This window comes from Pseudomonas sp. R1-6 (genome assembly GCF_051132115.1).
Classification (GTDB): domain Bacteria; phylum Pseudomonadota; class Gammaproteobacteria; order Pseudomonadales; family Pseudomonadaceae; genus Aquipseudomonas.
This window is the reverse complement of sequence record NZ_CP071662.1, coordinates 1,657,544-1,888,229: the sequence shown is the minus strand read 5'-3', so window position 1 is coordinate 1,888,229 and position 230,686 is coordinate 1,657,544. Positions and strand designations below refer to the sequence as shown.

Below are 230,686 nucleotides of genomic sequence, written 5' to 3'. Positions count from 1 at the left end.
TGGCAACCACCGCGCCACGATTGGGCCTCAGCAACACCACGCCTTCATGGGCCAGGCGCGACAGCGCGCGGCGAATGATCGTGCGGCTGACCCCGAAAATCTCCCCCAGCGCCTCTTCGCTCAATTTCGTACCGGGCGCCAGGCGCTGTTCGAGGATGGCCTCGAAAATGTGCGCATAGACAATATCGTCCTGGGTTCCGCTGCGGCCGGCCTTGCCAGCTCGCGGTTGTTTCTTGAGGGGCTGCAACTGTTCGTTCATGGGCACTCGAGTCGGGAGAACTGCGGCGATTTAACCGTGACTGTAATACGGCACAGCGGGTCGCTGGCAAGTATCGCGTAAAAAACACGGCGATTGTACACAACCTCTGATGGCAACACGACTGTACGGCTGTTTGCGGACACGGCTGTATCGCGACCGGTCGGTGCGTTGAGTTTAGGCTTTAAACCCGAACCTGTGGCGCCACCCGCCCAGTCAATCTACAACAAGGACCGCCGCCCACCATGACCGAAGTCACGACCGCGCCACTTCGTCCATTGGCCGATACATCGCCCTCGGCCATCGTTGCCGGTTTCATCGCCATGATGACCGGTTACACCAGTTCCCTGGTGCTGATGTTCCAGGCCGGACAAGCGGCGGGCCTGACCACCGGGCAGATTTCCTCGTGGATCTGGGCCATCTCCATCGGCATGGCGGTGTGCTCCATCGGTTTGTCGCTGCGCTACCGCACGCCCATCACCATCGCCTGGTCGACACCCGGCGCGGCGCTGCTGATTACCAGCCTCGGCGGCGTGAGTTATGGCGAGGCCATCGGCGCGTACATCACCTGCGCGGTACTGGTCACGATCTGCGGCCTGACCGGCAGCTTCGAGCGCCTGGTCAAGCGTATTCCTGCCTCCCTGGCGGCGGCGTTGCTGGCGGGCATTTTATTCAAGATCGGCAGCGAGATTTTTGTCGCGGCCCAGCACCGCACCGGTCTGGTGCTGGGGATGTTTTTCACCTACCTGATCGTCAAGCGCCTGTCGCCACGTTATGCGGTGCTGGCGGCACTGCTGGTCGGCACGGCGCTGTCGGGCGTGCTGGGGCTCCTGGATTTCAGCGGTTTTGCCTTGGAAGTCGCGACGCCGGTCTGGACCACGCCGCACTTTTCCCTGGCCGCCACCATCAGCATCGGCATCCCGCTGTTCGTGGTGGCGATGACCTCGCAAAACATGCCCGGCATCGCGGTGCTGCGCGCCGATGGCTACAACGTACCGGCCTCGCCCTTGATCACCAGCACCGGCATCGCCTCGCTGCTGTTGGCGCCGTTTGGCTCCCATGGCATCAACCTCGCTGCGATCAGCGCAGCGATCTGCACCGGGCCGCACGCCCACGAAGATCGCAACAAGCGCTACACGGCGGCCGTGTGGTGTGGAGTCTTCTACGGAATTGCCGGGGTTTTCGGCGCGACACTGGCGGCGTTGTTCGCGGCGCTGCCCAAGGAACTGGTGCTGTCCATCGCGGCGCTGGCCCTGTTCGGGTCGATCATCAATGGCCTGAGCATCGCCATGAGCGAAGCGAAGGAACGGGAAGCGGCGCTGATCACCTTCATGGTCACGGCGTCGGGGCTGACGCTGTTTTCCATCGGCTCGGCGTTCTGGGGGATTGTGGCGGGGGTGTTGACGTTGCTTATCCTTAATTGGCGCAACGCTTAAAAGCATCGCGAGCAGGCTCGCTCCCCCAGGGGACTTGTGTCGCTCACATAACCTTGTGGGGGCGAGCCTGCTCGCGAAAGCGGCCTGAAGGACGACAATTACTTAACAAACAGGCACAAAAAAACCGGCACCTGTGAAGGTCGCCGGTTTTTTAACATCAAGCCTTCGAATTGATCGGCTTTTCCGGATACCACACGTCCAGCAACGGGCTGACTTCAACGCTGGTCAGCTCAGGACGGGCCTTGAGCCAGGCTTCGACGGCAGCGCGCTGCTCTTCGGTAACCGAGCCACGCTTCTGCAGGCAAACCAGGCCGTAGTCGTCACCGCCGACATAACCCAGGCCGTTGGCTTCCATGGCTTCTTTCAGGAAAGCGTCGAGGAAAGCGTCAATAGCCTCATCGGCCAGATCTTCTTTGAAATCCAGGTTCAGTTCGAAACCCAGCTCTTGAAATTCATCCACGCACAGCTTTTTGCGCAGACGCTGGGAACGGTTAGTCGCCATTGAAACAATCCTCATAAGTAATAACGGCCGGCACTTTACCAGTTTGGTGCGTCGATTGCCCGACTCATCGGGCATCTGTGCCTACCGTCGGTAAAAAAATACCGCTTCGGCGGGCTTGGGCACGGCACAAGCCGTTGCGCCTTGGGGCATAATGCCGAACTTTCATGACCGTTGAGGACGTTCATTTTCATGTCCTCGTCTTTTCTCCCCTCGCCTGCAGGGTTTTACTTCACATGATCAAATCTTTGCGTCCACTGCTTCTGGCCAGCCTTCTTCTTCCCCTGGCCCTTCCGGTCTCCACCAGCGCCGCCACCATCAACACCGCCCTGTCGCCCAATGTGCAAAAGGCCCTCAAGAACAGCAAGCTGCAAGACAACGCCCTCTCCCTGGTGATGGTGCCGCTCAACGGCCCCGGCACCCCGACGCTTTACAACGCCGACGTCTCGGTGAACCCGGCGTCCACCATGAAGCTGGTGACGACCTACGCGGCCCTGGAAATGCTCGGGCCGAACCACCAGTGGAAAACCGAGTTCTACACCGACGGGACCCTCAGCGGCGGGATCCTCAACGGTAACCTGTACCTCAAGGGCGGCGGCGACCCCAAGCTGAACATGGAGAAGCTCTGGCTGTTGATGCGCGATTTGCGGGCCAACGGCGTGCAACAAGTCACCGGCGACCTGGTGCTCGACCGCAGCTTTTTCATCCAGCCGCAATTGCCCGAGTTCAACGACGACGGCAACGATGTGAACAAGCCCTTCCTGGTCAAGCCCGACTCGCTGCTGGTCAACCTGAAGGCCCTGCGCTTCGTGGCCCGCAATGACGGGGGCCGGGTGCTGGTGTCGGTGGAGCCTCCCATTGCCAACATCCGCATCGAAAACGTGGTCAAGGCCGCCAACTCCAAGCAATGCACCGGCGGCGTGCGCTACAACCCGGTGGCCCAGGCGGACGGCAGCATGACGGTGACGGTCAGCGGCCAGCTCGGCGAGGGTTGTAGTTCCCAGACCTACCTGTCGCTGCTCGATCATGCCACCTACACCGCTGGCGCCGTACGGGCGATCTGGAAAGAACTGGGCGGCAGCATCCAGGGCAACGACCGCCTGGCCGCGACCCCGAAGAGCGCCAAACTGTTGGCCCGGGCATTCTCCCCGGACCTGGCGGAGATCATCCGCGACATCAACAAATACAGTAACAACACCATGGCCCAACAACTGTTCCTGAGCCTGGGCGCGGAGTTTCGCAACGAGGCCGACGGTGACGACGCCAAGGCGGCGCAACGAGTGGTACGCCAATGGCTGGCCAAGAAAGGCATCACGGCGCCGCACCTGGTGATGGAAAACGGCTCGGGCCTGTCCCGCGCGGAACGGGTCAGCGCCCGGGAAATGGCGGCGATGCTGCAAGCGGCATGGCGCAGCCCGTACGCGGCGGAATTCGTCAGCTCGATGCCCATCGCCGGCACCGACGGCACCATGCGCAAACGCTTGAAGACCACTGCCATGGCGGGCGAAGCCCATATCAAGACCGGCACGCTGAACACCGTCCGCGCCATTGCCGGCTACAGCCGTGACATCAATGGCAATACCTGGGCGGTGGTGGCCATCCTCAACGATCCGAAGCCATGGGGCGCTTCCTCCGTGCTGGACCAGGTGCTGCTGGACCTGTATCGCCAGCCGAAACTGCCCCAGGCAGCGTCGCTGCTCTGAGCCAGGCCCCAACACCAACCCAATGTGGAGCGAGCCTGCTCGCGATTCGGTCGACCAGCACACATCGATGCTGGTTGAGACACCGCTATCGCGAGCAAGCTCACTCCCCAGCGGTTAGCGTGAAGCCATTATGCCAACTGCACCTCGACCCGATCCCGTCCTGCCTGCTTGGCCGCGTAAACCCCAGCGTCAGCCCGCAGCAGCAACGCATCGGCGCCTTCGCCGGCGCGCCAACTGGCCACGCCAAAACTGGCGGTGATGATGCCCACGTCGTCAATCGGCGCGCTGCGAAGACCATCCCACAACCCCAACGCCAGCGTGTAGGCGCTTTCGCTGTCGGTATCCGGGCATAGCACCACGAACTCCTCCCCGCCCAGCCGGCAAAACACATCGGTGCGGCGCAGTCGCTGGGTGATCCGCTGGCAGACCGCCTGCAACACCCGGTCCCCCACCGCATGGCCGTGCTGGTCGTTGATACGCTTGAAATGATCGATATCGAGCATGACCACCGTCAGCTCCCCGGAGCCACGTTCGACCCGGGTCATTTCCGTCGTCAGGCGCTCCTGGAAATAGCGTCGGTTGCGAATCCCGGTCAAGGCGTCGGTGACCGACAGCGCCCGCAGCTCTTCCTCGACGCGCTTGAGGTCCGAGATGTCGGAAATGTAGCCGTGCCATAACACGCCGCCGCCGGGCAACTGTTCGGGAGTCGCCTCGCCACGCACCCAACGCAGCCCGCGATGCGGCAGTTGCACCCGGTACTCCTCCCGCCAGGGGCTCAAGGTATCGGCCGAGGTGCGAATCGACGCGCGTACCCGTGCGCTGTCGGATGGATGGATACGCGAGAAAATCGCATCAGCGTGCCGCACCAGCACATCGGGCTCCAACTCATAAATGTCGCGGATGCCATCGCTGGCGTAGATCACACTGAACCCGCCGTTGAAATCCATCTTGAATTGATAGATGCCGCCAGGCACATGGGCGCTGAGTTTCTTCAACAGCAGATCCCTCGCCGCCAGCGCTTCGTGGACGCGCTTGCGCTCGGTGACGTCGATGCAGATCGCCAGGTGCCCGACCCATAATCCCTGCTCATCGAGCACCGGCGTGGCCAACATGTTGACCGTCAGGTGACTGCCGTCGCGGCGCACCAGGGTCCACTCACGAGCCTGTTGTCCACTTTGTTCGCCGCCCTCGAGCAGCATCGCGTGGCATGTCGGGATCGGTTTTCCAAAGCGGGCCGCCAGTTGTGCGGCCCGGTGTTGCAACTCGCGGGGAACGTGGAGGCTCTCCAGGGTCATGCTTTGCAGGACGTCACAGCTGCGGTAGCCGAGCATCTGTTCGGCGCCGGCATTGAACGTAGTGATGACACCGCGCAGGTCGGTGGCGATGATCGCAACCTGGGTCGCGGCATCGAGCACGCCCCGCAGTTGGCCGTGGGTGCCACGCAGTTCCGACTCCCGGGCCCGCAATTCCCGGGTGCGCTGCTCCACCAGTGCCAGGGCCCGCTGCCGTTGGCTGACCAGCGTATAAAACAACGCGCTCAGTAACAGGCTGAGCAATGCGCCCAGCACTGTCAGGCTTGTCACGCTGGAATGGTTGCTCGACAGGAACAGGCGGCTGGGACGCAATTCGACCCGGAAGTCCCGGTCCGCGAGGCGCAGTAACCGGGTCGCTGCCAAATCGCTTTTGCCCGGCTGGTCCGACGTCTCGTACAGCACCTCCCCATGATCGCCATCGGACAGGTCGATCACACGCATCGACAGGTTGTCGCGGCCCGGCGCAGGCAGGTCATCGGCGACCAGCTGGCGCATGCTGACGGCGACCACCACGTATCCGAACGGCTCACCGGCCAGATGCCGACTCACGGGGGCTGCGAGCACGACCCCGCGGGAAAAGGCCGGGTCGACCCCTATCAGGTTAACCGGTTGGGAAACCGCCAGCGCGTTACGCTGGCGGGCCCGCTCCAGCGTCACACGGCGTAACGGCTGCGAAAGAAGATCCAGGCCCAGCGGCGAGCCATAGGACGGTTGGCTCTGGACGTACAGCACCGGTACGTATTCGTCCCGTTCGATGGCCGGGTGCAACATACCGGCTTCATCCTGTTCGCGAATGGTATAGGTGCCAGACACCTCGGCCCGCGCCTGTTGTTCAAACGGCTGCCGATCGTCCCGAAAGACCCGTGGCGCCCAGGCAAAGGCCCGGGTGCGCCGCAGCAGGGCTTCGGTGTAGCCATGGAACTCGCTGTTGGAAACCCCGGAGGAGTTGGCGAAGAAACGTCTCAGGCTGTCGAGGCGTTGCTCCTGGTCCTGGAAACGTTCCTGGAGGCGGCTATAGCGCTCTTCGGCTTGCAGTTCGAAGCGCTGACGCAATTGCTGGTTGAACAGGTTCAGCGTGCCCCAGGCCAGCAAACCGGTCAGCAGCAAGCCCGCCATCAGGACCAGGGACGCCACTAGCCATGCCGAAACATCTTCACTGATAAAGCCCAGGATTCTGGGACGCACCTGATGTAATGCCATACACATAACTCAGAAAGGGACCAGGCATATGTACAGCCCCGGCCACAGCCTAGTTATAGCTATCTGCCATCACTTTAGCCAGCCCCAATGATGCCCGGGAGCCTTGAATTTCAAGGCTCCCCTGGATCCAATGCCTCGAGATCAGCGCGCCATGATTTTCCAGGCGCGGTGGATTTTGCCGTTGCGGGCGAAGTCCGGGTCGATGGTCTTGGCGGTGATTTCCTCCACCGCGTAACGCTCGGCCAGGTTTTCTTCGAGCTGGAACTTGCGGAAGTTGTTGGAAAAATACAGCACGCCGCCCGGCGCCAGGCGCGCCATGGCCAGGTCGAGCAGTTGCACGTGGTCGCGCTGCACGTCGAACACGCCTTCCATGCGCTTGGAGTTGGAGAAGGTCGGCGGGTCGATGAAGATCAAGTCGTACTCGTCGCGACTGGCTTCAAGCCAGGCCATGACGTCGCCCTGCTCCAGGCGGTTCTTGTCGGAAAAACCGTTGAGCGACAGGTTGCGCCGCGCCCAGTCCAGGTAGGTTTTCGACAAGTCGACGCTGGTGGTGCTGCGCGCACCGCCCTTGGCGGCGTGGACGCTGGCGGTCGCGGTATAGCAGAACAGGTTGAGGAAACGCTTGCCGGCTGCCTCCTTCTGGATCCGCAGGCGCATCGGCCGGTGGTCGAGGAACAACCCCGTGTCCAGGTAATCCGTGAGGTTGACCAGCAGCTTCACGCCGCCTTCGCTGACCTCGGTGAATTTGCCTTGGGCACTCTGGCGCTCGTACTGTTTGGTGCCGCTCTGGCGCTCGCGGCGCTTGATGACCACGCGGCTCTTGTCGACATTCAAGGCCTGGGGAATCGCCGCCAGCGCATCGAACAACCGGGCCGAGGCCTTTTCCGGATCGATGGATTTGGGCGCGACGTATTCCTGGACGTGTACCCAATCGTGGTACAGGTCGATGGCCATCGAGTATTCGGGCATGTCGGCATCGTAGACGCGATAGCACTCCATGCCCTCACGCTTGGCCCACTTGCTCAGCAACTTCAGGTTTTTCTGCAGCCGGTTGGCAAACATCTGCCCGCCTTCGCTCAGGCGCGCCTGCTCGATCACCGGGGCGGGTGCCGGGGCTGGCTTGATGGGGTTGCCGTTCTTGTTGTACTGGCGCTCCTGGGGGACATCCGGGGCCTGGTCGTAGGCGGATTGTTCACGCTCGGCCTGGCGTTGTTCCGGGGTGCGACGCTCGCCCGTGACGAACTGATCCGGCAGCACCTTGATCAACAGCAGCTTGCAGGGCAAGGCGCCGTTCCAGAACGAATACTGCTTGTGGCTGCGAATGCCCATGCGCTTGCCCAGGTCCGGCGCGCCGGTGAACACCGCCGCTTCCCAGTTGAGGCAGGCCTGGCGCAGGCGTTCGCCGAGGTTCTGGTAGAGATACAGCAGGCTGGCTTCGTCGCCCAGACGCTCGCCATACGGTGGGTTGCAGATCACCAGGCCCTTCTGGTTCTGGTCCGGGCGTGGTTCGAAAGTGGCGACTTCGCCCTGGTAGATCTTGATCCACTCGCTCAGGCCCGCGCGTTCGACGTTGTTGCGGCCCGGCTGGATCAGCCGTGGGTCGGCCTCGTAGCCACGAATCCACAACGGCGGCTTGGCCAGTCCGGCGGCGGCGCGCTCGGTGGCCTCCTCATGGAGCTTGCGCCACAGCGCCGGCACATGGCCGAGCCAGGCGGTAAAGCCCCATTGCTGACGACGCAGGTTGGGCGCCATGTCGGCGGCGATCATGCCGGCTTCCACCAGGAACGTGCCGACGCCGCACATCGGGTCGGCCAGCGCCCCGCCTTCAGCGGCAATGCGCGGCCAGCCGGCGCGGATCAGGATCGCGGCGGCGAGGTTTTCCTTCAATGGTGCGGCGCCTTGCTGCAAGCGATAGCCGCGCTGGTGCAGGCTGTGGCCCGAGAGATCCAGGGAAAGGATCGCTTCGCCACGGTCCAGGCGCAGGTGGATGCGCAGGTCCGGGTTGAGCTTATCGATGGAAGGACGGTCGCCCGAAGGGGTGCGCAATTTGTCGACGATAGCGTCCTTGACTTTCAAGGCGCCGAAATGGGTGTTGTCGATGCCCGAGCCGTGACCGCTGAATTCCACCGCCAGGGTGCCATCGGGCAGCATGTGGTCTTGCCAATCGACATCCAGTACGCCGTGGTAAAGGTCTTCAGCGTCCTTCATCGGGAAGCGCTTGAGCACCAGCAACACGCGGTTCGCCAGGCGCGACCATAGGCAGAGCCGATAGGCTGTCTCCATGTCAGCGCTGCCGCGAACGGCCGAGGTGTGCTCGCGCGCCTCTTCAAGGCCAAGCCCGACGGCTTCCTCAAGAAGCAGGCCTTCGAGGCCCTTGGGACAGGTGAGGAAGAGTTCGAAACGGTCGGACATGGGATTTCCAGAGCCTTTGGCTAAGTGGGCCGGGCAACGCATTGCCGGGCCGGGTTCAATCAGGTGCTTTTCTCAAGAGCACCCGCGTGGCACGAGCGTGTGCCGTTCCGTACTCGCCGCTCAGGTTCAAAGAGCTTAGATGCGTGTACAGATAAAAAAATTCTGTGCAACAAATTGTGAAAAGTCACCCCTTTCGTCGAATAGTACCCGAGTGCAACAGGGGGCCATTCTCATCCGACCATGGTGACCGCCTTTCGGCGCAGGGCTGATCATACAGGGGTCTTGCTCGAAAGCGGGTGTTGAACATCATGTTACTTATCGCACTAGCATCTTTAATGTTACGTGCTTATGACAAAACGATCATTCCATCCGTGTGACGCTTTGGTTAGAACTCACCACAGGTTGACGTCGCAACGGCGTCAACACCTCGGCTCGTCACGCCGGCAACGAGCCGCCAACGGCAGAATGATTCTGCCCCGGCCTCAATAGAGGTCGACGCTAAGCAACAGTCAACAAGTGAGGGCAACACCCTATGAGAAGACTTAAGCGTGATCCGTTGGAAAGAGCATTTTTACGCGGTTACCAATATGGCGTTGGTGGTAAATCCCGTGAGCTTTGCCCCTTTACTCTACCGTCGGTACGTCAAGCCTGGATCAATGGCTGGCGGGAAGGACGCGGCGACAACTGGGACGGTATGACCGGCACTGCGGGTATCCATAGACTCAACGAACTTCACGCCGTCGGCTGACACAGGGCTTATTACTCAAGAACTCGACAACTTGACATCCAAACCGATTTAACCACGCACGTCCCATCCGGACGGCGGGCCACGGCCCAAGGGGCTCCTTCTGGAGCCCTTTTTAATGCCCGGGATTCGCGGATTTGAGCTGAAAACACTGGTGTGGCGAGGGGAGTTATCCCCTCGCCACAAATGGACCTCACCAACCGGAATCACCCCAACGCCGCAATCGCATCCACCGACTCTCGAATCAGCGCCGGCCCCTTGTAGATGAAACCCGAATAAACCTGCACCAGGCTTGCCCCAGCGGTGATTTTCTCGGCGGCATGCCGGCCTTCGGTGATCCCGCCCGCCGCAATGATCGGCAAGCGTCCCGCCAGTTCACCCGCCAGGATTTTCACGGTATGGGTGCTCTTGTCACGCACCGGCGCACCAGACAAACCGCCCGCCTCGTCACCGTGTTCCAGCCCTTCGACGCCTTCGCGTCCCAGGGTGGTATTGGTGGCAATCACCGCGTCCATGCCGGTCTCGATCAGGGCCTGGGCCACTTGGACGGTTTCCTCGTCGCTCATGTCCGGGGCGATCTTGATGGCCAACGGAACATGCCGGCCATGGATAACCGCCAGCTCTGCGCGGCGCCGGGCCAGATCGGCGAGCAATTGCTTGAGGGAGTCACCAAATTGCAGGCTACGCAGCCCTGGGGTGTTCGGGGAGCTGACGTTTACGGTGACATAGCTGGCATGGGCGTAGACCTTGTCCAGGCAGATCAGATAGTCGTCGACGGCGCGCTCCACCGGGGTGTTGAAATTCTTGCCGATGTTGATGCCCAGCACGCCCTTGTACTTGGCCGCCGCGACACGGGCCAGCAGATGATCGACGCCCAGGTTGTTGAAGCCCATGCGATTGATGATCGCCTCGGCCTGAGGCAGACGGAACAATCGTGGCTTCGGGTTGCCCGGCTGTGGCCGCGGCGTCACGGTGCCGATCTCGACGAAGCCGAAACCCAGTTGCGCAAAGCCGTCGATGGCGGCGCCATTCTTGTCCAGGCCCGCCGCCAACCCGACCGGGTTGGGAAATTCCAGGCCCATGACCGTCACCGGCAGTTTCGCCGCAGCCTTGCATAGCAGACCGTTGAGGCCCAAGCGCCCGCCCGCGCCGATCAGGTCCAGGGACAGGTCGTGGGAGGTTTCCGGGGAGAGTTTGAACAGCAGTTCACGGGCCAGGGTGTACATGGGCGGCTTTGACTCGGGCGACGAAATGAGGCCGCGATTATAGCCGCGCAACGGCGTCGCAAGCGAGGCGCTCGCACAAAACCGCAGCGCTGGCATATGCCTTGCACCTTTTTGGTCATCAGCGCCCCATGCCAACGACGGAATGAGTGCCGCACTGTTTCAAAGAACAACGGCGTCGGCGTCCGGCCTTCCTTGGCCCGGACACGGCGCTTTTTGATGTGGAAGGTGATATCGATGAATGAAGTTCCAGCCACGCCCCTGGCCTGGGTCAATGGCAGCGATGCCCCGGAAAAAAGCGCGATCAATCTTGGCTTCATGGCCCTGAGCGACTGCGCCCCGGTGGTGGTGGCCGCCACCCAAGGCTTCGCCCAACCCTACGGCCTGACCTTGAACCTCAAGCGCCAGGCGTCCTGGGCCAACCTGCGGGACAAACTGGTCAGTGGCGAAATCGACGCAGCCCACAGCCTGTACGGCCTGATCTATGCCGTGCACCTGGGCATCGGCGGCGTCGCGTCCACCGACATGGCCGTGCTGATGGGGCTGAACCAGAACGGCCAGAGCATCAACCTGTCCCACGGCCTCCAGGCCCAAGGCGTGACCAGTCCTGAGGCACTGGAACAGCACGTGCACCAAACTCGCCCGAAACTGACGTTCGCCCAGACGTTCCCCACCGGCACCCACGCCATGTGGCTCTACTACTGGCTCGCGGCCCAGGGCATTCATCCTTTATCGGACGTCGACAGCGTCGTGGTGCCGCCGCCGCAAATGGTCGCGCACTTGCAAGCTGGTCGTATCGACGGTTTTTGCGTGGGCGAACCCTGGTGCGCCAGCGCGGTGAAGCAGAACCTTGGTTTTACCCTGGCGACCACCCAGACGATCTGGCCCGATCACCCGGAGAAAGTCCTCGGTTGCACCCGCGCTTTCGTCGAGCAATACCCCAATACCGCCCGGGCATTGGTCATGGCGATCCTTGAAGCCAGCCGTTTCATCGAGCAAAGCGTCGAGAACCGTCGCAGTACCGCGCAATTGCTCAGCGCGCCCGAATACCTCGATGCGCCGCTGGATTGCATCGAGCCGCGCCTGCTGGGCATCTACGCCGACGGCCTGGGCAACAGCTGGCAAGATCCCCATGCCATGCGCTTCCACGGAGGCGGCGAGGTGAACCTGCCATACTTGTCCGACGGCATGTGGTTCATGACACAGTTCCGCCGCTGGGGCCTGCTGCGCGAAGACCCGGACTACCTGGCCGTCGCGCGCCAGGTCCAGCAACTCGAGCTGTACCGTGAAGCCGCTGCGACACTGGGCATGACGCCCCCAGGCCAGGACATGCGCAGCAGCCAACTGATCGACGGCACCACCTGGGACGGCACGGACCCGGCCGGGTACGCCCGCAGCTTCAAACTGCACGCCTTGAGCGATGCGGCTCCCCTTCTCGCCAGCCGCTGACAGGAGCCACGATTATGCTGCGTATCCTGCTGATCAACGACACCGCGAAAAAAGTCGGCCGCCTTAGAGCGGCCTTGATTGAGGCCGGCTTCGAAGTGATCGACGAATCCGGCCTGACCATCGACCTGCCCGCGCGCGTCGAAACGGTGCGTCCGGACGTGATCCTGATCGATACCGAGTCACCCGGACGCGATGTGATGGAGCAAGTAGTGCTGGTCAGTCGCGACCAGCCGCGACCGATCGTCATGTTTACCGACGAGCACGATCCGGATGTGATGCGCCAGGCCATCAAGTCGGGTGTGAGTGCCTACATCGTCGAAGGCATCCACGCCGCGCGCCTGCAACCGATCCTTGATGTCGCCATGGCGCGCTTCGAAAGCGACCAGGCCCTGCGCGCCCAACTGCTGGCCCGCGACCAGCAACTGGCTGAACGCAAGCGCATCGAACTGGCCAAGGGCATGCTGATGAAAATGAAAGAGTGCAACGAGGAACAGGCCTACACGCTGATGCGCCGCCAGGCCATGAGCCGCCAGCAGAAGCTGATCCAGGTGGCGGAGCAGATCATTGCGATGAATGAATTGCTTGGCTGAAAGCCTTGTAGTGCCTGGCCTGCCCCATTCGCGAGCAGGCTCGCTCCCACAGAATCGGTGAACGCCTCAAATCCCCATGTGGGAGCGAGCCTGCTCGCGATAGCCATCCCCCTCCCTCGGGTTGGCACAGATCTCGCTTAAGCAACCCCACAGGTAACCAACGGCGGTTGCCCCACCTACGACAAAGACGTCGCACACCCTCTTGCCACTCAGGCAATCCGGGTTGCGGCGTTTTTTTGTTTTGGTCCTGCGGGACCGGTGGTGCGACCACAGGCGGCGCACTGCTCAAAGCACTGACTCATTTCTCGAGACTTTTAAAGCTGAGGTGCGCGATGAATTCAAGCTTCTGGAAATCCGGCCACACCCCGACATTGTTCGCGGCCTTCCTCTATTTCGACCTGAGCTTCATGGTCTGGTACCTGCTTGGCCCGTTGGCGGTGCAGATCTCTGCCGACCTGCACCTGACCACGCAACAGCGCGGCCTGATGGTCGCCACCCCGATCCTCGCCGGTGCCGTACTGCGCCTGTTCATGGGCCTGCTGGCCGACCGGATTTCGCCGAAGACCGCCGGCATGGTCGGTCAGGTGATCGTCATTGGTGCGCTGTTCTGCGCCTGGAAACTGGGCATCCACAGCTACGAGCAAGCGCTGCTGCTAGGCCTGTTCCTCGGTGTGGCCGGCGCTTCGTTCGCCGTGGCCCTGCCGCTGGCGTCCCAGTGGTATCCGCCGCAGCACCAGGGCAAGGCCATGGGCATCGCCGGGGCCGGCAACTCGGGCACCGTGCTCGCCGCATTGATCGCACCGGTCATGGCCGTGGCCTTCGGCTGGACCAACGTGTTCGGCTTCGCGCTGATCCCGCTGGTGCTGACCCTGGTCCTCTTCGCCTGGCTGGCCAAGAACGCCCCCGAGCGCCCCAAGGCCAAATCCATGGCCGACTACCTCAAGGCCCTGGGCGACCGGGACAGCTGGTGGTTCATGTTTTTCTATAGCGTGACCTTCGGCGGCTTCATCGGCCTGGCCAGCGCCCTGCCCGGCTACTTCAACGACCAATATGGCCTGAGTCCGGTCACGGCCGGCTACTACACCGCCGCCTGCGTCTTTGGTGGCAGCCTCATGCGCCCATTGGGCGGCGCCCTGGCGGACCGCTTCGGCGGCATCCGCACCTTGCTCGGCATGTACACCGTCGCGGCCGTCTGCATCGCCGCGGTGGGGTTCAACCTGCCAAGTTCCTACGCGGCATTGGCTTTGTTCGTCTGCACCATGCTTGGCCTGGGTGCGGGCAACGGCGCGGTGTTCCAATTGGTGCCACAACGTTTCCGTCGGGAAATCGGCGTGATGACCGGGCTGATCGGCATGGCCGGCGGCATCGGCGGCTTCGCTCTCGCGGCGGGCATGGGCGCGATCAAGCAGAGCACCGGCAGCTACCAGTTGGCGTTGTGGTTGTTCGCCAGCCTTGGTGTCCTGGCCTGGTTCGGCCTGCACGGCGTCAAGCGTCGCTGGAGAACTACTTGGGGTTCGGCCGCCGTCACCGCTGCTCGGGTCTGACCGCCCATCATGAGCCTGCAATTGAGTTTTGCCGAAGCCAGTGCCATCGGCCCACGGGAGGAGAACCAGGACGCCCTGCGCCTGGTGACCCCTGCCCCGGCCTTGGCCGCCAGCAAGGGTTACCTGTTCGCCATCGCCGACGGTGTGAGCCAATGCGCCGATGGCGGGTTGGCGGCGCGCTCTACTTTGCAGGCACTGGCGCTGGACTACTACGCCACGCCGCAAACCTGGGGCGTGGCCCAGGCACTGGACCGGCTGCTGTCGGCGCAGAACCGCTGGCTGCAGGCCAACGGTGGCGGGCAGCCGCTGCTCACCACCGTCAGTGCCCTGGTGCTGCGGGGCCGGCGCTTCACCCTCGCCCATGTCGGCGATTGCCGGGTCTACCGCTGGCACGCCGACCACCTGCAACGGGTCAGCGAAGACCATGTCTGGGAACAACAGGGCATGCAGCATGTGCTCAAGCGCGCCCTGGGGTTGGATCAGCACCTGATCCTCGATTTCCTGGACGGTGAGCTACGCGAAGACGAAACCTTCGTGCTGCTCAGCGACGGTGTCTGGGCGGTACTCGGGGACACGGCCATCGCCGGCATCCTGCGCGACCAGCCGGACCTCAATCTCGCCGCGCATACGCTGGTCAACGCCGCGCATCTGGCCGGTAGCCAGGACAACGCCAGCGCGCTGCTGGTGCGGGTCGATGCGGTGGGCGAAGCGAGCATCGGCGACGCGTTGATCCAATTGCAGCAGTGGCCCCTGCCACCTGCGCTGAAGGCGGGCCAAGTGTTCGAGGGCTGGCAGATCGAAGGCGCGCTCGGCCAGAGCCAGCAGTCGTTGCTCTACCGGGTACGCGATGGCCAGGGCCAACCCTGGCTGCTGAAAACCTTGCCCGGGCAGTTACGGGACGACACCCGGGCCGGCCAGGCGCTGCTATCGGAAGAATGGTTTCTCAAGCGGGTCGCGGGCAGGCAATTTCCGGAGGTGCATGGCGTGCCTCAGCGCCAGCATCTGTACTACGTGATGCGCGAATACCCGGGCGCGACCCTGGCCGAGCTGTTCAACCAGGGCGGTCCGCTGTCGCTGGCCCAATGGCAAGATCTGGCGCAGCGGTTGGTGCGAGCGGTGGGTCTGCTGCATCGAAGGCAGATCTACCACCGCGACATCAAGCCGGAAAACCTGCACCTGGGAGACGATGGCGAATTGCGCCTGCTGGATTTTGGCCTCGCGTACTGCCCCGGCCTGTCCGAGGACCAGGCCAACGTGCTGCCCGGAACGCCCAGCTACATTGCCCCGGAAGCCTTCGGCGGCAACGCCCCTACGGCGCAACAGGATTTGTATGCGGTCGGCGTGACCTTGTATTTCCTGCTGACGGGGCACTATCCCTACGGCGAAATCGAAGCCTTCCAGCGCCCGCGCTTTGGCGTGCCGATCAACGCCAGCCGCTATCGACCGGACCTTGCCGAATGGCTTGGACAAAGCCTTGAACGGGCCGTGGCGGCAGACCCCGCGCAGCGCTTTGAAACAGCCGAGGAATGGCTGTTGGTTCTGGAACAGGGCGAGCGGCGCAGCATGAGCGTAAGGCCCAGGCCTTTGCTCGAGAGGGAGCCGCTGAAGGTCTGGCGGACGTTGGCGCTGGTGTCGTTGGTGGTGAATGTGGTGCTGCTGTTCCTGGTGTTTAACAGCTGAAATCCGGTCGCCCCCCATCGCGAGCAAGCTCGCTCCCACACTGGATCCTAAGTGGAAACAAAACCTGTGGGAGCGAGCTTGCTCGCGATGGCGGCCTGTCTACCACTACAAACTATCGGCCCCACGCTCCATTAGCGAGCAACACGCTTTGATTCGGTGCAATAAATTCCCCTCGGTTTCACCCGACCCGCCGATCACCCAACAAATCCGCGTTCCCGAAGCACTTGGCACAACCACTGCATAACCTCTCTCACCATACATAAAGCAACGCTTCCAACGATGAAGGCGGTGCTTCCCGAGAGAACGGGACCAGGACAAAGGCGTCCTCGCTAGCTGTGCTAGCGGGACGCCTTTTTTTGTTTTCGAAAAATTGTCGAGCCAGCCTGACCGCCGTGATGAAACAGGCCTGAGCTTGCGGAGAACCCTGATGAAAAAACTCAAACTGGTAATGATCGGCAACGGCATGGCCGGGGTTCGAACCCTCGAGGAACTGCTCAAGTTGAGCAATGAGCTCTACGACATTACGGTGTTCGGCGCCGAGCCCCACGCCAACTACAACCGCATCCTGCTCTCACCCGTGCTCGCCGGGGAACAGACGTTCGAAGAAATCGTGCTCAACGACCTGAACTGGTATCAGGAAAACAACATCAAGCTGCTGCTCAACCGCAAGGTAGTAGAGATCGACCGGGTCAAGCGCCGGGTCATCGCCGAAGACGGCAGCGAAGCCGAATACGACCGCTTGCTCATCGCCACCGGTTCCACGCCGTTCATCCTGCCGATCCCCGGCAACACCCTCAATGGCGTGATCGGCTACCGCGACATCGCCGACACCCAGGCGATGATCGACACCGCCAGGACCCATAAACACGCTGTGGTGATCGGTGGCGGCCTGCTGGGCCTGGAAGCCGCCAACGGCCTGAAGCTGCGCGGCATGGACGTGACCGTCGTGCACATCGGCGAATGGCTGCTGGAACGGCAATTGGACAAGACCAGCGGCCAACTGCTGCAAACCGCCCTGGAAAGCCGTGGCCTGAAATTCCGTCTCAGCGAACAGACCCAGGCCCTGCATGACGCCGGCAATGGCCGTGTCGGCTCGGTACAGTTCAAGAGCGGCGACGTCATTCCCGCCGACCTGGTGGTGATGGCCGCTGGCATCCGTCCCAACACCGAGCTGGCGGAAAAATCCGGCATCCCGTGCAACCGCGGGATCCTGGTCAACGACACGATGCAGACCTACGACCCACGCGTTTACGCCATCGGCGAATGCGCCAGCCACCGCGGCACCGCCTACGGCCTGGTCGCGCCGTTGTTCGAACAGGCAAAAGTCTGCGCCAACCACCTCGCGCAACTGGGTTTCGCCACTTACAAGGGATCAGTCACGTCAACCAAGCTGAAAGTCACCGGCATCGACCTGTTCTCCGCCGGCGACTTCATGGGCGGCGAAGGCACCGAGACCATCACCCTTTCCGACCCGATCGGCGGCGTCTACAAAAAGCTGGTGATCAAGGATGACGTGCTGGTCGGTGCCTGTCTGTACGGCGATACGGCGGATGGCGGCTGGTATTTCCGCCAGATCCGTGAGAATCACGCCATCAGCGAGATCCGCGACCACCTCATGTTCGGCGAAAACGCACTTGGCGATGTAGGCCATCAGGGCCAGGACAAAGCCATGAGCATGGCCGACACTGCCGAAGTCTGCGGCTGCAACGGCGTGTGCAAGGGCACCATCGTCAAGGCGATCCAGGAACACGGGCTGTTCAGCGTCGATGACGTGAAGAAACACACCAAGGCCGCCAGTTCCTGCGGCTCCTGCGCCGGCCTGGTGGAGCAGATCCTGATCAACACCGTGGGCGGCGCGGCGGACGTCAAGCCCAAAAGCGAGAAAGCCATCTGCGGCTGCAGCGACCTCAACCACGGCCAGATTCGCCAGGCGATCCGCGACCAGCATCTGCTGACCATCGCCGGAACCATGAGCTACCTGAACTGGCGCACCCCGAACGGCTGCGCCACCTGCCGACCTGCGCTGAACTATTACCTGATTTCCACCTGGCCCGGCGAAGCCCAGGACGACCCGCAGTCGCGCCTGATCAACGAACGCGCCCACGCCAATATCCAGAAAGACGGTACCTACTCCGTAGTGCCGCGGATGTGGGGCGGCGTGACCAACCCGTCCGAGCTGCGGCGCATTGCCGATGTCGCCGACAAGTACAACGTGCCCATGGTCAAGGTCACTGGCGGTCAGCGCATCGACTTGCTGGGCATCAAGAAGCAAGACCTGCCCGGCGTGTGGAAAGACCTCGACATGCCGTCCGGCCATGCCTATGGCAAATCCATCCGCACGGTGAAGACCTGCGTGGGCAGTGAGTTCTGCCGCTTCGGCACGCAGAACTCCACCCAGCTTGGCATCGAGCTGGAACATGACTTGTTCAATATGTGGTCGCCGCACAAAGTGAAGCTGGCTGTCTCCGGTTGCCCTCGCAACTGCTCGGAAGCAGGCATCAAGGACGTAGGCATTATCGGCGTCGATTCCGGCTGGGAGATGTACATCGGCGGCAACGGCGGGATCAAGACCGAGGTCGCCGAGTTTTTCGTCAAGCTCAAGACCGCCGAAGAAGTACGCGAATACAACGGTGCTTTTCTTCAGCTGTACCGCGAGGAAGCCTTCTACCTCGAACGCACCGTGCACTACATGCAGCGGGTCGGCATGGAGCACATCAAGAAAGCGGTATTGGAAGACCCGGAGCGGCGCAAGGCCCTCAACGAACGTCTGAAGTTTTCCCTGTCCCTGGAACAGGACCCTTGGAAACAGCGGCTGGAACAGCCTCAACTGAAAAAAGAGTTCGAGGCCATCCCCGTGAAAAACCTGGAGGTGCCGGCATGAACTGGCTGGATATCTGCGCGTTGGACGAAATCAACGCCCTGGGCTCACGCATCATCCAGGGGCCGAAGGGCGATATCGCGATTTTTCGTACCAGCGACGATGAAGTTTTCGCACTCGACGACCGCTGCCCGCACAAGGGCGGCCCATTGTCCCAAGGCCTTATCTACGGCAAGCGCGTGGCCTGCCCGCTGCACAACTGGCAGATCGACCTGGAAACCGGCCTGGCCCAAGCCCCGGACGTGGGTTGCGCCCACCACCATACGGCCCGGGTAGAGAACGGCCGGGTCATGCTGGCCCTGCGGGAAGCAAGCTCATGAGCCGCCAGACCACAGCCTCGACCTGCTGTTATTGCGGGGTCGGTTGCGGCGTGTTGATCGAGCATGACGGCGAGCGGATCCTCGGCGTCAGTGGCGATCCTGCCCATCCGGCCAACTTCGGCAAACTGTGCAGCAAGGGCTCGACGCTGCACCTGACCGGCGACCTCGCCGCCCGCGCGCTCTACCCCGAGCTGCGCCTGGGCAAAGGCCTGGCCCGGGCCCGCACCGACTGGGACAGCGCGCTCGATCACGCTGCCAGTATTTTCGCCGAGACCATCGCCGAGCACGGCCCCGACAGCGTGGCCTTCTACATCTCCGGTCAATTGCTCACCGAGGATTACTACGCCTTCAACAAACTCGCCCGGGCTCTGGTGGGCACCAACAATATCGACAGCAACTCGCGGCTGTGCATGTCCTCCGCCGTGGTGGGCTACAAGCGAAGCCTCGGCGCCGACGCCCCACCTTGCAGCTACGAGGACCTGGAACTGAGCGACTGCGTGATGATCGTCGGCAGTAACATGGCCTACGCCCACCCGATCCTGTTTCGTCGCCTCGAAGAAGCCAAATCCCGCCGGCCAGAGATGAAAATCATCGTCATCGACCCCCGGCGCACCGACACCTGCGACCTGGCGGACCTGCACCTGGCGATCCTGCCGGGCACCGACGTCGCATTGTTCCATGGGATTTTGCACCTGCTGTTGTGGGAAGACTGGATTGATCGCAGTTTCATCAAGGCACACACCGAAGGCCTCGCGGACCTGAAGAATCTGGTACGCGACTACACACCCGCCATGGTCGCCCAGCTGTGCGGTATCAGTGTCGAGCAACTGCACCAATGCGCCGAATGGGTCGGCACCTCGCCCAGTTTCCTGTCGTTGTGGTGCATGGGCCTGAACCAGTCCACCGCCGGCAGCGCCAAAAACAGCGCACTGATCAACCTGCACCTGGCCACCGGACAGATCGGCCGTCCGGGCGCGGGCCCGTTTTCCTTGACCGGCCAGCCGAACGCCATGGGCGGCCGCGAAACGGGCAGTCTGTCCAACCTGCTGCCCGGTCATCGCGAAGTAGCCAACCCGGAACATCGCGCTGAAGTAGCCGATTACTGGGGCGTCGATCAGTTACCCGCAACCCCCGGCCTCAGCGCCATCGAATTGTTCGAGCAGGTGCGCAACGGCAAGATCAAGGCGCTGTGGATCGCCTGCACCAACCCGGCCCAATCGATGCCTGACCAGGCCGCCATACGCGAAGCCCTGCAAGCCTGCCCATTCGTGGTATTGCAGGAGGCTTTCCGCACCACCGAGACCGCCACCTTCGCCGACCTGCTGCTGCCAGCGGCCAGTTGGGGTGAGAAAGAAGGCTCGGTCACCAACTCCGAGCGGCGCATTTCACACGTTCGCCGGGCAATAAACGCCCCGGGTGAAGCACGTCCGGACTGGGCCATCACCGTGGATTTCGCACAGCGTCTGGAAAAACGCCTGCGTCCGGCCCCCTCCAGCCTGTTTGGCTTCGAAACCCCGGCCCAACTGTTCGATGAGTACAAGCAACTGACCCGTGGTCGCGACCTGGACCTGTCCGGTATAAGCCACGCGCTGATCGATCAGCTTGGCCCCCAGCAATGGCCTTTCCGCGAAGGCGCTACGGTCGGCACCGCCCGTTTATACGTAGACGGCGTGTTTCCTACGGAAAGCGGCCGGGCTCGGTTTGTAGCCGACCCCTATCGCGCCGCCAAGGAATTGCGTGACGCGCGCTATCCGTTGACCCTGAACACCGGCCGCTTGCGTGACCAGTGGCACGGCATGAGCCGCACCGGCACCGCCGCGCAATTGTTTGGCCATGTCAACGAAGCGGTGCTCAGCCTGCATCCCGACGAGCTGCTTCGCCATCGCCTGCAAGCGGGCGACCTGGTCAGCCTCAAAAGCCGTCGCGGCAGCCTGATCGTGGCGGTGGAGAGCGACGAAAGCGTGCGCCCCGGACAGGCATTCCTGCCCATGCACTGGGGCGACCGGTTTCTCAAGGGCGGGGTCAACGTCCTGACTCAACCGGCGTTCGACCCTTTGTCGAAGCAGCCGGAGCTCAAGCACAGCGGCGTGCGCCTGGAACCGGTGAACCTGCCATGGCAGCTTTTCGCCTTGATCGAAGGCGATGTTCAACAGCATCTGGAGACTTTGCGTCCTCTGTGTGAGGCGTTTGCCTATGTCAGCCTTAGCCTTACCGGACGTGAACGTCCCGCATTGCTGATTCGCGCCGCCAGCGCTGCTGCGCCCGCACCGCAACTGCTCCAGGCGATCGACGAGCAACTCGGCCTTATCGACGGGCCCGTCTTGGCCTATGACGATCCGCGCCGCTCCATTGGCAAGCGGGTGCGGATCGAAAACGGCCGCATCACGGCCATTCGGCTGGCCGGAGAAACCCTGGCTCGCCATTGGCTGCAGAACCTGTGGCTCGAAGGTCGCGCCGACGAGCAACTGCGGCGCTGGCTGCTGGCCCCCTTGAGCGCGCCACCGGGCAACACCGGTGCCGCCATGGGCGGCGGGAAAACCCTGTGCAATTGCATGAATGTCAGCCAGCGCGCGGTTTGCGCGGGTATCGAGCGCGGCCTGGATTTGCAGGGCCTGAAAAAAGAACTGGGTTGCGGCACACAGTGCGGTTCCTGCGTACCGGAAATCAAACGCCTGCTGGTTGCCAACGCGCAACCGCTGGCGGCTATCTCGTGAGGAAAACACTATGAACGCAAAAGTCTGGCTGGTAGGTGCGGGTCCTGGCGACCCTGAATTGCTGACCCTCAAAGCCGTGCGCGCCATGGGCGAAGCCGACGTCGTGTTGATCGATGACCTGGTCAACGAGGCAGTGCTGGAACATTGTCCGGGCGCGCGCATCATCGCCGTGGGCAAGCGCGGCGGTTGCCGCTCCACGCCACAAGCGTTCATTCATCGACTGATGCTGCGTTATGCCCGCCAAGGCAAATGCGTGGTACGCCTCAAGGGCGGCGACCCGTGCGTTTTCGGCCGGGGCGGCGAAGAAGCGCAGTGGCTGCGCGAACACGGGGTCGAGGTGGAACTGGTCAATGGCATCACGGCGGGTCTTGCCGGAGCCACCCAATGCGATATTCCACTGACCTTACGCGGCGTTGCTCGTGGCGTGACGCTGGTCACCGCCCATACCCAGGACGGCAGCAGCCTGAACTGGCAAGCCCTGGCCCAGGGCGGGACGACCCTTGTGGTGTATATGGGGGTGGCGAAACTGAGCGAGATCCGTGAGCAATTGCTGGCGGGCGGTATGGCGGCGAATACACCGGTCGCCATGATTGAAAACGCCTCCCTGCCCCACCAGCGCGACTGCCGCAGCGACCTGGCATCGATGGAAACCGACGCCAGCGCGTTTCAACTCAAGAGTCCGGCGATCCTGGTGATTGGTGCGGTGGCGGCTGCCGCTGAGCTTGCCACCTCCCCGCCTGCCTGGGCCCAGGTTTGCGCCCTCTAACAGACAAACCAAAACCTGTGGGAGCGAGCTTGCTCGCGATGGCGGTGGTTAAGTCGCACATACATGGACTGACACACTGCCATCGCGAGCAGGCTCGCTCCCACAGGTTCTGCACAAGCCGTCCCATTAAATCCCAGACAAAGAAAAACCCGGCCTAAGCCGGGTTTTTCTAGTGCTATGGGCTAATTACTTAGCTTGAGCTTCAACCTGCGCTTCTACGCGACGGTTGACTGCACGACCAGCGTCAGTGGCGTTGTCGGCAACTGGGCGGGATTCGCCGTAGCCAACAGACTGAACGCGGGACGATTCAACACCGTACTGGTTGGTCAGAACTTGCTTAACGGCGTTTGCACGACGCTCAGACAGTTTCTGGTTGTAAGCGTCAGGACCGACGGAGTCAGTGTGACCTTCAACAGTGGTGCTGGTGGATGGGTACTGCTTCATGAAATCAGCCAGGTTCTTGATGTCGCCATAGCTGTTTTCTTTAACGACCGACTTGTCGAAGTCGAACTTGACGTCCAGCTCAACACGTACGACTTCAGCAACAGCTGGGCAGCCATCAGCGTCAACGGTTACGTTGGCTGGGGTGTCAGGGCACTTGTCGACGTTGTCGCACACGCCATCGTTGTCGCTGTCGGAGCAGACTTCAGCAGGTGCTGGAACTGGAGCAGCAGCTGGCTTGGAGCCGCCACCGAAGTTCACACCGATACCGACGCTAGGAGCCCACTCGGTGTCGCCCTGGTCGATGTTGTACTGAGCTTCAACGCCAGCACGGGCGTAGAAGTTGTCGGTGAAATACAGCTTGGCGCCGCCACCAACGTTGGCGAAGGTAGAACGGTTACGACCGTTGCTGCCATTCTGGTCGATGCTCTGGTCGGAGAAACCGGCCGAAACGTAAGGACGCAGCATGTCGCCTGGGTTGTTGAAGTGGTACAGAGCGTCCAGAGCGGTGTTCGCGCCCTTGACGTTGGTGCCATCGTCGGTACGTGCGTTGTGCACTTCGTCGTAGGCCAGACGCAGTTCAACGTCGTCGGTCAGGAAGTAACCAACCGAACCGCCGAACAGGTTGCCGTTGTTCTTGAAATCACGAGCGCTGTCGAACATTTCTTTCTTGGCGAAGCCTTCGATTTCAACTGCGCCTTGGCCTTGTGCCAGAGCGCCGAACGAAGTGGCAGCAATCAAAGAACCAATGGCAAAGCCCAAGGTGTTTTTCAGTTTCATCCGTTAAATCCCCATCTGGTGATTGTGAAGCAGTCCCGCAAACCGGGGGACAACTCGGCGGCAAGTCTATCAGAACTTGCCTACACGTAAGAGATATTTGCGCTGAACTAAGTTTCAGCTATGCCCGCAAATTTCTCACGCAGCTTATCGAGCGCGCGCTTATAACGCATTTTTGTCGCGCTCAGACCCATGTGCATTATGTCTGCGATCTCCTGGAATTCCAGTTCTGCGACAAATCGTAGCACCAGAATTTCCCTGTCGATCGGGTTCACATAAACCAGCCAGCGATCGAGTCCACCCTTTTCCTCGGGCTTGGGCGCCTTTTCCTCGGACGCTTCCTCGAGAGGGTCAAGGCTCAACGCGTCCATCAACCGACGCTTTCGCCGCTCCTTGCGATACTGTGTGATGCATTCGTTGTAGGTGATGCTATATAGCCACGTCTTGAACTTCGATTTCCCCTCGAAGTTCTTCAAGCCGTACAGCACCTTCAACATCACCTCCTGACAGACATCATCAGCATCACGATCGTTCCCAAGATATCTTGCACAAACGTTAAATAATGTCCGCTGGTAACGGCGCATCAACTCTTCGTATGCGCGTGTGACGTGAAACAGCTCCGAATGCGCGCGCGCGACCAACTCCTCATCGGAGAGATCACGGGGGTCGTAGCGCGTGGATAGCGATTGGGGTTTGTTCAAAACAAGTCGGGCCGACAGTCTAGGTCAATGTGCGCCGCAGCCTGCGGTACCAGGCATTTTGCGGCGGCATACATTAGCAGGATTTGCCGGGTTAGCGGCTACTCACATGCTGTTCCAGCAGAATCCGATTGGACAGCGACACCAGCTCGCCTTCCTCGGTCAGCAATGTGGTCTTCACCGTGCCGATCTCTTCGATCTGGCCTTCGACCTCTCCAACACGCACTTGTTGCCCAACCTCGTAGAGCTCACGCACATAGATTCCCGCAAGAATCTGACCGGCGATTTCCCGGCTTCCCAACCCCATGGCCAGCGCAACCGCCAGACCAACGGTAATCAAGACAATCACGATCACATGGTTGAGCAGGTCAGTCTTGACCTCCAACTGGCTGATCGCGACCGAAATACTGATGATGATCACCAGGCCCTGGGCAATCCGTCCAAGTCCCGAAGCATAATCGAGCCCGACACCTTCGGCGGCGCCGCGCACCAGGCCGTTGGCCAATTGCGCCAGCAACACGCCCACCAGCAACACCAAGGCAGCGCCGAACACCTTCGGCAAATACAGCGCCAGCATGTCCAGGGTCGCTGAAACGCGCTCCAGGCCCAGGGACTCAGCCGCGGAAACCAGGAATATAAGCAGCACGAACCAATAGACGATCTTGCCCACCAAGGTCGAGATCGGAACCTGGATGCCGCCACGGGACAAGAGCTTGGTCAGGCCGGTGCCGCCCATCAGGCGATCGAGGCCCAATTTGGCGAGCAGCTTGGACAGCAACGTGTCCAGCAGCTTGGCCACGACAAAACCCAACAACAGCACCACCAAGGCGCCGAATAGATTGGGAATAAAGTTAGCTATCTTGGTCCACAACGCAGTCATTGCCGTGACGAGGCTCTGGGTCCAGAGATCAAGTTCCATATTCAGTCAGCCTTATCAGCGGTGCGAGTAACAGGTTTGCGACGGGAAACCGGGGAGACGTGGGCCGACCCGTTGTTCAGGGCGATCATCAGCGCTGGCACCCAACGGCCCAGCAGGCTGAACAGATCGCCGGCGCCCACCTGGCGGTTGGCGGTTTTGAGTACACGGCCCAGGCATGCATCGTCGTCCCGGCTGGACGGCGAGGCCTTGAGCATGTCGCGCAGAGACTGTTCAAACGGATCGTGCATACGCACCTCTCGTGATGTCTGTGGAAGACGCGATCAGATTTCGTCGGGTCACATGAAACCCCATCACACCCAACGCAAACGGCGAAACAGCCACCATTGCCCCAGCGCCACGCAGACCATCAGCAGGCAAGCGACGAGGAAACCATAGGGGCTCTCGGAAAACGGAATGCCGCCGACATTGATGCCCAGCAGCCCCGTGAGGAAACTCATCGGCAGGAAGATCCCAGTGATGATGCCGAAGCGGTACATGGTGCGGTTCATGCGCACTGAAAGGCGCCGGTCCTCGGCCTCCAGTACCAGCCCCACGCGCTCGCGAGTCAGTTCCAGCTCTTCGAGATAGCGGGTCAGGCTGTTGTTCAATTCATTCCAGTAGTCACCGTCGTCCTCGACGAACCAGGGCAACTTGATTCGCGACATCTGGCCGAAAATATCCCGTTGCGGCGCCAGGAATCGCTTCAGCCCGGCAGCCCGGCGACGGATGTGCAAAATGGCATCGTGCTCAGGCGTATACCGTTCGTCGGTATCGAGCTTTTCTTCCTCGGTGTCGACGATTTCCGACAGGCACGTCACCAGGTCCTGCACCTTATTGGTCAGGTACTGCGCCATATAAAGGATGAGTTCCGAAGCTGTCCGGGGCCCCTTGCCCTCGGACAGCTCGGCCAGCAGCTCATCGGTGGCGCGCAAAGGGCGCAGCCGCAGGGAAATCACTCGCTGCGCCGCCGCAAAGATGCGCACCGACACCATGTCTTCCGGCTCGGCCCCCGGATTGAGGTTGATCCCACGCAAAAACAGCAGCAGTTCGGCGTTGGGCAGCGGCAGCAGTCGTGGACGGGTGTTCTCTTCAAGCAGCAGGTCGCAGTTGAATTCACTCAAACCACTGGATTTGCGCAGCCACGTATGGGTTTGCGGATGACTGCGGTCCCAATGCAGCCACAGGCTTTCATGGGCCTGCAGCTGCAGATCGTCAAGTTCGGTCCGGGCTATCGAACGCGCGCCACCTTTACCATCCAGCACCAGGGCATGCACCAGCCCCCATTGCGCGTTTTCTTCCTCGAACATCCTCATCCCTTATGGCTGCAACGCTTTATTCAGGCATCTTCAACGGGCTCGGCGAGACAATCACGCCGTTATTGTCCGCATAGACATACTCGCCCGGACGGAACGTCACGCCAGCAAAGGTGACCGCCACATTGAGATCGCCGATGCCACGCTTGTCGGTCTTCATCGGATGGCTGGCCAGGGCCTGGACGCCGAGGTCGGTCTGGGCAATGACGTCGACGTCGCGGATGCAACCGTAGATCACCAACCCTTCCCAACCATTTTTCGCGGCCTTTTCCGCCAGCATGTCTCCCAGCAGCGCCCGACGCAGGGAACCGCCGCCGTCGACCACCAGCACCTTGCCGTCCCCCTTGAGCTCGACCTGTTCCTTGACCAGGGAATTGTCTTCGAAACACTTGATGGTCACTATCTCGCCACCAAAGGAATCGCGGCCGCCGAAATTGCTGAACATCGGTTCCACCACTTGCACGAGGTCTGGATAGGCATCGCACAGGTCAGGCGTGAGGTAATGGTTCATCGAACAACTCCTGTATGGGCTGGAACGTCGGGCTGAAGTGAACCGCTGTTTGTGACCGGAACAGCGGAACGCGTCATATCTTAGCCGCAAGCAGTCCAGAGCGAAATGCCCTCCTCAGAGCCTTCGCGTCAAACCGCCTCCGCCAGGTGGGGTTGATCCGCCGGCAACGGTCCGCGCTGATCCTCCAGCCACCGAGCCACCAATGGCCAGACCTCGGCCTGGGCGGCTTTACTGACGAGCATTTCGACGTGGCCGAAATCATCGCCGAAGCCTTGTTCGCGCCCAAGGCAGACAAATTGCTTGTGCTCGGAACCGAACTGCTCGAACAGTTTGCGGCATGCCCAGGTAGGATCCTGCTGATCGCCGGCGGCGCTCACCGCCAGCACCGGCACCTGCACGTCGGCCAGGCCCGCCCACCAGTTTTTCTCGGCATCGCCGAAACGCCCGAACAGGCCATACCAGCGCAGGCTCTCCAGGGCCAGGCCGATGGGCTCATCTTCTGGGCCGCGCTTGAGCCTTGAACCGGACAAATGGGCGAAACGCTTGAGGATGAAGCGCCCGCTCCATTCAACCGGGGGAATTTTCAGTGGCCAATAGGTACGGCTGACCTGTGTACCAAAAAATGCCGCCGATGCAACGGCAGGCGCGCCCAGGTAATGGCCGCCCAAGGCCGCTGCCAGGGTGATGCCGCCCAGCGAGTGACCGATCCAATGGGGCACCTGCCCGCTCTGCTCGCGCACGAAGGCGCCGATGGCCGGCAAGTCATACCGGGCGTAGTCGGCCACGCGGTTGTTGCGGTAGCCCTGGTTTCGTTGGGATAAGCCATGCCCGCGCATTTCGGGAATCCAGACATCGAACCCCAACCGCGCCAGGTGCGCCCCCAGCCCCAGCCCCTTGGGCGAATACCAGAAGCGACGGTTGGAAAAACTGCCGTGCAGCAGGATCACCGGGACACCCCGGGTTTCGCCGACATCGGCCATGCCCAGCCGGGTGACGGCCAGCTCGACGCTGTAGTCGGGGCTGTTACCGGGTTTCAAACGATAGACATCTTCGCTCAGATCGCCACGCCGCTCGGCGCTGATCAGGGCGACAGGAAATAGGTTGCTGCTGCTTTGCATGATCTTCTTGCACAAAAAAGGGCGGCTTCCAAATGGAGCCCGCCCTACTTCAAATCAAAAGGGGCCGGAAGACTGGCCGCCGGATACCACAAGGAATTACCCCGGCTTACATTACCGATCAGGCCCCTTCACTCGATCAGACCGCAGCCTGCCCCTCAGCCAGGAAGAACCAGGTTTCCAGTACCGAGTCCGGGTTCAACGAAACGCTTTCGATACCCTGCTCCATCAGCCACTTGGCCAGGTCCGGGTGGTCCGAAGGGCCCTGGCCGCAGATGCCGATGTACTTGCCAGCCTTGTTGCAGGCGGCGATAGCATTGGCGAGCAGCTTCTTGACCGCCGGGTTACGTTCGTCGAACAGGTGGGCGATGATCCCCGAATCGCGGTCCAGACCCAAGGTCAGTTGGGTCAGGTCGTTGGAGCCGATGGAGAAGCCGTCGAAGAACTCGAGGAATTCTTCGGCCAGGATCGCGTTGGACGGCAGTTCGCACATCATGATGACGCGCAGGCCATTCTGGCCACGGGCCAGGCCGTTTTCCGCCAACAGGTCGACCACTTGGCTCGCCTCGCCGAGGGTGCGCACGAACGGCACCATGATCTCGACGTTGGTCAGGCCCATCTCGTTACGCACGCGCTTGAGGGCACGGCATTCGAGTTCGAAGCAATCGCGGAACGATTCGCTGATGTAGCGCGACGCACCACGGAAGCCCAGCATCGGGTTCTCTTCTTCGGGCTCGTAGAGTTTGCCGCCGATCAGGTTGGCGTATTCGTTGGACTTGAAGTCCGACAGCCGCACGATGACTTTCTTCGGCCAGAACGCCGCCGCCAAGGTGCTGATGCCTTCCACGAGCTTCTCGACGTAAAAACCGACCGGGTCGTCGTAGCCGGCAATGCGCTTGTCGACGCTGTCCTTGATGTCCTGTGGCAGGCCGTCATAGTTCAGCAGTGCCTTGGGGTGCACGCCGATCATGCGGTTGATGATGAACTCCAGGCGGGCCAGGCCCACGCCGGCGTTCGGCAGCTGCGCGAAGTCGAAGGCACGATCCGGGTTGCCGACGTTCATCATGATCTTGAACGGCAGCTCCGGCATGGCGTCCACGGAGTTCTTCTTGATGTCGAAGCCCAACTCGCCTTCGAAGATGTAGCCGGTGTCGCCTTCGGCGCAGGAAACGGTCACGCCCTGGCCATCCTTGAGCAGTTCGGTGGCGTTGCCGCAACCGACCACGGCCGGAATGCCCAGCTCACGGGCGATGATCGCCGCGTGGCAAGTGCGTCCACCGCGGTTGGTGACAATGGCGCTGGCGCGCTTCATCACCGGTTCCCAGTCCGGGTCGGTCATGTCGGAGACCAGCACGTCGCCGGCCTGGACCTTGTCCATCTCCGAGACGTCCTTGATGATCCGCACCTTGCCGGCGCCGATGCGCTGGCCGATTGCGCGGCCTTCCACCAGCACGGTGCCGGTTTCCTTGAGCAGGTAGCGCTCCATGACGTTGGCCTGGGTGCGGCTCTTCACGGTTTCCGGGCGGGCCTGCACGATGTACAGCTTGCCGTCGTCGCCGTCCTTGGCCCACTCGATGTCCATCGGGCACTTATAGTGCTTCTCGATGATCATTGCCTGCTTGGCCAGCTCGCTGACTTCGGCGTCGGTCAGGCAGAAGCGCGCGCGATCAGCCTTGTCGACATCGACGGTCTTGACCGAACGACCGGCCTTGGCTTCGTCGCCGTAGACCATCTTGATGGCCTTGCTGCCCAGGTTGCGGCGCAGGATGGCCGGACGACCGGCTTCCAGGGTGCCCTTGTGGACATAGAATTCATCGGGGTTCACCGCGCCTTGCACGACGGTTTCACCCAGGCCATAGGCGCCGGTGATGAACACGACGTCACGAAAGCCCGACTCGGTGTCGAGGGTGAACATCACGCCGGCGGTGCCGGTTTCGGAGCGGACCATGCGCTGCACACCGGCGGACAGGGCGACCAGTTTGTGGTCGAAGCCCTGATGCACGCGGTAGGAAATGGCACGGTCGTTGAACAGGGAGGCGAAGACTTCCTTGGCGGCTCGGATGACGTTTTCCACGCCACGGATATTCAGGAAAGTCTCCTGCTGGCCGGCGAACGAGGCGTCCGGCAAGTCTTCGGCGGTGGCCGAGGAGCGTACGGCGACAGCGATGTCGGGGTTGCCTTCGGAGAGCTTGGCAAAAGCCGTGCGGATTTCGCTGTTCAGCTTCTCGGGAAACTCGGCTTCCATGATCCATTGGCGGATCTGGGCACCGGTCTTGGCCAGGGCATTGACGTCATCGACGTCCAGGGCGTCGAGCGCATCGTGGATCTGCTGGTTCAGGCCGCTCAGTTCCAGGAAGTCACGATAAGCCTGGGCGGTCGTGGCGAAGCCACCCGGCACCGATACTCCGGCGCCCGCGAGGTTACTGATCATCTCGCCCAGGGATGCGTTCTTGCCCCCCACATGCTCTACATCATGGACGCCGAGCTTATCGAGGGAAACTACGTACTCTACCAAGGTGATCTCTCCACTGACTGTGTTGGAAAAGCTCAAGGTACCGGCGGCTCCAGGGGAGCGCTCACCGGCGATATGGCCTGGACCTGGAAAATAAGTGAGAATGCGGGCCACGGGCGGCCGGCAAATCGCGCCTATCATATCCAAGAATCGTGACTAGCTCACTAGCTTAAGGCCCAAGGCGCAAATGAAACGATCTGCTTTCTTTATCTCCGACGGCACCGGCATCACGGCCGAAACGCTGGGCCAGAGCCTGTTGGCGCAGTTCGAAAACATTACCTTCACCAAGCTGACACGCCCCTACATAGACAGCGTCGACAAGGCGCGGGCCATGGTACAGCAAATCAATAAAGCCGCCGAAAACGACGGTTTTCGCCCGATTATCTTCGACACCATCGTCAATCAGGACATCCGTGAGATTCTCGCAACGTCCAATGGTTTCATGATCGACATTTTTTCCACGTTCCTGGCGCCCCTGGAACAGGAACTGAGCGAACATTCTTCCTATTCGGTCGGCAAGTCCCATTCCATTGGTCACAACTCCAACTACATGGAGCGGATCGAGGCGGTCAACTTTGCGCTGGACAACGATGACGGCGCCCGCACGCATTATTACGACAAGGCCGACCTGATCCTAGTGGGTGTGTCGCGGTGTGGTAAGACGCCGACGTGTCTGTACATGGCGATGCAATTCGGCATCCGCGCGGCCAACTATCCGTTGACCGAAGACGACATGGAGCGCCTGCAACTGCCCAATGCGTTGCGCGCCCACCAGCACAAACTGTTCGGCCTGACCATCGACCCGGACCGCCTCACCGCGATCCGCAACGAACGCAAGCCCAACAGCCGCTATTCGAGCTACGCCCAGTGTGAGTTCGAAGTGCGCGAAGTGGAAAACCTGTTCCGGCGGGAGAACATTCCCCATATCAACTCCACGCATTTTTCCGTGGAAGAGATATCGGCGAAGATCCTGGTGGAGAAAGGCGTGGAGCGGCGGTTCAAATAAAACCCGCAACACCACAAAGGCCTGCGGGAGCGAGCCTGCTCGCGATAGCATCACCTTGGTCTGACTGAAAGACCCAGTTGCCTGCATCGCGAGCAGGCTCGCTTCCACATGTGTCCGCGGTCTACTGCGCTAAGGCCGCCTGCTCTTCCATCTTCTTGCGCAAACTCAACGGGCGCATGTCGGTCCAGACCTCTTCGATATACGCCAGGCATTCCTTCTTGAAGCCGCTTTTGCCGACCGTACGCCAGCCTTCCGGGATGGCTTTGTAGTCCGGCCAGATCGAATATTGTTCTTCGTGGTTGACCACGACCTGGAAGAGGATGTCCTCGCGATCGAATACTGAAGTCATGGTGTTTCTCCGTCATTGCTCAAGGTTCGCCGCGCCACGGGCGCAGCCAAGGTATGAAAGGAACGTACCGGGCCGAGGGAAAATTAGGCATCGGCCACGGCGGCTTCCAGGGCGCGCCGGAAAATGTCGGCGACCCGATCGATTTCCGTCGCCGTGATAATCAATGGCGGCAGGAACCGCACCACGCCGCCCTGTCGGCCGCCCAATTCCAGGATCAGCCCACGCTTGAGGCACTCGCGCTGCAAGCGTGGCGCCAGACGCGCATGCACCGGTGGGTGACCTTGGGTGTCCGGCACGCCCGCAGGGTCGACCAACTCGACGCCGAGCATCAGGCCGCGACCGCGAATATCGCCCATCTGCGGGAAATCCCGTTGCAGGATTAGCAAATGCTCGCTCAAGCGCTCGCCCATGGCGGTGGCGTGGGCCGGCAGGTCGTGTTCCACCAGATAACGCATCACAGCGCAACCGGCTGCCATGGCCATCTGGTTGCCCCGGAACGTGCCGGCATGGGCGCCCGGCGCCCAGGTGTCGAGCCAGTCGCGATACACCACGACCGCCAGCGGCAGGCTGCCGCCGATGGCCTTGGACAGCACGACCACGTCCGGGACGATTCCGGCATGTTCGAAGGCGAACATCTTGCCGGTCCGGCCGAAGCCACTCTGGATTTCATCGACAATCAACGCCACCCCGGCCTGCTCGGTGATCCGCCGCAAGCCACGCAGCCAGTCGAGGTCGGCCGGTACGACGCCGCCCTCGCCCTGCACCACTTCGACGATGACGGCCGCTGGCAATTGCACGCCGGCCTCCGGATCGTTCAGCAGGTTTTGCAGATAATGCAGGTTGGCCTTGACGCCTTCCGCGCCACCCAAACCGAACGGGCAGCGGTAATCGTAGGGATACGGCATGAACTGCACGCCGTTGCTGAGCAAGGCGCCCAAGGGCTTCTTCGGCCCCAGGCTGCCCATCAGGCTCAACGCACCCTGGCTCATTCCGTGATAGCCGCCCTGGAACGACAGCACCGTGCTACGCCCCGTCGCGGTACGTACCAGCTTGAGCGCCGCTTCTACGGCGTCGGTGCCGGTGGGGCCGCAGAACTGGATCTTCGCCTCGGCGACCAGGGCTGCCGGCAACAGGCCGAACAGATCCTGGACAAAGCGGTCCTTCACCGGCGTGGTCAGGTCCAGGGTATGCAGGGGCAGTTCATCGGCAAGCACTTGCCGGATCGCCTCGATCACCACCGGGTGGTTGTGCCCGAGCGCCAGCGTGCCGGCGCCAGCCAGGCAGTCGATGAAAGTACGGCCCTCGACGTCTTCGACGTACAGCCCCTTGGCGCGCTTGAGCGCCAGGGGTATGCGTCGGGGATAACTGCGTGCATTGGATTCCTGGCGGTTCTGGCGCGCCAGCAACGGTGATTCGTCGAATTGGTAAAGCGTCTCGACCGGCGTGGAGCCGCCTCGTACTGTCGACGCTTCGATAGGACTTGTGACTGACATGTTCTCGACCCCGCAATGAGTGACCAAACGGCGCACCGGGCAGGTGCGCATTCGCAGCGCACATGCAGGTTTCCTGTTGTGGGAACGCATCAGCGAGGCACGGATTTACTGCCTCGGGCTATCTACTGAGTCAAAGAGGCTTGCACCGGCACGGTCAGCTCGACCCGCAGCCCGTCCGGGCGGCTATCGAACTGCAAGCCGCAGCCGCATCGCTGAACGATGGCTTCGACGATCGCCAGCCCCAACCCGCAACCTTCGCTCTGCCCATTGCGCCAGAAGCGCTGCGTCAGGTGCTGGACATCGTCGGCGGCAATGCCGGGCCCATGGTCGCGTACCTGGAAACGCACACGCTGGCCCACCATTTCCAGGTTCAGCTCGACGTCAGTATCGTCCGGGGTATGGCGCAAGGCGTTGTCCAACAGATTGCGCAGCGCGGCTATGGACAAGACCGCCGGCATCTGGACCGGCGCATCGGACAATTGCGGCGAGACATGCAGCCTGATTCGCTGGGGAGCGCCATTGGCCGCGTCCTGGATAGCCAGCCGCGCGACTTGCGCGGCATTGCATTGCACACCGTCGTCGAACGACAGGCTGCCCTCGACCCGGGCCAGCAACAACAATTGTTCCAGGGTACGGTGCAACCGATCGGCGCCCTCCTCCGCCCGCGCCAGGGACTGGTCGCGAGCGGCGCCGTCGGTCATGCGCGCCACCTGCAGGTGCGTCTTGATGGCGGTCAAGGGGCTGCGCAATTCATGGGCCGCGTCACCGGTCAGGCGGCGCTCACGTTCGATGGCCTTGCCGATGCGCAGCAGCAGCTGGTTCTGGGTTTCCAGCAAGGGTTGCAACTCGCTGGGCAACGGCTGGATCTGCAACGGCTCCAGGGAGTCCGCGTTACGCCGCGTCAACGCATCGCGCATGCGATTGAGCGGCGCCAAGCCCTGGCCGACGCCTAGCCACAACAGGCACAGGCAACCGATCAACGCCACGCCGACCGGCACCGACGCCGCCAGCAGCACCGACATGTTCAAGGCTTCGCGTTCAATCTGGCGGTCGGCGGTGGTGATACGCAAGTCGCCACGGGCCAGGGTGAAGCTGCGCCACGGCGCGCCATCGATCATCTGGTCATGAAAGCCCATCTTCTCGGCTTCCAGCGGTTGTCCCGGGGTGTCGTGGCTGCGTGCCAGGATTTCGCCCCGCAACGAGGTAACCTGACAAGCCATGCCCCCCGGGACGCTCAGTTGTTCGGCGCTGAAATGCGTACCCTCACCCTTGCTGGGCACCGGCGGCAATTGCTCCAGCAGCCCGGCGACCATCTGTGCCGAGGCGACCAGGCGCTGATCCAGAGAAAACATCATCTGATTGCGCAGGTCGCTGAGCATCCACGCCGCCGCCAAGGCCCAGATCAGGGCAAATGCCGCGCCCAGGGTCAGGCTCAAGCGCAATCGCAGGCTCATCACTTGGAAGATTCCCCGCCGTCGGCCGGCCCCAGGCGATAGCCCAGCCCGCGCACCGTCTCGACAACGCCATTGCCCAGTTTGCGTCGCAGGTGGTGGATATGGACGTTGAGCGCATTGCTTTCCAGCTCGTCATTGAAGCCGTAGACGCTGTCCTTGAGTTGCTCGGTGGAGAGCACCCGGCCACGGCTGTGCAACAACGCCTGCAATAGCGCCTGCTCGCGCCGGGAGAGGTCAACCGGCTGGCCGTCCAGGGTGGTTTCCCGGCTGCTGGGGTCATACGTCAGGCGACCGTGCTCGATCAGGTTGACGCTGCGCCCGGCAACGCGCCGCAACAACGTATGCAGGCGCGCCGCCAGCTCGCGCAGGTCGAAGGGCTTGAGCAGATAGTCATCGGCGCCGGCCTGCAAGCCGTCGACACGGTCGGTCACCGAGTCCCTCGCGGTCAGGATCAGCACCGGGATTTCCAGGCCCTGCTGGCGCAATTGCTTGAGCAGCTTGAGGCCATCTTCATCGGGCAAGCCGAGGTCCAGCACCATGACGTCGAACGTCGCCACGCCGACCATCGCCCGCGCCGCCGATGCTGTGGCGACGTGCTCGACCGTCAGGCCTTGAGCCGTGAGCCCGGCCACGATGCCGCTGGCAATCAGCGCATCATCTTCGCATACCAATACGTGCATGAACGCTCCATGGGCAAAAGCCGCGATTGAACCAAGTGAACATTAAGGCGCAATTATGGCAGCCCGCAAAGCCGTGGGTGCGAGGCATACCAGTAACCGTTGGAAACATTCGAACCCATCGCCATACATATATACCGCACCCGAATGGACCGTCGCTTTTACTTTGGTACCCGCTGGACACATATTTTCCTTATTGAAGCAGGTATCCCAACATGTATACGCATACGAACGCGCTGCTCAGTTACGCCGACTTTGTCACCGCGATCCAAAACCTGGTCGACCATGTAAAAAAGCAACGAACAATGGCGACAAACGAGGGCCTGGAGTTATACAACCTGGGAGAATTCAACAGGGCGAAACTCCATCTATTGATAGCTGCCACGGATGGCAACAAAGAAGCGCAATATGCCTTGGCGGAGGTGCTGAGGCGTGACGCCGGAAACATGACCGAAGAGGCGCGAAACTGGTACCAAAAGGCTGCTGGTCAAGATCATTTCTACGCCCTGCTGCGACTGGCGGACGAAACGTCGTTGGCCAAGGCCAAGGCATTGGCTGAAGCCAACGCAGACCCGGCTGAGCGCCTGCTACAGCTTTACGAATTGACGGGGGACATCGAGTCGTTGAGAAAATCCGAGCGAGCCGGTTCCTCCGAGGCCAAATGTATCCTGGCTTACTTGTATGGAAGGGATGAAAAACTTGTCCCCTCCGGCCTCACCCCAACGGCTGAACAGACGAGACTCCTGCTGGAGGCCGCGATTGCGGGCTTGCCCAAAGCCATGGCGTGGTACCCCAGACTGTTAACAGTACGCGATAAGACAACCAGACGTGCCTGGCTGGAAAAGAGGCTTCAGCTCAATGATGTCAATGCCTTGCTGGACTACGCCTTTGCGATCTCGACGGAATACGACATGGACGAGGATGAACAGGAATACGGCTACGAAAAAGACCTTGTCAAAGCCTACGCTCTGCTCTGGCTGGTCAGTGATACAACGCGCCAATTCAAGCGCCACGCTGATACTGTCAAAAATCTCGCCCACCTCGAAGCGCAATTGACCGCGCAAGAAATCACCGACGCCAAGCAACAGGCCCAAGCGTGGAAACTGAGCCATCCCCCGATGTCCGAATACCGGTTAACCTATCAGGAATTCTGATTGGCCCGACGGGTGCCGGCACGTTTGTAGGCTGGCGTTAACTTAAGGTTAATCGCCAGCCGCCACTGTGCGCCTCACTCTCCTGGTTCTAAGGCTCTACCCCATGCGTCGATTGTTTTTGCTGTGGCTGTTTCTGATCTCGGGCCTGGCCCAGGCCGCCAATCCCTTCGAAACCAAGCCCGACTTCCTGCCGGTGGAAAAGGCATTCGTCTTTACTTCCGAACGCCTGGACTCAGGTGAAACCCAGTTGTTCTGGCAGATCGCCGACGGGTATTACCTGTATCAGCAGCGGCTCAAGTTCGATGGCCTGGCCGAAGCGCAGAAACCGAAGCTGCCCGAGGGCGAAGCCCACAGCGACGAGTTCTTCGGCGACCAGCAAGTCTACCGCCAGGCATTGGAGCTGAAGATTCCCGCCGGGGCTACCGGCAAGGTCAAGGTCGGTTTCCAGGGCTGCGCCGATGCGGGCCTGTGCTATCCGCCCCAGACCCAAATCGTAGACCTGGGCGGCGCCGCACCGGTGGCAAGCACTGGCGAGGCGCAAGACCAGGCGCTGGCCAGCGGCTTGCAGCAGCGCGCGCTGGGCTGGAGCCTGCTGGTGTTCTTCGGCCTTGGGCTGTTGCTGGCGTTTACCCCTTGTTCGCTCCCGATGCTGCCAATCCTGGCGGGATTGGTGGTGGGTAGCGGCGCCGGCCCCCGGCGCGGCCTGGCGTTGGCCGGCAGCTACGTGATCAGCATGGCGATGGTGTACGCCGCCATGGGCGTGCTCGCCGCGCTGTTGGGAGCCAATCTGCAGGCATTGCTGCAACAACCGTGGTTGCTGGGCACCTTCGCGGCCATCTTCGTTGTATTGGCGCTGCCGATGTTTGGCTTTTTCGAACTGCAACTCCCAGCCGCCCTGCGTGATCGCTTGGAAAACGCCGGCCGCCAGCGCCGCGGTGGCAGCCTGGTGGGTGCCGGCGTTCTGGGAGCCCTGTCCGGTCTGTTGGTAGGGCCGTGCATGACTGCGCCGCTGGCCGGCGCGCTGTTGTACATCGCCCAGAGCGGCAACGCGCTGCATGGCGGCCTGATCCTGTTCACCATGGGTGTCGGCATGGGCCTGCCGCTGTTGTTGCTGGTGACCGTCGGCAATCGTTTCCTGCCCAAGCCAGGCGCCTGGATGAACCTGCTCAAGGGCGTATTCGGCTTCCTGTTCCTGGGTACCGCGTTGCTGATGATCCGCCCGGTCATCGACGGCTCGCTGTGGATCGGCCTTTGGGGCGCTCTGCTGCTGATTGCCGCTTACTGCGCCTGGCGCCAGACCCAGGGGTTCGGTCGCGCGCCCTATCTGTGGGGCAGCGTATCGCTGCTGTTCGGGTTGTGGGGAAGCCTGCTGGTGGTCGGGGCGGCGGGAGGCAGCGACGATCTGTTCAAGCCGCTGGAGGTCTACAGCGGTGCCCGGGGCAATGCGACTGCCCAGGCACACGACGCCTTCATCACCGTCAGCGAGCCCGCCGCCCTGCAACGGGAATTGGACAGCGCCAAGGCCCAGGGCCAATGGGTCCTGCTGGACTACTACGCGGATTGGTGCGTGTCGTGCAAAATCGTCGAGAAACAGGTGTTTGGCCGCGCCGAAGTCATGGCCGCGCTTAGCGACGTGCGCCTGCTGCGCCTGGACGTCACTGCCGACAACGCCGCCAGCCGAGCGCTGCTCCAGCGCTACCAGGTGCCGGGCCCGCCCAGCCTGCTGTGGATCGGGCCCGACGCAGAAGAACGCCGTGGCCAGCGCATCACGGGCGAGATCGATGCCAAAGGCTTCCTGGAGCGTTGGAACCTGACCCGGGATGCAGGCTGATGCTGACCTTTACCCTGGGCACCTTTGCCATCGCTATCCATCACCTCCTGTTGATCAGCGCGCTGGCATTGGCGACGTTCGTCGGCTGGCGAGTGGCCAAGCGCGGGGGCGAGAACCCCGAGTCGGTGCTGTTCGTGCTGTTTTTGCTCGGTCTGCTCGCCGCGCGAACGGGTTTTGTCGTGGCGTACTGGAACCATTATCGGGACGACCTCTGGCAGATCGTCGATCTGCGCGATGGCGGTTTCCTTGCATGGCCGGGGATATTGGTGCTGTTGGCCGCGGCGCTGCTGTGGGCGCGGCGCCGACCGACCCTGCGCCGGCCATTGGGCTTTGGTGTGGGCAGCGGCCTGCTGTTCTGGCTGGTGGCGACAATGTCATTGACCATCTATGACCAAGGCACGCGGTTGCCGGAGATCGAGCTGCGCAACGCCGACGGCCAAACGGTGAAACTTACCGACTATCAGGGCGGGCCTCTGGTGGTCAATCTGTGGGCCACCTGGTGCCCGCCCTGCCGTCGCGAAATGCCGGTGCTGGAAGCCGCTCAACTGGAACGCCCGGACCTGACGTTCCTGTTCGTCAATCAGGCCGAAAGCATGCATAGCGTCAGCACTTACCTCGCCACCCAGGGCCTGAGCCTGCACAACGTGCTGTTCGACGGCAGTGGCCGTCTCGCCCAGGCCGTCGGGTCAATGGCCTTGCCGACGACCCTGTTCTACGGCGCCGATGGCCGCCTGCTCGGCAGTCATCTGGGTGAACTGTCGGAAGCCAGCCTGGCCCGCGCCCTGGAAAATTTCGAAACGCCGGGTCCAACCTCGGCGATCCCACCTTCTACAAGGAAACTGCCATGCTCCGCCTCCACCACCTGCTGACCCTGGCTTTCGCCGGCGCGTTGCTGCAGGCACCGCTGCTTCACGCCGAAGAATTGCCAGCGGCCATCAAGAAGATCGAAGCCAAGGGCGCGAAAATCGTCGGCACCTTCCAAGCACCGGACGGCCTGCGCGGCTACGCGGCGCAATATCAGAACCGTGGGATGGCGCTGTACCTGACGCCGGACGGCAAACACGTCCTGCTGGGCAACCTGTACGACGCCGACGGCAAGGACTTGAGCGCCGAACCGCTGCAAAAACTGGTCTATGCCCCGATGGCCAAGGAAATCTGGGCGAAAATGGAGGCCAGCAACTGGATCGCCGACGGCAGCAAGGACGCACCGCGCACCGTGTACCTGTTCAGTGACCCCAATTGCCCGTATTGCAACATGTTCTGGGAACAGGCCCGGCCGTGGGTCAAGGCCGGCAAGGTGCAGTTGCGTCACATCATGGTGGGCATCATCCGCGAAGACAGCCCCGGCAAATCGGCCGCCCTGCTCGCGGCCAAGGCGCCGGAAAAGGCGCTGGCCGACCATGAGAAAGCCGGCAAGGGCAGCTCGCTCAAGCCGCTCAAGGAAATACCACCGGCCATCCAGGCGAAACTGGACGCCAATCAGCAATTGATGGACGAGTTGGAGCTGTCCTCCACTCCAGCCATTTTCTATCTCGATGACCAGGGCGAACTGCAACAGCAGCAAGGCGCGCCGTCGTCGGACAAACTGGTGAAGATTCTCGGGCCTAAGTGATCCGGAACACTGAACTGTGGCGAGGGGATTTATCACCGCTGGGTCGCGAAGCGGCCCCAATCCTGTCGACTTGGTTTGTCAGCTTCACCGAGGTTTCTGGTTTTGGGCTGCTGCGCAGCCCAGCGGGGATAAATCCCCTCGCCACAAAGTCAGTGCATCCGTTTCAGAAATCCCAACAACGCTTCAGTCACACATTCCGGATTCTCCAGGTTGGATATATGCCCCGCCTGCGCAATCAGCATGTGTTCGCAGCCGATCAGCTCGGCCATTTCCAGGGCCTCGGACGGTGGCCGCGGCTTGTCCTGGTCGCCACACATCACCAGCGTGCGCCTGGCATCCAGTTCAGGCAGGCGCGACAGGATGTCGTCCCGACCAAAAATGATCCGCCCCAACGGCACGATACTGTCCCTCAGGCGATCCGTTGGCAGCGCGGCCAAGGTGGCACGAAACTGCCGGTAGAGCGCCGACTGCGGATCGATGCCCGGCCGGAAGAAAATCGGCACGATGATATCCAGCAGCGGCTCGGGCACGCTGCCACTGGCCTCGATCTTGTCGAACAGTGAAAAATAATACTGGCGGGTCGGTTCCGGCTCTACCCCGACGTAGGTGTCCATCAACACCAGCGAACTCACTCGCTTAGGCGCTGCCAGCGCCAACCGCGCCCCCCACATTCCGCCCACCGACAGGCCGACCAGGTTGAAGCAGTCGATATCCAGGTGATCCATCAACGCCAGTGTCTGGCGGGACAGGTCGTCCAGTGAGGCCATGCCCTCGGGAAGTCGCCCGGATTGCCCGTGGCCCCATAGCTCCGGGACGATGACCCGATAGTGTTTCGACAGGGCATCGACCTGTGGCGCCCACATGCTCTGGTCCCACAAATAGCTGCTACCCAGCACCACTACCGGGCCTTGGCCCTGGTCCAGGTAATGGAGCGGTTGTCCGTCAATCGTTGCAAAGGGCATCGGTGACCTCCTTGTTTGGCAATGGAATGGCCTAGGGGAGACTGCCGTGACCCGCACTGAGCGTCAACCGCTGGCCTAAACCGCTTCGTAACGACCTGTAAGGTCTGACAGTAGATAAACGCAGCCACTGACGATAGCTCGACGGTTCGATCGCAAAACCGCGACAAAAGTCTCGCCCCCCATCGCGAGCAGGCTCGCTCACACATTTTGATCTCTGGACTCCGATCCATTGTGGGAGCGAGCCTGTCGCGATGAGGCCGCGACAGGCATCACAGCACTACAACCCCTCCAACTCCGCCATCAGATCATTCAACCGGTCCACTTTCTCCTCGGTCATTTCGCTGGCTTGCAACCCCGCAATGTATTCAGCCAATTGCTCCACGGTGCTGCACTCGAACATCGCCCTGAGCGGCACGTTGCGTTGCAAGGCCTTCTGCACGCGGGAGGCAATTTGTGTCGCCAGCAAGGAGTGCCCGCCCAGCTCAAGGAAATTGTCCCGCGCCCCCACCCGCTCGACCTTCAGCACTTCGGCCCAGATATCCGCCAGGGTCTGCTCCAGCGCATTGGCGGGCGCCTGGTAGTCGTGGCCGTGCAACTGGCCGATTTCCAACGCCGGTAGCCCCTTGCGATCGAGCTTGCCGTTGGCATTGAGGGGCAAGCGGTCGAGCCACAGCCAGTGCAGCGGCACCATGTATTCGGGCAGCTCGCTGCGCAGGCGCTGTTTGATCCGATCCAGGCGTTCGCTCGGGCTGAGCGTCGAGTCGGCAGCAACCAGATAACCCACCAGATGCTTGCCATTGACGCCCTCCTGCACCCCGACCGCCGCGTCGCGGACTTCGGGCTGCTCATGCAGCCGTGCTTCGATTTCCCCCAGTTCGATGCGGTAACCGCGGATCTTCACTTGATGATCGATGCGCCCGACGTATTCCAGCACGCCATCGCTGCGGCGGCGCGCCAGGTCGCCAGTGCGGTACAGCCGCTCGCCCGGCGCGCCGAACGGGTTGGGCACGAAGACCGGCGCCGTACGCAACGGATCGCCGACATAACCACGCCCCACTCCGGTGCCGGCGACGCACAACTCGCCCACCGCGCCCAACGGCACCAGTTCCAGCGCGCCGTCGAGCACGTACAAACGGTTGTTGTCGGTCGGCGTGCCGATGGGCAGGTAGGTGCCACGGGTCGAGGCCATGTCGACCCGGAAGAACGCCACGTCATCGGAACATTCCGCCGGTCCGTAGGCATTCACCAGGGCGATGTCGGGGTAACGCATCAGCCATTGATGGGCCAGCTCCGGTGGCATCGCTTCGCCGGTGGGCAGCATCCAGCGCAAGCCATCCAGACCGGTGTGCTCCTGGGCGAGCATGCCCTGGATCAACGAAGGCACGCTTTCCAGCACGGTAATGCCCTGACGACCCACATGGTCCAACAGTCCTTGGGGATCGTGGGCGATGGCATTGGGCACAAGGTCCACCCGGGCGCCGAACAACGGCGCGGCCAGGAACTGCCACACCGAAATATCGAAGCTCTGGGACGCGGTCTGGGCGATCACGTCCGTTTCATCCAGCGCCAGGTACGGCGCTTTGCTGAGCTGGTTGTTGAGCATGCCGCGCTGCTGCACCATCACGCCTTTGGGCAAGCCGGTGGAGCCAGAGGTGTAGATCACATAGGCGAGGTTGTCCGGCCCGCTGTAAACGCCAGGATTGTCCACCGCCGTATCACTGGCCTGGACGTCTTCCCAGACCAGCAGCTTCGGCCTCCCGGCACAGGCGAACTCTTCCAGCAAGGCCAACGCCTGTTCGCGACAAGCTCTCGTGCAGACCAGCAACGGCGTGCGGCTCAGCTCGATGATGCGGCTCAGGCGCTGGCTCGGCAGGCCTGGGTCCAGCGGCAGATAACCGCCGCCGGCCTTGAAGCTGCCGATGATCATGCCCAGCAAGTCCAGGCCGCGCTCGGCCAGCAGCGCCACCGGCTGGTCGAGACCGACGCCCGCCTCGATCAGCCCATGACCGAGGCGGTTGCTGCGTTCGTTCAACGCGGCGTAAGTCCAGCTGTCGTCCTGGCAACTGGCGGCAATGCGTTGCGGATGAGCCGCCACCCGGGCCTCGAACAGCTCCACGTAACTCTGCTCCAGCGGATAGGCACGTTCACTCTGGTTGCAGCCCTCGATGAGGAAAGTCTTTTCTTCAGACCCGATCAGCGCCAGCTCGGCCATGTCACCGTGGAAACCTTCGATCAGCGCCAGCAGCAATCGCTTGAACTCACCCAGCAGCCCCTGGACCGTCGACTCATTGAAGTAACGCTGGTCGTAGGACAGGTGCAGTCCGAGATCGTCGCCCGGGTAACACACCGCCGTCAGCGGGAAGTTGGTGTGGGTGCGCCCTGAATCCGAGGTGGCGTTGAGGCTCTGGGCGCGGTCCAGCACCGAGACTTCCACCGGCGCGTTCTCGAACACGAACAGGCTGTCGAACAACGGCTGGCCCTTGGGCAGTTCGCTGACCTCCTGGATGCTCACCAGCGGCAGGTATTCGTACTCGCGCAGTTGCATGTTGCTGTCCAGCAAACCGTTGAGCCATTGGCGCACGCTGCAACGCTGGTCATCCGACGGAATCTGCACTCGCAAGGCGACGCTGTTGATGAACAGCCCCACCGTGCGCTGCATGTGCGGCAGCTCCACCGGACGGCCGGCCACGGTGACGCCGAACAGCACGTCGCGATCGCCGCTGACCCTACGCAGCACCAAGGCCCACGCGGCCTGGGCGAAGGTGTTGACGGTCAGCTGATGGGCCTGGGCCAGCTCGCGCAAACGCGCACCGTCTCGAACGTCGAGCCGGGTGTAGCAATCGCCGACGACCATGCCGCCGCTGTCACCGGCGTGCTCGCGCAGGAACGGTCGATCCGCGGGGATCGGCGTGGTCCGCTCGAAGCCTTTCAGGTTCTTCTGCCACCACTGCCGGGCTTCGGCCAGGCCCTGGTGTTGCAGCCAACCGATGTAATCGCGATAGCGCGGCGGCACGGCCAGGTGGGGCTCTCGCTGTTCGCCAAGGGCCGTGTAGATTTCGAAGAAATCGTCCATCAGCAGCGAACGGCACCACGCATCGATGAGGATGTGGTGGTTGCTCATCATGAACCAGTAACGCGCCGCGCCAACCCGGATCAAGCGCAAGTGGAACGGCGCCTCGTTCAACAGATCGAAACCGGCCTCCCGTTCGCTCTTGAGCAGCGCCTGGAGTTTGGGCTCCTGGGCGTCGTCGGGTACTTGCGTCCAGTCGAGGTATTGCACCGGCGTGCGGCCGGGTTTGTGGATGACCTGCAGCATGTCTTCACCGACATTCCAGCAGAACGAGGCGCGCAAGGCTTCGTGACGGGCGATCACCGCCTGCCAGGCTTGGGCGAAACGCTGAGGGTCGAGTTCACTGTTGATGCGGTAGCGGTCCTGCATGTAGTACAGGCCCGTGCCCGGTTCCAGCAAGGTGTGCAGCAGCATGCCTTCCTGCATCGGCGTCAGTGGGTAGACGTCTTCGATCTCCGCGGCCGGCACCGGCAGGTTGTCCAGTTGCGCCTGGGTCAGTTTCGCCAGCGGGAAGTCCGACGGCGTCAGGCCGCCCGCCTCGTCCGTCAGGCAGTGTTCGATCAAGTGCTGCAGTTCGTCGAGGTAAGCGTTGGCCAGCACGGCGATGCTCTGGCGGTCATGGCGCTCGGCACTGAAGGTCCAGCGCAGCGCCAGTTCGCCGCCGCTGACCTGGCAGTCGAGGCTCAGCTCGTTGGGCAGCGGAGCGTCGGGGTCGTGAATCGCGCCAAGCGGCTCGTCCAGCGGTCGGAACAGCGCGTCCTGGCCGAGGGCATGGTCGAGCTGGCCGAGGTAGTTGAAAGTGACCATCGCTTGCGGCAGGCCAGCCATCGCCTCGCGGGTGCCGCTGTCTGTCAGGTAACGCAGCACGCCATAGCCGAGGCCCTTATGGGGCACGGCGCGCAGTTGCTCCTTGATGGCTTTGATCGAGGTGCCGATATCATCGGCCGATGGGCTCAGGCGCAGCGGATAGACACTGGTAAACCATCCCACGGTGCGGGTCAGGTCGATGTCATCGAACAGCGCCTCGCGACCATGACCTTCGAGCTGGACCAAGGCCGATTCGTGATTGCTCCAACGGCACAGCACCCGGGCCAGCGCCGTGAGCAACAGGTCATTGACCTGGGTGCGGTAGGCACTGGGCGCCTGTTGCAGCAATTGCCGGGTGCGCTCGGCGTCCAGGCGCAGGCTGACGATGTCGGCATGCCGTTCCTGCCGCCCGCCGTCGGGCCGCGCGCAAGGCAGTGTCACCTGCGGGCCACTTAACTGACCTTGCCACCAGCTCATTTCCTCGCGCAGGGATTCGCTACCGGCGTAGGCCCGCAAACGCGCTGCCCAATCACGCAAGGGGCTGGTCTTGGCTGGCAATTGCAGCGTTTGTCCGGCGACGCATTGGCGGTAAGCCGTTTGCAGATCGTCCATCAGCACCCGCCATGACACACCGTCCACCACCAGGTGGTGAATCGCGATCAGCAGGCGCTGCCGACCGTCCGGTAGCTGCGCCAGCACGGCCCGCAGCAGCGGCCCAGTCGCCAGTTCGAAGCCACGCTGGGCCTGGGCAAACACGGCTTCGCAGGCGTGCGGCGAGCCCACCGATACCGTCTCCAGCAGCGTTCCCTCGAACACTGGCTGATGCTCGGCGCGCCACTGACCGGCGCTGTTGCCAAAGCCCAGGCGCAAGGCGTCGTGCTGCTCGAAAACGGCGCGCAACGCTTGCTCCAGAGCATCCGCTTCCAAGGGCGTGGTCGGCTCCAGCAACAACGCCTGGTTCCAATGTTCACGGTTGGGTATTTCGTTGGCCAAGAACCAGTGCTGGATCGGCGTCAGCGCCGACTCACCGCTCAACAACCCTTGCTCGGCGCTCACCTGTTCGCTGCGAGTCGCGACCGCCGCCAGGGCCTGCACGGTCTGGTGCTGGAACAGGTCGCGTGGCGTGAAGTGGAGGCCCTGTTGCCGGGCCCGGCTGACGACCTGGATCGACAGGATCGAATCGCCGCCCAGCTCGAAGAAGTTGTCGTTGAGGCCGACCTGCTTCACGTTCAGCACGTCGCACCAGATTGCCGCCAGCGCTTGCTCCAAGGCATTGCTCGGCGCCACGTATTGTTGGCGATTGAGCTCCGGATCCGGCATCGGCAAGGCGCGGCGGTCGAGCTTGCCGTTGGCGGTCAGCGGCATGCTCGCCAGCAGGATCAAGTGCGCGGGCACCATGTAGTCCGGCAGTTGCGCCTTGAGGTGGTTCTTCAGCGCTTCGCGCAGCGCCGCTTGCCCGGCGGCGTCCTGAGAGGCGATGTCGGTGGCCAGATAACCGACCAGTTGCTTGCCGCCGGGCATGTCCAGGGCCAGTACCACGGCCTCGCGCACGGCATCGTGCTCCAACAAACGGTTTTCGATTTCCCCCAGCTCGATGCGGAAACCGCGAATCTTCACCTGATGGTCGATGCGTCCAAGGTACTCCACCTGGCCGTCGGCGCGCTGGCGCACCAAATCGCCAGTGCGATACAACCGTCCGCCATGGGCGGCAAACGGGTCGGCGACGAAACGCTCGGCGGTCATGCCCGGGCGCTGGTGATAACCCTGGGCCAGCCCGGCGCCGCCAACGTACAACTCACCGGTCGCGCCCTGCGGCACCAATGCCAGGTCGGCGTCGAGAATGTAGGCGACCCGAGCACCGATCACGCTGCCGATCGGCACGCTGCCGGCGCCCTCCTCCAGTCGCTCCGGGGCGAGGCTCGCCAGCGGCATGACCACGGTTTCGGTCGGCCCGTAGGCGTTGAAGAATAGATCCGGGCTGAATGCGGCGCGGATACGCTGCAAATGCTCGCCGGTCAGGGCCTCACCACCGGTGATGCACATGCGCACCGGCAGCGTCTGGCCCTGGGTCGCCAGCCATTGCGCCAATTGGCTGCCATAGCTGGGGGTGAAACCGAGGATATTGATGCGGTGTTGGCGAATCAGGCCGCAGATTTCCTCGGCATCCCACTGGCCCTGAGCGCGCAGCACCACGTGGGCGCCGCTGAGCAAGGGCACCAGCAAGCGCTCGGTGGCGGCGTCGAAATTGATCGAATAGAAATGCAGCTCGCAGTCTTCGGGGCGCATGCCGAAGCGCTGGATCACCGCCTGGCAATGCATGGCGATTTCGCCGTGGGACACCACCACACCCTTGGGTTTGCCGGTGGAGCCGGAGGTGTAGATCAAGTAAGCCTGGTGTTGCGGCAGATTGATCAGCCCTGGCGACTGGTCGGGGTAATCCGCCACGGCCGCGCTGTCGTCTTCCAGGCACCAGCGCTGCACGCCTTCCGGCAGTGGGCCTAGGGCCTGGAACATGGCCCGATCGCTGAGCAACAGACCGACGCCGCTGTCCTCGATCATGTAGAGCAAGCGGTCCAGCGGGTATTCCGGATCCAGCGGCACGTAGGCGCCACCCGCCTTGAGGATCGCCAGCAAGCCGACGACCATTTCCAGCGAGCGCTCCAGGGCCAGGCCCACGCGAACCTGAGGCCCGACACCACGTTCGCGCAACATCCAGGCCAGGCGATTGGCCCGGCGTTCGAGTTCGCCATAGGTCAGGGTCTGCTCGGCGAACGTCAGCGCCGGCGCGTCCGGGCGCACCCTGGCCTGTTCTTCGAACAATGAATGGATGCATCGATCCAGGCGATGCTCGCCCGGTTCTTCGCCCAGACTCTCGAGCAACTGCCGCTGTTCGCCGGCCTCCAGCAACGACAGCTCGCTCAGCCGCCGGGCCGGATCCACCAGCAGCGCTTCCAACAGGTTGCGCCAGTGCCCGGCCATGCGGGCAATGCGTGGCTCGTCGAACAAATCGGTGCTGTAGGTCAGGCAGCAACCCAGGCGCCGGTCCAGATCGGTGACTTCCAGGTTGAGGTCGAACTTGGTGGCCCGCGCATCGTTGACCAGATAGTCGACGCTCATGCCGGCCAGCGTGCGGCTTTGTTGGAATTCCCACCGCTGCACGTTGCACATCACCTGGAACAGCGGGTTGTACGCCGCGCTGCGCGGTGGCTGCAACGCTTCCACCAGATGATCGAACGGCAGGTCCTGGTGGGACTGGCCCTCGATCACGGTGTGGCGCACCTGCTCCAATAGCTCGCCAACGGACATCTGCCCGTCGAGTTGGCAACGCAGCACTTGGGTGTTGAGGAACGCGCCGATCAACCCTTCACTTTCCGGACGGATGCGGTTGGCCACCGGCGCGCCGATGCGCAGGTCGGTCTGGCCGCTGTAGCGATAGAGCAGCACAGCCAGGGCAGCGGTCATGGTCATGAAAAGGGTCAAGCCATGCTCGGCGTTGAAGGCACGAACCCGTGCGGCCAAGTCATCGCTGAGGTCGAAACGGAACAGTTCGCCGCGATGGCTTTGTACCGGCGGACGCGGGCGGTCCCCCGGCAATTCCAGCAAGGGATGTTCGCGGCCCAGCTGCGCGGTCCAGTAATCGAGTTGGCGTTGGCGCTCGCCGGATTCCAACCACTGGCGCTGCCAGGCGCTGTAGTCCAGGTACTGCACCGGCAACGGTTCCAGCGGCGACTCGCGATCATCGATAAAGGCTTCGTACAGCGCGCTTAGCTCCCGGGCGAAGATGTCCATCGCCCAGCCCTCGGTGACGATGTGATGCAGCGTCAGCACCAGGTAATGTTCGTGCTCGGCGGTCTTGACCAGGCAGGCCCGCAGCAGCGGCCCGGTTTCCAGGTCAAAGGGCTCGTGAGCTTCGCTGTCGGCCAGTTGCTGCACCCGTTGCTGGCGAATGTCGGCGTCGAGCATGGAGAAGTCCTTCCAGTCCATGCGCAGGCCCGTCTCGTCGTGTACGTGCTGGCGAGGCACGCCGTCGACGCTCGGGAACGTGGTGCGCAAGGTTTCATGGCGAAGGATCAACGCCTGCAACGCCGCTTCGAAGCGCCCGACATCCAGCACCCCCCTCAGCCGCGCCATGCCACCGACGTTGTAGGCCGGGCTATGCGGTTCCATCTGCCAGAGGAACCACATGCGTTGCTGGGAATAGGACAACGGCACCGGTTGGCTGCGGTCGACTTTCTCGATCGGCGGCTGACGGTTGGTCCGGCCGCTGGCCTGGATCAACCGCACTTGCTCGGCGAACGCTCCCAGCTCACTGGCTTCGAACAACGCACGCAACGGCAGCTCGACATCGCAGGCCTGGCGCGTGCGGGAAATAATCTGGGTCGCCAGCAACGAATGGCCGCCCAGGGCGAAAAAATCGTCCCTCAAGCCGACGCGGGCAAGGCCCAGCACGTCGCGCCAGATCGCGGCGATCTGCTGTTCGAGAGCGCTGGCCGGTTCGACGTGTTCGCGCACCTGCCATTGCGGCTCGGGCAAGGCACGACGGTCGAGCTTGCCGCTCGGGCTCAGGGGCATGGCGTCCAGGCGCAGCAGTTGGGCGGGCACCATGTAGTCAGGCAGCTCACTGGCAAGGGCGTTTTTCAAGCGCGCGGCCTGGACGATATCGTCTTCATCAAGCACTGCTGCGGTGTAATAGCCGATCAACTGCGGACCGGCCGCCGTATCGCGCACCAGCACCGCCGCCTGGGCGACGCCGTCCTGGGCCAGCAACCGCGCCTCGATTTCCTGAGGTTCGACGCGGAAACCGCGCAGCTTCACCTGCTGATCGAGGCGGCCGAGGTATTCGATGACGCCGTCGGCACCCCAGCGCGCCCGGTCCCCGGTCCGGTAGAGCCGCGCGCCCGCCAGCCCTTGGGGGTCGGCGACGAAGCGCTCCGCGGTCAACCCGGGGCGCCCGAGGTAACCCCGGGCCAGGCCCAGGCCACCGATGCACAGCTCACCCGGCACGCCGACGGGCACGGGATTGAGTTCACTGTCGAGGATGCGGCACAGCACGTTAGTCAAGGGACGGCCGATGGGCGAGCGCTCGCCATCGTCTGCGGTGCAGTGCCAATGAGTGACGTTGATCGCGGTTTCGGTCGGGCCATAACGGTTGTGCAATTGCGCCGCCGGCAACTGCGCCAGCACCCGGTTACGCAATTCGGCTGGCAAGGCTTCGCCCCCGGAGAAAATCCGCCGCAGGCTGGTGCAACGGGCACTCAACGGCTCGTCGATAAACAGGCTGAGCAACGGCGGGACGAAATGCAGCGTGGTTACGCCAAACTGCTCGACCAATTGAGCGATGCGGTGCGGGTCGCGGTGTTCCCCCGGGCCGGCCAGGACCAATCGGCTGCCAGTGATCAGCGGCCAGAAGCACTCCCACACCGACACGTCGAAACTGATCGGCGCCTTTTGCATCAACACGTCGGTTTCATCCAGCTCATAGGCGGCCTGCATCCACTGCAAGCGTTCAGCCAGGGCCGCGTGGGTATTGCCGACACCCTTGGGTTGGCCGGTCGAGCCGGAGGTGTAGATCACGTAGGCCAGATGATCGCCGTGCAGGTGCAACCGCGGCGGGTTGCTCGGCCATTGCTCCAGGTGCAGCGCATCCATGGCGATGACGCTGACGCCCTCGCAGGCCGGCAAGCGTTCGAGCAGCGCGGTTTGGGTCAGCAGCAGATCGACGCCGCTGTCGTGGAGCATGTAGGCCAGGCGTTCGCTCGGGTAATCGACATCCAGCGGCACGTAGGCGCCACCTGCCTTGATGATCGCCAGCACGCCGATAAGCAATTGCGGCGAGCGCTCGGCGGCAATCGCCACGCACACGTCCGGGCCGACGCCTTTGTCCCGAAGATAATGAGCCAGCCGATTGGCCTGGGCGTGCAGTTCAGCGTAGTCCAGCGAGCCGCCATCCCACTGCAATGCCCTGCGTTGCGGTGTGAGCCGGGCCTGGTCATTAAGCAGTTCCGGGAGCCATTGCGTGGCGGGCGCGCAGGGTGCCGCCGCCCAACGCTGCTGCTGGGCGAGTTCATCGGCGCTCAACAACGGCAAATCGCCCAGGGCCTGCTGCGGATCAGCGCAGACCGCCCGCAGCAAACTGCAAAAGTGCTCGGCCAGGCGCGCGATGGTTGCCGCCTCGAACAACTCGTCTGCGTAGTCGAACGACAGTGTCAGCCGACCGTTGCGGTCTTCTTCGCTGTGCAACTGCAGGTCGAACTTGGCCTCGCGGCTGTGCCATGGCAACTCATCCGCCAACAGTCCCGGCAGACGCCGCAACGCGCCGAGGTCCCGCTGCTGGTGGTTGAACATCACCTGGAACAGACCTTGATCGCGAGCCTGGGGAAAGGCTTCCAACAGCTGTTCGAAGGGCAGGTCCTGATGGGCCTGGGCGGCGAGCGTCGCCTCCCGGGCCTGGGCCAGCAGCGCGGCGAAGGGTTGACGCGAATCGGTTTGCGCGCGCAGCACCTGAGTGTTGATGAAAAAACCGATCAAGCCTTGGGTTTCCAAGCGCGGGCGGTTGGCGTTAGGTACGCCGACGCGAATGTCGGACTGACCGGTGTAGCGCTGCAACAAGGCCTGGAACGCCGCCAGCAACAGCATGAACACCGTCGCGTCATGGGCCTGGGCGATCTGGCGCAGAGCATCACTGAGTGACTTGTTCACGCGCAGGCTATGGCGCGAGGCGCTGCGACGCAGTTGGGCACTGCGCGGGTGGTCGGTGCCCAGCGCCAGGGTCGGGTGCTCGTCGCCCAACTGCTGTTTCCAATACGCCAGTTGGCGATCGGCTTCGCCCTGGGCAAGCCATTGCCGTTGCCAACTGCCGTAGTCGGCGTATTGCAGCGGCAACGGCGCCAGCGCGGCGATTTGTCCTTGGGACGCTGCGGCGTACAGTCGCGAGAATTCTTCGATCAACACATTCATCGACCAGCCATCGGCAATGATGTGGTGCATCGTCACCAACAGCAGGTGATCGTCTTCCGCCAGGCGCAGCAAGGCGACCCGCAGCAGCGGGCCTTTTTCCAAGTCGAATTGAGTGGCTGCTTCGTCTTCGCGGATACGCTGGGCCTGGGCTTCGCGTTGATCGGTGACCACGTCGCTGAGGTCGATCACCTGGAGATTGAACTCGCCGGCCGGATCGATCCGCTGCAGGGCCACGCCGTCGCGCTCCAGGAACCGTGTGCGCAAGGATTCATGGCGCTCGGTCAATTGTTGAAGGCTGGCGCGCAGCGCTTGTTCGTCCAACTCACCGCGCAGGCGCAGGGCGCCGGGGATGTTGTAGGCGCGGCTGGCAGGGTCCAGCTGCCAAGTCAGCCACAAACGGTTCTGGGCCAGGGACTGCGGCAGGGCTTCATCGCGCGCCAACGCTTTGATGGCGCTTTGGGCCCGGCCGCCGTCCTGTTGCAGATTTGCCACTGCCGTCGCGAACGCGTCCAGGGTCGGCGCTTCGAAGAGCAGGCGCAGGTTGAGTTCCAGACCAAGCACTTCACGCAGCCGCGCAATGACTTGGGTGGCTGCGATGGAATTGCCGCCCAACAGGAAAAAATGATCGTCGCCACGAACCCGCTCAACGTGTAGCTGCTCGCACCAGAGGCGGCCGATCAGTTCTTGCAGCTCGGATGATGGCGCGGTTTCATCGCCGGTTTCAGCCTTGGCCGAGGGGAACAGTGCATAGCTGTCGAGGCTGGCGTCCGCCAACCGGGCGCGGCACGCCGAACGTTGCAGTTTGCCGCTGGACGTCTTGGGCAGCGCCCCCGGGTTGAGCAGCACCACCACGCTCGGCGCTTGCTGGCAGGCGTCGGCCACGGCCTGGCGAATCGCGTTGATCAAGGCGTCGGGGGGCAGGATCTTCTGTACGCTACGGCTGATTTCAGCAGCGATGCCGATGCCTTCCTCGCCCGCCTCATCGACGGCGAAGGCGGCAACCCGTCCTTTGCGCACCACTTCCACTTCCCGTTCGATGGTTTGCTCGATGTCCTGGGGGTAGAGGTTGTGCCCGCGCACGATCAGCATGTCCTTCAGGCGGCCGGTGATGTACAGCTCGCCTTCGCGCATAAAACCCAGGTCGCCGGTGCGCAGCCAAGTGCGGCCGTCATGCTGGACGAAGGTCTTGGCGCTGGCCTCGGGGTTGCGCCAGTAACCGTGGGCGATGCTCGGGCCGGCGGCCCAGACCTCGCCCACCTGGCTGTCGGCCAGCGGTTGCAGGGTGTTGGGTTCGACAATCCGCACCGCATGATCCGGCTGGCTCACGCCACAACTCATCACCGCGCAGCCCTGCCCCGGCTCGGCACGGTTTTGCGTCAAGGCTGCATCGTCCATGCGCATCGATGGGATGCCTCGGCCACGTGGCGTGCCGGCCACGAACAACGTCGCCTCGGCGAGCCCGTAGGAGGCCATGAAACGGTCGGCCGTGAAGCCGCACGCAGCAAATTTCCCGGCAAAGCGCTCCAGGCTGTCGAGGCGGATCGGCTCGGAGCCGGAATAGGCCACGCGCCAGCCACTCAGGTCGAGGCGGCTCAGGGCGGACTCACTGACCCGTTCGCTGCACAAGCGATAGGCGAAGTCCGGGCCGCCGCTGATGGTGCCGCCGTACTCGCTGATCGCTTCGAGCCAACGCAACGGCCGGGCGAGGAAATAGGCCGGCGACATCAGCACGCAAGGCACGCCGCTGAAGATCGGCTGTAGCAAGCCGCCAATCAGGCCCATGTCATGATAAAGCGGCAGCCAGCTGACGATGACATCGTCGGGGTTCACATCGATGCCGAAGCCACGGCGGATCAACAGTTCATTGGCGACCAGGTTGCCGTGGCTGACCTGCACGCCCTTTGGCAAGGCGGTGGAACCGGAGGTGTATTGCAGGAAAGCGATGTCATCGCGTTGCAGCTGCGGCGCTTGCCATTGCTCGGCGCGGGTCGGATCGAGCGTATCGACGCACATCACCGGCGGTGCCGATTCGATGGCTTGCAAGGTGTCGCGCAGGTCAGCGGTGGTCAGCAACAGCCGCGGTTCGGCATCGGCGATGATCGACAGCAAGCGCTCCTGATGATGCCGACGGGAGGATTCCGGCGGATAGGCCGGTACGGCGATCACGCCGGCATACAGGCAACCGAAGAATGCCGCGACATAATCCGGGCCGCTGGGGAACAACAGCACCGCTCGATCAGCGAATCGGGCCTCGGCCTGCAAGGCGGCGGCGATGGTCCGGGCGCGTTGATCCAGGTCGCGATAACTCAACACCACGCCCTGCTCCGGGGTATCGGCCAGGAAGCGCAAGGCCACCTGATCCGGGGTCAACGCGGCGCGGCGCTGGAGTGCGTGAGCCAGGGTGCGGGGAAGTTCGAACGCGTCGGTCATGGGGGGTTCCTGCCTGAAATTCGGCTTGCAAGTGGTCACCCATGGGGACGGATAACACCGGCAAATAATTAGTCGGCGACCTTGTCCTCACGCGGGTGGCAGAACTGCAGGCCATCACGCGCCGCGACAACGGGTCGCAGCTATCGGGCTGGACTTCCTTTCATCAATAATTCTTCTTCTCAATTGACAATAATTATCATTACGCCTAATTTGGCCGTCGATGTGTAGGACATGTCCGCCGGACCGGTCGTCCTGCTAACTATTTGCAGCAAGGTGAATTCCATGACGGAACAAGTATCCACAAGCAGGTGCGACTCACCGCTACTCCAGGCATTCGTCGATAACCGAACCATCCTGGTCAAGATCGCAGCGCGTATCACGGGCTGCCGGTCCCGGGCCGAAGATGTGGTCCAGGATGCGTTTTTCCGGTTGCAGTCGGCGCCCCAGATCACCTCATCCTTCAAGGCCCAGCTCAGTTATCTGTTCCAGATCGTGCGCAACCTGGCCATCGATCATTACCGCAAGCAAGCGCTGGAACAGAAATACTCGGGGCCGGAAGAGGAAGGGCTGAACGTGGTGATCCAGGGTGCTTCGCCGGAAACGTCTCACATCAACTTCTCCACGCTCGAGCACATTGCCGAGGCCCTGACCGAGTTGCCGAGCCGCACCCGCTATGCCTTCGAGATGTATCGCCTGCACGGCGTGCCGCAGAAAGACATCGCCAAGGAGCTGGGGGTCTCGCCGACGTTGGTGAACTTCATGATCCGCGATGCCCTGGTGCATTGCCGCAAGGTGTCTGGGGTGCGTGGAGATACCTTCGCTCGGCGGTGATTCCGCGGGGCTGACCGAGCAAGCTCACTCCCACCCAAGCGTCGTCGCAGTGCATGTGGGAGCGCGCTTGCTCGCGATGGAGCCTTGAGAATTGCGGTGAGATTTACATCAACGAACACCGGTCAAAAAACCGCTCGCGCCCCAGGATCATCAGCGCCGCTCGCTTGTGCGGAAAGTCGAATTCCTTTTCGCAGTGGAAACACTGGTTGTGCAGATGCCCGATCATGCGGGCGTTGTCGGCCCGGGGCTCGGCCACCACGCGCTGGGTGCGCGGATCGTCCAGAAACAGATAGTGCACCAATGCCGACAGCCAGCTGGCGACCTTATGCGGGCCACGGTGTTGTTCCTCGCCCACCAACATGTGAATGCCACGGTCATAATCGTTGGCCTGGTAGAACGGCGCGATTCGATCCTCCTTGGCCCAGTAGGCCTCGAAATAGGCGAATGGCTCATCGTTGAAACAGCCGATCAGCGTCAGGACCCGAGGGTCGTGCTGCAAGTTGCCCAAGTACTCCCGGTGCTGCTCCAGGCTACCCTCCTCCTGCCAGAAGCTGGCGACCCGAGGGCTGTTCTGCCAACGATTGAAACGCGTCAGGTCCTGCTCGATTTCAAGGGTTCGCAAGGACACCCAGGCGCCCAGCCGCGCGTCGAAACGCCGATACACCTCGCCCCGAGGCTTGATGGGCCGGCGAGGATGACGCTTGCCATCGGTGATGATCATCTGTTGCGGATAACTGCCACTGAACGACTCCCCCAGCCAGGGCTGCGGCAGTTGCCAGAACAGCGTACGTTCGCATGCGTATTCGTTGGGTTGCGCGGTGCCCACCAGCAGGCCGCTGAGCAACGCTTCACCAGGACGCTCGTCAAGATGCCAGACCAGGCACTGGCAGCCCGGATCCCGGGTAAACAGCCAATAGCAGGCCGCCCAAAGCGCCGGCCCCACCGGGCGCCCGTTGGTTTCCTGCAAATGCACGTGCAAGGGCGCGCCTCGTTCCAGGCGCAGCCGGATCAGCGGCGCGCCTTCGAGCATCAGGCTCAGGTGACGTTCGGTTTCATCGGCGCCCAGGCAGCGACCGCCGGGCAAGGGCAGCGTCGCTGCAGGATTGAGGTCAGGCATTGAAGGCTCACGTATTCGTCGGTAGTCAACGTGTGACGTGAGCCGGAAGGGGAAATTTAGTGTCGCCTCAGTGGCGAGGGGTCGACACGAGCTCGATCTGGTAGGGCTTGAAAATCTCCAACAGCTGCCCGCTGTCTCTCAACTTGCCCAGCAATTGCCCAAACGCCTCCCCGGAGATCGGCGCCTGGGGTCGCAGCAGCGCGAAATGGTGATAAATCTGGTCGATACGCTCGGACACGAGCAGTTGCGGAGCGACTTGAGGATTGCGCAGCAGATAGTCGCTGAGGTACGAACGGGTCACCAGCGCAACGTCCGCGCGCCCACGCAAGACCATTTGCAGATTGCTGTCATGGGAATACGTCAGCGTGGCGTTGAACTGGCCGATCAGGAACTTGGGATCGGCATTGAACTCGGCAAAAGCGTAGTGATAACCGCTGAACAGAGCCAGCCGCTTGGCCCGCAGGTCCGCGAAATAGCTCTGCTGGCGGTCAGGCAAACGCTGGGTCACGAAGATTTCCGCATCCTCCAGGCCCATGTCCACCGTGGTATGCGGCACATCCTGCCAACCCCAGTCAGGGTTTTCGAAGATGGCCATGTCGATCCGGCCTTGCTTGAAATCATTGAAGCGCCGCGGGATCGAGGTAGGGACGAGCACAAACTCATAATCGGCCTGGGCGCGATTCAACGCCTCGACCAGTTCCGGTAGCAGGCCGGTGTCCGCACCTTTTTCGGGTCGAACGGTATAGGGCGGAAAATGTGCCGCACCGATCCGGACCAGCTGCGCCGCCTCGACGGGCAACATCCATAGCAAGGCCAGAGCAGCCAGAACGCGCGAGGTCACCCCCATCGGCGAAAACGTCAAGATAACCACTCCCCCAGAAGTCCGTTCAATATGTTCACGCTAGGCGGTTTCAGGCGCTTGGCCAGCCGCTGGTTTATCGTTTTCTTGCAATACCAGAATCAGCGCCTGGTTAGCCAATTGATCAAGGCTCAGGCTACCTCCGGCGCGAAACCAGGTGGAGGTCCAGGACAATGCACCTGTCAGGAAACGTCGGGTAACGAATACGTCCCCGCGAATATACCCGGCCTCCTTGGCCTCTCCCAGGACTTCAAGCCACACACGTTCGTAGATATCACGCAAGGCCAGCACTTGCCGCTGCCCTTCCTCGGACAAAGAGCGCCATTCGTAGACCAGCACCGCCATCGCCTCGCCGTTTTCCCCCGTGATCGATTGCAATTCACAGCGGATCAACGCCAGCACCCGCTCGCGAATGCTGCCGCCCTCTGCCAGGGCTGCCCGCATCATCGCGGTGTTGTAGCGGACGGTCTCTTCCATCACCGCCCACAGAATTTCGTCCTTGCTTTTGAAATGATGAAAAATACTGCCCGACTGAATGCCCACGGCACTGGCCAGATCCCGCACCGTGGTGCGCTCGAAGCCTTTGTTGCGGAACAAATGGGCGGCGGTCTGGAGCAGTTTGCCTCGAGCGCTGTCCGGATCGGTCAGTTGCCCGGCGTCGACCAGCTCACGCATCACGTCCAAGGCTTTTTGCTCGTTCACCAACTTTGCTCCTCAGTCGAACGATCAATGCGCGGCCACTCTCAGAATCGCCAGTGACACGGCAATTTAAGCTGGCCGGGGCAACCAAGCAAGCGCTCGGGCGCAAGAACCTGCGCTCGGTCCTTCGTGTCGGCGCCTCAAGATAGGGCTAGGCGCAGGCGCCGGGTTTGACTACGCTCAAACCCATCAGCACGCCGATACCGGGAACTCTGCAATGCCTCACTGGCTGGTGATTGATCTGGAGGCCACCACCGATGAAGGTGGCTGGCCGGTAACCGAAATGGAAATTATCGAAATCGGCGCGACCCTGGTGAATCGAGACGGCCGGGAAATCGATCATTTCCAGCGGTTCGTGCGGCCGCTGAGGCGACCGCTGCTCACCCCTTTCTGTCGCTCGCTGACCCACATCAGCCAGGCCAACATCGACAGTGCCGGGCCTCTGACCGAGGTCTGGCCGGCGTTCGAACATTGGCTGGCGCCCTACCACCCCAACCTGGAAGGCTGGGTCAGTTGGGGCGACTACGATCGCAAGCAGCTGCTTCAGGAATGGCAGCAACAGCGATTGCACAGCCTCCTCGGCCAAGTGCCGCACATGAACCTCAAGCAACGTTTTGCCAAGGCCCGCCGGTTGGAACGACCGTTGGGGCTCAATAGCGCGCTGCAACTGGCCGGGCTGCAATTTTGCGGACAACAGCACCGCGCGCTCGAGGACGCCCGCAATACAGCGCGACTATTGCCTCTGGTGCTGACGGGCTGACCCGGCGTAGCAGATGACGGCCCGTGTGGCCTTGTGCATACTGGCCGGCCTTTTTCAGCCCTTTCTCGAGGAATCGCCCATGTTCAAAGTCAACGAGTACTTCGACGGCACCGTCAAGTCGATCGCGTTCGGCACTGCCGAAGGCCCCGCGACCATCGGCGTCATGGCGCCGGGCGAATACGAATTCGGCACCGCCCAGCGGGAAATCATGCACGTCGTTTCCGGCGCCCTGACCGTGAAACTGCCTGACAGCACCGACTGGGAAACCTTCGCGGCCGGCAGCCAGTTCAACGTCCCGGCCAACAGCAAGTTCCAGCTCAAGGTCGCCGTCGACACGGCTTACCTGTGCGAATATCGCGGCTGAGTCGGACCGTAGCGAGGACGCTTGCCCCCACGGCAAAAGCGATTGCGTGGTAAATGAAATGCCCGTGTCCAACGACACGGGCATTTTTTATTCCAGCACTTCGACCGGCATGCCCACTTCCAGGCTGCCAATACCGTCATTGACCAGGTTCTGCCCGAACATCGCACCGTCCGGGGTCGAACGGTACTGCAGCAACGTCGCGAAAGGCTCGCGCTGCGGATCGCGCTCACCGGTCTGCGGATCGATCGTGGTCATGATGCAGCGCGAGCACGGCTTGACCACGCGCAACTCCATATCGCCGATACGGATACGCTTCCAACCATCTTCGGCGAACGCCTCGCTGCCCTCGACCACCAGGTTCGGACGGAAACGCAGCATTTCCAGCGGGCGACCTACCCTGCCAGACAGGTCCTGCAATGAGGCCTGGCCGATCAACAGCAAGGGAAAACCGTCGGCGAAGGCCACCTTGTCATCGTCCTTGCCATACCCGGCGGCTGTGGTGCGGGCCAACTCCACCGGCACATGCACGAGCCGAGTAGGATTGCCGATGAACGCGCTGACCCAGGCAGCCGCCTCGTCGCCCGCATCCGGCACTCGCAACGTGTCGCGCCAGATGATCACGCCGCGCCGCTGTTCTTCGTGGGCAGGCGGCAACGGCACTTCGATGACGCCATGGCCCGGCGCACTGAGCGTCAGGCCACCCGCCTCGTTCCACAGCGCCGAAAGCTGGCTCATTTTCGCCACGGCTCGCTGGGTCAGGAACCGTCCGCTGGCCTCATCCACCAGCATCCAGCGACGATCACCGTCGAGCCCGAGCTTGTCCAGGCCAATCCCTTGGACCTGCTGCCCCTTGCCGGACTTCAACGGATAACGGTAAAGCGCACTCAGCCGCAACATGATCGACGTTCCTGGTGGCGAAAAAACGCAACCTTATACGAGCCGGTCGATGAAACAAACCCGGATTGGCTTCAGTCGAGCATCAACCGTTGGCGTACTACATCAACGAGCTTGTCCGGCTGGAATTTGGAGAGGAAATTGTCACAGCCGACCTTCTTGACCATCGAGTCGTTGAAGCTACCGGACAGCGAGGTGTGCAGCACCACATAGAGCCCACGCAGCCGCGGGTCGTTACGGATTTCGGTGGTCAGGCGATAGCCGTCCATCTCTGGCATTTCCGCGTCGGTGAAGATCATCAGCAACTTGTCAGTCATCACCTCGCCGGAATCAGCCCAGGCCTTGAGCATGTTCAACGCCTTCAAGCCGTCGCTGGCGATGTGCATCTTCACGCCCAACTGGCCCAGGGTATCGCGCAACTGGGAGAGCGCTACGTTGGAATCGTCCACCAGCAAGACTTCGCGACCACGGGCGCGCTCCAGCACCGGGTCTTCGAGTTTGTCTCGGGAAACCTTGGCGTTGTAGGGGACGATCTCCGCCAGGACCTTCTCCACGTCGATGATTTCCACCAACTGATCTTCCACCTTGCTGATGGCCGTCAGGTAATGCTCGCGGCCGGCGCTGGTCGGCGGTGGCAGGATGGCTTCCCAGTTCATGTTGACGATGCGGTCCACGCCCCCCACCAGGAACGCCTGGACCGAGCGGTTGTACTCGGTGACGATGATGGTGCTGTTCGGCCCGGGCACGAGCGGACGCATGCCGATGGCCTGGGACAGATCAATGACTGGCAACGTCTGGCCCCGCAGGTTAACCACGCCGCAGACGAAAGGATGGCGCTGGGGCATCAAGGTCAGCTTCGGCAGTTGCAACACTTCCTGGACCTTGAACACGTTAATGGCAAACAATTGCCGCCCTGCCAGGCGAAACATGAGAATTTCCAGGCGATTCTCACCCACCAGTTGGGTTCGCTGATCTACTGTGTCGAGAATGCCGGCCATCGATGACTCCTGGGCTTGTTCGGATGAATCTTGTAAAGGCTTATCGGCTGCCGGGGCCGGATCTTGACCCCGACACGAAATACTCCCCTCGGGGATTGATGTCACATTAACATCATGGTTTACTGGCGTTCCGTTTTCATCCGTTATTTTTTCGCTGCGCGACTCCGGTTTGCGCACGAAGTTCCCCTGCCTAAGGGATTCCCCTAGGCACAATCAGGTCCAACCTGATATTCGCGCTATCCAATAGCCATTAATGTGACGCCATTCTCATTGCTGAACGGAGTCAGGCTTTTGTGCGCCATCGCAGGACACCGAACCTCAAGCCTTTCGGCCGATCCCGCCCGTGCAATCGTTTGCGAACAGCAGCCCTTTGCCGGATCGCATGGGCGCGCCGGGCGTATTGGTTCGTTGTCGGCCATGAGATCCAACCGTTCGCCACGCGCGATTTACTTTTCGCCTGACATGATGTTGTGGAGATAAGCATGCCGAACGATCGCAAGAATTGGAGCCAGCGCCTTCCTGAGTTCCTGGTCGAAGCCGAGACCCTCTTGGCCAAGTCAGAGGAATGCCTGAGCCACCTGCAATTGATCAGCAACGATAAAGACGCCATTGATTGCATGCTCAGCACGCTGCTGAAGCTGGCAAACAAGGCCGATGCGCTGGCGCTGGAGGCCGTTTCGGAGTTTTCACTGCATATCCATGGCTTGCTCAGCCATGCGCAGGACATGGAACTGCATGAGCAGGCCCTGGTCGCGCTCAAGGATTGTTTCACGCTCATGGCCTGGCAGCTGGAGCTGGTCGACCACACCACCGGTAAACTGGGCCTGGACAACAGCGAACAGACGTCGCTGATCGAAGCCTTCGCCTTCCAGGTGGGTCAGAGCCCTTGTCAGGCGTTACAACCACCGCGCCCGCTGGCATTGGTGCCCTACGCCCAGAAACAAGCATGAAGCTGCCTCTCGCTGCCTGGTGCCATGTGCCCGGCGCACGGAGCTTTCGGGCCGCCAAGCCGAGCGCGACCAACGATATTTGAAGTGGTACTATGTCTCGCGTCGTTCGCTTCAACCAGCCGCCGCCAACTGAAGCAATCCCCGACCTGAAACGTTTACCCGACCCGGCCCGTCAGATGCGCTGACCGGCTTGCCCGCAGCGAACACCCATTGGCTCCATCCGCTATGTACGCCAGCTTCAAGTCATTCATTTCCTGGCCACCTTCCCGAGAAAACGCCCGCCGGTTCACGCTGTTGCTGTGCATCTGCTCGACCCTCGGTTGTCTGTTGGCTTACCTGTCGGCCCTCACGGTGCCGTTGAGCTTGCTGGTACTGAATGTCGCAGCCCTTGCCTGTGTCTGGATCCAGTATCGGTTGTCACGAAAATCCATCAAATTCCAGCCGCAGGAACTCGCTGACCGGCTGCTTGAGGTCCAGGAAAACGAGCGCCATCGCCTCAGTCGCGAACTGCACGACGACATTGGCCAATTGCTGACAGCGGCAAAACTGCAGAGCGAATGGCTCAAGCGTCGCATGCCGCAAGAGCTGCAAGGCCAATGCTCCGTGCTCAGCGAGACGCTGGAAGAAACGTTGAACAAGGTGCGCGACGTGTCGGCGATCCTCAATCCAAGGCAACTGACCAGCCTGGGACTCGAAGCCAGCCTGCGCGCGCATCTGCTCAAGACCCTGGCTAATACCCCCGTAAACTGGAGCCTGGATTGCCAGCAACGCATGACGGGTATCCCGGAAGAAATGACAGTGGCGGCTTTTCGGATCACACAGGAAGCGGTCACCAACATCCTGCGCCACGCCCAGGCAAAAAACCTGCTGGTACGCCTGCAACGACTGCCCGAAGGGCTGACGCTGCTCATCAGCGACGACGGCCGGGGCTTTGTCCCCGCCATCCATCCCGCCCGCGAAGGGCAACGCGGCATGGCCGGCATGTCGGAACGGGTCGAACAACTGGGCGGCGCTCTCAAGGTAACCAGCGAGGCCGGCAAAGGCACGCATATCGAAGCTCGCTTTCCCTGGGCGCCTCGCACCCTGGAACGGGCCAGCAAGAATAAGGTTCTCCATTGACTTGTAATTTGCTTCTGGTAGATGACCATTCGCTGATCAGGGCCGGTGTGCGCGCCCTGGTCCTCGACCTGCCTGGCTACGCCGTGGTCGGCGAAGCCAATGACGGCGCCCAACTGTTGGAGCTGGTAGAACGGCTGAACCCCGATATCGTGCTGCTGGATATTTCCATGAAAGACACCAGCGGCCTGCAAGCCTTGCAACAGCTCAAGCAGGTCCGCCCCCAGAGCAAGGTGTTGATCCTGTCCATGCACACCGACCCAGAGGTGATCATGCAGGCGCTGGAGTCCGGAGCCCATGGCTATCTGCTCAAGGACGCCACTCCCACCGAGCTGGAGCACGCCCTGGAAGCGCTGCGCAACAACGAACGCTACCTGAGCCCGGCCATCGCCCATACCGTGATCAACCAGGCACTGACCCGGGTGCAGAAACAGCCGCCCCATCCTGCCCCGACCCATAACCTGACGGCGCGTCAGCTGGAGATCCTGCGGCTGATCGTGCGTGGCAAGTCCACCCGGGAAATCGCCAACGGCTTGAGCCTGAGCATCAAGACCGTGGAAACCCACCGCGCCCAGATCATGAAACGCCTTCAGATCCATGACGTGGCGGGCCTGGTGCTGTTTGCGGTGCGCGAGCAGATCATCAGCCTGGACGATTGAGCAATCCGGGGGATCCCAATAGCGGCGAGTCCACCGGCAGATGCACCCGCAGTGCCTTGGGACGCAAGGTAAAACGCAGGTCATCGACCTGTAGTGGTTCGCCATCCAGATTGATATCCAGTCCCTGGGCTACCTTGATTTCCACCCAGGGCAAGCGTGCCCGCACGAACATGTTGTCGATACCCAGGCCACCGGCCAGCAGGTCCTTCAGCGTGCTCACCACCTCCTGCGGCGCCGGCAGGATACTGATATCAAGCAGCCCGTCATCTGCCAACGCCTCCGGACACAACATGTGCCCCCCGCCGGCCTGCCGGCCATTGCCTATCCCCAGCGCCAGCAGATCGCCGCGCCATTGGAAACCAGGCCCTTGCAGTTCGCCATAGGCTGCACTCAGCTCACCGAACCTTGAAAGGCCGGTAAATAGATAGGCGGCCCCGCCGAGAATTTTCTTCAAGTCTTCCGAGGTGTTCGCTGTTACCTGGCTACCGAAGCCGCCCGTGGCCATGTTAAGGAAAATCCGCCCGCCGACCTCACCCAGATCGACCGCCCGAGGCTCAACCTCCAGCAAGTCCAGGGCCCGCTCCGGCTCCAGCGGGACACCGGCGGCCCGGGAAAAATCGTTGGCCGTGCCCAGCGGCAGCAATACCAGGCTGGCATCGCCAGAGTGCTGGGCAATGGCCTCGGCAATATCGCGCAAGGTCCCGTCGCCGCCACCGGCAATCAACTGGGTATAACCGGCCGCCAGTGCTTCCTCCACACATCGCCGGGCATCACCAGCTTCCCAAGTCAACCGGACCGCGAGGTCCCAACCCTGTTTGCGCTTGAGCATCACTGCGGCGCGAACCTCTTCGTTGAGCGCTTGCTTGCCATGCAGGATCAATAGCGCCTTGCCTTTGCTCATTGTTGTCTCCGTCATTGGAAAGAAGGTTCAGGAAATGGGACCGCTCATTCACTGGAAAAAGCCCAGCTTCCCTCAATTTATATGAAAAAGCATGGCGTTCGGGCCGATGCCACGAAGGTGGGGACAGCCTTCCCATGGCTTTTTCTTATTCAAAGAATTTTCTTACAAGACGTGGCGAATCAGCTCAATTGACCCCCTGGGCATATTGAGACACCTTGGCATTCTGTTGCGTTTAACCGGCAAACGATCATTTAGACAAGGATGTGTCACCCATGGATGGATATGTCACGGCCCGTAGAGGCCCGCTGAATCGCTCGATTAATCATGGCCACAGGGAAGGAACGTCCTATGCGCAGCCATGAATGCAAGGTGTCGCCCCGCCACTTCGTATCCTTCGGGAGCGAGCGGGCCGACGCCAAAAACGAAGGCAAAAGTTGCAGTAATCCCGCTGGAGGAATTGATTTGGAACCGCGCGTCGTTGAACTGGAAACCCACCTCAAGTACATCCGCAGGGACATGGATGAAATTCGTACCGACGTCAAGGCGGTTCGCCACCGACTTGCCTATCTGGCAGGCGCGGCGGCGGTGGTGGTCGGCCTGCTGGGGTGGGTCGCGAACAGCCGTTTCGATCAACTGGTGATGCTACTGTCGCGATGAAGGCAAAACCGCAACGGCCCGAGCCCAGCTCAGGCCGTCACCAATGAATGCGATGCAGGACTAACCCAGCACCTCGCTCAAAGGAATGAAGCCCACTTCATCGCCTTCGACCAACGTCCGCTCTTCGAGGACCTCGACCAGTCCGTCGGCCCAAGCTGCGCTGCGCAGGACTCCCGAACTCTGGTTGCGATAGATGATTGCTCGACCATTTTCGATGCGGCCTCGCAAGTATTCGCGCCGGCTGCCAGCCTTCGGCCAGGCGAAACCGGCCGGCACCTTGAACTTGAGGGGCGCCACTGACTGAACGCCCTGGCGTCGCAACAGATAAGGCCGAGCCAACAACGCGAAGGTCACCAGCGTCGAAGCAGGGTTCCCGGGCAGGCCTATGACCGGCACGTCGCGAAAATGCCCAAATGTCAGGGGTTTTCCCGGCTTGATGGCAAGTTTCCACAGCGTCAGCTCGCCTTCCTCACGAAGGGCGATGCCCAGGAAGTCAGCCTCCCCCACCGATACACCGCCAGTCGACAGGATCAGGTCGACATCCGACAGTTGGGCCAGGCATTTGCGGGTAGTGGGCAGGTCATCGGGCAGGATACCTGCATCGATAACCTCGCATCCCAGGCGTTGCAGCCAACCACAGAGCAACACGCGATTGCTGTTGTAGATCTGGCCCGGCCCAAGGGGCTGGCCAGGCTCCACCAATTCATCGCCCGTGGACAGGACCGCAACGCGCACCCTGCGCACGACTTCCAACGATGCACATCCCAGGGAGGCCGCCAGCCCAAGCTCAATCGGGCCCAGGCGGGTGCCGGCACAAAGCACCCGTTCGCCGACGGTCGTTTCCTGCCCTTGAGGGCGGATATTCTGCCCGATCGCCAGGGGCTGGATGAACCGCACCCGCTGGTCATCCTCAAGCTCGACGTTTTCCTGCATCTCGACGCAATCGGCGCCGACCGGAATCGGCGCGCCGGTGAAGATCCGCGCGCAGGTTCCCGCGACCAGGGGCTCCGGAGCCTGCCCGGCGAAAATCCGCTGGCTGACCACCAGTGGCTCGCCGCGCCAATCGGCCAGGCGTAACGCGTAGCCGTCCATGGCACTGTTGGGCCAAGGCGGCAGGTCGAGCGTCGCCACCAGATCTTCGGCGAGGATCCGCCCCTGCGCTTGCGCCAGTGAAACCCGCTCACGCTCGACGATTGGCGAAGCCGCCGCGCTCTGGAGCAAGCGCTCCAGCGCGACTTCGACGGCCATCAAGGCACCGGTCTTGCCCGGTTTACCCACGGGATTCACAAGGGGCCGCCTGTTTCAAATGGGCTACGAAGTTACACGGCCGGTGCCGCGCATCCAGTTGCTCGGCCAGTATGCCGTCCCATCCGGTGCGCACCGCATTGGTGGAGCCCGGCAAGCAGCACACTAGCGTCCCGTTGGCCAGCCCGGCCAGTGCCCGGGATTGAACGGTGGAGGTGCCAATGTCCGCCACGGATATCTGCCGGAACAACTCACCGAAACCGTCGACCTGCTTGTCCAACAGACACGCAACGGCCTCTGGAGTACTGTCGCGGCCGGTAAAGCCGGTCCCCCCGGTGATCAGCACCACCTGCACCACCTCGTCGGCAATCCAGGCGGCGACTTGCGCGCGGATCTTGTACAGATCATCTTTGAGCAGCACCCGGGCCGCGAGATTGTGCCCGGCTTCCGAGAGCCGGTCGACGAAGACCTGGCCCGACGTGTCGGTTTCCAGGGTACGGGTATCGCTGACAGTCAGCACCGCGATATTGAGCGGTACGAAAGGTACATCAGCCTTGGGTTTCATAGGCTCGTCCAGTTGTAGGGGAAACAGCCTGGTGTTATATCACAGCGCCCGATTTTTTCGTCCGTGTGGAGACACCTCATGACCTTGAACAATCCCCTGCCGCCCTGCTCCATCCTGCTCCTGGCGGGCGGACGCGGGCAACGGATGGGCGGACAGGATAAAGGGCTGCTGGAGTGGCAAGGCAGCCCATTGATTGCTCATCTGCATCGGCAGACCCGGGCCATGAGCGATGACTTGATCATTTCCTGCAACCGCAACCGGGAGCGTTACGCCGCGTACGCCGATCAGTTGGTGCATGATGACGAGGGTGATTTCCCCGGCCCGCTGGCAGGCATACGGGCGGGCCTGAGGGCGGCACGCCATCCGTATCTGTTGGTGTTGCCATGCGACGTGCCGCGAATCGACACCAGCCTGCTCGAAGGCATGCGGGAAACGGCAAGCCGACACCCGGACAAGCCATTGATGGTTCGTCATGGCGAACATTGGGAGCCGCTGTTGTGCGTCATCCCGCGAGCCTTGGCCAATGACTTCGAACAGGCATGGAAAGAAGGCGAACGCAGCCCCGGCCGGATCATGCGCACGTTGCACGCGGTCCCATTGCAATGCCCTGCCGACGATCCCCGGCTGGCCAATCTCAATACGCCGGAACTCCTTGCCCAGCACAAAGGCGTGTCAGATTGACACTAGCCAGGAACTTGCTCGCGATGTATACGTCTGAAGGTCAGTAACTTGAAGAAATCCTTTCGGAGAAACACCATGACTCAACGGACCCTCGCTACTTTCATGCTCGCGCTGGGCCTCGCCACTCTCGCCGGGTGCGCATCGCCAACAGTGATTACCTTGAATGACGGTCGCGAAATCCAGGCCGTCGACACGCCACATTATGATGAAGACAGCGGCTTCTACGAATTCGAACAATTGGACGGCAAGCAGACTCGCGTGAACAAGGATCAGGTTCGTACCGTTAAAGACCTGTGATCCTCAGCGTCGAAGCCAGATAAAGAAAAGCCCGCAATGGTTATTGCGGGCTTTTTTGTTGCCTGCTCGAACCGTCGGCTCGCTACCACCCCAACGAAATCCGACTTTCAAAGTCCCGTTCCTGCCCCGTAAGCGGATCGATGAAACGCACACCTCGAGCCAGCAGCTTGAGCGGATTGGCAAAATCATCCACCGCGTCTCGCACCACGTCCGGATAGAACGGATCGTTACAGATAGGCGCGCCCAAGGCGTTCATATGGACCCGTAGCTGGTGTTTTTTCCCGGTGACCGGATACAGGCCGTAGCGCCATAGGTCACCGTTTTTTTCAAGCACTTCCATGGCCGTTTCGGTGTTGGGCTCGCCCGCCCCCTCCTGCATGCGAAAAAAGGGTTCGCCATCGACCATCCGGCTTTTGTGTACGCGGGGAAACGTCAATCCGGGCAATGCGGGAGCGATGGCTTGGTAGAATTTTTCAATCCGTCGCGTTGGAAACAAGGCTTGATAACACGAGCGGGTGTCCGGATTGGCTGAAAACAACACCAGCCCGGCGGTGTGCCGATCGATGCGGTGCAAAGGCACCAGATGGGGATTGTCCAGGCGATGAATCAGCCGTCGCAACAAGGTCTGCTCAACGTACTCGCCCGCTGGGGTGACCGGCAGGAAATGTGGTTTGTCCGCCACGACCAGATGTTCATCGACATACAGAATCGACTCCATCACCGGGATCGGCTTTTCGTCCGGTACTTCCCGAAAGTAATGGACGCGCAAGCCTTCCCGGTATGGCAGGTCGGCGCGGATTGCCTTGCCCTCGGCGTCCAGCACCCGGCCTCGAGCGATGCGATCGAGCCACTGCTCGCGGCTGATCGCCCTGAAGCGATCGCACAGGCAATCCAATACCGTCTGCCAGGGGCCGGGCGGCAGGTAAAGCGTGCTGGCCTGATGCTGAGCTGCGGAAAACGATGGACCGGACATTAAAAAATTCTTCAGCCTGTTGCGGACTAGGCATTATCCGACAGTCACACGAGCCAGCCCAGCAATGATTGCCTCATGCAAGGATTGGCGCCGGCCTCGTCGCGGCCTCGGTGAATTCCTTAAGCCAGCGCAGCACCTCGACCGCCTCCCAGCGCCCCGGATCGTACAGCGCATACAACAGCCCCTGATAACCCACCACATCCAGCTGCTTGTGGTAGCCGGCGCGCTGGAACAGCGCCTCGATCTCGGCAAAACATGTGTTGAAGTGAAGTTTATTGAAGGGCGTCTTGCCTTCGGTCACCAGCCCGTCCAGACGCAATTCCAGGACCGCCTCGCGCACAACGTCCACGGACATCCAGTTCACGCTGTTTTTCAGTTGTTCGACATTGACCAAGGGACCCACTCCAGATAACTGTATGGACATACAGTAACCGAAGAACGTCTTTTCGCCAATCGCGACGTAGGGACCCAGCCGATGGAAGGTTCAACGTAAAAATGCGGCAACCCGGTCTGGATCGTCGAAGGGCCAGTCCAGTTCGGCGCCTGTATCAACCCTGCGCAGCACTGGAATGCGCAGCCCGTAGGCTTCGGATAAGGCCTCGCTTTCGGCGATATCCACCAACTCCACCAACAATCCATATTCGACGAAAGGCATCAGCACGCTCTCGGCGACTTCACACAGATGGCAACCCAGGGTGCCGAACAGCTGGCATTCAGGAAGCATGGCAGGTAGACCCAAAAAAGACAGTTCGCCATTCTAGGCCCACCTCACGCAACCGTCGAGCCGGCTAAAATGCCGCAGATTATGTCGGTAAAACGCTGATGCAAATCACTGTGCTGAAATGACTTTCCAGTGATGCTCAAGTTTTTTGCTGTTCTACGCTGGATCCAGCAAGCCCTGAAACGGAGTGTCTCTTGTACGCCAACCTGCTGATCATCCTTGCCTCGTCCCTGGTGGTCATCGCCCTGTTTAGGCGACTGCGCCTGCCGCCGGTACTCGGTTACCTGTGCGTGGGCCTGGCCGTCGGGCCCACTGCGCTGGACTGGGTCAACGACAGCGAAGAGCTGCCGGACCTGGCTGAGCTTGGGGTGGTTTTCCTGTTGTTTTCCTTGGGGCTGGAATTCTCGTTATCGAAAATGCTCGAGCTGCGTCGGGTAGTGTTTGGACTTGGCAGCCTCCAGGTCCTGGCTTCTGGGTTGCTATTGGGCGTGCTGCTGGCAAGCAGTGGTGTGCCGATGACGGCGGCCGTGTTGCTTGGAGCCGGGCTGGCCTTGTCGTCTACCGCCATTGTCAGCAAGGAACTGACCAGCCTGGGGGAAATCTTCACCAGCCACGGCCAGAACGCCATAGGCGTGTTGCTGTTCCAGGACGTCGTCGCCGTGTTGCTCCTGACCCTGGTGCCGGTATTTGCCGGCAGCAGCGAACACCCGTGGTATTGGGCGTTGCCGTTGACTCTGGGCAAGACCCTGGTGCTGTTTGGCGGCCTGTTGCTGGCCAGCCGACTATTGCTGCCACGGCTGTTCCATGAGGTGGCAGCCTCCCGGTCCGCCGAACTGTTCGTGCTGCTGGCCCTGGTGATCGTGTTGTTGACGGCATGGCTTACGCACCTGCTCGGCCTCTCCCCCGCCCTGGGAGCATTCCTGGCCGGCATGCTGCTGGGAGAGAGCCACTACCGGCACCAGATCGAGGCCGATATCCGACCGTTCCGCGACATCTTGCTGGGGCTGTTCTTCGTCAGCATTGGCATGCTGATTGACCTGCAATTGTTTGTCGACGATGGCCTGTTGATCCTCGGGCTGACCCTCGCTCTGATGCTCATCAAGGGCAGCGTCGTGGCCGCCCTGGTGAAGTGGCGCGGCAGCGACGGCGAAACCGCCTGGCGCAGCGGCCTCGCCCTGGCCCAGGGCGGTGAATTCTGTTTCGCGCTGATGGCGCTGATGCAACAGAACCGACTCATGCCAGGGGATATCGGCGGCCTGCTATTGGCCGCCACCTTCTGCTCGATGCTGTTGACGCCGCTGTTGCTGCGCGCCGCACCCGGCCTGGCCGCGCGGCTGCACCGCAAACCCAACGAAGAGGCGCAACTGGACCAGATCAGCGCTCTCAATGCCGACTTGTCGAGTCACGTAATCATCTGCGGGTATGGCCGGGTAGGACAATCGATCGGGCGCTTTCTGCGCCGGGAGGGCTTGGCGTTCGTGGCCCTGGATGATGACCCGGTCATCATTCGTGAAGCGTCCGTCGGCGAACGATGCGTGCATTACGGAGACTCACGCAGAGCCGACCTGCTGGCCGCCGTAGGACTGGGTCGCGCAAGGCTGCTGGTCATTGCAGTCGACAAGACGGACATTGCGATGACCGTGCTGAGGGAGGCCCGGCGGGTCAACCCGCAAGTGCCCATCCTCGTGCGCACCCGGGACGACAGCCAACTGGCCGAGTTGCAGGCAGCCGGAGCCACCGAGGTGGTTCCAGAGCTGCTGGAATCGAGCCTGATGCTGGCCTCCCATGCGCTGATCATGCTCGGGCTGCCCGAACAGCGGGTGCGGCACCATGTGGATCAAGTCCGTCACGAGCGCTATGGCTTGCTCCATGGCTTCTATCCCGGCAATCAGGACAAGGAGCCGTAGCACAGGCTCAGTCCTGACTGACCGCTCCGATCTTGTGAATGGACAAGTCGGCCCCGTAGTACTCTTCTTCCTGAGTCAGCCGCAAGCCCAGCACCGCCTTGATCACACCGTAGACCGCGAAACCACCGACCAGGGCGATCAACACGCCGAGGGCGGTGCCGACGAACTGGCTGGCGAGGCTTACCCCGCCCAAGCCACCCAAGGCGTCCTGGCCGAAAATCCCGCAGGCGATACCGCCCCAGACGCCGCACAGCCCATGCAGGGGCCAGACGCCCAGCACATCGTCGATTTTCCACTTGCCCTGGGCCGCGGTAAAACACCAGACGAACAGACCGCCAGCAATTGCGCCGGTCACCAGGGCACCCATCGGATGCATCAGGTCGGAGCCGGCGCAGACCGCCACCAATCCGGCCAGCGGGCCGTTGTGCAGGAAACCGGGGTCGTTGCGCCCAACGACCAGCGCCGTCACGGTCCCACCGACCATCGCCATCAACGAGTTGACCGCCACCAACCCACTCACGCCGGGCAAGGTCTGGGCGCTCATCACGTTGAAGCCGAACCAGCCGACGATGAGAATCCACGACCCCAGTGCCAGGAACGGAATGCTCGAAGGCGCGAAGGCCACCAGACGACCGTCCCGGTAACGCCCGTTTCGCGGTCCGAGCAGGAGCACCGCGGCCAGTGCCAGCCAGCCGCCCATGGCGTGCACCACCACGGAGCCGGCAAAGTCATGGAAGCTGGCACCAAAGTGCGCTTGCAGCCAAGCCTGGAAACCGAAATTGCCATTCCAGACCAGACCTTCGAAAAACGGATAGACGAACGCCACGATCAGCACCGTGGCGCATAACTGCGGGACGAACCGGGCACGCTCGGCTATCCCGCCAGAGATAATCGCCGGGATCGCGGCGGCGAACGTCAACAAGAAGAAAAACTTCACCAAACTGTAGCCGTGGTCGGCACTGAGAACTGCCGCCGGTTGCAGGAAAGTCACGCCGTAGGAAATCCAATAACCAATGAAGAAATAGGCCAGCGTCGATACCGCGAAATCGCTGAGGATTTTCGACAGCGCGTTCACCTGATTCTTCTGCCGGACCGTTCCTACTTCCAGAAACGCGAACCCGGCATGCATGGCCAGGACCATGACCGCGCCGAGCAGGATGAACAGCGTGTTGGAGCTATGGACCAGACCGTCCACAGCACTTTGCAGATTTTCCATGGTATTGGCAGACCTGAAGAAGTTGAAAAAGCACCGTGATGGTTCATCCCAGCCGGTCATGCACCAAGTTGAGACCGAACGACCGACCATAGGTGGGCAGCCGAACCGCTTTGGTGCATGAAACGCGACAACATGACGCCCCGCTTGGAGGTGCTTCGCCGGTTTTGATTATTTGGGTTAAGGTTTTCGGGCTTTCGCCCAGCTTCAGCGCACCGGCACACCTCGGCGCACCAGCACATGGCAAAGGGCGGAGCAAAAGTTGTACCAGTCAGTTTCACTGAACCTTCCGGTTGGGCTCATACTCGAACGCTTCAGACGTCACTTACGGAGATCCACCCCCATGGCCAGAACCCAGGCAAAGACTGCTCAAGAAACGTTGATGGATGATTTTCAGACGCTGGTCAAAGACACCGAACGATTGCTGGATCACACCGCCACGCTGGCAGGCGACCAGGCGGACGAACTGCGTGGCCAGATCCACGAAACACTGCTGCGCGCCCGCGAAACCCTTAAGTTGACCGAAGATTCAGTGCGTGAGCGCGGCCAGGCAGCCATGATCGCTACCGAAGAATATGTACAGGCCAATCCCTGGCAATCGGTCGGCATCGCGGCGGGCGTAGGCTTTTTGATCGGATTGTTGGCGACACGGCGCTGATCATGGGCATCGACGAATCCGGATCGCCCGAAACGGGCACTAAACCAACAGCGCGTCGCCTGGGCGCGGCATTCCTTGGATTGCTGCACAGCCACGTCGAGTTGTTCGGTATTGAACTGCAGGAACAAAAGGCTCGCACCGTCAGCCTGTTGTTATTCGCGGGGCTGGCATTGGTTTTCGGCCTGCTGTTACTGGTGGGGCTGTCGGCTCTGGTATTGATCCTGGTGTGGGATACCTATCGGTTGGCGGGCATCATCGGCCTGTGTCTGTTCTACCTGCTGGCGGCGCTGTTCTGCGGGCTTCGGCTCAAGGCAGCGATTTTTGATGAGTCCTCGCCTTTCCACGCCACTCTCGAAGAACTCGCCAACGACCGGGAGCGCCTGTTGCCATGAGTCGCCCTAATGCTCCTCAAGCCCGTACGCGGCAGGAAATGCGCAAGGCACTGGTGCGCCTGCGCATGGAGATGCATCGCCAGGAAATTCGTCAGGAAACGCGACAATTGCTGCACCCGTTGCAACGGGTACGCGGATTCACCCACAGCTGGAACGAAGGGTTCGGCCTCAAGCACGCCTCGCTTTGGGGCGTCGCCGCGGTGAGCCTGCTCGGCTTTCTCGGTGGCAAGCGAACCCGCAGTGGCCGCTCCGGTGGTTTGTCGCGCCTGATCCGACTGGCGACCGCCGTGCTTCCGCTGATCAAACTGGCCAAGAGTGCGCGCAAGCCTTGAGGCGAATCGACGGGCTCTTCCATCGAAGAGCCCTGTTCGACCGTCGACGCAGCAACACTCGGGCACAACTGATCGGGGTCCTGAGCCCTTGCAGGACGGCGCTCGAACCGGGAAGCTAGGACTTCGACTCATCAAACGGAGCAACCGGCTTTGGATTGGCACACCCTGCTGACGCGCGAACGCCTGGGAAAACCGCTGCACAGCCCGGAAGAGCTGGGCCGCAGTCCATTCCACAAAGACCACGACCGCATTATCTTTTCCGGTGCCTTTCGCCGCCTCGGGCGCAAGACGCAGGTGCATCCGGTTTCCAGCAACGACCATATCCACACGCGCCTGACCCATTCGCTGGAAGTCAGTTGCGTCGGTCGCTCCCTGGGTATGCGCGTAGGGGAAACCATCCGCGGCGCCCTGCCCGACTGGTGTGAGCCCAGTGATCTGGGCATGGTGGTGCAGTCGGCCTGCCTGGCCCATGACATCGGCAATCCACCGTTCGGCCATTCGGGCGAGGACGCCATCCGCTACTGGTTCCAACAGGCGGCGGGACGGGGCTGGCTTGACGCAATGAGCGAGGCCGAGCGCAACGATTTTCTCAACTTCGAAGGCAATGCCCAGGGCTTCCGCGTCCTTACGCAGCTCGAATACCACCAGTTCGACGGCGGCACCCGCCTGACCTATGCGACCCTCGGCACGTACCTGAAGTATCCCTGGACGGCTCGCCACGCCGATTCCCTGGGCTACAAGAAGCACAAGTTTGGCTGCTACCAGAGCGAACTGCCGTTGCTGGAGCAAATCGCCCATAAACTCGGCCTCCCGCAAATCGAGGATGAGCGCTGGGCAAGGCATCCGCTGGTCTACCTGATGGAAGCCGCGGATGACATCTGCTATGCGCTCATCGACCTGGAGGACGGCGTCGAGATGGACCTGCTGGAGTATCCGCAGGTGGAATCGCTGCTCCTGGACCTGGTGGGTGATGATCTGCCAGAGACGTACCGTCAACTCGGGCCGCTGGATTCGCGACGGCGAAAGCTGGCGATCCTGCGAGGCAAGGCCATCGAGCACCTGACCAACGCGGCCGCACGAGCATTCGTCGAGCAGCAGGAGGCGTTGCTCGCTGGCACGCTGCAAGGCGATTTGGTGGAACACATGCACGGCCCTGCCAAGCGTTGCGTATTAAACGCCAAGGACATGGCCCGCAAGAAAATTTTCCAGGACAAACGAAAGACCCTGAACGAAATCGGCGCCTACACCACGCTGGAGATCCTGCTCAACGGTTTCTGCGGCGCAGCCCTCGAACAACACGGTGGCCGTACGCCGTCGTTCAAGAATCGCCGGATTCTCGACTTGCTGGGCAATAACGCGCCCGATCCTCAAGGTTCACTTCACAGCGCCTTCCTGCGGATGATCGACTTCATCGCCGGCATGACTGACAGCTATGCAAGCGACATGGCACAGGAGATGACCGGCCGCACTCGCCAATAGCAGGCGATTGCAGCCGGCGATCGGTAGGGAAACGCGACCTGGCGCTCGCTTTGCAGCCTGCGCCTGGAGCCTTCCGGTTGTCAGCTCGTCATTTTCTGCCGCTGGGAAATAACGGCACAGTTTCTTTTCCCCAACTATTAAAAGCGCGGTTTTATATTCAATAAAATGTAAAACATGCCCTCCTCGCTCCACTTGCCTACCTGCCGCCCTAAATACGTCGTGGTATCCCGCTTCTTTTTTTGTAGGAAACTTCTGAAATTGATCGTGCATGCCGGTCTCCCCGCACGAGTTAGCCTTAACTGGGCTAAGGTGCGCGCTTTATAAGAGCTCTAGGGGACTTTATTCATGAACTCCGTTTTCATTGTCGACGATCATCCGGTCATCCGCCTCGCTGTCCGAATGCTGCTGGAGCATGAAGGCTATAAAGTCGTCGGAGAAACTGACAATGGCGTCGACGCGATGCAAATGGTGCGTGAATGCATGCCGGACCTGGTCATCCTCGACATCAGCATTCCGAAACTTGACGGGCTGGAAATTCTTTCGCGCTTCAACGCCATGACCACGCCCCTCAAGACGTTGGTCCTGACGGCGCAATCGCCAACGCTGTTTGGCATTCGCTGCATGCAATCCGGGGCTTCCGGCTATGTCTGTAAACAGGAAGATCTCAGTGAACTGGTCAGCGCGATCAAAGCCGTATTATCCGGCTACAACTATTTCCCCAGCCAGGCACTTAACCCTGTTCGTCCAGATGACCCACGCAGTTTCGAGTTGGACCTGTTCAAAAGTGTCAACGACCGGGAGTTGATGGTATTGCAACTTTTTGCCCAAGGTCGGACCAACAAGGAAATAGCCAAAGGCATGTTCCTTAGCAATAAAACTGTCAGCACTTATAAAAAACGACTCATGCAAAAACTCAAGGTGAAGTCCCTCGTCGACCTTATCGAAATGGCAAAACGCAACGCACTGGTGTGAGAAACAACAGAATGCTCAAATGCATAAGCCGCTACTTTTTGTTGTTAGCCGCAGGACTCCATGCAGGGCTCCTCCTGGCGACAACGAATGTGCCTCAGGCCTACTCGCTGCTGAGTCGCGCGGCCGCGGATCATATCGAGATCAGGCTCGACGATACCCAGCGCGCCTGGCTCAAGGAACGTCGCGAACTGATCCTGGGAACCTCCGCCCCGGATTATCCGCCTTTTGACCTTTCCAGCAGTGGCCGCGACTACGAAGGCATGACCGCCGATTATGCCGGAGTCATCGCCAAGGCGACCGGCCTGCCAATGACCGTACTGCGGTTCGATTCGCGGGAAGCCGCCATCGCCGCGCTCAAGGCCGGAGAAATCGACCTGCTCGGCACTGCCAACGGGTTCGAAGCGCAGAATTCAGGCGTCGCTCTTTCGGCACACTACGCTGTCGATCAACCGGTGCTGGTCACCCGGACGAATGAAAGCCGCCCGCTGAACGAAGACCTCAAAGGGCTGCGGCTCAGCATGGTCTATCACTACCTGCCGTTGGAGGAAGTCAAACAGCTATACCCCACGGCCCGCATCAACACGTATCCCTCCTACCAGAACGCGATCAATGCCGTTGCCTTCGGCCAGGCCGATGTCTTTCTTGGCGACGCCATCTCCACCCACTACATGATCAGCAAGGGGTACTTGAACAACATCCGCATGGCCAGCTTTGCCAAACACGAGGCACACGGGTTCGGCTTCGCGCTCCGGGAGGACGACACCCGCCTGTTGGACATCGTCAATACCACGCTCAACCAGATTCCCATCGCCGAACAAGCGACAATCGCCAAGCGCTGGAGGGCAGGCAGCGACCTGTACCTCGCCGAGCATAAAATCCAGCTGACCGACCGCGAACAGGACTGGCTGGCTCGGCACCCGGTGGTCCGGGTGGCGGTGAACGAAAGATTCGCGCCCTTTACTTTTTTCGACCCAGACGGGGATTTCCACGGCATCAGCGCCGACCTGCTGGAACTGATCCGCCTGCGCAGCGGCTTGCGCCTGGATATCCAGCGTTATCAGGACGATGACGAAATGATCGCCGCGGTCCTCGGCGGCAAAGCCGACGTGATCGCCGCGTTGCTGCCTGGCAGCGAACGACAGAAATCGCTGAAATTCAGCCGTCCCTACATGGACAGCTCGTTTGTATTGCTTACGCGCAAGCAATCCGACACACCGGCGACGCTGGACCAGTTCGGCGCGCGGAGCCTGGCCGTTACCAAAGGCAACCCCATCATCGAATGGCTACGCAGCCAGTATCCAGACCTGCGAATTATCGAAACCGTCGATTCGCAGCATGCCGCCCAGTCGCTCGCCGAGGGGCAAGTCGACGGCAGCGTGAACGCGCTGGTCATGGCCAACTATTTCCTGGCGTCCCATACGCTGCAGGGCAAGCTGCAGATCAGCAGCACCGTCGGCACCCGCGACGCCATGTTCTCCCTGGCCACGGCCAGGAACGCGACGGAGCTGAGCGCCATCCTCGATAAAGCCCTGACCAGCATCGACCCCGATGAACTGGGCGTGATCGACAACCGTTGGCGCGGCTATATCCCGGCCGCGGAAAGCACATGGCGCACCTACAACCGCCTGTTTCTCCAGGTCGTAGCGGGGGCCGGCCTTTTGCTGTTGCTCTCACTGGCCTGGAACGCCTATATGCAACGGCAGATCCGCCAACGCCAGCGGGCGGAACTGGCCCTCAATGACCAGCTCGAGTTCATGCACGCCCTGCTCAACGGCACGCCCCACCCCATTTATGTAAGAGACCGGGACGGGGTCCTGCAAAGCTGCAACGACAGCTACCTGGAGACGTTCGACGCAAGACGCGAAGACGTGATCGGCAAGGACATCATGCCCGGGGCCATGAGCAACGCCTTCGAAGCGCTGGAGTACCAGGCCGATTATCGACGCGTCATGGCCCAGGGCACCGCACAGATCATCGATCGGCCCCTGCACATCGGTGACCGCAAGCTGACGATCTATCACTGGATACTGCCTTACCGTAACTCCGCGGCCCAGGTGCAAGGGATCATCGGCGGTTGGATCGATATCAGCGAACGGCGACAGCTTGTCGAGGATCTGCGAGCCGCCAAGGAACAGGCCGACGACGCCAACCGGGCCAAGAGCACGTTCCTGGCCACAATGAGCCATGAGATCCGCACCCCCATGAATGCCGTGATCGGCATGCTCGAATTGGCGCTCAAGCATGCCGACAAGGGCCAGATGGACCGCGCGGCGATTGAAGTCGCATACGAGTCGGCTTCCGGCATGCTCGACCTGATCGGCGATATCCTCGACATTGCCCGTATCGAATCCGGCCACCTGGGCCTTGCACCCGAACGGGTCGACCTCAAGGCGCTGGTGCAATCGGTCATGCGGGTTTTCGAAGGACTGGCCCGGCAGAAAAACCTGGCGTTGTCGTTGCGATTCGAGCCAACCGAGGGTAACCCGGACGTGCTGATGGACCCGTTGCGATTCAAGCAGGTGATTTCGAACCTCATCAGCAACGCCCTGAAGTTCACCGAGCAAGGTGAAGTGAATGTCAGCGTGAGGCTGTCCCGCGCAATCGGGGAAGACTCCCTTCGAATGCAACTGGACGTGCGCGACAGTGGCATCGGCATCAGCCCCGCCGACCTGCAACGCCTGTTCGAGCCGTTTGCCCAGGTCGACAATGGCAACCGGATGGCCCGCAAGGGCGCTGGGCTGGGCCTGGTGATCAGCCGCCACCTGTGCCAGGTCATGGGCGGTGAACTGCACATGAACAGCCAACCGGGCGCAGGAACCCAGGTCCGGGTTTGCCTGCCCTTGGCCATCCTGCCCGACGCAAAGGCTCGCGCCCCCGTCGCGCCTGTCGTTGAAACAGCCGCCTGCGCGCTGAACGTCCTGGTCGTGGACGATCATTCGGCCAATCGCCTGTTGATGTCTCAACAACTGGACTACCTGGGTCATCACCACCATGTCAGCCATGACGGCGAACAGGGATTCAAGGCCTGGCAGGAGGGGAATTTCGACCTGGTCATCGCCGACTGCAACATGCCGGTCATGAGCGGCTACGAGCTCGCCGGAGCAATCCGTCGACACGAGGCCGAACAACGGCGGCCGCCCTGCACCATCCTCGGGTTCACCGCCAATGCACAACCCGAGGAAAAACAACGCTGCAAGGAGGCGGGCATGGACGACTGCCTCTTCAAGCCCATCAGCCTGAGCGCCCTGCATCAGTGGATGAGCACGATCAAACCCGGCGGCCGCGCCCACGCTTTCAACGTTCAAAGCCTGCAGATGCTGACTGGCGGCGACCCTGTCTCCATCCAGCGTCTGCTGGCGGAACTGCTCAGCAGCAATCGCGCAGACCGCCAGGAGCTACTCGACGTCGCCCGAGGGGCAAACCCACAGGCGATCACCGAGACCGCACACAAGATAAAAGGCGTCGCCCGTATCGTGCAGGCGACTTCATTGATCCAGCTGTGCGAGACACTGGAGCAGGCCTGCCAACAAGGGCTCGCGCCGGAACGCATCGATGAATGCACGCATGCCCTGGGCCGGGCGATGAGCGAACTGGAGCAGGCCCTGGAAACAGAGATCGCCAAGGCAAAATAACCGGTGTTTACTATGCTGTTCGCTCAGCAGTGCGTAGCCGGGGGCGATCTCCCCCAACACTTGGAGTGATGGAAATGCCCAGCGCACCGCGTCCGCAAAAACGCCGGTTTCCCCTGCACGTCCATATCAGTGTGATGTTCACGCTGCTCTTGTTGCTGACCGGTGTGGTGCTGGGCGTCTTCAACTATCGACAAACCACCCAGATCATCCTGTCTGGCAGCGAACAGCTGTTCAATCGAATCGAACAGGACGTGCGCCTGGACCTGTACGACACCTATGAACCGATCCGCCATCTGCTGGGCCTGCTGGCCCACTACCCGGCGACGCGCGAACCGGGGATGGCCCAGCGACTGACGCTCCTCGCCCCCTTCACCCAGGCACTGCGGGACAACCCGAACCTGGCATCGCTGTACCTGGGCGATCGCGACGGCAATTTCCTGATGGTCCGGCCTTTGGGCTCCGAGGCCTCGAAGACGCCGATCAAGGCACCGGCTGCCGCGCGCTACGAGGTCTGGACCATCGAGCGCACGGCTGACGACGGCCAGGTGCTCTCCCAATCATTGTTCTACGATCAGGCCCTGGCGCTCATCGGTCGCCGCGACAACTCTGGCGAGACCTTCGATCCGCGCAGCCGCGGCTGGTTTCGCAGCGCAATGGACACCTCCGAACAAATCACCACCGAACCCTACGTGTTTTTTTCCAGCCGCAACATCGGCACGACCCTCGCCCGCCGCAGTGGCGATCAGGCCGTCATCGGCGCAGACCTCACCCTGGCCGCCCTCTCCCAGACGCTGGCCAAGCACAAAGTAACCGCCAGTACCGAGATTGTCCTGGCTGATCTGCAAGGCAACGCAGTGGGTTATCCCGACAGCGGCCGGCTGGTGACCGACAGCCAGTCGGCACGCCTGATCAAGGCGCGCGACTTGCACCCGGCCATTGCCGCCGCGCTCGACAACGACACTGATACGCCGCGCCTGGAGGCGGCGGGACGCGAGTGGATCGTTTCTCGCAGCCACATGCAGGAAGGCGGGCCGAAGGGCCTGGAACTGGCGTTGCTGGTTCCGGAAGACGAGCTGCTCGCCGGCGCCTATCGCATGCGCTGGCAAGGCGCACTGATCACCCTCGCCACCTTGCTGCTGTGCCTGCCCTTGGGCTGGCTGACCTCCAGGATTTTGGTCAAGCCATTGCGGGCCCTGGTGCAAGAGGCCGATGCCATCCGCAGTTTCAATTTCCATTACCCGGTGTCCCGTCGCTCCCCCGTGTTGGAGGTTGACCAACTGGGCGTTTCAATGGCCCGCATGAAGGAAACCCTGGCGAGCTTTTTCGAAATCACCGCCAGCCTGCGCGCCGAAACCCGCTTCGCCCCGCTACTGGAGCGAGTGTTGTTCGAGACCGTGAAAATTGGCCAGGCCCAGGCTGGCCTGATCTACCTGCGCGAAAACGATGGCGAGCACATCAAGCCCTGCGGACTGGTCATCGACGGTTCCCCTCGGGACCCGCAAACCTTCGCCCTGCGAGGTTACTCACTGGACGCTGCGGACAATCCCCAATGGCTTCGCGAGCTGGCCGTCGCGCAAACCCTTGTATCGTCCCTGGGTTTCGAACAGGCGGGCGATTTGCGCAGTGTCCTGCTTGCGCTGGACGCGCCACGGGTACACCTGATCGGCATCCGCCTGTGCAATCGTCACCAGGAAACCGTTGGCGCGCTGGTTCTGCTGATCACCGACACCGGCACCGAAGCGGACCTGGAAAAGCTCCAGCCGGATCGCATCGCCTTCCTGCAGGCCGTGTCCGGCACCGCGACGGTGAGCATCGAAAGCCAGCGCCTGCAAGCCAGGCAAAAACAATTGCTGGACTCGTTCATCCAATTGCTGGCCGGCGCGATCGATGCAAAAAGTCCCTACACCGGCGGCCATTGCCAGCGAGTACCGGCCCTGACGCTGATGCTCGCCCGGGCCGCCGCCGCCAGCCCGGCGCCGGCGTTCGAAAGCTACCGCCCGACCGAAGACGAATGGGAGGCGCTGCACATTGCGGCCTGGCTACACGACTGTGGCAAGGTGACCACGCCCGAATACGTGGTGGACAAAGCCACCAAGCTGGAAACCCTGAACGACCGTATCCACGAGATCCGTACCCGCTTCGAAGTCCTCAAGCGTGACGCCTGGGTCGACTACTGGCAGGCGCTGGCAACCGGAGGCGAACCCTCATCCCTGGCAGAGCAACGCGACGCGACACTGGCCGCCCTCGACGATGACTTCACCTTTGTCGCACGCTGCAACCTGGGCTCCGAAGCCATGGCCGATGCCGACCTGCAACGCTTGAAAACCATCGCCCGCCGCACGTGGACCCGGACCCTGGACGATCGCCTGGGGGTTTCCTGGGAAGAAAACCGCCGCCAGGTGCGCACGCCCAAGCCGACATTGCCCGTGAATGAACCCTTGTTGATGGACAAACCCGAGCATCTGTTCGAGCGGCACGAGGCCGAGTTGATTCCAGAGGACAATCCCTGGGGTTTCCAGCTCGATGTGCCGACCTGGAAATACAACCGCGGCGAGCTCTACAACCTCAGCATCACGCGTGGCACGCTGACCCGCGAAGAGCGTTACGTGATCAACCACCACATGGTCCAGACCATCCTGATGCTCAGCCAGTTGCCCTTCCCCAGCCACCTGGAAAATGTTGCGGAAATTGCCGGCGGCCACCACGAGAAAATGGACGGCACCGGCTACCCCAAGCGATTGAAGCGTGAGCAGATGAGCCTGCCGGCTCGAATGATGGCGATTGCCGATATATTCGAAGCCCTGACCGCGGCCGATCGCCCCTATAAAAAAGCCAAGAAGCTGAGCGAAGCCCTGGGCATCATGGCCACCATGTGCCGTGACGCCCATATCGATCCCGAGCTGTTCGGGCTGTTCATCGAAGAAAGAATCTACCTGCGCTACGCCGAGGCGTTTCTCGACCCGCTCCAGATCGATGAAGTCGACCCGGGCGACCTATTGCTCAGGGCTGGATTGAAAGCATGATCAGCAATCGGTCAGGCGCAGGAATATCGCCGCCAACTGTTCGATACCGGCCTGGTCATGCTCGCTGAAGCGCGCCAGTTTGGGACTGTCCAGGTCCAGCACGCCGACCAGGCGCCCGTCCTTGACCAGCGGCACCACCAACTCGCTGTTCGAGGCGCTGTCGCAGGCGATATGCCCGGGGAACGCATGCACGTCCTCGACGCGCTGGGTCTGGCGGGTCGCCGCAGCGGCGCCACACACGCCGCGACCGAAGGGAATCCTTACACAAGCGATCTGCCCCTGGAACGGCCCCAGCACCAGCTCATCGTTGCGATTGAGGTAAAAACCGGCCCAGTTGAGGTCGTCCAGCTGACTGAACAGGAACGCCGAGAACTGAGCGGCGTTGGCGATGAAATCGCGCTCATCCGCCAGCAGCGATTGCAACTGTGCCGATAACAAGCCATAGCCTTCGAGGCCTTCGCCAGTGCTTTTCAAATCGATCATGCATCTTGCTCCAGCAATTTCAGGCCCACCCAATAACGGGCAAATTGATAGGCGCAACGTCCGTTGCGATTGCCGCGTCCGGTCGCCCAGCGAACCGCTTGTATTTCCAGCGCCTCGTCACGCTGCCAGGCCAGCCCGGCCTTCGCCGCGAGCTCGCCGATCCAATGCTCCACCACGTCGAGAAAATGCTCTTGGGTGAACGGATAAAACGACAGCCAAAGCCCGAAACGGTCAGACAAGGCAATCTTGTCCTCCACGGCTTCGCTCGGATGAAGCTCGCCGTCGACCCGCTTCCAGTTTTCGTTGTCGCTTTCCTTTTCCGGCACCAGATGACGACGGTTCGAGGTGGCATACAGCAGCACGTTGTCCGGGGCCTGTTCGAGGGATCCGTCGAGCACGCTCTTGAGTACGCGGTAGTCACCTTCGCCGGACTCGAACGACAAGTCATCGCAGAACACCACGAAGCGCTGGGGCAATTTCGCCACTTGCTCGACCACCCGAGGCAGATCGGCCAGATGATCGCGTTCGATCTCGATCAAGCGCAGGCCCTGGCCAGCATGTTCGGCCAGCAACGCACGTACCAGCGAAGACTTGCCCGTGCCGCGCGAGCCCCACAGCAAGGCGTGGTTGGCAGGCATGCCATCGATGAACTGCCGGGTGTTGCGCCCCAACTGTTCGACCTGGCGATCAACGCCGATCAGGTCCGACAAGCGCATATCGAGGCTGACCTGGAGCGGCAGGAGAAAACCGCCGCGCCCGTCGCGCTGCCAACGGGCGGCCAGGGTCTGGTTCCAGTCGATGGCGGGCCGTGGCGCAGGCAAAAAGGGCTCGATACGGGTCAGCACCGCATCGGCGCGTTCAAGAAAAGCAATCAATCGGGCGTCCACGTCTTCTCCTCGGACAGGTTCACGGTAATGATGACGCTACAGCGACGAAACGACGAAGCCGATGGCGGGTCTGTTTCACACACTACATACCGGCCGCACCGATATTCAGAGATGATCAGCTATGCTTGACCGGCGAAGGGAAACGTAAGTGGTTCACCATTCCATGGACATCAGGTTCACCCAACGGTTGTCGTACAAACAGGCCCGACTGACCGTCCTGGTGGGTTTCGTGCTGGGTACTTTATTAAGCCTGGGACAGATCGGCATCGATTATGCCAGCGAAGACGCATCGATCAACCGTGAAATCCTCTCGCTGTTGGAAATCAGCCACAACCCGGCCTCGCGCATCGCCTATAACATCGACGCCGAACTCGCTCAGGAACTGGCCCTGGGCCTGTTGCGCTCGCCGGCCATCATCGGTGCCGAACTCATCGACAACAACAATACGGTCCTGGCCAGCGTCAAACGTCCCGAACTGCAGAGCAACAATCGGTTCATCAGCGACTTTCTCTTTGGCGCCCAGCGCCAGTTCGAAGACCGGCTCTACCTGACCCATCTGCCCGGCGAGTCCCTGGGAGTGTTGCGGCTGGATGTCGACACCTATTCGTTCGGCAGCCGCTTCCTGCGACGGGCCGAGATCACCCTGCTCAACGGTTTCGCTCGTAGCCTGATCCTGACCGGCCTGTTGCTGGCGCTTTTCTACGTCATGCTGACCAAGCCCTTGGTGCGGGTCATCCGCGAGCTGAGCAGCCGCGATCCCAGTAGCAGCGAACAGAGCCCATTGGAATGCCCTTCCGGCCATCAATACGACGAAATCGGCGTGCTGGTTTCAGTCGCCAACCAGCAGTTCGAAAATATCTCCACCGAGATCCAGCAGCGACGCACGGCTGAAAACCGCCTCACCGATTACCTGGCGCAATTGGAAAATATCGTTTCGGCGCGCACCGCCGAACTCAAGGCCATCAATGCCCGCCTCAGCCAGTCCAACGAAGAACTGGAGGTTGCCCGGCGTACCGCCTTGGACATGGCCGACACCCGTTCTGCATTCCTCGCCAACATGAGCCATGAGATCCGCACGCCACTCAATGGCCTGCTCGGTATGATCGCCCTGTCCCTGGATGGCCCACTGACCGCTGAACAGCAGCAACAGCTGTCGATCGCCCACGACTCGGGCAAAGTGCTGGTCGAGTTGCTGAACGATATCCTCGACTTGTCCAAGTTCGATGCCGGCCAGCTGGAGCTCGAACGCATCCCGTTCGACCTGGGTTCCCTGGTCGAAGACACCGCCAACCTGCTTTCACAAAATGCCGCCCCGAGCGTCGAACTGGCGTGCCTGATCGAGCCGCAGTTTCCCGCGCAGGTACTGGGCGACCCGACCCGCGTCCGCCAGATCGTCAGCAACCTGCTGTCCAACGCATTGAAGTTCACCCGCTTCGGCCGGGTCGATGTGCGCTTGAGCCAGTATGAGGGCGGCGTGCGGATCGAGGTCTGCGACACGGGCATCGGCATCCCCCAGGAGGCCCAGGCGCGGATCCTTCAGCCGTTCACCCAGGCCGGCGCAGGCATTACCCGCCAGTTCGGCGGCACCGGGCTGGGGCTGGCATTGACCTACAACCTCTGCGAAGCCATGCAGGGCCGGCTCACGATCAGTTCCGAGGCCGGCTTCGGCAGCCAGTTCTGTGCCGACCTGCCGTTGCCTTGCCACACCCCTGCCGTCCCCGTCGTACGCTTGCATGGCAACGTCGTGGCCATCACCACCGCGAACAGCGGGCTGGCCGAACTGCTGGGCATGTTGCTACCCGCCTGGGGATTGGATTATGTCCAACGTTCCGTGGATGACGGGCTGCTGGGGCTCAAGCCCGACATCCTGATCACCGATTGCCCGGAATGCCTGTTCAACCTGCGGCCGACCTTCGACGCCACCATTCTGCTGGTTACCGCCTATGGCAGTTTCATGCCCAGCGAAGAAGCGAGCGCCCTCGCCCCATTGCTGCAACAGGCCCGGCCGCTGGCGCGCCATGCGCTTTATCAGGTCCTGCGTCGCGCCTTGCAAAGCGAGGCGACCACGATCAATGAGGCGCAGATCGACGCATTGCCGCCCACCCTGCGTGCTCGTGTCCTGTTGGTGGAAGACAACCCCGTCAACCAGCTGGTGGCCAAGGGCATGCTGGTCAAACTGGGTTGTGAAGTGGTTGTCGCGGCCCACGGCGCCGAGGGCCTGGATCAGCTCGAACAGCGGGAATTCGACCTGGTCCTGATGGACTGCAACATGCCGGTCATGGACGGCTACGAAGCCAGCCGGCAGATCCGCCGCAGCGGGCGCTGGCCCGACCTGCCGATTGTCGCGCTGACCGCCAACGCCATGCCCGAAGAACGTGAGCGCTGTCGGGCCGCCGGCATGAGCGACTATTTATCCAAGCCGTTCCGTCGCGAAGAACTGGCCGCATTGCTGGACCAATGGGTGCCCACTACGTCAGCGCTTTGATCTGGGCCAACAAATGATCGAGGCCGTCGCGCAGCTCTCCCACGCGATCCAGATCAATACCGCTGTCACACAGCAAGCGAGCCTTGAGCGGGCCGACCTGCTCACGCAAGGTCCGCCCACGCTCCGACAGGCTCAAATGCACTTCGCGTTCATCACGTGCCGATCGTTGCCGCTGGACCAGCTCCAGTTGTTCCAGGCGCTTGAGCAACGGCGTCAGCGTGCCGGAATCAAGCAGCAAGCGTTCGCCCAGGGCTTTGACGGTCGGTTGCTCCGGCGGGCTCACCTGCCATTCCCACAGTACGAGCATCGCCAGGTATTGCGGATAGGTCAGGCCAAGCTGATCCAACATCGGCTTGTAACCCCGAATCACCGCCCGCGACGCGGCGTACAACTTGAAGCACAACTGGCTGTCGAGCTTCAGCGAATCGACTGACAGATCATTCATTTGAGCAGGGCTTCGATCTCGGCGGTGAGGTCTTGGGGCTTGGTGGTCGGGGCAAAGCGCTTCACCACTTGGCCGTCCTTGCCGATGAGGAACTTGGTGAAATTCCATTTGATGCCCTTGGACCCCAGCACTCCCGGTGCCCGCTGCTTGAGCTGCACGAACAACGGATGGGCATTGGCACCGTTGACCTCGACCTTCTTGAACAATGGAAAGCTCACGCCGAAATTGAGCTCGCAAAACTCAGAAATCGCCCCCTCGTTGCCTGGCTCCTGCTTGCCGAACTGATTGCAGGGAAAACCCAGCACCACCAGCCCCCGGTCCTTGTAGGACTGCCACAACGCCTCGAGCCCCTTGTACTGCGGTGTGAAACCACATTGGCTGGCGGTATTGACCACCAACACGGCCTTGCCGGAAAAATCGGCCAGGGTCTTTTGCTCGCCCTTGATGGTCGTGCACGGGATGCTTAGCAGATTATCGGTCATTGAGGGGAGCTCCTGAAGAGGTTGGGAGAATGAAGATAGCGACCAATTAAATTGCGTGCAATTTAATTCTCGGGACACCTCACGGACCATGAGGCTGCTGTGACTGTTGTGATGAGCCATGGGTGTTGTGGCGAGGGCGCTTTCTCCCTCGCCACAAAGGACCGCGTAGAACGTTACTCCCGAGGCACGAGATCCAGGCACACCGAGTTGATGCAATAACGCAGGCCGGTGGGCGGCGGGCCGTCGGGGAAGACGTGCCCCAGGTGCGCGTCGCATTTGGCGCAGACCACCTCGGTGCGGATCATGCCATGGCTGACATCCCGCACTTCCACCACCGCGCTGCCTTCGATGGGCGCATAGAAACTCGGCCAGCCACAGCCGGAATCGAACTTGGTCATCGAATCGAACAACGGCTCGTTGCAGCAGATGCAGTGGTAAACACCGTCGGTCTTGGTCCCGTTGTATTTGCCGGAGAACGGTCGCTCGGTGCCTTTGAGCCTACAGACGTTGTATTGCTCCGGGTCGAGCATTTCACGCCACTCTTCAAGGGTTTTCTGCAACTTTTCCATCGTCCTACCTCGGCAATTGAAAAAGCCCGATCCGACGCTTTTCCGCAGATCGGGCGGCACGTATGATTGCGCCTCGTCAGGCGCCAGTCTGGCAGCCACGTCATGCGCATTCAAATGGATTGTGGCGCATCTACCGCGTCCGGCCCGGGCACAGACGCAGGATCCCCAGTACGGTAGTTCACACGCCGCCTGGATCGTTCATTTTCGGGAACACATCGCCATGCAGGTCAGCAAATCGAACAAGCTCGCCAACGTCTGCTACGACATTCGCGGCCCGGTGCTCAAGCACGCCAAACGCCTGGAAGAGGAAGGCCACCGCATCCTCAAGCTGAACATCGGCAACCCGGCGCCCTTTGGTTTCGAAGCCCCCGATGAAATCCTCCAGGACGTCATCCGCAACCTGCCGACCGCCCAGGGCTACAGCGACTCCAAAGGTCTGTTCAGTGCGCGCAAGGCCGTGATGCAGTATTACCAGCAGAAGCAGGTCGAAGGCATCGGCATCGAGGACATCTACCTGGGCAACGGCGTGTCCGAGCTGATCGTCATGTCCATGCAAGCCTTGCTCAACAACGGCGACGAAGTCCTGGTGCCGGCGCCGGACTATCCGCTGTGGACCGCTGCCGTGAGCCTGTCCGGCGGCAACCCGGTGCATTACCTGTGCGACGAGCAGGCGAACTGGTTCCCTGACCTGGCGGACATCAAGGCCAAGATCACCCCGAACACCAAGGCCCTAGTGATCATCAACCCGAACAACCCCACCGGCGCCGTCTATTCCAGAGAAGTGCTGCTGGGCATGCTGGAACTGGCCCGTCAGCACAACCTGGTAGTGTTTTCCGACGAGATCTACGACAAGATCCTGTACGACGATGCCGTGCACGTCTGCACCGCGTCCCTGGCGCCGGATCTCCTCTGCCTGACCTTCAACGGCTTGTCGAAGTCCTATCGCGTCGCCGGCTTCCGCTCCGGCTGGATCGCCATCTCCGGGCCCAAGCATCACGCCCAGAGCTACATCGAAGGCATCGACATGCTGGCCAACATGCGCCTGTGCGCCAACGTGCCGAGCCAACACGCCATCCAGACGGCATTGGGCGGCTACCAGAGCATCAACGACCTGGTCTTGCCCCAGGGCCGGTTGTTGGAACAACGCAACCGCACCTGGGAACTGCTCAACAACATCCCAGGCGTCAGCTGCGTCAAGCCGATGGGCGCCTTGTATGCGTTCCCGCGCATCGACCCGAAAATCTGCCCGATCCACAACGACGAGAAATTCGTCCTCGACCTGCTGCTGTCCGAAAAGCTGCTGGTCGTCCAGGGCACGGCGTTCAACTGGCCATGGCCGGATCATTTCCGTGTCGTGACCCTGCCGCGAGTCGATGACCTGGACCAGGCCATCGGACGCATCGGCAATTTCCTAAAGTCCTACCGCCAGTAGCCCGGTCAGCGTGCGAGGCCCCTCGCCTCGCACGCTGTCTGATTCAGCAACATATCCAATCTTTGCGCGCCGGTAGGCCTTCTACACTGGGAAACCAGCGACCTTAGGAAGAGGAAACTCAACGTTCACGGGGCAAGGGCGACAAATCTCGATTCCACGATCACTTTCAGAAAAGTCTTTCAAACATTTAGGACGCGTGTAGGACACAGTTTGAAATAGTAGGCGAGTTGAATAGCCTGCGGCAGCACCTTATATACCCCGCATAACGCTACATCTTTAGCATGAGGAGATTGCTACCACCATGATGCGCATCCTGCTGTTTTTGGCCACTAACCTGGCGGTCGTGCTGATTGCCAGCATCACCCTGAGCCTTTTCGGCTTCAACGGGTTCATGGCGGCCAACGGGGTTGACCTCAACCTCAATCAGCTGCTGATCTTCTGTGCGGTGTTCGGTTTCGCCGGTTCCCTGTTCTCGCTGTTCATTTCCAAATGGATGGCAAAGATGAGCACCGGTACCCAGATCATCAGCCAGCCGCGCACTCGCCACGAACAATGGCTGCTGCAGACCGTCGAGCAACTGTCTCGCGAAGCCGGTATCAAGATGCCCGAAGTCGGGATATTCCCGGCCTACGAGGCCAACGCCTTCGCGACCGGTTGGAACAAGAATGATGCACTGGTGGCGGTAAGCCAGGGCTTGCTCGAGCGGTTCTCACCGGATGAAGTCAAGGCGGTGCTGGCTCACGAGATCGGCCACGTGGCAAACGGTGACATGGTGACCTTGGCGCTGATCCAGGGCGTGGTGAACACCTTCGTGATGTTCTTTGCCCGCATCATCGGCAACTTTGTCGACAAGGTGATCTTCAAGAACGAAGAAGGCCAAGGCATCGCCTACTACGTGGCGACCATTTTCGCCGAGCTGGTGCTGGGTATCCTCGCCAGTGCGATCGTCATGTGGTTTTCGCGCAAACGCGAGTTCCGCGCCGATGACGCCGGCGCCCGCCTGGCCGGCACCAGCGCCATGATCGGCGCCCTGCAGCGCCTGCGCGCCGAGCAAGGTTTGCCAGTGCACATGCCCGACACCCTGAATGCTTTTGGCATCAACGGTGGCATCAAGCAGGGCCTGGCCCGCATGTTCATGAGCCACCCGCCGCTGGAAGAGCGGATTGACGCACTGCGTCGCCGTGGTTGATCGCTAGAGCCTCAAAAAGAAGCCCGCAGCAATGCGGGCTTTTTTTTGCTATTCCAAGCGCGGGGCCGGATTTTTCAACGATGGGGTCATTGAATGCACCCCACGACTGGATACCAGATATACCCGCTCATCCAGCCGCTTCACGCCCGCCTGCAAGAACTTCCAACTCTCGCCCAGCACATCCTGTTCGTGCAAGACCTGCAACTCCCAAGCCCCACCCAGCAACCGCTGCACCTCGTCATGCCCTACCGAAAACGGAGGTCCAGGCATCTCGTCCTGGTTGTAATCCAGCGTGATCACCAGCCCGACACAGTCCGGCATTATGCTCTGCAGATGGGCCGCATACCGCTCACGCATCGGCTCGGGCAAGGCGATCAATGCAGCGCGGTCATACAACGTCGCGCAATCGGCTACGTCCAAAGGCGTCAACGCAAAGAAATCACCGCAACGGATTTCAATGGCGCCGGCACGAAATATCTTGAAGGCGCCCTCCTCACTCACGTTCGGCTGGAGCTGATGTTCCTGGAAAAAATCAGTGACGGCTTTTTCCGACAGCTCAATCCCCCGTACGGAAAAACCTTGTTGCGCCAACCACAGCAGATCCAGCGTCTTGCCGCACAAGGGCACCAACACTCGCGTCTCTTCAGGCAACCCCAACTGAGGCCAGAAACGCCGCAGGTAAGGGTTCACTTCAGGCAGATGAAAGCCGATCTGGTTGGTTGACCAACGCTTGTGCCAAAACTCGGGGTCCATGGGGTTCGCTCCATAAATTCGATCAAAACAGCTTAAAACTTGTATTAGATTTCGATCATTGACCTGACAGAAGATGACACATCTTAACCCTCAGGAGCCCGTCGATGCTGCCCAGCCTGTTTATCTCCCATGGCTCCCCCATGCTTGCCCTGGAGCCCGGCGAAAGCGGTCCGGCCCTGACTCGCCTTGCCGCGCAGTTGCCCAGGCCCAAGGCCATCGTCGTTGTCTCAGCTCATTGGGAGAGTGATGAGCTGCTGGTCAGCGCCAACCCACGGCCACGCACCTGGCATGATTTCGGTGGTTTTCCACCCGACCTGTACAAGGTGCAATATCCCGCCCCTGGCGATCCTCGGTTGGCAACACAGGTCGCCGACCTGCTCAACGCCACGCAGCTGCCGGCACGTCTCGACACGGGACGGCCCGCCGACCATGGCGTCTGGGTGCCGCTGTCACTGATGTATCCCGAGGCGGATATTGCGGTGGTACAGGTCTCTTTGCCTAGCCGTCAGGGGCCAACGCTGCAAACGCGGGTGGGCCGCGCATTGGCGAGCCTGCGGGAACAAGGCGTGCTGGTGATCGGCTCCGGGAGCATCACCCACAACCTGCGGGACCTGGATTGGAACGCCGGCCCCGACAGCATCGAGCCGTGGGCCAAGGCGTTTCGCGATTGGATGGTTGCCAGGCTGGCGTCGAACGACGAGACGGCACTGCATGACTACCGCCGCCAGGCTCCCCATGCCGTGCGCAGCCATCCCAGCGACGAGCATTTGTTGCCGCTGTATTTCGCCCGCGGAGCCGGTGGTACGTTCAGCGTTGCCCATGCTGGATTTACCATGGGGACGCTGGGGATGGATATTTATCGGTTCGACTGATCGCAAACCGAGTCGCGCCAATCGCGAGCAAGCTCGCTCCCACATTGGGTCTTCGGCGCTCAAAAATCCCCTGTGGGAGCGAGCTTGCTCGCGATTGGCCTCCCCGCCGCTCGCACTGAGACAACACCAGAGGACAGGCAAAAAAAATCCCCGAACCAGTCGGGGATTTTTTCGTGCTCGATCAATCAACCCGTAGGTCGATCAATCCTCGCGGTAGCGACGCAGCTTGAGCTGCTTGCCGGCCACGCGGGTGTCCTTGAGCTTGGTCAGCAACTTCTCCAGGCCATCTTCCGGCAGTTCCACCAGGCTGAAGCTGTCACGCACCTGGATACGACCGATGGCTTCGCGAGCCAGGCCACCCTCGTTGAGGATCGCGCCCAGCAGGTTCTTGGCGGCAATGCCGTCACGAGCACCCAGCGCGGTACGGCAGCGAGCACGGCCTTCGGCCAACGGGATCGGTGCACGACGCTCGCGATCACCACGGTCCGGACGATCGCCACTGCGCTCAGGACGGTCGCCACGCGGTGCGTTGTTCGGCACCAGTGGGCGTTCCTTCTCGATTGCAGCCAGGTTCAGCGCTTGGCCGTTGGTGGCCTTGCGCAACAGGGCAGCGGCCAGGGCACGTGGGGTGCAACCGATGTCGGCGGTCAGGCGATCGAGCAGATCACCGTGGGTCGATTCGGCGTCAGCCACCAGCGGCGACAGGCTGTTGGTCAGTTTCTTGATGCGGGCATCGAGAACGGCCTGGGCGTCCGGCAGGCGGACTTCAGCGACCTTCTGACCCGTCACACGCTCGATCACTTGCAGCATGCGGCGCTCACGCGGGGTGACCAACAACAACGCACGGCCTTCGCGACCGGCACGGCCGGTACGACCGATACGGTGTACGTAGGACTCCGGATCGTACGGCATGTCGACGTTGAACACGTGGGTGATACGCGGAACGTCCAAGCCACGGGCCGCGACGTCGGTCGCCACAACGATGTCCAGGCGGCCATCCTTGAGGGAGTCGATCACGCGCTCACGCTGGTTCTGGGCAATGTCACCGTTCAGCGCGGCGGCTTTGTAGCCTTTGGCTTCCAGGGCGCTGGCCAGGTCCAGGGTCGCTTGCTTGGTGCGCACGAACATGATCAGGGCGTCGAAGTCTTCGACTTCCAGCAGACTGAGAACGGCGGAAGTCTTCTGGTCGGCGTGAACCAGCAGGTGAGCCTGCTCGATCGCGGTGACGGTCTGGGTCTTGCTCTGGATCTTCACGTGCTTCGGATCGCGCAGATGGCGTTCGGCGATGGCACGGATCGATTGTGGCAAGGTGGCCGAGAACAGGACGGTCTGGCGAGTCTCAGGCATGGCCTTGAAGATGACTTCCAGGTCGTCCATGAAGCCCAGCTTGAGCATTTCGTCCGCTTCGTCGAGAACCAGGTGGTTCACGGTGGCGAGGACTTTTTCGTCGCGACGCAGGTGGTCGCACAGACGGCCCGGGGTGGCGACAACGATCTGTGCGCCATTACGGATTGCTTTCAGCTGTGGGCCCATCGGCGCGCCGCCGTAGACAGCCACAACAGTCACGCCTGGCATTTGCTTGGCGTAGGTTTCGAAAGCGGTTGCAACTTGTAGCGCCAACTCACGAGTTGGGGCCAGGATCAGAGCTTGCGGCTCGCGCTTGGACGGATCAATGCGGTGCAGGATCGGCAGTGCGAACGCGGCGGTTTTACCCGTACCGGTTTGCGCCTGACCAATCATATCGTGACCGGCGAGAATGATCGGGATCGACTGCTGCTGAATGGCCGAAGGCTCTTCATAGCCGGTAGCGACTACTGCAGCGACAATATTGGGATGAAGTTCAAGAGCGGCGAAGCCGCCGATTTCCTGGGTCATGGGTCTGCCTCTAAGTGCATCCGCAAAGACCCATGCTCCAAAGCTGCGCATGCCGTGTTGAGACTCAAGAGTCGCCCTGGCAGCTTTGTCGGCGGGGATTTGCGAAAACGAATGAATGAAAAAGAACGTCGCGGAAGCATCCGTTGTGCGGACATGCAACCGAAGCTGGCTTCGGAATATTGCGCTACCTTGACGCGGCCCGGCTAAAGGCCGGCGCGCACTATACCGGAATTCGCCCAAAAAGGGAGCTTTTTTTACTGAAACACTGTTGTAGGGCTCGCGACCAAAAGCCTTGGGGCAGCCGGCTAAAACGGTTCACTTGCGCTGGCGTTCCCCTGTGGCGAGGGAGCTTGCTCCCGCTGGGTCGCGAAGCGGCCCCATCGATTCCAGACTACTGACCCAGGCGTCTGCTTCGCAGCCGAGCGGGAGCAAGCTCCCTCGCCACAAAAGCCCTTGCAGTTCTGATCACGTCGCCGGACGGATGGCCTTGATCAGCGATTGCAACGAATACCCCAATCGTGGCGCCAGCCCTTCGGCCCGGGCAACCAAGCCTTGCATGTCCAGCGCCTGGTCCAGGTCCGCCGGCACGATCAGGATCACGTTGCCCTCCTTCACCGGCAATTCCCAATAGTGTCGGTGGTACAGACCACGCAACAATGCCGCGCCCAGGGGCTTGCCGTCATCGGTTGCCCATTGATTGATCACCAGCCAGCCGCCCGGGTTGAGGCGCTTCTGGCAGTTTTCCAGAAAACCCCACGCCAGATGGCCTACGCCGGGGCCGACATCGGTATAGAGGTCGACAAAAATCAGATCGGCCGGCTCCGCCGTTTCAAGCAGTTCCAGGGCATCGCCGACGCGGATGTACAAGCGCGGATCGTCATCCAGCCCCAGGTATTCGATGGCCAGGCGCGGCACATCCGGGCGCAGCTCGATCGCCTCGACATCTTCCAGCGGCAGAAACTTGAGGCAGGCCTGGGTCAAGGTACCTGCGCCCAATCCCAGGAAGAGCGCGCTTTCCGGCTGCTCGTGACACAACGCACCGATGAGCATGGCGCGAGTGTAGTCGTATTCGAGCCAGCTGGGATCGGCCGTGAACACGCAGCTCTGCTCGATGGCATCGCCGAACTCGAGAAACCGGTAGTCGGCCACTTCGAACACGCGAATCATGCCGAACTCGTCGTGCACCTCGGCGAGCAAATGCTCGACGCGCTCCTCTGTCATTTCATCTCCTGATGTTGCCGGGCGGCCATGGGCCTGCCCATACGGGGCGAAGGCGCGATTGTCCGCGAAGCAAGCGGAACAGGTCACGCACTAATTTGCTGATAACATGAGCGCCCGAGCGTAAATCACCTAGAGATCATGATGAGCCAACCCTGGAGCCCTGACAGCTGGCGCGCCCTGCCGATCCAGCAGCAACCCCGATACCCTGACGCGGCGCATCTGCAACGGGTCGAGCAGACCCTGGCCAGCTATCCGCCACTGGTGTTTGCCGGTGAAGCCCGGGAGTTGCGCCGTCAGTTCGCCGAAGTCACCCAGGGCCGGGCCTTTCTGTTGCAGGGCGGCGACTGTGCGGAAAGCTTCGTCGAATTCTCCGCCGCCAAGATCCGCGACACCTTCAAGGTGCTGCTGCAGATGGCGATCGTGATGACGTTCGCCGCCGGTTGCCCGGTGGTGAAGGTCGGGCGCATGGCCGGCCAGTTCGCCAAGCCACGCTCCGCCAATGATGAAACCATCGACGGCGTAACGCTGCCGGCCTACCGGGGTGACATCGTCAATGGCATCGGCTTCGACGAGCAAAGTCGTGTACCGGATCCGGAGCGGTTGCTGCAGTCCTACCACCAGTCCACCGCCACGCTGAACCTGCTGCGTGCGTTCGCCCAGGGCGGCTTTGCCGATTTGCACCAGGTGCACAAATGGAATCTGGATTTCATCGCCAACTCGGCCCTGGCGGAAAAATACAGCCACCTGGCCGACCGCATCGACGAAACCCTGGCCTTCATGCGCGCCTGCGGCATGGACAGCTCGCCACAACTGCGTGAAACCAGTTTTTTCACCGCCCACGAGGCGTTGCTGCTCAACTACGAAGAAGCCTTCGTGCGCCGCGACAGCCTGACCAATGACTATTACGACTGCTCGGCCCACATGCTGTGGATCGGCGACCGCACCCGTCAGCTGGACGGTGCCCACGTCGAGTTTCTGCGCGGGGTGAACAACCCGATCGGCGTCAAGGTCGGCCCCAGCATGAACCCTGACGACCTGATTCGCCTGATCGACGTCCTCAACCCGGACAATGACCCGGGCCGACTGAACCTGATCGCGCGCATGGGCGCCAACAAGGTTGGCGATCACCTGCCGCAACTGCTGCGCGCCGTACAGCGTGAAGGCAAGCAGGTGCTGTGGAGCTCCGATCCGATGCACGGCAACACCATCAAGGCCAGCAGCGGCTACAAGACCCGGGACTTTGCGCAGATCCTTGGCGAAGTGAAGCAGTTCTTCCAGGTCCATGAAGCCGAAGGGACATACGCCGGCGGTATCCACATCGAGATGACCGGGCAGAACGTCACCGAATGCATCGGCGGCGCGCGCCCGATCACCGAGGACGGCCTGTCGGACCGCTACCACACCCACTGCGACCCGCGGATGAATGCTGATCAGTCGCTGGAGTTGGCGTTCTTGATTGCCGAGACCTTGAAGCAGGTTCGGCGGTGAGTCTGTAGGTCCTTCTTCACCGTTCAATCGCCTCGCGAGCAGGCTCGCTCCCACATTGGATTTGCTGTGTCACAAAGGCTGTAGTCACCGCAAATCCCTGTGGGAGCGAGCCTGCTCGCGAAGGGGCCAGCTCAGTCACTGGTAATTTCAGCCAATGCCACCGCCAACCGAACCCCACCCTCCCGCTGGCAATTGAGTTGAACCCGCTCCAACCCCAACCACCGGGCCATGCTCCACAGATTCGCCGCCAGCGCCAGCATGCCCTCCTCGTCCATCCCGGGCACCTCTTCGTGCACGGCATGCACGGCCAATTGCCCCAAAGCCCGCTCCGCCCGCAAATCAACCCGGGCGGCAATTCGCTCGTTGTGTAGAAACGGCAGGACGTAATAGCCATACACCCGCTTGTGTACCGGCGTGTAGATCTCCAGGCGATAGCGAAAATCAAACAGCCGCTCGGTGCGACTGCGCTCCCAGACCAGCGAATCGAACGGTGACAGCAGCGCACTGGCGGCAACCTTGCGTGGAATTTTCACAAGGGGGCGACACCAGGCCGGCTGTTTCCAACCCTGGACCTGACAGCGCAGCAGTGCTCCGGCCTCTTCCAGTTCAGCCAGCCGCTCGCGGGCGTCCGCCGGCCCCAGGCGAAAGTAGTCGCGCAGATCCTTCTCGGTGCCAACCCCCAAGGCTTCGGCGGCATGGATCAGCAGTGTGCGCTGGGCCTGGGCTTCGTCCGGCAGCGGTTGCTGCAGGATCGAGGCCGGCAAGACCCGCTCCGGCAAATCATAGAGGCGCTCGAAGCCACGGCGCCCCGCCACCGTCACCTCGCCCGCCGCGAACAGCCACTCCAGCGCATGCTTCTCCGCGCTCCAGTCCCACCACGGCCCGGCCTTTTCCTGGCGCGTGGACAAGCTGCCCGCGCCAGTCGCGCCCTGGTCCCGAACAGATTGCAGGACTCGACCGATCACGCCTTGCTGCTCGCGGCCGAAACGCGCCAATTGTTGGTAGATACCTTCGCCGCGCGCCGCCCGAGCCATGCGCCAGCGCATCGACGGATACATCGTCATCGGCAGCAGCGAAGCCTCATGCCCCCAATATTCGAATAACGTGCGACGACGCCCCTGGCTCCAGGCAGCTTGATCGAGCAAATCGCGATTGTAATGACCGAGGCGGGAGAACAGCGGGAGGTAATGCGAGCGCACCAACGCGTTGACTGAATCGATCTGCAGGACGCCAAGGCGTTCGATCAGGCGGTTGAGGCGGGAGGGTTGGACCGGCGCCGACGGTAGCCGCCCATCGAATCCTTGGGCGGCCAACGCCAGACGCCGGGCCTGTTTGAGGGTAAAGGACAGAGTCGCGGGCATGGAGATCTCCTTGTCTGCTCGCAACCTACCTCACCACTAAGCGGTTTGTGTAGGGAAGGATGGCTCATTTGTGCATTGGGTCATCCCAGAATGGCCGGACCACTTCTTTTTCCACGTCGGCACGGCTGACGCCGATGTCCTTGAGCGCCTCGTCGCTCAGGCCGGCAAGCAATTCACGTTCATGGTGCAATTCATACCAGCGGCTAAACTTGTGCAGCAGATCGCTGAGGGAAAACCGGTGGAATGAGTGCTTGTCTATCGATACATACCCTTTCTGACCTTTCATCGTCATGTCCTCCGTTGGGGGTAGCTCAAGTCTCGCGCCAAGGCTAAGATCAATCCAACGAATGTTTCTTATGCAATACATCTCGGAGATTGATCCATTGTCGAGTTACCCGAGCATCGATACGGAAGTGCTGCGGACCTTTGTCGCCATCGCCGATCAGGGTGGTTTCACCCGTGCCGGGGAATTGGTCAACCGTACGCAATCCGCGGTCAGCATGCAGATGAAGCGGCTGGAGGAAGACGTGTTGCAGCGTCGGCTGTTCGAGCGCGACGGGCGACAAGTAAAGCTCACCGCCGAGGGCCAGGTGTTGCTGGGTTATGCCCGGCGCATCCTCAAGTTGCACAGCGAAGTGTTCAATACCCTGCGCGAACCCCATATGGTCGGCACGGTCCGCATCGGCACACCGGACGATTATGTGATGCGCTTTCTACCAGGCATCCTGCAGCGCTTCGCCCAGTTCTATCCGCTGATCGAAATCGAGGTGCATTGCGAATCATCCAAGCAATTGCTGCTGCGCCAGGACCTGGACCTGTCCATCGTCACTCGCAAGCCTGGGGATGAAATAGGCCAGTTGCTGCGCAAGGAACGTTTTGTCTGGGCCGAAGCGGCGTGCTTCAACACCCATGAGCAAACGCCCCTGCCGCTGGCAATGTTCAACAGCGATTGCTTCTGCCGGCAGTGGGCCTGCAATGCGCTGGACGCCATGGGACGCGATTACCGCGTGGCCTATAACAGCTCGAGCTTGTCGGCGATCATGGCGGTGGTAGGCGCGGGCCTGGCAATCACTGCGCAACTGGAAAGCCTGCTGACCCCTGACATGCGCGTCCTCGGCGAGGCCGAGAACCTGCCGGAGCTGCCCGAGGCCAGCATCATGCTGATCCGCAACCTGCACAATCCGTCGCCGATCACCGAATGCCTGGCCGAACACATCGTGGAAGGCTTCAAACTTTAAAGATGAGCAGTACGGCGCACAGCACCAGGAAACCGCAGAACAGCCCACGCAACAGTCGCTCCGGCAAGGCGTGGGCGACCTTCACGCCCCAGCTGATGCTCATCAGCCCACCGACTGCCAGCGGCACGCCGATCCACCAGTCCACTTCATGATGAAACGCATAAGTGACAAGGGTCACGCCGGTACTGGGCAAGGCCAACGACAGCGACAGGCCCTGGGCAACTACCTGAGTCGTGCCGAACACACTGGTGAGGAACGGCGTTGCGACAACGGCCCCACCCACACCAAACAGGCCACCCATCGTCCCTGAAGCCGCACCCAACACGCCGAGCCATGGCCAACCGTGGCGCATCTGCGCCGAAGCGGGCGCCGTGGTGGTGAACATTCGGATGAGGTTATATGCAGCCAAAACAACCAAGAACACCACGAAGCCGATGCGCATGCTTTCGGCGTCAATGCCCACGGCCCAGATAGAGCCGAGCCAGGCGAAGCAGAATCCCATGGACGCCAACGGCAGGACATGACGCAACTCGATGCGATTGCGCTGGTGATAACGCCACAGCGCCAGCATGACGTTAGGCACCACCATCACCAATGCCGTGCCCTGGGCAATCTGCTGGTCCAGGCCGAACCATACGCCCAGCACCGGTATCGCAATCAGCCCGCCACCGATGCCGAACAATCCCCCCAAGGTGCCCAACGCGGCGCCCAACAGCAAATACAGCACGACCTCGATCACAGACCACTCTCCCCTTAATCAGGGCGCCTATCCTACGCAGTTGCCGAGACCGAGGAAACGCAACACCTGATCAAGTCGTCAGAATTATCTGGTGCATTAAAGATTCGTCCGCTAGATTCGTAATCATCTTTGACGAAAGGTTTTGCCATGAGCACCCAACGCGACACCCCCGACCCTTGCGAAGCCCTTTTGCTGGACAACCAGGTCTGTTTCGCCCTGCACTCGACATCGCTGTTGATGACCAAGGTGTACAAGCCACTGCTCCAAGCCCTGGGCCTGACCTATCCGCAGTATCTGGCGATGATGGTGCTGTGGGAAAAAGACGGTTTGACCGTCGGTGAAATCAGCACCCGCCTGCTCACTGACCCGGGCTCCCTTACACCATTGCTCAAGCGCCTGGAGGCCGAGGGCCTATTGAGCCGCACCCGCAGCCGTGAGGACGAGCGCGTGGTGATCGTCGAGCTCACCGAGCAAGGCCGCGCCTTGCAGAAAAAGGCCCTCGACATACCCCAATGCATCCTCGCCGCCAGCGGCCAGACGTTGGAGCAACTGAAGAAACTGCAGCATGATCTCCAGCAGTTGCGTGGGCACTTGCAAGACAGCCTCTAACTTCAGGAACACCGCCGGCTCTATGTGGGACCGAGCCTGCTCGCGAAGGCGCCGGCGAATCCAATACCCCTCCCTTTGACCTTCCGCCCTTCCCGTCAAACCCCCCGCATCGAAAAATTTTCAACCCCATCGAACCGCTCTAGAACAGCCCCTCCAGCCATTTCCGGCTTGCCAATTCATATCCACCGTAAAAATTTATCTTGCGCGCAAATTATTAGCGCTATACATTCTCTCCACACCTACTTAGCGCGCAAACATTTAGCGCAAACAACCAACCTGAAAACGAGGCACCCACCATGAAAACGCTCTACACCGCAATCGCAACTTCCACCGGCGGCCGTGACGGTCGTGCTATCTCCAGCGACAACATTCTCGACGTCAAACTCGCCACGCCAAAAGAACTCGGCGGCGCAGGCGGTGCGGCGACCAACCCTGAACAACTGTTCGCCGCCGGTTACTCGGCCTGCTTCATCGGCGCGCTGAAATTCGTCGCCAGCCAGACCAAACGCAAGATCCCAGACGACGCCTCTATCTCTGCCCATGTCGGCATCGGCCAGATTCCTGGTGGTTTCGGTCTCGACATCGACCTGCACATCAGCCTGCCGGGCCTCGACCAGGCCGACGCCCAGAGCCTCGTCGATGCCGCGCACCAGGTGTGCCCTTACTCCAACGCCACCCGCGGCAACGTTGATGTGCGCCTGCACGTGACCGTTTGATCTTCGCCCCTCGAACCTGAATTTAAGGAGATGCACATGAACACTTTCAGCAAAACCCTGACCGGCGCCCTTCTCGCCCTGAGCGTGAGCAACGCTTTCGCCGACGGCATCGTCGAACACAATACCCAGGCTTTCCTCGACGCGCTGAACGCCGGCACCGGCAAGCCGCTGGAGCAGTTGTCGCCCAAAGACGCCCGCGCAGTACTGGTCGGCGCCCAGGCCGGTGTGAAGTTGACGCTGCCCAAGGCCGATGTCAGCGAGAAAACCATCAAGGTCGATGGACAATCGATCAGCCTGACCATCGTTCGTCCGGCCGGTATCAAGGGTGAGCTGCCCGTGTTCATGTTCTTCCACGGCGGAGGCTGGGTGCTGGGGGACTTCCCAACCCATGAACGCCTGGTTCGCGACCTGGTGGCGGGTTCGGGCGCCGTCGCGGTTTTTGTCAACTACACGCCCTCACCCGAAGCGCATTACCCGGTGGCGATCAACCAGGCTTATGCCGCAACCAAGTGGGTGGCCGAGCACGGTAAGGAAATCAATGTCGATGGCAAGCGCCTGGCGGTAGCGGGCAACAGCGTTGGCGGTAACATGGCTGCGGTCGTGGCGCTGATGGCCAAGGACAAGGGCACCCCGGCGATCCGCTTCCAAGCGCTGTTATGGCCGGTGACCGATGCCAATTTCGAGACGGCGTCCTACAACCAGTTCGCCGAAGGGTATTTCCTCAGCAAGAACATGATGAAGTGGTTTTGGGACAACTACACCACCGATGCCGGGCAGCGCAACGAGATCTATGCATCGCCATTGCGGGCAACCACCGCGCAGCTCAAGGGCCTGCCGCCCGCGCTGGTGCAGACTGCCGAGGCTGACGTACTGCGCGACGAAGGCGAAGCCTACGCCCGCAAACTGGACGCGGCCGGCGTGCCAGTCACGGCTGTCCGTTACAACGGCATGATCCACGACTATGGCTTGCTCAACGTCGTGAGCCAGGTGCCAGCGGTGCGCTCGGCGATGTTGCAAGCGTCCCAAGAACTCAAGGAACACCTGAAGTAACAGGGCCCCTGGGAGCAAGAATGAAAAAGCCCGACTCAATGGTCGGGCTTTTTCGTACAAGAGACTTCGCTTATTTAGCGCGGCCTTTGTAGGAACCGCCTTCGCGGGTATCGATCTCGATCATGTCGCCGATTTCGATGAAGTCAGCAACCGACAGCTCGGTACCGTTCTTCAGTTTGGCAGGCTTCATCACCTTGCCGGAAGTATCACCGCGAGCGGAGCCTTCGGTGTAGTCAACCTGACGCACGATGGTGGTCGGCAGTTCTACGGAAACCAGGCGGCCTTCGAAGAATACGGCTTCGCAGACGTCGGTCATGCCTTCTTCAACGAATGGCAGAACGCTTTCGATGTCTTCGGCGTTCAGTTCGTACATGGTGTAGTCAGTGGTGTCCATGAACGTGTAGGAGTCGCCGCTGATGAAGGACAGGGTCGCTTCTTTACGGTCCAGGATCACGTCGTCCAGCTTGTCGTCCGCACCGTAGACGGTTTCGGTCTTGTAGCCGGTCAGCAGGTTTTTCAGCTTGGTCTTCATGATCGCGCTGTTACGACCCGACTTGGTGAATTCAGCTTTCTGAACCAGCCAAGGATCGTTGTCGATACGAATCACGGTACCGGGTTTGAGTTCTTTACCAGTTTTCATTGCGAATATCCGAATTTGGATGGGATTTACAAAAATCTAGGCCGCGTATCATATCCAATTTCGGTAAAACTTCACCAGCGCCGTGGCGAGATCGGCTCGCGAGGCCTGTTCCAGGCACCATGCCTGGGCGTGTTCGGCCAGTTCACGCCGCGCTTCGCCAGTGGCTTTCCAGTGCTCGGCCATGTCCTGGCCGGCATTCCAGGCCCGCCAAAGACCGCTGATCGCTTTTTCCGCCGAAGCCGAAAGACCTTGGGTGTACAACGTGAGAAACGCTTCGAGCTTTTCCAGATGGACGTCTTCTTCCTGCTGGTAGATGTGCCAGAGCAACGGCCGCCCGGCCCATTGCGCACGTACGAACGAGTCTTCGCCACGCACCGCGTTGAAATCGCAGCACCACAGGAGCCGGTCGTAATCATCCTGCCTAATAAAGGGCAGCACCTGCACCGTCAGGGCCCCGCGGCGATGCAGCGCGCCGGACTCCAAGCCATCCACGCCCAGCCAGCGCGCCACATCGCCCAGGACCCGACCTTCGGGAACCAATACATGGGATGCGCGCGCATCGGTCGCCATCGCCTCGAACCAGCTCGCCAGTCCGGCGTTCTCATAGGCGAACAGCGAGATCAGGCGCGCCCCGGGTTCCCGCACGACGCCCAATCCATGCAGGAAATTTCGCTGCGCCACGTCATCCTGTTGAAACAGCCGACGATGCTTCAGCAGGCTGGCCTCACGCAGCAAGCCCCCCGTTCCCTCTTGGAAACCAGGAAAAAAGAAATATTTCTGCACATGCTTGTACTTGACCGACGGCAGGCCATGGCAACCGATGACCCAGTCTTCGGCGCTCAAGTAGTCGAGGTTCATCCATAACGGCGTCACCTCGCGTTCGGCCATCGCGTCCATATAGGCACCGGGCAATTGGCAGGCGAAGGCTGCTATCACAACGTCCGCCGCGTCGGTGTCGCACCATTGCGTGGGCCAGTGTCGGACCTGTACACCCTGCTGCCATTGTTCACAAAGGCCGACGTCGATCTCGGGGCACAGCCGCTCGAAAGCACGCAGGTCATCGACCCAAAGCCGCACCGCGCATCGATGCTCGGCCACCAATTGCCGGGCCAGGCGCCACGTGACGCCGATGTCGCCAAAGTTATCCACGACGGTGCAAAAAATATCCCAGCGCACGGTCATTCCCGACTCCCTGTGGCAAAGCCTGATTGTCCCGCATTGGCCCCGTATTGCAGAAGGGCCGACGGCGATTAATCTTCATGCGACAATCAGCGCCTATCCATGCCCCTGCCAGGAAGCAGTCATGCCTGATCATCCCCCCGCCCCGCGCCTCACAGCCCTGCGATTGACCGTCAGTATTGCCCTGGGCCTGTGGCTGGGGTTTGTCGCCATCGTTCTGACGGGCTGGTTGCTGTCCAGGTTCCTGTTCGATGAACAACTGGCCCCGGTGGCCGCCGCGGTCCATCAACTGGCGCAACCGCCAGCGGTGCAACCGGCGCCCGAGCCGCCCACGCCGATGTTCGAGCAGTACCAGCAGAATCTGCAGAAGAACGAGCAGCGCCAGGCGTTGGAACAGGTGCGCAACAATCCTCGCAACCTGTCCAACCCCAAATGCCAGTTCTGGCTGCAACAGGACCAGAACGCGCCCAGCGAGAAAAGCCGCGCCAATGTCCTGCAATTTTGCGAGTGATCATGAACAAGCAGACCGTTCACCAATTGATCCTCGACAAGCTCAAGGTTGACCTCGACGTCGCCGAGCGAGCCGCGCAAACCGCTTATGAAACCGCGACGCACGAGGAAAACATCGCCGAAAACAAGTACGACACCCTTGGTCTCGAAGCGTCCTACCTTGCCGCGGGGCAGGCCAGGCGCGTAGAGGAAATCCGCCAGGCCCTCGCCCTCTGCCAGAACCTGGCGCTAAGGCCTTACGATGGGCAACGCGGCATCCAGGTCGGCACCTTGATCGGACTGGAAGATGAAGATGGCCGCCAACAGTGGCTGTTCCTGGGGCCGGATGCGGCGGGGCTTAAGGTGTCGCTGGTGGGTCAGCCGATCACCGTCATCACCCCTCGCTCGCCGCTGGGCCGAGGCCTGCTGGGCAAATTCGAAGGGGATGAAGTGGAGATCGTCGTGGCGGGCGCCCGGCAACAGTTCGCTGTCACCGAGGCAATTTAGTCCAGCTTAGTGCACCGGCAATTCGACGCCGTCGAACAGCTCTTCGAGTTCCTGCTTGTTGTGGCACTGAATGGCCTTGGCCATCACCTCCCGAGTGAGGTGCGGCGCGAATTTCTCGATGAAATCGCACATGAAGCCACGCAGGAAGGTGCCACGACGGAAGCCGATCTTGGTCACGCTGGATTCGAACAGCTCGCTGGCATCCAACACCACCAGGTCATTGTCGAGCTTGGTATCGACGGCCATCTTCGCCACGATCCCCACACCCAGGCCGAGGCGTACATAAGTCTTGATCACGTCGGCGTCGGCGGCGGTGAACACCACCTTCGGCGTCAGGCCACGATGGCTGAAGGCTTCGTCGAGTTTCGAACGGCCGGTGAAGCCGAACACGTAGGTCACGATCGGGTATTCGGCCAAGGCCTCGAGGGTCAGCTTCGGCAGCTTGGTCAACGGATGGCCCTGGGGCACCACCACGCAGCGGTTCCAGCGATAGCACGGCATCATCACCAGGTCGCCGAACAACTCCAGGGCTTCGGTGGCGATGGCGAAGTCCACGGTGCCATCGGCGGCCATTTCGGCGATCTGCATCGGCGAACCCTGGTGCATGTGCAGCGCGACGTCCGGATATTGCTTGATGAAATTGCTGATCACCGGCGGCAGCGCATAACGGGCCTGGGTGTGCGTGGTCGCGATGGACAGGGTGCCTTTCTTCTCGTTGGAAAATTCCTGGGCGATCTGCTTGATGCTTTCGACCTTGCGCAGGATCTCGCCAGCCGTGGTGATGATGCGCTCACCGGCCGGGGTGACACGGGTCAGGTGCTTGCCGCTGCGGGCGAAGACTTCGACGCCCAGTTCGTCTTCCAACAGGCGGATCTGCTTGCTGATGCCAGGTTGCGACGTGTAGAGGCTTTGGGCGGTAGCGGAAACGTTGAGGTCGTGGTGCGCCACTTCCCAGATGTAGCGCAATTGTTGAAGCTTCATATGTATCCCTCAAAGCAGTTGGATGCGACGGGCATCAGCGACGGCATATAACTATATGAATGGTTGTATTAATAAATCTAGAACTTTTTATAAAAAGCCATCATTTAGCCTTAGGTCTCCCCGTGGCGCCGCCGCTGCACCAGCGGCACCAGGTAGACCGGCACCCGGGATAACTGCAATACCCGTGCGGCGGTCCTCCCCAAAGGGGTCTCGCCATTCGCCCCCTGGCAATGACTGCCTACGATCAACAAATCGACGGAGAGTTTCGCGGCCTGCTCGAGAATGACCTGGGAAGGATCACCCTGGAATACCCTCACCGACTTGATCAGCTTCAAGTCTTGCTGCCCCTCCCCCAGTTCCTCGCGAAAATTGTCGAGTACCCGCTGCTCGATATTGGCCATCACCGTATTCAGACCCTGGCGATGAAATTCGTTCAGCGCGTGCTCGTCGAGGTAGCTTTGCAACACCGACTCGGCGAACAGCCCCATCGGTTCCACCGCATGCACTACATACAACTCGGCTTCAAACGTCCGTGCCAACGCCAAGGCATGCTGCATCACATAAGGGGCATAAAGGCCCAGGTCTGTGGCGTACAGCATCGAACGAATCATGTGACCTCCTCGAATGCCTGAATGGCGGAGATTGATTCAGCTTAGCAGCGCCCCGACGAGTGCGACGTGCGGCGTGACGCTCCCCGCAACGGGTGGTCAGAGCTTCACTTCGTTACTGATGCCATGGGGCACGTGCCCGGTGGCGACCACTTCCCGGGCAAGCTCGCAATGTCCGGTCTGGTCGTCGAAAAACACGTCGGCGGCAAAAGCCTCGAGAAAGGCCGACTTGGTCAAGCCGCCCAGGAACAGCGACTCGTCGAGGCGGATATCCCATTCGCGCAACGTGCGAATGACCCGTTCGTGGGCCGGCGCCGAACGGGCCGTCACCAATGCCGTGCGGATCGGGCAAGCATCCTCGGGAAACTCGCGTTGCAGCGCATTGAGCGCCGCCAGGAAGCCCTTGAATGGCCCCCCTCGCAGCGGCTCGCGCGCGGCCTGGCGCTCACTGGCCTGGAAGGCTTCCAGGCCACCGCTCTGATAGACGCGTTCCGACTCGTCGGAAAACAGCACCGCATCACCGTCGAAAGCAATGCGCAATTCCTCGCTGGCGGCACGGCTGGCGCCCCCCGACAGAATTGTCGCGGCCGCAAATCCCGCGTCCAGGGCGCTGCGCACGTCTTCGGCATGGGTGGACAAAAACAGGTCGCAGCCGAAGGCCTTCAGATAAGGGTATGGACTGCGGCCCCCAACGAATGCGGCGCGGGAAATCGCCAAGCCATAATGGTGGATCGAGTTGAATACCCGCAGGCCGGTATCGGCGCTGTTTCGCGACACCAGGATGACTTCGACACGGGCGCGCCCAAGGTGCTCGTTGAGGTTGAGCAGTTTCTGCACCAGGGCGAAGGCGTCCCCCGGCTCCAGGACCTCGTCTTCATGCTCGATCTGGTATTGCCGATAGGCCTCGACGCCACTCGACAGATAGACCTTGTGGCTTTCGCGCAAATCGAACAAGGCCCGCGATGAAATCGCCAGCACCAGCTTGTCATCGATGTTATTTGCCATGTAGCCCCCTTTCGCCTGTCAACGGTTGCGGCGATCCAGGAACGCCAGCGCCTGATGCAACGCTTCGATCTTCGGCAGCTCGCAGCCTGCCGCCTTGGCCGCCGCCAATGGCCGGGCGTAGATTGCCTCCAGCTCCAGCGGCCGTTTATGGGCGTAATCGTGATACATGCTCGGCCAATAGTCGGGCATTTTTTCGGTCATCGTGAACAGATAATCCGCATACCCAGGCGCGATCTGATGGCCGCAGGCCTGCGCACCGCGTACCACCTCGCCCATGAGCGCCTGGATCAGTCCGCGACTGTGATCATTCGCCATCAACGGCGAGGTGCTGGCGCCCAGCAGCACCGACAGACCGTTATACGGTACGTTCCACACCAGCTTCTGCCAACGAGCCTGTTGCAGGTCGGGCATCGCCTGGGAGTCGATGCCGGCGCCACGGAACAGACCCGCCGCCTCTTCGATGATCGCCATGCGCTCAGCCTGGTCCTGGCAGGGACCACTGTGATAGCCGATGTTGACCGCACCGAGCGCCTGGTGAGCGATGACGCCCGGGCCGACACGATTCACGCAGATCAGGCACAGGCCACCCAACAGGTGCAGCGAATCGGGCAACAACGGCCGCAGATCGTCTTCGACATCGAGGCCGTTCTGCAGCAATAGGATTTTCGCCCCATCGGCGGCCGCCTGGATGATCGCCGGTGCCAGGTCGGCATTGCTGGTGGTCTTGGCGCCCACCAGCAGCCACTCACAAGGCGGCATCTGCTCAGCCGAGCGGTACGCCTGGACCGGATCGAGGCTCAGCGTGCCATGGACATCGCTGTCGATCCGCAGGCCGCCCTCGGCGACGGCGGCAAATTCGCTGCGCAACAAGAAGTGAACGTCGTGACCGGCCCGGGCCAGCATCACACCGTAAAACCCACCGATCGCCCCGGTGCCGATCATGCCGATCCTGCCGCTCCCGGGCCTAGCGCCTGCCTGCGTCATGCAACTCCCCCTCTCTGACAATCCCCGCGCATCATTACACAGGACCCGCGCTTCGTGGCGAGGACCCTGCCCGCCGCAATTAAAGCGGCCCCTGCCCATTGTCGAGCCACCTCCGAACGCGCTAAGGTTCGGCTCCCCGACGCGCTTAACTTCGCTGTGCACCGCCGCGCGGGGATCGCTGGCGGCCGGCACCCGTGACCTGACGAGTAACACGATGGCTGATTTACCGATCAATGACCTAAACGTCGCCTCCAACGAGACCCTCATCACGCCTGACCAACTCAAGCGCGATATCCCCCTGAGCGACGCTGCCCTGCGCACCGTGACCAAGGGCCGGGAAGTCATCCGCAACATTCTCGACGGCACCGACCATCGCCTGTTCGTGGTCATCGGGCCTTGCTCGATCCACGACATCAAGGCTGCCCACGAATACGCCGAGCGCCTGAAGGTACTCGCCGCGGAAGTTTCCGACACCTTGTACCTGGTAATGCGGGTGTATTTCGAGAAGCCTCGGACGACCGTTGGCTGGAAGGGCCTGATCAACGACCCGTACCTGGACGACTCCTTCAAGATCCAGGACGGCCTGCACATCGGTCGCCAATTGCTGCTGGACCTGGCCGAAATGGGCCTGCCCACCGCCACCGAAGCCCTGGACCCGATCTCTCCGCAATATTTGCAGGACCTGATCAGCTGGTCGGCCATCGGCGCACGCACCACCGAATCCCAGACCCACCGGGAAATGGCCTCCGGCCTGTCCTCGGCGGTCGGCTTCAAGAACGGCACCGACGGCGGCCTGACCGTGGCGATCAACGCCTTGCAGTCGGTTTCCAGCCCGCACCGTTTCCTGGGCATCAACCAGGAAGGTGGCGTCTCGATCGTCACCACCAAGGGCAACGCCTACGGCCACGTGGTATTGCGCGGCGGCAACGGCAAGCCGAACTATGATTCGGTCAGTGTCGCCCTGTGTGAGCAGGCGCTGGACAAGGCCAAGGTCAAGCCGAACATCATGGTCGATTGCAGCCACGCCAACTCCAACAAGGACCCGGCGCTGCAGCCGCTGGTGATGGAAAACGTTGCCAACCAGATCCTGGAAGGCAACCAATCAATCATCGGCCTGATGGTGGAAAGTCATTTGAACTGGGGCTGCCAGGCGATCCCGAAAGACCTCGCCGATTTGCAGTACGGCGTCTCCATCACCGACGCCTGCATCGACTGGGGCACCACTGAGAAAACCTTGCGCAGCATGCACGCCAAGCTCAAGGACGTGCTGCCAAAGCGTCAGCGCAGCTGATCGATCGCTTCGACAGATAAACACCAGCATAAAAAAACGCCGGGCTTTTCAGCCCGGCGTTTTTTTGGGGAACCGTGGGTGTCAGAGCTTCGCCGCGTGCCGCTGGTGACGTTCCATGTATCGCTCCACATAGGAGCAGGACGGGATCACCGTGTAGCCCATTTCCTCGGCGTACTGCAGGGCCGCTTCAGTCAGCTTCGCCGCGATTCCCCTGCCACGCAACGCGTTGGGCACGAACGTGCGATAGATATCCAGGGTCTGCTTGCCCAGGTCCATGTAGGTCAGATAGGCACGATGACCGTCCACAATGGTCTCGAACTGATGACCAGCCTGGTCATGGTGGATGGTAACCGCCTCGCTCATCACTACTCCTCGCGGGTCTGAATGCCGACCCCTACCTTACCGATGTTTTTCCGGCGAAGGAACATCTACGCCACCCCGTGCCTGCTTGGTCACCGAGCGCAAAAAATCAACCGCTCAAACCCGAGCACGTCGTGAATAGTAGGCACCAATGACGCAAATGCTCAAGGCACGCCTGTCACTGAAGGGATAAACCCCGGCGGGTTTATCGATTGAGCGTCACGCTCACCCTGTAGTCGATCAAGGCGCAATAGCTGAACATCGCCAGTTGTTGAGTCTTGAGACGAGCGCCGATTGTTAAAGTCACCGCCGTTACCAATAAAAGATGTGCCGGCGGTTGCGCAAAAAATGAGCAAAAGTCTAGGAGAATCAATAAACAGCGACTTTAGCGCTCTGCAATGAGTTGGTCTGCCCAGCGGAACTTTTCTTCACCGCCGCGCTCCATTCCGGAGGTTGGGCTGTGCGTTTTTTAAACAGCACTCAGAAAAGTTGCTTGAAAAAGAATCACCGCCTACAATTTTTTTGCTTCTTGCGCTACGTCAGTTTACTTACTACAAGTAATGAGTAGTATGTACGCCGGCTAACTCCTCACTCTGGGGAGACAGTCATTAAATAGAAAGTCCTTGAAGGGGAACACGATGAACAACGTTCTGAAATTCTCTGCTCTGGCCCTGGCCGCAGTTCTGGCTACCGGTTGCAGCAGCGCATCGAAAGAAACCGAAGCCCGTCTGACTGCTACCGAAGACGCAGCAGCTCGCGCCCAAGCTCGTGCAGACGAAGCCTACCGTAAAGCTGATGAAGCTCTGGCTGCTGCTCAAAAAGCACAACAGACTGCTGACGAAGCTAACGAGCGTGCTCTGCGCATGCTGGAAAAAGCTAGCCGCAAGTAATAGTCCTTCGGGATTGTTATCGAGCCGACCTGTTACTGGGTCGGCTTTTTTATTGCCCTGAGTTTTTGCAAGGCAAAAAAAACCGCCGAGGTCGCAAGAAGTCGGCGGTTTGCTTCAGGACAGTTACTGAGGCATGTCGACCGGGGCGCTCGAGACCATCGGGGCTGATGCACTTGGCACTGCGATTTCCACCGGCAGGCCATCTTCGGCAGCTACCACGTCACGCACCACGTCCCAGTTCATGCGCAAGTTGCTGGTGATGTCCTCACGCTTGAGCATCGCATTGATGACCGCGGTGTGCTTGTCCACCACGGACGGGTTGCCCTTGTCATCCAGGGGCGTATGGGCTTCCAGGTAAACCTTGCCGCCACTGAGGCCCAACTTGTACGGATCGTTGATGATTCGTACCGAAGTGCCCACCGGCACCATGCCGGCCATCTCCAGGACGTTGTTGTTGAACATACGGAAACAGCCGTGGCTGGTACGCATGCCAATGCCAAACTTCTTGTTCGATCCATGGATCAGGTAGCCCGGCGTACCCAGGGTGAACTTGAACGGGCCCAATGGATTGTCAGGACCGGCCGGCACGACATTCGGCAGCGGGTCGCCATCAGCGGCGTGTTCGGCCTTGATCGAGGCCGGAGGCGTCCAGGTCGGGTTAGGCGTCTTGGCGATGATACTGGTGCGCGCAATGGGCGAACCCCAACCTTCGCGGCCAATCCCCAGCGGGAACGTATAGACCACGTTCCGACCCTTGGGGAAATAGTAGAGGCGATATTCGGCGAGATTGATCACGATGCCTTCGCGCGGGCCCGGAGGAAGAATGAAACGGGTCGGCAGGACAATCTCGGTGCCAGCCCCCGGCAACCACGGATCGACCCCGGGGTTGGCCGCCACCATCTCGGTATAGCCCAAGTCATAGGTGGTGCCCAGGTCAGCGAAGGTATCTTCGTATTTGGCCTTGATGACCTGCACCTGGCCGACGATGTCTTCGCCCGGTGGGGGCAGGGGCAACTCCAACGCAGCAACGGGACCAGCCATACACAGGGCGGCAAGAGACAGGCAGCGGGCGACGGCAGGCAAGCGCGGCAACATCCGGGAAATCCTTCGCAGATCGAACAAGGGGTATCGAAACGGCGATTGTACACTGCCCCCCGTTATTTCGGGGAGAGCGGCACCGGAGTGTCCGATGCGCAGCATGCCGGGGGATCAACTGAAACCCTGTGGGAGCGAGCTTGCTCGCGATTGGCGGTGGGCCTGCCTGCACTGTATGGGACTGTGCCGGCCCTATCGCGAGCAAGCTCGCTCCCACAAAAGCGATACTCTGGGCCAGAAGGATCACAACTCGAACCGCAACTCCGGCCAGATTGGCGAGGTGCCGCGTTTCTGCGACTCCAGGATCGCCCGGCACAAGGAACACAGGCGGTGATCCTGGAAAATCCTGCGATCGACCCCGGACCAACGTGGCTGGGCCGGCAACAGGCTGCCACACAGGGTCCGGTCGGCCGATCCGCCCAGTTCCAACTGCCGGGTCACCAGGTGCACCCGTACTTCCTGGCAGGCGAACAGATCCAGCTGCTCGTCAGGCTCGATCAGTTGGTAGGCAAACAGGGACCAGGCGGGACGCGGCATCGGGGGCTCCAAATCGGGGGCGCCACATTAGCCGAAACACCGCCTGTAGAAAAGCGTCAAAGCAGCGGTTTCAGCGTCGGCCAGACATTTTCCAGCAACTTGCCCTGAGCCGCGACGGACGGGTGCAACCCGTCGCCTTGCATCATCCCTGGGACACCTCCCACATCCTTGAGAAAAAACGGCACCAGCGGCACCTTCTTCTCCTCGGCCAAGGTGGTGTAGACCTTCGCGAAAGCCTCGGTGTAGCGCCGCCCATAGTTGGGCGGCAACTGCATGCCCAGTAAGATCACCTTCGCACCGCTGGCGCGAGAGCTCTCGATCATCGCTGCAAGGTTTTGTTGCAATTGTGTTGGCGGCTGTCCGCGCAGCCCATCGTTGCCTCCCAACTCCAGAACCACCACCTCCGGCTTATGGGCCGCAAGCAGCGTCGGCAGGCGCGCCAGGCCACCTGCACTGGTGTCGCCACTGATCGAGGCATTGACCACTTTATCGTCGAAACCCTCGGCCTTGAGCCGTTGTTCAAGCAACGACACCCAGCCTTGCCGGGTATCCAGGCCGAAAGCCGCGCTGATACTATCGCCAACGATCAGGACTGTACCCGCCGCTGCGTTCTGGACCATGCACATCAAGGCCAGGCCGGCACTCAAAAACCACACACGCATCGGATTCTCCATGGGCTCAAGCATTCTCACCGCGACGGACCTTAGCAAAGTGGTTCCCAGCGCGGAAGGTGAACTGACCATCCTGCACGAACTCAGCCTGGAACTGAACAAGGGCGACAGCCTGGCCATCGTCGGCGCGTCCGGTTCCGGCAAGTCGACGCTGCTCGGCCTGCTGGCCGGGCTCGACCTGCCCAGCAAGGGCGAAGTGACCCTCGCCGGCCAAGCCCTCAGCGCATTGGACGAGGATCAGCGGGCGCGGGTTCGCGCCGAACATGTCGGCTTCGTCTTCCAGTCTTTCCAGCTGCTCGACAGCCTCAACGCGCTGGAGAACGTCATGCTGCCGCTGGAACTGGACGGCCGCAAGGACGCCCGGGAGCGCGCCACGCAACTGCTGCAACGGGTCGGGCTCGGCCAGCGGTTGACTCACTCGCCACGCCAGCTCTCCGGCGGCGAACAACAGCGCGTTGCGATCGCCCGCGCCTTTGCCGCCGAACCCGACGTTCTGTTTGCCGACGAGCCTACCGGCAACCTCGACAGCCACACTGGCGAACGCATCAGCGATCTGCTGTTCGAGCTGAACAAGGAACGCGGTACGACCCTGGTGCTGGTCACCCACGACGAACGCCTGGCCCATCGCTGCCGGCGCCTGATCCGACTTGAAGCCGGCCAGATGGTCGCGCCCCTGGAGCCTTGATGGCACGCTTGCCCCTGCTGCGCCTGTTCAGTCTTGCCATTCGCCAGTTGCTGCGCGACGCCCGCGCCGGCGAGCTGCGCGTGCTGTTCTTCGCCTTGCTGGTGGCCGTGGCGGCAAGCACCGCCATCGGCTACTTCGGCGCCCGGCTCAACGGCGCGATGATGATGCGCGCCACCGAGTTCCTCGGCGCCGACCTGCTGCTCGAAGGCAGCTCCCCCGCCCGCCCGGAACAGATTCGCAGCGGCACCGAACTGGGTCTGGAACATGCCCGCGTGGTGGAGTTTTCCAGTGTCGTTGCCACCGACAACGGTATCCAGCTGTCCAGCGTCAAGGCAGCCGATGACATCTACCCCTTGCGCGGCGAACTGAAAAGCGCCCCCGCGCCCCTTGCACAGGAGGAAACGGGCGGACGTCCAGCCCCGGGTGAGGCCTGGGTGGAGGCGCGGCTGCTGACCGCCCTGGACCTGAAGATCGGTGACAGCATCGATGTCGGCAACAAGACCCTTCGCCTGAGCCGGGTGCTGACCTACGAACCGGATCGCGCCGGCAACTTCTACAGCCTTACACCGCGAGTCATGATCAATCTCAAGGATCTGGACGCCACAGGCGTGGTGCAACCGGGCAGCCGCGTCAGCTATCGCGACCTGTGGCGAGGCCCGGCCCCGGCACTGCAAACCTACCGCGACCTGGTCAAGCCAGGCCTGGAACCCAACCAGCGTCTGCAGGATGCCCGCGATGGCAACCGGCAGATCGGAGGCGCCCTGGGCAAGGCCGAGCGCTACCTGAACATGGCCAGCCTGGTGGCGGTGCTGCTGTCCGGCGTGGCCGTCGCCCTCTCCGCCAACCGCTTCGCCACCCGGCGCTTCGACGCCAGCGCGCTGTTGCGTTGTCTCGGCCTGTCGCGCCGGGAAGCCATGGTGCTGTTCAGCCTGCAATTGACAGTGCTGGGCCTGCTGGCCAGTATCAGCGGCGCCCTCCTTGGCTGGATCGCCCAACTGGGCCTGTTCGCCTTGCTGCATGACCTGTTGCCGACCACCGTGCCGCCAGGCGGCCTGTTGCCGGCGATCGCGGGGATCGGCACCGGGCTGGTGGCGCTGGCGGGGTTCGCCTTGCCGCCGTTGGCCGCACTGGGCCGGGTCCCGCCGCTGCGCGTACTGCGCCGGGACATGCTGCCGATCCCCTCCAGTACCTGGGTGGTCTACGGCGCCGCATTGGGTGCCCTTGGGCTGATCATGTGGCGCCTGAGCCTGGACCTGGTGCTCACGTTTGCCCTGCTCGGTGGCGGCGTGATTGCCGCGCTGGTCCTTGGTGGCCTGCTGCTGCTGGCATTGCAGAGCCTGCGTCGGATGCTGGCCCGCGCCTCGCTGCCCTGGCGCCTGGGGCTCGGCCAGTTGCTGCGCCACCCGCTGGCCGCGGCGGGCCAGGCCTTGGCATTCGGCCTGATTCTGTTGTCCATGGCATTGATTGCGTTGCTGCGCGGCGAGTTGTTGGATACCTGGCAAAACCAGCTGCCCAAGAACGCTCCGAACTATTTCGCCCTGAACATCCTGCCCAACGACAAACAGGCGTTCGCCGACAAGCTGATGGAACTGTCCGCGCAGTCGGCCCCGCTGTATCCCGTGGTACCGGGGCGGCTCATCAGCATCAACGGCGAGCCGGCCAAGGAATTCGTGACCAAAGACTCGGCGGGCGACCGCGCGCTGCAGCGCGACCTGAGCCTGACCTGGGCCGCGGATCTGCCTGCGGGCAACGTGGTGACCGCCGGAAACTGGTGGCCTCAACAGCCACCGGACGATATTCCAGGAGTGTCGGTGGAAGGCAAGGTGGCCGAAAACCTCAAGATCAAGCTGGGCGACCGTCTGGTGTTCAATGTCGGGGGTCTCAACCGGGAGGCGAAGGTCACCAGCCTGCGGGAAATCAATTGGGACAATTTCCAGCCAAACTTCTTCATGATTTTCCAGCCCGGCACCTTGAAGGATCTTCCGGCCACCTACCTCACCAGCTTCTATCTGGCAGCCGGTCACGACCAGCAGATTGTCGACCTGTCACGGGCGTTCCCCGCCGTGACGATCCTGCAGGTGGAAGCCCTGCTCGAACAACTGCGCAGCATCCTCGCCCAGGTGACGCTGGCCGTGGAATATGTGCTGCTGTTCGTGCTCGCGGCGGGGATGGCCGTGCTGTTCTCAGGCTTGCAAGCCACGCTCGATGAAAGGATTCGCCAAGGCGCATTGCTACGCGCCCTCGGTGCCGAGCGGCCACTGCTGACCAAGGCCCGGCGCATCGAGTTCGGTTTGCTGGGCGCGGTCAGCGGCTTGCTGGCCGCCCTGGGCTCGGAGTTGGTGAGCCTGGTGCTTTACCGGTACGCATTCGACCTGCCATGGCATCCGCATCCATGGCTGCTGGTGCTGCCATTGGTGGGCGCTTTGCTGATCGGTGCAGCGGGCGTATTTGGTACCCGCCGAGCGCTCAACGCCAGCCCGCTGACAGTGTTGCGCGAGGGTTGATAGACTTCCGGCTTCGCTATCACAAGAAGTTGCCATGAGTCGCTATCGCCCTCCCCGCACCGCCGGCACTGCGCTGATCACCCCCGAAGGTGAGGCGCGGATGCGCGCTGAACTCCACGAACTCTGGCACGTGCGCCGCCCCCAGGTGACCCAATCGGTCAGCGAGGCGGCGGCCCAGGGCGATCGTTCGGAAAACGCCGAATACACTTACGGCAAGAAGATGCTGCGGGAAATCGACAGTCGCGTGCGCTTCCTCACCAAGCGCCTCGAAGCGCTCAAGGTCGTCAGTGAAAAGCCCAGCGACCCCAACAAGGTTTATTTCGGCGCCTGGGTCACCGTGGAAGATGAAGAAGGCAACGAGTCCCGCTATCGCATCGTCGGGCCCGATGAGCTGGATTTGAAACAGAACCTGATCAGCATCGACTCGCCGCTGGCCCGGGCATTGATCGGCAAGGCCCTGGATGCCGAAGCCCGAGTCCAAACGCCTGCCGGCGAGCAACTTATATATATAACCCACATCGAATACCTGTAAAAACCAAAGAAAAGTAATCCACGGACATATCGCGGCACAACGACAAGCAACTTGTTATTTGACATCAACAGGTTCATCCAGGAAATTGAAAGTGCGCCGAGAGCGCACTTTTTTATTACCTTTACATATTCAAGGATGAATAACATGGACCCAAACTTCAGTGACCGATGGATGAACCACACACCGCAAATTTATAAACTTCGCATTGATGAACTAATTCTCCCCGGCACCCATGATTCAGGCTCTGACAGAGAAGCGCCGAAGATGCAGTTTCCGTTTGAAATCACCCAAGACGTTCCAATCCGCGATCAGATCAACCGTGGGTTTCGCGTACTCGACCTGCGCGTTGAGCTGTTCGCCGACCAGCCTGTCGGGCACCCGCGTCGCTTCCAGCTTTATCACCTGACCTCGTCGGGCCGTACCGTGGCCGGTGATGTCCTTGACGTGCTCAACGCGTTTTATGCGAACCCAGCCCGAGGGAAGGAAATCATCGTTTTGAACTTTCATCAGTTCAAGAATTTTACCGATGCGGCACATAACGAACTTCACGACCTGATTGACCAGACGATCGGACATCGACTGATCCACTACGCTCAGAGCTATATGACGCTTCAGGAACTATGGCAACGCATGCCAGGAAAGAATATCGTCATTTCCTATAACAGGCGTGGCGGGGATGGTTACTGGCCCGGGGTCGAGCACCAATGGTCCGGCGAGGACTATATAAGCACTACAACGCTGAAAAAATTCATGGACGATGCCAGTTCACAGCCTAAAAGGCCCTACGCGCTTCGCTCCATCCAATGCGCGAAATATACAGGCTTCTTCGTCCCGGATGATTTCAGCGACAAAGTTGACGAATGGTTCGCGTCCCAAGACATCAATAGCTATATCCAACGCTTTCACATCATCAATACCGACTGGTCGACGCGAAGCAGCATTGTGCTCAACTGCATGCACGCCAACCAGTTCCGGGGCCTGGCCAAAGGGGACCTTAACGGCGGGTGATCAGTCCCTGCCTGGCCACACGGGTCAGCTGCCGGATCGTTTCGGCAGCGTCCGCCCGGGTGGGGGACTGGATCACGGCGAGGTCGAAGCTGTCATTGGCAAAACGCGCCAGAGACTCGCCGTCTTCGACAAATTGGATCAGGAAGGCAGCAGGCCCATGGTTGCGTCGCGGCCAGCCGTCCAGATAACGCAGCAGCGTTGGCTGGTGGGTACCGCCCAGGAGAATTTTCGGATTGCGTTGGAGAAGGTTCGCCGTGATTGGCGCAAGACGTACGAGGGGGCTGGATGCGTTCATTGTGTCGTGTCTCTGCCTCAAAAGTCTGCATGGCAGGTGAGAGGCAACACCGAACCAGCGCTTTAGCGGTATTTCGAAGCCCTGTTGTCCTGGCTTCTATCGGTGACCGGAAGTCACCTGGCGCCCCGCAAGTAGCTGTTTAAATCGGCGCATGAGCGGCATCCTAGAGAAGCTGACCGGCCAGTGTCAAGAATCGACGAGCACAAAAAAGGCCCGTACTGGACGGGCCTCGACGACTCAAGCAAGGGGTCAGCGGGCGATGGCGTTGTCGGCGGAAAGCTTGCCAGCACCTTCAATCAGCACGGCGATGCTACCCGCCAGCAGGGCCAGGCCAAACTCGTAGCCATTGTTGGCCATGAACAGGCCATTGCCGATATGCACCGAGAAAATCGCCACCAGCGACAGAATCGCCAGACCCAGCGCCGCAGGGCGCGCCAGAAGGCCGATGATCAGCGCCAGGCCGGCAAAGAACTCGGTACCGCCCGCCAACGTCGCCATCAAGTAACCGGGAGCCAGGCCGATGCTTTCCATCCACTGCGCCGTCCCCGCCAAACCATAACCGCCAAACAGACCGAACAGCTTTTGCCCACCGTGGGCAGTGAAGATGATACCGACGACGATGCGCAGGACAGTCAGGCCGTAGCCAGCACGGGAGAACAGTACTTTGTTGATGAGAGTGCTCATGGATCATTCCTTGGTGATGTGTGGTTGGACGCCATATTAATCGAATAACCTTATCTAACTAGCGCAAAAAGTCCGCCATAACGATCAGGTTATTTGATTATTTTCGCAGGGCCATCTTTCGTTCCTGGGACTCCAGCGACTCTCGCTCCCGGTCAAACGCCAGATAGTATTTGTTCACACTATTAACGTAGCTGACTGCGCCCATCCCCACCTGCTCCATTGCGATGCGCTCCACCTGGAAAAACCACTGGTTCGGGTTCAATCCCCGTCGCCGGGCCTCGGCGCGCATCCCTTGCACCCGCTCGGGTCCCATGTTGTAGGCCGCCAGGACGAACGCCATGCGCTCTCGCTCGTTGAGTTTGGGGCTGGCGAAAAACTTGCGGCGGATCATGGCCAGGTACTTGGCGCCAGCCTGCACATTGCCATCGAGGTTGCGGATGTCATTGACCCCGACCCGCTGGGCCGCGGACGGAGTGATCTGCATCAGGCCCGTCGGGCCGCTGCCGCTGCGCGCGTTGGGTTGCAGGGCCGACTCCTTGAAGGCCAGAGCCGCCAGGTTGAGCCAGTCCATGCCTTGAGCCTGGGCGTGCTTTTGCAGCACCGGCCGCAATTGCTCCAGGCGCTGGCGATTGGCCCGGGCCAACGGATAATGAACCTGGTACAAGCGACGGTAGATCCGCAGGAACGCAGCGTCTTCGTTTGACGGTGCCTTGTAGGTGACGAGGAATCGATCGATGCTCGCCCGCAGCATCGCGGCGTCACGACGGACGAACCAGAACTCATCGCTCGGCTCGCCGATGAGCAATTGGCGGTCGAAGCGCAGCTTGGGCAAGATCTTGCCCCAACGTTCGGCAATCGGCTGTTCGACAATGGTCAGGTGGAAGATCCCGCCCTGGACCATTTCCAGCACATCCTCCACCGCCAGGGTGGGATCGACCCATTCGATTTTCACCGCCGGCAACTTGAGCAACGCAAGCTTCTGATTGATCTGGCTGACGGCATCCCCCGCCGCGCTGCCAGTGGGCAGGGCCAGGGTCTTGCCAGACAATTGTTCGACGCGGGTATATCGCTTCTCCCCCTTGATGCCCACCAGCAGCCACGGCACGTCGCTGCGGATCGGATCACTGGCGCTGACCGCCTGGCCCGGTTGCGGCTCAAGCAGCTCGCCGGGAGCGACCAGGTCGCCTTCGCCACGCTGCAGGGCGCCAAGCAGCTGATCCTTGGCCTTGGGAATGATCTTGAGGATAATTTCCTGGCCGTCCCGGGCATGTCCGTTGAGGTATTGCTCGAACGCCCGCAACCGGTGATATTCGACGCCAATGGGCTGTCCCTGGACTTCGCCGGAACTGTTGCGGCTCTGATTGACCAGGACTTTCAGCACCCGGCTGTCCCGGATCTGCGCCAGGTCCCGGACGGTTCCCGGCGCCACGGCTTGCAGCGGTCCGGGCAGCCGCGCTTCGGCCGGCATCGGCAAAAACAGCGAACAACACAGCACAAGCAATACCTGGGGACGTGCCATCCACTCTCCGGAAGGACAGTGCCGAGCCATCCCAGGGAACGGGACCGACTGGCAAAACAGAGCACCTTGGGGCGCTGAAAAGTGCGAAAGACTGGCACAGCGATGGCATTCGCACCACCCCAACCGGTCTCGTGGCCTCAACAGACAGCCGCAACTCGTTGTAGTTCTTGGCTTTTTTTATAAATCTACAGCTCTGATATGCTTTGCGGCCTTTGGGCCGAGGTAGCACCATGCAACTCATCGATATCGGCGTCAACCTGACCAACCCCAGTTTTGCCGACAAACACCAGGCCGTGCTCGAGCGCGCTTATGAAGCGGGCGTCTGCCAACTGGTCTTGACCGGTACCAGCATCGAAGGCAGCGAGCAGGCCCTTGAACTCTGCCAGCACCTCGACGAAGAGGGGCAACGGCTGTTTTCCACTGCCGGCATCCATCCCCACAGCGCCAGCGACTGGACGACCGACAGCGCCCGACACCTGAAGGATCTGCTCAAGCAAGACCGCGTCCGCGCGGTGGGGGAATGCGGATTGGATTTCAACCGGGACTTCTCGCCCCGCCCACAGCAGGAAAAGGTCCTGGAAGAACACCTGGCCCTTGCGGTGGAGTTGCAATTACCGGTGTTTCTCCACGAGCGCGACGCCGACCAGCGTCTGCTGGAAATTCTACAAGGCTTTCGTGACCGATTGCCCGCCGCGGTGGTGCATTGTTTTACGGGCGAGAAAAAAGCGCTGTTCCGCTACCTCGATCTGGATCTGCACATCGGAATCACCGGGTGGATCTGCGATGAGCGCCGGGGCACCCACCTGCATCCATTGATGCGGGAAATCCCACGCGGTCGGCTCATGCTCGAAAGCGACGCCCCGTATTTACTGCCACGCACCCTGCGGCCCAAGCCCAAGAATGGTCGCAACGAGCCGGCGTATTTGACGGACGTCCTTCGCGAAGTTGCCCTGCACCGCGGTGAAACCCAGGAAGACCTGGCAGCCCACACCACCGCCTGCGCCCGGGCGTTTTTTGGGTTGCCGAACCGTTCCGAATGAGCCGAAAGGCCCTGTGGGAGCGAGCAAGCTCGCTCCCACCAAGGCTCTTGGTCAAGGGCTTTTTAGCATCTGTTGACGCACATCAAAACCCCGCCCCCTGGATAGCAGCAGAATACTGGCACCTTGCCGAAACTGTTTCCGCTATCAGAGAAGACCTACCATGGGTGCCTGGCTTAGCAATATCTCGCTTAAATACAAATTCTGGGCGGTCAATGCGGTCGCGTTCGCCACAACCTTGCTGTTGGTGCTCTATGCCATGCACCTGGAACAGCAGGTCCGAGGGGTGAGCCTGGGTCTGGTCTTTGCCGAACGCTTCAGCCAATACGCCGTGGCGGTGATGGTGTTGATGCTGGCAATGCTGGGTGCCTCGCAACTGTTGATCCGCTTCCTGCTCGTTCAGCTCGACACGTTGAAAGACGTGATGCTGCACGTGGAAAAAACCGGTGACCTTTCTGCCCGCGTGCCCCTGGCCTGCCGCGACGAGGTGGGCCAGATGGCCGCCGCGTTCAACGCGATGCAGGCGGGTTACCAACGGGTGGTCGACACCGTCGCCAGCACCGCGCGGCAGCTGGACAACGGGGCCGCTCGGCTGGCGTCGAGCATGAACGAGGTGCGCCACGGCATGCTCGGCCAACAGAGCGAGACCGACCAGGCCGCCACGGCGATCAACGAGATGTCCGCGACGGTTTATCACATCGCCCAGCATGCTGGCGCCACCCGTGATCTGTCGAAAACCACCGACACCCTCGCCGGCAACGGCCGCGAGGTGGTCAGCCGTGTCCAGCAATCGATTAACGGCCTGTCCACCGGCGTGCAGCAAACCGCCGAGATGATCCAGCGCCTGGCCGAAGACAGCCAGAAAATCAACGGCGTGGTCGGTGTGATCCACAGCATCGCCGAGCAAACCAACCTACTGGCCCTGAACGCCGCCATCGAAGCGGCGCGGGCCGGTGACATGGGGCGAGGCTTTGCGGTGGTGGCCGATGAGGTCCGCAACCTCGCCCGGCGGGTCCAAACCTCTACGGACGAGATCACCACGATGGTGTCGGCGCTGCAGGCGGTCACCCGGGATGCGGTGGAGTTCATGCAGGAAAGTTCGCACAAGGCCGATGACTGCGTACAGCAGGCTTGCGTAGCCGGCGAGGCGTTGGCGCAGATCACCGAGGCGGTGGCGCAGATGCGCGAGAGCAATACCCAGATCGCCGTCGCGGCCGAGCAGCAAAGCCATGTCGCCGAAGAGATGAACAGAGCGGTGCTGGGTATTCGCGACGTAACCGAAGACACCGTGCGCCAGACGGTGGACTCCGCCGCCACCAGTGCTGAACTGGCGACGCTGGCGGGGCAACTGAACAAGGCGATTGGGCAGTTGAAGCTTTGAACCCCTCGTCCAGAAGGCTTATGGCTATCGCCACCTATCGCCACGATAGCCAACCGCGATTCGCCGCCCCGCCCGGCCCGACCTATCCTTCGTTTATTCGGTTTAAACGGACTCAAGGAACAGCATCATGGGCAAACGTCACCCCAACCTTCCGGCCTGGCAATGGCGCGCCTACCCTGACAATCATCGCCACCCGACCAACCTGGTCCTGCACCTGATCGCGGTGCCGTTGTTCATCGTCGCGTTTTTGCTGATTGTCTGCGGCGTGTTCAGCCTGAGCCTGGGGGATGTCGCCATCGGTGTGATCGGCTTGCTTGCCGCACTCGGGCTGCAACGCCATGGCCATAGCCTGGAGACACAAGCGCCGGAGCCTTTCAGTGATCGCAAGGACGCGATGTCGCGCCTGCTGGTGGAACAATTCCTGACCTTCCCACGATTTTTTCTAAGCGGTGGATGGTGGCGCGCCTGGCGGGAGCGCCACCGCCGCTGAATCGCCGAAACGTCTCAGCCGAAAATGGTCACTGTCTGCCGGCTCATGGCGATCAGCCGCCCATCGGCACTCCAGAATTTCGCCGCGACATGGCCATAGCCATCCTGGGCGTGTTCGATCTCAGCCAAATACTGGCACCAATCCAACGTCGTGAGTTCCAGCAACGGCTGGACAAACTCGATCGTCCAGGTCAGCGTACTGCCCGGGGCCATCTGGGTGAGGTGTGGTAACAGCGCCGGTGGCCAGGCATCCACCAGCGCCAGGATATGCCCTTCGTCCAGGGGTTGTTCTTTCACATCGCCGCGCAAACGTACCCAACCGCCCATGCTGCGGGATTTATTGCCGGTGAATGGCAGCCCGCCCACGCTCCAGCGCATCGCCAAGTGGCGCATGAACTCAGGAGTAGCGCCCTTGATGTAGGGCAACTCCTGGCATTGCTCGACATCCTTGAATTCAGGCGCGGGGTCAGCCTGCACCGACACGGTTGAAGATCGCGACGCGCCAAAGCTGCCTTGCACCACGGTCACCACTTCACCGTTCTGTACCGCACGCCCCAAGACCTGGCTGACCGCCTTGCCTTCACGCAACACCTGCACTTGAAAACTGACGGGGACGTCGGGCGCGACGGGGCCGACAAAGGTGATCGCCAACGAACGCACCGGGCGATCCGCCGGGACCTGGGCCCTCATCGCCTCGTATTGCAGCGCCGCCACCAGCCCGCCAAAACTGGCCCGTCCCTGGCCCCATTCAGGAGGGATCACAACGGCGCCTGGCTGATGGCGCACGGCATCGATCAAATCGGAGAAGCGCATGTCGACCTCGAGAGCAGCGGAAAAAGATGAAGGAATCTTAACCAGCGCGGGCAAGCGACACAGCGCTCATTCCGGCCAAAGAGACTGACAGAAAAGCCGTGGGGCTTGAATCCACCCCGGATGGTCACAGGGGTTTGGGGTAGCCTCAGGATCTATCGAAACAACTGGCGATGAGTTTATCCAGCACGCGGTCGGCCTTGACCTCGGCCTTTTCCATGGTGATTCGCCAGACCGGCACACAGGCTTGCAAATCGGCTTCATGCTCGGCCCGCGCCAGCCATTGCCAGCAATCATGCCAATCCCCCAGGGCACCTTGGGCAGCCTTCAGCCGTGGCATGGCCGTTTCCGGCAAGCGATCGAGTTCAGGATAGGCCTCGATGGCGTAGCGCACGCGCTTGATCAACAGGCGCAACCGGTGACGGTCATGGGAGGGGTCGCGCAAGGCTTCGCCGAGTTTTTTCCATTGCTTGTCGAGGCGTTTTTCGATGCGCTTGCGCAGCCCGGCAAGCAGGCCCTGGCGCTGGGCAGCGCGGATGAAGCGTGGGAACGCGTCGAGAATCATCAGCAGCTGCGCCAATTCCGGGCTGCTGGCCACGGCGGGATAGGCTTCGGCCATTTGCACCTGGCGCCGCTGCGCCGCGTCGGTCTTGCCGTGCTTTTGCAGATAAGCCGCCAGCACCTCGCGGTCGCGCAAGGGCGTAGTCAGGGTTCCTACTGCCGACGCGGCCGTTTCCAGCTGTTCGACACCGGGCAATCCACGCAACGGACGAAGCAGGCTGCGCAACCGACGGACCGTGGTTCGCAGGTCATGCAGAGCTTCGCTGTCGGTTTGGGCATTCAAGCGGGCCTGGCAGGCCAACAGGCGGACTTCCAGGCCCAGTATCCGGGCCACCAGCCGATCAATCATCGGGCGTACTCCGTACGCAGCTTCGAGTTTCGAGCTACAGGCCGCAAGGGAAAACAGTTTCGCTTCCACTTACAGCTTGCAGCTTGTAGCTCGCCGCTGTGTTTATCGTCCTGCGCGGGATTCGCGAATGTAGAAGCGGGCCTTCTCGGCTTTTTGAGTGCAGCCTTCGAAGGCTTCGAATTGCTGCTGGGTCTTGGCGCCGGTCAGCAGCGACAGGGCCTTGGAGTAGCTGACCGTACCGGCAAAACCTTCGGCCTTGGCCAGGTCCAGTTCGCGCCAGGCGCTGTCGAGTTGGCTGCCACAACTGTCGCGGTACGCGGTCTTGCCGGCACAACCGGCCAGGGCCAGAACCATCAGGGATGCCACCAGGGGCAGGCAGATCCGGGCTTTCATCGATAACACCTCAAGTCAGGTCAACAGTCGTGCTGGTAAGACGGTTTCGCCGGGAAAAAGTGCCTCGGCGCCACCGCTATATTCAAGTGTGGACGAGAATACGCAAATGCCGTCGCGGCGTGTCAAAAAACGACGCCTGCGCCACAACGATTTGAGCCGGGCCGTCGATGAGTGCATTGTTGACGTCTGTTCGATAAGAGGCCGGCTCATGACAAAACGTGTCGCATTGGTATTGGGCTCGGGCGGCGCCCGGGGCTATGCCCATATCGGAGTGATCGAGGAAATCGAACGGCGCGGCTACGACATTGCCTGCATCGCCGGCTGCTCCATGGGCGCCGTCGTGGGCGGAATCTACGCCGCCGGCAAGCTCGAGGATTACCGCAACTGGATCGAAAGCCTCGATTATCTGGATGTGCTGAGGCTGGTGGACGTCAGCTTTCGTCTCGGGGCGATTCGCGGAGAAAAAGTCTTCGGGCAAATCCGCAAAATTGTCGGCGAGCTCAACATCGAAGACCTGCGCATTCCTTATACGGCTGTCGCCACCGACCTGACCAACCAGCAGGAAATCTGGTTCCAGGAAGGTTGCCTGCACCAGGCGATGCGCGCCTCGGCGGCCATTCCCAGCCTGTTCACCCCAGTGATGCAAGGCAACCGCATGCTGGTGGACGGCGGGCTGCTCAACCCGCTGCCGATCGTGCCAGTGGTGTCGAGCCATTGCGACCTGATCATCGCGGTCAACCTCAACGCCACCAACCAGAAGCAATATCGGCTGCCAGTGATCCAGCGCCCCGCCGCGTTCCGGCGTCGCTTCGATACCCTGGTCAGCTCCCTGGGCTCACGGCTGCCATTTCGCCGCAAACAGGCCGAGCAGCTGTTGCTGCTGGAGCAGGAAGCGCTGAAGGCCGAGGCCGCCGATATCAACCCGTGGATCGAATCCGCCGAGCCGGAAGGCCAGCAACCGGCCGCCGCGCCAGAGAGCGACGGTGCGCCAAGATCCGCCACCGGCTCGTTCATCATCGATAACGTCGGGCCCGCGTCCTTGCTGGATTTGATCAACCAGAGTTTCGAGGTGATGCAGACCTCCCTGGCCCAGTACAAGATCGCCGGTTACCCGCCGGACGTGCTGATCAACGTGCCGAAACGGGTGTGCCGGTTCTTCGAGTTCTACAAGGCGCCGGAACTGATCGCGTTGGGGCGGGAGATCGCCCGGGATACGTTGGATCGGTATGAGAGTGAGCAGAATTGAAGGATCGCAGAGCTCCCGTGGCGAGGGAGCTTGCTCCCGCTGGGCAGCGAAGCGGCCCCGAAAACTTCAGATATGATTTTTGCCTGACACACCCCATGCTCAGGTTTTTAGGGCTGCTTCGCAGCCCAGCGGGAGCAAGCTCCCTCGCCACGACAGCGCTTGGCCTTAGATCTCAACGGTGATCAAGCCCACCCTCCAACAACCGATACCCCACCCCGGCTTCAGTCACGATAAACCGAGGCCGGGTCGGGTCGTCGGCCAGTTTCTGGCGCAGGTGACCGACCACGATGCGCAGGTAGTGGCTGTCCTCAACGTGGGTCGGGCCCCAGATGTCCTTGAGCAGTTGTTGCTGGGTGATGACCCGCCCCGGATGTCGCGCCAGTTGCGCCAGCACCGCGTACTCCTTGCGGGTGAGGGCCACTTCGGCGCCGTTCAGCAGGACCCGGCGATACGCCAGGTCCACCGTCAGCGGGCCGAACGTCAGCGCCGCCGGCGGTGCCTCGCCTGGCGGCGCCTGGCGCAGCAACGCACGCACGCGGGCAAGGAATTCCTGGATGCCAAAAGGCTTGGTCACGTAGTCATTGGCGCCGTTGTCCAGCGCCTCGACTTTCTGCGCCTCGCTGGCCCGCACCGAGAGGACCAGCACCGGCACCGCCGACCACTGGCGAAACTCTCGCAACACTTGCTGGCCGTCCATGTCCGGCAGGCCCAGGTCGAGCACCAACAGGTCGGGTTTGTTCAACGCCGCCTGGGCCAGGCCCTCGGCTCCCGTCTCGGCTTCGAGCACCTTGTAGCCTTGCGAGGCCAGGCTGATGCGCAGGAATTTGCGGATCTGCGGTTCGTCATCGATGACCAAAAGGGTCGCGCTCTGGCTCATGGGGTCCATTCATCCAATCAAGTGGCGAGAGCATAACGCAGCGCCGGTCAGGCTTCATCGTCCATGCCTGGTTGTGCCTGCAAGGGCAGGTGCAAAGTGATGCAGGTGCCACGACCGTCGAGGCCGTCGCCGACGCTGATCCGCCCACCGTGGGCACCGACCATGCCCTGGCAGATCGCCAATCCGAGCCCGGTGCCCTGCCCGCCTCGATCACCGCGCGCAGCGGTGTAGAACATGTCGAAAATCTTTTCCCGCTCTTGCTCGGGAATGCCCGGCCCTTCATCCGCCACGGCGAACAGGATTTCGTCGGCCGTCGCCTCGGCGTTGAGCAGCAGCCGTCCATGGGCCGGGGAAAACCGCGCGGCGTTCTCCAACACATTGACCAGGGCCTGTTCGATCAGCGCGGCGTGGACATACAGCAACGGCAAGCCGACCGGCACCTGGACATCGACCGCCAACGGCGCCAGCACGGCCCGCAGACGGTTCAACGCACTGGCGACGATGTCGGCGGGTGACACCCAATCGCGCGCCAGCTTCAGCGCGCCATGGCCGAGCCGGGTCATGTCAAGCAGATTCTGGATATAACGGTCCAGGCGCTCGGCCTCGTCGCGGGTGCCTTCCAGCAGCTCGCGACGGTCCTGCAGCGGGATCGCCTCGCCCAGCGCCAACAGGCTGTCGATGCTGCCGCGCATGGACGTCAGCGGTGTGCGCAAATCATGGGAGACAGACGCGAGCAAGGCACTGCGCAACTGTTCGGTTTCGCCGTGCAGGCGCGCTGCTTCCAGATCCTGTGCCAGTTGCGCCCGGGCCAGCGCCTGGGCCAGCGGCTGGCTGAGGGCCGCCAACAAGCGTCGACGATGGCCGCTCAAGGGCTTGCCGTCTTTCGGGCAGACGCCCAGCAGGCCCAGCGGAGCGCCCTCGCTGGACAAGGGCCACCACCACCAGCGCCCGGACGGCAACGTCGCGGTGCCGGCACCGGCCGGTTGGTCGTGTTGCCAGGACCAGTCGGCGGCAGCGCGCTCGGCCTCGGTGAAGGTCAACGGCTCGGCGGTCTCGACCTTCCAACCATGCCCGCCGTCGCGGTTGAGCAGGCACAGCTGCAAATCGTCCTCGCTGTCGAGGTGTTGCACGGCGGCGCTGATCACGGCCTGGCGATCCGTGGCGGCAGTCAGCTTGCGTGACAGGTCGAGCTGTTCACCGGTTTCCTGCTGGGTGTCGCGCAGCGCTTGCAGTTGACGGCGCTGGCGGGCCGCGAGATTGCCCGTCAGGGCGGCCATCAGTAGGAAGAACACCAGCGTCAGTACGTCCTCTTCGCGCTGGATCGTCAGGGAAAAATTGGGCGGGATAAACAGAAAATCGTAGGCCAGGAACGACAGCGCCGCACAGGCCAGGGCCGGGCCGAGGCTGCTGCGCACCGCCACCAGCAACACCGCCATCAGAAACACCAAGGAAATATTCGGCAGCGCCAGCAATCCTGAGATTCCCCAGGCCAAGGCACTGGCCGCCCCTGTCGCCGCGAGCGCCAGGGCATAGTCGAAACCGGTGGCGAGGGTGCTCGGGGCCAGGCGCGTAGGCGGTGGCGATTCATCGCTGTCCAACACGTTGATTTCCAGGCCACGGGCGTTGCGCAAAAGGCGTGAGGCCAGGCCACCGCCAAACCATCGCCGCCGCAGACGCCGGCGGGACTGCCCTACCAACAGCAACGTGGCGCGGCGTTGCATGGCGTGCTGGATCAACGTCCGCGCGACCTCCCCGGCGCGCAGCGACACCACTTCCCCTCCCAGGCGCTCGGCCAATTGCTGGGCGTTCTGCAGGCGTTGGCGGGACGACTCGTCCCGCGCCCCGCCGTTATCCACATGCACCACGCTCCACGGCAGATGCCGGCGCTGGGCGACGCGGCTGGCGTGGCGCACCAACCGTTCGGCCTGCAAGTCGCCGTCCACGCCCACCAGCAACCGACCGCGCACCGCCGGCGCCGCCTGGCCCAGTTGCCGATAGCCTTGCGCCAGATCGTCGTCCACTTGCGCCGCCGCGGTCTGCATGGCCAGCTCGCGCAGCGCGGTAAGATTGGTCTGGGTAAAAAACGCATCGATGGCTGCCCGCGCCTGCTCCGGCACATAAACCTTGCCGTCGCGCAGGCGCTCCAGCAGCTCGCGCGGCGGCAGGTCGATCAGCAGCAACTCGTCGGCTTCCTGCAACACCCAGTCCGGCAACGTCTCGCGCACCTGCACGCCGGTGATACCGCGCACCTGATCGTTGAGACTTTCCAAATGCTGGACATTCACCGTGGTGTAGACATCGATGCCTGCCGCCAACAACTCCTGGATGTCTTGCCAGCGCTTGGCATGCCGGCTGCCGGGCGCGTTGCTGTGGGCCAGTTCATCCACCAACACCAGGCTCGGGCGAGACGACAAAAGGCCGTCGAGGTCCATTTCCTCGAGCACCACGCCGCGATATTCCGAACGCACCAGCGGCTGCTGCAGCAGGCCATTCAACAGCGCTTCGGTCTCGGCGCGCCCGTGGGTCTCGACCACGCCGGCGACGACGTTCGTGCCTTGGCGCAGCCGGGCGTGAGCCGCTTGCAGCATGGCGTAGGTCTTGCCCACGCCCGGCGCGGCGCCGAGGAAAACCTTGAGGCGGCCACGGTCGTGGCGGGGCAGATTGGCTAGCAGTGCATCGGCGCGGCCGGAGTCGCTCATGCTATGTCTCTTGTTTCAGGGATGGAATTGAGCCTCTGTGGGAGCGAGCTTGCTCGCGATGGCGGTCGTTCAGCCGTCACTCTCATTGACTGACCCACCGCTATCGCGAGCAAGCTCGCTCCCACAGGTTTCTACAGTTTTTCCAGGGCCATGTTCAGCGCCAGCACGTTTACCACCGGCGGTCCCACCAACGGCTGCTCGATGTTGTCATTGAGCAACTGCTGCAACCTCGACACTGGCACATTCCTGGCCGCCGCGACACGCGTCAGTTGATAGGCAATCGCGGCCGGAGGCAAGTGCGGGTCCAACCCGCTGCCGGAAGTGGTCAGCAGCGCCAGGGGCGCCGGTCCCTGGCCGGGCACTTGCAGCTTCTGGGCGCCATCGATCACCCGCGTGGCCAGTGCCGGGTTGCTCGGCGAAAAGTTGCTCGCGCCACTGGCCACCGTCGCAAACGCGCCAGCCGAGGGCCGTGGGTGAAACCACCCATCGCCGACGAAATCCTGGGCGATCAGCCGGGAGCCACGGACCTTGCCGTCGGCATCATGGACCAGGCTGCCGTTGGCCTGGTCCGGGAAAGCGATTTGCGCCACGCCGGTGACGATGAGTGGGTAAGCGATGCCGGTGATCAAGGTCATCAGCAGCAACAGGCTCAAGGCCGGGCGAATCAAGGTGAACATTGCTAAATCCTCAGTTGATGGATGTCTTCAGGCTCAAACCAACCCCAATCCCGTCAGCAATAGATCGATCGCCTTGATCCCCACGAACGGCACCGCGATCCCGCCCAGGCCGTAGATCAGCAGGTTGCGGCGCAGCAAGGCCGCCGCGCTCGCGGCTTGCACTCGCACGCCGCGCAGGGCCAGGGGGATCAACACGACGATGATCAGGGCGTTGAAGACGATGGCCGACAGGATCGCGCTTTGCGGGCTCTGCAAATGCATGACGTTCAATACGCCGAGCTGCGGATAGATGGAGGCGAACAGCGCCGGCAGGATGGCGAAGTACTTGGCGATATCATTGGCGACGGAAAACGTGGTGAGCGCGCCCCGGGTCACCAGCAGTTCCTTGCCGATCTGCACCACGTCCAGCAACTTGGTCGGATCGCTGTCGAGGTCGACCATGTTGGCCGCCTCGCGCGCGGCCTGGGTGCCGTCGTTCATCGCCATGCCTACATCGGCCTGGGCCAGGGCCGGAGCGTCGTTGGCGCCGTCGCCACACATGGCGACGAGTCGACCATCGTTCTGCTCATGGCGAATGCGCGCCAGTTTTTTCTCCGGCGTGGCCTCGGCCAGCACATCATCCACGCCGGCTTCGGCGGCAATCGCGGCAGCGGTCAGCGGGTTGTCGCCCGTGACCATCACGGTGCGGATCCCCAGTTTGCGCAGCTCGGCAAAGCGCTCGCGGATGCCGGGCTTCACCACGTCCTTGAGGTGAATGGCGCCGAGCAATTTTCCGTCCACGCAGACCAGCAACGGCGTGCCGCCGCTCTGGGCGATCTTGTCGACTTCCCGGCCCAATGCGGAGGGCAGTCCGTCACGGGGCAAGCCAATGAAAGCCAGCAGCGAATCCACCGCGCCCTTGCGATACACGCGCCCCTGATAATCCACGCCGGACAAGCGTGTTTCGGCAGTGAATGGCACGGCTGTCAGCGACTCCGCGGCGGGTTCAGCCTGAGGATGCAACCCACGCAGGTATTCGACGATGGACTTGCCCTCGGCCGTATCGTCGGCCAACGAGGCGAACAACGCGCCTTCGGCCAGCTCCTTGGCGCTTACGCCCGGGGCGGCATAGACCGCTGCGCAACGACGGTTACCAAACGTGATGGTGCCGGTCTTGTCCAGCATCAACACGTGCACATCCCCCGCTGCTTCCACGGCGCGGCCGGACTTGGCGATCACGTTCAGGCGTACCAGGCGATCCATCCCGGCGATGCCGATAGCCGACAGCAAGCCGCCGATGGTGGTGGGGATCAACGTCACCAACAGCGCCACCAGGAACACCAGCGGCAGGCTGCCGTTGGCGAAATGGGCGAACGGCTGCAACGTCACCACCACCAGCAGGAAGATTAGCGTCAGACCAATCAGCAAGATATCCAGCGCCACTTCGTTCGGGGTTTTCTGGCGTTTGGCGCCTTCCACCAGGGCGATCATGCGATCCAGGGTGGATTCGCCGGGATTGCTGGTGATGCGCACCAACAACCAATCGGAGACCAGCCGCGTATTGCCGGTAACCGCCGAGCGATCCCCGCCCGATTCGCGAATGACCGGCGCCGACTCCCCGGTGATCGCCGCTTCATTGACCGCCGCGATGCCTTCGATCACTTCGCCGTCGCCGGGGATCATTTCCCCCGCCGCAACGCGAACGACATCGCCTTTGCGCAGGCGTGTGGCGGGTATCACCTCGAAACCGTCCGCCGTCTGGCGGCGGGCACTCAAGCCTTCACTGCCAGCCTTGAGGCTGTCGGCGCGAGCCTTGCCGCGCCCTTCGGCCAAGGCTTCGGCGAAGTTGGCGAACAACACTGTGAACCACAGCCACAGGGCAATCTGCGCGGCCACGAAAGTCGGCACGGTGCTGTCGGGAATTAGGCACAGCACGGTGGTGAGGATCGCGGTGAGTTCCACCACCAGCATCACCGGCGCACGGTGCAACTGGCGTGGATCAAGCTTGACGAAAGCTTGCACCAACGCAGGCCGCCACAGCGCCGACAGATTGGTTTTCGGTTGCTCCGGCGCCTTGGCGACGACGGTCTTGCTCATCGGCATGTTCATCTCAAATCCTCAGAAACCCAGGCTCAGGTGTTCGGCGATCGGGCCCAGGGCCAGGGTTGGCAGGAAGGTCAGGCCGCCGACCAACAGGATGGTCACGGTCAGCAACGTTACGAACAGCGGGCCGTGGGTGGGAAAGCTGTTCTGGCCGACAGGGGCGGGCTTTTTCATCGCCAGGCTACCGGCCAACGCCAGCACCGGCAGGATGTAGCCGAAACGGCCAATCAACATGCCCAGGCCCAGCATCAGATTGTGAAACGGCGTGTTGGCGCCAAAACCGGCGAAAGCCGAACCGTTGTTGGCCCCCGCCGAGGTGTAGGCGTAGAGCAATTGGCTGAAACCGTGGGCGCCAGGGTTGCTCACCGCCGCCGCAGGGCCGGGCAGGCTTGCGGCAATAGCGCCGAGCACCAGCACGCTGACGGGCATCACCAGCAGCGTTACCACCAGCAATTGCACTTCCCGGGCACCGAGCTTCTTGCCCAGGTATTCGGGCGTGCGACCAATCATCAACCCGGCGAGGAACACCGCAATCAGCACATTCAGCAACATCCCGTAGAGACCGGCCCCGACGCCGCCGAAGACCACCTCGCCGACCATCATGTTCATCAGCGCCACCATGCCGCTGAGGGGGTTGAGGCTGTCGTGCATGGCGTTGACCGAGCCGTTGGACGCCGCCGTGGTCGTCACTGACCAAAGCACCGTGGCAGTGGTGCCGAAGCGCGCCTCCTTGCCTTCCAGCGGCGCGGCTTGCTCAACCGCGGCGTTGTCGAGGGCTGGATTGGGTTGGGACTCGGCCCACAGCGACGTCGCGCCGCCGATCAGGAACAGCGCAAGCATGCAGGCGATGATCGCCCGGCTCTGGCGCAGGTCCTTGACGTAGTGGCCGAAGGTGAACACCAGCGCCGCCGGAATCAGGATGATCGACGCGACTTCGAACAGATTGGTCCAGGCCGTCGGGTTCTCGAACGGGTGCGCCGAGTTGACGCCGAAGAAACCGCCGCCATTGGTGCCCAATTGCTTGATTGCAATCTGGCTGGCCGCCGGCCCGAGCGGGATCACTTGATCCACGCCCTGCATCGTCACGCCATGTATGTAATGCGCGAAGGTCTGCGGAACGCCCTGCCACACCAGAAACAGCGCCAGTACCAGGCACAGCGGCAACAATCCGTAGAGCGTGGCGCGGGTCAGGTCGACCCAGAAATTGCCGAGGGTCGTGGCGGACTTGCGCCCGATCCCACGACACAACGCCACCAGCACAGCCAGGCCAGTGGCGGCGCTGACGAAGTTCTGCACCGTCAGGCCGATCATTTGGCTCAAGTAACTGAGGGACGCCTCACCGCTGTAGGACTGCCAGTTGGTGTTGGTCATGAAACTGACCGCCGTGTTGAAGGCCTGGGTCCATTCCATGCCGGGCAGGTTTTCGGTGTTGAGTGGCAAATGCCCTTGCAACAACAGAACCGCGAACAACAAAGCGAAACCCGCCAGGTTGAAGGCGAGCAAGGCCAAGGTGTACTTCTGCCAACTCTGCTCGGTGGTCGGATCGACACCGGCCACCTTGTAACAACACCTCTCCACCGGCCCAAACACCGGTGAAAGCCAGGTGCGCTGGCCTTCCATCACCCGATAGTAGAACCGCCCCAGGAACGGTGCCGGAATCAGCACCAGTGCAAAAAAGCCAAGGATCAGCCCGTAGTCATAGCCGTGCATAACCGCTCCTAACCCCGGTCCGCGCGCAACAGCGCAACCAACAGATAAATGAACAGCGCCACTGCCAACAGCAGCGACACCCCGTCCAGAACACTCATGGGATTTCTCCGTGGTACGGCGTCGTGCCGTGTGTGGAGAGATTGTCGGTAGGGAGGGTGTAAAGGTGCGAGATCGAGGGTTGGGTGGGGGGATAAAGAAATTGTAAAAATCGGCTTCTTGGTTGCCCGGGCGGGCCTCATCGCGAGCAAGCTCTCTCCCGCATTGCTCGGGTTGGGAACGAAAAATTCGGACCCACTGAAGATCCCCTGTGGAAGCGGGCTTGCTCGCGATGAGGCCAGCCCAGGTACCAGCGCTCCGAACTGGGGCACAAACCCAGCCTATCCAGCCACGAACATCCCCGATACGACACCATTTTCTCCATTACGACCGCCTGAACCATACTGGCACGCCCACTGCACTGCCCTCCCCCAGCGCTTTTGCTACTTATCGAGGGGAGCCACCAATGAACACACAACTCAAACCCACGCTTGGCACCCTGCATTTATGGGGCATCGCCGTCGGCCTGGTGATTTCCGGCGAGTACTTCGGCTGGAGCTATGGCTGGGGCGTGGCCGGCACGCTGGGCTTTCTGGTGACATCGTTCATGGTTGCGGCCATGTACACCTGCTTCATTTTCAGTTTCACCGAACTGACCACCGCCATCCCCCATGCCGGCGGACCGTTCGCCTACAGCCGTCGGGCCTTTGGCGAGAAAGGCGGCTTGATCGCTGGGCTGGCAACCTTGATCGAATTCGTCTTCGCTCCACCCGCCATCGCGCTCGCCATCGGCGCCTACCTGAACGTGCAATTCCCGGCGCTCGATCCGAAACACGCCGCCGTCGGTGCCTATATCGTATTCATGGGCCTGAACATCCTCGGGGTGAAATTGGCGGCGACCTTCGAACTAGTCGTCTGCGTACTCGCGGTCGCCGAGCTGCTGGTGTTCATGGGCGTGGTCGCACCAGCGTTCAGCTTTAGCAGTTTCGCCCTGAACGGCTGGGCCGGTTCCGACGTGTTCGGCGCACCGGCCATCGCCGGGATGTTCGCGGCGATCCCTTTCGCGATCTGGTTCTTCCTCGCCATCGAAGGCGCGGCCATGGCCGCCGAAGAAGCCAAGGACCCAAAACGCACGATTCCCAAGGCCTACATCAGCGGCATCCTGACCCTGGTAGTGCTGGCCATGGGCGTGATGTTCTTCGCCGGTGGCGTCGGTGATTGGCGCACCCTCTCCAACATCAACGACCCGCTGCCCCAAGCCATGAAAACCGTGGTCGGCGAAAGCTCCGGCTGGTTGCACATGCTCGTCTGGATCGGCCTGTTCGGCCTGGTGGCGAGCTTCCACGGCATCATCCTCGGCTACTCCCGCCAATTCTTCGCCCTGGCCCGCGCCGGCTACCTGCCCGCATCCCTCGCCAAACTGTCGCGTTTCCAGACCCCGCACCGCGCCATCATCGCCGGCGGCGTGATCGGCATCGCCGCCATCTACAGCGACGGCCTGATCAACCTCGGCGGCATGACCCTCACCGCCGCGATGATCACCATGGCCGTGTTCGGCGCCATCGTCATGTACATCATGAGCATGCTCAGCCTGTTCAAACTGCGCAAAACCGAGCCCAACCTGGAACGCACCTTCCGCGCGCCGGGCTACCCGATCGTGCCGGGCATCGCCTTGGCCCTGGCGGTGGTGTGCCTGGTGGCAATGGCCTGGTTCAACGCCCTGATCGGGTTGATCTTCCTCGGCTTCATGGCGGTGGGTTTTGTGTATTTCGTGCTGACCGCACAGTTGCGTGCCGATGCCCCGGCCGATGCGATGTTGACCGGGCTATAAGGTGTACCCGGCATAACCGGCGTAGTATGGAACCACTGCGAACCGTCTTCGCTCATAAGTGGTAGAGGCAATGGCCAGCGAAATTTTCGCCCGGCCACTGTCCCCTCAAGGAGAGCCCTATGCCCTGGTATGCCTGGTTAATCCTGATCGTCGCCATCGGCTCGATCGTAGGTGGTCTGATGATGCTGCGCGACACCGCCAATAAGGTCGAGCTGACGGACGAACAGCGCAAACGTGTTGCCGAGCGCAATGCCGAGATGGATGCGAAAGAAGCGAAGGATCGCTGACCCGCTTTTCGTGGCGAGGGAGCTTGCTCCCGCTGGGGCGCGAAGCGCCCCCAACCCCTGCTGACCCGGTGTGTCAGTTCTATTGTGTTCAACGCATCTGGGGCCGCTCCGTAGCCCAGCGGGAGCAAGCTCCCTCGCCACAAGAGCCGCTCGCGCCGTTGCGGTATTTAGTTCTCCCAATCCGCCTTGGCAATATGCAACCCATGCAGCCCTTTGTAAGCCGCCCGCTCCGGCTGACTCCAGCCCTGCAGCAACGAATCCTCCAACCGATAAATCTCCACTCCCAGCGGACGACAAACGCTTAAAGGATCCTGCGCCTCCGGCCCCCACATCGCCAGCGACAGATCCCCACCAGGGCACGTCGACAATGCACACAGCAAATCGATCTCCGCAAAAAACTCCAGGTAATCGCCCTTCTGCGCCGGACACGCCTTCATGAAATACATGTCGTCATGATTCAGCCCAGTGCACTGGAAGATATTCAACACGTCATGCACATCGAACTCGGTCAAACCATGGGGCAACACCGCACGCGTCAGGTTCGAGTGGCAGTGATGATGGAAATCTTCGCCGGTCAGCATCTTGTTCACGTACGGGTCACATCGCGTCCCCAGCAAATCATGCAAACGCCCGCCGTGTTCGTCGATACCGTAGTTGGCCAAGCTGTCATCGGTGATCGTTACCAAAGGCCGCAGAAATGGCAGGTTCGACCACAACCGATCATAGGTGCTGACATGAGCGCCCTGCAGCTGCCGCGTCCGCGCCGCCCACAGCCGTTCACGTGGATCGTGGGCGTTCCAGACGTTGAAATCCCCGACTTGCGGACCGACCGGTGTTGTCACGCGAAAGACATGACCGGCCGGCACATGCCAGGCGCGGCCGGTGCGGATTGGGACTTCGAACTGCTCGATCAGGGTGCGTTTGTTCTGCTGCGTGCGGATGCGGTCGTAGAAGGGTTTGTCCACTTGGAGGGCAGAGCCTTTGCTGACCTGGTAGGCGGCTGGGTAGTCTTTGTACATGGCGCAGGTCCTCTGATCAGTGAGGGTTGGCGGGAGTCAGCAGGTGCACAAGCAACTGCTCGGAATCGTCGAGATAAACGCTCAGCTCGTCGTGAGCAGCAGGCTTGTCACCTTCCGCGAGCCAGTCATGGATCTGCCGGTCACGGGCAAGCCACGGCGCCTGAAAGCGCGCTTCGTCGGGAGCGGAACAAAACACCAAGCGTAGTTGCGCGACCACGTTGGTAAAAAACTCATCGAGCAACGGACTGCGCATCAGTCCCACGATGTGCTGATGAAAGGCCAGACTGTGGGTGCCCACCGCTCGCCAATCTTCGCGATCCCGAGCCAGCTCAGCGGCCTCCAGGGCTTCGAGCATGTGGTCGGCTTGATACTCGCTCAGTGGATTGCTGCTCAGAATGGCCCGCAGCTCCAGGGTACGGCGGACCTTGAACAAATCCCGCACATCATCGACACCCAACCTGCGAACCGTTACCCCTTTGTTACGCACGTAACGGGCAAGGCCTTCCTGGCCGAGGCGGTGTAACGCTTCGCGGATAGTGTTGCGAGATGCGTTGTAGGCACAGACCAGGTTGTTTTCCACCAGCGCCGTGCCTGGGATGAGGCGACCGCCGATGATGTCGGCGCGAAGTTCGAAGGTGATTTGGTCGGCTAGGGAAAGGGGGCTGGTCATTGGTGGGGCCTTGGATTGTTGAACAATCGGTTGGCGTTAACTAATCAGTATTTGTGCCAACAACGATAAAGCTTCGCCGATCAACCAAGAAGCACATCCGTTGAATGGCAAAAAGGCCAGTCATTCGACTGGCCTCCCTTAAACAACCCTCAATTCACCTCCAGCTTGTCACGATTCCTATCGAGAATCGCCTTGCCGATGCCCTTGACTTCAAGCAGTTCGTCCACCGACGAAAAAGGCCCATTGCTCTCCCGATAGGCAACAATTGCCTCAGCCTTGCCCTTGCCTATCCCTGAGAGCTCGCGCTGCAAAGTTGCGGCATCCGCCCCGTTCAAATCCACCTTGGCACCTTGCGTTCTCGCTGGCTGCTCCACCGTCTGCGGCGAAGCAACCGACTCCGGCTTGACCGTTGGAGCCGCAATAACAGCAATCGAGGCGCTGGTGAGGAAGGCAAAAATCAGCGAGTAGAAATAGCCTGTACGCATAGGTGACGCTCCATGACATCGTTGAGAGAAGCAGCTTTTCCGAAGCTGCTTCTCAAATTTAGGTCAGTGGGACTGCTTGTCAAAAATCAGAATGTTACAGAACGCGTAAGGACTGATAGAAATTCAAGAATTTCTTCAGCAAACGGGTACGGCGCTAGCGCCGATCAATGTCACGCGGCCGGTTTCTCCCGCCTTAAAAGCCCCCCGTTCGACGCGCGCTTAGATGGGTATAGTTTGTGATTGGTGGGCAGTACCGTTTTGGACTTAGTTAGAGGCGTGAGCCGACAGATCCGATCCCATCACCCAATCGAACGCGCTACGATGGCCTTGATAGATTCTTTCGAGGCCCGCGTCGCTTATATGGCTGGTGTCGGTATAAAGAACGCCTTCGTCTCCAAAACTCCTGCATACACCGACATCGCAAAATCTGTCTATCGGATCTAAAAACTCAACGCCTATACGACCCTCAACGGCTTGACCTAGCCAAGAAACAACGTTTCTTCTAGAGTCCTCTACCGATTTCCTAGTCACTGAGCAGTGCTCGTCAGGACTCACGTCGTAGTGCCTAGAGCGAAGCAAACAATTCGGTGCAGATGCCTTGAATAGCGGGACCGGGCCAATTATCAGGATCCTCTCCACACCACGGGCTTGAAGATCGTCGATGGTCCCGCTGACCTTCGACACGAAGCCCGCCTGCCTGTCCGCAAACGGAACGCTTCCGCCTTCTTCGCCAAGGGCATAATAGCCTCGGCCACTATAGATGGACCAGCTTGAGAACAGGATCGCAAACGTTGGATGCAGACTATCAATCATCCCCATCGCGTTCTGTCGCCCGGCTTCGCATCGCTCCCGCATGGCAAGATCTGGGTTAAATATGCGGACGTTAAAAATAGCGGCGCACCCTCCAGAACTCATTGTAGCCAGGATGGATTGCGCCTCACCAGCATGCTTTGCAATCCCACGATATGCCGCGTCTGCGTGGGAGTCACCGATCAAAAGACCAACTTTTTTTCCGGCGCCAGCAAGGAGGCATTTGGAGGGATCTTTGGCGATATGCAAGTCGCAGCCGCCAGCCTTGGAAGGTGGTTTCGGCACTTGAGCTTCAGTGAAACTTCTCGCAACCTCTGGTGCTATAGAATGCGAAATATAGACGCCAATCAAACATACCGGAACACAGACGGCTAGGACGCCTACGGCGTGCTTCCATCCCGCTCCAGATTTTAGCGATCTTCTCCAAGCGAGTATCTTCTTGTCGATTATCAAGTACGTAGCACAGGCCAACAAAAAGGAAGCTCCAGTCATCGCTAAGTCGAAGGCCAAATCTCTCTCGCCGAAGTTATAGATACGGCCGAAGGTGAGCAAGGGCCAATGCCATAAATACCAGGCATACGATACGAGCCCAATTAGAACTAGCGGTCGAAGCGAAAGAACGCGGGCAACCAAGACCCTGGGGTTCGCCACGCCACATAGGATGATTAGCACCGCCCCCAGCACGGGTATGAATACCTTCCCGGCCGGATAAGGACTTTTCCCAGTGAACCTAAAAACTGAATATGCCACCAGAGCTAGGCCGGCAACAGCCATAACTTCCAAGATGCCTCTGTGAAATCGCTGCGCATAAGGCACGGCCATCGCGATAGCTCCGCCGGCTATAAATTCCCAGGCCCGCAGCGGCATGAGGAAGAACGCATAATTTTTGCCTGCGCCTGCACCGCTCATGGTTATACATCCGTAGAGCGAGACCGCAAAAATAGCTCCTATGACGAGGAAGCAGATCGATGCCCTGTACTTGAGCGTTAAACGCCTGGTTAGCGCGTACAGACTGAAAATCAAAATCGGAGCCACTAAATAAAACTGCTCCTCCACCGCCAGCGACCAGAGATGGAGCAGCGGTTTGGTGTCGGCCAGCCCATCAAAGTAGCCTTGCTGGCCAAGGAAATAGTGATTCACAAGCATCGCAGCAGAATAGGTGACCTGGTCTCCGAACTCTGTCAATTCCTTTGGGAGCACAAGGATCATCGGTGCAGCGGCGGCGCAACAAACAATGACAAGCAGGTACGGGGGAAGGATGCGAAGAGCCCGCCGCGCCCAGAACTCCCCAAATGAAAAGCCGCCGGACTGGATGGAGCTGAGTAAGTGAGTGACGATCAGAAAACCTGATATCACAAAAAAGATGTCAACTCCAATGAAACCGCCAGAAAACTGGGCTATACCAGCGTGATATGCAACAACAGCCAAAATTGACAAAGCCCGAAGCCCATCAACGAAGGGTTTGTAGCCTGATGAGGTCTGTATCGCCGCCCTGACAGTCATTCCTGTGCGTATCCCGTCGCGAAAATGCAGTGGAGTATACGATCTTCAAGCCTCTCTTAAAACCCGATTTATGCCACCTTCCCCCCTCTCTCCACAGGGCATTCGTCATCGGACAAAAAACGAAAATGCATGTAAAATGCGCTAATTTACAAGCCCTGCATAACGATGAATGATCCAAGGAAGAGACAATGAACCTGGGAGACTCTGCTACAGCCGTCTTAAACTTGGTGGCTTCAATGCAATTTATGATGCCCACCGACGCCTCCACCTTTTATCGTGACCTATGATGCCCCAGCATCCTGCGACCGATCGCTTAGCCCTCTTTGCAATGCTCGCCCTGTTCCCTGGCTCGTTTTTCTATCAGCTATCCGTCGGACTTGGGCTCATACCAGCCTTCGCTGGCGGCTACTTTGGACTTGCATGTGCCTCAATCTTCGTCCTGTTGGGAGTTCGGTATGGGTTTCGTACGCTTGGCAAACTCAAAGTACAGCCGTTCGACACTGCCTATTTGGGATTCCTTCTTTATTTCGCCGGTGTAGCTGCGCTCAATTCGCTTACAAAGCATGATGATGAACATTTAACTTGGCATCTCACAGCAGTCATTCAATGTGCAACTGTGTACCTTATATTTAAGGGTATGACGGGCCGTTCCAAAGCTGCTAGACGTTTTATTTGGTTAGCCGTTTCAGGAATGACCGCCTGTATATTTTATTTTATGGAAAATGGCGTTTTCTCAATCAGAGCCATCTCCGGCAATACCGAAAACATCTCTAGCTACCAAGGGTTTGCTCTATATTATTTAATTTGCTCAATTATCGCGATTAAGAATATACAAACTCGAACGCTACGAATAATATCGTACCCTGCAGTGACATATGCTCTATACGTGAACGGAGCACGAAGTGAATTCGTCGCGCTGCTTATCTTCATTGTAACGTTCGAAATATGCAGATCGAACTTTAAATCACTTTCCGCAACCTCAGCCATGATATTACTTCTAGCCATTTCAGCAACGCTGTATTCTGGCGCTGTGAATCTACCCGAAAACCGAGTAACAAGACTTCTAAATCTAAGCGAAGACAACTCATCGCTTGTTAGAAACCAGATCTCAGAGCAAGGTTTTTCTAGGATCTTGGACAACCCTCTGCTTGGAGATTATGGAAGTTACGAGAAAGGATACTACATCCACAACATATTGTCCGTATGGCTAGATCTCGGACTTCTTGGCTTTATCTATTTTTTGATGTTGATCTTGATACCGCTTGTTTTGATTGGCGGAAAAATCACTCTGAAGGGCAAATCTGATGCCGAGCACGCATTTATATTTTCTTCGCTTGTGGCATGCCTAGTTCTTCTAATATTCGGCAAGTATTTTACGTACCTGATGTTGCCAGCGGTACTTGGCTACTACTCCTCGGCGCTTCAACAAATCACAGCTAACCCGAATAACTCAGTTTCGCGAGTTAAGTCAGATAAGCTTATAGGCAGAGATGGCAAACATCCTGATTGAATATCGATTTTGTAGCATAATGATATCGACAAGACCTAGATCACCAAGCCTAAGCCCGTTTGCCGGATTCTACCTTTGAATATCACGCTCATGTGGCTTGATGCTCAACAGATTTCCATGCTCCAGGCATCGTTACTGACTCGGTTACCATCGGATTCGTGGCTACGCTCGTTATCGCCCTATTCTTTGGGGCCTCGCTGGTAACTTAGACGAAGAAAGTCGAGCGGGCTCGTCTCGACCAAAGCGACCTAAAGCCGCCGCACTTAATTTGGTAGGCTATTCGGGGTGAACAACGCCGCGAGGTGATGCCTGGCCTGACAAAGGGGACGCTGGTAGCCTACGACGCGGTTACGAAGAACGTCCCAAACCCATGGCGCTGGCCTCCTCGCCGGTCAGCACTAAAGCCTGAAGCTGAACATTTCGACGAATTATTCTAATAAAAAAAATTTGGAGGGCGCTAAACTCAAAACCAGCTATGCGCCTACCTGAGCCCATGCTTGATAAGCCCATAAAAACATCCCGACCGAAATCCATGGCAGATAAGTCAAGCAGGAGCTATTCAATGCAACGTTACCTTGGGCGCATTTGCTTACCTCACTTTCAGGGCTCAAGACGACGTTGTTGATAGATCCAGTCTACAATTTCTCCGTCCGGGGCATAACCGCTAACCGTATCTCGAAGCAACTGACGAACTCTCGTATAATCATCGGACTCGATGGCAGTCAGCAACTCAGTAAGCTTGGCTTTTAGCACTTCCCACGAAAGGTGGTCTTCGCTGGCACTCATGATCATCGGATGCTGGGTTGCGACAACGTTGTCACCTATCAGCAACTCTTCGTAAAGTTTTTCGCCAGGACGCAACCCGGTGAATTCAATTGAAATGTCGCCTTGGGGATTCTTTTCCGAACGGATACTCAAGCCGGATAGATGAACCATCTTCTCTGCTAGTTCAACAATCTTAACAGGTTCACCCATATCCAATACGAACACATCCCCACCTAGCCCCATAGAACCAGCCTGAATCACTAGCTGAGCGGCCTCAGGGATCGTCATAAAATAGCGTGTAATCTTAGGATGCGTGACGGTCAACGGGCCGCCTGACTTGATCTGTTTATGAAACAGGGGAATCACCGACCCGGAGGAGCCCAGCACATTTCCAAACCGCACCATAGTGAAGCGGGTTTTGTTGACGTGTGAGACGTTTGCCTTGTCACCGAATAATACAGGTGCCAGCTCACGACTTAAAGCTTGCAACGTCAGTTCGGCGAGGCGTTTGGTACTTCCCATTACATTAGTTGGCCGCACCGCTTTGTCTGTCGAGATCAATACAAAATTGGATACGCCGGCCTTTAGAGCCGCCTGAGCCGTGTTCAGCGTTCCGATAACATTATTAAAAACGCCCTCAGCAATATTATGTTCGACCATTGGTACATGCTTGTACGCCGCGGCGTGATAAACCGTGTCAACATCCCAAGTTTTCATCACATCGAGTAGTTTTTCATGGTCACGAACGGAACCCAAAATAGGCAGCAAACGAACGAATAGAGACTCGCGGCCGATCCGTGGTTCCAGCTCAGCCAAAATGCTATAGAGATTGAATTCGCTGTGCTCAAACAACAGGAGCGTGGTCGGCTTGAGCGATAGGATCTGCCGGCATAGCTCCGAACCAATGGATCCACCAGCTCCCGTGACCATGACCGCTTGGCCTGTAATGCAATGTTCGAGCAAATTTGCTTGTGCGGGAACCGCGTCTCTTCCAAGAAGATCAGCAATGTCCACTTCCTGAATATCATCGACCTTAACCCGACCGCTGGCCAAGTCCATAAAACCGGGAACACTACGTACATGCAAGGGAAACCCCTCAAGCAACGTTAGTATCTCTCGTCGCCGAGCACGAGATGAAGATGGGACGGCTAGCAAAATCTCCTGAGCCCCTGTCGCATCAATCATCTTTTGGATGTGCTTGGGCTGGTAAACCTGCAGCCCTGCGATCACACGATCAGCAATACTATAGTCATCATCAATGAACGCAACCGGTCGCATCACTCGGCCCATACGCAACGCCGCAACAAGCTGATTACCAGCGGCTCCGGCTCCGTATATAGCAACCTTGGGCAGGCCGTCATCACGACTGGTAAACGGTACATGCTGGGCAGCGGTAAACCAGTCGCCCAAGAAGTACTGCCTCATCATTAGGCGTAATCCACCAATCATGATCAGGCTCAACCACCAGTAGTTGAAAATAATCGAACGAGGCACGACGGTTTTATGATTGCTATACCAATACACGACAAGGGCCAGTAGCAAGGCTGAAAGACTGACAGCCTTACAGATGGTGATCAACGCATCATTACCGAAGTAGCGCATAACAGCCCGATACATGCCAAAGCGGATAAAAATTGGAATAGCAACCAGCGGAGCAGAGGCGAAGAGCCAGAGGTGCGTAGTAACTGGGCTGGCCAACGCATCAACACCAAGCCTCACGACAAAAGCGAGCCATAAGGCGAGCCAGACGAGTACGACATCAGCGGCCACTTGAATGGCGCGCTTATGGCGTCTCGGCAATCCCAGCAGGGCAGCTCTTAATTTGTCCATATACCCCTTACGCACCTTGGCATGCTCCTTTAATCTAAGCCATCTCTTTGAGTAGAACGTTTAAGTCTTCGCGCGTTGGACAGTCGATAAATAAGAAACGCGAACATAGAGCAAAATCAAGCTTTCTCAAGCTCACCGGCATGGAACCTAATGGCCAGCACCAATAGAGGCAAATAGGCCAGCATCAAAGCCAATCCCCCGTCCATACCCCACAGTGCGACGCAGCCAGCCAAAGGCAATAGCCAGAATATGTTTATTGCAGCCACAACCAACGTTACCGGTAAATGGCGGCCGTACTGACGGGAGGCGAATTGGTAGGCGTGGCTGCGATGAGCCTCGTATACCTTATCGCCACGTATCAAACGACGTAACAACGTGACCGTCGCATCAACAATAAAAACTCCCATCAAAATCAGCCAAACCCATAATAGCTTAGGTGAAACCCAAGCCGCCTGCAGCGACAACAGGCCCAAGGTGATGCCAAGGAACCCACTGCCTGCATCTCCCATGAAGATGCGCGCGGGGGGGAAATTCCAGTATAAGAACCCCGCTACAGCCATCGCGAGCACCAGCGGAGCCAAGATCAGTGAGTCAAACCCTGCCAGCCAGTAGAGCAGACAGACTCCAAGACAAACACATATAGCCTCGACGCTAGCAATTCCGTCGATACCGTCCATGAAGTTAAAGAGATTGAGCATCCACACCAGATAAAACGCCGCGAGCACGTGCCCTAGCCAACCTAATTTGAGAACGAAACCAAACAGCTCCACCGAGGGCAGACCACCTAGCCACCAAAGCGCCCAGGCTGCACCTAGGAAATGTCCCAACAATCTCCAGCGTGCAGAGATGTGGCCGTGGTCATCAAGAAAGCCTAAAAGCGCTATGCCTGTCCCCGTTCCCAGCAACGCCCAGGCGAGCGTCCAACTGAGACCTCCGTAGAACGCCAGGATAGGCAACGCAGACAGAAACCCCAACACAATCGCAACCCCGCCACCGCGAGGCGTCGGAACCGAATGAGAACTGCGGGCGTTTGGAACATCCATTAGGCTGCGCGCTAAAGCATAACGCCGCAAGCCGCCGGTTAATATCAGCGAAACGACAAATACAACGGGCACTACTAAAAGGATAGCCATGAGCTCAACCCTAAATTTTTGGTGATGAAAGGGCTATATAATCGGCGCCAGCCTTAAACAATGCATCAACTGTGTTAAGCGGAGGAGTCCAGCCAAGAAGCTGATGTGCTTTGCGTGAATCAATGACCAAGGAGCCGAATAATTGGGAGAACATGCTCTCCCGCCCCATAAGCGTTGCACCTGCGCGTATCAGTCCAATGGGTACATATATCAACCGTGGCGTCCGCCTCATACCCCTGGAAATAAAACGCACCATATCCTCTGTAGAGACATCCGTTCCATCGGAAACTAAAAAGGTTTCACCCACTGCGGCAGGATGCTTGCTGCAATGAATAATAAAGTCAACAAGATTATCTATCGCAATCAGGCTACGTTGATTATTTAACGACAAGAAAGGAAGCGGAATACCAAGTTTCACCACTTTCAATAAACGGCGAAAGTTTCCGGGGGCGTCTCCTCCATACACCAGGGGCGGGCGAATAATGACGAGCTCCATTGGTGAGCCATTGCTCAACTCTTTTAAAGCCTCTTCAGCTTCAAACTTAGAAATCGCGTACGGCGTGACCGGGTGATTTCCGCTCAACTCCGAAACCCCTGAGTTCTTAGTCTCTGCTGCACTTACCCCTACCGAACTCACAAAAATAAATCTCTTAACTCCTCGGCGCATTGCTTCCCTCGCCAAGCGAACGGTCGCATGAACATTTGCACGCCTGAAAACCTCTAGAGGATCCTTTTCTTGATCGTTCAGGATATGAGCCCGTCCTGCTAGGTGGATGATTGTCTCTACACCATCGCATAATCCATCTAACGGGTCATATTCAAGATTCAGACGAACGTATTCTAAATTTTCTGTATAACTGATAGCATTACGCCCGACGCCTTTTACTACGAAATCTTGTGAAATCAAACAATGACAAAGAAGCCGACCTATATACCCTGAAGCCCCGGTAACCAAATGCATGCAATCACCTTAATTAATCTTCCAGAATCCGCTGTGCTAGACCGGCATACTCAAAATTTTTCTCCAAGAACAACCGACCCTTTGCGCCCATCTCGATCAACACGCTTTCATCAAGCAGCATCATTTTCTTGAAAGCGTTCGCTAAATGCTCAGCTTGACCGGGAACCACAGAAAAACCGCAACCAGACTGTTCAACTGGATCATTACACGCATTATAGGATGCCACGACAGGGATTCCGGCAGCCATATAATCATAAAGTTTGTTCAAACTAACACCGAATCTATAAATAGGAAGGTCGTGCATCACAAAAAAACCTGCATTCACGAGGTGTAGAGCTTGCCGAATTTCCCTCTTATCCACTTGCGGATAAAAAACAACAAAGTCATAACCAAGCTGACGACAGCGTTCACTTAAAGCAGGCCCTTGCTCACCTTTCCCAACAATAATAAATTTCACCGGCGTCTCGCCGGTGACATTTAGAAAACAAAGCGCATCTAAAAACAAATGCATCGCATTGGGTTCGCCCAAGGCCCCTGCGTAGAAGAAAATGAACTCTCCTTGAGATTTAAGCCTTGCAAGGTCATCCAATAACTTCGAACTATTAGACTCATTGGCACTGTACACATCATCAAAAGAAAAACCATTTGGAACGTATCTAAACTTTGTCGGATTCATGCCGCGCGAAACCATATGCTGCTTCGCTCCCGGTAATAACGAAATTACTGAATCAGCTGAAAAATAGGCAAATTTCTCGATGAGCGACAGCCAGATGACAACCGGGTGTAATTTACTAAAACCTGCAACCTCTATCAAACTCAAAGGCCAAATATCCCTAACCTCAAATGAAATCTTGCATCTAAAAAGCTTGGCACAAAAAAAAGCTGCCGGATAACCAAATGGATGAGCCGATGAATATACTATAATATCTGGCCTTTTTTTGAGACCCAAGCGCAAGAGAGAAAATAGCAACAAGAAGCCAAAACACACCATTGAGAAGAACCTAGCCAGGCCATTTCCTTTATATCTAGGGCAACGCACAAAATTATATGACACACCTTCCAGAACCTGGCACCCGAGCCTACCAGTGCTATCATCCATTAGATGATGATAGCTTGGCGCGATAACTTCAACAGAGTGTCCCTTCGCCTTCCAAGCGCTCGCCAAGTAGAAGGAACGCCAATAGCGCCCGACTCCAGGGCCGCCAGCGTAAGGATTGATATACCAAATATTCATTGCTTTCCCCAACACTACTTTAGACGTTCATCTAACGTCAGAAGCTTCATGAGTTAGTCAAACAGTCGGCAATGAACGAAGCTGCTTGTCCACCACCGTAAAGGCACCCGCTGTCATGCACAACATGATTAACGCGATCACTCACCGCAGCAATAATCGAACCGCTATCAGCGCCACACAACACATTCGCACCTATCTCAACCAGCTCGACCCATTCCGTTTGATCGCGCATGGTCACACATGGTTTTGAGAAGAAAAAGGCCTCTTTCTGTACTCCCCCGCTATCAGTTAATACTAAGCCGCAACGTTGAAGAAGCCATATCATCTCAAGGTACCCAACCGGATCAATTAGATTGACTTCCAGTACAAGCCCAGCTTGCACTATCATATTTCGCGTGCGCGGGTGTAAAGGTAATACTACCGGCGCCAACGTCCTATGAATAGTATTCAAGGCGTCAACGATAGATCGCAATCGAATCGGATCATCAGTATTCTCCGCTCTATGCAATGTTGCCAAAATAAAACCCTCAGCAATACCGAAACCGGCTGGCCTAGAAGCATGACGAGCAAAGAGCATTGCGCTGTCCTGCATTACATCACCTGAATTAAGTATTTTTACAGGCTTCTCCAAGAACCCTTCTTTAGCTAAATTATTCATCGCAGTTTGCGTGGGACAAAAAAGCATGTCACTCATCTGGTCAGTTAAAATGCGATTAACTTCCTCTGGCATCTGCATATTAAAGCTTCGGAGACCAGCCTCAACATGAGCTACCGGAATATGGAGCTTAGCCGCCGCCAGAGCACCGGCCAATGTTGAGTTCGTATCTCCATACACCAATACTCGATCAGGTTTCTCTTGAAGCATTACCCGCTCAATTTCGATCAACATGCGTCCGGTCATCTCACCATGTGAACCGCCATGAATATCTAATTGGAAATTGGGCCTTGGAATACCTAATTGCTCAAAAAAAATTTCCGACATATTGGCATCAAAATGCTGACCAGTATGGATGATCTGTTCAGACAAGCCAGGTTCCTCAACAATCGCCTTGGACACGACGCTGGCCTTGATAAACTGAGGTCGAGCACCAATAATAGTAAGCAGTTTCATTACGTTATCCTCTATTTAATGCAGCGTAGAAGGTCAGTAATCTACGACCCTCTACGTCCCAATTGTAGCGCTCAGAGACAGCTTTTTGACCGTTGCGGCCCATTTGCCCGGCTTGTTCGGGATTTTCCATTATAAAGTCAATCGCATTGGCGATAGACCGGGGGCTCAACGGATCTACACAGATCCCACAATCATTTCCTTCTATAATCTCGCGCCACAGGGGAAAATTGGAGGCGATAACCGGAATACCCGAAGACATGTACTCGAACATTTTATTAGGTTGTGCATCAATATGATTAGGTAACGGATAAAAGGTAACCAAACCTGCAACAGACCGAGCCATGACGTCACGCACTTCGGCACGCCCCAGCTGGCCACATTGATTAACTGAAGCCCAACCGGAACCGCCTTTAACATGGGCCTCAACACCGGGTTCGGAAAAACCACCTACTAAATTTAATCGCGCGCCCGAATGAGCAAGACCCATCGCGTCCACAACCTCGCGAATGCCTCTAATTGAGGTTATCCCTCCGACATAGCAAACCTCGCGCCTTTTCTCGCTCCACTCAACATCAGCTGAAAGCTCACCCACTAAAGGAAAATTATTTATATCCATAACATTAGAGTTAATAGATAAAAATTTATCTCGTATGTATGGAGTCGCAGTCAAAACACCATCCATCTTTCGACATGCGAATCGTTCATAAGCGGAAAAGGCAAATGAAAGAACCCTTCGTGACAAAGGATCCAAGTAAGGTTTGCTTAATATCTGTTTTGGAACATCCTCGTGCGAATCAAAGATTACAGTCTTTCCAAGCTTCTTTAACTTAAGGCCAACCGGAATAAGCTCAGGGTCATGCAAATGATATACGTCCGCCTTAACTGAAACGGCCTTGCTGTAAACCATTCTTGTAGTCCTGAACATCCGATTCAAACGTCCAGGCAAGAACCCAGCATCTATAATGTTGACGCCTTCGGCACTTTCGTCACCCTTGCCATCGGCAACCACCAAGTAAACATCATAACCATGCAGAGCTAATGTTTTGCATTCTTTTTGGAAAATTCTAATATCAAAACGAGAGTGAGCCGAAGTTACATGTGCAATTTTCAAAAAAAGCCCCTCTTTGATTCTTCCAAACAATGAGCGCTGAGATGTCGCCCCGGATCGTTATATGCCCGCATCATAATTAGCCATTACCATCATGAGGACCCTCCTTGAGCACAGCGATAAGACATCAAAAAATAAAGAACATACATTATGGCATAGCTTACGGAGTACCACCACAACGCCTTAACAATCTCGCCAGCCTGTAAAAAGCACCCAGCAGTGATTGCCAACAACGCCAACTGCCAAATCAGGTCCATTCCTTGCTTTTGGGCTATATATATAGTGTAACTTAGCGGACTTACGACAAATCGCATATAGAACATTGGTATTAACAGGATCGCATACTTACCTGATTCAACCCACTCCGAGCCAAATACAAAAACAAATGCCCATTCCCCTAGCCACCAGAATAGAAGAAAAGGCGGAAAAGCCAACAGTGATAAAACTACGAAGGTACGTAGAAAAATTGAACGGCACGACCCTGTAGCTCGATAATCCCGCGCAGCTTGCTCCTTGAAAACATCCAGAACCGAAGCAGCAAGTAAAGTAACCGGAGCCCCCATCATTTTGACTGTCAACGCAAACCAACCTGCAGCCTCCGCACCGAACCGTGAGGCTATCAAGATGACGGGTAATTGGCTGGCCACAGTATTGACCAGACTAGAAGGCAGTGATATTTTAGGAAAATTTCTGTATCTGTATGCTACGCCCCATACATTACCAATGTCTTCACTCCAACACGCTCTTAGCCAAGAGCGGTCGAACCAGAAAAAGACTAACAATGTGGCCAATAGCACGCCAAGAGCTTGCCCATAGATCAGTCCGCTTACACCTAACGCAAAATACCCCGCTAGCACTTGAGCCACGGCGATTGCTGCTGCCAGGGCGATTCTAGCAACTCCCAACTTATTAAAGGCTTGCTGAAAAACCAATAACGAAAGAAGCGCCTTATTCACTCCCATTCCAAACACTACGATCGCCATAACAAGAGAGCAACTTTTAACGATCGGCGGGATCTGCTCGAAAAACGAACTCGCTATAGCGATTGATAGCGTACCTAATATTGATAACGCGATTGAGGTAAGCAGGACTAACTTTACGATTGACTTGGAATCATCATTCGCCTCACCGCTGAATAAAGCAAGCTCGTAACGACCGGTGACCAGAACGGCCATTATAGTTGCGAATGAGAGCCAGACGTTGAAAGCCCCCAGCTCTTCTGGAGAATACAACCTGACCAAAATCAGCATTACACCAAGCGAGATTAGTTGTGCACCTGAAGTCCCAATTAGCACATTGCAAATACGGGAAAAAAAAATACGTTTCAATTAGTACTCCTAGCCCGCCCTAAGAGCCTTTTACCGAAGCTCGCTAAAAATACCAACTCAACAAAGCTCACAAAACCACAAAGAATCGTTAGAAAAATTCTTTTCTTATTGATTGGATGGCCAAACATAGCTCAATGTACCAGCGCGGCACAAACCGCTGAAATGGCTTGCTCACTCAAATAAGGGTGCATTGGCAAGCTCAGAACCTGTTCCGCGACACTGTCCCCCATCGGTAAATAAACGCCAGTATCAGCAACGGCGGGCTGTTTGTTAAGCGGGATGGGGTAATGGACAGCAGTTGGAATCCCTTCTGCCTTTAACTTACCCTGTAATAATTCCCGACCATCAATGAGAATAGTATATTGAGCGTAGGCACTCATATTCCACTCCTCCACATGGGGAGTTGTGGTTATACCAACGGCCTTGAGTGACTTATCGTAGTAGTTGGCAATACGTTGACGATGCTGAATTTCCGTCTCAAAAATTTCAAGCTTAGGCAAGAGTATTGCCGCTTGCAGCGTGTCCAAGCGACTGTTAACCCCTACACGTACATGATGGTAGCGACGGTCTTGGCCATGTCGGGCTATCTGTCGTAGCACCTTAGCCAACTCCTCATCGTTAGTAAATATCGCACCGCCGTCGCCATAGCATCCTAATGGCTTGCTTGGAAAAAAGCTGGTACACGCTATTGTCGTAAGGTTACAAGAGCGTTTACCTTTGTAGGTCGCGCCAAAGCTTTGCGCCGCATCCTCAATAACCGGGATCGAATGTTTAGTGGCAATCGCATTAATCGCATCATAGTCAGCGCATTGGCCATATAGGGACACCGGAATGATAGCTTTCGTGCGCGGCGTAATTGCTGCTTCTAGCAACTGCGGGTCGAGGTTGTAGGTGCGTGGGTCGATGTCTACGTAAACAGGCTTGGCTCCCAGCAACGCAACTGTTTCGGCAGTAGCGATATAGGTGAAGCCCGGAGTGATTACCTCGTCGCCAGGACCTATGCCCAGAGCCATCTGCGCGATCTGCAGGGCATCCGTGCCGTTGGCACAACTGATGCAGAACTTAGCGCCGGTAAAGGCGGCCAGGCGCTCCTCCAGTTCTTGCACTTCCGGGCCGAGAATGTACTGGCCGTGGCTCAAAACACGCTGGATGCCGGCATCGATCTTGTCCTTGATACGTGCTTGTTGGCTTTTCAGGTCGATGAATTCAATCATGCTCAGGCATCCGTCTTGTTCAGAAATTTTCCGTTACGCACGTAGCGCGCCCCCGTGTGCGAGCAAAATCCCTCGCCCTGCTCGTTCAACTGCAGCTGCTCGCCAAATTCGCTCATCCAGCCAATCTGTCGTGCGGGCACACCCACCATCAATGCATAGGCCGGTACATCTTTGTTGATGACCGCGCCGGCGCCGACAAAGGCATATTCACCAATGGTAACGCCGCAGACGATGGTGCAATTGGCGCCAAGCGTCGCGCCCTTTTTTACCAGCGTATCGAGGTATTGGTCCTTGCGCTCGATCAGCGAACGCGGATTGTAGACATTGGTGAAGACCATGCTAGGGCCACAGAACACACCCTCCTCCAGCGTGACATTGTCGTAGACCGACACATTGTTCTGGACCTTGCAGCGGTCGCCGATCACGACCTTGTTGCCAACAAACACATTCTGACCGAGCGAAACGCCGACACCGATGCGGGCGCCCCCACAAACATGGACGAAGTGCCAGACACGGGAGTTTTCACCGATCTGCGCGCCCTCATCGACGATCGCGCTTGGATGCTGATAGTAGTTCATGGCTTCAGACTCACATTGGGCTGAGGTTGATCGAGAGCACGTTGCAGTTGCTCGGCAGCATAGTGCCCATAACGACTTGCACCTACTTCGTTGAGGTGGTGGCTGTCACGGTAGATGAGCAAGCCTTGCTGATAAGGCGCAGCGGCAAAGAAGCTGCTATTGGAAAGGTCCAGGAAACGCACGCCGGGCGTGCCGTCGACAATGGCCTGAACTTGTTGGTTGGCAGCCTGCCACTCGTGATTGAACCTCAATGGTGCCGGCAGGCCAATCTCGGTAAAGCGCCTTACCCGCTGTACGTCTGTTTCAAACATAGGTATCTGAGCAAGAACCACGACATGTTTATGGGCTCCTGCGGTATCGACGAGAAATTCAGCGAACGCCTTGGCAAATGCTTGGCTCTGCATCTGGTACTGCCACATCCCTGCGATTATCACCCTCTCCACCTTCGGCAACTCGCCTGCCACGGCCTCGATCTGAGCGCGGCAAGGTTTCTGCGCCCAGGCTGGCAGGCGTTCAAAGTCGAAGCCGGGGATAGGCACGCAACTGCTGGCAGTGAGCACACGGTAAGCGACGCCCTGCTCTTCGCCCACCTGGTCGAAGAAGTAGTTCAATTGAGCAGCATGGCTATCGCCAATTACCAGGACGGAGACTTCGGCATCCGCCTTGCCTCGCTTGCACGCGCCCACTTGCGTGCCATGGCAGATAAGCTCTGGAGCAGCATAGCGGGTGAGCTCCACCGACAAAGGAGCGACCAGCGAGGCGTTGATACGTTGCCCTCCCCATGCCACCAGCACGACCACAGTACCGGCTACAGCCCACTTGGGCACTTGGCGCATCATGCCGGAAGCGTTTCTGGCGGGTGTTTCGACCAAGCGATAGGAAAGCCATGCCAGCAGAACAGAACTGGCCACGAAAATTGGCAACCATGCGGCCGTCAGCTCGTACTGCCCCGTGTAATAGCGAATGAATGCCAGCACCGGCCAGTGCCACAGGTACAGCGAATAGGAAATGCCGCCGATCCAGACCATTGGCCGAGTGGCAAGCAACGCGCTGACTGGACCACGCCGGGCGGCGATGAGCAGCCCTGCCGCGACACAAGGTAGCATGGACCAGAAGCCTGGGAAGTGTTGTTTATCGATAGCCAGCACTGCCCAGGCCAGCAGGATTGCGCCCAGGCCACCGAACACGCTTGCAAGTAACATGGGTAGTTCGCGCTGGCGCATTAGCAAGGCAACGATGGCACCGACCATGAACTCGGGAATCCGTGCCGACAGGGCAAAGTACATCCTGTCTTGCGATTCACTCAGTTCGCGGTAACCGCTCCAGGCAAACAGACTGGCGGCTAGCAAGGCAAACGCCATGAGGCGCCATTGCTTTGGCAAGAAAATGACCAGCACTGGAAAGAACAGATAGAACTGCATCTCAATGGCCAAGGACCAGGTATGCAAAAGCGGCAACTCATCGGCCCGCGGCGCGAAATAACTGCCGAAGCCAGAGAAGTACTGGTTGCTGGTAAACAGCGCCGACGACATCAGGCTGTCGAGGAAAAATGCAAAGTCATCAGGCACAAACATAAACGCGGAGAGCGCGCACACAACCACCAGCATGACGAAATACGCCGGTAGAATGCGCTTGACGCGGCTGGCATAGAATGCGATGAGATCGACCTTGTCACTTCGCTCGGTCAACAATGCCGTTATGATGAAGCCAGAGATGACGAAAAATATGTCAACGCCAACATACCCGGCTTTCAGCCAGCCATTATTGGCGTGATAAAGCATGACCGCCAGCACGGCGATTGCACGCAAGCCCTGAATATCGAAACGAATATTGCGCGCGTGACGCATCGCACCCGCTTCTTTTGGCTTGTTGAAATTATTGTTCGACACGCTGGCTCGCGATCCTGCTTGGGGAAATTTGAAAACGGGTGGCGCAAAGCCACCCGTATTGTCTCGCCTATCAGCGAGAAAGGGCTTGGACGAACGGATGCGCTTCGTTGTCCGCTGCCACGACAATGGCCGCACTGCGAATGGTATTAACTGTCTCCACGCAATGGCGAGCATCCTCGATGCCATAACCACGACCAGCCAGGATTTCCTCGTAACTGGTTGTGTGCAGATCAGTGAAGCCTTCGGAGAACTCCATTTCTTCACCGTTAACGGTAATCGAACGGTAAGTCGGCTTCTTGCCCTTCACCGATTCCGGCAGGTCGTTGGCGTCGACCGACAGGAACCAGCGTACGCGTGCTTTCTCGTACTCCAGGTACCCGGCCGCCTTGTGTTCGGAAGTGAAGTGCACAACGTTTCGCTGCAGCTTGCCAAAGATGAAATGCAGCATGTCGTAGAAGTGCACGCCAATGTTTGTGGCTACGCCGAACGACTTGCGTGGGTCACCTTTCCAGCTTTGCAGGTACCACTTGCCGCGAGAAGTGATGTAGGTCAGGTCGACTTCGTACTTATGCGGGTTGTTCTCGCGAGCAACCTTGTCCTTCAAGGCAATGATTGCTTGGTGATGGCGCAGCTGCAGGATGTTGAACAACCGCTTGCCGGTCTCTTGCTCGATCAGGGCCAACTGGTCCAACTGCTGCGGGGTTGGCACCAGCGGTTTCTCGCAGATCACGTCACAACCAAGGCGTAGGCCGGCGGCAATTTGCGGGTGGTGCAGGTAGTTGGGCGAGCAGATCGACACGTAATCCAAAGCGGTCGCTGGGTCGCGTTTGAGGCTGTAGGCGTGGTCAAGGAAGAACTCGAACTCGGTAAAAAATTCGCTTTGCGGGGAAATGCTATCGATGATGCCTACCGAATCATTGATATCATAAGCGGACACTAATGTATTGCCGGTATCCTTAATGGCACGCATGTGGCGAGGCGCGATATAACCGGCAGCACCAATTAAAGCAAAACGTTTCATCCAGAACTCTCCTGTCATCAAGCCTTGATAATATTCGGTTGAGGTGCACGATATTTACCGCGACTATCGATGATTAGCTGTGCATGCCGACTGATAAGTTCATAGTCGAATTTATCGTGATCTGTGGCCAGGATGACGGCATCATAAGCTTTCAAGATATCAGCAGTCAGAAGCTCACTGGACAAATTAAAGTGATGCTCACGCATTTTTGGGAACTTCAAAACGTGCGGATCGGAATAACCTACGACACCACCTTTTGCCTCGATCAGCTCCATGATTTCCACCGAAGGGGACTCTCGCATGTCATCTACGTTCTTCTTGTAGGCGATACCAAGCACCAGAACCTTGCTACCTTTTAGAGCCTTACCACGGTCATTCAGGCCGTCCATCAACTTGCTCAGAACGTACTCTGGCATCGCTTGGTTTACTTCCCCCGATAGTTCAATGAATCGCGTATGCAGTCCATATTCTCGCGCTTTCCAAGTGAGGTAAAACGGGTCGATTGGTATGCAATGACCACCTAGACCGGGACCTGGATAATAAGCTGTGAAGCCGAAGGGCTTTGTTGCGGCAGCGTCAACCACCTCAAAAATATCGATACCCATGCGGTCTGCGACCACTTTCATTTCGTTTACCAAGCCAATATTTACCGCACGGTGGATATTCTCAAGCAACTTGGTCATTTCTGCAGCTTTGGTAGAGCTAACCTGCACGACTTGGTCAATGGCGTGCTCATAAAGGGCGACACCTACCTCAAGACAAGCTGGGGTATGCCCACCAATTACTTTTGGAATAGTGCGAGTTTCGAAGTTTGGATTTCCTGGATCTTCACGCTCAGGAGAGTAAACAAGAAAAATATTATCACCAACAACTAAACCTTTTTCTTCCACACGTGGCAACAGCTCCTCTTCTGTCGTACCTGGATAAGTGGTACTCTCAAGAGAAACTATCTGCCCCACCCGCAAGTATGGTTTTATTGCATCAGTTGTATTTATCACGAAGCTCATGTCGGGCTCGCGATATTTGTTTAGCGGTGTCGGCACGCAGAGGATCAGTGCATCGCACTCCGATACGCGCGTAAAATCAGTTGTCGCTTCAAACCCATTACGCCGAGCCGACTCCACCTTTTCTCCAGGTATATGCTCTATATAGCTCTTCCCCGAATTTAGCAGCTCAACTTTGGAACTGTCGATATCAAGTCCAAGCACCTTGAACCCGATTGCATTGTAGCGCAGCATCAGGGGCAGGCCCACGTAGCCAAGACCGACTATACCAATGACGGCCTCTTTGGATTTAAATTTGGCGACGCTCGCCTGCTTTATGCTCGACATCCAACTCTCCCTTTCAACTTTTTAATTCACTAATCTACTTAGATTTACAAGTCAGCCCCAAAACAGGTCTAACCTCATTCCACCCTGACACGAGAAACCATCGGACGCTTCTTTCAGTCTTCTTTTGCCAAAGCCAAAGCCCCTGAGCCAGGCTCGACGCTCCAAAGCCTACCGCCAGCCCAACAACCAATTCACTGCCTGGGACGCTCAGTAATTGCCAAATGAGAGGCCATCGAGGCGGCTTTGCGTGCAGCGAATACGCTTGTCACAAAAGGGTATTATGCCCGTTATGGGCGTGAATGGCTTTCATGAATTGCAGCCAGCTGAGTCCAACCAGATCTCGCGGGATCTTGCTTCCTTAGCTGCGCTTTTTGCCGACATCATTACGACATCATTTCAGCGAACGCTGTCTTCGTTGCGCCCATCAACCAGCTCCTCGGTCGCTCCTAGCCCTCTTACTCATCTCAGCAGAATGGTGCCTAGCCACCATCCACGATCGCAGCAGCCTCCCTTGGGACAAAAATGGGTAGGCGTATCAACGAAAAACCCGTCTTCACAAGAATGTTTCTTATAAAGACGGGCTTCTAAAATAACTCATAGGCGGACACCAGATCGCTGTAAAGCATCTTGAAACCGGCGAAACCCTAGTTTGAGGGCCGCCGCTCCCTACTTCGCACAAGACTGTAATGGATCAACGCTACGAAACTACTAATCAACCCACCGACAATAATACCAATCAGTAAGATCATTGCCTTCCTTGGTTTGATAGGACTCTCTGGAACCTCAACACTACCATCCTGCCGATAAACCGAAATAAGCTCAGGATCAACATTCAACTTACGATAAAAGTTATACCGCATCTGCAACGTCCGAAGATCTGATATAAACGCATCGTCCGAAGCCCTAGATTCCAACGCTTGAATTTCAGCGGCCAATGCCTTACTACCACGCTGATAATCCATCTTGCTACCGGTATCAACGGTAATATCCACCGCAGCAGAGGAGTTAACCGTCGGCGTAGTCAATCCAATCGCCTCGGCAATCTTTAATGCTTCCCGCAATTGCTGAATCCTGTCCTCACGTATCCGCTGCGCAGTCTCGCGCAAGCTGACAATACGTTGTTCCAGATTGCGCGCTCTAACCGAAGCTTCAGTCGTTACGTTCTTGACCAGCTCAGCTTCGGCAGCCTCACTGGCGCGCGCCACGTAGGCCTTGGCCCACTCGGTAGCCTTTACCGGGTCGCCGATTTGCACAGTGACGGAGAAACGATCTGGCGTATCCTTCCCAGGCCCTTTGACGACCAGCTGTCGAGAGAACCGCTCGTACAAACGATCAAGAGCCCCCTCTCGTTGCGACTCATCAAGCGAAGGAAGATAAACCTCATTGAAAAAAGTCTGACGAAGCGACTCACCCTGCAAGTTACGAGCAAAAACATCGTAAACATGTTTGATTGAATAAGTTTCCAGCTCGGTACTTTTCCCACGCCCATAGTTCAACTCGGCGATCCCATTCTGAGTCGGCGGCATGATAAAAAGCTTTGCTTCATAGACAGGTTTGCTGAGGAACGCGTAAGCAGCAGCGCCAGCAGTGACCAGAAGAGTAATGGCGATGATCAGCCATTTTTGAGCCCAAAGCCCGCGAGCGAGGGCGATCAGGTCGATTTCATCGTCGTCGCGCGTTGCAATACGATTATCTTGCATGGATAGCCTCGCTCCCTTTTTTTAGCTTTGCGCTTGCAGACACACGGGTCGCATTAAAAGGTAAGGCGGGCAAGTCCGCGGCGGACACTGCGGTGTTTTTATTAAAATTGAACAAATGCAACATACCCAAAGTCAGAAATTTGCGGCAGTGATCCTTACTACGAGACTACTGGGCTCACACATCCATTTATTTCAGCCGCCTACCTCTCCCGGCGATCCACGCCAATAGGGGGCCAATCATCATTCCAGAGAGGAGCGCGAGCAACACAAAAACCGAAACAGGAAGTTGCGGTGCCGACCATCCCAGGAACAACAGCGCGACAGGCTGATTGTTTTCAAGCACGAACAGTACGATAGCCGAAGCCACGAGCACCGCAAGTACGACAAGCGCAAGGCGCTTAAAGTTCCGCATGGAGACCTCTTTTTTTGGGGTCGATTCAGACCTCGTCACCCTCTTCCTCGTTCACCCGGTCTCGGAGCTCCTTGCCCGGCTTGAAATGAGGTACGAATTTTCCATCGAGGCTGACAGATTGACCTGTTTTTGGGTTGCGACCCACACGAGGGGCGCGGTAGTGCAGGGAGAAACTGCCGAACCCGCGGATTTCGATACGATCTCCGGTCGCCAGGCATTGGGACATTTGTTCAAGCATGGTCTTGATGGCCAGCTCTACATCCTTGGATGAGAGCAGCCCTTGATGGGTGACAATTCGTTCGATCAACTCCGACTTCGTCATGTTTTTCCCTTCTTTTTCAAGCAGCTAGGAAAATCGCTTCAAAGGTTTTAGCATGCCCGGAGGAATTTGAACAGCCCAACTCTTGACATATCTTCAGCGCCCCCTGATCGCCCCTTTTTGGCGCAGACTGAAAACATTTTGCAGGTTAGCGGCACATGACCAGCATGGTGCGAGTCAGGTAACCCGCCGGATTGAAGCCAAAGGGGTATTGATCCTGGTCTTTTGCATCATCGGATCGAGTGATCACCTTGTAGCCTGCCCCCTTGCACTCCTTGGCTGCGCGCTTATGGCACTTCCCCCAGCCGGAGCCCAGCCCTGAGCAATCGACCTCGATACCGCTGACACCTCGCACGGCGTGGGTCTTGGCGCTCGTGGCGCAGCCTGCCAGCAGCAGAACAACCAACATCAGAAAGAGCTTATTCATTCAGATCCTTCGTTAGAGGGACGCATCCCTGTCCCGAATTTTTCCAGCTGTGTCATAGAAGAGACACCCATGCTGGCCGTTTGGTTTCGCAACGCTTCGAGAGGAACGCCTGGGACAACCCTGCAATGCCTTGGCAAACCAGAAATCGCAGGCACAAAAAAGGGCGACCGAAGTCGCCCTTTTTCTATGGTCTGACAGAACTCAGTTCTGTTTTTCCATCTGTGCACGCAGCAGGTCGCCCAGAGTGGTAGGACCAGCAGCAATGTCAGTAGCTGGCTTGTCGCGCAGGCTCTGGATTGCTTCTTTCTCTTCAGCGTCGTCTTTCGACTTGATGGAGAGCTGGATTACGCGGCTCTTGCGGTCAACGCTGATGATCTTGGCTTCTACTTCTTCGCCTTCCTTCAGGACGTTGCGCGCGTCTTCAACGCGGTCACGGCTGATTTCGGAGGCTTTCAGAGTCGCTTCGATATCGTCGGCCAGGGTGATGATGGCGCCTTTGGCGTCAACTTCTTTCACGATGCCCTTAACGATTGCGCCTTTGTCGTTCTCTTGAACGTACTCGGAGAACGGATCGCTTTCCAGTTGCTTGATACCCAGGGAGATGCGCTCGCGCTCTGGGTCAACCGACAGGATAACGGTGTCCAGCTCGTCGCCCTTCTTGAAACGGCGTACGGCTTCTTCGCCCACTTCGTTCCAGGAGATGTCGGACAGGTGAACCAGGCCGTCGATGCCGCCGTCCAGACCAATGAAGATACCGAAATCGGTGATCGACTTGATGGTGCCGGAGATTTTATCGCCCTTGTTGAACTGGCCAGAGAAGTCTTCCCATGGGTTGGACTTGCACTGCTTGATGCCGAGGGAGATACGACGACGCTCTTCGTCGATGTCCAGAACCATGACTTCCACTTCGTCGCCGACTTGTACGACTTTCGAAGGGTGGATGTTCTTGTTGGTCCAGTCCATTTCGGAAACGTGTACCAGGCCTTCAACGCCTTCTTCCAGCTCAGCGAAGCAGCCGTAGTCGGTGAGGTTGGTAACACGGGCGGTGACGCGGGTGCCTTCTGGGTAACGGGCTTTGATAGCGACCCATGGATCTTCACCCAGTTGCTTGAGGCCCAGGGAAACACGATTGCGCTCGCGATCGTACTTCAGAACCTTGACATCGATCTCGTCGCCAACGTTGACGATTTCCGAAGGATGCTTGATACGCTTCCAGGCCATGTCGGTGATGTGCAGCAGGCCATCGACGCCACCCAGATCGACGAATGCGCCGTAATCGGTGAGGTTTTTGACGATACCCTTGACCTGCTGGCCTTCCTGCAGCGATTCCAGCAGAGCTTCACGCTCGGCGGAGTTCTCGGCTTCCAGGACACTGCGACGGGAAACGACAACGTTGTTGCGCTTCTGGTCCAGCTTGATGACCTTGAATTCCAGCTCTTTGCCTTCCAGGTGCGTGGTGTCGCGCACTGGACGAACGTCAACCAGGGAACCTGGCAGGAACGCACGGATGCCGTTAACGTCGACAGTGAAGCCGCCTTTAACCTTACCGTTGATAACGCCCTTGACCACTTCCTCAGCTGCGAAGGCCGCTTCCAGAACGATCCAGCATTCAGCACGCTTGGCTTTTTCACGGGACAGCTTGGTTTCACCGAAGCCATCTTCAACCGAATCCAACGCCACGTGAACTTCGTCACCAACGTTGATGTTCAGTTCGCCAGCGTCGTTGTAGAACTGCTCAAGCGGGATCAGCGCTTCAGACTTCAGACCAGCGTGAACGGTTACCCAGCGAGCCTGGTAATCGATATCAACGATAACGCCGGTGATGATGGAGCCTGCCTGAAGGTTCAGGGTTTTCAAGCTTTCTTCAAAGAGTTCCGCAAAGCTTTCGCTCATTTTAATTCCTGTTGATTAGGGCGAAGTAAACGCCCATCTCCACACCCCAGACGATGTGGGTTAGTTTCATATATAAGAAGCACCGCAGGACTATGACTGGTCCCCTGCGGAGCTTCCTGGTCACCCGGCGATATCGCGAAGCGCGATTTCACTCATGATGCGTTGCAACACCTGATCGATGGACAACTCCGTGGAATCCAGCTGTATCGCATCGGCCGCCGGCTTTAGCGGGGCCACTGCGCGCTGGGTATCACGCTCGTCGCGTGCACGGATCTCATCTAGCAGACTCGACAGACTAACATCCTCGCCTTTGCCCTTCAACTGCAAATATCGGCGGCGAGCCCGCTCCTCCGCGCTGGCGGTCAGGAAAATCTTCAGCGGCGCATCGGTGAACACCACCGTGCCCATGTCCCGGCCGTCCGCCACCAGCCCCGGCGGCTCCTGGAAAGCCCGCTGGCGTTGCAGCAACGCTTCGCGCACCGCCGGCAGCGCGGCGACCTGGGAAGCCCCGGCGCCAACGCTTTCGGTGCGGATGACATCACTGACTTCATCACCTTCGAGGATGATCCGCTGCAACTGGCCATCGGTGGCCGCGATGAACTGCACGTCCAGATGGGCGGCAAGGGCCTTGAGCAGCTCTTCGTTGGTCAGATCGACGCCATGGTTGGCCGCGGCGAAGGCCAGCAAGCGATACAGGGCACCGGAATCGAGCAGATTCCAGCCCAGTTGCTTGGCCAGCATGCCGGCGATGGTGCCCTTGCCCGATCCGCTTGGGCCATCGATGGTGATGACCGGTGCCTTGATGTTCACGACTGTGCCTCTTGTGCTACTCGAATACCGACCTGCGCGCACAACGCCAGGAAGTTAGGGAACGACGTGGCGACGTTGGCGCAATCATGGATGCGGATCGGCGCGCTGGCGCGCAGGGACGCAACACTGAAGGCCATGGCGATACGGTGATCACCGTGCCCATGGACCTCGCCGCCACCAATCTGGCCGCCGTCGATGATGATGCCATCCGGCGTCGGCTCACATTTGACGCCGAGCGCGAGCAGGCCATCCGCCATCACCTGGATGCGATCCGATTCCTTGACCCGCAGCTCTTCGGCGCCAGTCAGCACAGTGCGGCCTTCCGCGCAGGCAGCCGCCACGAACAGCACCGGGAACTCGTCAATCGCCAGGGGAACCAGCGCTTCCGGAATCTCGATGCCCTTGAGTTTAGCCGCTCGTACGCGCAAGTCCGCAACCGGTTCGCCGCCCACTTCACGCTGGTTCTCCAGGGTGATGTCGGCGCCCATGAGACGCAGGATGTCGATCACGCCGGTACGGGTCGGGTTGATGCCGACATGCTCCAGCACCAGGTCGGATCCTTCGGCGATCGAAGCCGCCACCAGGAAGAACGCCGACGAGGAGATATCGCCTGGCACTTCGATGTGGGTCGCGGTCAGTTTGTTGCCGGATTCAACAGACGCCGTGGCGCCGTCGACCGTGACCGGGTAGCCGAAGCCACGCAGCATGCGTTCGGTGTGGTCGCGGGTCGGAGCCGGCTCGGTGACCGTCGTCTTGCCTTCGGCGTAGAGGCCCGCCAGCAGCAGGCAGGATTTCACCTGGGCACTGGCCATCGGCATGGTGTAGGTCAGGCCCTTGAGCTTGTTGCCACCACGAATGGTCATGGGTGGACGGCCCTCGGCAGCGGTCTCGATCACCGCGCCCATTTCCCGCAACGGGTTGGCAACACGGTTCATCGGGCGCTTGGACAGCGAGGCATCGCCGGTCAGGGTGCTGTCGAAGTCCTGGGCGGCCAGCAGGCCGGACAACAGGCGCATCGAGGTGCCGGAGTTGCCCAGGTAGATCGGGCCCGGCGCAGGCTTGAGGCCGTGCAGGCCGACACCATGAATCGTCACGCGGCCGTGGTGCGGACCTTCGATGACCACGCCCATGTCGCGAAACGCTTGCAGCGTCGCCAGAGCGTCTTCGCCCTCGAGGAAACCTTCCACCTCGGTCACGCCCTCGGCCAGCGAGCCGAGCATGATCGAACGGTGGGAAATCGATTTATCGCCCGGTACACGAATCCGCCCACTGAGGGAGCCACCAGGTTGTGCCAGGAAAATCAGATCGTTGGAGTTCATAGCGTCCACATAGGCCCGACGGGCCAGGATTTTACTGAAATGCTCGCGGGCCACCCTGGCACGTGTGAAAACGCCCAGCAATTGGTGCCCGTCCCCTGCATCGACCGCGTCGCGCAAGGCGTCGAGGTCGCTGCGAAATGTATCGAGTGTGCGTAGGACAGCTTCACGGTTGGCGAGGAAGATGTCATGCCACATGACCGGGTCGCTACCCGCGATTCTCGTGAAATCGCGGAAACCGCCGGCAGCGTAACGGAAGATCTCAAGATTTTCATTGCGTTTGGCCAATGAATCCACCAGACCGAACGCCAGCAGATGCGGCAAATGGCTGGTGGCGGCCAATACTTCGTCGTGTCGCTCGACCTGCATGTGCTCGACATCGGCACCCAACTCGCGCCACAGGCGATCCACCACCGCCAGCGCCGTCGGGTCCGTCTGGTCCAACGGCGTCAGGATGACCTTGTGCCGACGGAACAGCTCGGCATTGGAAGCCTCCACCCCGCTCTGTTCGGAGCCGGCGATCGGGTGACCGGGCACGAAACGCGCCGGCACGCCGCCAAACGCCTCGGTCGCCGCCCGCACAACATTGCCCTTGGCACTGCCGACGTCGGTGAGAATCGCTTGCCCGAGCTCCATGCCGGCCAATCGGGCCAGCAGTTTCTCCATGGCCAGGATCGGCACCGCCAGCTGGATCACATCCGCGCCCTGGCAAGCGACCTGCAAATCGTCTTCACAGCGGTCCACCACGCCCAGCTCTACCGCCAGCTTGCGTGAATGCGGGTCAAGATCGACGCCCACGACTTCCTGGCACAGCCCGCTTTCACGCAGGCCCTTGGCGAACGAACCGCCAATCAACCCCAGGCCGACCACCACCAGGCGACCGATCATAGGGGTCGCAGGTTGCAGCAAGGTGACATCAACCACGAGCCAGGACCTTGCTCAGCGCCTCCAGGAAACGGCTGTTTTCCGCCGGCAGGCCAACGGTGACCCGCAGGTGATTCGGCATGCCGTAGTTGGCCACCGGACGCACGATCACGCCTTCGCGCAGCAAGCCTTGATAGACCGGCGCCGCGACGCGTCCCACGTCCACACAAATGAAGTTGCCCTTGGAAGGAATCCAGCCCAGACCCAACTCACGCAAGCCCACTTCCAATTGCTGCATGCCGGCTTCGTTCAAGCGACGGCTTTGCGCCAGGTAGGCTTCGTCCTGCAATGCGGCGCAAGCGGCAGCCAGGGCGAAGCTGTTGACGTTGAATGGTTGGCGCACGCGGTTCAGCACATCGGCCACCACCGCAGTGGACAAGCCGTAGCCAACCCGAAGCGACGCCAGGCCATAAGCCTTGGAGAAGGTGCGCGACACCAGCAGGTTCGGGTAGGCCGCGAGGAAATCCAACCCATCGGGCAAGTCGCTGCCTTCGGCGTATTCGATGTAGGCCTCGTCCAGCACCACCAGGACGTGCTCGGGCACGTCCTGCAGGAAGTCGTCCAGGGCTTGGGCGTCGAACCAGGTGCCGGTCGGGTTGTTCGGGTTGGCGATGAAGACTACGCGGGTATTGGCGTCGATGGCGGCGAGCATGGCGGGCAGGTCGTGCCCCCAAGCCTTGGCTGGAACGACACGGGCATCGGCACCGACGGCCTGAGTGGCAATCGGGTAGACCGCGAACGCATGTTCACTGAACACGGCATTGAGGCCCGGCGCCAGGTACGCACGGGCGACCAGCTCGAGAATGTCGTTGGAGCCGTTACCCAGGGTCACCTGGTTCAGCTCGACGCCGCAGCGCTCGGCCAGCAGGCTTTTCAAGGCGAAGCCGTTGCCATCGGGGTAGCGCGTCAGCTCGGCCAGTTCGTCGCGAATTGCCGCGAGTGCCTTGGGGCTCGCGCCCAGCGGATTTTCGTTGCTCGCCAACTTGACGATGCTGGCCGGGTCAAGATTCAGCTCGCGGGCCAGTTCGTCCACAGGCTTGCCTGGAACGTAGGGCGAAAGTTGTTGAACGCCTGGCTGGGCCAGGGCGAGGAAGTTGCCACTCATTTGCTATCCGCCCTTAAAGAACTGCCTTGGGGTAGGAACCCAGCACCTTGAGTGCCACTGCTTCCTGACTGATTTTCTCCAGCACACCTTTCACCAGCGGATCGCGGTGGTGGCCGACGAAATCGATGAAGAACACGTAGGTCCATTTACCACTGCGCGAAGGGCGAGTCTCGATCCGCGTCAGATCGATGCCGTTGTCATGGAACGGCACCAACAGCTCATGAAGTGCCCCCGGCTTGTTGCTCATGGAGACAATGATCGAGGTCTTGTCGTCGCCCGTCGGCGGGACTTCCTGGTTACCGATCATCAGGAACCGGGTGGAGTTGTCCGGACGGTCCTCGATTTTCTCGGCCAGGCGCGTCAGCTCGTAAAGGCCTGCCGCCATGTCGCCGGCGATCGCCGCCGAGTTCCACTCACCCTTGACCCGCTTGGCCGCCTCGGCATTGCTCGATACCGCCACGCGCTCGACGTTCGGGTAATGGGCGTCCAGCCACTTGCGGCACTGGGCCAGGGACTGTGCGTGGGAGTAGATCCGGCTGATGCTGTCGGTCTTGGTGTTCTCACCCACCAGCAGGTGATGGTGAATGCGCAGCTCGACTTCGCCGCAGATCACCATGTCGTGCTCGAGGAAGCTGTCCAGCGTGTGGTTGACCGCACCTTCGGTGGAGTTCTCCACCGGCACCACGCCGAAATTCACGGCACCGGCCGCCACTTCGCGGAAGACTTCGTCGATGGCCGCCATCGGCTTGCTGATCACGGCGTGACCGAAATGCTTCATGGCCGCTGCCTGGGTGAAGGTGCCCTCCGGGCCCAGGTAAGCGACTTTCAGCGGCTGTTCGAGAGCCAGGCACGAGGACATGATTTCGCGGAACAAGCGCGCCATCTCTTCGTTGCCCAACGGCCCCTTGTTGCGCTCCATGACACGCTTGAGCACTTGGGCTTCGCGCTCCGGCCGGTAGAACACCGGCACTTCGCCTTCGGCCAGGGACGCCATTTTTACCCGGGCAACTTCCTGGGCACAGCGTGCGCGCTCGCTGATCAACTCCAGGACTTTCTCATCCAGGGCATCGATGCGTAGGCGCAGCGCCTTGAGTTCTTGCTCAGACATCAGCCGTGTTCCTTCTCGAACTCCGCCATGTAGGCAATCAGCGCGTTGACTGCGTTGATGTCCACGGCGTTGTAAATGGAGGCGCGCATGCCGCCGACCGAGCGGTGGCCCTTGAGGTTCAGCAGGCCGCGCTCGTCGGCGCCGGCCAGGAACGGCTTGTCGAGACGATCATCCGCCAGGCGGAACGGCACGTTCATCCAGGAGCGATCAGACTTGTTGATCGGGTTGCTGTAGAGGCCGCTGGCATCGATGAAGTCATACAGCGTGCGCTGCTTCACTTCGTTGAGCTTGCCGATAGCCTCGACACCGCCCTGCTCTTTCAGCCACTCGAAGACCAGGCCAGACAGGTACCAGGCCAGGGTCGGCGGGGTGTTGTACATCGAGCCGTTGTCCGCCGCGACCTTGTAGTTGAGCATGGTCGGGCACAGAGAGCGGGCGCGACCGAGCAGGTCTTCGCGGATGATCGCGACCAGAATGCCGCTCGGGCCGATGTTCTTCTGGGCGCCGGCGTAAATCATGCCGAAACGGGAGATGTCCACTGGACGCGAAAGGATGTCCGAGGACATATCGGCCACCAGCGGCACGTCACCGGTTTCCGGGACCCAGTTGAATTCCAGGCCACCAATGGTTTCGTTCGGCGCGTAGTGGACGTACGCCGCGTCCTTGGACAGCTTCCACTCGTTCTGGCCGGGTATCGCGAAATAGTCGTAGGGCTTGGCGGTGGCCGCCACGTTGACGTGACCGTAGCGCGACGCTTCTTCGATGGCCTTCTGCGACCAGATACCGGTGTCGATGTAGTCAGCCGAGCCGTTTTCCGGCAGCAGGTTCAGTGCAATCTGGGCGAACTGCTGGCTGGCGCCGCCTTGCAGGAACAGCACTTTATAGTTGGACGGGATGTTCAGCAGATCACGCAGGTCCTGCTCGGCCTTGGTGGCGATGGACACGAATTCATCGCTGCGATGGCTCATCTCCATGACCGACAGGCCCTTGCCATGCCAGTCGAGAAGTTCGCCCTGGGCACGCTTCAGGACCGCTTCGGGAAGCGCCGCCGGGCCGGCACAGAAGTTATAGGCTCTCTTGCTCACATCCAATCTCGCTCTGATCTGGTGGTCACATAAATCTTTTGGTCCGCACACCGCCCTTACAGGGCTACCGCTTAGTCAAGACATGGCTGAATCAGTGGCGAGGGAGCTTGCTCCCGCTTGAGTGCGAAACGCTCACAAAAAAGAGGGGCCGCTGCGCACTGGAACGCCAGCCGGCCCAGCGGGAGCAAGCTCCCTCGCCACAATGAATCAAACAAGCCTCAAGAGAGGGGCAGTCCCCATAGGGATTGCGCAGTGTCGCAAATTTTCAAACGGAACAAACAACAAGGGGCGAATTTTCATCCGCCCCCTGCGTTCCCGCTTAGTCCTGCGGCTCTTCTTCGTCTGCGGCAGCATCGAGCGGTTGGTCGCCGACGGTGTCGTCGACATCGGCACCGAGGGCGCCATCGAACGCCACGCCGTCCTCGCCTTCCAGCTCTTCGCCTTCGACTTCCGAAGGCTCCTGGACGCGCTCAAGGCCGACCAGTTTTTCGTCTTTGGCCAGCTTGATCAGCGTCACGCCCTGGGTGTTACGACCCAGGCTGGAGACTTCGTCGACCCGCGTACGCACCAACGTGCCTTGGTCGGAAATCAGCATGATCTCCTCGCCGTCGAGCACCTGGACCGCGCCAACCAGGCGACCGTTACGCTCGTTGCTGACCATGGCGATCACGCCCTGGCCGCCACGCTTGTACTCGGGGAACTCGCTGATGGCGGTACGCTTGCCGTAGCCACGCTCGGATGCGGTGAGGATCTGGCTGCCTTCTTCGGGGATCAGCATGGAAATCAGCTTCTGCCCTTCCGGCAGACGCATGCCGCGCACACCACGGGCGGTACGGCCCATGGCGCGGACATCGGATTCCTTGAAGCGCGTGACCTTGCCGCCGTCGGAGAACAGCATGACTTCGCGTTCGCCGTCGGTGATGGCGGCGGAAATCAGCACGTCGCCCTCGTCCAGCTCCAGGGCGATCAGGCCGACGCTGCGCTGGCGGCTGAAGGATTCCAGCGGGGTCTTCTTCACGGTGCCGTTGGCGGTTGCCATGAAGATGTAGTGACCTTCGGTGTATTCCTCCACCGGCAGCATGGTGGTGATGTATTCACCGTCGTCCAGCGGCAACAGGTTGACCAGCGGACGACCACGGGCAGCGCGGGATGCTTCGGGAATTTCGTAGGTCTTGAGCCAGTACACCTTGCCCTTGCTGGAGAACAGCAGCAGCGTAGTGTGGCTGTTGGCGACCAGCAGGTGTGCGATGTAGTCCTCGTCCTTGACGCCGGTAGCCGATTTGCCTTTGCCACCGCGACGTTGGGCCTGGTAGGCGGCCAACGGTTGGGTCTTGGCATAGCCTCCGTGGGAAATGGTCACCACGCGCTCTTCTTCCGGGATCATGTCCCCCAGGGTCAGGTCCAGGCGCGCATCGAGGATTTCGGTGCGGCGCACGTCGCCGTATTCGGCGCGGATCACTTCCAGTTCTTCGCGGATCACTTCCATCAGGCGCGTGGCGCTGTTGAGGATGCGGATCAGCTCGCCGATCTGGTTGAGGATTTCCTGGTATTCGGCCAGCAGCTTCTCGTGCTCCAGACCGGTCAGGCGGTGCAGGCGCAGTTCCAGGATGGCTTGCGCCTGCTCCGGGGACAGGAAGTACTTGCCTTCGCGCAGGCCGTATTGCGGATCTAGGTTTTCCGGACGGCACGAATCGGCACCGGCGCGTTCGACCATCGCCACTACCGCACTGGATTCCCAAGGGGTGCTGACCAGCGCTTCCTTGGCTTCCGACGGCGTTGGCGAGGCCTTGATCAAGGCGATCACCGGGTCGATGTTCGACAGGGCAACGGCCTGGCCTTCGAGGATATGGCCGCGCTCGCGCGCCTTGCGCAGCTCGAACACGGTACGGCGGGTAACCACTTCGCGGCGGTGACGGACGAAGGCTTCCAGCAGGTCCTTGAGGTTCAGGATCCGCGGACGGCCGTCGATCAACGCGACGATGTTGATGCCGAACACGCTTTGCAGCTGGGTCTGGGCGTAGAGGTTGTTGAGGATCACCTCGGGCACTTCGCCACGACGCAGCTCGATCACGACGCGCATGCCGTCCTTGTCGGACTCGTCACGCAGCTCGGTGATGCCTTCGAGTTTCTTCTCTTTCACCAGCTCGGCGATCTTCTCGATCAGGCGAGCCTTGTTCAGTTGGTACGGCAGCTCGGTGATGACGATCTGCTGGCGGCCGCCAACCTTGTCGATGTCCTCGACGGTGGAACGGGCGCGCATGTAGATGCGGCCACGACCGGTGCGATAGGCCTCGATGATGCCGGCGCGACCGTTGATGATCGCGGCGGTCGGGAAATCCGGGCCGGGGATGTACTGCATCAGTTCATCGACGGACAGTTCCGGGTTGTCGATGAGGGCCAGGCAACCGTCGATGACTTCGCCGAGGTTGTGCGGCGGGATGTTGGTCGCCATGCCCACGGCGATACCGCTGGAGCCGTTGACGAGCAGGTTCGGGATACGGGTCGGCATGACCGCCGGGATCATCTCGGTGCCGTCGTAGTTCGGCACCCAGTCCACGGTTTCCTTGTGCAGGTCGGCCAGCAGCTCGTGGGCCAGCTTGGTCATGCGCACTTCGGTGTATCGCATGGCCGCGGCGTTGTCGCCGTCCACCGAACCGAAGTTGCCCTGGCCATCCACCAGCAGGTAGCGCAGGGAGAACGGCTGCGCCATCCGCACGATGGTGTCGTACACGGCAGTGTCGCCGTGGGGGTGATACTTACCGATCACGTCGCCGACGACACGGGCGGATTTCTTGTACGGCTTGTTGAAGTCGTTGCCCAGCTCGCTCATCGCGAACAGCACGCGCCGGTGCACGGGCTTCAAGCCATCGCGCGCATCCGGCAGCGCCCGCCCGACGATCACGCTCATTGCGTAGTCGAGGTAGGACTGTTTCAGCTCGTCTTCGATATTGACCGGGAGGATTTCTTTGGCCAGTTCGCCCATGAGAAGCCTGATTCCTTTTTCTGGTGAAACCTCGTCACGTCCAGATGGGACGAACGAAGCTCGCCGCTGCAGGACAAATGCCGAGCAGCGACTTACGACAAATCAACGAGTTATGCCATGGATCTGCGCAGTAAAGGCCACCTCGCGAGGCAGCCTTGGAAACCGCCGGATGTTATCACAAGAGCCGCCACGCACCTATCCCCCAGATGCGCATGGTGCGTAGTTAGTTGACCGATGACAGGCTGAAAAGGGACGAGAGAAGCTCAGAGGCGCTGGGAATGGCGATTGGTGGCCGGATTTGGCTGTTTTTTCAGGCTTTGCCGGCCCCATCGCGAGCAGGCTCGCTCCCACAGGGCAACGTACGCTGTCCAATGTGGGAGCGAGCCTGCTCGCGATGGGGCCAGCTCAGGCGCCGAAGCCCTTAGTGCAACCGCTTGCGACACATCAGTTGGGCCATCTTCGCCGCATCTGGCCGCTCAACAATGCCTTTCTCCGTCACGATAGCGTCGATCAGGTCTGCCGGGGTCACGTCGAAGACCGGATTGAAGGCGTCGACATCGGCCCCGACCCGCTTGCCGCCAACTTCCAGCAATTCGCGGCCGTCACGCTCTTCGATGGGAATGTCTTCACCGCTGGCCAGGTTCATGTCGATGGTCGAGCTCGGCGCCACCACCATGAAGCGCACACCGTGGTGCATGGCGCAGACTGCCAATTGATAGGTGCCGATCTTGTTCGCCACGTCGCCATTGGCGGTGATGCGGTCGGCGCCGACGATCACCCAGGTCACACCTTTGGTCTTCATGATGTGGGCGGCAGCGGAGTCGGCGTTGAGGGTCACCGGAATGCCTTCGTTCGCCAGTTCCCACGCGGTCAACCGCGAACCCTGTAGCCATGGGCGGGTTTCGTCGGCGTAGACCCGCTCGACCATGCCTTCAAGGAATGCACCGCGAATCACCCCGAGCGCGGTACCGAAGCCGCCGGTGGCAAGGGCGCCGGTGTTGCAGTGGGTCAGGATGGCCTGGGCGTTGCCCTGATGCTTGCGAATCAGGTCGACGCCGAGCTGGGCCATGGTCAGGTTGGCCTCGCGATCGCTTTCGTGGATCGCCATGGCTTCGGCCTCCAGGGCCGCCAGTGGATCGGCATGCTCTTTGAGGCGCGCCAAGCGGTCGCGCATGCGGTCAAGCGCCCAGAACAGATTGACCGCCGTCGGCCGGGAATCGGCCAGCAAGGCGAAATCCGCTTCCAGCGCATCTTGCCAGTCACCGCCCTCGGCCAACCGCGCCCGCGCCGCCAGCACCACGCCATAGGCGGCACTGATGCCGATGGCCGGCGCGCCGCGCACTACCATCGAACGGATGGCCTCGGCCACGCCGGCCGCACTGGTGTAGCCGATCCAGTTCTCCTCGAACGGCAAAACACGCTGATCGAGCAGATAAAGAGCGCCATCACGCCAATCGATGGCCTTCACCTTCTCCGCAGCCAACAGTCGATTGCGCATCCTTCACCCCGCACTCAGAAACAAAAGCCGCCGATTATAGCGATCCCTCCGCGAAGACGCTCGGGTATACTTCGCCTCCTTTATAACTCATGGAACCGTTCCACGATGCCCAAGCCTGCCGTTGCGCTCGACTTATTATTGCTGCCGACCTGGTTGGTGCCTGTCGAACCCGCCGGTGTCGTGCTCAAGGATCATGGCCTGGGCATTCGCGACGGTTGCATCGTGTTCATCGGGCCACGGGCCGAAGCCATGAGGTGCGACGCCGCTGAAGTCCGCGAATTGCCCGGCATGCTGCTCAGCCCGGGCCTGGTCAACGCCCACGGTCACGCGGCGATGACGCTGTTCCGCGGCCTGGCCGATGACCTGCCGCTGATGACCTGGCTCGAACAGCACATCTGGCCCGCCGAGGGCAAATGGGTCGATGAGGATTTCGTCCGCGACGGCACCGACCTGGCGATCGCCGAGCAGATCCAGGGCGGCATCACCTGCTTTTCGGACATGTACTTCTACCCCAAGGTCGCCAGCGACCGCGTCCATAACAGCGGCATCCGCGCGCAAATAGCCATTCCCATTCTCGACTTTCCGATCCCCGGCGCCGCCAACGCCGACGACGCCATTCGTCAGGGCATCGAATTATTCGGCGACCTCAAGCACCACCCGAGGATCAAAGTCGCATTCGGCCCGCATGCGCCATACACCGTGGGCGACGACAACCTGGAGAAGATCCGGGTGATCGCCGAAGAACTGGACGCGGCCATCCACATGCATGTTCACGAAACCGCCTTCGAAGTGCAGCAGGCTGTGGATAATACCGGCGAGCGGCCGATGGCCCGACTGGCGCGGCTTGGCCTGTTGGGGCCACGCTTCCAGGCGGTGCACATGACCCAGGTCAGCGACGAGGACCAGGCCCTGCTGGTAGAACACAACTGCAGCGTGATCCATTGTCCGGAGTCCAATCTGAAGCTGGCCAGCGGCTTCTGCCCGGTGGAGCGCCTGTGGCAGGCTGGCGTCAACGTCGCGGTCGGCACCGACGGTGCGGCGAGCAACAATGACCTGGACCTGCTGGGCGAAACCCGCACCGCCGCCCTGCTGGCGAAGGCCGTTGCGGGCTCGGCCACCGCCCTGGACGCCCACCGTGCGCTGCGCATGGCCACGCTCAACGGCGCCCGGGCTTTGGGCATCGAAGCGACGGTCGGTTCACTGGAAGTCGGCAAGGCCGCCGACCTGGTGGCCTTCGACCTGTCCGGGCTGGCGCAACAACCGGTCTACGACCCGGTTTCGCAGTTGATCTACGCCACGGGCCGGCATTGCGTCAAACACCTGTGGGTGGCCGGAAAACAATTGCTGGAGGAAGGTCGCCTGACTCGCATGGACGAGTCGCAACTGACTGCCACGGCCCAGGCCTGGGGCCGGCGGGTGAGCGGCCAGGACGAATAGCACGCCCTTTGAGCCAAGGCTCGGGGTCACTGATTTTTCAAGTTTTTCGAGGATCTTCACATGAGCAACGTCGACCACGCCGAAATCGCCAAGTTCGAAGCCCTGGCCCATCGCTGGTGGGACCGCGAGAGCGAATTCAAACCGCTGCACGACATCAACCCGCTGCGGGTCAACTGGATCGAAGAGCGCGTCAGCCTCGCGGGCAAGAAAGTCCTCGACGTCGGTTGTGGCGGCGGCATCCTCAGCGAAGCCATGGCCCTGCGTGGCGCCACTGTCATGGGCATCGACATGGGCGAGGCGCCGCTGGCGGTTGCGCAATTGCATCAGCTTGAATCCGGCGTCAGCGTGGAATATCGGCAGATCACCGCCGAAGCCCTGGCCGAGGAAATGCCCGGCCAGTTCGACGTGGTCACCTGCCTGGAGATGCTCGAGCACGTGCCGGACCCTTCGTCGGTCATCCGCGCCTGCTTCCAGATGGTCAAGCCCGGCGGCCAGGTGTTCTTCTCCACGATCAACCGCAACCCGAAGGCCTACCTGTTCGCCATCATCGGCGCCGAATACATCATGAAGCTGCTGCCGCGTGGCACCCACGACTTCAAGAAATTCATCCGTCCTTCCGAGCTCGGCGCCTGGAGCCGCATGGCCGGGTTGACCGTCAAGGACATCATCGGCCTGACCTACAACCCGCTGACCAAGCACTACAAGCTGGCCGCCGACGTTGACGTCAACTACATGATCCAGACCCTGCGCGAGGAATAAGTCGATGCGTCTCAAAGCGGTTCTCTTCGACATGGACGGCACGCTGCTCGACACCGCGCCCGACTTCATCGCCATCTGCCAGGCCATGCGCGCCGACCGTGGCTTGCCGCCGATGAACACCCAGCACATCCGCGACGAAATCTCCGGCGGTGCCCGGGCGATGGTCGCGGCGACGTTCTCGATGGACCCCGAATCGCCGGGCTTCGAAGAACTGCGCCAGGAATTCCTCGACCGTTACCTCAAAGGGTGCGCGGTCCACAGTCACCTCTTCGATGGCATGGCCGAAGTGCTGGCCGACATCGAGGCGGCCAACCTTATCTGGGGCGTGGTCACCAACAAACCGGTACGTTTTGCCGAGCCGATCATGCAGCAGCTGGGCCTGGCCGAGCGCTCGAAAGTGTTGATCTGCCCCGACCATGTGAAAAACAGCAAGCCGGATCCCGAACCGTTGACCCTGGCCTGCAAGATGCTCGACCTGGATCCGGCCAGCGTGCTGTTCGTGGGTGATGACCTACGCGATATCGAGTCGGGCCGCGGCGCTGGCACCAAGACCTGTGCGGTCACTTATGGCTATATCCATCCAGACGACAATCCCAAGCACTGGGGCGCGGATGTGGTGATCGACCATCCCCTGGCCCTGCGTGAAGTGCTGGATAACGCGTTGTGCAGTTGCTGATCTGAGGCCCGCTCTTGTGGCGAGGGAGCTTGCTGTGGCGAGGGGATCTATCCCCGCTGGGGTGCGCAGCGTCCCCAAAAATATAACTGCCACCGCAGTACATCAAACCGAACCCAGAGGGGCGGCGCGACGTTTCGATAAATCCCCTCGCCACAACTGCGCACCACTGACGCATTGTTTTGTTTCGTGAGGTTTCTTTATGTTTGATTACTCCGCCCGCCCCGACCTGCTCGAAGGCCGCATCATTCTCGTCACCGGGGCCGGCCGCGGGATCGGCGCCGCTGCCGCCAAGGCTTATGCCGCCCATGGCGCCACCGTGCTGTTGCTGGGCAAGACCGAGGCCAACCTGACCCAGGTCTATGACGAAATCGAAGCGGCCGGCCATCCGCAACCAGCGGTGATTCCCTTCAACCTCGAAACTGCCCTGCCCCATCAATACGATGAGCTGGCCGCCATGATCGAGACCGAGTTCGGTCACCTCGACGGGCTGCTGCACAACGCCTCGATCATTGGTCCGCGCACGCCGCTGGAGCAGCTTTCCGGCGAGAATTTCATGCGCGTGATGCAAGTGAACGTCAACGCCATGTTCATGCTCACCAGCACGTTGTTGCCGCTGCTCAAATTGTCCAAGGATGCCTCCGTGGTGTTCACTTCCAGCAGCGTCGGACGCAAAGGCCGGGCGTATTGGGGCGCTTATGGCGTGTCCAAGTTCGCCACCGAGGGGCTGATGCAAACTCTCGCTGACGAAGTCGACACCGTAGCGCCAGTGCGTTCCAACAGCATCAATCCCGGCGCCACCCGCACCAGCATGCGGGCCCAGGCCTACCCGGGAGAAAATCCGCTCAACAATCCGACACCCGAAGAAATCATGCCGGTCTACCTGTACCTCATGGGACCTGACAGCCAGGGCGTCAATGGCCAAGCGCTCAACGCGCAGTGACAGCCATCCGCGTCGCGGCGGTTTACCGTCGCGACGCACCCTTCCTCGATGCGCCACCCAACCGAAACGCCAAGCCGTCGCCGCCCCTTGCTCGCATTACGACCACCGTCAGTCATCAACGCCTTGATTCAATAGTGGTTTTTATCAAGGTGAACTGAATGGCACGAGTTTCGCTCTAACCCTTTTAAACACGCCGTGTCCGGCGAGTAGCGAACATTGCGAAGGGTTTATGCCTGCCAGATAAAGCGGACTAAACTCAACTCAGTGTCCTTCGGGACTGATGGATCAGTACGACGCGTAGCCTAGGGCCACCTCACCCCCGCCGGTCAGGATCGATAAAGTTCAGGGGCTCACGCCATATGAAAACGCCCACACAGACCAACGCGATCGACTTTGATAGCGCCAAGTTGCAGCGCCTGGGCCTGGCCCAGCCGTCTCCACTCGTGGCGCGGCCCGTCAGCCTGTCCCAGCTGCGCCAGCAACTTGGTCAACAGTTGCAGACCAGCCTGGAACCGCAACGGATCCTTGGCTTGTTCTTCCGCGAAGTGCAACGGCTGGTGCCCTTGGACGCGCTGGCGTATCAGCACAAGCCCAGCGACCTGCGTATGGAATTCGGCCAACGCGGGCACCACAACCTCAGCTACAACCTCAGCCATGAAGGCGAACATCTGGGCGAGCTGGTGTTCCGCCGCAATCAGCGCTTTACCGAGTCGGAACAGAGCGACCTGGAATCGACACTGTCTTCGCTGTTTTTTCCGCTGCGCAACGCCTTGCTCTACCGCGCCGCCACCCAAAGCGCCCTACGCGATCCGCTGACCGGCACCGGCAACCGCATCGCGATGGACCAGACGCTGGAACGTGAGATCGACATGGCCCGGCGCCACATGCAGCCACTGTCGCTGTTGATGCTGGACATCGATCATTTCAAGCGGATCAACGACACCCATGGGCATGGTGTCGGCGATGAAGTGCTCAGGGCCGTCGCTGACTCGATCAAGAGCCATCTGCGCAATGTCGACATGGTGTTCCGGTTTGGCGGGGAAGAGTTCCTGATCCTGCTGGCCAACACCAGCCGGGATGCCGCGGCCATGGTCGGCGAACGGCTGCGTTATGCCGCCCAGACCCAGGATTATTTCGCCGGCGGGACGAGGATTGAACTGACCGTCAGCCTCGGCTGCGCGACATTGCTGCCGGGCGAGTCGGCCGAAAGCCTCTTGCGCCGAGCCGACAGTGCGCTGTATGTAGCAAAGCGCGAGGGCAGAAACCGGTTGACGATGGCGGGCTGAAGCCCCAACTGCTTGACGCCGACACACCGCCATCGCGAGCAGGCTCGCTCCCACAGGGGATTGGCGGTGTACATCAGATTTTTTCGATCCCCACAAAACCACTGTGGGAGCGAGCCTGCTCGCGAAGGGGCCGGGCCTGCCAACACAAGATTAAACTGCCAGCCCGCCATCGCGAGCAGGCTCGCTCCCACAGGGGATTGGCGGTGTACATAAGATCTTCACTCACCACAAAACCACTGTGGGAGCGAGCCTGCTCGCGAAGGGGCCGGGCCTGCCAACGCAAGGTTAACTGCCAGCCCGCCATCGCGAGCAAGCTCGCTCCCACAGGGGATTGGCGGTGTACATAAGATCTTCACTCACCACAAAACCATTGTGCGAGCGAGCCTGCTCGCGAAGGGGCCGGGCCTGCCAACACAAGATTAACTGCCAGCCCGCCATCGCGAGCAAGCTCGCTCCCACAAGGGATTGGCAGTGAACATAAGATCTTCACTCACCACAAAACCACTGTGGGAGATTCTATGTTGCAGGGGAACCCTGCAGCATAGAATTAGAGCGATATTCGCTCTGGTTTTTCATCAGGGCGAATGCCACCCGACACAATTTACGGGCGAGGCTCACCAACGCTTGGGTTCTGGCGAAACCTCTTGCCAAGCAGGACTCGTAGTAAGGCTTCCAGACTGGAGACCGGCAAGCCGCCATTGCTGCGGTGTGTGCCAAGCGTCGCAGCTCGCCATCTCCTTTCTTGCTCAGGTGTCTGGGACTGTGTTTTTTTCCGGAGTCTTTTGGCCTCAGGTCCATCCCTAAAAAGGCAATGAACGCATCGCCGCTGGCGAAGTCACCTCGCATGAATGCGGTCGCCAGGCTTGTTGCCGTCAGTTCGCCCACACCCTCAATGGCTTTGCAGCGGTTGATATTCTCAGTAATCCCCGCCCCTTGGCTGGCTTCACGCAATAACTTCTGAATGGCCCGATCGCTTTGCTTGAAGGCGTCCAGTTGCTGGGTCAGGATATCTTTCAGAAGCGGTTCGCTCGACCAGCTCAGCATGAGGCTGACGCGAGCTTTGATCAGTTCTGCACGCTTGCGTAGCAGGCTTCTTAGCACTTTGTAGGCATCTGAAGGTGGTGTCCAGGCACGTAACCGTTGCTGTTCATTCGTCAGATAACGCGCCAGCAAACGTGCATCACAAGGGTCGGTTTTTGCCCGCTGCCCAATGCTTTCGCGGTAATGGGCCACACGATAGGCATCCACAACATAAACCCTGTGCCCCATCCCATGGGCCAGTTCAGCCGTATCCAGGTGATAAAAGCTGGTGGCTTCCAAGGCAATCAAGCTTTGCGCTGGCAACATTTTGAGCCAACGGACAAGGGCTTCACGATTGTTATCGACGATTTGAATGCTTTTCAGATCCTCGCGATAAGCGACAATTTCAGCCTTGGCGACATCAATACCGATAACCGCTGGAGAGGTAAGGATTGTCATCTCGAATCCTCGGAGCTAGGGTTTAGATGCTTGTCGGGGTCTACCGTAGCGCTGGCTTGCTTCTATCGTCGGTTTTACCGATGAATTCCTTATCGGCGCTTTAGGTAGAAAGGGCGGGATGAGAAGTCTCCCACGGTCCGTACTGGCTAGAGTCGGAATCGAGCTTTTAGTCCTGCCCACCCCTTCAAGTCTAAACATACAAGCGAGCTTGCTCGCGAAGGGGCCGGGTCTGCCAACACAAGGTTAACTGCCAGCCCGCCATCGCGAGCAAGCTCGCCCCCACAGGGGATTGGCGGTGTACATCAGATTTTTTCGATCCTCACAAAACCACTGTGGGAGCGAGCCTGCTCGCGAAGGGGCCGGGTCTGCCAACACAAGATTAACTGCCAGCCCGCCATCGCGAGCAGGCTCGCTCCCACAGGGGATTGGCGGTGCACATCAGATTTTCGATCCCCACAAAACCACTGTGGGAGCGAGCTTGCTCGCGAAGGGGCCGGAACATTCAACACAAGGTTGACGGTTCAGACCGCTTTCGCGAGCAAGCCCGCTCCCACAGGAGGGTCAAGCTATCGGGTGTCAGCTACCCGCCAACGCCAGGCGCTCGCGGCTGGGCGGGGTTTTCTCGGCTACGCCCGATTGCTCCAGCTGCATGCATCGTTCCAGGAACAGATACATGTAGTCGTAGCTCTTGCAAACGGCCTGCCGCAGCTCCACCTGCAGCGCCTTGCTCGGGTTCATACCCGCCAGTGTGCAGATGATTTCCAGCGCTTCCCAAGGGTGGGCATCGTCATACTGGGCATGCATCTTCAGCCATTTCATGGCCCGCTTGCGGTCTTCCTCGGCGAAGGCCGATGCGTAGACGCCATTGGAGCAGACCAGCGCCGACCATTCCCCGGTCGCGCCCTCGATGGCGTAGTTGGTCGCCGCGATCGCCACGATCAGCGAGTCCGCCGAGCTGGTGTGCCAGCACCAATGGCTCAGTGCGTGCAGCTCGGGCGGCACCTGCTGTGCCTGGAGATCCTCGAGCGTCACACCATGGGCGGCGCTCCAGTTCACCCAGTAGTCGGCGTGATTGAGTTCGACACGAATGTTGCGCATCAGCCAGCGACGCGCCATGTCCTCGCCAGGGTGGCGGGCAAAGCGGGTCTTGGTGAGATTCTGTGCCATGTATAAAGCGAACTGTTCAACGACCGGCCAACCACCAATGAGGTAGTGGCGCATGGTCTTGGCGCTGAGCTTGTTGTCACGCATGCGTTGATACAGCTCGTGTTCGACAACCCGGCGCTTGCTCTCGCTGCAATCTGTAATGAGCTGCTGTGCCCATTTCGGATAGCTACTAGCGTCCATGAGCGGGCCTGTTCGGTTGAATGTGTCGATCACTGTCGGGCTCCTTTTGATTGTGATTTTTTGCGGACCAACAAGAGTTTCAGCGGAACGTGCCGGGGGCCTTGAATAACAACGGCTGGGGCCTGGCCGGCCTGCACTGCAATGTGTCACAGGTAAACATTTGTGGACGCTCGATAACATACCCCTGAGCGTAATCCACGCCAATCTCAAGCAATGCCTGTTCGATCTGTACCGTTTCTACGAACTCGGCAATCGTACGCTTACCCATGACGTGGCCGATATGATTGATCACTTCGACCATTGCCCGGTTAATCGGGTCGTCCAGCATATCCTTTACGAAACTCCCATCGATCTTCAGGAAGTCTACAGGTAAATGTTTCAAGTAAGCGAATGAAGACATTCCGGCACAAAAGTCATCCAGGGAAAAGTAACAACCCAAGCCTTTGAGTTCATTGATAAAGCGGATCGCACTGCCCAGATTGGAAATTGCACTGGTCTCGGTAATTTCAAAACAAATCATTTCTGGTGGGATGGCGTACGTCTCAAACTGTTTACGCAGGAAGTCCAGGAATGCCTGATCTCCTATAGTCGTGCCTGACAGATTAATCGCACACATTGCCAACGGACCCCGCCTTGATTCGTTCAGGCACTGGCGAATGATCCTGAAAACATTCTCCACTACCCAACGGTCCAGCGAAGTCATCAGACCATAACGTTCCGCCGCCGGGATAAAACTGTCCGGCAGGATCATCCGGCCCGCCTCGTCATGCAGGCGCAACAGGATTTCAATGTGACCGCCGCCATGGTCACCCGGACCCAATGCGGCAATTTCCTGGGCGTAGAGACAGAAGCGATTTTCTTCCAGGGCCATATGCAGGCGCTGGACCCAGGCCATCTCGCCGAAACGCAGGGACAGTTCCGAATCGTCGGCATGGTAGACCTGGACCCGGTTGCGCCCTTTTTCCTTGGCCATGTAGCACGCCATGTCCGCGGCCCGCAGGGACGCCTCCAGCGTGGTCGGACTCTGGGCGATGTGCACGAGGCCAATGCTCACGGTGGTCACGAATGGCCGGCCTTTCCATACAAAATGCAGGTTCTGTACGGTCTGGCGCAGACCTTCGGCAATTTTTTCCGCCGCGTCCGGCGAACAGTTTTCCAACAAGATGCCGAACTCATCCCCGCCCAGCCGGGCCAATGTATCGTTTTCCCGCAACCCCGATTGCAGCAGCGCGCAAATATGGCGCAGCAACTCGTCACCCGCGGCATGACCGCACGTGTCGTTGACCAGCTTGAACTGATCCAGGTCGAGAAACATCAAGGCGTGGCGGCCCACTTGACGAGTCAGGTTATGCAGGGCCTGTTCGAGGCGGTATTCGAATTCGCGACGGTTCGCCAGGCCGGTCAATGCATCGTGCGTGGCCTGCCAGGACAGGTTGGCGATGTACTGCCGCTCCTGGGTCATGTCGTGCAATACCAGCACCGCGCCGCTGACCTTGCCCGCGTGGCGGATCGGCGCACCGACCAGCGTGACCGACACGGTGCTGCCGTCCAGCCTCTGGATCAGCTTGGAATGCTCGCTGCCGCCGCCAAGCCGCCCGCTGAGGATATGCTCGATCAATGTCAGCCCCTCGGTCTGGGCATTGTCATCGAGCAGATTGAACAGCGCCGCCAGGGGCAGCCCCGCCGCATGCTCGGCTTTCCAGTGCGTCATCGCTTCGGCCGCGGGGTTCATGTAGGCGATGGCGCCTTCAACGTCGGTGGTGATCACCCCGTCGCCGATCGATTGCAGGGTGATCTGCGCCCGCTCCTTCTCTAACTGCAGCGCGTTGGCGAAGACTTGTCGCTGGGCCAGCAATTTATGCGTGCGCAACAGCGCCAGCACGATCAGCCCCAGGGCCGTGGCGAAGTTGGTCACGAGCAACAGGCGCAGGATGAACCGCGACCCCTCGCCCAGCGCATCGCTGAAAGCCTTGGCGGCCGGCGTCACCGAATCGTTGATCGCGAAAATCTGCGCTTTCCAGCCTCGCACGTCGTTTTCCGTCGCCTCCCCCGCCGTGATGCTGCGATGCATTTGTCGCGCGACATTATCCAGCTCGGTGAGGTAGCCATCGCCCACTGTCCAGAGGTCGATGGCCTCTTCCAGATAACTGAAGTGGCGAAAGTTGAGGTACAGCCAGATCAGGCTGGAAACGTCGTCCGGATGATTCCCGCCCTGGAGGATCCCGGCCCGCGCCGCTTCCAGGTCCGGCGGTTGGCGGTCGAGGGCCACGCGAAGGTCATGGCCGCCCTCAGGCACGGCGATGGCCTGTTGGTATTTGCGGAAAATCGATTCGTCACGGCTGTCGGCATACAGGTTGAGGTAATAAATGGCGTCTTTCTGGCCCTTGGACCAAAGACTTTCCCCCGCCACATATCCGCGTACCGCAGACAAGACATACAGGCTGACGCCGCCAAGCAATGCTTGAAATAGCACAACGGCAATAAAGGGCCAGACAATGCCCAACAATCGTGGCGTTCCGAGAGTCCGCTTTTGCTTCATGAGGTCCCTTGCACAAGCATTGCCAATGAGCACCCGCGAGAATTCCGCTCCAGATTCCACAGCCTAGGCTAGTTTTCGATCCTTCGAACGAATGGATCACGGGATCGCTTGGCTTGGGGTGGAGATTCGGACGAATCGGGGGCTCTGGCTGATTTTTTTCCGATACTAAGCACAGAAAAGCAAAGGAAACTCAAGGTCGCTGTATTTGTTGCAAGTGACCATAGAGTCGAGCGTACAAACCACCCTCGGCAATCAGTTGCAGATGGTCGCCGTCTTCGGCGATTTGCCCGCCGTCGAATACCAACACCCGGTCGGCCTGTTTCACCGCCGATAACCGGTGGGCGATGATCAAGGTGGTGCGCCCGTGCAGGAACTTCGCCAATGCCTGGTGCAGGTTATATTCAGTGGCGGCGTCCAGCGCCGATGTGGCTTCATCGAGAATCACCACCCGGGGATCGGCCAGGACCATGCGCGCAATCGCCAGTCGCTGACGCTGCCCGCCCGACAACCTCACCCCGGATCGACCCACGACACTCTCCAGCCCCATAGGCAGCGCCCGCACTGTCGATTCGAGCTGGGCGATCGCCAGTGCTCGCCAGCAATCCTCATCGCTGCAATCGCGACCCATGGACAAATTGGCCCGCACCGTGTCGTTGAACAGCGCCGGGTGCTGAAGCACCACCGCGACATTTTCCCGGATGGTTTCCAGGCCGATTTCCTGTTGGCTCGCGCCCCCGAACCGAATACTGCCGGCCTGTGGCGTATAGAGCCCCAACAGCAGTTGCACCAGGGTGCTTTTTCCGCCACCGCTGGCCCCGACGATTGCGACCTTTTCCCCCGGCGAGATGGACAGGTTCATCTGATCGAGCACCCGCTCCTCGCCGTAGCCAAAACTGAGTCCCTGGATGTCGATGCCTACCGTGTCCCGCCCTTTGAATGGGTCGACGCCACCGTCGTACTGAGGCTCATCGGCGCGGGCCAGCAATTCGTTGATGCGATTCAAGGCGCCGGACGCCGCGTAATAGGCGTATTGCAGGTTCAGCAGTTGCTCGACTGGGCCAATCATGAACCACAAGTAGCTGAACACCGCGAGCATCTGGCCCACGGACAGGTCCGAAAACAACACGGTGAGCATGGCCGCGGCGCGGAAAATGTCGATGCCGAACTGGAACAGCAGGCCACTGGCACGGTTCGAGGCGTCGGTTTTCCATTGTGAATTCACCGCGTAGTCCCGGACATCCCGGGCACGCATCCCCAATCGTCCGAGGAAAAATCCCTGGCGGTTACCGGCGCGTACTTCCTGGATGGCATCCAGGGTTTCAGTCAGCGCCTGGGTGAAACGCGAGGTGCTGTCGTTTTCCAGCTTCTTCAGGTGCTTGACCCGCTTGCCCAGTTGCACCGTGGCGTAGATCACCAACGGATTGAACAACAGGATCAGCAGCGCCAGCTTCCAGTGCATCCACATCAGGATCCCGGCGGTGCCCACCAGAGTCAGCATGGCCACCAGGAACCGGCTAAGGGTTTCGCCGACGAACTTGTCCAGGGTGTCCAGGTCGGTGACCAGATGGGTGGTCACGGTGCCGCTGCCCAGGCTTTCGTATTCGCCGAGGGAAATGCGTTTGAGGCGTTCAATCAGCCGGATACGGATGCGATAGACGATGTCCTTGGCCAGGCTGGCGAATAAACGGGCCTGCAAGACGTTGAACAGCAATGCGCCGCAACGCAGTGCCAACGTCACGAGCAGCATCAACCCAATGTAGCCGGCCGCACTCTGCCAGGCCGCCGGCAGCGCATGATTCATGACCTTCAATGCCGCGTCGCCGTGACCCAGCAGGACTTCGTCCACCAGTAACGGCAGCAACAACGGGATGGGTACGCTGCACAGCGTCGCCAGCACGGCAACGCCGTTGGCGATCCACAGGGCTTTCTTGTGCTTGAGGGCCAGGCGACGGATTTCCGCCCAGCTCAACCGATCGATGCGCCGCGTGGCGGATACGCCATCACCGGGCAGGTCAGGCACAGGCCGCGCGCTCCAACCAGCGGCCCAGCAGCGGGGCCAACTGATCCAAAGGTTGGTAGCCGTTGGTCAGCAAGGCCAATTGGCCGTCCCGTTCGGCCAGCAGCGTGGGGAACCCGGCGATGCCCAGGTCTTGTACCCAAGTGAAATCAGCGGCCGTGGCGGCATGCTGATCGGCGCGATCGAAGGCGGCGGCAAACTCGATGCGAGGCAGCCCGGCCTGCTCCGCCAGTTCCACCAGGACGCTGGCGTGAGTCACGTCGCGACCCTGTGCATAAAAAGCCTGCTGGATCAGCTTCATCAGCGTCCAGGCCATGTCCGGCGCCAGGCTGCGGGCCGTCACCAGCGCGCGGCAAGCGGGCTCGGTGTCATAGACAAAACCGTCCGGTAGCGCACCCTCGAGCTTGAACGGCTGGCCGGTGGCCTGGGTGACCGCCTGCCAGTGTTCCAAGATGTAGCGCCGAGTCGTCGGCTCCAAGGCCGAACCGCTGCCAGTGCGCAAGCCGCCCACCACCAGGTGCAATTCCACGCCCGCGGCCTGCGCCTGCTCGGCCAACGCCTCGGCCACCGGCGCGAAGCCCCAGCACCAGGAACACATCGGGTCCATCACATACAGCAGGCGCGACGCCATGGCTCAAGCCTCGGAAGGTGTTTGCTTGTAGTTGTAGCCGATCGGGTGCGGCATGTTGCGGGCCTTGGCCAGTTCGATCTGCTTTTGCCGGTCGATGGCGCTGCGGCGGGTCTTCTCGCTCAGCTTGTCCCAGCAGTGCGGGCAACTGATCCCGGGCACGTAGTGCTCGGAGGCGCGATCTTCAACGCTCACCGGCGTACGGCATGCATGACATTGATCGTAGTCGCCTTCGCTGAGATCGTGGCGCACGGTCACGCGGTTATCGAATACAAAGCAGTCGCCGCGCCATTTGGTTTCTTCCTGGGGCACCTCTTCAAGGTATTTCAGGATGCCGCCCTTGAGGTGATAGACCTCGTCGAAACCTTGGCCAAGCATATAGCTCGACGCTTTTTCACAACGAATGCCACCGGTGCAGAACATCGCCACTTTCTTGTGCCGGGTTGGGTCGAAGTGGGCTTTGATGTAGTCGGGGAATTCTCGGAAGCTGGTGGTCTTGGGGTCGATGGCGCCTTCGAAGGTGCCGATGGCCACTTCGTAGTCATTGCGCGTGTCGATCAGCAGGACTTCCGGATCGCTGATCAAGGCGTTCCAGTCTTGCGGCTCGACATAGGTGCCAACCTGCTTGTTCGGGTCCACGCCGTCGACGCCGAGGGTGACGATTTCTTTCTTGAGCTTGACCTTGGTGCGGTAGAACGGCTGCTCGTCGCAGTACGACTCCTTGTGGTCGATATCATCCATGCGCGGGTCGTTCTTGAGCCAGGCCATCAATCCGTCAATCCCTTCGCGGGTGCCGGAAACGGTGCCGTTGATGCCTTCTTCGGCGATCAACAACGTGCCTTTGATGCCGTTGTCGAGCATCGCCTTGAGCAGGGGCTCGCGCAGCTCGACGTAATCTTCCAGGGTGACGAACTTATACAGTGCCGCCACGACAATGGGTGGTGTCATGGGTATTTCTCCAGGTGGCTACCCTCGCAAAGGGTGAACCGGATGCGAAAAAAAACGCGCCGGGTAAGCGGCGCGGTGCGGATTCTAGCAAAAACATATGTATTGCAGGGCTGCAATTGCAAGGCCGGACACTGCCCTGTGGCGAGGGGATTTATCCCCGCTCGGCTGCGAAGCAGGCGCCAGGCTTCCTTCCGGATGGGCCTGCTTCGCAGGCCAGCGGGGATGAATCCCCTCGCCACAACAAGCTACTTCACCCATGACAATCAGTGCTTGCTGCCTCCGGCACAGGTCGGCGAAGCCGGGGCCGCGTCGATCTGGGCCCATTCTTGCGGCGTGTAGGTGTGCAGCGCCAGTGCATGGAATTCGCCCATCAATTCGCCCAGCGTGCCGTAGACCATCTGGTGACGCTTGACCCGATTGAGCCCCTCGAACTGTCGGCTGACCACGACTGCCTTGAAGTGGGTCTGTAACCCACGGCTGTGCATGTGGCTTTCGTCCAGCACTTGCAAGTGCTCGGGCTGCAGAAGCCCAAGGGTCGATTCAATGCGTTGTTGCATGCTCATGCCAGGGCTCCGCTTATGGCTTTTTCTTGGCCGGGGCAGCGGCTTTCGGCTCGAGCTCGGCGGTCATGTCCGCCAGCAGCTTGTTGACCACCGGCACCGCGCTTTCCAGCTTGGCCTGGGTCAGTTGCGCCGATTGCTGGGTCAGCTGGGGCATTTTTTCCAGGACTTTCTTGCCCAGGGGAGACTGATAGAAGGACACCAGTTCCTTGAGCTCCGATTCGCTGAAGTTGCTGGTGTAGAGCTTGACCATGTCCGGCTTGAGCTTGTTCCAGCCGATGGCCTGGTCCAGCGCGGCATTGGCCTTGGCCTGATAGGTCTCCAGCGTGGCCTTTTTCGACTCGGGAGCTTTGGTCTGCTCGAAGCGCTGGGCAAACATCTGCTGTACTTGCATGTAGACGGGGGTACCCAGCTTGTCGGCATGCGCCAGGGTCAGGAACGCTTCGGCACTGGCGTTGTGGCTGGCGGTATCGGCGAAGACAGGGCCGCTGGCACACACCAGAGCAACGGCGGTACAGATGGCACGAAGACGGGTCATCGAGTTTCCTTTTCTAACAGGCGAGGTAAAACCCCAAGGGCGACCATTCTGCGCCTAATAAACGCCGGGGCTCAACCCCGACCCTTGGCGGGGCCGATTGACGGACAGAACCGCGCGCTCCTAGATTGAGGGGTGATTGAGGGAACCGCTGGCGCCCACCAGGGCCTAAACTGCGCATTCAGACCTACAGGAGTTTGACCCGATGAGCCGTATTGAAACCGACAGCCTTGGCCAGGTTGAAGTCCCGGATGAAGCCTATTGGGGCGCACAGACACAGCGCTCCATGATCAACTTTGCCATCGGCAACGAACGCATGCCGCTGTCGGTGTTGCACGCTTTGGCGCTGGTCAAAAAAGCCGCCGCGCGGGTCAACGACCGCAACGGTGACCTGCCCGCCGACATCGCCCGCCTGATCGAGCAGGCCGCCGACGAGGTGCTGGCCGGCCAGCATGACGACCAGTTTCCTCTGGTGGTCTGGCAGACCGGCAGCGGGACCCAGAGCAACATGAACGTCAACGAGGTCATCGCCGGGCGCGCCAATGAGCTGGCGGGCAACCCGCGAGGCGGCAAGAGCCCGGTTCACCCCAACGACCACGTCAACCGTTCCCAGAGTTCCAACGACTGCTTCCCCACCGCGATGCACATCGCCGCCGCCCAAGCCGTCTACCAGCAATTGCTGCCGGCCATCAGCGAGTTGTCGGGTGGTCTCGCGGAACTGGCGGCGCGCCATATGAAGCTGGTCAAGACCGGCCGTACCCACATGATGGACGCCACGCCGATCACGTTCGGCCAGGAACTGTCCGCGTTCATCGCCCAACTCGATTATGCCGAACGAGCGATCCGCGCCGCCTTGCCGGCCGTCTGCGAGCTGGCCCAGGGCGGCACGGCGGTGGGCACAGGGCTCAATTCCCCCCATGGTTTTGGCGAAGCGATTGCCGCTGAGTTGGCGGCGTTGTCCGGCTTGCCCTTCGTTACCGCGCCGAACAAGTTCGCTGCGCTGGCGGGCCATGAGCCGCTGACCACATTGTCCGGCGCGCTGAAGACCCTGGCCGTGACCCTGATGAAAATCGCCAACGACCTTCGCCTGCTGGGTTCCGGGCCGCGAGCGGGGTTTGCCGAGGTGAAATTGCCGGCCAACGAGCCGGGCAGTTCCATCATGCCTGGCAAGGTCAACCCGACCCAGTGCGAAGCCTTGTCGATGCTCGCCTGCCAAGTCCTGGGCAACGACGTGGCCATCGGTTTCGCCGCCAGCCAGGGTCACTTGCAGCTGAACGTGTTCAAGCCGGTGATCATCCACAACCTGCTGCAATCGATCCGCCTGCTGGCCGATGGCTGCAGCAACTTCCAACAGCACTGCATCGCCGGCCTCGAACCGGATGCCGAGCAGATGGCGGCGCACCTGGAACGCGGATTGATGCTGGTGACGGCGCTGAACCCGCACATCGGCTACGACAAGTCGGCGGAAATCGCCAAGAAAGCCTACAGCGAGGGGCTGACCCTGCGGGAGGCCGCGTTGCAGCTGGGGTACCTGACCGATGAGGAGTTCGAGGCCTGGGTCCGGCCGGAGAACATGCTGGAGGCCGGTGGGCAGGGTTGAGTTTGTTGTCCTGAAGGCCGCAATCGCGAGCAGGCTCGCTCCCACAGGGGCCGGTGTGGGCCTTGATGTCGAGTCCACAGACGAACCCATGTGGGAGCGAGCCTGCTCGCGATGGCGCCAGCAGGGTCGACATCACCATACTGACACCCACCTGCGCTCCCTCAGCGATCTAGCGACCCACCGCCAAACGCTCGCGCCGGGCCCTGAGCCCGGCGATGAGCGATGGTCCCAACGCCACCAGCGCGGACCCCAGCACGACCAACACCGCCCCGCCATACCCCAAAACGTTGATCTGTTCGGCATGGACATACTCGGGCCACCACCAGGCGGCCATCGCCACGGCGGCGAACGTCACCAGCGGCGTGATCGCCAGGGTCGCGCTGACCCGCGAGGCTTCCCAATGGGCCAGCGCCTCGGCAAACGCACCATAAGCAATCAACGTGTTGAGGCAACAGGCGAGCAACAGCCAGCCCTGCAATGGGGTCAGTTGCAACGCCTCCAGCGGATGAACCCAAGGCGTGAGCAACAACGCGCAGAACAGGTAGATCACCATCATCACTTGCAATGAATTCCAGACCGTCAGCAGTTGCTTCTGGCCCAGGGCATAAAACGTCCAGACCGTCGACGCAGACAGCACCAGCAAAACCCCGGCGGTGTAGTCGCTCAACGACGTCAGCAACTCGGTGAGACGCTGGTTGAAGAACAGCGCAAAACCAATCAGCAACACCAGCAGGCCAATGCCCTGCCCCATGCTGAAACGCTCCTTGAATACAAACAGACTGGCGACCAGCAGCATGATCGGGCCCATCTGCACCACCAGTTGCGCCGTACCGGGACTCAAGCGGTTCAGGCCCATCAGGTACAGGACGTAGTTACCCACCAGCCCCAACACCGCCATCACCACCAGCCAGCCGCCACGCGGGCCAAGCACCTTGCGGCTGGGCAGGCGCCGTGTCGCCGCCAGGTAAACGAAGAGCAACCCGCCGGACACCGTCAGCCGAAACCAGGTCACCGTCACCGGATCCATCACTTGCAGCACTTGCTTGAGCTTGATCGGCAGGATTCCCCACAACAGGGCGGTCAACAAAGCCAGAAGAAGCCCGTAGACCCAGCGACCGGACGATATGTGCATGCAACCCTCGAAGCCCTCGATATGAACGCCCATTCTAGGCTCGGATCGATCGGTGGCACAGGCACAATCGGGCATTTGGCGCCGACGCAATTGTACGGGTCGCTAGCCGTCGATCGGCTGGACAGGCGCAAACCTGCGACACCACATATGCTCAATTGAGACAACCACGCAGCCCCCATGGAGACCCGAAATGCCAGGAACGCGCGCAAACGATACAGACGCCCCCAAGACAGTATTCCGCAGTGACCGGATCTGCCGGGTAAATGGCGAATTTTATTTCAATACGCGCGAAGGCACCCAGGAAGGTCCGTTCGAAACTCGTGAGGCGGCGGAGCAGGAGATTGCGGCATACATCCAACGGATGCAGAAGTTGCCCAAGGTGGCTGAACAGTTTGCAGCTCCCGTGGCGAGGGAGCTTGCTCCCGCTGGGCCGCAAAGCGGCCCTTCTATGGTTCATACCCAGTAAAAAGGGGCAACTGCTTCGCAGCCGAGTGGGAGCAAGCGCCCTCGCCACGAAGCTCCTGAGGCGGCGCTTATCGCACCGCCTCGAACAACCCCGTCGCCCCCATCCCGCCGCCCACGCACATGGTCACGACGCCATAGCGCAGGTTGCGCCGTTGCAGCTCCCGCACCAGATGCCCCACTTGCCGCGAGCCGGTCATGCCGAACGGGTGACCGATGGAAATCGAGCCGCCGTTGATGTTGTATTTCTCGTTATCGATTTCCAACCGGTTGCGACTGTAGAGGCATTGGGAGGCAAACGCTTCGTTGAGCTCCCACAGGTCGATGTCGCCAATCTGTAGCCCCTTGGCCTTGAGCAACCTGGGCACCGAGAACACCGGGCCGATGCCCATCTCGTCCGGCTCGCAACCGGCGACGGTAAAGCCGCGGAAAAACGCCTTGGGTTTGAGCCCCAGGGCCAGGGCTTTTTCCAGGCTCATCACCAGCGTCATCGAGGCGCCATCGGACAGTTGGGAAGAGTTGCCCGCCGTCACCGAACCGTCCTCGGCAAACACCGGCTTCAAGCCGGCCAGGCTTTCGTAGGTGGTATCGGGGCGGTTGCAGTCATCGCGGTCAACCACACCGTCCAGAATCTGAACCGCGCCGGTGTTCTTGTCCTCGACCCGGTACTTGACCGTCATCGGCACGATTTCATCGTTGAACAGCCCTTCGGCCTGGGCCCGGGCCGTGCGCTGCTGGCTCTGCAAGGCGTAGCGGTCCTGCTCCTCGCGGCTCACCTGATAACGGCGCGCGACGACCTCGGCAGTCTGACCCATGGGAAAGTAGATCCCCGGCACTTGCTCCTTGAGCAATGGGTTGATCAGGTTGTCGGTGTTGACGCTCTTCATCGTCAGGCTGATGGATTCGACGCCGCCGGCGACGATGATCTCGCTGCAACCCGAGGCGATCTGGTTGGCGGCAATCGCGATGGCTTGCAGGCCCGAGGAGCAGAAACGGTTGAGGGTCATCCCGGCGGTGCCGATGCCCAGTTGCGAGAGCACCGCCACGTTACGCCCGATGTTGAAGCCTTGGGCGCCTTCGTTGGAACCGGCGCCGACGATGCAATCCTCGACACTGGCCGGGTCGATGTCGTTACGCGCCAGCAACGCATTGACGCAATGCGCCGCCATGTCGTCCGGACGGGTCATGTTGAACTTGCCGCGAAAGGACTTGGCCAATCCGGTCCGTACGCTGTCGACGATCACCACTTCACGCATGGCGGCACCTCATTGTTGTTATCGGTTAAGAGTGGATTCGAGGATAAATCCACCGCATAACCGAACGCGACAATCATTCACCCCGCGTATGCGTGCCCATCGTGCTAGCTCTTTTTCCGTGCTTGCCTGGCGGAACGCTCGAAAGCGGCCTCCAGCGCGTCATTGAGCGTGCGCAACACCTTGACCCGGGCCCAGCGCTTGTCATTGGCCTCCACCAGCGTCCAGGGCGCGATCTCGGTGCTGGTGCGATCGACCATGTCGCAGACCGCCGAGCGATAGGCGTCCCACTTGTCCCGGTTGCGCCAGTCGTCCTCGGTGATCTTGAAGCGCTTGAAGGGGATTTCCTCCCGCTCCTGGAAGCGCTCCAGCTGCGTTTCCTTGTCGATCGCCAGCCAGAACTTCACCACCACCACGCCGGCATCGGCCAGCTGTTCCTCGAAATCATTGATTTCGCCGTAGGCCCGCAGCCAGTCGGCGCGGCTGCAAAAGCCTTCGACCCGCTCCACCAGCACCCGGCCGTACCAGGAGCGATCGAACATGGTGAACTTGCCCCGGGCCGGAATATGTCGCCAGAACCGCCACATGTAGGGGTGGGCACGTTCTTCCTCAGTGGGCGCGGCAATCGGCACGATGCTGTACTGGCGCGGATCGAGCGCCGCCGCGACCCGGCGGATGGCACCGCCCTTGCCCGCCGCGTCGTTGCCTTCGAACACGGCCACCAGGGCATGCCGGCGCATGCGCTTGTCGCGCAGCAGGCCGGCGAAGCGGGCCTGCTCGGTGATCAACTGTTCTTCGTAGTCGGCCTTGTCCAGACGTAGCGTCATGTCCAGGCTATCGATCAAGGTCACTTGGTCATCCAGCGCTGGCAACGGCGCCACGTTGACCTTGGCCGCCTTGACCTTCGGCCGATCCAGGGCCTGGCGCAAGCCTTCGAGCAAGATGCGTCCGACCGCAAGGCTGCGATAACAAGCATCCACCCCTTCGATCACATGCCACGGCGCGTAATCGCGACTGGTGCGGCGCAGCACGCGCTCGCCGTACTTGACGAACTTGTCGTAGGTCTTCGACTGCTGCCAGTCCAGCGGGCTGATGCGCCAGCTGTGCAGCGGATCGTCCTTGAGGCTTTTGAGGCGGGCCTTCATCTGTTTCTTGGACAGGTGAAACCAGAACTTGAAGATCAGCGCGCCCTCATCGCAGAGCATTTTCTCCAGGCGTTCGGCACCGTTGATCCCCTGGTCGAGCCGCGGGTCCTTGAACTCGCCGTGGACCCGCCCTTGCAGCATCTGGCTGTACCAATTACCGAAAAAAATCCCCATGCGCCCCTTGGCCGGCAGCATCCGCCAATAGCGCCAGGCCGGCGGCCGCGCCAGCTCCTCGTCAGTCTGCTGGTCGAAGGTGCGGACCTCGATCAATCGCGGATCCATCCACTCGTTGAGCAACTTCACCGTCTCGCCCTTACCCGCGCCTTCGATGCCGTTGATCAGTACGATGACCGGGAAACGCCCCTGCTGGTGCAGCTCGTATTGCGCTTCGAGCAACGCTTCGCGCAGTGCCGGGACTTCAGCCTCATAGGTTTCTTTATCAACGACGTGACCGATTTCGGCGGACTCGAACATGGGCAGCTCCTTCAAGGAATGGGGCAAGACTAGCGGATTGGATGCGCGCCTGCGCAGCAGATTCCTTCCGGATGCGGGCACCCTTGCCTTGGATCAAGCAACGCCTTGCCGATCGGCTAGAATGGCGCCTTCATTTTCGCCGAGCCCGTCATGACGCCCATTCAACACCACGCCCAACTCGACTGGGACGACCAGGGTCGCCCCCGCTCCCGGGTGTTCAACGATGTCTATTTCTCGGACCAGTCGGGCCTGGAAGAAACCCGCTACGTGTTCTTGCAACAGAACAACCTCGCCGAGCGTTTCGCCGGGCTGGCGGAGGGCGGGCGGCTGGTGATCGGTGAAACCGGGTTTGGTACCGGGTTGAATTTCCTCTGCGCCTGGCAGTTGTTCGAGCAATGCGCACCGGCCGGGGCACGGCTGCATTTTGTCAGCGTCGAGAAGTTTCCCCTGAGCCCCGAAGACCTGCGCCGGGCCCTGGCCTTGTGGCCAGCGCTCAAGGTCCAGGCCGATCAATTGCTCGGGCAGTACATGGCGATCCACCCAGGTTTCCAGCGCATGACCCTGGCGAGCGGCCGGGTCACCCTGACGTTGTTGATTGGCGATGCCCTGGAGCAATTGCCGCAACTGGATGGGCGGATCGACGCCTGGTTCCTCGACGGTTTCGCCCCGGCGAAAAACCCCGAGATGTGGAGCGCCGAGCTGTTCGCCGAGCTGGCGCGACTGGCCGCGCCGGGGGCTACCCTCAGCACCTTCACCAGCACCGGCTGGGTGCGGCGCCGGTTGAACGCGGCGGGTTTCAAGATGAAGCGCACGCCAGGCATCGGCCATAAATGGGAGATTCTTCGCGGCGTGTTCCTCGGTTGGCCGGAGCAGACGCCGTCACCCGCGCCGATCAAGCCCTGGTACGCCCGCCCCGCCCCGCATACCGGCGAGCGGCGGGCCTTGGTCATCGGCGGCGGACTGGCCGGTTGCGCCAGCGCGGCCAGCCTCGCGGCCCGTGGCTGGCACGTGACCTTGCTGGAGCGTCACGCTGGGTTGGCCGAGGAAGCGTCCGGCAATCCCCAGGGCGTGCTGTACCTCAAGCTGTCGGCCCACGGCACGGCGCTGTCGCAGATGATCCTCAGCGGTTTCGGCTACACGCGGCGCGTGCTCGAACACCTGCAGCGCAGCCTCGACTGGGACGGCTGCGGTGTCCTGCAATTGGCCTTCGATGCCAAGGAAGCCGAGCGCCAGGCGCGCTTGGCCGAGGCCTTTGCGGGCAGTCTGTTGAAGGTGCTTGATCGCGATGAGGCCGAGGCGCAAGCCGGCATTGGTTTGCCCAGCGGGGGCCTGTTTTATCCCGAGGGCGGCTGGGTGCATCCGCCAGCGCTGTGTCGCTGGCAGGCTTCGAACCCGGCGATTACCTTGCAGCCACACCATGAAGTGTTGGAACTGCGGCGTGTCGACGGCCAATGGCAGGCCTGGGACGGCGAACGCTGCGTGGCCAGCGCACCGGTGGCGATCCTCGCCAGCGCGGCCGAGATCAAACGTTTCGAGCCTGCCGCCGAGCTGCCCCTCAAGCGCATTCGCGGGCAGATCACTCGCCTGCCGCAAACCACCCGCAGCCAGCGCCTGGCAACGGTGGTCTGTGCCGAAGGCTACGTGGCGCCGCCGCGAATGGGCGAGCACACGTTGGGCGCCAGTTTCGATTTCCACAGCGACGACCTGACCCCCACCGCCGCCGAGCATGCCGGCAACCTTAAGATGCTCGAAGATATTTCCGTGGACCTGGTAGACCGGCTCAACGCCAAAGCGCTGGACCCAGCGCAACTGGAAGGCCGCGCGGCGTTTCGCTGTACCAGCCCGGACTACCTGCCAATCGTCGGGCCACTGGCCGATCACTCTGCCTTCATCGAGGCGTATTCGGTTCTGGCCAAGGACGCCCGTCAAGTGCCCGACGCCCCCTGCCCCTGGCTCGACGGCCTGTACGTCAACAGCGGCCACGGCTCCCGAGGCCTGATCACCGCGCCGCTGTCGGGCGAGCTGATCGCCGCGTGGCTGGAGAACGAACCGCTGCCCCTGCCGCGAAGCGTGGCCGAGGCCTGTCATCCCAACCGATTTGCGTTACGGGCGTTGATTCGGGGCAAGGCCTGACGGACTTTGACGATTCGCCACATTCTCCTGTGGGAGCGAGCCTGCTCGCGAAAGCGGTGGTTCAACCGGCTTAGAAGTTGGCTGAACCACCGCCTTCGCGAGCAGGCTCGCTCCCACAAGGTCTAGTTTTTCCTGGACAAATGTCCCAAGACCCACAGCCTCCATCCGTCGGCTTATAACGCATCGATATAAAACTCACAGCCATCCCTCCGGTCAGTTTCAGAGTACCCGCCCTTTTGGCGTGTATGGCTTGACCCCTCCCCAACGGAAAAACCGGTAAGGACTTATGTGCGGATTAGCTGGTGAGTTACGTTTCGATCAACACCCTGCGGACCTTGCGGCCGTAGAGCGCATCACCCATCACTTGGCCCCTCGCGGCCCCGACGCGTGGGGCTTTCATAGCCAGGGCCCAATTGCCCTCGGCCATCGACGCCTGAAAATCATGGACCTGTCCGACGGCTCGGCCCAGCCGATGATCGACAATCAACTGGGCCTGTCACTGGCGTTCAACGGCGCGATCTACAACTACCCGGAATTACGGGCCGAACTCGAAGGCCTGGGCTACGCCTTTCATTCGGGCGGCGACACCGAAGTGCTGCTCAAGGGCTATCACGCCTGGGGCGAAGCTCTGCTGCCCAAGCTCAACGGCATGTTCGCCTTCGCCATCTGGGAGCGCGACGCCAAGCGGCTGTTCATCGCCCGTGACCGTCTCGGCGTGAAGCCGCTGTACCTGTCTCGCACCGGCCAGCGCCTGCGCTTCGCATCGGCATTGCCGGCATTGCTCAAGGGCGGCGACATCAACCCGGTGCTCGACCCGGTCGCGCTGAATCACTACCTCAATTTCCACGCGGTCGTCCCGGCGCCTCGCACCTTGCTGGCTGGCATCGAGAAGTTGCCCCCGGCCACTTGGATGCGCGTCGAGGCGGATGGCAGCACCGAGCAGAAAACCTGGTGGACGCTGCCCTACGGCCCCCGGCCCGACGAGCAGAACCTCAACCTGGAAGACTGGATCGAGCGTGTATTGGACAGCACCCGCGAAGCGGTCGCCATCCGCCAGCGCGCCGCCGTCGATGTCGGCGTGCTGCTGTCGGGCGGCGTGGACTCGAGCATGCTCGTGGGCCTGCTGCGCGAAGTCGGCGTTGACGACCTGTCCACCTTCTCCATCGGCTTCCAGGACGCCGGCGGTGAGCGCGGCGACGAGTTTCAATATTCAGACCTGATCGCCAAGCACTACGGCACCCGCCACCATCAGTTGCGCATCGACGAAAAAGAAATCATTGAACAGTTGCCCGCCGCGTTCCGCGCCATGAGTGAACCGATGGTGAGCCACGACTGCATCGCCTTCTACCTGCTCTCGCGGGAAGTGGCCAAGCACTGCAAAGTGGTTCAGAGCGGCCAGGGCGCCGATGAGTTGTTCGCCGGTTACCATTGGTATCCGCAAGTGGATGGCGCCAGCGACCCGTATGCGGCCTATCGCGCGGCGTTCTTCGACCGCACTTACGAGGAGTATGCCGCCACCGTTCAACCCAAATGGCTAACGGCCAACGATGCCGCCGGAGACTTCGTCAAGGAGCACTTCGCCCAGCCGGGCGCCGATGCCGCCGTCGATAAGGCCTTGCGCCTGGACAGCACGGTGATGCTGGTGGACGACCCGGTCAAGCGCGTCGACAACATGACCATGGCCTGGGGCCTGGAAGCACGCACACCGTTCCTCGACTACCGTCTGGTGGAGCTTTCCGCTCGGGTGCCGGCCAAATTCAAGCTCCCCGAGGGTGGCAAGCACGTGCTCAAGGAAGCGGCACGCCGGGTGATCCCGAGCGAGGTCATCGACCGCAAGAAAGGCTATTTCCCGGTGCCGGGCCTCAAGCACCTTGAAGGCAACACCCTGGCCTGGGTCCGTGAACTGCTGCTGGATCCGAGCCAGGATCGCGGCCTGTTCAACCCGACCATGCTTGATCGCCTGCTGACCGACCCCAACGGCCAGCTGACGCCGTTGCGCGGTTCGCGGCTGTGGCAATTGGCAGCGCTGAACCTGTGGCTCAGCGAGCAAGGAATCTGACCGATGAAACCCCATTCCACCCTCCACAACCAACGACTATTGCGCGGCCAACCGCCGTCCTACGAACGCTTGCAGGCACGCCTGGCCGAAGACGGCAGCGAACTCAATGCCGCCCCCATCGCCGTGCATTGCGGCTGGGGCCGGCTGCTGATCGGCCATACGTTCCCGGACCCGGCGACCCTGGCCCAGGAACTGCTCAACGAACAACCCGGCGAACGGGACATCGCCCTGTACGTCGCCGCGCCCCAGCAAGTGCTGGGGCTGGAGCCGGCGCACCTGTTTCTCGATCCGTCCGACACCCTGCGCCTGTGGTTCAGCGATTACCGACAAGCCACGCGAGTATTCCGCGGTTTCCGGATCCGCCGCGCCCAGAACGACAGCGACTGGCAGGCCATCAACCAGCTGTACCAGGCTCGCGGCATGCTGCCCATCGACCCGGAGCGATTGACACCGCGTCATCAAGGTGGCCCGGTCTACTGGCTGGCCGAGGACGACGACACCGGCGCGGTGATTGGCAGCGTCATGGGCCTCAATCACCAGAAAGCCTTCAACGATCCAGAAAACGGCAGCAGTCTCTGGTGCCTGGCGGTGGACCCACAGTGTTCACGCCCCGGCGTTGGCGAGGTGCTGGTGCGCCACCTCATCGAGCATTTCATGAGCCGGGGCTTGAGCTACCTCGACCTGTCGGTACTGCACGATAATCGGATGGCGAAAAACCTCTATGCCAAACTCGGTTTCCGCAGCCTCCAGACCTTCGCCATCAAGCGCAAGAATGGCATCAACCAGCCGTTGTTCCTTGGGCCCGGCCCCGAGGCGCAATTCAACCCCTATGCGCGGATCATCGTCGAGGAAGCGCATCGTCGCGGCATCGAAGTGCAAGTGGACGACGCCGAGGCCGGCCTGTTCACCCTGATGCACGGCAGCCGCCGGATTCGCTGCCGGGAATCGCTGAGCGACCTGACCAGCGCAATCAGCATGACGCTCTGCCAGAACAAGAGCCTGACCCACAAAGTGCTGAAAAACGCTGGCCTGAACCTGCCGGCCCAACAGCTGGCGGGCAATGCCGACGACAACCTGGCGTTTCTCGATGAGCATGAACGGGTGGTCGTGAAGCCGCTGGACGGCGAACAGGGCCAAGGCGTGGCGGTGGACCTGCGTACGATCGAAGAAGTACAGGCCGCCATCGAAGCTGCCCGGCGGTTTGACAGCCAGGTATTGCTAGAAAGCTTCCACGAAGGGTTGGACTTGCGAATCCTCGTGATCGGTTTTGAAGTGGTGGCCGCGGCAATCCGTCGCCCGGCCGAGGTAATCGGCGACGGGCAGCACACCATCGGCGCGCTCATCGAAGCCCAGAGCCGACGGCGCCAGGCCGCTACCGGCGGTGAGAGCAAGATCCCGATGGATGCCGAAACCGAGCGCACCTTGAGCGCGGCCGGTTATGCCTACGACAGCGTGCTGCCCAAGGGTGAGCATCTGTTCGTACGGCGCACGGCGAACCTGCATACCGGTGGCGTCCTGGAGGACGTGACCGCCATCCTCCATCCGACCCTGGCCGATGCGGCGGTTCGTGCAGCACGGGCCCTGGACATCCCGATGGTCGGCCTGGACCTGCTCGTCCCGGCGGCTGATCAACCGGAATACGTGTTCATCGAAGCCAACGAACGCGCCGGGCTGGCCAATCACGAACCGCAACCCACCGCAGAGCGTTTTGTGGACTTGTTGTTTCCCCATAGCCAAGCGGTGGTCTGAGATTTCTGTGGCGAGGGAGCTTGCTCCCGCTGGGCCGGGCCGGCCACCAGCGCGAGGCGGCCCTGCTGACTCACTTAGTGCTCCGATTTGAGCTCAAGGCGACTGCTTCGCAGTCGAGCGGGAGCAAGCTCCCTCGCCACGGGTCTCTCGTTCCAATATTTCGCGAGGAGTTTCCATGATCAGTAAGATTCCCGAACCGAATCTCGAATACCTGCAGAAAGTCTTGCTGGAAATGCTCGCCATTCCCAGCCCTACCGGTTTCACCGACACCATCGTCCGTTACGTCGCCGAGCGCCTCGAAGAGCTGGGCATTCCTTTCGAAATGACCCGGCGCGGCACCATCCGCGCCACCCTCAAGGGCCGCAAAAGCAGCCCCGACCGCGCGGTCTCGGCGCACCTGGACACCATTGGCGCCTCGGTCCGGGCCATCAAGGACAACGGTCGCCTGACACTGGCGCCCGTGGGTTGCTGGTCGAGCCGGTTTGCCGAGGGCAGCCGGGTCAGCCTGTTTACCGATACGGGCGTGATTCGCGGCAGCGTCCTGCCGTTGATGGCGTCCGGTCACGCGTTCAATACCGCCGTGGATGAAATGCCCATCAGTTGGGACCACATCGAACTGCGCCTGGATGCCTACTGCGCCACCCGCGCCGATTGCGAGACTCTGGGCGTGGGCATCGGCGACTACGTGGCCTTCGATCCCTTGCCCGAATTCACCGAAAGCGGCCATATCAGCGCCCGTCACCTGGATGACAAGGCCGGGGTCGCCGCGTTGTTGGCGGCGCTGAAGGCCATCGTCGACAGCGGCGAAGAGCTGCTGATCGATTGCCATCCGCTGTTCACCATCACCGAGGAGACCGGCAGCGGCGCGGCCGCCGCGCTGCCCTGGGACGTCAGTGAGTTCGTCGGGATCGACATCGCACCGGTCGCGCCGGGCCAGCACTCCAGCGAACACGCCGTAAGCGTGGCGATGCAGGATTCCGGCGGCCCTTACGACTACCATCTGTCGCGGCACTTATTGAAACTGGCCAAGGAAAACGAACTGCCGGCGCGCCGTGACCTGTTTCGCTACTACTTCAGTGACGCCCATTCCGCGATCACCGCCGGCCACGACATCCGCACCGCCCTGCTCGCTTTCGGCTGCGACGCCACCCATGGCTACGAACGCACCCACATCGACAGCCTGGCGGCTCTCAGCCGTCTGCTCGGCGCCTACATCCTCAGCCCGCCGGTGTTTGCCAGCGATGCGCAACCGGCCCAGGGTTCACTGGACCGCTTCAGCCATCAGATCGAACACGATGCACAAATGGAAAGCGACACCCGGGTGCCTTCTGTGGACAGCCTGATTGGGCAGCGTTCCGATAGCTGATCCCACATGCTCACAATTCCATCAAGAACACGCTCGCTCCCACGACAGACTTCAATGCACTGAGGCCCTGTGGGAGCGAGCTTGCTCGCGATGAGGCCAGAGCAGACATGAGAAAGCCCGGGCTAGCCGCCACAGCTCATCCGCCGTAGCATCCGCCCAATATTTAGCGGAGCCCTATCATGCTGATCCCCTACGACCAACTCGAAGTCGACACCCTCACCCGCCTGATCGAGGATTTCGTCACCCGTGACGGGACCGACAATGGCGACGATACGCCTTTGGAAACCCGCGTCCTGCGGGTCCGCCAGGCCCTGACCAAAGGCCAGGCAATGATTGTCTTCGATCCGGAAAGCGAACAATGCCAATTGATGCTCAAGCACGACGTGCCCAAGCATCTATTCGATTGAACAGGCCTTGCGTGCCGCCTGGGCCTTTTTTCTCTGGATCTTGTCGTAGATTTCGGAACGATGCACTTCGACGTGTCGAGGCGCCTCCACGCCGAAACGCACGGTGCTGCCGCTGACCGACAGCACGCGCACGGAAATATTGTCACCGATGGAAATCAACTCGCCCACTGCGCGGCTTAATACGAGCATGGTTCTTGTCCTTAAGAGTGTCTGGACCTTGACCATGCCCGGCCTGTTTTCCATGCACAAGATACCGGCGCGAATTCAGTATTCCCCTACACATCGGGATCCTTGTAACTGAAGGAAATGTCCTGCAAAAAACGTTTATCGAAGCCGATCAAGGTCCCGTGAATCGCGGCCCGAAGAGAATTATTCCCGCCCCCATTACACAGAGCGCCACGCCGATCCAGTCGGAAGCCAGCGGCCGCGCGCGCTCGATGACCGCCAGCCAGCCGATGGACGCGACGATATAGATCCCTCCATAGGCGGCATAGGCGCGACCGGCATACGTGGCTTCGATACGAGTCAGCAACAGGGCGAACAATGTCAGGCTGAGCAACGCCGGCGCGATCCACCAGGCGCTCTTGCCCTGGCGCAACCACATCCAGAAGGCATAGCACCCGGCGATTTCAAAGAGCGCGGCAAGGAAAAACCACAGGTAATTGAGCATGGAGCGGTCCATCAGGAGGGCACGAGGCGCCATCCTGATGGATGCCGGGAAGGCAGGTCAACTTGGGGACTGTCGCGCCTTGGCGCGCATTTTGTCTGCCATGGCGGTCATTTCGTCGTAGAGCAGCTGTGGGTTTTTCTGCTTCAACGTCCAGGCCGCGCGCCCCTGTTCGTGGGGCAGGATCATGAACTGGCCCTCGGCAACGTGCTGGTAGATGTAGTCGGCGATGTCAGCGGCACTGATCGGCGAGCTCTCCAGCAATTTACCGACCTGGGCTTTCATGGCGGGAGTCGGCCCGCGGAACGAGTCCAGCAGGTTGGTCTGGAAGAACGACGGGCAGACCACGTGCACACCGATTTCCTGCTGCGCCAGTTCGATCAGCAGGCTTTCCGACAACGCCACCACGCCGGCCTTGGCCACGTTGTAGTTGCTCATGGCCGGGCCTTGCATCAGGGCCGCCATGGAGGCGATGTTGATGATTTTGCCACGGCTTTTTTCCAGCAGTGGCAGGAACGCCTTGCAGCCCTTGACCACCCCCATCAGGTTGATCGCGATCTGCCAGTCCCAATCCTCGAGGGACAGTTCGCTGAAGAATCCACCCGACGCCACGCCAGCGTTGTTGACGATGATGTCGATGCCGCCAAGCTTTTCTTCGCAAGCCTGGGCAAACGCGGTGAGCTGGCTGTAGTCACGCACGTCGCAACGTTGCACAAAGCCGTCGCCGCCCGCTTCGCGAACCAGCCTGAGGGTTTCCTGCAGGCCCGGTTCACTGACATCAGACAAGGCCAGGCGCCAGCCTTCGCGGGCCCAGCGCAGCGCGATTTCGCGACCCAGGCCAGAGCCAGCACCGGTGATCATCATGCGATTTTGCATAGGGAAACAGCCTTGTTGTTCCGGGAGAGATGGGCCGAGTGTAGCGAAGGAGCCGGCCCGACCCACGTTCCATCATCTTGCTGAATGGCGAGGGCAAACCATGACAGTTGATGGGGTTGAAACCTTGGCAAGAGATGGCGTCAACCCGCGCGCAATGGCGACGACAAAAAACTTTGAATTTTTTACAGGACGTTACGGTCGGAGTTTATAAGCCGCCCGGATTTAATGCATGCGCGCTGGCAGTTGAAAGTTTCATCACTCCAGAACTGACCAATAAGGAAATCAACAATGGGCACTATACTTATCATCATCCTGATCCTCCTGCTGATCGGTGGCCTTCCGGTCTTCCCGCACTCCAGAAGTTGGGGTTACGGCCCGTCCGGTATCATCGGCGTAGTATTGGTGGTGCTGTTGATCCTGCTGTTACTTGGCAAGATATAGATCCCCAAGCGCAAAAAAAAGAGGCCTTCAAGGCCTCTTTTTTATTCACCGGTTATCAGTCCGGCTTGCCGTCGATAACGCCGGCGGTGTTATCCAACAAACTCTTTGTCGCGGTTTGCAGGAACGATTCAAGCTTGAGTTTCATCTCGGCAGTTTCCGGTGCATCCGGAATGACTTCTGCCCGCGGGTTCGCACCGAGTTCATAGCGATACATCTTGGGCGCCATTTCTTTCTCTTTTGGCAGCACCAGGATCTTGTCGTCGCGAATGATCGCCGTGGTCTGCTCGCTACCGGACGGCTTGATCACGCCGAAACCGGTATCGCCTTGCGGCAGGTTCAGCAGGTCACGGCCCCAACATTGATTGCGCACTTCCCCGCCGAGGCGGCCCATGATGGTCGGGACGATATCGACCTGGGTGCCCACGGTGTGATTGCGCTGGCCAAACTTCTCCTGCACGCCCGGTCCGATCAGCAGCATCGGCACGTTGAAGCGGCCCAGGTCCATTTCGGTGATCTGGCGCTCGTTGCCGAAACCATGGTCGCCGACCACCACGAACAGGGTTTCCTTGAAGTAAGGCTCTTTGCGGGCCTTCTCGAAGAACTGGCCCAGCGCCCAATCGGAGTAACGCATGGCGGTCAGGTGTTCGTTCAGGCTGCCACGGTCAGTCACGCGCTCCACCGGCAACGGCGTTGGCAGCGCGTAGGGCGTGTGGTTGGACAGGGTTTGCAACAACGCATAGAACGGCTTGCCATTCTCCCGTGCCTTGAGCTCGATCAGGCCACGGTCGAACATGTCCTGGTCCGACACGCCCCAGGTCGGATCGGAGAACACTGGGTTCACGAAGTCGTTACGGCCAATGAACGTGGTCATGCCCTGGCTGCTGAAGAAGCCCGACTGGTTGTCCCAGGCGAAGTCGCCGTTATAGACATACACGTCGTCATATTCACGGGCGCTGAGCAGCTGCGGCAAGCCCGACAGCTTGTGACTGCCTTCCGGCGTCTGCATCAGGTATTCGAAACCTGGCAGGTTCGGGAAGCAGGCCATGGTGGCGAACATACCTTGGTGGGTGTGCGTGCCATTGGAGAAGAAGCGGTCGAACAGCAGGCCCTCCTTGGACAGCTTGTCCAGGTAAGGCGTGATGTTGCCCGGCGCGCCAAGGGCGCCCACGGAATGACCGGCCATGCTTTCCATCAGGATCACGACGACGTTCTTGATCGGCAGCGTCTTGTCGGCAGGCGGCGTGTAGTCGCGACGCACGGCGGCCGTCTCGGCGTCCACCAGCTTGTCGTCAGCCATCACCAGCATGTCGCGCACGGTCTGCTGCGCCAGCGGCTGCTCAAGAGTGGCTTTCCAGATGTTGTCACGGTCTTCGGACATCCGGCTCTTCGCCGCTGCCACCAGCGACAGCGTGCCGTTGAGACCCAACTGGTTGGCGAAGTTGGAATCAGTGGTGTAGACGTCACCCCAACGCAGCGGTGGCCCTTGGCGCAGGGTGCCACGCGCAGCGGCCACGGCCACCAGCAGGCAAACCAGGAACACGGCGACACGGCCATACCACGGCGCGATCTGGCGCGTGCCGATGCTGCCGCCACTGAAAGGCCCACGCGGCCGTGTGGCACGATCGGCGCCCTTGAACGCCAGGCTCAGGATGATGGTGCCGCCCACCCAGGCCAGCAGGTAACGAACCACGGGAAAACCATACCAGAGCATGCTCGCCACGGTTTTGGGGTCTTCCTTCACGTACTGGAAGACCAGGCCGTTGAGGCGCTGGTGAAACTCACGGTAGAAGTCCATCTCCATCAAGCCCAGGAACAGCGCGATGCTGGAGGTGACCGTCAGCCAGAAACGAAAGAATCCACGTGCCGCCATGGCCCGCGCGCTGAACAATGCCAGCAGCAGCGGAATGCAGAGATAGACGACCAGGCGCAAGTCGAAACGCAGCCCATTGATAAAAGCTTCCACGAAGGTCGAGGCTGGGGTATCGAGGATCATCTGGCGGTTGTAGACCAGCAGCGCCACGCGCAGCAGGCTGAGCATGATCATCATCACCAGGGCACAGAGCAGCGTGTAGGCCAGGTGCGATTTGACGGTCGGTTGCAGCAGGCGATGCGTGGTGCGCTGCTGACTCAGGGCGTCCGGGATTGCCATGTCGTTTTAGGACCTATTGGAAGTGGGGTCGAAAGTAGGAACAACAGCGCGCCCTCTGTTGAGCCATTCAAGGCCGGGGCTTGCGCGAAAGCGCAAATCTTGCACGAACGGTCATGGCATTGCCATTAATAACCGCCGCAATAAAAGCGCGTGGGATTGTCTGCAAGGTTTCGTGAAAATTTCGTTGATTGAATATTTGGCAACACAAAAGGGCCAGCGCCTAGTGGCGAGGGAGCTTGCTCTCTCGCCACAGGAGCAGACTGTCGCTGATGTCAGTCGTTGCTCGGCTTGTTGATCGCCTGCAGCACGTATTGCGGCATGGCGAACGCACCGATATGAATCTCGGGGTTGTAGTAGCGCGTCACGATACCGCTGCCGGTAAAGCGCTCGCGCAGGGTTTCGCGGGAGAGCTTGCGGTAAGCGGCGTTGGTCGAACCCCAGGCAAAGGTCATGGCGCCGCCGATATAGGTCGGCACGGCGGCCTGGTAGAAATGCCAGTCGGCGAACAGGCCGTGCAAGCGCCCGGCGGTGGTCTGGACTTCGCCCAACTGCATGAACGGCGTGCCGTTCTGAGTGACCAGGATCCCGCCTTCATTGAGGCAGCGGTGGCATGCCTGGTAGAAATTCTCCGAGAACAGTACTTCGCCCGGACCGATCGGGTCGGTGGAGTCGGAAATGATGACGTCGAATTTTTCCTGGGTCGTGGCAACGAAACGCATGCCATCGTCAATCACCAGGTTCAGGCGCGGGTCGTCATAGGCGCCCTTGGAATGGTTCGGCAAAAACTCCTTGCACATGTCCACCACCGTGCCGTCGATCTCCACCATGGTGATGTGCTCGATGCCCACATGCTTGGTCACTTCCCGCAGCATGCCGCCGTCACCACCGCCGATGATCAGCACGCGCTTGACCGCGCCATGGGCCAGGATCGGCACGTGGGTCAACATCTCGTGGTAGATATATTCATCGGCTTCGGTGGTCTGGATCACGCCATCCAGGGCCATGACCCGGCCCATGCGCGGGTTTTCGAAAATCACCAGGTGCTGGTGCTCGGTGCGCACTTCATGCAGCAGCTTGTCCATGCGAAAACGCTGGCCATAGCCTTCGTAGAGGGTTTCAAGGTAATCGCCGGTCGGGGTGGTCGTCATGGTCAGGTGCTCCGATAAATACGCGGTTGGCCAGTGAGGCTCGCAAAGGCGCGCATTCTACGACGCTGGGGATGACAGGTCGAACCTTCAACTGTCTGACGACACAACGCAGCCTTTGTGGCGAGGGAGCAAGCTCCCTCCCCATGGTTTTTTAGTTGAATTTGCGTCCGAGCCCAGCCGGCACGCCTTCGATGGTGGTGTCTTCCCACGGCCCGTTCGGGCTGACGGAACGGCTCCATCCATTGTTCCAGCGATAGTAGGTGCGCTGGCGGTAGAAGGTATTGGTCTGATCATCCAGCACATAGACCCCGAGCTTGGCATCCCAATGGCTGTTGCCGCCGGGTGGGGGCGCGAAACTGGCGGAGGTACGCGGCACTGGCTTGGCCGGTTTGTTCGGGGTCACCGGTTTGCCGGGGGCGGTCGACGGTGCTGGCTTGGTGGTCGGCGTCGACGGCGGTATGGGCGGCAGCGGCGCCGAAGGTTCGGGCGGACGCTGGACCGCACAAGCGCTCAGGCCCAGGACGAGCGTGAGCAGTGTGATACGAGCGATGGCGGTCATGGGGCGAGTTCCTGTCATTGGTCCGGACTGTCGATGGTCAATTGCTGCGGTGCGGTGGTATTGCTCGCCAAGGGCTGGCTGCGACCGATCCACTCGCCGGCGGTCGGTTGACCGGCCCGGGATATACGCGCCACCAGTTGGACTTCGGGGAAGTTCGACAGTTTCAGCTGCGGCATCATTGCGTCCGCGTCACCCAACTCGACGCTGGCGGGCAGGTCGGCGACGGTCAGGCGCTTGGCCGCCAGCGGCGCCGGCGGGCCGGAAACGGCGCGGGCGAAAATGAACACGCTGTCGCCCGGCTGCACCTTCGCCTTGAGCGCCGGAGCCAGGTCGACGCGAACCTTGAGCAGTGCCACGGCCTTGGCCGTCGGCGCCTGGGCGAGCTTGCCCCCACTGGCCTGGAGCTTCTCGGTGGCCCGGGTGATGCCGCCCTGCAACGCTTCGCGGGATCTATCGCCTTCAGGCAATTGCGCCAGCAAGCGTTCCCAATAATCGATCGCTTCCTGATAACGCTCGCCTTCAAACGCGGCGATGCCCAACAGGCCAAGGCTGGTCACTTCCTTGGGGTCGAGCTTCAGCGCTTCGTCGGTCAGGGCCTGGACTTTATCCGACCATTTCTTGCCATCGGCAAAGTACTGCGCCTGCGCCCATTGGCCCAACAGCTCCGGTTGGCGACCCGCGACCGCCACGGTGCGTTCGAAAATCTTCGCCGCGTCCGCCGGCCGATCCTGCGCCATGTAGGTCCGACCGAGGAAATACAAGCCCTCGGCGGAATCCGGTTGTGCCGCCACCGCGCGCTCCAGGCGCAGGGTCATCTCCTCCATGGACTGCGGCGCCTGGGCGAATTCGCGGGTCAGTTCGACTTTGTCGATGGCACCGAAATGCAGGTACAACGCCAGGCCCAACACCGGCACCAGCACAGCGGCGAGAAGCGGCAACGGCTTGCCCAGGCGTGATTCACGCGGCGCATCGGCGCCTTCGGTATCAGCCAACAATTCTCGGGCGGCCTCGGCGCGCCCGGTGTCCAGTTGGGACGCGTTGAGCACGCCCTCTTCCCGCTCGGCCTGCAGTTCGGCAACCCGCTCCTGATACAGCGCCACGTTCAGCGCGGTGCGATCTTCTTCCAATTGGGCGCGACGGCCACGTAACACGGGGATCAACAGAAAACTCAGGGCGACCAGGAGAAGCAGACCTGCGGCGAGCCAGAAATCAATCATGCTTGGTTTTATCCAACAGTTGGTCGAGGCGCTGGCGCTCTTCGACAGAAAGCGTATCCGGGGCGGCGCTGCGCTGCACCCGACGGCGGCGCACGATCACCGCGATCACCACGAAACCACCCAGCAGCAGCCCGGCGGGGCCGAACCAGAGCAGCGCGGTCTTGGAAGACAGGGCTGGGTTGTAGCGCACGAACTCACCGTAGCGATCCACCATGAAATCGATGATTTGCTGGTTGTCCTTGCCCTCGCCGAGCATCCGGAAGATTTCCTTGCGCAAATCGGTCGCGATCGGCGCGTTGGAATCGGCGATGTCCTGATTCTGACATTTGGGGCAGCGCAACTCCTTGGTCAGCTCGCGAAACCGCTCGCGCTCCGCGTCATTGGCGAATTCATAGGTATCGATGGCGGCATGGGCCACACCCGACAGACTCAAACCGAGGACAGCGGCGGCTAACCAGCGCTTCATGGCTTGGCCTCATCCACCAGGGCCTGGTATTTGCCAGCCAGTTTTTCGCGCCAGACCTGTTCGTCGATCACACCGACGAACTTGTCGCGGATGATGCCCTTGGCGTCGATGAAGAAGGTTTCCGGCGCGCCGTACACACCCAGGTTCAGGCCGAGGGTGCCCTCTTCGTCGCGGATATCGAGCTGATATGGGTTGTGGAATTCAGCCAGCCATTTCAAGGCGTCGGCATTGACGTCCTTGTAATTGACGCCGTAGATCACCACGCCATTCTGGGCCAGCTTGTTCAACACCGGATGCTCGACCCGGCAGGAAATGCACCAGGTGCCCCACACGTTGACCAACGCCGGCTTGCCCTGCAGGTCGGCGTGGGTCAGGGTCCTGTCGCCTTGTACCGAGGGCAGGGAAAATTCCGGGAACGGCTTGCCGATCAGCGCCGAGGGCAACTCCGACGGATTCAAGAACAGCCCCCGGTAGAGGAACACCGCAACCATCAGGAACAGCGCCAGCGGCAATACCATCAACCAACGTTTCATGCAGTGGCTCCTGTCACGCCCAGCGCTTCACGCACCCGGGTCTTCACTTTGACGCGATAACGACGATCCAGCGCCGCCAGGACTCCGCCCAGGCCGGTCAGCAAGCCACCGAACCAGATCCAGCGCACGAACGGCTTGACGTGGACGCGCACCGCCCAGGCGCCATCGCCCAGGGATTCGCCCAGCGCGACATAGAGATCACGGGTGAAACCAGCATCGATCCCGGCTTCGGTCATCACCGAGTTCTGCACGGTGTAGAGGCGTTTCTCCGGGTGCAGCACGGTAATTTCCTGGCCGTTGCGAAGGACCCGCACGGTGCCCTTGTCGGAGGTGAAGTTAGGCCCCTCGATATGCTTGGCGCCCTCGAAGACGAACTGGTAGCCACCCAGGTCCATGGATTCGCCTGGCGACAGTCGCAGGTCACGTTCGGCACTGTTCTGGCTGGACAGCACCACGCCCAGGGCGCAAACGGCGATGCCCAGGTGGGCGAGTTGCATGCCCCAATAACTGCGGGTCAGGGTCGGCAGGCCCTTGATCAGGCCTTTGTGACGGGTCTTGTCGAAGACGTCCCGAACGCCGGCCAGCAACACCCAGGCGGCCAGGACGAAGGTCGCCAGCACGGCCCAGTTGAAGTCGCCGTAGGCGATCCCGGCCACCACGGCCAGGGCAGCCGTGCCCAACAGCACCGGTGTCAGCATGCCCATCAGCCATTTGACCGGCGTGTCTTTCCAGCGCACCAGCACGCCGACGGCCATCACCAACATGAGGATCGCCATCAGCGGTATGAACAATGCGTTGAAATACGGCGGGCCAACCGACAGCTTGGCGCCGGACAACGCATCGAGCACCAGCGGGTACAGCGTGCCCAGCAGGATCATCGACGCCGCCACCACCAGCACCAGGTTGTTGCCCAACAGCAGGGTTTCCCGGGACCAGAGGTTGAAGCCGACCTGGCTCTTGACCACCGGCGCGCGCAAGGCGAACAGCGTCAGCGAACCGCCGACCACGACCATCAGGAACATCAGGATGAACACGCCACGCTCCGGGTCCGAGGCGAAGGCATGCACCGACGTCAGCACGCCGGAACGCACGAGGAAGGTTCCCAGCAGGCTCAAGGAGAATGCCGCGATGGCCAGCAGGACCGTCCAGCTCTTGAATACCCCGCGCTTTTCCGTGACCGCCAGGGAATGGATCAGGGCCGTGCCGACGAGCCATGGCATGAACGAGGCGTTTTCCACCGGGTCCCAGAACCACCAGCCGCCCCAGCCGAGTTCATAGTAGGCCCACCACGAGCCGAGGGTGATGCCGATGCCGAGAAAAGCCCAGGCAACAATGGTCCATGGGCGCGACCAGCGAGCCCAAGCGGCATCGAGCCGACCACCGAGCAACGCGGCGATGGCAAACGCGAAGGCCACGGAAAAACCGACGTACCCCATGTACAGCATCGGCGGATGGACAATCAGGCCTATGTCCTGGAGCAACGGGTTCAGGTCGCGACCGTCGGTCGGCACCTGGGGCAGGATGCGCTCGAACGGGTTGGACGTGACGATCAAAAACAGCAGGAAACCGGTGCTGATGATGCCCATCACCGCCAATACCCGGGCCAGCATCACCTGGGGCAATTGCCGCGAGAACACCGACACGGCAAAGGTCCAGCCGGCGAGGATCAAGGCCCAGAGCAACAACGAACCTTCGTGGGCGCCCCACACCGCGCTGAACTTGTAGTACCAGGGCAAGGCGCTGTTGGAGTTGCTGGCGACGTACTCAACGGAAAAGTCGTCGGCCATGAACGCGTAGGTCAGGCAGGCGAAGGCAAACAGCATGAACGCGAACTGTCCCCATGCCGCTGGCTGGGCGAGGCTCATCCACAGACGGTCACCACGCCAGGCGCCGAGCAATGGAACCACGGCCTGCACCAGGGAGAAACACAGGGCCAGGATCATCGCCAGATGGCCCAGCTCGGGAATGAAGATACCGGTGGTCATCTTATCAACCCTCCTTCGCGGGCGCGGGCGCCGATTGGCCGCTGTCTTTCAGGGCCTTGGTCACTTCCGGCGGCATGTACTTCTCGTCGTGCTTGGCCAGCACTTCGTCCGCCACCACCACGCCGTCTGCATTGAGCTTGCCCAGGGCGACGATGCCCTGCCCTTCGCGGAACAGGTCAGGGAGAATGCCGCGGTAGGTGATGGTCACGGTCTTGTTGAAGTCGGTGACGTTGAACCTCACGTCCAGCGAATCGCCGGAACGCACCAGCGACCCCTGCTCCACCATGCCGCCGGCGCGGATGCGAGTGTCCTTGGGCGCCTCTCCGCTGGCAATCTGCGTCGGGGTATAGAACAGGTTGATGTTCTGCTGCAGGGCGCTCAGGGCCAGGCCGACCGCCGCGCCGACGCCGACCAGGATCGCCAGAATGATGACAAGACGTTTTTTGCGCAGCGGATTCACTGACCATTCTCCCGGCGCAGACGACGCGCCTCTTGTTGCAGATACCGCTTGCGGGCCAGGATCGGCGCCGCCACGTTGAGAGCCAGCACCGCCAGGCAAATGCCGTAGGCTGACCAGACATACAAGCCGTGATGGCCCATGGCGAGGAAATCGCCGAATGACGCGAAACTCATCGAGCGGCCTCCAGGCTGTTCTGTACTTCGGCTTTCACCCAGCTGGCCCGGGACTCGCGCTTGAGCACTTCCAGGCGCATGCGCAGCAGCAGCACCGCGCCGAAGAAGCAATAGAACCCCAGCGCGGTCAGCAACAGCGGCAGCCACATCTCCACCGGCATCGCCGGTTTTTCAGTGAGGGTGAAGGTCGCGCCCTGGTGCAGGGTGTTCCACCACTCCACCGAGTACTTGATGATCGGGATGTTGATCACCCCGACGATCGCCAGCACCGCGCAGGCCTTGGCGGCGCTGTCACGATTGCTGATGGCATTGCCCAGCGCAATAAGACCGAAGTACAGGAACAGCAGGATCAGCATCGACGTCAGTCGTGCATCCCAGACCCACCACGAACCCCAGGTCGGCTTGCCCCAGATGGCCCCGGTGACCAGCGCCACGGCGGTCATCCAGGCGCCGATGGGCGCGGCGCATTGCAGGGCTACGTCGGCCAGCTTCATTTTCCACACCAGCCCGACCACGCCGCATACCGCCAGCATCACGTAGATCGACTGGGCCAGCATCGCCGTCGGGACATGGATATAGATAATGCGGAAGCTGTTGCCTTGCTGATAGTCCGGCGGCGCGAACGCCAAGCCCCAGACCACGCCGATGCCGATCAGCAACAGGGCGGCGATGCTCAACCAGGGCAGCATTTTGCCACTGATGCCGTAGAACCACTTGGGTGAGCCGAGCTTGTGAAACCAGGTCCAGTTCATTGCAGATTCCATCACGGTTGCGGCTCGCTATCGCGAACCGCTGGGGCGGCCTTTACTTCCTGGGAAGTGGTCAACTCCTGACCAGGCCTCATTATTATTCGCCGACGCTGATCTTCAGGCCAGCGGCTATTGCAAAGGGTGTCAGGGTTATCGCCAGGGCGGTCAGGCTCCCAAGCCATAGCAGATAACCGGTCGCCGGCATGCCTTGCAGTGCCGCTTGCAAGGCGCCACTTCCAAGGATCAATACCGGTATGTACAGCGGCAGAATCAGCAGGGCCAGCAACAAGCCTCCGCGCTTGAGCCCCACAGTCAGCGCCGCGCCTACCGCGCCGAGCAGGCTCAGCACCGGCGTGCCCAGCAACAGCGACAACAGCAGCACCGGCATGCAGGCCGCGGGCAAGCCCAGCATCATCGCCATCAACGGCGAGAGCAGCACCAGCGCCAGGCCGGAAAAAACCCAGTGTGCCAGTACCTTGGCCAAAACCAGAAGGGCCAGGGGGTGCGACGAAAGGACCCACTGTTCCAGGGATCCGTCCTCGAAATCACTGCGGAAAAGCCCGTCCAGCGAGAGCAGGACCGATAAAAGCGCTGCCACCCAGACCAGTCCAGGCGACAACGTTTGCAACAATTGAGTCTCCGGGCCGACCGCAAGCGGGAACAAGGCGATGACGATTGCGAAGAATACCAACGGGTTGGCCAGTTCGGCCGGACGACGGAACAACAGGCGCGCCTCACGGGCGAGCAACAAGCCAAAGACACTCATACCGCCCAGTTCCCCAGGTCGATGCTGCGATAACCGGAGGGCATCCGGGCCAAGGTGTGGTGCGTGGTCAGCAACACCATGCCGCCGTTTTCGCAATGGCCGGCCAGGTGTTCTTCAAGTTGCGCCACGCCCTGCTTGTCCAGAGCGGTGAACGGCTCGTCGAGGATCCACAGTGGCGGGCTGTCCAGGTACAGCCGGGCCAGGGCCACGCGGCGCTGCTGGCCGGCCGACAGGGTATGGCTCGGAACGTCCTCGAAACCTTTCAATCCCACCGCCGCCAATGCCCGCCAGATCGCCTCGCGCCCAGCCGGACGATGCAGCGCGCAGAGCCAACTCAGGTTCTCTTCGGGGGTCAGCAGGTCCTTGATGCCGGCGGCATGGCCGATCCAGAGCAGGTTGCGTGCCAGTTCGCTACGCTGGCTGTGCAGCGGCTGGCCGTTGAGCAGGATCTCGCCGGCGGTGGGCTGCATCAACCCGGCCAGCAGGCGCAACAGGCTGGTCTTGCCACTGCCGTTGGGGCCACTGATCTGTACCATATCGCCAGGCGAGAGTCTCAATTCGAGATTTTCGAAAAGCAGTCGCAGATCTCGCTCACAGGCGAGGCCGACGGTTTGCAGGAGAGGACTGGTCAAGGGATCACGAGCCTTATACGGTTCAAGTCGGCAGTGCGGCAGCCGTTAAAGTGATGCAGCATAGATGCATTGACGGCCCGATCCACAGAGCTGCGTCAAACAATTGCAAGGTTTTGCCACTCTCTGGAAGGCGGGCGGCATTATACATGTGAAGTTCTTCTCTCAAGAGCGCTGATTTCCCCAAGGTAATACCGCAGATGACAGGCGACATGAACATCCCGCCGCTGCCCCAGCCCACGGCAACGACACGTATGCCGGCGGTCACGGGCGAGTTGCTCAAGCTGCTGGCACCGGCCGAGGGATTGATCGGTCCGGGCCAGACCGCCAAGGCCGAGGTGCTGTCGCTCAAGCAGGCGGACCAGGCTTTCCAACTGCTGCTCAAGGTCACGCTGGAGAGCGGCCGGCAGGCCACCGTACAAGCCACCAGCACCCAGCCGCTGCCCCAGGGCACCAGCCTGGCCGTGACTCAGCCTTCGGCCAGCAACCTGGCGATTACCGTGCAGCAGGCCCTCGCCTCCAGCGTCGCCGCCCTGACCCGGATCGACACCGCGCAATTGCCCGTGGGCACTTTGTTGCAGGGCAAAGTGCTGACCAGCCAGGCCTTGCCGCAACAGCCCGGGCAACCGGCGGTGTATCGCTCGCTGGTAAGCCTGCTCAACACCGTGCAGGCCGGCAGCATCCTGGACATCGACAGCCCGCAGCCGCTGCGCATCGGCATGCTGTTGAGCGCCCAGGTACAGGATGCTCAGACATTGAAATTCGTGCCCTTGAGCAATCGCCAGGAGCAATTGGCGGTGAGCCAGCAATTGGTGACGCAAGTGAGCCGCCAGGGCTCGCTGGACAGCCTGCTCACCGCCCTGCAAAACCTTCCCGCCAGCGATGACGCCGGCCCCGAACTGCGCGCGGCGGTGACACGCCTGCTGGCTGGCCTGCCGGACGTACAACAACTGAGCACACCCAAGGGCCTGGCCCAAGCCATGGTCGCCAGCGGCGTGTTCCTGGAAAGCAAGCTGCTGGCCGGCCAACCGCCAAGCCTGGCCCCGGACATGAAAGGCGACCTGCTGAAACTGATCGCCCAACTGACACCCGCCCTGCCCGCTTCCACCAACCTCTCCGCGGTCATCGCCGCCAACACCCTGGCCCAGGCATTGCCCAGCTTCGTGCGCAGCGCCCTGGGGATGCTCGGCCAGGTCAGCGCCAAGCCACAACCCACCGGCTTTCCGCTGCCCGCCAGATTATTGAAAGGTCAGGATGAAGAAGGTGACCTGGAGCATCTGCTGCGCCTGGCGGCCGCCGCCGTGTCACGCCTGCAAAGCCATCAGCTGTCCAGCCTGGAGCAAACCGGGCTGACCGATGACGGCCGGTTGATGAGCACTTGGCAACTGGAGATTCCGATGCGCAACCTGCAGGACATCGTGCCGTTGCAGGTCAAGTTCCAGCGCGAGGAAACCGCCGCCCGGGAACAACCGGACGAACGCCGCGAACAAACCGAACCGAAACAGCAGCTCTGGCGGGTCGAGCTGGCCTTCGACATGGAACCGCTGGGGCCGCTGCAGATCCAGGCCCAGTTGCTCAGTGGCAGCCTTTCCAGTCAGCTGTGGGCAGAACGAGCGTACACCGCGAGCCTGATCGAAAGGAACCTGACCGCATTGCGCGAGCGCCTTGTGACGTGCGGGTTGAATGTCGGCGACCTCGACTGCCACCTCGGCACCCCGCCCCAAGGACCCAAGACCCGGCTGGAACAACGCTGGGTGGACGAAACCGCATGACAACCCACACCGAACCCCGCCAGGCCATCGCCCTCAAGTACGACGGCCACCACGCCCCCACCCTCACCGCCAAGGGCGACGAAGCCCTGGCCGAGGAAATCCTGCGCATCGCCCGCGAGAGCGAAGTACCGATCTACGAAAATGCTGAACTGGTGAAGTTGCTGGCACGGCTGGAGCTGGGCGACAGCATTCCGGAAGAGTTGTACCGCACGATTGCCGAGATCATTGCGTTTGCCTGGAATCTGAAGGGCAAATTTCCCCAGGGCTTCGACCCGCATGCGCAAAACAGCGAGAAAGACGTGACGGAGCGTGGGGATGATTACTAATCGCTGAACGCGCTACCCGTGGCGAGGGAGCTTGCTCCCGCTCGGCTGCGAAGCAGTCGTAAAAACCTGGGGCCGCTGCGCGACACAGCGGGAGCACGCTCCCTCGCCACGGGGACCGGGCTGGAATGATTATTTCTGAACGCCAGAAAAACCTGTGGGAGCGAGCCTGCTCGCGATGGCGGTCATACATTCAGCATATTTGCTGACTGTCACACCGCTATCGCGAGCAAGCTCGCTCCCACACAGAGGTCACGGAACGCGGGAATGATCAGCGATCAGCGACGACGCTACCCGTGGCGAGGGAGCTTGCTCCCGCTCGGCTGCGAAGCAGTCGTAAAAACTTGGGGCCGCTGCGCGACCCAGCGGGAGCAAGCTCCCTCGCCACGGGGACCGGGCTGGAATGATTATTTCTGAACGCCAGAAAAACCTGTGGGAGCGAGCCTGCTCGCGATGGCGGTCATACATTCAGCATATTTGCTGACTGTCACACCGCTATCGCGAGCAAGCTCGCTCCCACATGGGTCCTGGGGATAGATAGATATCAGCCGCCCTTGTGCAACTTGCTCATCAATTCGGCTTCGGCCTGGGTCAGGCCGCACGCCTGGGTCAGTTCGTCGATGCTGGCGCCCATGCCGACCAGCCGGGCGGCTTGGGCAAAGGACAAGCTGGAGGGGTCGCGCTGTTCCAGTTGCGCCAGTTTGTCCGGCAATGGCGCGACGACGGCACGCAGCTCATGGAGCGCTTCGCCCATGCGCACGGTGCCGTTCTGATAGTCGTCGACACGCTTGGCCAGGTCCCGGATGCGCTGATCGCGCAGCGCATCGCCCTGGGCCTGTTGAGCGGCGATTTCCCGCTGGCCACGTATGTAAGACAAAAACATCGCCAGCGTGCCTGCCCAGAAAAGGAACAGGACAATGACTGCTACCTCAAGAATCAAATCAGATACTCTCCAGTTCCGACCACTCTTCTTCGCTCATCATTTTTTCCAGTTCGACCAGGATCAGCAACTCGTTGTTCTTGTTGCACACGCCCTGGATGAACTTGGCCGATTCCTCGTTACCGACGTTAGGCGCGGTTTCGATTTCCGACTGACGCAAGTAAACCACTTCAGCAACGCTGTCGACCAGGATACCGACCACTTGCTTGTCCGCCTCGATGATCACGATACGGGTGTTGTCGTTGACCTCGGTGGAGTTCAAGCCGAAACGCTGACGGGTGTCGATCACGGTCACGACGTTACCACGCAGGTTGATGATGCCCAGCACGTAGCTTGGCGCACCCGGGACCGGGGCGATCTCGGTGTAGCGCAGCACTTCCTGCACGCGCATCACGTTGATGCCGTAGGTTTCGTTATCGAGCTTGAAAGTCACCCATTGCAAGATCGGATCTTCGGAACCCTTGAGAGACGACGCCTTATCATTCATACCCTGACCCCTCGAAAAACCGCCTGTGGCGGTGTGTGTTCTGTCCGGCGTCGCCCTGCGCCGCCGGTTGTCTTATTTCGGTTTCCGGACCGGCTTGGCGCCGTCCAGGTGTTTTGCCCCGCCGCTGGCGATCAGCTCCGCCAGTTCGGAAACGTCCAGCAAGGCGCACATGTGTTCGATCACCGTACCGGCCAGCCATGGCCGTTGCCCTCGATGGCTGCGCCACTTGATCTCGTTCGGGTCCAGGCGCAGCGAACGGCTGACCTGATGCACCGCCAATCCCCATTCGTAGCCCTGCACAGAAATCACGTACTGCAGGCCCTGGCGAAAATCATCGCGATAACGATCCGGCATGACCCAGCGCGCGGTGTCCAGCACTTTCAGGTTGCCGGCCTGGCTCGGCAGGATTCCGAGGAACCACTCCGGTTGGCCAAACAACGGCGTCAATTCCTGCCCGGCCAGGGAGTAGATCGATCCCAGGCACACCAGCGGCACCGCCAGCGTCAAACCGGCCACATCGAACAACAAGCACTCGAACGGCTCGGCGGCCCACGCCGGGCGATCATCGCCCGGCGCCGGCGGCGGCGTGTTGCTCGGCGGCATGTGGATTTCCACTACCGGCGTCACCAACCCCTGCAACAATGGCGCGACGGTGGAGACCGGCGCCAGGATCGGTGCGGGTGCTTCCATCACCGCCAACTGCGGCTTGACGAACGGCGCTTCCACCGCTGTCACAACCGCTGAAGCCTGTGCATCACGGGCCTGCTCCTCGAGCACGGCGGCCTGGAACTCGTCGAGCGCGGGTTCGGCTTCGACAGGCTCGGGCAACGCCTGGAACGCGCTCGGCTGCGCTGGCAATTCATCGGTCGCTTCCTGCAACAGCCCATCCAGATAGGACTGCAGGGCCAATTGGGGACGCGAAGTTGTCTTGATGGGGCGGTTCATGGGAACTGTGCGCCACTTGAAAAGGTTATCGGCATGGATACGGCAGGACTTGAGCGCCCGCAAGCAAGCACAACGTCTAAGGAGAACTTCATCAACTCAAGCCACCTGCTGCGCAACGAGCTGCTGGGCCAGCAGGTGCTTGAGAAGCGCGCGATAGGCCAGTACACCACGGCTTTTGCCATCGAATTGCGACGGTGTCACGCCGGCGCGGCTGGCGTCGCGCAAACGGGTGTCCACCGGGATGTAGCCTTGCCAGATGTCGTCCGGGTACATGTCGCGCAGCACTCGCAAGGTGCCGAGGGACGCCTGGGTACGACGGTCGAACAGGGTCGGCACGATGTTGAATGCCAGCGACTGCTTGCGTGAACGGTTGACCATCGCCAGGGTGTTGACCATGCGCTCCAGGCCCTTCACCGCGAGGTGTTCGGTCTGCACAGGAATGACCAATTGCTGGCTGGCGGCCAACGCATTGACCATCAGCAGGCCCAGCAACGGCGGGCTGTCGATGATCGCGTAATCGAAATCCTGCCACAGCTGCGCCAGACTCTTGGCGATCACCAGGCCCAGGCCGCTCTGGCCGGGCGATTGGCGCTCCAAGGTGGCCAGGGCGGTGCTCGACGGCAGCAAGGAGATCCGCTCGTCGCTGGTGGACAGCAGCAACTGCCCCGGCAAGCCTTCGGGCACGCTGCCCTTGTGCAGGAACAAATCGTAGTTGCTGTGTTCCAGGCTATCGGGATCGTAGCCGAAGTAACTGGTCATCGAGCCATGGGGGTCCAGATCGACGATGACCACGCGCTTGCCGGCCTCGGCCAGCAAACCGGCTAAAGCGATGGAGGATGTGGTTTTGCCCACACCACCTTTTTGATTGGCGACTGCCCAGACTCTCATTCGGATCGTTCCTCCCGGTCGAGACGGGCTCGACCGAGAAATAGCTCGGTTATAAAGCCGGTGACGGAGAATTGACGGCGTTCTGTCTATCCGGCGACTTGACCGGGGTCGGTGCAGTTTGTGTGCCAGCCCGCTTCAATGCCGCATCGGGCTTTGCATTGGCGGTGCCGGTACCGGTCAGGCTGCGACGCACATCGAGATTGCGCGAAACCACCAGCACCACCCGTCGATTGCGTGCGCGCCCCTCGGCCGTGGCGTTATTGGCCACCGGCTGGAATTCGCCATACCCCACCGACGCCAGGCGGCCCGGGTTGACACCCTGCATGGCAAGCATGCGCACGATGCTTGCCGAACGGGCCGACGACAATTCCCAGTTGGTGGGGTACTGCGCGGTGCGGATCGGCTGGTCGTCGGTGAAACCTTCGACGTGGATCGGGTTGTCGAACGGTCTCAGGATCGCCGCCACTTTATCGATGATGTTGAACGCCATGTCGCTGGGCATCGCGTCGCCGCTGCCGAACAGCAGGCTGGAGTTGAGTTCGATCTCGACCCACAACTCGTTGCCACGCACGGTCATCTGGTTGGAGCTGATCAGGTCGCCGAACGCCGAACTGATGTCATCGGCAATGCTCTTCAACGGATCGCTGCCACCGGCAATGCCGGCGTCGACCTGTTCGCTGTCCTTGACCAGCGGCTTGGCCGGGGTCGTCGTCTTCGGACGCTCTTCGCCGATGGGGATCGGCTTGAGGGCGCGGTCCGAATCGGTAAAGACGCCGATCAACGCTTCGGAAATGACCTTGTACTTGCCTTCGTTCACCGAAGAGATCGAATACATGACCACAAAAAAGGCGAACAGCAGCGTGATGAAGTCGGCATAGGAAACCAGCCAGCGTTCATGGTTGACGTGTTCTTCACGATGTCTGCGACGCGCCATCTGCCATTTCCCCCATCAGTCCATGAAGCCCTGGAGCTTCAACTCGATGGAACGCGGGTTCTCGCCTTCGGCAATCGACAGGATCCCTTCCAGCAGCATTTCGCGGTAGCGCGACTGGCGCAACGCAATGGATTTGAGCTTGGCCGCGATCGGCAGCAGCACCAGGTTGGCGCTCGCCACGCCGTAGATGGTGGCAACGAATGCCACGGCAATGCCGCTGCCCAGTTGCGACGGATCGGCCAGGTTGCCCATCACATGGATCAAACCCATGACAGCACCGATGATACCGATGGTCGGCGCGTAGCCCCCCATGCTCTCGAACACCTTGGCCGCTTCGATGTCGCGGCTTTCCTGGGTGTAGAAATCCACCTCCAGGATGCTGCGAATCGCTTCGGGTTCGGCGCCGTCCACCAGCAATTGAAGGCCCTTGCGCGAGTAGCTGTCGGGTTCGGCATCGGCCACCCCTTCCAGCCCAAGCAGGCCTTCCTTGCGGGCGGTCAGGCTCCAGTTGACCACGCGGTCGATGCCGCCGGCCAGGTCGACCCGTGGTGGAAACAGAATCCACACAAGGACCTGCATGGCGCGCTTGAAGGCGCTCATCGGCGACTGCAACAGCGCAGCGCCTACAGTGCCACCGATCACGATCAACGCGGCCGGGCCGTTGGCCAGCGCACCGAGATGACCGCCTTCCAGGTAATTGCCACCAATGATGGCGACGAACGCCATGATGATGCCGATCAGACTGAGCACATCCATTACAGGCACGCCTCGATCAGATGTTTACCCATGTCGTCCAGGCTGTAGACCGCATCAGCCAGGTCGGCCTTGACGATCGCCATGGGCATGCCGTAGATCACGCAACTGGCCTCGTCCTGGGCCCAGATCGCACTGCCGCCCTGCTTGAGCAGGCGCGCGCCCTCGCGGCCATCGGCACCCATGCCGGTGAGCACCACCGCCAGAACTTTATCGCCGTAGGATTTCGCCGCGGAACCGAAGGTGATGTCTACGCAAGGCTTGTAGTTCAAGCGCTCATCGCCCGGCAGGATTTTCACCGCGCCACGGCCGTCGATCATCATCTGCTTGCCACCCGGTGCCAGCAGCGCCAGGCCTGGACGGAGGATGTCGCCATCCTCGGCTTCCTTGACGCTGATGCGGCACAGTTTGTCCAAACGTTCGGCGAACGCCTTGGTGAATGCGGCGGGCATGTGTTGGATCAGCACGATCGGGGCCGGGAAGTTCGCTGGCAGCTGGGTCAAGACCCGTTGCAGCGCAACCGGGCCGCCCGTGGATGTGCCGATGGCGACCAGTTTGTAGGCCTTGCGCTTGGGCGCTGGCGACGACGGGCTGGCCGGCGCCGGGCGAGCGGGCGCCGGCGCAGGAGCACTGCGAACCGGCGCCGAACTGAAGCTGCTCGACGCAGAAGGCGCAGGCGTTGGTGCTGGCGCAGCAGCCGGCACTGACGCCGGTGCGCTGTAGGCACTGACGCGGCGGTTACTGCGGGAAATACTGTGGACCTTCTCACATAGCAACTGGCGGACCTTGTCCGGGTTGCGCGAGATGTCTTCAAAGTTCTTTGGCAGGAAGTCCACCGCCCCGGCATCCAGCGCATCGAGGGTGACTCGGGCGCCTTCATGGGTCAGGGACGAGAACATCAAAACCGGGGTCGGACAGCGTTGCATGATATGCCGCACTGCCGTGATGCCGTCCATCATCGGCATCTCGTAGTCCATGGTGATCACGTCCGGCTTGAGCGCCAGGGCCTGATCGATCGCCTCTTTGCCATTGGTCGCCGTACCGACGACCTGAATGCTCGTGTCCGCTGAAAGAATTTCCGAGACGCGGCGGCGGAAAAACCCCGAATCGTCCACCACCAGGACTTTAACTACCATAAACACTCCGTTAGACAAGGCGCGGCGTCGAGCCGCGCCCCTCCAGAATCAAATACGCCGAGCGGCGTAGCGCTTGAGCATGCTAGGCACATCGAGGATCAACGCGATGCGGCCGTCGCCGGTGATGGTGGCGCCGGACATGCCCGGGGTGCCCTGGAGCATCTTGCCCAACGGCTTGATGACCACTTCTTCCTGGCCCACCAACTGGTCGACGACGAAGCCGATCCGCTGGGTGCCCACCGAAAGGATCACCACATGGCCTTCGCCCTGCTCCACATGAGCGGCAGAGCTGACCAGCCAGCGCTTGAGGTAGAACAGCGGCAGTGCCTTGTCCCGTACGATGACCACTTCCTGGCCATCGACGACGTTGGTGCGCGACAGGTCGAGGTGGAAAATCTCGTTGACGTTGACCAGCGGGAAGGCGAACGCCTGGTTGCCCAGCATCACCATCAGGGTCGGCATGATCGCCAAGGTCAACGGGACCTTGATGACGATCTTCGAGCCCTGGCCCTTGGTCGAGTAAATGTTGATCGAACCGTTGAGCTGGGAAATCTTGGTTTTCACCACGTCCATGCCCACGCCACGACCCGACACATCGGAAATCTCGGTCTTGGTCGAGAAGCCCGGGGCGAAGATCAGGTTGTAGCACTCGGTGTCGCTCAGGCGATCGGCCGCGTCCTTGTCCATCACACCGCGTTTCACGGCAATGGAACGGAGCACGTTCGGGTCCATGCCCTTTCCGTCGTCGGAGATCGACAGCAGGATATGGTCGCCTTCCTGCTCGGCGGCCAGGATCACCTTGCCGCTGCGGACCTTGCCTGACGCTTCGCGCTCTTCCGGCGACTCGATGCCGTGGTCGACCGCGTTGCGCACCAAGTGGACCAGCGGGTCGGCCAGGGCCTCGACAAGGTTCTTGTCGAGGTCGGTCTCTTCACCCACCAGTTCCAGGTTGATTTCTTTCTTGAGCTGGCGAGCCAGGTCGCGAACCAGGCGCGGGAAGCGCCCGAAGACTTTCTTGATCGGCTGCATCCGGGTCTTCATGACCGCGGTTTGCAGGTCAGCCGTGACCACGTCGAGGTTCGACACGGCCTTGGACATGGCTTCGTCCTGGCTGTTGAGGCCCAGGCGCACCAGCCGGTTACGCACCAGCACCAGTTCGCCGACCATGTTCATGATCTCATCCAGCCGCGCGGTGTCGACGCGAACGGTGGTCTCGGCTTCGCTCGCCGGTTTTTCGGCGGGCGCGGCGGAAGGCGCGCGAGCCGGGGCTGGCGCCGCTGCGGCGGCAGGCTTCGGGGTTTCGGCTTTCGGTTCCGGCGCCTTGGCGGCCGGCTTCGGCGCGGCCTTGGCGGCGGGTGCAGCCGTGGCGGCAGCGGCAGGCGCGGCGGCGGCCGTGCCGACTTCGCTGAACTTGCCCTTGCCATGCAGCTCGTCGAGCAGCGATTCGAATTCGTGGTCGCTGATCAAGTCGCTTCCGGCTGCCGCTGCCACTGGTTTGGCCGGGGTCGGCGCCGAAGCGATGGCCGAATCCAACGCGTCGACGGCAAAGTTGCCCTTGCCATGCAACTGGTCGAGCAAGGCTTCGAATTCGTCGTCGGTAATGTCGGAGTCATCCCCCGCTGCCTTTGGCGCAGCCGGGGCCGCCGGCGCTACGACCGCATCGGGGGCGAACTGGCCCTTGCCATGCAGTTGGTCGAGCAGCGATTCGAACTCATCGTCGGTAATTTCATCGCTGGCAGCGGCATCGGCGGCGGGCGCAGCGGGCGCGGCCGGAGCCTCGGCTTCGGCCTTGACGGCGTTCAGCGAATCCAGCAGCGATTCGAATTCATGATCGGTGATGTCGCCCGATTCTTGCGCAACCGGTTCTTCGACCACAGGCTCGGCAACGGGCATGGCTTCGTCAGCCGACTGCGGCTCGGCCAGGCGCGACAGCGCGGCGAGCAGCTCGGGGGTGGCCGGGGTGATCGGCGAGCGCTCGCGCACTTCGCTGAACATGCTGTTGACCGCATCCAGGGCCTCGAGCACCACGTCCATCAGTTCCGAGTCGACGCGACGCTCACCCTTGCGCAGGATGTCGAACACGTTCTCGGCAATGTGGCAGCACTCCACCAGCTCATTGAGCTGGAGGAAGCCGGCGCCTCCTTTTACAGTGTGGAAACCGCGAAAAATTGCATTGAGCAGATCCGCATCATCAGGTCGGCTTTCCAGCTCGACCAGCTGTTCGGATAGTTGCTCTAGAATCTCGCCGGCCTCAACCAGGAAATCCTGAAGGATCTCTTCATCGGCGCCGAAGCTCATTAATGGCTGCTCCTAAAATAGGGCTAAAACTTAGAATCCAAGGCTGGACAGCAAATCGTCCACATCGTCCTGACCGGACACAACGTCTTCTCTTTTATCGGCATGAATCTGCGGACCTTCACCCTGAGAGAGATGTTTTTGTGGATCTTTTTCGGCAAGCATCGCTTCACGGTCGTGTTCGATACCTGCAAAGCGGTCGACCTGGCTAGCCATCAACACCAGTTTGAGCAGGTTGCTTTCCACTTCGGTGACCAGTTGGGTCACACGCTTGATCACCTGGCCGGTCAGGTCTTGATAGTCCTGGGCCAGCAGAATGTCGTTGAGGTTGCTGGCCACGGCGCGATTCTCGGCGCTGCTGCGCGCCAGGAAACCGTCGACCCGACGGGCCAGCTCCCGGAACTCCTCGGCGCCGACTTCGCGACGCATGAACCGTCCCCAATCGGTGCTCAACGCCTGGGCTTCCTCGCTCAGGCCGTTGACCAGGGGCGTTGCGCTTTCCACCAGGTCCATGGTGCGGTTCGCTGCGGCTTCGGTCAGCTTGACCACATAACCCAGGCGCTCGGTGGCGTCGGTGATCTGCGAGACTTCCTCGGCCTGCGGCATGTTCGGATCGATCTGGAAATTGACGATCGCGCTGTGCAGTTCACGGGTGAGCTTGCCGACTTCCTGGTACAGACCGCGATCACGGGTCTGGTTGAGCTCATGAATCATTTGAACCGCATCGCCGAAGCGGCCCTTTTCAAGGCTGTCTACCAGTTCGCGGGCATGTTTTTTCAGGGTCGATTCGAAATCGCCCATTGAAGATTCGTTGTCCATAGCTCCCCCGTGGCGCCGTTAACCGATGCGTTCGAAGATTTTTTCGATCTTCTCTTTCAACGCCTGGGCCGTGAAGGGTTTGACCACATAGCCGTTCACACCGGCCTGGGCCGCTTCGATGATCTGCTCGCGCTTGGCTTCGGCAGTGACCATCAGCACCGGGAGGTGCTTGAGTTTTTCGTCGGCGCGCACGTGGCGCAGCAAGTCGATACCGGTCATGCCAGGCATGTTCCAGTCAGTCACCAGAAAGTCGATGCTCCCGCTGTTGAGGACCGGAATGGCGGTTGTGCCATCGTCGGCCTCGACCGTGTTGGTGAACCCGAGGTCACGCAACAGGTTTTTTATGATCCGCCGCATCGTTGAGAAGTCATCAACGATGAGGATTTTCATGTTCTTGTCCAATTCGACCTCCAAGCAATCTTAAACGCGCCCAGCACCTGGACGCGCCATTTCAATCAATCCGGCACAACACTCGACAACGGTATGGAGCACAACGGATGGAGACTGGCCCGGCATACGCCATGCCAGCCCCGCTCGCAGCGTCCCCACACTGCTCGTCAGCGCGCTCGCCACTCCCCCAAACGCCCCCGCAAGCGGGCCGCGCACTGGCTATGTAACTGGCTGACCCGCGATTCGCTGACCCCCAGGACTTCACCGATTTCCTTGAGGTTCAGCTCTTCGTCGTAGTACAGCGCCAAGACCAGTCGCTCACGCTCCGGCAAATTGGCAATCGCATCCGCCAGGGCGCTCTGGAAACGTTCATCTTCCAGGTCGCGCGACGGCTCCATGTGAGCACTCGCGCCGTCCTCGTGCAGCCCTTCGTGTTCGCCGTCCTGCAACAGGTCGTCGAAACTGAACAGGCGACTGCCCAAGGTATCGTTCAAAATCCCGTAATAATCATCGAGACTCAACTGGAGTTCGGCCGCAACCTCGTGATCTTTAGCGTCTCGCCCGGTTTTCGCTTCAATCGCACGAATCGCGTCGCTGACCATGCGGGTGTTGCGATGCACCGAACGCGGCGCCCAGTCGCCCTTGCGGACCTCATCGAGCATCGCCCCGCGGATACGGATACCGGCGTATGTCTCGAAACTGGCGCCCTTGCTCGCGTCGTATTTATTCGACACTTCGAGCAGGCCGATCATGCCCGCCTGGATCAAGTCCTCGACCTGGACACTGGCCGGCAAACGCGCCAGCAAGTGGTAGGCGATGCGCTTGACCAGTGGCGCGTAACGCTCGATCAATTCGTACTGGGCGTCCCGTGCCGATTTTTTGTAGAGATGGTTGTAACCGCTGGCTGTCATAACACGGGCCCTGCTGTTTGTTGCACGAGACGCTCGACGAAAAATTCCAGATGCCCACGTGGGTTGGCCGGCAGCGGCCAGGTGTCGACCTTCTGGGCGATCGCCTTGAACGCCAGGGCGCATTTGGAACGAGGAAAAGCTTCATAAACGGCACGTTGCTTCTGGACAGCCTTGCGTACGCTTTCGTCGTAAGGCACTGCGCCGACGTATTGCAGGGCGACGTCCAGGAAGCGATCCGTGACCTTGGTCAACTTGGCGAACAGGTTGCGTCCTTCCTGTGGGCTTTGGGCCATGTTGGCCAGGACGCGAAAGCGGTTCATGCCATAGTCGCGGTTAAGCAGTTTGATCAGCGCGTAGGCGTCGGTGATCGACGTCGGTTCGTCGCAGACCACCAGCAACACTTCCTGGGCGGCGCGCACGAAACTGACCACCGAGTCACCGATACCGGCAGCCGTGTCAATCACCAGCACATCGAGGTTGTCACCGATGTCGCTGAAGGCCTGGATCAGGCCGGCGTGCTGCGCCGGGGTCAGGTGAACCATGCTCTGGGTGCCGGAGGCGGCCGGCACGATGCGAATCCCGCCGGGGCCTTGCAACAGCACGTCGCGCAATTCACAGCGCCCTTCGATCACGTCCGCCAGCGTGCGCTTGGGTGTGAGCCCTAGCAGCACGTCGACGTTCGCCAGGCCCAGGTCGGCGTCCAGCAGCATGACCCGTCGGCCAAGCTCTG

At 60.5% G+C, this 230,686-nt stretch carries 201 protein-coding genes and 1 pseudogene (2 of these 202 cut by a window edge); 72 read left to right on the top strand and 130 right to left on the bottom strand.

The window, feature by feature from the left end; all coding sequences use genetic code 11:
• Nucleotides 1-259, bottom strand: partial view of a GntR family transcriptional regulator gene (locus J3P81_RS08760; protein WP_420764733.1) — the 5' end (the start) only. It extends 506 nt beyond the left edge of the window; the window shows 259 of its 765 coding nt (coding positions 1-259); its start codon is at nucleotides 257-259; its stop codon lies beyond the left edge, outside the window.
• Between the two features lie 242 nt (nucleotides 260-501).
• Between J3P81_RS08760 and J3P81_RS08755 the strand changes: the two genes are divergently transcribed.
• Nucleotides 502-1,692, top strand: a complete 1,191-nt coding sequence (locus J3P81_RS08755; RefSeq protein ID WP_434563216.1) for a benzoate/H(+) symporter BenE family transporter — start codon at nucleotides 502-504, stop codon at nucleotides 1,690-1,692.
• 157 nt (nucleotides 1,693-1,849) lie between these two features.
• Here the strand turns inward: J3P81_RS08755 and J3P81_RS08750 are convergent, their stop codons facing one another.
• The gene (locus J3P81_RS08750) at nucleotides 1,850-2,194 is read right to left on the bottom strand and encodes a YggL family protein (protein WP_249875505.1); all 345 of its coding nucleotides are present in this window, start codon (nucleotides 2,192-2,194) and stop codon (nucleotides 1,850-1,852) included.
• A gap of 233 nt (nucleotides 2,195-2,427) precedes the next feature.
• Between J3P81_RS08750 and dacB the strand changes: the two genes are divergently transcribed.
• The gene (dacB, locus tag J3P81_RS08745) at nucleotides 2,428-3,894 is read left to right on the top strand and encodes a D-alanyl-D-alanine carboxypeptidase/D-alanyl-D-alanine endopeptidase (protein WP_420764735.1); all 1,467 of its coding nucleotides are present in this window, start codon (nucleotides 2,428-2,430) and stop codon (nucleotides 3,892-3,894) included.
• Between the two features lie 128 nt (nucleotides 3,895-4,022).
• Here dacB and J3P81_RS08740 read toward each other — a convergent pair whose 3' ends face one another.
• Both J3P81_RS08740 and rlmKL read right to left on the bottom strand, forming a co-directional pair.
• The gene (locus J3P81_RS08740; RefSeq protein WP_434563213.1) at nucleotides 4,023-6,407 is read right to left on the bottom strand and encodes a sensor domain-containing diguanylate cyclase; all 2,385 of its coding nucleotides are present in this window, start codon (nucleotides 6,405-6,407) and stop codon (nucleotides 4,023-4,025) included.
• Nucleotides 6,408-6,548: 141 nt separating this feature from the next.
• Nucleotides 6,549-8,819: a bifunctional 23S rRNA (guanine(2069)-N(7))-methyltransferase RlmK/23S rRNA (guanine(2445)-N(2))-methyltransferase RlmL gene (gene rlmKL / locus J3P81_RS08735; RefSeq protein ID WP_434563211.1), complete on the bottom strand. Its 2,271-nt coding sequence runs from the start codon at nucleotides 8,817-8,819 to the stop codon at nucleotides 6,549-6,551.
• A 532-nt stretch (nucleotides 8,820-9,351) separates the two neighbouring features.
• Between rlmKL and rmf the strand changes: the two genes are divergently transcribed.
• Nucleotides 9,352-9,567, top strand: coding sequence for a ribosome modulation factor (gene rmf / locus J3P81_RS08730; protein WP_003223300.1), 216 nt, complete (start codon nucleotides 9,352-9,354; stop codon nucleotides 9,565-9,567).
• A 203-nt stretch (nucleotides 9,568-9,770) separates the two neighbouring features.
• Here the strand turns inward: rmf and J3P81_RS08725 are convergent, their stop codons facing one another.
• Complete coding sequence (locus J3P81_RS08725; RefSeq protein ID WP_434563209.1) at nucleotides 9,771-10,790, bottom strand: quinone-dependent dihydroorotate dehydrogenase; 1,020 nt, start codon at nucleotides 10,788-10,790, stop codon at nucleotides 9,771-9,773.
• 234 nt (nucleotides 10,791-11,024) lie between these two features.
• Between J3P81_RS08725 and J3P81_RS08720 the strand changes: the two genes are divergently transcribed.
• The 8 genes from J3P81_RS08720 (at nucleotide 11,025) to cobA (ending at nucleotide 22,728) form a co-directional block, all read left to right on the top strand.
• Nucleotides 11,025-12,236, top strand: a complete 1,212-nt coding sequence (locus J3P81_RS08720; protein WP_434563207.1) for a CmpA/NrtA family ABC transporter substrate-binding protein — start codon at nucleotides 11,025-11,027, stop codon at nucleotides 12,234-12,236.
• A gap of 14 nt (nucleotides 12,237-12,250) precedes the next feature.
• Nucleotides 12,251-12,826 (top strand): ANTAR domain-containing response regulator, encoded by a 576-nt coding sequence (locus J3P81_RS08715; protein ID WP_420764740.1) that lies wholly within the window; start codon nucleotides 12,251-12,253, stop codon nucleotides 12,824-12,826.
• Nucleotides 12,827-13,158: 332 nt separating this feature from the next.
• Nucleotides 13,159-14,370 (top strand): nitrate/nitrite transporter, encoded by a 1,212-nt coding sequence (locus J3P81_RS08710; protein ID WP_025212688.1) that lies wholly within the window; start codon nucleotides 13,159-13,161, stop codon nucleotides 14,368-14,370.
• Between the two features lie 9 nt (nucleotides 14,371-14,379).
• Nucleotides 14,380-16,050, top strand: coding sequence for a protein kinase domain-containing protein (locus J3P81_RS08705; RefSeq protein WP_434563205.1), 1,671 nt, complete (start codon nucleotides 14,380-14,382; stop codon nucleotides 16,048-16,050).
• A 427-nt stretch (nucleotides 16,051-16,477) separates the two neighbouring features.
• Entirely contained in the window at nucleotides 16,478-18,931 is a 2,454-nt protein-coding gene (gene nirB / locus J3P81_RS08700) for a nitrite reductase large subunit NirB (RefSeq protein ID WP_434563203.1), read from the top strand.
• Complete coding sequence (nirD, locus tag J3P81_RS08695) at nucleotides 18,928-19,248, top strand: nitrite reductase small subunit NirD (protein WP_434563201.1); 321 nt, start codon at nucleotides 18,928-18,930, stop codon at nucleotides 19,246-19,248. The genes nirB and nirD overlap by 4 nt, the downstream gene beginning before the upstream one ends.
• Nucleotides 19,245-21,962 carry a nitrate reductase gene (locus J3P81_RS08690; RefSeq protein WP_434563199.1) on the top strand — a complete coding sequence of 906 codons (2,718 nt, stop codon included), beginning with the start codon at nucleotides 19,245-19,247 and terminating at the stop codon, nucleotides 21,960-21,962. Before nirD ends, J3P81_RS08690 begins: the two co-directional genes overlap by 4 nt.
• A 10-nt stretch (nucleotides 21,963-21,972) precedes the next feature.
• On the top strand, nucleotides 21,973-22,728 hold the full coding sequence (gene cobA / locus J3P81_RS08685) for a uroporphyrinogen-III C-methyltransferase (RefSeq protein WP_420764746.1): 756 nt from the start codon (nucleotides 21,973-21,975) through the stop codon (nucleotides 22,726-22,728).
• Between the two features lie 186 nt (nucleotides 22,729-22,914).
• Here cobA and J3P81_RS08680 read toward each other — a convergent pair whose 3' ends face one another.
• The 8 genes from J3P81_RS08680 to ppsA form a co-directional block, all read right to left on the bottom strand.
• Complete coding sequence (locus J3P81_RS08680) at nucleotides 22,915-23,949, bottom strand: OmpA family protein (RefSeq protein ID WP_186609887.1); 1,035 nt, start codon at nucleotides 23,947-23,949, stop codon at nucleotides 22,915-22,917.
• A 107-nt stretch (nucleotides 23,950-24,056) separates the two neighbouring features.
• Entirely contained in the window at nucleotides 24,057-24,647 is a 591-nt protein-coding gene (sigX, locus tag J3P81_RS08675; protein ID WP_420764747.1) for an RNA polymerase sigma factor SigX, read from the bottom strand.
• A gap of 91 nt (nucleotides 24,648-24,738) precedes the next feature.
• Entirely contained in the window at nucleotides 24,739-25,563 is an 825-nt protein-coding gene (locus J3P81_RS08670; protein ID WP_045155488.1) for a mechanosensitive ion channel family protein, read from the bottom strand.
• A gap of 2 nt (nucleotides 25,564-25,565) precedes the next feature.
• On the bottom strand, nucleotides 25,566-25,811 hold the full coding sequence (locus tag J3P81_RS08665; protein WP_420764748.1) for a CrfX protein: 246 nt from the start codon (nucleotides 25,809-25,811) through the stop codon (nucleotides 25,566-25,568).
• A 63-nt stretch (nucleotides 25,812-25,874) separates the two neighbouring features.
• Nucleotides 25,875-26,870: a zinc transporter ZntB gene (locus tag J3P81_RS08660; protein ID WP_420764749.1), complete on the bottom strand. Its 996-nt coding sequence runs from the start codon at nucleotides 26,868-26,870 to the stop codon at nucleotides 25,875-25,877.
• Between the two features lie 25 nt (nucleotides 26,871-26,895).
• Nucleotides 26,896-27,387 carry a ribonuclease E activity regulator RraA gene (gene rraA / locus J3P81_RS08655; RefSeq protein WP_420764750.1) on the bottom strand — a complete coding sequence of 164 codons (492 nt, stop codon included), beginning with the start codon at nucleotides 27,385-27,387 and terminating at the stop codon, nucleotides 26,896-26,898.
• A gap of 128 nt (nucleotides 27,388-27,515) precedes the next feature.
• Nucleotides 27,516-28,505, bottom strand: a complete 990-nt coding sequence (locus J3P81_RS08650; protein ID WP_434563197.1) for an alpha/beta fold hydrolase — start codon at nucleotides 28,503-28,505, stop codon at nucleotides 27,516-27,518.
• A 136-nt stretch (nucleotides 28,506-28,641) separates the two neighbouring features.
• Nucleotides 28,642-31,017 (bottom strand): phosphoenolpyruvate synthase, encoded by a 2,376-nt coding sequence (gene ppsA, locus J3P81_RS08645; RefSeq protein WP_420764836.1) that lies wholly within the window; start codon nucleotides 31,015-31,017, stop codon nucleotides 28,642-28,644.
• Between the two features lie 184 nt (nucleotides 31,018-31,201).
• On the opposite strand from ppsA, the gene ppsR reads away from it, so the two are divergent.
• Entirely contained in the window at nucleotides 31,202-32,020 is an 819-nt protein-coding gene (gene ppsR, locus J3P81_RS08640) for a posphoenolpyruvate synthetase regulatory kinase/phosphorylase PpsR (RefSeq protein ID WP_420764752.1), read from the top strand.
• A 121-nt stretch (nucleotides 32,021-32,141) separates the two neighbouring features.
• On the opposite strand, the gene J3P81_RS08635 is transcribed toward ppsR, so the two are convergent.
• From J3P81_RS08635 to J3P81_RS08620, 4 genes are all read right to left on the bottom strand, one after another.
• Nucleotides 32,142-32,369, bottom strand: coding sequence for an MbtH family protein (locus tag J3P81_RS08635; protein ID WP_420764753.1), 228 nt, complete (start codon nucleotides 32,367-32,369; stop codon nucleotides 32,142-32,144).
• A gap of 83 nt (nucleotides 32,370-32,452) precedes the next feature.
• Nucleotides 32,453-33,862 (bottom strand): aspartate aminotransferase family protein, encoded by a 1,410-nt coding sequence (locus J3P81_RS08630; RefSeq protein WP_434563195.1) that lies wholly within the window; start codon nucleotides 33,860-33,862, stop codon nucleotides 32,453-32,455.
• A 122-nt stretch (nucleotides 33,863-33,984) separates the two neighbouring features.
• The gene (locus J3P81_RS08625) at nucleotides 33,985-35,316 is read right to left on the bottom strand and encodes an ATP-binding protein (protein WP_434563193.1); all 1,332 of its coding nucleotides are present in this window, start codon (nucleotides 35,314-35,316) and stop codon (nucleotides 33,985-33,987) included.
• A complete protein-coding gene (locus tag J3P81_RS08620; RefSeq protein ID WP_420764756.1) occupies nucleotides 35,316-35,996 on the bottom strand; it encodes a response regulator in 681 nt (226 codons plus the stop codon). Before J3P81_RS08620 ends, J3P81_RS08625 begins: the two co-directional genes overlap by 1 nt.
• Nucleotides 35,997-36,208: 212 nt before the next feature.
• On the opposite strand from J3P81_RS08620, the gene J3P81_RS08615 reads away from it, so the two are divergent.
• From J3P81_RS08615 to dsbG, 4 genes are all read left to right on the top strand, one after another.
• On the top strand, nucleotides 36,209-37,147 hold the full coding sequence (locus J3P81_RS08615) for a sel1 repeat family protein (protein WP_420764757.1): 939 nt from the start codon (nucleotides 36,209-36,211) through the stop codon (nucleotides 37,145-37,147).
• 103 nt (nucleotides 37,148-37,250) lie between these two features.
• Nucleotides 37,251-38,978: a protein-disulfide reductase DsbD gene (gene dsbD, locus J3P81_RS08610; protein ID WP_434563191.1), complete on the top strand. Its 1,728-nt coding sequence runs from the start codon at nucleotides 37,251-37,253 to the stop codon at nucleotides 38,976-38,978.
• Nucleotides 38,978-39,847: a TlpA family protein disulfide reductase gene (locus J3P81_RS08605; RefSeq protein ID WP_434563189.1), complete on the top strand. Its 870-nt coding sequence runs from the start codon at nucleotides 38,978-38,980 to the stop codon at nucleotides 39,845-39,847. The genes dsbD and J3P81_RS08605 overlap by 1 nt, the downstream gene beginning before the upstream one ends.
• A complete protein-coding gene (gene dsbG / locus J3P81_RS08600; protein ID WP_434563186.1) occupies nucleotides 39,823-40,590 on the top strand; it encodes a thiol:disulfide interchange protein DsbG in 768 nt (255 codons plus the stop codon). The genes J3P81_RS08605 and dsbG overlap by 25 nt, the downstream gene beginning before the upstream one ends.
• Nucleotides 40,591-40,739: 149 nt before the next feature.
• Here the strand turns inward: dsbG and J3P81_RS08595 are convergent, their stop codons facing one another.
• Nucleotides 40,740-41,552 (bottom strand): alpha/beta fold hydrolase, encoded by an 813-nt coding sequence (locus tag J3P81_RS08595; protein WP_434563184.1) that lies wholly within the window; start codon nucleotides 41,550-41,552, stop codon nucleotides 40,740-40,742.
• Between the two features lie 277 nt (nucleotides 41,553-41,829).
• Nucleotides 41,830-54,816, bottom strand: coding sequence for a non-ribosomal peptide synthetase (locus tag J3P81_RS08590; RefSeq protein WP_434563182.1), 12,987 nt, complete (start codon nucleotides 54,814-54,816; stop codon nucleotides 41,830-41,832).
• A 282-nt stretch (nucleotides 54,817-55,098) separates the two neighbouring features.
• On the opposite strand from J3P81_RS08590, the gene J3P81_RS08585 reads away from it, so the two are divergent.
• Nucleotides 55,099-55,647: an RNA polymerase factor sigma-70 gene (locus tag J3P81_RS08585; protein WP_039589001.1), complete on the top strand. Its 549-nt coding sequence runs from the start codon at nucleotides 55,099-55,101 to the stop codon at nucleotides 55,645-55,647.
• Nucleotides 55,648-55,750: 103 nt separating this feature from the next.
• On the opposite strand, the gene J3P81_RS08580 is transcribed toward J3P81_RS08585, so the two are convergent.
• The 3 genes from J3P81_RS08580 to J3P81_RS08570 all read right to left on the bottom strand — a co-directional run bounded on the left by J3P81_RS08580 (nucleotide 55,751) and on the right by J3P81_RS08570 (nucleotide 58,325).
• Nucleotides 55,751-56,764 (bottom strand): GNAT family N-acetyltransferase, encoded by a 1,014-nt coding sequence (locus J3P81_RS08580; RefSeq protein ID WP_434563180.1) that lies wholly within the window; start codon nucleotides 56,762-56,764, stop codon nucleotides 55,751-55,753.
• A 67-nt stretch (nucleotides 56,765-56,831) separates the two neighbouring features.
• Entirely contained in the window at nucleotides 56,832-57,626 is a 795-nt protein-coding gene (locus J3P81_RS08575; RefSeq protein ID WP_434563178.1) for a substrate-binding periplasmic protein, read from the bottom strand.
• Between the two features lie 39 nt (nucleotides 57,627-57,665).
• Nucleotides 57,666-58,325 (bottom strand): TetR/AcrR family transcriptional regulator, encoded by a 660-nt coding sequence (locus J3P81_RS08570; protein WP_420764764.1) that lies wholly within the window; start codon nucleotides 58,323-58,325, stop codon nucleotides 57,666-57,668.
• Between the two features lie 214 nt (nucleotides 58,326-58,539).
• Between J3P81_RS08570 and J3P81_RS08565 the strand changes: the two genes are divergently transcribed.
• Together J3P81_RS08565 and J3P81_RS08560 are read left to right on the top strand one after the other, a co-directional pair.
• Complete coding sequence (locus J3P81_RS08565; RefSeq protein ID WP_434563176.1) at nucleotides 58,540-59,082, top strand: exonuclease domain-containing protein; 543 nt, start codon at nucleotides 58,540-58,542, stop codon at nucleotides 59,080-59,082.
• A gap of 79 nt (nucleotides 59,083-59,161) precedes the next feature.
• Nucleotides 59,162-59,446, top strand: coding sequence for a pyrimidine/purine nucleoside phosphorylase (locus tag J3P81_RS08560; protein WP_003183665.1), 285 nt, complete (start codon nucleotides 59,162-59,164; stop codon nucleotides 59,444-59,446).
• Between the two features lie 87 nt (nucleotides 59,447-59,533).
• Here J3P81_RS08560 and J3P81_RS08555 read toward each other — a convergent pair whose 3' ends face one another.
• Together J3P81_RS08555 and J3P81_RS08550 are read right to left on the bottom strand one after the other, a co-directional pair.
• A complete protein-coding gene (locus J3P81_RS08555) occupies nucleotides 59,534-60,343 on the bottom strand; it encodes an MOSC domain-containing protein (protein WP_434563174.1) in 810 nt (269 codons plus the stop codon).
• 71 nt (nucleotides 60,344-60,414) lie between these two features.
• Nucleotides 60,415-61,338: a chemotaxis protein CheV gene (locus tag J3P81_RS08550; RefSeq protein ID WP_434563172.1), complete on the bottom strand. Its 924-nt coding sequence runs from the start codon at nucleotides 61,336-61,338 to the stop codon at nucleotides 60,415-60,417.
• 482 nt (nucleotides 61,339-61,820) lie between these two features.
• On the opposite strand from J3P81_RS08550, the gene J3P81_RS08545 reads away from it, so the two are divergent.
• From J3P81_RS08545 to J3P81_RS08535, 3 genes are all read left to right on the top strand, one after another.
• A complete protein-coding gene (locus J3P81_RS08545; protein ID WP_420764767.1) occupies nucleotides 61,821-62,288 on the top strand; it encodes a hypothetical protein in 468 nt (155 codons plus the stop codon).
• A 225-nt stretch (nucleotides 62,289-62,513) separates the two neighbouring features.
• Complete coding sequence (locus tag J3P81_RS08540; RefSeq protein ID WP_434564091.1) at nucleotides 62,514-63,407, top strand: sensor histidine kinase; 894 nt, start codon at nucleotides 62,514-62,516, stop codon at nucleotides 63,405-63,407.
• Nucleotides 63,404-64,063, top strand: coding sequence for a response regulator (locus J3P81_RS08535; RefSeq protein WP_420764768.1), 660 nt, complete (start codon nucleotides 63,404-63,406; stop codon nucleotides 64,061-64,063). The genes J3P81_RS08540 and J3P81_RS08535 overlap by 4 nt, the downstream gene beginning before the upstream one ends.
• Here the strand turns inward: J3P81_RS08535 and yegS are convergent.
• Nucleotides 64,047-64,964 (bottom strand): lipid kinase YegS, encoded by a 918-nt coding sequence (gene yegS / locus J3P81_RS08530; protein WP_420764769.1) that lies wholly within the window; start codon nucleotides 64,962-64,964, stop codon nucleotides 64,047-64,049. The two genes, J3P81_RS08535 and yegS, sit on opposite strands and share 17 nt — an antisense overlap.
• A gap of 348 nt (nucleotides 64,965-65,312) precedes the next feature.
• On the opposite strand from yegS, the gene J3P81_RS08525 reads away from it, so the two are divergent.
• A complete protein-coding gene (locus tag J3P81_RS08525) occupies nucleotides 65,313-65,621 on the top strand; it encodes a hypothetical protein (protein ID WP_434563170.1) in 309 nt (102 codons plus the stop codon).
• A gap of 60 nt (nucleotides 65,622-65,681) precedes the next feature.
• Here J3P81_RS08525 and J3P81_RS08520 read toward each other — a convergent pair whose 3' ends face one another.
• The gene (locus J3P81_RS08520) at nucleotides 65,682-66,869 is read right to left on the bottom strand and encodes a molybdopterin molybdotransferase MoeA (RefSeq protein WP_420764839.1); all 1,188 of its coding nucleotides are present in this window, start codon (nucleotides 66,867-66,869) and stop codon (nucleotides 65,682-65,684) included.
• A 22-nt stretch (nucleotides 66,870-66,891) separates the two neighbouring features.
• Entirely contained in the window at nucleotides 66,892-67,431 is a 540-nt protein-coding gene (gene moaB / locus J3P81_RS08515) for a molybdenum cofactor biosynthesis protein B (RefSeq protein WP_420764771.1), read from the bottom strand.
• A gap of 78 nt (nucleotides 67,432-67,509) precedes the next feature.
• On the opposite strand from moaB, the gene mobA reads away from it, so the two are divergent.
• Together mobA and J3P81_RS08505 are read left to right on the top strand one after the other, a co-directional pair.
• Entirely contained in the window at nucleotides 67,510-68,112 is a 603-nt protein-coding gene (gene mobA / locus J3P81_RS08510; RefSeq protein WP_420764772.1) for a molybdenum cofactor guanylyltransferase MobA, read from the top strand.
• A 75-nt stretch (nucleotides 68,113-68,187) separates the two neighbouring features.
• Nucleotides 68,188-68,409: a YgdI/YgdR family lipoprotein gene (locus tag J3P81_RS08505; RefSeq protein ID WP_039588986.1), complete on the top strand. Its 222-nt coding sequence runs from the start codon at nucleotides 68,188-68,190 to the stop codon at nucleotides 68,407-68,409.
• Nucleotides 68,410-68,491: 82 nt separating this feature from the next.
• On the opposite strand, the gene J3P81_RS08500 is transcribed toward J3P81_RS08505, so the two are convergent.
• The 3 genes from J3P81_RS08500 to J3P81_RS08490 all read right to left on the bottom strand — a co-directional run bounded on the left by J3P81_RS08500 (nucleotide 68,492) and on the right by J3P81_RS08490 (nucleotide 70,106).
• Nucleotides 68,492-69,382, bottom strand: coding sequence for a pseudouridine synthase (locus tag J3P81_RS08500; RefSeq protein WP_434563168.1), 891 nt, complete (start codon nucleotides 69,380-69,382; stop codon nucleotides 68,492-68,494).
• A gap of 73 nt (nucleotides 69,383-69,455) precedes the next feature.
• A complete protein-coding gene (locus J3P81_RS08495) occupies nucleotides 69,456-69,776 on the bottom strand; it encodes a transcriptional regulator (protein WP_434563166.1) in 321 nt (106 codons plus the stop codon).
• Between the two features lie 90 nt (nucleotides 69,777-69,866).
• Nucleotides 69,867-70,106, bottom strand: a complete 240-nt coding sequence (locus tag J3P81_RS08490; RefSeq protein WP_420764775.1) for a glutaredoxin family protein — start codon at nucleotides 70,104-70,106, stop codon at nucleotides 69,867-69,869.
• A 191-nt stretch (nucleotides 70,107-70,297) separates the two neighbouring features.
• Between J3P81_RS08490 and J3P81_RS08485 the strand changes: the two genes are divergently transcribed.
• Entirely contained in the window at nucleotides 70,298-72,010 is a 1,713-nt protein-coding gene (locus J3P81_RS08485) for a cation:proton antiporter (protein WP_434563164.1), read from the top strand.
• 7 nt (nucleotides 72,011-72,017) lie between these two features.
• Here the strand turns inward: J3P81_RS08485 and J3P81_RS08480 are convergent, their stop codons facing one another.
• On the bottom strand, nucleotides 72,018-73,226 hold the full coding sequence (locus J3P81_RS08480; protein ID WP_434563162.1) for an ammonium transporter: 1,209 nt from the start codon (nucleotides 73,224-73,226) through the stop codon (nucleotides 72,018-72,020).
• Nucleotides 73,227-73,566: 340 nt separating this feature from the next.
• On the opposite strand from J3P81_RS08480, the gene J3P81_RS08475 reads away from it, so the two are divergent.
• The 7 genes from J3P81_RS08475 to J3P81_RS08445 all read left to right on the top strand — a co-directional run bounded on the left by J3P81_RS08475 (nucleotide 73,567) and on the right by J3P81_RS08445 (nucleotide 83,711).
• Nucleotides 73,567-73,881: a DUF883 family protein gene (locus tag J3P81_RS08475; protein WP_420764778.1), complete on the top strand. Its 315-nt coding sequence runs from the start codon at nucleotides 73,567-73,569 to the stop codon at nucleotides 73,879-73,881.
• A gap of 2 nt (nucleotides 73,882-73,883) precedes the next feature.
• On the top strand, nucleotides 73,884-74,273 hold the full coding sequence (locus J3P81_RS08470) for a phage holin family protein (protein ID WP_434563160.1): 390 nt from the start codon (nucleotides 73,884-73,886) through the stop codon (nucleotides 74,271-74,273).
• A complete protein-coding gene (locus tag J3P81_RS08465) occupies nucleotides 74,270-74,605 on the top strand; it encodes a hypothetical protein (protein ID WP_434563158.1) in 336 nt (111 codons plus the stop codon). Before J3P81_RS08470 ends, J3P81_RS08465 begins: the two co-directional genes overlap by 4 nt.
• A gap of 150 nt (nucleotides 74,606-74,755) precedes the next feature.
• Nucleotides 74,756-76,084, top strand: coding sequence for a deoxyguanosinetriphosphate triphosphohydrolase (locus tag J3P81_RS08460; protein WP_434563156.1), 1,329 nt, complete (start codon nucleotides 74,756-74,758; stop codon nucleotides 76,082-76,084).
• Between the two features lie 345 nt (nucleotides 76,085-76,429).
• Nucleotides 76,430-77,056 carry a response regulator gene (locus tag J3P81_RS08455; protein WP_420764782.1) on the top strand — a complete coding sequence of 209 codons (627 nt, stop codon included), beginning with the start codon at nucleotides 76,430-76,432 and terminating at the stop codon, nucleotides 77,054-77,056.
• 11 nt (nucleotides 77,057-77,067) lie between these two features.
• Nucleotides 77,068-80,688 carry a transporter substrate-binding domain-containing protein gene (locus J3P81_RS08450; RefSeq protein ID WP_434563154.1) on the top strand — a complete coding sequence of 1,207 codons (3,621 nt, stop codon included), beginning with the start codon at nucleotides 77,068-77,070 and terminating at the stop codon, nucleotides 80,686-80,688.
• 74 nt (nucleotides 80,689-80,762) lie between these two features.
• Nucleotides 80,763-83,711 (top strand): HD domain-containing phosphohydrolase, encoded by a 2,949-nt coding sequence (locus J3P81_RS08445; RefSeq protein WP_434563152.1) that lies wholly within the window; start codon nucleotides 80,763-80,765, stop codon nucleotides 83,709-83,711.
• Here J3P81_RS08445 and J3P81_RS08440 read toward each other — a convergent pair whose 3' ends face one another.
• Both J3P81_RS08440 and J3P81_RS08435 read right to left on the bottom strand, forming a co-directional pair.
• Complete coding sequence (locus J3P81_RS08440) at nucleotides 83,712-84,194, bottom strand: GAF domain-containing protein (protein WP_434563150.1); 483 nt, start codon at nucleotides 84,192-84,194, stop codon at nucleotides 83,712-83,714. It lies immediately after the preceding gene.
• Complete coding sequence (locus J3P81_RS08435) at nucleotides 84,191-85,081, bottom strand: ATP-binding protein (RefSeq protein WP_434563148.1); 891 nt, start codon at nucleotides 85,079-85,081, stop codon at nucleotides 84,191-84,193. The genes J3P81_RS08440 and J3P81_RS08435 overlap by 4 nt, the downstream gene beginning before the upstream one ends.
• A 163-nt stretch (nucleotides 85,082-85,244) precedes the next feature.
• Here J3P81_RS08435 and J3P81_RS08430 point away from each other — a divergent pair, with 163 nt between their 5' ends.
• Nucleotides 85,245-87,566, top strand: coding sequence for a response regulator (locus J3P81_RS08430; RefSeq protein ID WP_434563146.1), 2,322 nt, complete (start codon nucleotides 85,245-85,247; stop codon nucleotides 87,564-87,566).
• Here J3P81_RS08430 and J3P81_RS08425 read toward each other — a convergent pair.
• The 3 genes from J3P81_RS08425 to msrB form a co-directional block, all read right to left on the bottom strand.
• Nucleotides 87,550-88,011, bottom strand: a complete 462-nt coding sequence (locus J3P81_RS08425; protein WP_434563144.1) for a MarR family winged helix-turn-helix transcriptional regulator — start codon at nucleotides 88,009-88,011, stop codon at nucleotides 87,550-87,552. The genes J3P81_RS08430 and J3P81_RS08425 overlap by 17 nt on opposite strands.
• Nucleotides 88,008-88,493 (bottom strand): glutathione peroxidase, encoded by a 486-nt coding sequence (locus J3P81_RS08420; protein WP_420764789.1) that lies wholly within the window; start codon nucleotides 88,491-88,493, stop codon nucleotides 88,008-88,010. The genes J3P81_RS08425 and J3P81_RS08420 overlap by 4 nt, the downstream gene beginning before the upstream one ends.
• A 173-nt stretch (nucleotides 88,494-88,666) precedes the next feature.
• Entirely contained in the window at nucleotides 88,667-89,062 is a 396-nt protein-coding gene (gene msrB / locus J3P81_RS08415; protein ID WP_420764790.1) for a peptide-methionine (R)-S-oxide reductase MsrB, read from the bottom strand.
• Nucleotides 89,063-89,282: 220 nt separating this feature from the next.
• Between msrB and J3P81_RS08410 the strand changes: the two genes are divergently transcribed.
• Nucleotides 89,283-90,494 carry a pyridoxal phosphate-dependent aminotransferase gene (locus J3P81_RS08410; protein WP_420764791.1) on the top strand — a complete coding sequence of 404 codons (1,212 nt, stop codon included), beginning with the start codon at nucleotides 89,283-89,285 and terminating at the stop codon, nucleotides 90,492-90,494.
• Between the two features lie 301 nt (nucleotides 90,495-90,795).
• Nucleotides 90,796-91,683 carry a protease HtpX gene (gene htpX / locus J3P81_RS08405; protein ID WP_003183732.1) on the top strand — a complete coding sequence of 296 codons (888 nt, stop codon included), beginning with the start codon at nucleotides 90,796-90,798 and terminating at the stop codon, nucleotides 91,681-91,683.
• Between the two features lie 48 nt (nucleotides 91,684-91,731).
• Here htpX and J3P81_RS08400 read toward each other — a convergent pair whose 3' ends face one another.
• Nucleotides 91,732-92,436 (bottom strand): thiopurine S-methyltransferase, encoded by a 705-nt coding sequence (locus J3P81_RS08400; protein WP_434563142.1) that lies wholly within the window; start codon nucleotides 92,434-92,436, stop codon nucleotides 91,732-91,734.
• A 104-nt stretch (nucleotides 92,437-92,540) separates the two neighbouring features.
• On the opposite strand from J3P81_RS08400, the gene J3P81_RS08395 reads away from it, so the two are divergent.
• A complete protein-coding gene (locus tag J3P81_RS08395; protein ID WP_434563140.1) occupies nucleotides 92,541-93,308 on the top strand; it encodes a DODA-type extradiol aromatic ring-opening family dioxygenase in 768 nt (255 codons plus the stop codon).
• A gap of 201 nt (nucleotides 93,309-93,509) precedes the next feature.
• Here J3P81_RS08395 and J3P81_RS08390 read toward each other — a convergent pair whose 3' ends face one another.
• Nucleotides 93,510-95,183, bottom strand: coding sequence for a DEAD/DEAH box helicase (locus J3P81_RS08390; RefSeq protein WP_030141884.1), 1,674 nt, complete (start codon nucleotides 95,181-95,183; stop codon nucleotides 93,510-93,512).
• A 465-nt stretch (nucleotides 95,184-95,648) separates the two neighbouring features.
• Nucleotides 95,649-96,404, bottom strand: a complete 756-nt coding sequence (locus tag J3P81_RS08385) for a spermidine synthase (protein ID WP_420764794.1) — start codon at nucleotides 96,402-96,404, stop codon at nucleotides 95,649-95,651.
• A gap of 141 nt (nucleotides 96,405-96,545) precedes the next feature.
• On the opposite strand from J3P81_RS08385, the gene J3P81_RS08380 reads away from it, so the two are divergent.
• Nucleotides 96,546-97,892 carry a class II 3-deoxy-7-phosphoheptulonate synthase gene (locus tag J3P81_RS08380; RefSeq protein ID WP_420764795.1) on the top strand — a complete coding sequence of 449 codons (1,347 nt, stop codon included), beginning with the start codon at nucleotides 96,546-96,548 and terminating at the stop codon, nucleotides 97,890-97,892.
• 131 nt (nucleotides 97,893-98,023) lie between these two features.
• Here the strand turns inward: J3P81_RS08380 and J3P81_RS08375 are convergent, their stop codons facing one another.
• Together J3P81_RS08375 and J3P81_RS08370 are read right to left on the bottom strand one after the other, a co-directional pair.
• On the bottom strand, nucleotides 98,024-99,253 hold the full coding sequence (locus tag J3P81_RS08375) for a winged helix-turn-helix domain-containing protein (protein ID WP_434563138.1): 1,230 nt from the start codon (nucleotides 99,251-99,253) through the stop codon (nucleotides 98,024-98,026).
• 64 nt (nucleotides 99,254-99,317) lie between these two features.
• The gene (locus tag J3P81_RS08370) at nucleotides 99,318-99,539 is read right to left on the bottom strand and encodes a DUF1127 domain-containing protein (RefSeq protein WP_420764797.1); all 222 of its coding nucleotides are present in this window, start codon (nucleotides 99,537-99,539) and stop codon (nucleotides 99,318-99,320) included.
• Nucleotides 99,540-99,636: 97 nt separating this feature from the next.
• On the opposite strand from J3P81_RS08370, the gene J3P81_RS08365 reads away from it, so the two are divergent.
• Nucleotides 99,637-100,491 (top strand): LysR substrate-binding domain-containing protein, encoded by an 855-nt coding sequence (locus tag J3P81_RS08365; protein WP_420764840.1) that lies wholly within the window; start codon nucleotides 99,637-99,639, stop codon nucleotides 100,489-100,491.
• On the opposite strand, the gene J3P81_RS08360 is transcribed toward J3P81_RS08365, so the two are convergent.
• Nucleotides 100,481-101,230 carry a sulfite exporter TauE/SafE family protein gene (locus J3P81_RS08360; RefSeq protein ID WP_434563136.1) on the bottom strand — a complete coding sequence of 250 codons (750 nt, stop codon included), beginning with the start codon at nucleotides 101,228-101,230 and terminating at the stop codon, nucleotides 100,481-100,483. The genes J3P81_RS08365 and J3P81_RS08360 overlap by 11 nt on opposite strands.
• Nucleotides 101,231-101,377: 147 nt before the next feature.
• Between J3P81_RS08360 and J3P81_RS08355 the strand changes: the two genes are divergently transcribed.
• The 3 genes from J3P81_RS08355 (at nucleotide 101,378) to J3P81_RS08345 (ending at nucleotide 103,605) form a co-directional block, all read left to right on the top strand.
• Nucleotides 101,378-101,839, top strand: coding sequence for a MarR family winged helix-turn-helix transcriptional regulator (locus J3P81_RS08355; RefSeq protein ID WP_434563134.1), 462 nt, complete (start codon nucleotides 101,378-101,380; stop codon nucleotides 101,837-101,839).
• 296 nt (nucleotides 101,840-102,135) lie between these two features.
• Complete coding sequence (locus tag J3P81_RS08350) at nucleotides 102,136-102,555, top strand: organic hydroperoxide resistance protein (RefSeq protein ID WP_434563132.1); 420 nt, start codon at nucleotides 102,136-102,138, stop codon at nucleotides 102,553-102,555.
• A 36-nt stretch (nucleotides 102,556-102,591) separates the two neighbouring features.
• Nucleotides 102,592-103,605 carry an alpha/beta hydrolase gene (locus J3P81_RS08345; protein ID WP_434563129.1) on the top strand — a complete coding sequence of 338 codons (1,014 nt, stop codon included), beginning with the start codon at nucleotides 102,592-102,594 and terminating at the stop codon, nucleotides 103,603-103,605.
• A 70-nt stretch (nucleotides 103,606-103,675) separates the two neighbouring features.
• On the opposite strand, the gene J3P81_RS08340 is transcribed toward J3P81_RS08345, so the two are convergent.
• Complete coding sequence (locus J3P81_RS08340; RefSeq protein WP_007955690.1) at nucleotides 103,676-104,245, bottom strand: elongation factor P; 570 nt, start codon at nucleotides 104,243-104,245, stop codon at nucleotides 103,676-103,678.
• 48 nt (nucleotides 104,246-104,293) lie between these two features.
• On the bottom strand, nucleotides 104,294-105,427 hold the full coding sequence (earP, locus tag J3P81_RS08335) for an elongation factor P maturation arginine rhamnosyltransferase EarP (RefSeq protein WP_434563127.1): 1,134 nt from the start codon (nucleotides 105,425-105,427) through the stop codon (nucleotides 104,294-104,296).
• 121 nt (nucleotides 105,428-105,548) lie between these two features.
• Here earP and J3P81_RS08330 point away from each other — a divergent pair, with 121 nt between their 5' ends.
• Both J3P81_RS08330 and J3P81_RS08325 read left to right on the top strand, forming a co-directional pair.
• The gene (locus J3P81_RS08330; protein WP_420764803.1) at nucleotides 105,549-105,935 is read left to right on the top strand and encodes a cytochrome b/b6 domain-containing protein; all 387 of its coding nucleotides are present in this window, start codon (nucleotides 105,549-105,551) and stop codon (nucleotides 105,933-105,935) included.
• Nucleotides 105,936-105,937: 2 nt separating this feature from the next.
• A complete protein-coding gene (locus J3P81_RS08325; RefSeq protein ID WP_420764804.1) occupies nucleotides 105,938-106,420 on the top strand; it encodes a GreA/GreB family elongation factor in 483 nt (160 codons plus the stop codon).
• Nucleotides 106,421-106,426: 6 nt separating this feature from the next.
• Here J3P81_RS08325 and cysB read toward each other — a convergent pair whose 3' ends face one another.
• The 4 genes from cysB to J3P81_RS08305 all read right to left on the bottom strand — a co-directional run bounded on the left by cysB (nucleotide 106,427) and on the right by J3P81_RS08305 (nucleotide 109,998).
• Complete coding sequence (gene cysB / locus J3P81_RS08320) at nucleotides 106,427-107,401, bottom strand: HTH-type transcriptional regulator CysB (protein ID WP_003183769.1); 975 nt, start codon at nucleotides 107,399-107,401, stop codon at nucleotides 106,427-106,429.
• A gap of 110 nt (nucleotides 107,402-107,511) precedes the next feature.
• Nucleotides 107,512-108,012, bottom strand: a complete 501-nt coding sequence (locus tag J3P81_RS08315; protein ID WP_420764805.1) for a universal stress protein — start codon at nucleotides 108,010-108,012, stop codon at nucleotides 107,512-107,514.
• Nucleotides 108,013-108,108: 96 nt separating this feature from the next.
• A complete protein-coding gene (locus J3P81_RS08310; protein ID WP_420764806.1) occupies nucleotides 108,109-109,014 on the bottom strand; it encodes a 5'-nucleotidase in 906 nt (301 codons plus the stop codon).
• Between the two features lie 18 nt (nucleotides 109,015-109,032).
• Nucleotides 109,033-109,998 (bottom strand): putative 2-dehydropantoate 2-reductase, encoded by a 966-nt coding sequence (locus J3P81_RS08305; protein ID WP_434563125.1) that lies wholly within the window; start codon nucleotides 109,996-109,998, stop codon nucleotides 109,033-109,035.
• A 214-nt stretch (nucleotides 109,999-110,212) separates the two neighbouring features.
• Here J3P81_RS08305 and J3P81_RS08300 point away from each other — a divergent pair, with 214 nt between their 5' ends.
• Nucleotides 110,213-111,289, top strand: coding sequence for a 3-deoxy-7-phosphoheptulonate synthase (locus tag J3P81_RS08300; RefSeq protein WP_420764808.1), 1,077 nt, complete (start codon nucleotides 110,213-110,215; stop codon nucleotides 111,287-111,289).
• Between the two features lie 81 nt (nucleotides 111,290-111,370).
• Here the strand turns inward: J3P81_RS08300 and J3P81_RS08295 are convergent, their stop codons facing one another.
• Nucleotides 111,371-111,652, bottom strand: coding sequence for a GNAT family N-acetyltransferase (locus tag J3P81_RS08295; protein ID WP_420764809.1), 282 nt, complete (start codon nucleotides 111,650-111,652; stop codon nucleotides 111,371-111,373).
• Nucleotides 111,653-112,287: 635 nt separating this feature from the next.
• Here J3P81_RS08295 and oprI point away from each other — a divergent pair.
• Nucleotides 112,288-112,539, top strand: coding sequence for an outer membrane lipoprotei OprI (gene oprI, locus J3P81_RS08290; RefSeq protein ID WP_011335311.1), 252 nt, complete (start codon nucleotides 112,288-112,290; stop codon nucleotides 112,537-112,539).
• A gap of 123 nt (nucleotides 112,540-112,662) precedes the next feature.
• Here the strand turns inward: oprI and J3P81_RS08285 are convergent, their stop codons facing one another.
• The 3 genes from J3P81_RS08285 to J3P81_RS08275 form a co-directional block, all read right to left on the bottom strand.
• Entirely contained in the window at nucleotides 112,663-113,634 is a 972-nt protein-coding gene (locus J3P81_RS08285) for a L,D-transpeptidase family protein (RefSeq protein WP_434563123.1), read from the bottom strand.
• 243 nt (nucleotides 113,635-113,877) lie between these two features.
• Complete coding sequence (locus J3P81_RS08280; RefSeq protein WP_041020059.1) at nucleotides 113,878-114,171, bottom strand: hypothetical protein; 294 nt, start codon at nucleotides 114,169-114,171, stop codon at nucleotides 113,878-113,880.
• Nucleotides 114,172-114,227: 56 nt separating this feature from the next.
• Complete coding sequence (locus J3P81_RS08275) at nucleotides 114,228-114,833, bottom strand: arylesterase (protein ID WP_434563121.1); 606 nt, start codon at nucleotides 114,831-114,833, stop codon at nucleotides 114,228-114,230.
• Between the two features lie 10 nt (nucleotides 114,834-114,843).
• On the opposite strand from J3P81_RS08275, the gene J3P81_RS08270 reads away from it, so the two are divergent.
• The 4 genes from J3P81_RS08270 to J3P81_RS08255 all read left to right on the top strand — a co-directional run bounded on the left by J3P81_RS08270 (nucleotide 114,844) and on the right by J3P81_RS08255 (nucleotide 119,571).
• The gene (locus J3P81_RS08270; RefSeq protein WP_039588896.1) at nucleotides 114,844-115,527 is read left to right on the top strand and encodes an ABC transporter ATP-binding protein; all 684 of its coding nucleotides are present in this window, start codon (nucleotides 114,844-114,846) and stop codon (nucleotides 115,525-115,527) included.
• On the top strand, nucleotides 115,527-118,031 hold the full coding sequence (locus J3P81_RS08265; RefSeq protein ID WP_420764812.1) for an ABC transporter permease: 2,505 nt from the start codon (nucleotides 115,527-115,529) through the stop codon (nucleotides 118,029-118,031). The genes J3P81_RS08270 and J3P81_RS08265 overlap by 1 nt, the downstream gene beginning before the upstream one ends.
• A gap of 34 nt (nucleotides 118,032-118,065) precedes the next feature.
• Nucleotides 118,066-118,563 (top strand): transcription elongation factor GreB, encoded by a 498-nt coding sequence (greB, locus tag J3P81_RS08260; protein WP_420764813.1) that lies wholly within the window; start codon nucleotides 118,066-118,068, stop codon nucleotides 118,561-118,563.
• Nucleotides 118,564-118,707: 144 nt separating this feature from the next.
• Nucleotides 118,708-119,571 (top strand): hypothetical protein, encoded by an 864-nt coding sequence (locus J3P81_RS08255; RefSeq protein ID WP_434563118.1) that lies wholly within the window; start codon nucleotides 118,708-118,710, stop codon nucleotides 119,569-119,571.
• Here J3P81_RS08255 and J3P81_RS08250 read toward each other — a convergent pair.
• The 3 genes from J3P81_RS08250 to J3P81_RS08240 all read right to left on the bottom strand — a co-directional run bounded on the left by J3P81_RS08250 (nucleotide 119,558) and on the right by J3P81_RS08240 (nucleotide 122,069).
• Nucleotides 119,558-119,866, bottom strand: coding sequence for a class I SAM-dependent methyltransferase (locus J3P81_RS08250; protein WP_420764815.1), 309 nt, complete (start codon nucleotides 119,864-119,866; stop codon nucleotides 119,558-119,560). The genes J3P81_RS08255 and J3P81_RS08250 overlap by 14 nt on opposite strands.
• Before the next feature lie 249 nt (nucleotides 119,867-120,115).
• Entirely contained in the window at nucleotides 120,116-120,550 is a 435-nt protein-coding gene (locus J3P81_RS08245) for a DoxX family protein (protein ID WP_434563116.1), read from the bottom strand.
• A gap of 97 nt (nucleotides 120,551-120,647) precedes the next feature.
• A complete protein-coding gene (locus J3P81_RS08240) occupies nucleotides 120,648-122,069 on the bottom strand; it encodes a transglycosylase SLT domain-containing protein (protein WP_434563114.1) in 1,422 nt (473 codons plus the stop codon).
• Between the two features lie 230 nt (nucleotides 122,070-122,299).
• On the opposite strand from J3P81_RS08240, the gene J3P81_RS08235 reads away from it, so the two are divergent.
• The 3 genes from J3P81_RS08235 (at nucleotide 122,300) to J3P81_RS08225 (ending at nucleotide 124,977) form a co-directional block, all read left to right on the top strand.
• Nucleotides 122,300-123,109, top strand: coding sequence for a TatD family hydrolase (locus tag J3P81_RS08235; protein ID WP_434563112.1), 810 nt, complete (start codon nucleotides 122,300-122,302; stop codon nucleotides 123,107-123,109).
• Nucleotides 123,110-123,269: 160 nt separating this feature from the next.
• Nucleotides 123,270-124,487, top strand: a complete 1,218-nt coding sequence (locus tag J3P81_RS08230) for a methyl-accepting chemotaxis protein (RefSeq protein WP_434563110.1) — start codon at nucleotides 123,270-123,272, stop codon at nucleotides 124,485-124,487.
• A gap of 127 nt (nucleotides 124,488-124,614) precedes the next feature.
• The gene (locus J3P81_RS08225; RefSeq protein WP_420764820.1) at nucleotides 124,615-124,977 is read left to right on the top strand and encodes an Mpo1-like protein; all 363 of its coding nucleotides are present in this window, start codon (nucleotides 124,615-124,617) and stop codon (nucleotides 124,975-124,977) included.
• Nucleotides 124,978-124,991: 14 nt separating this feature from the next.
• Here J3P81_RS08225 and J3P81_RS08220 read toward each other — a convergent pair whose 3' ends face one another.
• The 3 genes from J3P81_RS08220 to J3P81_RS08210 form a co-directional block, all read right to left on the bottom strand.
• Nucleotides 124,992-125,789 carry an acyl-CoA thioesterase gene (locus J3P81_RS08220; protein WP_420764821.1) on the bottom strand — a complete coding sequence of 266 codons (798 nt, stop codon included), beginning with the start codon at nucleotides 125,787-125,789 and terminating at the stop codon, nucleotides 124,992-124,994.
• A 145-nt stretch (nucleotides 125,790-125,934) separates the two neighbouring features.
• Complete coding sequence (locus tag J3P81_RS08215; protein WP_434563107.1) at nucleotides 125,935-126,696, bottom strand: CHAD domain-containing protein; 762 nt, start codon at nucleotides 126,694-126,696, stop codon at nucleotides 125,935-125,937.
• Between the two features lie 102 nt (nucleotides 126,697-126,798).
• Nucleotides 126,799-127,089 carry a hypothetical protein gene (locus J3P81_RS08210; protein WP_420764823.1) on the bottom strand — a complete coding sequence of 97 codons (291 nt, stop codon included), beginning with the start codon at nucleotides 127,087-127,089 and terminating at the stop codon, nucleotides 126,799-126,801.
• Nucleotides 127,090-127,297: 208 nt separating this feature from the next.
• On the opposite strand from J3P81_RS08210, the gene J3P81_RS08205 reads away from it, so the two are divergent.
• Nucleotides 127,298-128,335: a patatin-like phospholipase family protein gene (locus J3P81_RS08205; RefSeq protein WP_420764824.1), complete on the top strand. Its 1,038-nt coding sequence runs from the start codon at nucleotides 127,298-127,300 to the stop codon at nucleotides 128,333-128,335.
• Between the two features lie 172 nt (nucleotides 128,336-128,507).
• Here the strand turns inward: J3P81_RS08205 and J3P81_RS08200 are convergent, their stop codons facing one another.
• From J3P81_RS08200 to kdpF, 6 genes are all read right to left on the bottom strand, one after another.
• Entirely contained in the window at nucleotides 128,508-129,212 is a 705-nt protein-coding gene (locus tag J3P81_RS08200) for a response regulator (protein ID WP_420764825.1), read from the bottom strand.
• Between the two features lie 47 nt (nucleotides 129,213-129,259).
• Entirely contained in the window at nucleotides 129,260-131,911 is a 2,652-nt protein-coding gene (locus tag J3P81_RS08195; RefSeq protein WP_434563105.1) for a DUF4118 domain-containing protein, read from the bottom strand.
• Nucleotides 131,912-132,042: 131 nt separating this feature from the next.
• Nucleotides 132,043-132,588: a potassium-transporting ATPase subunit KdpC gene (gene kdpC / locus J3P81_RS08190; RefSeq protein ID WP_434563103.1), complete on the bottom strand. Its 546-nt coding sequence runs from the start codon at nucleotides 132,586-132,588 to the stop codon at nucleotides 132,043-132,045.
• Nucleotides 132,589-132,621: 33 nt separating this feature from the next.
• Nucleotides 132,622-134,676: a potassium-transporting ATPase subunit KdpB gene (kdpB, locus tag J3P81_RS08185; protein ID WP_434563101.1), complete on the bottom strand. Its 2,055-nt coding sequence runs from the start codon at nucleotides 134,674-134,676 to the stop codon at nucleotides 132,622-132,624.
• Nucleotides 134,677-134,685: 9 nt separating this feature from the next.
• On the bottom strand, nucleotides 134,686-136,380 hold the full coding sequence (gene kdpA / locus J3P81_RS08180; RefSeq protein WP_434563099.1) for a potassium-transporting ATPase subunit KdpA: 1,695 nt from the start codon (nucleotides 136,378-136,380) through the stop codon (nucleotides 134,686-134,688).
• A gap of 8 nt (nucleotides 136,381-136,388) precedes the next feature.
• Nucleotides 136,389-136,478, bottom strand: coding sequence for a K(+)-transporting ATPase subunit F (gene kdpF / locus J3P81_RS08175; RefSeq protein ID WP_032863112.1), 90 nt, complete (start codon nucleotides 136,476-136,478; stop codon nucleotides 136,389-136,391).
• A 404-nt stretch (nucleotides 136,479-136,882) separates the two neighbouring features.
• On the opposite strand from kdpF, the gene eat reads away from it, so the two are divergent.
• Both eat and J3P81_RS08165 read left to right on the top strand, forming a co-directional pair.
• Nucleotides 136,883-138,247 (top strand): ethanolamine permease, encoded by a 1,365-nt coding sequence (gene eat, locus J3P81_RS08170; RefSeq protein WP_420767821.1) that lies wholly within the window; start codon nucleotides 136,883-136,885, stop codon nucleotides 138,245-138,247.
• A 119-nt stretch (nucleotides 138,248-138,366) separates the two neighbouring features.
• Nucleotides 138,367-138,534 carry a DUF2897 family protein gene (locus J3P81_RS08165; protein WP_003183831.1) on the top strand — a complete coding sequence of 56 codons (168 nt, stop codon included), beginning with the start codon at nucleotides 138,367-138,369 and terminating at the stop codon, nucleotides 138,532-138,534.
• 167 nt (nucleotides 138,535-138,701) lie between these two features.
• Here J3P81_RS08165 and J3P81_RS08160 read toward each other — a convergent pair whose 3' ends face one another.
• From J3P81_RS08160 to J3P81_RS08145, 4 genes are all read right to left on the bottom strand, one after another.
• Nucleotides 138,702-139,553: an urea carboxylase-associated family protein gene (locus J3P81_RS08160; protein ID WP_434563097.1), complete on the bottom strand. Its 852-nt coding sequence runs from the start codon at nucleotides 139,551-139,553 to the stop codon at nucleotides 138,702-138,704.
• A 16-nt stretch (nucleotides 139,554-139,569) separates the two neighbouring features.
• Nucleotides 139,570-140,223 carry a GntR family transcriptional regulator gene (locus tag J3P81_RS08155; protein ID WP_434563095.1) on the bottom strand — a complete coding sequence of 218 codons (654 nt, stop codon included), beginning with the start codon at nucleotides 140,221-140,223 and terminating at the stop codon, nucleotides 139,570-139,572.
• A 149-nt stretch (nucleotides 140,224-140,372) separates the two neighbouring features.
• The gene (locus tag J3P81_RS08150; protein WP_420767818.1) at nucleotides 140,373-140,708 is read right to left on the bottom strand and encodes a ComEA family DNA-binding protein; all 336 of its coding nucleotides are present in this window, start codon (nucleotides 140,706-140,708) and stop codon (nucleotides 140,373-140,375) included.
• A 264-nt stretch (nucleotides 140,709-140,972) separates the two neighbouring features.
• Complete coding sequence (locus J3P81_RS08145) at nucleotides 140,973-143,021, bottom strand: acyltransferase family protein (RefSeq protein ID WP_434563092.1); 2,049 nt, start codon at nucleotides 143,019-143,021, stop codon at nucleotides 140,973-140,975.
• A 286-nt stretch (nucleotides 143,022-143,307) separates the two neighbouring features.
• Between J3P81_RS08145 and J3P81_RS08140 the strand changes: the two genes are divergently transcribed.
• Nucleotides 143,308-144,531, top strand: a complete 1,224-nt coding sequence (locus J3P81_RS08140) for an O-antigen ligase domain-containing protein (protein WP_434563090.1) — start codon at nucleotides 143,308-143,310, stop codon at nucleotides 144,529-144,531.
• 600 nt (nucleotides 144,532-145,131) lie between these two features.
• On the opposite strand, the gene J3P81_RS08135 is transcribed toward J3P81_RS08140, so the two are convergent.
• The 24 genes from J3P81_RS08135 to mtnA form a co-directional block, all read right to left on the bottom strand.
• Nucleotides 145,132-147,126 carry a polysaccharide biosynthesis protein gene (locus J3P81_RS08135; protein WP_434564090.1) on the bottom strand — a complete coding sequence of 665 codons (1,995 nt, stop codon included), beginning with the start codon at nucleotides 147,124-147,126 and terminating at the stop codon, nucleotides 145,132-145,134.
• 116 nt (nucleotides 147,127-147,242) lie between these two features.
• Complete coding sequence (locus J3P81_RS08130) at nucleotides 147,243-148,259, bottom strand: MraY family glycosyltransferase (RefSeq protein WP_434563088.1); 1,017 nt, start codon at nucleotides 148,257-148,259, stop codon at nucleotides 147,243-147,245.
• Between the two features lie 10 nt (nucleotides 148,260-148,269).
• Complete coding sequence (locus J3P81_RS08125; RefSeq protein WP_434563086.1) at nucleotides 148,270-149,220, bottom strand: NAD-dependent epimerase/dehydratase family protein; 951 nt, start codon at nucleotides 149,218-149,220, stop codon at nucleotides 148,270-148,272.
• 13 nt (nucleotides 149,221-149,233) lie between these two features.
• The gene (locus tag J3P81_RS08120) at nucleotides 149,234-150,454 is read right to left on the bottom strand and encodes a glycosyltransferase family 4 protein (protein ID WP_434563084.1); all 1,221 of its coding nucleotides are present in this window, start codon (nucleotides 150,452-150,454) and stop codon (nucleotides 149,234-149,236) included.
• 46 nt (nucleotides 150,455-150,500) lie between these two features.
• The gene (wecB, locus tag J3P81_RS08115) at nucleotides 150,501-151,565 is read right to left on the bottom strand and encodes a non-hydrolyzing UDP-N-acetylglucosamine 2-epimerase (RefSeq protein ID WP_434563082.1); all 1,065 of its coding nucleotides are present in this window, start codon (nucleotides 151,563-151,565) and stop codon (nucleotides 150,501-150,503) included.
• 4 nt (nucleotides 151,566-151,569) lie between these two features.
• Complete coding sequence (locus tag J3P81_RS08110) at nucleotides 151,570-152,676, bottom strand: glycosyltransferase family 4 protein (RefSeq protein WP_434563080.1); 1,107 nt, start codon at nucleotides 152,674-152,676, stop codon at nucleotides 151,570-151,572.
• An 89-nt stretch (nucleotides 152,677-152,765) separates the two neighbouring features.
• Entirely contained in the window at nucleotides 152,766-154,001 is a 1,236-nt protein-coding gene (locus J3P81_RS08105) for an oligosaccharide flippase family protein (protein WP_434563078.1), read from the bottom strand.
• Between the two features lie 131 nt (nucleotides 154,002-154,132).
• Nucleotides 154,133-155,215, bottom strand: coding sequence for a DegT/DnrJ/EryC1/StrS family aminotransferase (locus J3P81_RS08100; RefSeq protein WP_434563076.1), 1,083 nt, complete (start codon nucleotides 155,213-155,215; stop codon nucleotides 154,133-154,135).
• A gap of 2 nt (nucleotides 155,216-155,217) precedes the next feature.
• Nucleotides 155,218-155,793 carry a UDP-2-acetamido-3-amino-2,3-dideoxy-D-glucuronate N-acetyltransferase gene (gene wbpD, locus J3P81_RS08095; RefSeq protein WP_434563074.1) on the bottom strand — a complete coding sequence of 192 codons (576 nt, stop codon included), beginning with the start codon at nucleotides 155,791-155,793 and terminating at the stop codon, nucleotides 155,218-155,220.
• Entirely contained in the window at nucleotides 155,790-157,640 is a 1,851-nt protein-coding gene (locus tag J3P81_RS08090; RefSeq protein ID WP_434564089.1) for an acyltransferase family protein, read from the bottom strand. The genes wbpD and J3P81_RS08090 overlap by 4 nt, the downstream gene beginning before the upstream one ends.
• A 112-nt stretch (nucleotides 157,641-157,752) precedes the next feature.
• Entirely contained in the window at nucleotides 157,753-158,703 is a 951-nt protein-coding gene (wbpB, locus tag J3P81_RS08085; RefSeq protein ID WP_434563072.1) for a UDP-N-acetyl-2-amino-2-deoxy-D-glucuronate oxidase, read from the bottom strand.
• Between the two features lie 17 nt (nucleotides 158,704-158,720).
• Nucleotides 158,721-160,034: a UDP-N-acetyl-D-glucosamine 6-dehydrogenase gene (gene wbpA, locus J3P81_RS08080; protein WP_434563070.1), complete on the bottom strand. Its 1,314-nt coding sequence runs from the start codon at nucleotides 160,032-160,034 to the stop codon at nucleotides 158,721-158,723.
• A 644-nt stretch (nucleotides 160,035-160,678) separates the two neighbouring features.
• A complete protein-coding gene (locus J3P81_RS08075; RefSeq protein ID WP_434563068.1) occupies nucleotides 160,679-161,734 on the bottom strand; it encodes an LPS O-antigen chain length determinant protein WzzB in 1,056 nt (351 codons plus the stop codon).
• 187 nt (nucleotides 161,735-161,921) lie between these two features.
• Complete coding sequence (locus J3P81_RS08070; protein WP_420767792.1) at nucleotides 161,922-162,146, bottom strand: lipopolysaccharide assembly protein LapA domain-containing protein; 225 nt, start codon at nucleotides 162,144-162,146, stop codon at nucleotides 161,922-161,924.
• A 25-nt stretch (nucleotides 162,147-162,171) separates the two neighbouring features.
• The gene (gene ihfB, locus J3P81_RS08065) at nucleotides 162,172-162,468 is read right to left on the bottom strand and encodes an integration host factor subunit beta (RefSeq protein WP_420767791.1); all 297 of its coding nucleotides are present in this window, start codon (nucleotides 162,466-162,468) and stop codon (nucleotides 162,172-162,174) included.
• 145 nt (nucleotides 162,469-162,613) lie between these two features.
• Nucleotides 162,614-162,892 (bottom strand): hypothetical protein, encoded by a 279-nt coding sequence (locus tag J3P81_RS08060; RefSeq protein WP_434563066.1) that lies wholly within the window; start codon nucleotides 162,890-162,892, stop codon nucleotides 162,614-162,616.
• A 201-nt stretch (nucleotides 162,893-163,093) separates the two neighbouring features.
• A complete protein-coding gene (rpsA, locus tag J3P81_RS08055; protein ID WP_030141013.1) occupies nucleotides 163,094-164,785 on the bottom strand; it encodes a 30S ribosomal protein S1 in 1,692 nt (563 codons plus the stop codon).
• A gap of 120 nt (nucleotides 164,786-164,905) precedes the next feature.
• Nucleotides 164,906-165,595 carry a (d)CMP kinase gene (gene cmk, locus J3P81_RS08050; protein WP_030141014.1) on the bottom strand — a complete coding sequence of 230 codons (690 nt, stop codon included), beginning with the start codon at nucleotides 165,593-165,595 and terminating at the stop codon, nucleotides 164,906-164,908.
• Nucleotides 165,592-167,799 (bottom strand): bifunctional prephenate dehydrogenase/3-phosphoshikimate 1-carboxyvinyltransferase, encoded by a 2,208-nt coding sequence (locus J3P81_RS08045; RefSeq protein ID WP_434564088.1) that lies wholly within the window; start codon nucleotides 167,797-167,799, stop codon nucleotides 165,592-165,594. Before J3P81_RS08045 ends, cmk begins: the two co-directional genes overlap by 4 nt.
• A gap of 28 nt (nucleotides 167,800-167,827) precedes the next feature.
• Entirely contained in the window at nucleotides 167,828-168,940 is a 1,113-nt protein-coding gene (hisC, locus tag J3P81_RS08040) for a histidinol-phosphate transaminase (protein WP_434563064.1), read from the bottom strand.
• Between the two features lie 13 nt (nucleotides 168,941-168,953).
• Complete coding sequence (gene pheA / locus J3P81_RS08035; RefSeq protein ID WP_420767788.1) at nucleotides 168,954-170,048, bottom strand: prephenate dehydratase; 1,095 nt, start codon at nucleotides 170,046-170,048, stop codon at nucleotides 168,954-168,956.
• The gene (serC, locus tag J3P81_RS08030; protein WP_420767787.1) at nucleotides 170,048-171,133 is read right to left on the bottom strand and encodes a 3-phosphoserine/phosphohydroxythreonine transaminase; all 1,086 of its coding nucleotides are present in this window, start codon (nucleotides 171,131-171,133) and stop codon (nucleotides 170,048-170,050) included. Before serC ends, pheA begins: the two co-directional genes overlap by 1 nt.
• A 319-nt stretch (nucleotides 171,134-171,452) precedes the next feature.
• Nucleotides 171,453-174,116, bottom strand: a complete 2,664-nt coding sequence (gyrA, locus tag J3P81_RS08025; RefSeq protein ID WP_434563062.1) for a DNA gyrase subunit A — start codon at nucleotides 174,114-174,116, stop codon at nucleotides 171,453-171,455.
• 421 nt (nucleotides 174,117-174,537) lie between these two features.
• Complete coding sequence (mtnA, locus tag J3P81_RS08020; protein WP_434563060.1) at nucleotides 174,538-175,614, bottom strand: S-methyl-5-thioribose-1-phosphate isomerase; 1,077 nt, start codon at nucleotides 175,612-175,614, stop codon at nucleotides 174,538-174,540.
• 105 nt (nucleotides 175,615-175,719) lie between these two features.
• Between mtnA and J3P81_RS08015 the strand changes: the two genes are divergently transcribed.
• From J3P81_RS08015 to J3P81_RS07995, 5 genes are all read left to right on the top strand, one after another.
• Nucleotides 175,720-177,051, top strand: a complete 1,332-nt coding sequence (locus tag J3P81_RS08015; RefSeq protein ID WP_434563058.1) for a TRZ/ATZ family hydrolase — start codon at nucleotides 175,720-175,722, stop codon at nucleotides 177,049-177,051.
• 60 nt (nucleotides 177,052-177,111) lie between these two features.
• Nucleotides 177,112-177,810 carry a bifunctional 2-polyprenyl-6-hydroxyphenol methylase/3-demethylubiquinol 3-O-methyltransferase UbiG gene (ubiG, locus tag J3P81_RS08010; protein WP_434563056.1) on the top strand — a complete coding sequence of 233 codons (699 nt, stop codon included), beginning with the start codon at nucleotides 177,112-177,114 and terminating at the stop codon, nucleotides 177,808-177,810.
• 4 nt (nucleotides 177,811-177,814) lie between these two features.
• On the top strand, nucleotides 177,815-178,486 hold the full coding sequence (mupP, locus tag J3P81_RS08005) for an N-acetylmuramic acid 6-phosphate phosphatase MupP (protein ID WP_420767783.1): 672 nt from the start codon (nucleotides 177,815-177,817) through the stop codon (nucleotides 178,484-178,486).
• 199 nt (nucleotides 178,487-178,685) lie between these two features.
• Nucleotides 178,686-179,426, top strand: a complete 741-nt coding sequence (locus J3P81_RS08000; protein WP_434563054.1) for a YciK family oxidoreductase — start codon at nucleotides 178,686-178,688, stop codon at nucleotides 179,424-179,426.
• Between the two features lie 359 nt (nucleotides 179,427-179,785).
• Entirely contained in the window at nucleotides 179,786-180,712 is a 927-nt protein-coding gene (locus J3P81_RS07995; RefSeq protein WP_420767781.1) for a GGDEF domain-containing protein, read from the top strand.
• A 516-nt stretch (nucleotides 180,713-181,228) separates the two neighbouring features.
• On the opposite strand, the gene J3P81_RS07990 is transcribed toward J3P81_RS07995, so the two are convergent.
• From J3P81_RS07990 to J3P81_RS07955, 8 genes are all read right to left on the bottom strand, one after another.
• Nucleotides 181,229-182,191, bottom strand: a complete 963-nt coding sequence (locus tag J3P81_RS07990) for an IS110 family transposase (RefSeq protein WP_434560453.1) — start codon at nucleotides 182,189-182,191, stop codon at nucleotides 181,229-181,231.
• Between the two features lie 576 nt (nucleotides 182,192-182,767).
• Nucleotides 182,768-183,538, bottom strand: coding sequence for a TenA family transcriptional regulator (locus tag J3P81_RS07985; protein ID WP_420767904.1), 771 nt, complete (start codon nucleotides 183,536-183,538; stop codon nucleotides 182,768-182,770).
• Between the two features lie 79 nt (nucleotides 183,539-183,617).
• The gene (locus J3P81_RS07980) at nucleotides 183,618-186,077 is read right to left on the bottom strand and encodes an EAL domain-containing protein (protein ID WP_434563052.1); all 2,460 of its coding nucleotides are present in this window, start codon (nucleotides 186,075-186,077) and stop codon (nucleotides 183,618-183,620) included.
• 190 nt (nucleotides 186,078-186,267) lie between these two features.
• Nucleotides 186,268-188,097 carry an ABC transporter ATP-binding protein gene (locus J3P81_RS07975; protein ID WP_434563050.1) on the bottom strand — a complete coding sequence of 610 codons (1,830 nt, stop codon included), beginning with the start codon at nucleotides 188,095-188,097 and terminating at the stop codon, nucleotides 186,268-186,270.
• Nucleotides 188,090-188,692 (bottom strand): DsbA family protein, encoded by a 603-nt coding sequence (locus J3P81_RS07970; protein WP_420767913.1) that lies wholly within the window; start codon nucleotides 188,690-188,692, stop codon nucleotides 188,090-188,092. Before J3P81_RS07970 ends, J3P81_RS07975 begins: the two co-directional genes overlap by 8 nt.
• Nucleotides 188,693-188,728: 36 nt before the next feature.
• Nucleotides 188,729-189,670 carry a rhodanese-related sulfurtransferase gene (locus J3P81_RS07965; RefSeq protein WP_420767907.1) on the bottom strand — a complete coding sequence of 314 codons (942 nt, stop codon included), beginning with the start codon at nucleotides 189,668-189,670 and terminating at the stop codon, nucleotides 188,729-188,731.
• A 263-nt stretch (nucleotides 189,671-189,933) separates the two neighbouring features.
• Complete coding sequence (locus J3P81_RS07960) at nucleotides 189,934-190,233, bottom strand: BolA family protein (RefSeq protein ID WP_420767908.1); 300 nt, start codon at nucleotides 190,231-190,233, stop codon at nucleotides 189,934-189,936.
• Nucleotides 190,234-190,246: 13 nt separating this feature from the next.
• A complete protein-coding gene (locus tag J3P81_RS07955) occupies nucleotides 190,247-190,768 on the bottom strand; it encodes a DUF2059 domain-containing protein (protein ID WP_420767909.1) in 522 nt (173 codons plus the stop codon).
• A gap of 202 nt (nucleotides 190,769-190,970) precedes the next feature.
• Between J3P81_RS07955 and J3P81_RS07950 the strand changes: the two genes are divergently transcribed.
• Complete coding sequence (locus J3P81_RS07950; RefSeq protein ID WP_030141034.1) at nucleotides 190,971-192,365, top strand: class II fumarate hydratase; 1,395 nt, start codon at nucleotides 190,971-190,973, stop codon at nucleotides 192,363-192,365.
• 169 nt (nucleotides 192,366-192,534) lie between these two features.
• On the opposite strand, the gene J3P81_RS07945 is transcribed toward J3P81_RS07950, so the two are convergent.
• A complete protein-coding gene (locus tag J3P81_RS07945; protein WP_434563048.1) occupies nucleotides 192,535-193,497 on the bottom strand; it encodes a DMT family transporter in 963 nt (320 codons plus the stop codon).
• Between the two features lie 190 nt (nucleotides 193,498-193,687).
• On the opposite strand from J3P81_RS07945, the pseudogene J3P81_RS07940 reads away from it, so the two are divergent.
• A pseudogene (locus tag J3P81_RS07940) lies at nucleotides 193,688-193,882 on the top strand (DUF6316 family protein); the annotation flags it as partial.
• Nucleotides 193,883-194,030: 148 nt separating this feature from the next.
• On the opposite strand, the gene J3P81_RS07935 reads toward J3P81_RS07940, so the two are convergent.
• Nucleotides 194,031-195,215, bottom strand: coding sequence for a thiolase family protein (locus tag J3P81_RS07935; RefSeq protein WP_434563046.1), 1,185 nt, complete (start codon nucleotides 195,213-195,215; stop codon nucleotides 194,031-194,033).
• A 104-nt stretch (nucleotides 195,216-195,319) separates the two neighbouring features.
• Nucleotides 195,320-196,831 carry a polyphosphate:AMP phosphotransferase gene (pap, locus tag J3P81_RS07930; RefSeq protein WP_434563044.1) on the bottom strand — a complete coding sequence of 504 codons (1,512 nt, stop codon included), beginning with the start codon at nucleotides 196,829-196,831 and terminating at the stop codon, nucleotides 195,320-195,322.
• A gap of 150 nt (nucleotides 196,832-196,981) precedes the next feature.
• On the opposite strand from pap, the gene mnmC reads away from it, so the two are divergent.
• The 5 genes from mnmC (at nucleotide 196,982) to J3P81_RS07905 (ending at nucleotide 204,545) form a co-directional block, all read left to right on the top strand.
• Complete coding sequence (mnmC, locus tag J3P81_RS07925; protein ID WP_434563042.1) at nucleotides 196,982-198,964, top strand: bifunctional tRNA (5-methylaminomethyl-2-thiouridine)(34)-methyltransferase MnmD/FAD-dependent 5-carboxymethylaminomethyl-2-thiouridine(34) oxidoreductase MnmC; 1,983 nt, start codon at nucleotides 196,982-196,984, stop codon at nucleotides 198,962-198,964.
• Between the two features lie 286 nt (nucleotides 198,965-199,250).
• Nucleotides 199,251-201,023, top strand: coding sequence for an N-acetylglutaminylglutamine amidotransferase (locus J3P81_RS07920; protein WP_420767885.1), 1,773 nt, complete (start codon nucleotides 199,251-199,253; stop codon nucleotides 201,021-201,023).
• A 3-nt stretch (nucleotides 201,024-201,026) separates the two neighbouring features.
• Nucleotides 201,027-202,772, top strand: coding sequence for an N-acetylglutaminylglutamine synthetase (gene ngg / locus J3P81_RS07915; RefSeq protein ID WP_434563040.1), 1,746 nt, complete (start codon nucleotides 201,027-201,029; stop codon nucleotides 202,770-202,772).
• A gap of 175 nt (nucleotides 202,773-202,947) precedes the next feature.
• Nucleotides 202,948-204,138 carry an osmoprotectant NAGGN system M42 family peptidase gene (locus tag J3P81_RS07910; protein WP_420767887.1) on the top strand — a complete coding sequence of 397 codons (1,191 nt, stop codon included), beginning with the start codon at nucleotides 202,948-202,950 and terminating at the stop codon, nucleotides 204,136-204,138.
• Between the two features lie 179 nt (nucleotides 204,139-204,317).
• Nucleotides 204,318-204,545: a YheU family protein gene (locus J3P81_RS07905; protein ID WP_047226285.1), complete on the top strand. Its 228-nt coding sequence runs from the start codon at nucleotides 204,318-204,320 to the stop codon at nucleotides 204,543-204,545.
• Here the strand turns inward: J3P81_RS07905 and csrA are convergent.
• The 3 genes from csrA to J3P81_RS07890 form a co-directional block, all read right to left on the bottom strand.
• Nucleotides 204,534-204,734: a carbon storage regulator CsrA gene (csrA, locus tag J3P81_RS07900; protein WP_420767888.1), complete on the bottom strand. Its 201-nt coding sequence runs from the start codon at nucleotides 204,732-204,734 to the stop codon at nucleotides 204,534-204,536. The genes J3P81_RS07905 and csrA overlap by 12 nt on opposite strands.
• Before the next feature lie 148 nt (nucleotides 204,735-204,882).
• On the bottom strand, nucleotides 204,883-205,215 hold the full coding sequence (locus J3P81_RS07895; protein ID WP_434563038.1) for a YnfA family protein: 333 nt from the start codon (nucleotides 205,213-205,215) through the stop codon (nucleotides 204,883-204,885).
• A 57-nt stretch (nucleotides 205,216-205,272) separates the two neighbouring features.
• Complete coding sequence (locus J3P81_RS07890) at nucleotides 205,273-206,088, bottom strand: SDR family oxidoreductase (RefSeq protein ID WP_420767890.1); 816 nt, start codon at nucleotides 206,086-206,088, stop codon at nucleotides 205,273-205,275.
• A gap of 288 nt (nucleotides 206,089-206,376) precedes the next feature.
• On the opposite strand from J3P81_RS07890, the gene J3P81_RS07885 reads away from it, so the two are divergent.
• Nucleotides 206,377-206,529, top strand: coding sequence for a DUF3309 family protein (locus tag J3P81_RS07885; RefSeq protein WP_018606531.1), 153 nt, complete (start codon nucleotides 206,377-206,379; stop codon nucleotides 206,527-206,529).
• Between the two features lie 55 nt (nucleotides 206,530-206,584).
• Here the strand turns inward: J3P81_RS07885 and J3P81_RS07880 are convergent, their stop codons facing one another.
• From J3P81_RS07880 to ccmA, 12 genes are all read right to left on the bottom strand, one after another.
• Nucleotides 206,585-208,678 (bottom strand): LTA synthase family protein, encoded by a 2,094-nt coding sequence (locus J3P81_RS07880; protein ID WP_420767891.1) that lies wholly within the window; start codon nucleotides 208,676-208,678, stop codon nucleotides 206,585-206,587.
• A gap of 272 nt (nucleotides 208,679-208,950) precedes the next feature.
• Nucleotides 208,951-209,826, bottom strand: coding sequence for a polyamine aminopropyltransferase (gene speE / locus J3P81_RS07875; protein WP_434563036.1), 876 nt, complete (start codon nucleotides 209,824-209,826; stop codon nucleotides 208,951-208,953).
• Nucleotides 209,827-209,977: 151 nt separating this feature from the next.
• A complete protein-coding gene (locus tag J3P81_RS07870) occupies nucleotides 209,978-210,385 on the bottom strand; it encodes a hypothetical protein (protein WP_434563034.1) in 408 nt (135 codons plus the stop codon).
• A 14-nt stretch (nucleotides 210,386-210,399) separates the two neighbouring features.
• The gene (gene ccmI, locus J3P81_RS07865) at nucleotides 210,400-211,602 is read right to left on the bottom strand and encodes a c-type cytochrome biogenesis protein CcmI (RefSeq protein ID WP_434563032.1); all 1,203 of its coding nucleotides are present in this window, start codon (nucleotides 211,600-211,602) and stop codon (nucleotides 210,400-210,402) included.
• Nucleotides 211,595-212,068 (bottom strand): cytochrome c-type biogenesis protein, encoded by a 474-nt coding sequence (locus J3P81_RS07860; protein ID WP_420767895.1) that lies wholly within the window; start codon nucleotides 212,066-212,068, stop codon nucleotides 211,595-211,597. Before J3P81_RS07860 ends, ccmI begins: the two co-directional genes overlap by 8 nt.
• Nucleotides 212,065-212,601 (bottom strand): DsbE family thiol:disulfide interchange protein, encoded by a 537-nt coding sequence (locus J3P81_RS07855; RefSeq protein WP_420767896.1) that lies wholly within the window; start codon nucleotides 212,599-212,601, stop codon nucleotides 212,065-212,067. The genes J3P81_RS07860 and J3P81_RS07855 overlap by 4 nt, the downstream gene beginning before the upstream one ends.
• A complete protein-coding gene (locus J3P81_RS07850) occupies nucleotides 212,598-214,586 on the bottom strand; it encodes a heme lyase CcmF/NrfE family subunit (protein ID WP_434563030.1) in 1,989 nt (662 codons plus the stop codon). The genes J3P81_RS07855 and J3P81_RS07850 overlap by 4 nt, the downstream gene beginning before the upstream one ends.
• A 4-nt stretch (nucleotides 214,587-214,590) precedes the next feature.
• On the bottom strand, nucleotides 214,591-215,046 hold the full coding sequence (gene ccmE / locus J3P81_RS07845; protein WP_434563028.1) for a cytochrome c maturation protein CcmE: 456 nt from the start codon (nucleotides 215,044-215,046) through the stop codon (nucleotides 214,591-214,593).
• Nucleotides 215,043-215,219: a heme exporter protein CcmD gene (gene ccmD, locus J3P81_RS07840; protein WP_007939192.1), complete on the bottom strand. Its 177-nt coding sequence runs from the start codon at nucleotides 215,217-215,219 to the stop codon at nucleotides 215,043-215,045. Before ccmD ends, ccmE begins: the two co-directional genes overlap by 4 nt.
• The gene (locus J3P81_RS07835) at nucleotides 215,216-215,971 is read right to left on the bottom strand and encodes a heme ABC transporter permease (protein WP_420767899.1); all 756 of its coding nucleotides are present in this window, start codon (nucleotides 215,969-215,971) and stop codon (nucleotides 215,216-215,218) included. The genes ccmD and J3P81_RS07835 overlap by 4 nt, the downstream gene beginning before the upstream one ends.
• Before the next feature lie 94 nt (nucleotides 215,972-216,065).
• Entirely contained in the window at nucleotides 216,066-216,734 is a 669-nt protein-coding gene (ccmB, locus tag J3P81_RS07830) for a heme exporter protein CcmB (protein ID WP_420767900.1), read from the bottom strand.
• Complete coding sequence (ccmA, locus tag J3P81_RS07825) at nucleotides 216,731-217,366, bottom strand: cytochrome c biogenesis heme-transporting ATPase CcmA (RefSeq protein ID WP_434563026.1); 636 nt, start codon at nucleotides 217,364-217,366, stop codon at nucleotides 216,731-216,733. Before ccmA ends, ccmB begins: the two co-directional genes overlap by 4 nt.
• Nucleotides 217,367-217,563: 197 nt before the next feature.
• Here ccmA and J3P81_RS07820 point away from each other — a divergent pair, with 197 nt between their 5' ends.
• Both J3P81_RS07820 and J3P81_RS07815 read left to right on the top strand, forming a co-directional pair.
• Entirely contained in the window at nucleotides 217,564-219,135 is a 1,572-nt protein-coding gene (locus tag J3P81_RS07820; protein WP_434563024.1) for a flagellar hook-length control protein FliK, read from the top strand.
• Nucleotides 219,132-219,461 (top strand): EscU/YscU/HrcU family type III secretion system export apparatus switch protein, encoded by a 330-nt coding sequence (locus J3P81_RS07815; RefSeq protein WP_434563022.1) that lies wholly within the window; start codon nucleotides 219,132-219,134, stop codon nucleotides 219,459-219,461. The genes J3P81_RS07820 and J3P81_RS07815 overlap by 4 nt, the downstream gene beginning before the upstream one ends.
• A gap of 541 nt (nucleotides 219,462-220,002) precedes the next feature.
• Here the strand turns inward: J3P81_RS07815 and J3P81_RS07810 are convergent.
• The 12 genes from J3P81_RS07810 to fleN form a co-directional block, all read right to left on the bottom strand.
• Nucleotides 220,003-220,398 (bottom strand): DUF2802 domain-containing protein, encoded by a 396-nt coding sequence (locus tag J3P81_RS07810; RefSeq protein WP_420767359.1) that lies wholly within the window; start codon nucleotides 220,396-220,398, stop codon nucleotides 220,003-220,005.
• Between the two features lies 1 nt (nucleotide 220,399).
• Complete coding sequence (locus J3P81_RS07805) at nucleotides 220,400-220,885, bottom strand: chemotaxis protein CheW (RefSeq protein ID WP_024778681.1); 486 nt, start codon at nucleotides 220,883-220,885, stop codon at nucleotides 220,400-220,402.
• Between the two features lie 72 nt (nucleotides 220,886-220,957).
• The gene (locus J3P81_RS07800; protein ID WP_420767360.1) at nucleotides 220,958-221,830 is read right to left on the bottom strand and encodes a CheW domain-containing protein; all 873 of its coding nucleotides are present in this window, start codon (nucleotides 221,828-221,830) and stop codon (nucleotides 220,958-220,960) included.
• Between the two features lie 96 nt (nucleotides 221,831-221,926).
• Nucleotides 221,927-222,718, bottom strand: a complete 792-nt coding sequence (locus J3P81_RS07795) for a ParA family protein (RefSeq protein ID WP_420767361.1) — start codon at nucleotides 222,716-222,718, stop codon at nucleotides 221,927-221,929.
• 49 nt (nucleotides 222,719-222,767) lie between these two features.
• Complete coding sequence (motD, locus tag J3P81_RS07790) at nucleotides 222,768-223,652, bottom strand: flagellar motor protein MotD (protein ID WP_420767362.1); 885 nt, start codon at nucleotides 223,650-223,652, stop codon at nucleotides 222,768-222,770.
• 15 nt (nucleotides 223,653-223,667) lie between these two features.
• Nucleotides 223,668-224,408 carry a flagellar motor protein gene (locus tag J3P81_RS07785; RefSeq protein WP_305499634.1) on the bottom strand — a complete coding sequence of 247 codons (741 nt, stop codon included), beginning with the start codon at nucleotides 224,406-224,408 and terminating at the stop codon, nucleotides 223,668-223,670.
• Nucleotides 224,408-225,541: a protein-glutamate methylesterase/protein-glutamine glutaminase gene (locus J3P81_RS07780; protein ID WP_434563020.1), complete on the bottom strand. Its 1,134-nt coding sequence runs from the start codon at nucleotides 225,539-225,541 to the stop codon at nucleotides 224,408-224,410. Before J3P81_RS07780 ends, J3P81_RS07785 begins: the two co-directional genes overlap by 1 nt.
• A gap of 48 nt (nucleotides 225,542-225,589) precedes the next feature.
• On the bottom strand, nucleotides 225,590-227,839 hold the full coding sequence (locus J3P81_RS07775; RefSeq protein ID WP_434563018.1) for a chemotaxis protein CheA: 2,250 nt from the start codon (nucleotides 227,837-227,839) through the stop codon (nucleotides 225,590-225,592).
• A gap of 30 nt (nucleotides 227,840-227,869) precedes the next feature.
• Complete coding sequence (locus J3P81_RS07770) at nucleotides 227,870-228,655, bottom strand: protein phosphatase CheZ (protein ID WP_420767365.1); 786 nt, start codon at nucleotides 228,653-228,655, stop codon at nucleotides 227,870-227,872.
• A gap of 18 nt (nucleotides 228,656-228,673) precedes the next feature.
• Nucleotides 228,674-229,045, bottom strand: coding sequence for a chemotaxis response regulator CheY (locus J3P81_RS07765; RefSeq protein ID WP_003183998.1), 372 nt, complete (start codon nucleotides 229,043-229,045; stop codon nucleotides 228,674-228,676).
• A gap of 167 nt (nucleotides 229,046-229,212) precedes the next feature.
• Nucleotides 229,213-229,956, bottom strand: coding sequence for an RNA polymerase sigma factor FliA (gene fliA / locus J3P81_RS07760; RefSeq protein ID WP_003184000.1), 744 nt, complete (start codon nucleotides 229,954-229,956; stop codon nucleotides 229,213-229,215).
• Nucleotides 229,953-230,686 carry the 3' portion of a flagellar synthesis regulator FleN gene (fleN, locus tag J3P81_RS07755; protein WP_003184001.1) on the bottom strand. It continues 97 nt past the right edge of the window, so 734 of the gene's 831 nt are visible here — the last part of the coding sequence; its start codon lies off the right edge, out of view; its stop codon occupies nucleotides 229,953-229,955. The genes fliA and fleN overlap by 4 nt, the downstream gene beginning before the upstream one ends.

Coding starts and splice junctions, on each gene's coding strand:
- J3P81_RS08755 (WP_434563216.1), top strand. CDS start 502: ATGACCGAAGTCACGACCGCGCCACTTCGTCCATTGGCCGATACATCG.
- J3P81_RS08750 (WP_249875505.1), bottom strand. CDS start 2,194: ATGGCGACTAACCGTTCCCAGCGTCTGCGCAAAAAGCTGTGCGTGGAT.
- dacB (WP_420764735.1), top strand. CDS start 2,428: ATGATCAAATCTTTGCGTCCACTGCTTCTGGCCAGCCTTCTTCTTCCC.
- J3P81_RS08740 (WP_434563213.1), bottom strand. CDS start 6,407: ATGGCATTACATCAGGTGCGTCCCAGAATCCTGGGCTTTATCAGTGAA.
- rlmKL (WP_434563211.1), bottom strand. CDS start 8,819: ATGTCCGACCGTTTCGAACTCTTCCTCACCTGTCCCAAGGGCCTCGAA.
- rmf (WP_003223300.1), top strand. CDS start 9,352: ATGAGAAGACTTAAGCGTGATCCGTTGGAAAGAGCATTTTTACGCGGT.
- J3P81_RS08725 (WP_434563209.1), bottom strand. CDS start 10,790: ATGTACACCCTGGCCCGTGAACTGCTGTTCAAACTCTCCCCGGAAACC.
- J3P81_RS08720 (WP_434563207.1), top strand. CDS start 11,025: ATGAATGAAGTTCCAGCCACGCCCCTGGCCTGGGTCAATGGCAGCGAT.
- J3P81_RS08715 (WP_420764740.1), top strand. CDS start 12,251: ATGCTGCGTATCCTGCTGATCAACGACACCGCGAAAAAAGTCGGCCGC.
- J3P81_RS08710 (WP_025212688.1), top strand. CDS start 13,159: ATGAATTCAAGCTTCTGGAAATCCGGCCACACCCCGACATTGTTCGCG.
- J3P81_RS08705 (WP_434563205.1), top strand. CDS start 14,380: ATGAGCCTGCAATTGAGTTTTGCCGAAGCCAGTGCCATCGGCCCACGG.
- nirB (WP_434563203.1), top strand. CDS start 16,478: ATGAAAAAACTCAAACTGGTAATGATCGGCAACGGCATGGCCGGGGTT.
- nirD (WP_434563201.1), top strand. CDS start 18,928: ATGAACTGGCTGGATATCTGCGCGTTGGACGAAATCAACGCCCTGGGC.
- J3P81_RS08690 (WP_434563199.1), top strand. CDS start 19,245: ATGAGCCGCCAGACCACAGCCTCGACCTGCTGTTATTGCGGGGTCGGT.
- cobA (WP_420764746.1), top strand. CDS start 21,973: ATGAACGCAAAAGTCTGGCTGGTAGGTGCGGGTCCTGGCGACCCTGAA.
- J3P81_RS08680 (WP_186609887.1), bottom strand. CDS start 23,949: ATGAAACTGAAAAACACCTTGGGCTTTGCCATTGGTTCTTTGATTGCT.
- J3P81_RS08670 (WP_045155488.1), bottom strand. CDS start 25,563: ATGGAACTTGATCTCTGGACCCAGAGCCTCGTCACGGCAATGACTGCG.
- J3P81_RS08665 (WP_420764748.1), bottom strand. CDS start 25,811: ATGCACGATCCGTTTGAACAGTCTCTGCGCGACATGCTCAAGGCCTCG.
- J3P81_RS08660 (WP_420764749.1), bottom strand. CDS start 26,870: ATGTTCGAGGAAGAAAACGCGCAATGGGGGCTGGTGCATGCCCTGGTG.
- rraA (WP_420764750.1), bottom strand. CDS start 27,387: ATGAACCATTACCTCACGCCTGACCTGTGCGATGCCTATCCAGACCTC.
- J3P81_RS08650 (WP_434563197.1), bottom strand. CDS start 28,505: ATGCAAAGCAGCAGCAACCTATTTCCTGTCGCCCTGATCAGCGCCGAG.
- ppsR (WP_420764752.1), top strand. CDS start 31,202: ATGAAACGATCTGCTTTCTTTATCTCCGACGGCACCGGCATCACGGCC.
- J3P81_RS08635 (WP_420764753.1), bottom strand. CDS start 32,369: ATGACTTCAGTATTCGATCGCGAGGACATCCTCTTCCAGGTCGTGGTC.
- J3P81_RS08630 (WP_434563195.1), bottom strand. CDS start 33,862: ATGTCAGTCACAAGTCCTATCGAAGCGTCGACAGTACGAGGCGGCTCC.
- J3P81_RS08625 (WP_434563193.1), bottom strand. CDS start 35,316: ATGAGCCTGCGATTGCGCTTGAGCCTGACCCTGGGCGCGGCATTTGCC.
- J3P81_RS08620 (WP_420764756.1), bottom strand. CDS start 35,996: ATGCACGTATTGGTATGCGAAGATGATGCGCTGATTGCCAGCGGCATC.
- J3P81_RS08615 (WP_420764757.1), top strand. CDS start 36,209: ATGTATACGCATACGAACGCGCTGCTCAGTTACGCCGACTTTGTCACC.
- dsbD (WP_434563191.1), top strand. CDS start 37,251: ATGCGTCGATTGTTTTTGCTGTGGCTGTTTCTGATCTCGGGCCTGGCC.
- J3P81_RS08605 (WP_434563189.1), top strand. CDS start 38,978: ATGCTGACCTTTACCCTGGGCACCTTTGCCATCGCTATCCATCACCTC.
- dsbG (WP_434563186.1), top strand. CDS start 39,823: ATGCTCCGCCTCCACCACCTGCTGACCCTGGCTTTCGCCGGCGCGTTG.
- J3P81_RS08595 (WP_434563184.1), bottom strand. CDS start 41,552: ATGCCCTTTGCAACGATTGACGGACAACCGCTCCATTACCTGGACCAG.
- J3P81_RS08590 (WP_434563182.1), bottom strand. CDS start 54,816: ATGACCGACGCGTTCGAACTTCCCCGCACCCTGGCTCACGCACTCCAG.
- J3P81_RS08585 (WP_039589001.1), top strand. CDS start 55,099: ATGACGGAACAAGTATCCACAAGCAGGTGCGACTCACCGCTACTCCAG.
- J3P81_RS08580 (WP_434563180.1), bottom strand. CDS start 56,764: ATGCCTGACCTCAATCCTGCAGCGACGCTGCCCTTGCCCGGCGGTCGC.
- J3P81_RS08565 (WP_434563176.1), top strand. CDS start 58,540: ATGCCTCACTGGCTGGTGATTGATCTGGAGGCCACCACCGATGAAGGT.
- J3P81_RS08560 (WP_003183665.1), top strand. CDS start 59,162: ATGTTCAAAGTCAACGAGTACTTCGACGGCACCGTCAAGTCGATCGCG.
- J3P81_RS08555 (WP_434563174.1), bottom strand. CDS start 60,343: ATGTTGCGGCTGAGTGCGCTTTACCGTTATCCGTTGAAGTCCGGCAAG.
- J3P81_RS08550 (WP_434563172.1), bottom strand. CDS start 61,338: ATGGCCGGCATTCTCGACACAGTAGATCAGCGAACCCAACTGGTGGGT.
- J3P81_RS08545 (WP_420764767.1), top strand. CDS start 61,821: ATGCCGAACGATCGCAAGAATTGGAGCCAGCGCCTTCCTGAGTTCCTG.
- J3P81_RS08540 (WP_434564091.1), top strand. CDS start 62,514: ATGTACGCCAGCTTCAAGTCATTCATTTCCTGGCCACCTTCCCGAGAA.
- yegS (WP_420764769.1), bottom strand. CDS start 64,964: ATGAGCAAAGGCAAGGCGCTATTGATCCTGCATGGCAAGCAAGCGCTC.
- J3P81_RS08525 (WP_434563170.1), top strand. CDS start 65,313: ATGCGCAGCCATGAATGCAAGGTGTCGCCCCGCCACTTCGTATCCTTC.
- J3P81_RS08520 (WP_420764839.1), bottom strand. CDS start 66,869: ATGGCCGTCGAAGTCGCGCTGGAGCGCTTGCTCCAGAGCGCGGCGGCT.
- moaB (WP_420764771.1), bottom strand. CDS start 67,431: ATGAAACCCAAGGCTGATGTACCTTTCGTACCGCTCAATATCGCGGTG.
- mobA (WP_420764772.1), top strand. CDS start 67,510: ATGACCTTGAACAATCCCCTGCCGCCCTGCTCCATCCTGCTCCTGGCG.
- J3P81_RS08505 (WP_039588986.1), top strand. CDS start 68,188: ATGACTCAACGGACCCTCGCTACTTTCATGCTCGCGCTGGGCCTCGCC.
- J3P81_RS08500 (WP_434563168.1), bottom strand. CDS start 69,382: ATGTCCGGTCCATCGTTTTCCGCAGCTCAGCATCAGGCCAGCACGCTT.
- J3P81_RS08490 (WP_420764775.1), bottom strand. CDS start 70,106: ATGCTTCCTGAATGCCAGCTGTTCGGCACCCTGGGTTGCCATCTGTGT.
- J3P81_RS08480 (WP_434563162.1), bottom strand. CDS start 73,226: ATGGAAAATCTGCAAAGTGCTGTGGACGGTCTGGTCCATAGCTCCAAC.
- J3P81_RS08475 (WP_420764778.1), top strand. CDS start 73,567: ATGGCCAGAACCCAGGCAAAGACTGCTCAAGAAACGTTGATGGATGAT.
- J3P81_RS08470 (WP_434563160.1), top strand. CDS start 73,884: ATGGGCATCGACGAATCCGGATCGCCCGAAACGGGCACTAAACCAACA.
- J3P81_RS08465 (WP_434563158.1), top strand. CDS start 74,270: ATGAGTCGCCCTAATGCTCCTCAAGCCCGTACGCGGCAGGAAATGCGC.
- J3P81_RS08455 (WP_420764782.1), top strand. CDS start 76,430: ATGAACTCCGTTTTCATTGTCGACGATCATCCGGTCATCCGCCTCGCT.
- J3P81_RS08450 (WP_434563154.1), top strand. CDS start 77,068: ATGCTCAAATGCATAAGCCGCTACTTTTTGTTGTTAGCCGCAGGACTC.
- J3P81_RS08445 (WP_434563152.1), top strand. CDS start 80,763: ATGCCCAGCGCACCGCGTCCGCAAAAACGCCGGTTTCCCCTGCACGTC.
- J3P81_RS08440 (WP_434563150.1), bottom strand. CDS start 84,194: ATGATCGATTTGAAAAGCACTGGCGAAGGCCTCGAAGGCTATGGCTTG.
- J3P81_RS08430 (WP_434563146.1), top strand. CDS start 85,245: ATGGACATCAGGTTCACCCAACGGTTGTCGTACAAACAGGCCCGACTG.
- J3P81_RS08425 (WP_434563144.1), bottom strand. CDS start 88,011: ATGAATGATCTGTCAGTCGATTCGCTGAAGCTCGACAGCCAGTTGTGC.
- J3P81_RS08420 (WP_420764789.1), bottom strand. CDS start 88,493: ATGACCGATAATCTGCTAAGCATCCCGTGCACGACCATCAAGGGCGAG.
- msrB (WP_420764790.1), bottom strand. CDS start 89,062: ATGGAAAAGTTGCAGAAAACCCTTGAAGAGTGGCGTGAAATGCTCGAC.
- J3P81_RS08410 (WP_420764791.1), top strand. CDS start 89,283: ATGCAGGTCAGCAAATCGAACAAGCTCGCCAACGTCTGCTACGACATT.
- htpX (WP_003183732.1), top strand. CDS start 90,796: ATGATGCGCATCCTGCTGTTTTTGGCCACTAACCTGGCGGTCGTGCTG.
- J3P81_RS08400 (WP_434563142.1), bottom strand. CDS start 92,436: ATGGACCCCGAGTTTTGGCACAAGCGTTGGTCAACCAACCAGATCGGC.
- J3P81_RS08395 (WP_434563140.1), top strand. CDS start 92,541: ATGCTGCCCAGCCTGTTTATCTCCCATGGCTCCCCCATGCTTGCCCTG.
- J3P81_RS08390 (WP_030141884.1), bottom strand. CDS start 95,183: ATGACCCAGGAAATCGGCGGCTTCGCCGCTCTTGAACTTCATCCCAAT.
- J3P81_RS08385 (WP_420764794.1), bottom strand. CDS start 96,404: ATGACAGAGGAGCGCGTCGAGCATTTGCTCGCCGAGGTGCACGACGAG.
- J3P81_RS08380 (WP_420764795.1), top strand. CDS start 96,546: ATGAGCCAACCCTGGAGCCCTGACAGCTGGCGCGCCCTGCCGATCCAG.
- J3P81_RS08375 (WP_434563138.1), bottom strand. CDS start 99,253: ATGCCCGCGACTCTGTCCTTTACCCTCAAACAGGCCCGGCGTCTGGCG.
- J3P81_RS08370 (WP_420764797.1), bottom strand. CDS start 99,539: ATGAAAGGTCAGAAAGGGTATGTATCGATAGACAAGCACTCATTCCAC.
- J3P81_RS08355 (WP_434563134.1), top strand. CDS start 101,378: ATGAGCACCCAACGCGACACCCCCGACCCTTGCGAAGCCCTTTTGCTG.
- J3P81_RS08350 (WP_434563132.1), top strand. CDS start 102,136: ATGAAAACGCTCTACACCGCAATCGCAACTTCCACCGGCGGCCGTGAC.
- J3P81_RS08345 (WP_434563129.1), top strand. CDS start 102,592: ATGAACACTTTCAGCAAAACCCTGACCGGCGCCCTTCTCGCCCTGAGC.
- J3P81_RS08340 (WP_007955690.1), bottom strand. CDS start 104,245: ATGAAAACTGGTAAAGAACTCAAACCCGGTACCGTGATTCGTATCGAC.
- earP (WP_434563127.1), bottom strand. CDS start 105,427: ATGACCGTGCGCTGGGATATTTTTTGCACCGTCGTGGATAACTTTGGC.
- J3P81_RS08330 (WP_420764803.1), top strand. CDS start 105,549: ATGCCTGATCATCCCCCCGCCCCGCGCCTCACAGCCCTGCGATTGACC.
- J3P81_RS08325 (WP_420764804.1), top strand. CDS start 105,938: ATGAACAAGCAGACCGTTCACCAATTGATCCTCGACAAGCTCAAGGTT.
- cysB (WP_003183769.1), bottom strand. CDS start 107,401: ATGAAGCTTCAACAATTGCGCTACATCTGGGAAGTGGCGCACCACGAC.
- J3P81_RS08315 (WP_420764805.1), bottom strand. CDS start 108,012: ATGATTCGTTCGATGCTGTACGCCACAGACCTGGGCCTTTATGCCCCT.
- J3P81_RS08310 (WP_420764806.1), bottom strand. CDS start 109,014: ATGGCAAATAACATCGATGACAAGCTGGTGCTGGCGATTTCATCGCGG.
- J3P81_RS08305 (WP_434563125.1), bottom strand. CDS start 109,998: ATGACGCAGGCAGGCGCTAGGCCCGGGAGCGGCAGGATCGGCATGATC.
- J3P81_RS08300 (WP_420764808.1), top strand. CDS start 110,213: ATGGCTGATTTACCGATCAATGACCTAAACGTCGCCTCCAACGAGACC.
- J3P81_RS08295 (WP_420764809.1), bottom strand. CDS start 111,652: ATGAGCGAGGCGGTTACCATCCACCATGACCAGGCTGGTCATCAGTTC.
- oprI (WP_011335311.1), top strand. CDS start 112,288: ATGAACAACGTTCTGAAATTCTCTGCTCTGGCCCTGGCCGCAGTTCTG.
- J3P81_RS08285 (WP_434563123.1), bottom strand. CDS start 113,634: ATGTTGCCGCGCTTGCCTGCCGTCGCCCGCTGCCTGTCTCTTGCCGCC.
- J3P81_RS08280 (WP_041020059.1), bottom strand. CDS start 114,171: ATGCCGCGTCCCGCCTGGTCCCTGTTTGCCTACCAACTGATCGAGCCT.
- J3P81_RS08275 (WP_434563121.1), bottom strand. CDS start 114,833: ATGCGTGTGTGGTTTTTGAGTGCCGGCCTGGCCTTGATGTGCATGGTC.
- J3P81_RS08270 (WP_039588896.1), top strand. CDS start 114,844: ATGGGCTCAAGCATTCTCACCGCGACGGACCTTAGCAAAGTGGTTCCC.
- J3P81_RS08265 (WP_420764812.1), top strand. CDS start 115,527: ATGGCACGCTTGCCCCTGCTGCGCCTGTTCAGTCTTGCCATTCGCCAG.
- greB (WP_420764813.1), top strand. CDS start 118,066: ATGAGTCGCTATCGCCCTCCCCGCACCGCCGGCACTGCGCTGATCACC.
- J3P81_RS08255 (WP_434563118.1), top strand. CDS start 118,708: ATGGACCCAAACTTCAGTGACCGATGGATGAACCACACACCGCAAATT.
- J3P81_RS08250 (WP_420764815.1), bottom strand. CDS start 119,866: ATGAACGCATCCAGCCCCCTCGTACGTCTTGCGCCAATCACGGCGAAC.
- J3P81_RS08245 (WP_434563116.1), bottom strand. CDS start 120,550: ATGAGCACTCTCATCAACAAAGTACTGTTCTCCCGTGCTGGCTACGGC.
- J3P81_RS08240 (WP_434563114.1), bottom strand. CDS start 122,069: ATGGCACGTCCCCAGGTATTGCTTGTGCTGTGTTGTTCGCTGTTTTTG.
- J3P81_RS08235 (WP_434563112.1), top strand. CDS start 122,300: ATGCAACTCATCGATATCGGCGTCAACCTGACCAACCCCAGTTTTGCC.
- J3P81_RS08230 (WP_434563110.1), top strand. CDS start 123,270: ATGGGTGCCTGGCTTAGCAATATCTCGCTTAAATACAAATTCTGGGCG.
- J3P81_RS08225 (WP_420764820.1), top strand. CDS start 124,615: ATGGGCAAACGTCACCCCAACCTTCCGGCCTGGCAATGGCGCGCCTAC.
- J3P81_RS08220 (WP_420764821.1), bottom strand. CDS start 125,789: ATGCGCTTCTCCGATTTGATCGATGCCGTGCGCCATCAGCCAGGCGCC.
- J3P81_RS08215 (WP_434563107.1), bottom strand. CDS start 126,696: ATGATTGATCGGCTGGTGGCCCGGATACTGGGCCTGGAAGTCCGCCTG.
- J3P81_RS08210 (WP_420764823.1), bottom strand. CDS start 127,089: ATGAAAGCCCGGATCTGCCTGCCCCTGGTGGCATCCCTGATGGTTCTG.
- J3P81_RS08205 (WP_420764824.1), top strand. CDS start 127,298: ATGACAAAACGTGTCGCATTGGTATTGGGCTCGGGCGGCGCCCGGGGC.
- J3P81_RS08200 (WP_420764825.1), bottom strand. CDS start 129,212: ATGAGCCAGAGCGCGACCCTTTTGGTCATCGATGACGAACCGCAGATC.
- J3P81_RS08195 (WP_434563105.1), bottom strand. CDS start 131,911: ATGAGCGACTCCGGCCGCGCCGATGCACTGCTAGCCAATCTGCCCCGC.
- kdpC (WP_434563103.1), bottom strand. CDS start 132,588: ATGTTCACCTTGATTCGCCCGGCCTTGAGCCTGTTGCTGCTGATGACC.
- kdpB (WP_434563101.1), bottom strand. CDS start 134,676: ATGAACATGCCGATGAGCAAGACCGTCGTCGCCAAGGCGCCGGAGCAA.
- kdpA (WP_434563099.1), bottom strand. CDS start 136,380: ATGCACGGCTATGACTACGGGCTGATCCTTGGCTTTTTTGCACTGGTG.
- kdpF (WP_032863112.1), bottom strand. CDS start 136,478: ATGAGTGTTCTGGACGGGGTGTCGCTGCTGTTGGCAGTGGCGCTGTTC.
- eat (WP_420767821.1), top strand. CDS start 136,883: ATGAACACACAACTCAAACCCACGCTTGGCACCCTGCATTTATGGGGC.
- J3P81_RS08165 (WP_003183831.1), top strand. CDS start 138,367: ATGCCCTGGTATGCCTGGTTAATCCTGATCGTCGCCATCGGCTCGATC.
- J3P81_RS08160 (WP_434563097.1), bottom strand. CDS start 139,553: ATGTACAAAGACTACCCAGCCGCCTACCAGGTCAGCAAAGGCTCTGCC.
- J3P81_RS08155 (WP_434563095.1), bottom strand. CDS start 140,223: ATGACCAGCCCCCTTTCCCTAGCCGACCAAATCACCTTCGAACTTCGC.
- J3P81_RS08150 (WP_420767818.1), bottom strand. CDS start 140,708: ATGCGTACAGGCTATTTCTACTCGCTGATTTTTGCCTTCCTCACCAGC.
- J3P81_RS08145 (WP_434563092.1), bottom strand. CDS start 143,021: ATGACTGTCAGGGCGGCGATACAGACCTCATCAGGCTACAAACCCTTC.
- J3P81_RS08140 (WP_434563090.1), top strand. CDS start 143,308: ATGCCCCAGCATCCTGCGACCGATCGCTTAGCCCTCTTTGCAATGCTC.
- J3P81_RS08135 (WP_434564090.1), bottom strand. CDS start 147,126: ATGGACAAATTAAGAGCTGCCCTGCTGGGATTGCCGAGACGCCATAAG.
- J3P81_RS08130 (WP_434563088.1), bottom strand. CDS start 148,259: ATGGCTATCCTTTTAGTAGTGCCCGTTGTATTTGTCGTTTCGCTGATA.
- J3P81_RS08125 (WP_434563086.1), bottom strand. CDS start 149,220: ATGCATTTGGTTACCGGGGCTTCAGGGTATATAGGTCGGCTTCTTTGT.
- J3P81_RS08120 (WP_434563084.1), bottom strand. CDS start 150,454: ATGAATATTTGGTATATCAATCCTTACGCTGGCGGCCCTGGAGTCGGG.
- wecB (WP_434563082.1), bottom strand. CDS start 151,565: ATGAAACTGCTTACTATTATTGGTGCTCGACCTCAGTTTATCAAGGCC.
- J3P81_RS08100 (WP_434563076.1), bottom strand. CDS start 155,215: ATGATTGAATTCATCGACCTGAAAAGCCAACAAGCACGTATCAAGGAC.
- wbpD (WP_434563074.1), bottom strand. CDS start 155,793: ATGAACTACTATCAGCATCCAAGCGCGATCGTCGATGAGGGCGCGCAG.
- J3P81_RS08090 (WP_434564089.1), bottom strand. CDS start 157,640: ATGCGTCACGCGCGCAATATTCGTTTCGATATTCAGGGCTTGCGTGCA.
- wbpB (WP_434563072.1), bottom strand. CDS start 158,703: ATGAAACGTTTTGCTTTAATTGGTGCTGCCGGTTATATCGCGCCTCGC.
- wbpA (WP_434563070.1), bottom strand. CDS start 160,034: ATGTCGAGCATAAAGCAGGCGAGCGTCGCCAAATTTAAATCCAAAGAG.
- J3P81_RS08075 (WP_434563068.1), bottom strand. CDS start 161,734: ATGCAAGATAATCGTATTGCAACGCGCGACGACGATGAAATCGACCTG.
- J3P81_RS08070 (WP_420767792.1), bottom strand. CDS start 162,146: ATGCGGAACTTTAAGCGCCTTGCGCTTGTCGTACTTGCGGTGCTCGTG.
- ihfB (WP_420767791.1), bottom strand. CDS start 162,468: ATGACGAAGTCGGAGTTGATCGAACGAATTGTCACCCATCAAGGGCTG.
- J3P81_RS08060 (WP_434563066.1), bottom strand. CDS start 162,892: ATGAATAAGCTCTTTCTGATGTTGGTTGTTCTGCTGCTGGCAGGCTGC.
- rpsA (WP_030141013.1), bottom strand. CDS start 164,785: ATGAGCGAAAGCTTTGCGGAACTCTTTGAAGAAAGCTTGAAAACCCTG.
- J3P81_RS08045 (WP_434564088.1), bottom strand. CDS start 167,799: ATGATCGGTCGCCTGGTGGTGGTCGGCCTGGGGTTGATTGGCGGTTCG.
- hisC (WP_434563064.1), bottom strand. CDS start 168,940: ATGAGTGGCAACTTCCTCGCCCTGGCCCAGCCAGGCGTTCAACAACTT.
- pheA (WP_420767788.1), bottom strand. CDS start 170,048: ATGTCTGAGCAAGAACTCAAGGCGCTGCGCCTACGCATCGATGCCCTG.
- gyrA (WP_434563062.1), bottom strand. CDS start 174,116: ATGGGCGAACTGGCCAAAGAAATCCTCCCGGTCAATATCGAAGACGAG.
- mtnA (WP_434563060.1), bottom strand. CDS start 175,614: ATGCGCAATCGACTGTTGGCTGCGGAGAAGGTGAAGGCCATCGATTGG.
- J3P81_RS08015 (WP_434563058.1), top strand. CDS start 175,720: ATGCCCAAGCCTGCCGTTGCGCTCGACTTATTATTGCTGCCGACCTGG.
- ubiG (WP_434563056.1), top strand. CDS start 177,112: ATGAGCAACGTCGACCACGCCGAAATCGCCAAGTTCGAAGCCCTGGCC.
- mupP (WP_420767783.1), top strand. CDS start 177,815: ATGCGTCTCAAAGCGGTTCTCTTCGACATGGACGGCACGCTGCTCGAC.
- J3P81_RS08000 (WP_434563054.1), top strand. CDS start 178,686: ATGTTTGATTACTCCGCCCGCCCCGACCTGCTCGAAGGCCGCATCATT.
- J3P81_RS07995 (WP_420767781.1), top strand. CDS start 179,786: ATGAAAACGCCCACACAGACCAACGCGATCGACTTTGATAGCGCCAAG.
- J3P81_RS07990 (WP_434560453.1), bottom strand. CDS start 182,191: ATGACAATCCTTACCTCTCCAGCGGTTATCGGTATTGATGTCGCCAAG.
- J3P81_RS07985 (WP_420767904.1), bottom strand. CDS start 183,538: ATGGACGCTAGTAGCTATCCGAAATGGGCACAGCAGCTCATTACAGAT.
- J3P81_RS07980 (WP_434563052.1), bottom strand. CDS start 186,077: ATGAAGCAAAAGCGGACTCTCGGAACGCCACGATTGTTGGGCATTGTC.
- J3P81_RS07970 (WP_420767913.1), bottom strand. CDS start 188,692: ATGTGTTCCTGGTGCTGGGGCTTCGCGCCGGTGGCCGAGGCGTTGGCC.
- J3P81_RS07965 (WP_420767907.1), bottom strand. CDS start 189,670: ATGACACCACCCATTGTCGTGGCGGCACTGTATAAGTTCGTCACCCTG.
- J3P81_RS07960 (WP_420767908.1), bottom strand. CDS start 190,233: ATGAGCATGCAACAACGCATTGAATCGACCCTTGGGCTTCTGCAGCCC.
- J3P81_RS07955 (WP_420767909.1), bottom strand. CDS start 190,768: ATGACCCGTCTTCGTGCCATCTGTACCGCCGTTGCTCTGGTGTGTGCC.
- J3P81_RS07950 (WP_030141034.1), top strand. CDS start 190,971: ATGAGCCGTATTGAAACCGACAGCCTTGGCCAGGTTGAAGTCCCGGAT.
- J3P81_RS07945 (WP_434563048.1), bottom strand. CDS start 193,497: ATGCACATATCGTCCGGTCGCTGGGTCTACGGGCTTCTTCTGGCTTTG.
- J3P81_RS07935 (WP_434563046.1), bottom strand. CDS start 195,215: ATGCGTGAAGTGGTGATCGTCGACAGCGTACGGACCGGATTGGCCAAG.
- pap (WP_434563044.1), bottom strand. CDS start 196,831: ATGTTCGAGTCCGCCGAAATCGGTCACGTCGTTGATAAAGAAACCTAT.
- mnmC (WP_434563042.1), top strand. CDS start 196,982: ATGACGCCCATTCAACACCACGCCCAACTCGACTGGGACGACCAGGGT.
- J3P81_RS07920 (WP_420767885.1), top strand. CDS start 199,251: ATGTGCGGATTAGCTGGTGAGTTACGTTTCGATCAACACCCTGCGGAC.
- ngg (WP_434563040.1), top strand. CDS start 201,027: ATGAAACCCCATTCCACCCTCCACAACCAACGACTATTGCGCGGCCAA.
- J3P81_RS07910 (WP_420767887.1), top strand. CDS start 202,948: ATGATCAGTAAGATTCCCGAACCGAATCTCGAATACCTGCAGAAAGTC.
- J3P81_RS07905 (WP_047226285.1), top strand. CDS start 204,318: ATGCTGATCCCCTACGACCAACTCGAAGTCGACACCCTCACCCGCCTG.
- csrA (WP_420767888.1), bottom strand. CDS start 204,734: ATGCTCGTATTAAGCCGCGCAGTGGGCGAGTTGATTTCCATCGGTGAC.
- J3P81_RS07895 (WP_434563038.1), bottom strand. CDS start 205,215: ATGCTCAATTACCTGTGGTTTTTCCTTGCCGCGCTCTTTGAAATCGCC.
- J3P81_RS07890 (WP_420767890.1), bottom strand. CDS start 206,088: ATGCAAAATCGCATGATGATCACCGGTGCTGGCTCTGGCCTGGGTCGC.
- J3P81_RS07885 (WP_018606531.1), top strand. CDS start 206,377: ATGGGCACTATACTTATCATCATCCTGATCCTCCTGCTGATCGGTGGC.
- J3P81_RS07880 (WP_420767891.1), bottom strand. CDS start 208,678: ATGGCAATCCCGGACGCCCTGAGTCAGCAGCGCACCACGCATCGCCTG.
- speE (WP_434563036.1), bottom strand. CDS start 209,826: ATGACGACCACCCCGACCGGCGATTACCTTGAAACCCTCTACGAAGGC.
- J3P81_RS07870 (WP_434563034.1), bottom strand. CDS start 210,385: ATGACCGCCATCGCTCGTATCACACTGCTCACGCTCGTCCTGGGCCTG.
- ccmI (WP_434563032.1), bottom strand. CDS start 211,602: ATGATTGATTTCTGGCTCGCCGCAGGTCTGCTTCTCCTGGTCGCCCTG.
- J3P81_RS07860 (WP_420767895.1), bottom strand. CDS start 212,068: ATGAAGCGCTGGTTAGCCGCCGCTGTCCTCGGTTTGAGTCTGTCGGGT.
- J3P81_RS07855 (WP_420767896.1), bottom strand. CDS start 212,601: ATGAAACGTTGGTTGATGGTATTGCCGCTGGCGCTGTTCCTGATGGTT.
- J3P81_RS07850 (WP_434563030.1), bottom strand. CDS start 214,586: ATGACCACCGGTATCTTCATTCCCGAGCTGGGCCATCTGGCGATGATC.
- ccmD (WP_007939192.1), bottom strand. CDS start 215,219: ATGAGTTTCGCGTCATTCGGCGATTTCCTCGCCATGGGCCATCACGGC.
- J3P81_RS07835 (WP_420767899.1), bottom strand. CDS start 215,971: ATGAACTGGACCTGGTTTCACAAGCTCGGCTCACCCAAGTGGTTCTAC.
- ccmB (WP_420767900.1), bottom strand. CDS start 216,734: ATGAGTGTCTTTGGCTTGTTGCTCGCCCGTGAGGCGCGCCTGTTGTTC.
- J3P81_RS07820 (WP_434563024.1), top strand. CDS start 217,564: ATGACAGGCGACATGAACATCCCGCCGCTGCCCCAGCCCACGGCAACG.
- J3P81_RS07815 (WP_434563022.1), top strand. CDS start 219,132: ATGACAACCCACACCGAACCCCGCCAGGCCATCGCCCTCAAGTACGAC.
- J3P81_RS07805 (WP_024778681.1), bottom strand. CDS start 220,885: ATGAATGATAAGGCGTCGTCTCTCAAGGGTTCCGAAGATCCGATCTTG.
- J3P81_RS07800 (WP_420767360.1), bottom strand. CDS start 221,830: ATGAACCGCCCCATCAAGACAACTTCGCGTCCCCAATTGGCCCTGCAG.
- J3P81_RS07795 (WP_420767361.1), bottom strand. CDS start 222,718: ATGAGAGTCTGGGCAGTCGCCAATCAAAAAGGTGGTGTGGGCAAAACC.
- motD (WP_420767362.1), bottom strand. CDS start 223,652: ATGGCGCGTCGCAGACATCGTGAAGAACACGTCAACCATGAACGCTGG.
- J3P81_RS07785 (WP_305499634.1), bottom strand. CDS start 224,408: ATGGATGTGCTCAGTCTGATCGGCATCATCATGGCGTTCGTCGCCATC.
- J3P81_RS07780 (WP_434563020.1), bottom strand. CDS start 225,541: ATGGTAGTTAAAGTCCTGGTGGTGGACGATTCGGGGTTTTTCCGCCGC.
- J3P81_RS07775 (WP_434563018.1), bottom strand. CDS start 227,839: ATGAGCTTCGGCGCCGATGAAGAGATCCTTCAGGATTTCCTGGTTGAG.
- J3P81_RS07770 (WP_420767365.1), bottom strand. CDS start 228,655: ATGGACAACGAATCTTCAATGGGCGATTTCGAATCGACCCTGAAAAAA.
- J3P81_RS07765 (WP_003183998.1), bottom strand. CDS start 229,045: ATGAAAATCCTCATCGTTGATGACTTCTCAACGATGCGGCGGATCATA.
- fliA (WP_003184000.1), bottom strand. CDS start 229,956: ATGACAGCCAGCGGTTACAACCATCTCTACAAAAAATCGGCACGGGAC.